The sequence below is a fragment of the Pontibacter sp. GD7 genome (assembly GCF_058216375.1).
The window spans coordinates 1-230686 of record NZ_JBYZMP010000002.1 but is presented as its reverse complement, the minus strand read 5'-3'; the positions used below and the strand labels follow the sequence as shown (position 1 = coordinate 230686).

197 protein-coding genes, 1 tRNA gene and 1 pseudogene (1 of these 199 cut by a window edge) are annotated in these 230686 nt (G+C 45.9%); 102 read left to right on the top strand and 97 right to left on the bottom strand.

Translation table 11 applies throughout. The features are described from left to right. Positions 1-171: the end of a SusD/RagB family nutrient-binding outer membrane lipoprotein gene (locus AC4BAP_RS04045; protein WP_490581340.1), read on the top strand. The gene continues 1194 nt to the left of window position 1, outside the view; 171 of the gene's 1365 nt are visible here — the last part of the coding sequence; its start codon lies off the left edge, out of view; its stop codon occupies positions 169-171. A 528-nt stretch (positions 172-699) separates the two neighbouring features. On the opposite strand, the gene AC4BAP_RS04040 is transcribed toward AC4BAP_RS04045, so the two are convergent. Genes AC4BAP_RS04040 through AC4BAP_RS04030 form a run of 3 tightly spaced genes read right to left on the bottom strand, consistent with a single transcriptional unit; the run spans position 700 to position 6006 of the window. Beyond that, the gene (locus AC4BAP_RS04040) at positions 700-1278 is read right to left on the bottom strand and encodes a hypothetical protein (RefSeq protein ID WP_490581339.1); all 579 of its coding nucleotides are present in this window, start codon (positions 1276-1278) and stop codon (positions 700-702) included. Between the two features lie 24 nt (positions 1279-1302). Then, positions 1303-2814: a SusD/RagB family nutrient-binding outer membrane lipoprotein gene (locus AC4BAP_RS04035; RefSeq protein WP_490581338.1), complete on the bottom strand. Its 1512-nt coding sequence runs from the start codon at positions 2812-2814 to the stop codon at positions 1303-1305. A gap of 18 nt (positions 2815-2832) precedes the next feature. Then, on the bottom strand, positions 2833-6006 hold the full coding sequence (locus tag AC4BAP_RS04030) for a SusC/RagA family TonB-linked outer membrane protein (RefSeq protein ID WP_490581337.1): 3174 nt from the start codon (positions 6004-6006) through the stop codon (positions 2833-2835). A 790-nt stretch (positions 6007-6796) separates the two neighbouring features. Between AC4BAP_RS04030 and AC4BAP_RS04025 the strand changes: the two genes are divergently transcribed. The 3 genes from AC4BAP_RS04025 (at position 6797) to rnhB (ending at position 12115) form a co-directional block, all read left to right on the top strand. Further along, positions 6797-9943, top strand: a complete 3147-nt coding sequence (locus AC4BAP_RS04025; RefSeq protein ID WP_490581336.1) for a SusC/RagA family TonB-linked outer membrane protein — start codon at positions 6797-6799, stop codon at positions 9941-9943. Positions 9944-10024: 81 nt separating this feature from the next. After that, the gene (locus tag AC4BAP_RS04020) at positions 10025-11425 is read left to right on the top strand and encodes a RagB/SusD family nutrient uptake outer membrane protein (protein WP_490581335.1); all 1401 of its coding nucleotides are present in this window, start codon (positions 10025-10027) and stop codon (positions 11423-11425) included. Between the two features lie 90 nt (positions 11426-11515). Then, the gene (rnhB, locus tag AC4BAP_RS04015; protein WP_490581334.1) at positions 11516-12115 is read left to right on the top strand and encodes a ribonuclease HII; all 600 of its coding nucleotides are present in this window, start codon (positions 11516-11518) and stop codon (positions 12113-12115) included. Positions 12116-12135: 20 nt separating this feature from the next. On the opposite strand, the gene AC4BAP_RS04010 is transcribed toward rnhB, so the two are convergent. Both AC4BAP_RS04010 and AC4BAP_RS04005 read right to left on the bottom strand, forming a co-directional pair. Next, positions 12136-12570, bottom strand: a complete 435-nt coding sequence (locus AC4BAP_RS04010; RefSeq protein WP_490581333.1) for a response regulator — start codon at positions 12568-12570, stop codon at positions 12136-12138. Between the two features lie 49 nt (positions 12571-12619). Then, positions 12620-14089: a sensor histidine kinase gene (locus tag AC4BAP_RS04005; protein WP_490581332.1), complete on the bottom strand. Its 1470-nt coding sequence runs from the start codon at positions 14087-14089 to the stop codon at positions 12620-12622. Between the two features lie 395 nt (positions 14090-14484). Here AC4BAP_RS04005 and gcvT point away from each other — a divergent pair, with 395 nt between their 5' ends. Together gcvT and AC4BAP_RS03995 are read left to right on the top strand one after the other, a co-directional pair. Continuing rightward, a complete protein-coding gene (gene gcvT, locus AC4BAP_RS04000; RefSeq protein WP_490581331.1) occupies positions 14485-15573 on the top strand; it encodes a glycine cleavage system aminomethyltransferase GcvT in 1089 nt (362 codons plus the stop codon). A gap of 85 nt (positions 15574-15658) precedes the next feature. Further along, positions 15659-16384 (top strand): 2-phosphosulfolactate phosphatase, encoded by a 726-nt coding sequence (locus AC4BAP_RS03995; protein ID WP_490581330.1) that lies wholly within the window; start codon positions 15659-15661, stop codon positions 16382-16384. A 74-nt stretch (positions 16385-16458) separates the two neighbouring features. On the opposite strand, the gene AC4BAP_RS03990 is transcribed toward AC4BAP_RS03995, so the two are convergent. From AC4BAP_RS03990 to AC4BAP_RS03970, 5 genes are all read right to left on the bottom strand, one after another. After that, positions 16459-19518 carry a tolB protein precursor gene (locus AC4BAP_RS03990; RefSeq protein ID WP_490581329.1) on the bottom strand — a complete coding sequence of 1020 codons (3060 nt, stop codon included), beginning with the start codon at positions 19516-19518 and terminating at the stop codon, positions 16459-16461. A 304-nt stretch (positions 19519-19822) separates the two neighbouring features. Beyond that, positions 19823-20149, bottom strand: coding sequence for a nucleotide pyrophosphohydrolase (locus AC4BAP_RS03985; protein ID WP_490581328.1), 327 nt, complete (start codon positions 20147-20149; stop codon positions 19823-19825). Between the two features lie 17 nt (positions 20150-20166). Beyond that, positions 20167-21075 carry a hypothetical protein gene (locus AC4BAP_RS03980; protein ID WP_490581327.1) on the bottom strand — a complete coding sequence of 303 codons (909 nt, stop codon included), beginning with the start codon at positions 21073-21075 and terminating at the stop codon, positions 20167-20169. Between the two features lie 87 nt (positions 21076-21162). Then, a complete protein-coding gene (gene dtd / locus AC4BAP_RS03975; protein WP_490581326.1) occupies positions 21163-21615 on the bottom strand; it encodes a D-aminoacyl-tRNA deacylase in 453 nt (150 codons plus the stop codon). Between the two features lie 629 nt (positions 21616-22244). Then, positions 22245-22892 (bottom strand): hypothetical protein, encoded by a 648-nt coding sequence (locus tag AC4BAP_RS03970; protein WP_490581325.1) that lies wholly within the window; start codon positions 22890-22892, stop codon positions 22245-22247. Between the two features lie 135 nt (positions 22893-23027). On the opposite strand from AC4BAP_RS03970, the gene AC4BAP_RS03965 reads away from it, so the two are divergent. Next, on the top strand, positions 23028-23918 hold the full coding sequence (locus AC4BAP_RS03965) for an ATP-grasp domain-containing protein (RefSeq protein ID WP_490581324.1): 891 nt from the start codon (positions 23028-23030) through the stop codon (positions 23916-23918). Between the two features lie 114 nt (positions 23919-24032). Here AC4BAP_RS03965 and AC4BAP_RS03960 read toward each other — a convergent pair whose 3' ends face one another. After that, positions 24033-24917: a universal stress protein gene (locus tag AC4BAP_RS03960; protein WP_490581323.1), complete on the bottom strand. Its 885-nt coding sequence runs from the start codon at positions 24915-24917 to the stop codon at positions 24033-24035. Between the two features lie 161 nt (positions 24918-25078). Here AC4BAP_RS03960 and AC4BAP_RS03955 point away from each other — a divergent pair, with 161 nt between their 5' ends. The 3 genes from AC4BAP_RS03955 (at position 25079) to gloA2 (ending at position 28918) form a co-directional block, all read left to right on the top strand. After that, positions 25079-27808, top strand: coding sequence for a hypothetical protein (locus AC4BAP_RS03955; RefSeq protein WP_490581322.1), 2730 nt, complete (start codon positions 25079-25081; stop codon positions 27806-27808). A 301-nt stretch (positions 27809-28109) separates the two neighbouring features. Beyond that, positions 28110-28454, top strand: a complete 345-nt coding sequence (locus tag AC4BAP_RS03950) for a hypothetical protein (RefSeq protein WP_490581321.1) — start codon at positions 28110-28112, stop codon at positions 28452-28454. Between the two features lie 80 nt (positions 28455-28534). After that, positions 28535-28918: an SMU1112c/YaeR family gloxylase I-like metalloprotein gene (gene gloA2, locus AC4BAP_RS03945; RefSeq protein WP_490581320.1), complete on the top strand. Its 384-nt coding sequence runs from the start codon at positions 28535-28537 to the stop codon at positions 28916-28918. 831 nt (positions 28919-29749) lie between these two features. Here the strand turns inward: gloA2 and corA are convergent. From corA to AC4BAP_RS03930, 3 genes are read right to left on the bottom strand one after another with little or no spacing between them, the layout of a single operon-like run. Then, the gene (gene corA / locus AC4BAP_RS03940) at positions 29750-30880 is read right to left on the bottom strand and encodes a magnesium/cobalt transporter CorA (protein WP_490581319.1); all 1131 of its coding nucleotides are present in this window, start codon (positions 30878-30880) and stop codon (positions 29750-29752) included. A gap of 46 nt (positions 30881-30926) precedes the next feature. Next, positions 30927-31529 (bottom strand): IMPACT family protein, encoded by a 603-nt coding sequence (locus AC4BAP_RS03935; RefSeq protein WP_490581318.1) that lies wholly within the window; start codon positions 31527-31529, stop codon positions 30927-30929. Positions 31530-31532: 3 nt separating this feature from the next. Then, entirely contained in the window at positions 31533-32441 is a 909-nt protein-coding gene (locus AC4BAP_RS03930; protein ID WP_490581317.1) for a hypothetical protein, read from the bottom strand. Positions 32442-32559: 118 nt separating this feature from the next. Between AC4BAP_RS03930 and AC4BAP_RS03925 the strand changes: the two genes are divergently transcribed. The 7 genes from AC4BAP_RS03925 (at position 32560) to AC4BAP_RS03895 (ending at position 40920) form a co-directional block, all read left to right on the top strand. After that, a complete protein-coding gene (locus AC4BAP_RS03925; RefSeq protein WP_490581316.1) occupies positions 32560-32976 on the top strand; it encodes a sugar 3,4-ketoisomerase in 417 nt (138 codons plus the stop codon). 3 nt (positions 32977-32979) lie between these two features. Further along, positions 32980-34095 carry a DegT/DnrJ/EryC1/StrS family aminotransferase gene (locus AC4BAP_RS03920; RefSeq protein WP_490581315.1) on the top strand — a complete coding sequence of 372 codons (1116 nt, stop codon included), beginning with the start codon at positions 32980-32982 and terminating at the stop codon, positions 34093-34095. Between the two features lie 504 nt (positions 34096-34599). Then, the gene (locus tag AC4BAP_RS03915) at positions 34600-35847 is read left to right on the top strand and encodes an MATE family efflux transporter (RefSeq protein WP_490581314.1); all 1248 of its coding nucleotides are present in this window, start codon (positions 34600-34602) and stop codon (positions 35845-35847) included. Continuing rightward, the gene (locus AC4BAP_RS03910; RefSeq protein ID WP_490581313.1) at positions 35844-36782 is read left to right on the top strand and encodes a glycosyltransferase; all 939 of its coding nucleotides are present in this window, start codon (positions 35844-35846) and stop codon (positions 36780-36782) included. The genes AC4BAP_RS03915 and AC4BAP_RS03910 overlap by 4 nt, the downstream gene beginning before the upstream one ends. A 198-nt stretch (positions 36783-36980) precedes the next feature. Continuing rightward, entirely contained in the window at positions 36981-37961 is a 981-nt protein-coding gene (locus AC4BAP_RS03905; RefSeq protein WP_490581312.1) for an acyl-ACP desaturase, read from the top strand. A 131-nt stretch (positions 37962-38092) separates the two neighbouring features. Further along, positions 38093-39193 carry a vWA domain-containing protein gene (locus tag AC4BAP_RS03900; protein WP_490581311.1) on the top strand — a complete coding sequence of 367 codons (1101 nt, stop codon included), beginning with the start codon at positions 38093-38095 and terminating at the stop codon, positions 39191-39193. Positions 39194-39402: 209 nt separating this feature from the next. Continuing rightward, entirely contained in the window at positions 39403-40920 is a 1518-nt protein-coding gene (locus AC4BAP_RS03895) for a sigma 54-interacting transcriptional regulator (protein ID WP_490581310.1), read from the top strand. 532 nt (positions 40921-41452) lie between these two features. Here the strand turns inward: AC4BAP_RS03895 and AC4BAP_RS03890 are convergent. Together AC4BAP_RS03890 and AC4BAP_RS03885 are read right to left on the bottom strand one after the other, a co-directional pair. Continuing rightward, complete coding sequence (locus AC4BAP_RS03890; protein ID WP_490581309.1) at positions 41453-42382, bottom strand: ketopantoate reductase family protein; 930 nt, start codon at positions 42380-42382, stop codon at positions 41453-41455. Positions 42383-42434: 52 nt separating this feature from the next. Further along, a complete protein-coding gene (locus AC4BAP_RS03885; RefSeq protein ID WP_490581308.1) occupies positions 42435-44090 on the bottom strand; it encodes a S8 family peptidase in 1656 nt (551 codons plus the stop codon). 625 nt (positions 44091-44715) lie between these two features. Here AC4BAP_RS03885 and AC4BAP_RS03880 point away from each other — a divergent pair. Further along, positions 44716-45351: a hypothetical protein gene (locus tag AC4BAP_RS03880; RefSeq protein ID WP_490581307.1), complete on the top strand. Its 636-nt coding sequence runs from the start codon at positions 44716-44718 to the stop codon at positions 45349-45351. Here AC4BAP_RS03880 and AC4BAP_RS03875 read toward each other — a convergent pair. Together AC4BAP_RS03875 and AC4BAP_RS03870 are read right to left on the bottom strand one after the other, a co-directional pair. Next, on the bottom strand, positions 45329-46636 hold the full coding sequence (locus AC4BAP_RS03875; protein ID WP_490581306.1) for a dicarboxylate/amino acid:cation symporter: 1308 nt from the start codon (positions 46634-46636) through the stop codon (positions 45329-45331). The two genes, AC4BAP_RS03880 and AC4BAP_RS03875, sit on opposite strands and share 23 nt — an antisense overlap. A gap of 459 nt (positions 46637-47095) precedes the next feature. Beyond that, the gene (locus tag AC4BAP_RS03870) at positions 47096-47554 is read right to left on the bottom strand and encodes a peptidylprolyl isomerase (RefSeq protein ID WP_490581305.1); all 459 of its coding nucleotides are present in this window, start codon (positions 47552-47554) and stop codon (positions 47096-47098) included. A gap of 120 nt (positions 47555-47674) precedes the next feature. Between AC4BAP_RS03870 and AC4BAP_RS03865 the strand changes: the two genes are divergently transcribed. Then, entirely contained in the window at positions 47675-48325 is a 651-nt protein-coding gene (locus AC4BAP_RS03865) for a fasciclin domain-containing protein (RefSeq protein ID WP_490581304.1), read from the top strand. Positions 48326-48380: 55 nt separating this feature from the next. On the opposite strand, the gene AC4BAP_RS03860 is transcribed toward AC4BAP_RS03865, so the two are convergent. The 3 genes from AC4BAP_RS03860 to AC4BAP_RS03850 all read right to left on the bottom strand — a co-directional run bounded on the left by AC4BAP_RS03860 (position 48381) and on the right by AC4BAP_RS03850 (position 51410). Further along, positions 48381-49082, bottom strand: a complete 702-nt coding sequence (locus AC4BAP_RS03860; RefSeq protein ID WP_490581303.1) for an SDR family oxidoreductase — start codon at positions 49080-49082, stop codon at positions 48381-48383. Positions 49083-49239: 157 nt separating this feature from the next. Then, positions 49240-50163, bottom strand: a complete 924-nt coding sequence (rsgA, locus tag AC4BAP_RS03855; protein WP_490581302.1) for a ribosome small subunit-dependent GTPase A — start codon at positions 50161-50163, stop codon at positions 49240-49242. Continuing rightward, positions 50160-51410: a 3-deoxy-D-manno-octulosonic acid transferase gene (locus AC4BAP_RS03850; protein ID WP_490581301.1), complete on the bottom strand. Its 1251-nt coding sequence runs from the start codon at positions 51408-51410 to the stop codon at positions 50160-50162. Before AC4BAP_RS03850 ends, rsgA begins: the two co-directional genes overlap by 4 nt. 225 nt (positions 51411-51635) lie before the next feature. Here AC4BAP_RS03850 and AC4BAP_RS03845 point away from each other — a divergent pair, with 225 nt between their 5' ends. The 3 genes from AC4BAP_RS03845 to AC4BAP_RS03835 are packed head-to-tail and all read left to right on the top strand — an operon-like array spanning position 51636 to position 54181. Then, positions 51636-53060, top strand: coding sequence for a S41 family peptidase (locus AC4BAP_RS03845; RefSeq protein ID WP_490581300.1), 1425 nt, complete (start codon positions 51636-51638; stop codon positions 53058-53060). Between the two features lie 15 nt (positions 53061-53075). Further along, positions 53076-53558, top strand: a complete 483-nt coding sequence (locus AC4BAP_RS03840) for a GNAT family N-acetyltransferase (RefSeq protein WP_490581299.1) — start codon at positions 53076-53078, stop codon at positions 53556-53558. Continuing rightward, positions 53555-54181 carry a class I SAM-dependent methyltransferase gene (locus tag AC4BAP_RS03835; protein ID WP_490581298.1) on the top strand — a complete coding sequence of 209 codons (627 nt, stop codon included), beginning with the start codon at positions 53555-53557 and terminating at the stop codon, positions 54179-54181. The genes AC4BAP_RS03840 and AC4BAP_RS03835 overlap by 4 nt, the downstream gene beginning before the upstream one ends. A 294-nt stretch (positions 54182-54475) precedes the next feature. Here AC4BAP_RS03835 and AC4BAP_RS03830 read toward each other — a convergent pair whose 3' ends face one another. The 4 genes from AC4BAP_RS03830 to AC4BAP_RS03815 form a co-directional block, all read right to left on the bottom strand. Beyond that, positions 54476-55105: a peroxiredoxin gene (locus AC4BAP_RS03830; protein WP_490581297.1), complete on the bottom strand. Its 630-nt coding sequence runs from the start codon at positions 55103-55105 to the stop codon at positions 54476-54478. A 33-nt stretch (positions 55106-55138) separates the two neighbouring features. Further along, entirely contained in the window at positions 55139-55600 is a 462-nt protein-coding gene (locus AC4BAP_RS03825) for a Fur family transcriptional regulator (RefSeq protein ID WP_490581296.1), read from the bottom strand. Between the two features lie 364 nt (positions 55601-55964). Continuing rightward, positions 55965-56738, bottom strand: coding sequence for an enoyl-CoA hydratase-related protein (locus AC4BAP_RS03820; protein ID WP_490581295.1), 774 nt, complete (start codon positions 56736-56738; stop codon positions 55965-55967). 473 nt (positions 56739-57211) lie between these two features. After that, positions 57212-58471 carry an aspartate kinase gene (locus AC4BAP_RS03815; protein WP_490581294.1) on the bottom strand — a complete coding sequence of 420 codons (1260 nt, stop codon included), beginning with the start codon at positions 58469-58471 and terminating at the stop codon, positions 57212-57214. An 89-nt stretch (positions 58472-58560) separates the two neighbouring features. On the opposite strand from AC4BAP_RS03815, the gene fbp reads away from it, so the two are divergent. Next, positions 58561-59568, top strand: a complete 1008-nt coding sequence (gene fbp / locus AC4BAP_RS03810; protein WP_490581293.1) for a class 1 fructose-bisphosphatase — start codon at positions 58561-58563, stop codon at positions 59566-59568. Positions 59569-59658: 90 nt separating this feature from the next. Here fbp and AC4BAP_RS03805 read toward each other — a convergent pair whose 3' ends face one another. The 4 genes from AC4BAP_RS03805 to yihA form a co-directional block, all read right to left on the bottom strand. Then, positions 59659-59967 carry a hypothetical protein gene (locus tag AC4BAP_RS03805; protein WP_490581292.1) on the bottom strand — a complete coding sequence of 103 codons (309 nt, stop codon included), beginning with the start codon at positions 59965-59967 and terminating at the stop codon, positions 59659-59661. A gap of 75 nt (positions 59968-60042) precedes the next feature. Continuing rightward, entirely contained in the window at positions 60043-60531 is a 489-nt protein-coding gene (locus AC4BAP_RS03800; RefSeq protein ID WP_490581291.1) for a DUF5606 family protein, read from the bottom strand. A 21-nt stretch (positions 60532-60552) separates the two neighbouring features. Further along, positions 60553-60963 (bottom strand): energy transducer TonB, encoded by a 411-nt coding sequence (locus tag AC4BAP_RS03795; protein WP_490581290.1) that lies wholly within the window; start codon positions 60961-60963, stop codon positions 60553-60555. Between the two features lie 67 nt (positions 60964-61030). Next, entirely contained in the window at positions 61031-61651 is a 621-nt protein-coding gene (gene yihA, locus AC4BAP_RS03790; protein WP_490581289.1) for a ribosome biogenesis GTP-binding protein YihA/YsxC, read from the bottom strand. Positions 61652-61781: 130 nt separating this feature from the next. Between yihA and AC4BAP_RS03785 the strand changes: the two genes are divergently transcribed. The 5 genes from AC4BAP_RS03785 to AC4BAP_RS03765 all read left to right on the top strand — a co-directional run bounded on the left by AC4BAP_RS03785 (position 61782) and on the right by AC4BAP_RS03765 (position 67895). After that, on the top strand, positions 61782-63119 hold the full coding sequence (locus AC4BAP_RS03785; RefSeq protein WP_490581288.1) for a tetratricopeptide repeat protein: 1338 nt from the start codon (positions 61782-61784) through the stop codon (positions 63117-63119). Between the two features lie 428 nt (positions 63120-63547). Further along, complete coding sequence (locus AC4BAP_RS03780) at positions 63548-65551, top strand: OmpA family protein (protein WP_490581287.1); 2004 nt, start codon at positions 63548-63550, stop codon at positions 65549-65551. 146 nt (positions 65552-65697) lie between these two features. Beyond that, positions 65698-66420 carry a bifunctional demethylmenaquinone methyltransferase/2-methoxy-6-polyprenyl-1,4-benzoquinol methylase UbiE gene (gene ubiE / locus AC4BAP_RS03775; protein WP_490581286.1) on the top strand — a complete coding sequence of 241 codons (723 nt, stop codon included), beginning with the start codon at positions 65698-65700 and terminating at the stop codon, positions 66418-66420. Between the two features lie 14 nt (positions 66421-66434). Then, entirely contained in the window at positions 66435-67142 is a 708-nt protein-coding gene (gene porT, locus AC4BAP_RS03770; RefSeq protein WP_490581285.1) for a type IX secretion/gliding motility protein PorT/SprT, read from the top strand. 3 nt (positions 67143-67145) lie between these two features. Next, positions 67146-67895 carry an SDR family NAD(P)-dependent oxidoreductase gene (locus AC4BAP_RS03765; RefSeq protein ID WP_490581284.1) on the top strand — a complete coding sequence of 250 codons (750 nt, stop codon included), beginning with the start codon at positions 67146-67148 and terminating at the stop codon, positions 67893-67895. Positions 67896-68011: 116 nt separating this feature from the next. Here the strand turns inward: AC4BAP_RS03765 and AC4BAP_RS03760 are convergent, their stop codons facing one another. The 4 genes from AC4BAP_RS03760 to AC4BAP_RS03745 form a co-directional block, all read right to left on the bottom strand. After that, the gene (locus AC4BAP_RS03760; RefSeq protein WP_490581283.1) at positions 68012-69553 is read right to left on the bottom strand and encodes a hypothetical protein; all 1542 of its coding nucleotides are present in this window, start codon (positions 69551-69553) and stop codon (positions 68012-68014) included. A 152-nt stretch (positions 69554-69705) separates the two neighbouring features. Continuing rightward, positions 69706-71298 carry a hypothetical protein gene (locus AC4BAP_RS03755; protein WP_490581282.1) on the bottom strand — a complete coding sequence of 531 codons (1593 nt, stop codon included), beginning with the start codon at positions 71296-71298 and terminating at the stop codon, positions 69706-69708. 536 nt (positions 71299-71834) lie between these two features. Continuing rightward, on the bottom strand, positions 71835-72938 hold the full coding sequence (locus AC4BAP_RS03750) for a PepSY-associated TM helix domain-containing protein (RefSeq protein WP_490581281.1): 1104 nt from the start codon (positions 72936-72938) through the stop codon (positions 71835-71837). A gap of 6 nt (positions 72939-72944) precedes the next feature. Further along, on the bottom strand, positions 72945-75287 hold the full coding sequence (locus AC4BAP_RS03745; protein ID WP_490581280.1) for a TonB-dependent receptor: 2343 nt from the start codon (positions 75285-75287) through the stop codon (positions 72945-72947). A 479-nt stretch (positions 75288-75766) separates the two neighbouring features. On the opposite strand from AC4BAP_RS03745, the gene AC4BAP_RS03740 reads away from it, so the two are divergent. Continuing rightward, a complete protein-coding gene (locus tag AC4BAP_RS03740) occupies positions 75767-76822 on the top strand; it encodes a hypothetical protein (protein ID WP_490581279.1) in 1056 nt (351 codons plus the stop codon). A 15-nt stretch (positions 76823-76837) separates the two neighbouring features. Next, on the top strand, positions 76838-77617 hold the full coding sequence (locus AC4BAP_RS03735; protein ID WP_490581278.1) for a DUF4956 domain-containing protein: 780 nt from the start codon (positions 76838-76840) through the stop codon (positions 77615-77617). Here AC4BAP_RS03735 and AC4BAP_RS03730 read toward each other — a convergent pair. The 3 genes from AC4BAP_RS03730 to typA all read right to left on the bottom strand — a co-directional run bounded on the left by AC4BAP_RS03730 (position 77606) and on the right by typA (position 83727). Beyond that, on the bottom strand, positions 77606-78607 hold the full coding sequence (locus AC4BAP_RS03730) for an alkaline phosphatase family protein (protein WP_490581277.1): 1002 nt from the start codon (positions 78605-78607) through the stop codon (positions 77606-77608). The genes AC4BAP_RS03735 and AC4BAP_RS03730 overlap by 12 nt on opposite strands. A 253-nt stretch (positions 78608-78860) precedes the next feature. Further along, positions 78861-81533 (bottom strand): CotH kinase family protein, encoded by a 2673-nt coding sequence (locus tag AC4BAP_RS03725; RefSeq protein ID WP_490581276.1) that lies wholly within the window; start codon positions 81531-81533, stop codon positions 78861-78863. A 382-nt stretch (positions 81534-81915) separates the two neighbouring features. Then, on the bottom strand, positions 81916-83727 hold the full coding sequence (gene typA / locus AC4BAP_RS03720; RefSeq protein ID WP_490581275.1) for a translational GTPase TypA: 1812 nt from the start codon (positions 83725-83727) through the stop codon (positions 81916-81918). A 215-nt stretch (positions 83728-83942) separates the two neighbouring features. Between typA and msrB the strand changes: the two genes are divergently transcribed. The 4 genes from msrB to AC4BAP_RS03700 all read left to right on the top strand — a co-directional run bounded on the left by msrB (position 83943) and on the right by AC4BAP_RS03700 (position 86196). Beyond that, a complete protein-coding gene (gene msrB / locus AC4BAP_RS03715; RefSeq protein WP_490581274.1) occupies positions 83943-84494 on the top strand; it encodes a peptide-methionine (R)-S-oxide reductase MsrB in 552 nt (183 codons plus the stop codon). A gap of 91 nt (positions 84495-84585) precedes the next feature. After that, entirely contained in the window at positions 84586-85365 is a 780-nt protein-coding gene (locus AC4BAP_RS03710; protein ID WP_490581273.1) for a DUF3050 domain-containing protein, read from the top strand. A gap of 74 nt (positions 85366-85439) precedes the next feature. After that, positions 85440-85700, top strand: a complete 261-nt coding sequence (locus AC4BAP_RS03705; RefSeq protein WP_490581272.1) for a hypothetical protein — start codon at positions 85440-85442, stop codon at positions 85698-85700. A gap of 154 nt (positions 85701-85854) precedes the next feature. After that, positions 85855-86196 carry a hypothetical protein gene (locus tag AC4BAP_RS03700; RefSeq protein WP_490581271.1) on the top strand — a complete coding sequence of 114 codons (342 nt, stop codon included), beginning with the start codon at positions 85855-85857 and terminating at the stop codon, positions 86194-86196. Between the two features lie 51 nt (positions 86197-86247). Here AC4BAP_RS03700 and AC4BAP_RS03695 read toward each other — a convergent pair whose 3' ends face one another. Further along, a complete protein-coding gene (locus tag AC4BAP_RS03695) occupies positions 86248-86481 on the bottom strand; it encodes a hypothetical protein (protein ID WP_490581270.1) in 234 nt (77 codons plus the stop codon). Between the two features lie 138 nt (positions 86482-86619). Here AC4BAP_RS03695 and metG point away from each other — a divergent pair, with 138 nt between their 5' ends. Next, positions 86620-88659: a methionine--tRNA ligase gene (metG, locus tag AC4BAP_RS03690; protein ID WP_490581269.1), complete on the top strand. Its 2040-nt coding sequence runs from the start codon at positions 86620-86622 to the stop codon at positions 88657-88659. A 284-nt stretch (positions 88660-88943) separates the two neighbouring features. Here metG and AC4BAP_RS03685 read toward each other — a convergent pair whose 3' ends face one another. From AC4BAP_RS03685 to AC4BAP_RS03660, 6 genes are all read right to left on the bottom strand, one after another. Continuing rightward, the gene (locus AC4BAP_RS03685) at positions 88944-89531 is read right to left on the bottom strand and encodes a transposase (protein WP_490581268.1); all 588 of its coding nucleotides are present in this window, start codon (positions 89529-89531) and stop codon (positions 88944-88946) included. A 172-nt stretch (positions 89532-89703) separates the two neighbouring features. Then, complete coding sequence (locus AC4BAP_RS03680) at positions 89704-90942, bottom strand: MDR family MFS transporter (protein ID WP_490581267.1); 1239 nt, start codon at positions 90940-90942, stop codon at positions 89704-89706. Between the two features lie 126 nt (positions 90943-91068). Then, on the bottom strand, positions 91069-91632 hold the full coding sequence (gene pth, locus AC4BAP_RS03675; protein ID WP_490581623.1) for an aminoacyl-tRNA hydrolase: 564 nt from the start codon (positions 91630-91632) through the stop codon (positions 91069-91071). A gap of 260 nt (positions 91633-91892) precedes the next feature. Further along, positions 91893-92477, bottom strand: a complete 585-nt coding sequence (locus tag AC4BAP_RS03670; protein WP_490581266.1) for a 50S ribosomal protein L25/general stress protein Ctc — start codon at positions 92475-92477, stop codon at positions 91893-91895. A 119-nt stretch (positions 92478-92596) separates the two neighbouring features. Further along, on the bottom strand, positions 92597-93526 hold the full coding sequence (locus AC4BAP_RS03665) for a ribose-phosphate pyrophosphokinase (RefSeq protein WP_490581265.1): 930 nt from the start codon (positions 93524-93526) through the stop codon (positions 92597-92599). Between the two features lie 163 nt (positions 93527-93689). After that, positions 93690-93762 (bottom strand) — tRNA-Gln (locus AC4BAP_RS03660). A gap of 878 nt (positions 93763-94640) precedes the next feature. On the opposite strand from AC4BAP_RS03660, the gene AC4BAP_RS03655 reads away from it, so the two are divergent. From AC4BAP_RS03655 to atpC, 3 genes are all read left to right on the top strand, one after another. Further along, complete coding sequence (locus AC4BAP_RS03655; RefSeq protein WP_490581264.1) at positions 94641-94871, top strand: hypothetical protein; 231 nt, start codon at positions 94641-94643, stop codon at positions 94869-94871. A gap of 294 nt (positions 94872-95165) precedes the next feature. Beyond that, positions 95166-96677 carry a F0F1 ATP synthase subunit beta gene (gene atpD / locus AC4BAP_RS03650; RefSeq protein ID WP_490581263.1) on the top strand — a complete coding sequence of 504 codons (1512 nt, stop codon included), beginning with the start codon at positions 95166-95168 and terminating at the stop codon, positions 96675-96677. 95 nt (positions 96678-96772) lie between these two features. After that, positions 96773-97018 carry an ATP synthase F1 subunit epsilon gene (gene atpC, locus AC4BAP_RS03645; RefSeq protein WP_490581262.1) on the top strand — a complete coding sequence of 82 codons (246 nt, stop codon included), beginning with the start codon at positions 96773-96775 and terminating at the stop codon, positions 97016-97018. 317 nt (positions 97019-97335) lie between these two features. Here atpC and AC4BAP_RS03640 read toward each other — a convergent pair whose 3' ends face one another. The 3 genes from AC4BAP_RS03640 to AC4BAP_RS03630 form a co-directional block, all read right to left on the bottom strand. Further along, positions 97336-98301, bottom strand: a complete 966-nt coding sequence (locus AC4BAP_RS03640; protein ID WP_490581261.1) for an MBL fold metallo-hydrolase — start codon at positions 98299-98301, stop codon at positions 97336-97338. A 105-nt stretch (positions 98302-98406) separates the two neighbouring features. Continuing rightward, positions 98407-99162 (bottom strand): MBL fold metallo-hydrolase, encoded by a 756-nt coding sequence (locus AC4BAP_RS03635; protein ID WP_490581260.1) that lies wholly within the window; start codon positions 99160-99162, stop codon positions 98407-98409. A gap of 85 nt (positions 99163-99247) precedes the next feature. Further along, entirely contained in the window at positions 99248-99721 is a 474-nt protein-coding gene (locus AC4BAP_RS03630; protein WP_490581259.1) for a hypothetical protein, read from the bottom strand. 193 nt (positions 99722-99914) lie between these two features. On the opposite strand from AC4BAP_RS03630, the gene AC4BAP_RS03625 reads away from it, so the two are divergent. Continuing rightward, positions 99915-101045 carry a trans-sulfuration enzyme family protein gene (locus tag AC4BAP_RS03625; protein WP_490581258.1) on the top strand — a complete coding sequence of 377 codons (1131 nt, stop codon included), beginning with the start codon at positions 99915-99917 and terminating at the stop codon, positions 101043-101045. A 579-nt stretch (positions 101046-101624) separates the two neighbouring features. On the opposite strand, the gene AC4BAP_RS03620 is transcribed toward AC4BAP_RS03625, so the two are convergent. Next, complete coding sequence (locus tag AC4BAP_RS03620; RefSeq protein WP_490581257.1) at positions 101625-102758, bottom strand: DegT/DnrJ/EryC1/StrS family aminotransferase; 1134 nt, start codon at positions 102756-102758, stop codon at positions 101625-101627. A 235-nt stretch (positions 102759-102993) separates the two neighbouring features. Between AC4BAP_RS03620 and ispE the strand changes: the two genes are divergently transcribed. Then, positions 102994-103800, top strand: a complete 807-nt coding sequence (gene ispE, locus AC4BAP_RS03615; protein ID WP_490581256.1) for a 4-(cytidine 5'-diphospho)-2-C-methyl-D-erythritol kinase — start codon at positions 102994-102996, stop codon at positions 103798-103800. On the opposite strand, the gene AC4BAP_RS03610 is transcribed toward ispE, so the two are convergent. The 3 genes from AC4BAP_RS03610 to tgt form a co-directional block, all read right to left on the bottom strand. Next, a complete protein-coding gene (locus AC4BAP_RS03610; protein WP_490581255.1) occupies positions 103756-104697 on the bottom strand; it encodes a DMT family transporter in 942 nt (313 codons plus the stop codon). The two genes, ispE and AC4BAP_RS03610, sit on opposite strands and share 45 nt — an antisense overlap. 1 nt (position 104698) lies before the next feature. After that, a complete protein-coding gene (locus tag AC4BAP_RS03605) occupies positions 104699-105775 on the bottom strand; it encodes an LptF/LptG family permease (protein ID WP_490581254.1) in 1077 nt (358 codons plus the stop codon). A 118-nt stretch (positions 105776-105893) separates the two neighbouring features. Beyond that, positions 105894-107024, bottom strand: a complete 1131-nt coding sequence (gene tgt, locus AC4BAP_RS03600) for a tRNA guanosine(34) transglycosylase Tgt (RefSeq protein ID WP_490581253.1) — start codon at positions 107022-107024, stop codon at positions 105894-105896. A 293-nt stretch (positions 107025-107317) separates the two neighbouring features. On the opposite strand from tgt, the gene AC4BAP_RS03595 reads away from it, so the two are divergent. The 4 genes from AC4BAP_RS03595 to rsmG all read left to right on the top strand — a co-directional run bounded on the left by AC4BAP_RS03595 (position 107318) and on the right by rsmG (position 110175). Continuing rightward, complete coding sequence (locus AC4BAP_RS03595; protein WP_490581252.1) at positions 107318-108424, top strand: glycosyltransferase; 1107 nt, start codon at positions 107318-107320, stop codon at positions 108422-108424. Continuing rightward, positions 108415-109023, top strand: a complete 609-nt coding sequence (locus AC4BAP_RS03590; protein WP_007659731.1) for an RNA polymerase sigma factor — start codon at positions 108415-108417, stop codon at positions 109021-109023. Before AC4BAP_RS03595 ends, AC4BAP_RS03590 begins: the two co-directional genes overlap by 10 nt. A gap of 242 nt (positions 109024-109265) precedes the next feature. Next, positions 109266-109487 carry a hypothetical protein gene (locus AC4BAP_RS03585; protein ID WP_490581251.1) on the top strand — a complete coding sequence of 74 codons (222 nt, stop codon included), beginning with the start codon at positions 109266-109268 and terminating at the stop codon, positions 109485-109487. 40 nt (positions 109488-109527) lie between these two features. Continuing rightward, positions 109528-110175: a 16S rRNA (guanine(527)-N(7))-methyltransferase RsmG gene (gene rsmG, locus AC4BAP_RS03580; protein WP_490581250.1), complete on the top strand. Its 648-nt coding sequence runs from the start codon at positions 109528-109530 to the stop codon at positions 110173-110175. A 122-nt stretch (positions 110176-110297) separates the two neighbouring features. On the opposite strand, the gene AC4BAP_RS03575 is transcribed toward rsmG, so the two are convergent. Next, positions 110298-111194: a YheT family hydrolase gene (locus tag AC4BAP_RS03575; RefSeq protein WP_490581249.1), complete on the bottom strand. Its 897-nt coding sequence runs from the start codon at positions 111192-111194 to the stop codon at positions 110298-110300. A 183-nt stretch (positions 111195-111377) separates the two neighbouring features. On the opposite strand from AC4BAP_RS03575, the gene AC4BAP_RS03570 reads away from it, so the two are divergent. Continuing rightward, the gene (locus AC4BAP_RS03570) at positions 111378-111797 is read left to right on the top strand and encodes a hypothetical protein (protein ID WP_490581248.1); all 420 of its coding nucleotides are present in this window, start codon (positions 111378-111380) and stop codon (positions 111795-111797) included. Positions 111798-112065: 268 nt separating this feature from the next. Beyond that, complete coding sequence (rpsT, locus tag AC4BAP_RS03565; protein ID WP_490581247.1) at positions 112066-112323, top strand: 30S ribosomal protein S20; 258 nt, start codon at positions 112066-112068, stop codon at positions 112321-112323. Between the two features lie 151 nt (positions 112324-112474). Here the strand turns inward: rpsT and pyk are convergent, their stop codons facing one another. Together pyk and AC4BAP_RS03555 are read right to left on the bottom strand one after the other, a co-directional pair. After that, a complete protein-coding gene (pyk, locus tag AC4BAP_RS03560) occupies positions 112475-113902 on the bottom strand; it encodes a pyruvate kinase (protein WP_490581246.1) in 1428 nt (475 codons plus the stop codon). Positions 113903-113904: 2 nt separating this feature from the next. Continuing rightward, positions 113905-114333 carry an IPExxxVDY family protein gene (locus AC4BAP_RS03555; RefSeq protein WP_490581245.1) on the bottom strand — a complete coding sequence of 143 codons (429 nt, stop codon included), beginning with the start codon at positions 114331-114333 and terminating at the stop codon, positions 113905-113907. A gap of 156 nt (positions 114334-114489) precedes the next feature. Between AC4BAP_RS03555 and AC4BAP_RS03550 the strand changes: the two genes are divergently transcribed. The 4 genes from AC4BAP_RS03550 (at position 114490) to nadE (ending at position 119300) form a co-directional block, all read left to right on the top strand. Then, on the top strand, positions 114490-114726 hold the full coding sequence (locus AC4BAP_RS03550) for an acyl carrier protein (RefSeq protein ID WP_025609494.1): 237 nt from the start codon (positions 114490-114492) through the stop codon (positions 114724-114726). Between the two features lie 54 nt (positions 114727-114780). Continuing rightward, entirely contained in the window at positions 114781-116034 is a 1254-nt protein-coding gene (gene fabF, locus AC4BAP_RS03545) for a beta-ketoacyl-ACP synthase II (RefSeq protein ID WP_490581244.1), read from the top strand. After that, on the top strand, positions 116034-116774 hold the full coding sequence (gene rnc, locus AC4BAP_RS03540) for a ribonuclease III (protein WP_490581243.1): 741 nt from the start codon (positions 116034-116036) through the stop codon (positions 116772-116774). The genes fabF and rnc overlap by 1 nt, the downstream gene beginning before the upstream one ends. A 642-nt stretch (positions 116775-117416) precedes the next feature. Beyond that, positions 117417-119300: an NAD(+) synthase gene (gene nadE / locus AC4BAP_RS03535; protein ID WP_490581242.1), complete on the top strand. Its 1884-nt coding sequence runs from the start codon at positions 117417-117419 to the stop codon at positions 119298-119300. A 41-nt stretch (positions 119301-119341) separates the two neighbouring features. Here the strand turns inward: nadE and AC4BAP_RS03530 are convergent, their stop codons facing one another. After that, on the bottom strand, positions 119342-119674 hold the full coding sequence (locus AC4BAP_RS03530) for an SdpI family protein (protein WP_490581241.1): 333 nt from the start codon (positions 119672-119674) through the stop codon (positions 119342-119344). Between the two features lie 99 nt (positions 119675-119773). On the opposite strand from AC4BAP_RS03530, the gene lgt reads away from it, so the two are divergent. Beyond that, positions 119774-120613: a prolipoprotein diacylglyceryl transferase gene (lgt, locus tag AC4BAP_RS03525; protein WP_490581622.1), complete on the top strand. Its 840-nt coding sequence runs from the start codon at positions 119774-119776 to the stop codon at positions 120611-120613. 55 nt (positions 120614-120668) lie between these two features. Here lgt and AC4BAP_RS03520 read toward each other — a convergent pair whose 3' ends face one another. Continuing rightward, positions 120669-121520, bottom strand: a complete 852-nt coding sequence (locus AC4BAP_RS03520; protein WP_490581240.1) for a hypothetical protein — start codon at positions 121518-121520, stop codon at positions 120669-120671. A 133-nt stretch (positions 121521-121653) separates the two neighbouring features. On the opposite strand from AC4BAP_RS03520, the gene AC4BAP_RS03515 reads away from it, so the two are divergent. Next, positions 121654-122049 (top strand): VOC family protein, encoded by a 396-nt coding sequence (locus tag AC4BAP_RS03515; protein ID WP_490581239.1) that lies wholly within the window; start codon positions 121654-121656, stop codon positions 122047-122049. 91 nt (positions 122050-122140) lie between these two features. Here AC4BAP_RS03515 and AC4BAP_RS03510 read toward each other — a convergent pair whose 3' ends face one another. The 6 genes from AC4BAP_RS03510 to cdd form a co-directional block, all read right to left on the bottom strand. Next, on the bottom strand, positions 122141-123463 hold the full coding sequence (locus tag AC4BAP_RS03510; RefSeq protein WP_490581238.1) for a peptidase associated/transthyretin-like domain-containing protein: 1323 nt from the start codon (positions 123461-123463) through the stop codon (positions 122141-122143). A 256-nt stretch (positions 123464-123719) separates the two neighbouring features. Continuing rightward, positions 123720-124223 (bottom strand): cupin domain-containing protein, encoded by a 504-nt coding sequence (locus AC4BAP_RS03505; protein ID WP_490581237.1) that lies wholly within the window; start codon positions 124221-124223, stop codon positions 123720-123722. A 483-nt stretch (positions 124224-124706) separates the two neighbouring features. After that, positions 124707-125288, bottom strand: coding sequence for a hypothetical protein (locus AC4BAP_RS03500; RefSeq protein WP_490581236.1), 582 nt, complete (start codon positions 125286-125288; stop codon positions 124707-124709). Between the two features lie 95 nt (positions 125289-125383). Beyond that, on the bottom strand, positions 125384-125926 hold the full coding sequence (locus tag AC4BAP_RS03495) for a hypothetical protein (RefSeq protein WP_490581235.1): 543 nt from the start codon (positions 125924-125926) through the stop codon (positions 125384-125386). Between the two features lie 188 nt (positions 125927-126114). Next, entirely contained in the window at positions 126115-126762 is a 648-nt protein-coding gene (locus AC4BAP_RS03490; RefSeq protein WP_490581234.1) for an alpha/beta hydrolase, read from the bottom strand. A gap of 711 nt (positions 126763-127473) precedes the next feature. Next, positions 127474-127956: a cytidine deaminase gene (gene cdd / locus AC4BAP_RS03485; protein WP_490581233.1), complete on the bottom strand. Its 483-nt coding sequence runs from the start codon at positions 127954-127956 to the stop codon at positions 127474-127476. 127 nt (positions 127957-128083) lie between these two features. Between cdd and AC4BAP_RS03480 the strand changes: the two genes are divergently transcribed. Continuing rightward, positions 128084-129427, top strand: coding sequence for a saccharopine dehydrogenase family protein (locus AC4BAP_RS03480; protein WP_490581232.1), 1344 nt, complete (start codon positions 128084-128086; stop codon positions 129425-129427). A gap of 574 nt (positions 129428-130001) precedes the next feature. Here the strand turns inward: AC4BAP_RS03480 and AC4BAP_RS03475 are convergent. The 5 genes from AC4BAP_RS03475 to aroQ form a co-directional block, all read right to left on the bottom strand. Further along, positions 130002-130718 (bottom strand): tRNA1(Val) (adenine(37)-N6)-methyltransferase, encoded by a 717-nt coding sequence (locus AC4BAP_RS03475; protein ID WP_490581231.1) that lies wholly within the window; start codon positions 130716-130718, stop codon positions 130002-130004. 104 nt (positions 130719-130822) lie between these two features. Beyond that, entirely contained in the window at positions 130823-131287 is a 465-nt protein-coding gene (rnhA, locus tag AC4BAP_RS03470; RefSeq protein WP_490581230.1) for a ribonuclease HI, read from the bottom strand. Positions 131288-131376: 89 nt separating this feature from the next. Continuing rightward, positions 131377-131937: a MarC family protein gene (locus AC4BAP_RS03465; RefSeq protein WP_490581229.1), complete on the bottom strand. Its 561-nt coding sequence runs from the start codon at positions 131935-131937 to the stop codon at positions 131377-131379. 123 nt (positions 131938-132060) lie between these two features. Then, on the bottom strand, positions 132061-133122 hold the full coding sequence (locus tag AC4BAP_RS03460; RefSeq protein WP_490581228.1) for an aminotransferase class V-fold PLP-dependent enzyme: 1062 nt from the start codon (positions 133120-133122) through the stop codon (positions 132061-132063). Positions 133123-133206: 84 nt separating this feature from the next. Continuing rightward, the gene (gene aroQ / locus AC4BAP_RS03455) at positions 133207-133653 is read right to left on the bottom strand and encodes a type II 3-dehydroquinate dehydratase (protein ID WP_490581227.1); all 447 of its coding nucleotides are present in this window, start codon (positions 133651-133653) and stop codon (positions 133207-133209) included. Between the two features lie 170 nt (positions 133654-133823). On the opposite strand from aroQ, the gene xerD reads away from it, so the two are divergent. Then, the gene (gene xerD / locus AC4BAP_RS03450) at positions 133824-134723 is read left to right on the top strand and encodes a site-specific tyrosine recombinase XerD (protein WP_490581226.1); all 900 of its coding nucleotides are present in this window, start codon (positions 133824-133826) and stop codon (positions 134721-134723) included. A 297-nt stretch (positions 134724-135020) separates the two neighbouring features. On the opposite strand, the gene AC4BAP_RS03445 is transcribed toward xerD, so the two are convergent. Next, positions 135021-136163 carry a DEAD/DEAH box helicase gene (locus AC4BAP_RS03445; protein WP_490581225.1) on the bottom strand — a complete coding sequence of 381 codons (1143 nt, stop codon included), beginning with the start codon at positions 136161-136163 and terminating at the stop codon, positions 135021-135023. 201 nt (positions 136164-136364) lie between these two features. Here AC4BAP_RS03445 and AC4BAP_RS03440 point away from each other — a divergent pair, with 201 nt between their 5' ends. The 14 genes from AC4BAP_RS03440 (at position 136365) to AC4BAP_RS03375 (ending at position 151669) form a co-directional block, all read left to right on the top strand. Then, positions 136365-137084, top strand: coding sequence for a VIT1/CCC1 transporter family protein (locus AC4BAP_RS03440; RefSeq protein WP_490581224.1), 720 nt, complete (start codon positions 136365-136367; stop codon positions 137082-137084). A gap of 153 nt (positions 137085-137237) precedes the next feature. Further along, complete coding sequence (locus tag AC4BAP_RS03435; RefSeq protein ID WP_490581223.1) at positions 137238-138272, top strand: quinone-dependent dihydroorotate dehydrogenase; 1035 nt, start codon at positions 137238-137240, stop codon at positions 138270-138272. Between the two features lie 418 nt (positions 138273-138690). Further along, the gene (locus AC4BAP_RS03430) at positions 138691-141309 is read left to right on the top strand and encodes an FtsK/SpoIIIE family DNA translocase (protein WP_490581222.1); all 2619 of its coding nucleotides are present in this window, start codon (positions 138691-138693) and stop codon (positions 141307-141309) included. 26 nt (positions 141310-141335) lie between these two features. Continuing rightward, entirely contained in the window at positions 141336-141980 is a 645-nt protein-coding gene (gene lolA1 / locus AC4BAP_RS03425) for an outer membrane lipoprotein periplasmic chaperone LolA1 (protein ID WP_490581221.1), read from the top strand. A 409-nt stretch (positions 141981-142389) separates the two neighbouring features. Then, on the top strand, positions 142390-143220 hold the full coding sequence (gene pyrF, locus AC4BAP_RS03420) for an orotidine-5'-phosphate decarboxylase (RefSeq protein ID WP_490581220.1): 831 nt from the start codon (positions 142390-142392) through the stop codon (positions 143218-143220). Between the two features lie 16 nt (positions 143221-143236). Continuing rightward, positions 143237-144001: a hypothetical protein gene (locus AC4BAP_RS03415; RefSeq protein ID WP_490581219.1), complete on the top strand. Its 765-nt coding sequence runs from the start codon at positions 143237-143239 to the stop codon at positions 143999-144001. Between the two features lie 10 nt (positions 144002-144011). Then, positions 144012-144491 (top strand): GNAT family N-acetyltransferase, encoded by a 480-nt coding sequence (locus AC4BAP_RS03410; RefSeq protein ID WP_490581218.1) that lies wholly within the window; start codon positions 144012-144014, stop codon positions 144489-144491. After that, positions 144481-145275, top strand: coding sequence for a hypothetical protein (locus tag AC4BAP_RS03405; protein ID WP_490581217.1), 795 nt, complete (start codon positions 144481-144483; stop codon positions 145273-145275). Before AC4BAP_RS03410 ends, AC4BAP_RS03405 begins: the two co-directional genes overlap by 11 nt. Before the next feature lie 178 nt (positions 145276-145453). Further along, positions 145454-145921: a YehS family protein gene (locus AC4BAP_RS03400; RefSeq protein ID WP_490581216.1), complete on the top strand. Its 468-nt coding sequence runs from the start codon at positions 145454-145456 to the stop codon at positions 145919-145921. A 21-nt stretch (positions 145922-145942) separates the two neighbouring features. Then, positions 145943-147220, top strand: coding sequence for a DUF2851 family protein (locus tag AC4BAP_RS03395; protein WP_490581215.1), 1278 nt, complete (start codon positions 145943-145945; stop codon positions 147218-147220). A 2-nt stretch (positions 147221-147222) separates the two neighbouring features. After that, complete coding sequence (locus tag AC4BAP_RS03390) at positions 147223-148509, top strand: hypothetical protein (protein ID WP_490581214.1); 1287 nt, start codon at positions 147223-147225, stop codon at positions 148507-148509. A 297-nt stretch (positions 148510-148806) separates the two neighbouring features. Next, the gene (locus AC4BAP_RS03385) at positions 148807-149442 is read left to right on the top strand and encodes a NeuD/PglB/VioB family sugar acetyltransferase (protein WP_490581213.1); all 636 of its coding nucleotides are present in this window, start codon (positions 148807-148809) and stop codon (positions 149440-149442) included. A gap of 238 nt (positions 149443-149680) precedes the next feature. Next, positions 149681-150649, top strand: coding sequence for an oxygen-dependent tRNA uridine(34) hydroxylase TrhO (gene trhO / locus AC4BAP_RS03380; RefSeq protein WP_490581212.1), 969 nt, complete (start codon positions 149681-149683; stop codon positions 150647-150649). Positions 150650-150787: 138 nt separating this feature from the next. Beyond that, positions 150788-151669 carry a nucleoside phosphorylase gene (locus tag AC4BAP_RS03375; RefSeq protein WP_490581211.1) on the top strand — a complete coding sequence of 294 codons (882 nt, stop codon included), beginning with the start codon at positions 150788-150790 and terminating at the stop codon, positions 151667-151669. Between the two features lie 86 nt (positions 151670-151755). Here AC4BAP_RS03375 and AC4BAP_RS03370 read toward each other — a convergent pair whose 3' ends face one another. Both AC4BAP_RS03370 and AC4BAP_RS03365 read right to left on the bottom strand, forming a co-directional pair. After that, positions 151756-152055: a hypothetical protein gene (locus AC4BAP_RS03370; protein WP_490581210.1), complete on the bottom strand. Its 300-nt coding sequence runs from the start codon at positions 152053-152055 to the stop codon at positions 151756-151758. An 84-nt stretch (positions 152056-152139) separates the two neighbouring features. Next, positions 152140-153150: an aldehyde dehydrogenase family protein gene (locus AC4BAP_RS03365; RefSeq protein WP_490581209.1), complete on the bottom strand. Its 1011-nt coding sequence runs from the start codon at positions 153148-153150 to the stop codon at positions 152140-152142. Positions 153151-153262: 112 nt separating this feature from the next. On the opposite strand from AC4BAP_RS03365, the gene AC4BAP_RS03360 reads away from it, so the two are divergent. From AC4BAP_RS03360 to AC4BAP_RS03350, 3 genes and pseudogenes are all read left to right on the top strand, one after another. Then, entirely contained in the window at positions 153263-153613 is a 351-nt protein-coding gene (locus tag AC4BAP_RS03360) for a 4Fe-4S dicluster domain-containing protein (RefSeq protein ID WP_490581208.1), read from the top strand. A 324-nt stretch (positions 153614-153937) separates the two neighbouring features. Further along, positions 153938-156571, top strand: a complete 2634-nt coding sequence (locus AC4BAP_RS03355; RefSeq protein ID WP_490581207.1) for a valine--tRNA ligase — start codon at positions 153938-153940, stop codon at positions 156569-156571. Positions 156572-156675: 104 nt separating this feature from the next. Next, positions 156676-157849: pseudogene (locus AC4BAP_RS03350) on the top strand (IS3 family transposase). Between the two features lie 359 nt (positions 157850-158208). Here the strand turns inward: AC4BAP_RS03350 and AC4BAP_RS03345 are convergent. The 4 genes from AC4BAP_RS03345 to AC4BAP_RS03330 form a co-directional block, all read right to left on the bottom strand. Continuing rightward, the gene (locus AC4BAP_RS03345) at positions 158209-158802 is read right to left on the bottom strand and encodes a hypothetical protein (RefSeq protein WP_490581206.1); all 594 of its coding nucleotides are present in this window, start codon (positions 158800-158802) and stop codon (positions 158209-158211) included. 54 nt (positions 158803-158856) lie between these two features. Further along, on the bottom strand, positions 158857-159372 hold the full coding sequence (locus AC4BAP_RS03340) for a hypothetical protein (protein WP_490581205.1): 516 nt from the start codon (positions 159370-159372) through the stop codon (positions 158857-158859). A gap of 162 nt (positions 159373-159534) precedes the next feature. Then, positions 159535-160914: a dihydrolipoamide acetyltransferase family protein gene (locus AC4BAP_RS03335; RefSeq protein WP_490581204.1), complete on the bottom strand. Its 1380-nt coding sequence runs from the start codon at positions 160912-160914 to the stop codon at positions 159535-159537. A gap of 172 nt (positions 160915-161086) precedes the next feature. Further along, positions 161087-162346, bottom strand: a complete 1260-nt coding sequence (locus AC4BAP_RS03330; RefSeq protein WP_490581203.1) for a competence/damage-inducible protein A — start codon at positions 162344-162346, stop codon at positions 161087-161089. Positions 162347-162412: 66 nt separating this feature from the next. Between AC4BAP_RS03330 and AC4BAP_RS03325 the strand changes: the two genes are divergently transcribed. Continuing rightward, positions 162413-163144, top strand: coding sequence for a DUF4197 domain-containing protein (locus tag AC4BAP_RS03325; RefSeq protein ID WP_490581202.1), 732 nt, complete (start codon positions 162413-162415; stop codon positions 163142-163144). Positions 163145-163293: 149 nt separating this feature from the next. Continuing rightward, on the top strand, positions 163294-164574 hold the full coding sequence (locus tag AC4BAP_RS03320; protein ID WP_490581201.1) for an erythromycin esterase family protein: 1281 nt from the start codon (positions 163294-163296) through the stop codon (positions 164572-164574). A 133-nt stretch (positions 164575-164707) separates the two neighbouring features. Here AC4BAP_RS03320 and AC4BAP_RS03315 read toward each other — a convergent pair whose 3' ends face one another. The 6 genes from AC4BAP_RS03315 to AC4BAP_RS03290 all read right to left on the bottom strand — a co-directional run bounded on the left by AC4BAP_RS03315 (position 164708) and on the right by AC4BAP_RS03290 (position 176811). After that, complete coding sequence (locus AC4BAP_RS03315; protein ID WP_490581200.1) at positions 164708-166141, bottom strand: sugar MFS transporter; 1434 nt, start codon at positions 166139-166141, stop codon at positions 164708-164710. A gap of 33 nt (positions 166142-166174) precedes the next feature. Then, positions 166175-168478 carry a beta-glucosidase BglX gene (bglX, locus tag AC4BAP_RS03310; RefSeq protein WP_490581199.1) on the bottom strand — a complete coding sequence of 768 codons (2304 nt, stop codon included), beginning with the start codon at positions 168476-168478 and terminating at the stop codon, positions 166175-166177. A 60-nt stretch (positions 168479-168538) separates the two neighbouring features. Further along, on the bottom strand, positions 168539-170635 hold the full coding sequence (locus AC4BAP_RS03305) for a family 16 glycosylhydrolase (protein WP_490581198.1): 2097 nt from the start codon (positions 170633-170635) through the stop codon (positions 168539-168541). 66 nt (positions 170636-170701) lie between these two features. Continuing rightward, positions 170702-172114: a PKD domain-containing protein gene (locus AC4BAP_RS03300; RefSeq protein ID WP_490581197.1), complete on the bottom strand. Its 1413-nt coding sequence runs from the start codon at positions 172112-172114 to the stop codon at positions 170702-170704. A gap of 20 nt (positions 172115-172134) precedes the next feature. Then, positions 172135-173709: a RagB/SusD family nutrient uptake outer membrane protein gene (locus AC4BAP_RS03295; RefSeq protein WP_490581196.1), complete on the bottom strand. Its 1575-nt coding sequence runs from the start codon at positions 173707-173709 to the stop codon at positions 172135-172137. A gap of 12 nt (positions 173710-173721) precedes the next feature. Continuing rightward, positions 173722-176811, bottom strand: a complete 3090-nt coding sequence (locus AC4BAP_RS03290) for a SusC/RagA family TonB-linked outer membrane protein (protein ID WP_490581195.1) — start codon at positions 176809-176811, stop codon at positions 173722-173724. Positions 176812-177062: 251 nt separating this feature from the next. On the opposite strand from AC4BAP_RS03290, the gene AC4BAP_RS03285 reads away from it, so the two are divergent. Further along, on the top strand, positions 177063-179960 hold the full coding sequence (locus AC4BAP_RS03285) for a triple tyrosine motif-containing protein (RefSeq protein ID WP_490581194.1): 2898 nt from the start codon (positions 177063-177065) through the stop codon (positions 179958-179960). A gap of 5 nt (positions 179961-179965) precedes the next feature. Here AC4BAP_RS03285 and AC4BAP_RS03280 read toward each other — a convergent pair whose 3' ends face one another. The 7 genes from AC4BAP_RS03280 to AC4BAP_RS03250 form a co-directional block, all read right to left on the bottom strand. Then, entirely contained in the window at positions 179966-180928 is a 963-nt protein-coding gene (locus tag AC4BAP_RS03280; RefSeq protein WP_490581193.1) for a calcium/sodium antiporter, read from the bottom strand. Positions 180929-181039: 111 nt separating this feature from the next. Next, positions 181040-181747 carry a YebC/PmpR family DNA-binding transcriptional regulator gene (locus AC4BAP_RS03275; RefSeq protein ID WP_490581192.1) on the bottom strand — a complete coding sequence of 236 codons (708 nt, stop codon included), beginning with the start codon at positions 181745-181747 and terminating at the stop codon, positions 181040-181042. A 490-nt stretch (positions 181748-182237) separates the two neighbouring features. Beyond that, positions 182238-182864 carry an ABC transporter ATP-binding protein gene (locus tag AC4BAP_RS03270; RefSeq protein ID WP_490581191.1) on the bottom strand — a complete coding sequence of 209 codons (627 nt, stop codon included), beginning with the start codon at positions 182862-182864 and terminating at the stop codon, positions 182238-182240. Beyond that, the gene (gene lpxA, locus AC4BAP_RS03265) at positions 182854-183645 is read right to left on the bottom strand and encodes an acyl-ACP--UDP-N-acetylglucosamine O-acyltransferase (protein ID WP_490581190.1); all 792 of its coding nucleotides are present in this window, start codon (positions 183643-183645) and stop codon (positions 182854-182856) included. The genes AC4BAP_RS03270 and lpxA overlap by 11 nt, the downstream gene beginning before the upstream one ends. After that, positions 183642-185036, bottom strand: coding sequence for a bifunctional UDP-3-O-[3-hydroxymyristoyl] N-acetylglucosamine deacetylase/3-hydroxyacyl-ACP dehydratase (locus AC4BAP_RS03260; protein ID WP_490581189.1), 1395 nt, complete (start codon positions 185034-185036; stop codon positions 183642-183644). The genes lpxA and AC4BAP_RS03260 overlap by 4 nt, the downstream gene beginning before the upstream one ends. Before the next feature lie 178 nt (positions 185037-185214). Next, positions 185215-186237, bottom strand: coding sequence for a UDP-3-O-(3-hydroxymyristoyl)glucosamine N-acyltransferase (gene lpxD / locus AC4BAP_RS03255; RefSeq protein WP_490581188.1), 1023 nt, complete (start codon positions 186235-186237; stop codon positions 185215-185217). Between the two features lie 154 nt (positions 186238-186391). Next, the gene (locus tag AC4BAP_RS03250; protein WP_490581187.1) at positions 186392-187621 is read right to left on the bottom strand and encodes an HD domain-containing protein; all 1230 of its coding nucleotides are present in this window, start codon (positions 187619-187621) and stop codon (positions 186392-186394) included. A gap of 322 nt (positions 187622-187943) precedes the next feature. Between AC4BAP_RS03250 and porX the strand changes: the two genes are divergently transcribed. The 3 genes from porX to AC4BAP_RS03235 are packed head-to-tail and all read left to right on the top strand — an operon-like array spanning position 187944 to position 191173. Continuing rightward, a complete protein-coding gene (porX, locus tag AC4BAP_RS03245; protein ID WP_490581186.1) occupies positions 187944-189506 on the top strand; it encodes a T9SS response regulator signal transducer PorX in 1563 nt (520 codons plus the stop codon). Further along, complete coding sequence (gene tsaE, locus AC4BAP_RS03240) at positions 189499-189945, top strand: tRNA (adenosine(37)-N6)-threonylcarbamoyltransferase complex ATPase subunit type 1 TsaE (protein WP_490581185.1); 447 nt, start codon at positions 189499-189501, stop codon at positions 189943-189945. The genes porX and tsaE overlap by 8 nt, the downstream gene beginning before the upstream one ends. A gap of 1 nt (position 189946) precedes the next feature. Continuing rightward, positions 189947-191173, top strand: a complete 1227-nt coding sequence (locus tag AC4BAP_RS03235) for an alanine dehydrogenase (RefSeq protein ID WP_490581184.1) — start codon at positions 189947-189949, stop codon at positions 191171-191173. Positions 191174-191743: 570 nt separating this feature from the next. Here the strand turns inward: AC4BAP_RS03235 and AC4BAP_RS03230 are convergent. Next, positions 191744-192649, bottom strand: coding sequence for a flavin reductase family protein (locus tag AC4BAP_RS03230; protein WP_490581183.1), 906 nt, complete (start codon positions 192647-192649; stop codon positions 191744-191746). Between the two features lie 429 nt (positions 192650-193078). Here AC4BAP_RS03230 and AC4BAP_RS03225 point away from each other — a divergent pair, with 429 nt between their 5' ends. From AC4BAP_RS03225 to AC4BAP_RS03160, 14 genes are all read left to right on the top strand, one after another. Then, a complete protein-coding gene (locus tag AC4BAP_RS03225) occupies positions 193079-193858 on the top strand; it encodes a polysaccharide biosynthesis/export family protein (protein ID WP_490581182.1) in 780 nt (259 codons plus the stop codon). A 12-nt stretch (positions 193859-193870) separates the two neighbouring features. Then, positions 193871-196225, top strand: a complete 2355-nt coding sequence (locus AC4BAP_RS03220) for a GumC family protein (protein WP_490581181.1) — start codon at positions 193871-193873, stop codon at positions 196223-196225. Positions 196226-196267: 42 nt separating this feature from the next. Beyond that, entirely contained in the window at positions 196268-197572 is a 1305-nt protein-coding gene (locus tag AC4BAP_RS03215) for a nucleotide sugar dehydrogenase (protein ID WP_490581180.1), read from the top strand. Positions 197573-197686: 114 nt separating this feature from the next. Continuing rightward, the gene (locus AC4BAP_RS03210) at positions 197687-198673 is read left to right on the top strand and encodes an SDR family oxidoreductase (protein ID WP_490581179.1); all 987 of its coding nucleotides are present in this window, start codon (positions 197687-197689) and stop codon (positions 198671-198673) included. A gap of 124 nt (positions 198674-198797) precedes the next feature. Beyond that, positions 198798-200111, top strand: a complete 1314-nt coding sequence (locus AC4BAP_RS03205; protein WP_490581178.1) for a lipopolysaccharide biosynthesis protein — start codon at positions 198798-198800, stop codon at positions 200109-200111. A gap of 77 nt (positions 200112-200188) precedes the next feature. Then, positions 200189-201544, top strand: coding sequence for an O-antigen polysaccharide polymerase Wzy (gene wzy / locus AC4BAP_RS03200; protein WP_490581177.1), 1356 nt, complete (start codon positions 200189-200191; stop codon positions 201542-201544). Positions 201545-201661: 117 nt separating this feature from the next. Continuing rightward, a complete protein-coding gene (locus AC4BAP_RS03195; RefSeq protein WP_490581176.1) occupies positions 201662-202855 on the top strand; it encodes a glycosyltransferase family 4 protein in 1194 nt (397 codons plus the stop codon). A gap of 124 nt (positions 202856-202979) precedes the next feature. Further along, the gene (locus AC4BAP_RS03190) at positions 202980-203390 is read left to right on the top strand and encodes an acyltransferase (RefSeq protein ID WP_490581175.1); all 411 of its coding nucleotides are present in this window, start codon (positions 202980-202982) and stop codon (positions 203388-203390) included. Next, entirely contained in the window at positions 203387-204538 is a 1152-nt protein-coding gene (locus tag AC4BAP_RS03185; protein ID WP_490581174.1) for a glycosyltransferase family 4 protein, read from the top strand. Before AC4BAP_RS03190 ends, AC4BAP_RS03185 begins: the two co-directional genes overlap by 4 nt. A gap of 3 nt (positions 204539-204541) precedes the next feature. Further along, the gene (locus AC4BAP_RS03180) at positions 204542-205150 is read left to right on the top strand and encodes a sugar transferase (RefSeq protein WP_490581173.1); all 609 of its coding nucleotides are present in this window, start codon (positions 204542-204544) and stop codon (positions 205148-205150) included. Continuing rightward, a complete protein-coding gene (locus tag AC4BAP_RS03175; protein WP_490581172.1) occupies positions 205143-205505 on the top strand; it encodes a hypothetical protein in 363 nt (120 codons plus the stop codon). The genes AC4BAP_RS03180 and AC4BAP_RS03175 overlap by 8 nt, the downstream gene beginning before the upstream one ends. Beyond that, positions 205502-206281 carry a methionyl-tRNA formyltransferase gene (locus AC4BAP_RS03170; protein ID WP_490581171.1) on the top strand — a complete coding sequence of 260 codons (780 nt, stop codon included), beginning with the start codon at positions 205502-205504 and terminating at the stop codon, positions 206279-206281. Before AC4BAP_RS03175 ends, AC4BAP_RS03170 begins: the two co-directional genes overlap by 4 nt. Continuing rightward, the gene (locus AC4BAP_RS03165) at positions 206281-207411 is read left to right on the top strand and encodes a DegT/DnrJ/EryC1/StrS family aminotransferase (RefSeq protein ID WP_490581170.1); all 1131 of its coding nucleotides are present in this window, start codon (positions 206281-206283) and stop codon (positions 207409-207411) included. Before AC4BAP_RS03170 ends, AC4BAP_RS03165 begins: the two co-directional genes overlap by 1 nt. Positions 207412-207897: 486 nt before the next feature. Then, positions 207898-209841, top strand: a complete 1944-nt coding sequence (locus tag AC4BAP_RS03160) for a polysaccharide biosynthesis protein (RefSeq protein ID WP_490581169.1) — start codon at positions 207898-207900, stop codon at positions 209839-209841. A gap of 218 nt (positions 209842-210059) precedes the next feature. Here the strand turns inward: AC4BAP_RS03160 and fahA are convergent, their stop codons facing one another. From fahA to AC4BAP_RS03145, 3 genes are all read right to left on the bottom strand, one after another. Then, on the bottom strand, positions 210060-211331 hold the full coding sequence (fahA, locus tag AC4BAP_RS03155; protein WP_490581168.1) for a fumarylacetoacetase: 1272 nt from the start codon (positions 211329-211331) through the stop codon (positions 210060-210062). 178 nt (positions 211332-211509) lie between these two features. After that, positions 211510-211776 (bottom strand): NifU family protein, encoded by a 267-nt coding sequence (locus AC4BAP_RS03150; RefSeq protein ID WP_490581167.1) that lies wholly within the window; start codon positions 211774-211776, stop codon positions 211510-211512. A gap of 6 nt (positions 211777-211782) precedes the next feature. Further along, positions 211783-212886 carry an Mrp/NBP35 family ATP-binding protein gene (locus tag AC4BAP_RS03145; protein WP_490581166.1) on the bottom strand — a complete coding sequence of 368 codons (1104 nt, stop codon included), beginning with the start codon at positions 212884-212886 and terminating at the stop codon, positions 211783-211785. Between the two features lie 200 nt (positions 212887-213086). Here AC4BAP_RS03145 and AC4BAP_RS03140 point away from each other — a divergent pair, with 200 nt between their 5' ends. The 4 genes from AC4BAP_RS03140 (at position 213087) to AC4BAP_RS03125 (ending at position 218685) form a co-directional block, all read left to right on the top strand. Next, the gene (locus AC4BAP_RS03140) at positions 213087-213614 is read left to right on the top strand and encodes an O-acetyl-ADP-ribose deacetylase (protein WP_490581165.1); all 528 of its coding nucleotides are present in this window, start codon (positions 213087-213089) and stop codon (positions 213612-213614) included. A 217-nt stretch (positions 213615-213831) separates the two neighbouring features. Beyond that, entirely contained in the window at positions 213832-215745 is a 1914-nt protein-coding gene (gene dnaG / locus AC4BAP_RS03135; RefSeq protein WP_490581164.1) for a DNA primase, read from the top strand. A 778-nt stretch (positions 215746-216523) separates the two neighbouring features. Beyond that, on the top strand, positions 216524-217771 hold the full coding sequence (locus tag AC4BAP_RS03130; RefSeq protein ID WP_490581163.1) for a bifunctional 3,4-dihydroxy-2-butanone-4-phosphate synthase/GTP cyclohydrolase II: 1248 nt from the start codon (positions 216524-216526) through the stop codon (positions 217769-217771). Between the two features lie 227 nt (positions 217772-217998). Next, positions 217999-218685: a hypothetical protein gene (locus AC4BAP_RS03125; RefSeq protein WP_490581162.1), complete on the top strand. Its 687-nt coding sequence runs from the start codon at positions 217999-218001 to the stop codon at positions 218683-218685. Here the strand turns inward: AC4BAP_RS03125 and AC4BAP_RS03120 are convergent. The 3 genes from AC4BAP_RS03120 to AC4BAP_RS03110 all read right to left on the bottom strand — a co-directional run bounded on the left by AC4BAP_RS03120 (position 218666) and on the right by AC4BAP_RS03110 (position 221439). Continuing rightward, positions 218666-219436: a DUF2705 family protein gene (locus tag AC4BAP_RS03120; RefSeq protein ID WP_490581161.1), complete on the bottom strand. Its 771-nt coding sequence runs from the start codon at positions 219434-219436 to the stop codon at positions 218666-218668. The genes AC4BAP_RS03125 and AC4BAP_RS03120 overlap by 20 nt on opposite strands. Then, positions 219433-220332, bottom strand: coding sequence for an ABC transporter ATP-binding protein (locus AC4BAP_RS03115; RefSeq protein ID WP_490581160.1), 900 nt, complete (start codon positions 220330-220332; stop codon positions 219433-219435). Before AC4BAP_RS03115 ends, AC4BAP_RS03120 begins: the two co-directional genes overlap by 4 nt. A gap of 351 nt (positions 220333-220683) precedes the next feature. After that, the gene (locus tag AC4BAP_RS03110; protein ID WP_490581159.1) at positions 220684-221439 is read right to left on the bottom strand and encodes a DUF2490 domain-containing protein; all 756 of its coding nucleotides are present in this window, start codon (positions 221437-221439) and stop codon (positions 220684-220686) included. A gap of 165 nt (positions 221440-221604) precedes the next feature. Here AC4BAP_RS03110 and AC4BAP_RS03105 point away from each other — a divergent pair, with 165 nt between their 5' ends. From AC4BAP_RS03105 to AC4BAP_RS03085, 5 genes are all read left to right on the top strand, one after another. Next, positions 221605-222012, top strand: coding sequence for a hypothetical protein (locus AC4BAP_RS03105; protein WP_490581158.1), 408 nt, complete (start codon positions 221605-221607; stop codon positions 222010-222012). 87 nt (positions 222013-222099) lie between these two features. After that, positions 222100-222528: a hypothetical protein gene (locus AC4BAP_RS03100; protein ID WP_490581157.1), complete on the top strand. Its 429-nt coding sequence runs from the start codon at positions 222100-222102 to the stop codon at positions 222526-222528. A 101-nt stretch (positions 222529-222629) separates the two neighbouring features. After that, positions 222630-223217, top strand: coding sequence for a DUF3267 domain-containing protein (locus tag AC4BAP_RS03095; protein ID WP_490581156.1), 588 nt, complete (start codon positions 222630-222632; stop codon positions 223215-223217). A 2-nt stretch (positions 223218-223219) separates the two neighbouring features. Then, complete coding sequence (locus AC4BAP_RS03090) at positions 223220-223846, top strand: HAD family hydrolase (protein WP_490581155.1); 627 nt, start codon at positions 223220-223222, stop codon at positions 223844-223846. Between the two features lie 91 nt (positions 223847-223937). Next, positions 223938-224492, top strand: coding sequence for a hypothetical protein (locus AC4BAP_RS03085; protein ID WP_490581154.1), 555 nt, complete (start codon positions 223938-223940; stop codon positions 224490-224492). Positions 224493-224500: 8 nt separating this feature from the next. On the opposite strand, the gene AC4BAP_RS03080 is transcribed toward AC4BAP_RS03085, so the two are convergent. Beyond that, on the bottom strand, positions 224501-225016 hold the full coding sequence (locus AC4BAP_RS03080) for a cupin domain-containing protein (RefSeq protein WP_490581153.1): 516 nt from the start codon (positions 225014-225016) through the stop codon (positions 224501-224503). A gap of 125 nt (positions 225017-225141) precedes the next feature. On the opposite strand from AC4BAP_RS03080, the gene AC4BAP_RS03075 reads away from it, so the two are divergent. Beyond that, the gene (locus AC4BAP_RS03075) at positions 225142-226449 is read left to right on the top strand and encodes a hypothetical protein (protein WP_490581152.1); all 1308 of its coding nucleotides are present in this window, start codon (positions 225142-225144) and stop codon (positions 226447-226449) included. Between the two features lie 22 nt (positions 226450-226471). Then, positions 226472-227260 (top strand): PhzF family phenazine biosynthesis protein, encoded by a 789-nt coding sequence (locus AC4BAP_RS03070; RefSeq protein ID WP_490581151.1) that lies wholly within the window; start codon positions 226472-226474, stop codon positions 227258-227260. A gap of 159 nt (positions 227261-227419) precedes the next feature. Here AC4BAP_RS03070 and AC4BAP_RS03065 read toward each other — a convergent pair whose 3' ends face one another. From AC4BAP_RS03065 to AC4BAP_RS03055, 3 genes are read right to left on the bottom strand one after another with little or no spacing between them, the layout of a single operon-like run. Beyond that, positions 227420-228100 (bottom strand): TetR/AcrR family transcriptional regulator, encoded by a 681-nt coding sequence (locus AC4BAP_RS03065; RefSeq protein ID WP_490581150.1) that lies wholly within the window; start codon positions 228098-228100, stop codon positions 227420-227422. Continuing rightward, a complete protein-coding gene (locus AC4BAP_RS03060; protein ID WP_490581149.1) occupies positions 228075-228746 on the bottom strand; it encodes a carbonic anhydrase family protein in 672 nt (223 codons plus the stop codon). Before AC4BAP_RS03060 ends, AC4BAP_RS03065 begins: the two co-directional genes overlap by 26 nt. A 30-nt stretch (positions 228747-228776) precedes the next feature. Beyond that, on the bottom strand, positions 228777-230336 hold the full coding sequence (locus AC4BAP_RS03055) for a SulP family inorganic anion transporter (RefSeq protein WP_490581148.1): 1560 nt from the start codon (positions 230334-230336) through the stop codon (positions 228777-228779). Between the last annotated feature and the right edge of the window lie 350 nt (positions 230337-230686).

Below are 230686 nucleotides of genomic sequence, written 5' to 3'. Positions count from 1 at the left end.
TTTGAAACTTGGGTTGATCTCCGCAGAACAGGCTTGCCTGATGTGCCACCTGTTGCAAATGCATTAGCGCCAAGGCCTCTACGTTTTCCATATCCTGAAAGTGAAAGATTGTTTAATGCTGATAATGTCCCTAATGTGACACCAACAACTCCATTATTCTGGGATAAATAACCAAATTTAAAATTTGATAAGTAAAGTATAAGCCTGCCTCTCGTAGAGGGCAGGCTTATACTTTACTTATCTATGGGAAAACCTTTTAATGAAGTTTCAAGAGTAGTTTTGAAATTTGTACAATAGACTAGATATCAAATTAATTAGATAATATGCTTGATATGGCAATTGTATATTTCGAAACTATTTAGAGTTCAGTTTATAATGTATGCATCAGCTGTTGTTTGCGTTTTCATTGATAATTAAAGGGGCGTGCTATTACACCTGCTGGTGAAAACAGCATAAGAGGGAAAGTTTAGCAAAATTTAGTAGTCCCTACATATGGGCTTTAATTAGCTGAGGTAAAATCTTGGCAAAGCTATGTAATTGATTTTTATGCTGAGATCAAGTGTAATAAATGCCCATTATGCAGATGTTATCCTTGATCGAGATTTGATGATGCTTCTGGGATGTAGATATTCTAAAAGAATCAATGGAACCTGTTTAGGTTCCATTGATTTTTTCTAAATAATTTAAGAAGTATTTTAGTTAACCTACAACATATACTCTGGCCTCCATAGACCTATGTACAGATCCATCTGCAAGGGTAATGGTGAAGTAAAATCTTATAACGTCACCAATCTGTAAATTCCCTAAAGTGGAGTTAGTCAATACGCTTGGTAAAGGTATTGGAATTTCATAAGTTACACTGTTTGCAGGGCCTATAGGAATATTAGAGCCCAAGTTAGGAGCCGATGTTCTGGTAATGTTGGTTGAAGGAGCACGTAGTGTAGCCAATGTAGGTACTGAGGGAGAAACACTAGCCGCAGGTACAGTTCCTCTAAATCGTTGAGCTGCAACTGATATTGCTGTTATTTGTCTCCCCTCTGGGACGCTTATCTGTACAGATACTTTACCTTGTTGTATAGAGTTCTGCTGTATAATAAATGCGTTATCTTCTATTAAAGGTACTCCGTTTGCCTGAACAGCTCCAGGGAAAGTAATTGCTGCTGCTGGTACTGGATCAATGTCCTGTAGTCCATCATAATCATCATCCTTGCAACTCATTGCGAGTAGCACTAGAAAGATAATTGATGTATTTTGGATGAGTTTATTTATATAGTTCATGATTATTTCAGTTTTAGGTTCAAATTATTGTGGCATCCACCAAACAGGTACAATTAACCCAGCTGGGTAATTTTGAATAGGAACATTTTCAGAATTTGATTGTATCTCGGAAAGGACATATGGCCATCTTGTTGGAATTCTGGTTACGCCAGCTTGAGGGTTCTGAGCTAATGCCAAATTCGGAAATCCTGTTCTACGGAAGTCATTGTAAGCTTCGTAAGCATTCCCTGCCGAGGCTACCCATTTGTCTCTAATCAAAATGTTTAATTTACGTTGAGTGTTGGTTGTACTGTTAAACCTTAAAACCCGGGTATTAATATAACTGGTTGCCTGTGTCGCAAAATCAGCTGGTGCAGATGTAACGAAAGTGCGTATGTTGTCAAAATTTAATTGTAAAGCTTGCTGGTATAGATCAGCGGCAACTCCGGGTGTATTTAAGGTTAAAGCTGCTTCAGCTAACCAAAAGTGGACCATTGAAGCTGTAATTAAGCGTATTGGTGCAGCGCCTGCATTGGATATTGTGCCATTTGAGTTAAGTGTGCCATTACCAACAACAAAGAAACCCCATCTTGAGCGATTTGCTATACCCTGAAAAGGAGCTACAGCATTTAATCCATTGTCATAAGCTACAAAATTGTTGCCTGTAGTTGTAACAATAAGTGGTAGCCGAGGGTCATTTGTTGCACGTAAAGAGTCTAAGAATCGTTGACTCAAAATCAAATCATTAGCTCTTGTAAGGTGCGAGTATTGATAAATAGGATTTTGTGAGCCAGCTGAACTGGTAAAAGGAACCGTAAAATTATCAGCATTTGAAGTGATAAGTAAGTTTTCCTGTACCAACTGAGTAATTTGAGCAGCAGAATTCGGGTTTTTAAGTCTACTTTGTAACAAAAGCTTCAGCTTAATTGAATTCGCGGCCCTCTTCCACTTAGTGATATTACCATTATAGATTAAGTCACCATTTGAAGGGGCAAGAGTAGGCGAATTACCTTTATCTAAATTCGCAATCCCTGTGTTAATCTGCGTGATAAGGGCATTATATATTTGCTCTTGCGGGTCATACGTAGGTTTAGGAAACTCATTGAAATTTAATGCCTGCTGGAACGGGATGTCGCCCCATATATCAGTTGTTACCGCCCACACATATGCCTGTAAAATCTGGGCCATGCCTACATGGAAAAAATTATTGTTAGCAGTACCTGTGTTAATTATTTCTTGTAGGTCATCTAGTAGTGTTGCATATGCTAAGTTCCATTCATTATTAAAGTCTGCTGGCGATACATTATATCTGTCATAAGGATCTGTTTGAGTACCTGTGCCAGCCATATGTTGTATCCAAAGAGAACTAACTATCTGGACATTGTTGCCAACATAAAATCCTGTTGCAATTTCTGCTCCTGGAAGTAAGTTCTGAATTGGAGCAGATGGCAAATTGTTAGGGTTAACATTGATGTCAAGATAATCCTCGCATGCTGTGGCAGTTAGCAAAAATGCTGTTAATGCCATGGATTTTATAATTATATATATTTTTTTCATTGTCGTATTAAGTTGAGGTTAGAAGGTGAAGCGTAAGTTTATTCCATAGTTACGTGTTTGTGGAGGTGAGTTAAACTCAAAACCACGGGTGTTACCGCCTAACTGGTTAGACTCAGGGTCTGCATGTGGCAAGTTAGGGGCATAGAAATACAGATTTCTACCAGTTAATGAAATATTCGCAGCACCAAATGGGGTTCTTTCAAGCAATTTTGATGGCAAATCATAGCCCAATGTTATTTCTCTTAATCTAAATACAGTTGCATCAAATACTGCCCACTCAGAGGCATTCTGAAATGCTAACCAGTATTCCTGTGCAGAAATTTGAATGTTATTAGGTATGTTGCTTGGGGTGCCGTCTGGGTTTGCCAAAACGCCTTGGAACATATACGGCCTTTCTCTATCTACTTGTTCCTCTAGGACTCCTCTTAAACGAGCAATTTGTGTTTGTCTTGAGTAAAAATCTCCACCATGAACATACTGGAGTAGTACATTAAGAGATAATCCCTTGTACCCAATTGTATTACCCCAACTTCCCCACCATTCAGCATTCGGATCACCAATAATCTGTGGATTTGGGTCAACAACTGGTACACCACTATTAGGGTTTATTACGAATCTCCCTTGATCATCTCTCAAAAACCTAGTGCCTTGAAGAATCCCAAATGGTTCTCCTGGTACAAGTAGTGGTGATAAACCTGTAAATCCACCACCTCCTGCTCCAGTTGGTAATGGAAACTGCTGAAGACCCGGAGCCAGTGATTTTACCTCAGTTTCAATATCCGTAAAGTTTACAAAACTATCCCATCTAAACCCGTCGGTTATAGAAATAGGAGTGAAATTAAGCGCAACTTCCCAGCCAGAATTATCTATTCGTCCAGCATTACTTGTAAAAGAGGTGAAACCGCTGGAGCCTGGGATTTGGACGTTAAAAATCTGGTCTGTTGTCTTATTGAAGAAGTAATTTACATCTAGAGATGCTCTACCATCAAAAAATCCTAGTTCAACGCCTGCTTCGTACGCAGTCTTGAATTCAGGTTTTAGAAGAATATTACCTAATCGGTTACTTCTGGTGTAAGCACTAACAGTACCATCATATGGGAAAGTTATACCAGCAACGTTATTACCGAGGCTTTGTAACACAAATACAGTATTTGTTAGATAGGGATCAGTATCATTCCCAACTCTAGCATAGTTTGCTCTTAGCTTACCATAACTTAGCACCGAACCAGCTAGGTCGAATGCATCTGTAAACACAAAGCCTAAACTCACTGCCGGATAGAAGTAACTGTTCTCGTCAGTTGGTAATGTTGATGACCAGTCATTTCTACCCTGTAGTTCAAGGAATAGCCAATTTCTGTAGGAAAGGCCTAGCTGAGCGTATGCGCCAATTAGTCTTCTTTTAGAAGATGAGTTAGCAGGAAAAGTTGTAGCATTACTATGATTTGAAAGATTATAAAATTCAGGTACTATAAGATCCTCAGCTCTGATAAATATATTGTCGGTTTTAATTTGATTTATCTGATTGCCTAGTAAGAATCGAAGTTTAATATCCTCTGTTATTTCTTTATTATATTCAGCAAAAACATCCTGGTTAAATTGCTCATAAAAGATATCGTTATAAATCTGGGAGCCTCTTCGGTTTTGCGCTGTGTTACCATTTGAGTTTATGGAGCCTACTGCATATGCTTCTAGTCGTTTGTCAGTATACTGGTCAAGACCAACACGATATGTAAATCTTATGTCTTCAAAAAAGGTTGGCTGCCAGTTAACAGTGGCACTCGTTATGGTTCTATTTACATCACTTTCATAAAAGTTTTCATTGAAAGACCATAATGGATTATCTCTGTTTATTGATGTAAATAAAGAAGGAGCTTGAACACCTGGAGCTAATTTAAATGGTATGTCATTAATTGGGTAGCTCCTCGGTATAAACGGTAGTGTAAACCATGGGCTTGATCCCGAATTACCCTGTTGGGTTCCTTCCTGTTCTGTATTTGAGTAAAGTATTGAGCCATCTATCGAGATGCCATGTGCCAAATTAGCGTTACCTGCAGCTCTAAGGGTAATTCGGTCTAAACCACTATTTGGAATAATGCCTGTCTGATTAGTACTACTACCACTAAACACATATCTAACATTATCTTTACCTCCTGAAAGTTGGAGAGAGTTATCTATAATATGACCTCTGTCAAAAGCATCTTCAACGTTATCTAGATGTGCTTGCCAGGGAATAGAAGTTACGGGGTTGCCTGCAACAAGTGGTACAGTTATGAGTCCGGGTCTGTCAAAACGTGGTCCCCAGTTATCTGTTACTGCTGGATTATAACGCCCTGTGGTGCCCTGACCATAATCATTGTTATACTCAGGTAATCCATAAACTGATTGTGTGCTATAACTTGACGCTACAGTAACTTGGAATTTTTGGTTATCCGCTCCCGCTTTACCACGTTTTGTAGTAATGATGATAGCTCCATTTCCTGCTCTAGATCCATAAAGCGCGGCTGCGGCAGGTCCCTTTAGTACTGTCATAGATTGAATGTCATTTGGATTAAGATCAAGAGCCCGGTTTGAATATGCAGCACCACCAACTGTTGGGCTGGAAGTAAAATTAGTAGAGTTATCAATTGGAATCCCATCTACAACAAAGAGTGGTTGATTATTACCTGTTGCAGAAGAAAGGCCTCTAATAAATACCTGTGTCCCTGAGCCTGGTACACCACTAGAAGAAATAATTTCGACACCAGATACCTTGCCCTGCAAAGCATTTACAACATTAGGCTCGGACTTTTGAGCTACTTGCTCTCCACCTACATCCTGTACAGCATATGCCAATGATCTTTTTTGTCGTTCAATACCTACTGCAGTCACAACAACTTCTTCTAACTGTCTAGCATCTACCTGCATTGTTACATTAATTGTGCTTGCGTTACCTATTGCTCTTTCAACAGTTGAATAGCCAATGAATCGGTATACAAGTGTGTTTCCTGTTGCAGGTACATTAATAGAATAATCGCCATTGGCGCCAGTAGTGGTACCAATAGTTGTACCTTTCACCAAAACAGCTACGCCTGGTAGCCCTTGGCCTGTTTCTTGGTCAGTAACTTTTCCTGTTACTGTTCTGCCTTGTGCTATTACTTGCTGATGAAGCAAAATTAGTATCAGCACAAAACCCAGTAGTAGTAGTCTTTTCATTTGTAGAGTGGGTTATGGTTAAAATATAATACATAAGTGTTTGCAATAGTTTAACATTAACCAGTAGGGTGAGGTGCTGGAATGGCTGCCGATATACAGTGTATAGCCTTAAGTGAGGCTAGGAGGGAATAGGTGCTTTTGAGGTATTACAATATAGTAATTGATTAATAATGTAATACATTTTCACTTTATACGATAAAAATTAATAGCTGTTAGGGTTTTATATAGAATTAAGTATTCAAATATCTGAAATTCAGTGTATTGTGTGTTTTATTTTATAGAGCATAAAGTCATTTATTGTTTAATATCCTTTGCGTGACATATATCAACAATACTGATTAAGAGGTATAGATATGTTAACAGAGGATTATAATGCTTATACATGTTAGAAGAAATGTAAAATTCCAAGCCAATTATTGTTTGAACATTAAACTGGGCACGCTAAAATATTTTTATCCTAACAGTTGCATTTATAGTTAATCCTAAATATTATTGGCTTAAGATTTAAGCCGATTAGCTGATAAGTGTTCTTGAGGAATTGAATTTTACGGCTCTGATCTCCTTTCAATATTTCATTCGTGCCCTGTCTGTTGTATAGCAGAGCATATATTATATCCATATTTTTTTAGTCCGTTGAAGAAAGCTTAAGGCTTTCTATTAGGCTGTTTGGCAAAATGTACAAATGCTCTTTGAGCATTTGTGACGCTATTTTGTCTAAAAATTCAGCCCTTAGCTACATAGTATACTAACCAATTTATTACCTATTATTCACCTTAATTCAAACACTTAAATGAGAAAACTATTACTCATGAGTTTTGTTTTGATGCTCGCCCTGCTAAATCAGGCAGTCGCACAAAGCAAAACCGTGTCTGGTAAAGTAACAGACCAGACTAACGCGCAAGGGCTGCCGGGTGTAGCTGTTGTAGTTAAAGGTACATCTGTAGGTACAACTACAGGTGCAGACGGTACTTATTCAATTAATGTGCCTGCTAACGGAACGGCACTTGTATTCCGTTTTATCGGATACCTGCCTGTTGAAAAGGCAATCGGCAATGCTTCTACTATAAATGTTGCCATGTCTTTGGATAACAAGCAGCTAAGCGAGGTAATCATTACAGGTTATTCAACACAAAAGAAAGAAGAGTTTACAGGTGCTGCGGCCTCTGTAACCGGCGAAGCGATCAAAGACCGTCCTGTACAAAGCTTTGCCCAAGCTTTAACTGGCCAGGCAGCAGGTGTTAACATCGTACAGCCTAACGGTGTATTGAACAACCCTCCGGTTATTCGTATCCGCGGTATCAACTCTATTTCATTAAGCTCTTTCCCATTAATTGTTGTGGATGGTATTCCAATCGCAACTGGGGATGCATCTCCGAATGCTGCAGCTAACAACCCGCTTGGCGATATTAACCCTTCAGACATAGAGTCTATCGACATCTTAAAAGATGCTGCTTCTACTTCTATTTATGGTTCTAGAGCAGCTGCTGGCGTGTTAATTATTACTACTAAAAAAGGTAAATCAGGCAAAGCCAAAGTATCCTATGATGGTTGGGTAGGTTCAGGCGTAGCTACTCGCTTACCAGAAATGATGAACGCGCAGCAGTACGTAGAATACAAAAATGAGGCTGTACGCAATGCTTTATCAGTAAACGCAGCACTTGTACCAACCGCTCAGCGTGATGCAAATGGCGTTAGCTTCTTCCCTGATGGAACAGTAGACACTAAATGGTACGATGAGATCTATCGCCGTTCTGTTTCTCAGAACCATAACATGTCTATCTCTGGAGGTAACGAAAACACATCATACTACTTCTCAGTTGGCGTAACCGATCAGGATGGTTTCATTAAGGCTAACTCATTCAACCGTAAAAACACAAGGTTGAATATTAACCATAAAGTTACTGATTGGTTCAATTTCAGAGGTAATGTTACGTATACCAACTCTATGAACCAGGCCCCTCAAACAGGCTCTCTTCCTGGTTCATCATTTGCTTCTTCTGGTCTTGCGCGTTTAGCATTGGTACTGCCTCCTAACGTTGCTCCTAGAAATGCTGATGGTAGCTATAACATTACAGGTTCTAACACGATCGGACCAGGTAAAAACCTTGCTGCGATCACTTTCCAGAACCCGCTTCCAATTATTGATCTAAATACCAATACATCTGAGAACACCAGATTGATCTCAAATATTGGTGGTGACTTTACATTATTAAAAGGCCTTACTGCTAAGACCACTTTCTCTTACGACAGAGGTAACACCGAAAACATCCTGTTCTGGAACCCGCTACATGGTGATGGTTGGAGCTGGGGTGGTCAAGCTTCTAACAGCGTTTCAAGAAGAGAAAACTGGAACTGGGTAAATACATTGCAGTACCAGACAACTATCGGCGAAAAGCACAACATCAGCTTGCTAGCAGGTACTGACGTTCAGAAAATTAAGGTTGATAGCTGGGGATCTACTCGCCAGACATTGACAGACTTAGGATTTAACGTATTCCAGGCTGGTTACACTACAAACGTAGCTAATGGTAATGGTATTGGTCTAAGAGCTTACGAATCTTATTTATCAAGCATGAGCTATAACTATGGTGGTAAGTACTTCCTGAGCGCTAACTTCCGTAGAGATGGCAACTCTGCTCTGGCTGAGAAGCAGCGTTGGGGTAACTTTGGTGGTGCTTCTGTTGGTTGGGCAATGTCTGAGGAGAACTTCTTCAAGAACAGCTCTCTTGCCAACACAGTATCAAATGTTCGCTTTAAAGGTAGCTGGGGCCGTGTAGGTAATGGTAACCTGCCTAGTGACTTTGGTTCTTATTCACTATTTGGAACAGGCTTATATGGCGATGTTTCAACGCTTGCTTATGCACAGGCTGGTAACGTATTCCTTTCTTGGGAAACTAGTGATCAGACAAACGTTGGCTTAGACCTTGGTTTCCTGAATGGCAGAATTACATTCGAGACTAACTACTACAACAACGATGTAAGCGGTCTTATCCTGGAGGCTCCACAGGCACCATCTAAAGGTATACCTGGTAACAGCATTCTGCAAAACGTTGGCTCTATGTACAACAAAGGTTGGGAATTCTCTCTTGGTGCAACTCCTATTGACAACGGAAAATTCACCTGGAAAACGAACCTTAACCTGACTCTGAACAAAAACGAAGTTACAGCGCTTGCTGGTGGTAATGCACCAATCCCTGGTGTAACGCAGCTTGAGACTGCTAACTTAACAAGAGTTGGTAACTCAGTGGGTAGCCTTTGGGTAGTTAAAACAAACGGCGTTAACCCTCAGAACGGTAGAAGAATCTTCGTGAACAAGAAAGGTGAAGAAGTACAGTACCTGCACGGTGGTGGTGCAAATGCCTGGACTTACCTGGATGGCAGACCTGCCGCTGCGGTATCTGGAGCTGACGCTTCTGTGATGTATAACACGTTACCAACCTGGTACGGTGGTTTCACTAACAACATTACTTACGGTAACTTCGACTTAGGCCTGATCTTTACATACTCTGGTGGTAACTACATTTACAATGGTACACAGGCTGGTTTAAGAGATCAGCGTTTCTGGAACAACCATACTGATGTATTAAGCCGCTGGCAGAAAGAGGGAGACCAGACTAACATCCCTCGTCCGATTTACGGTGATAACGTATCAAACGGTTCTTCATTCCCACTTGACATAAACGTTGAGAAAGGTGACTTCCTGAGATTACAGAACACAGTACTTGGTTACAGACTGCCAACTCAGTTGTTTGGCAAAACCGGTATCTCTTCTTTAAGAGTATATGGCCAGATCGACAATGCATTCCTTCTTACGAAGTATAGCGGTGTTGACCCTGAGATCTCAACAAACGGTAATTCTAACCTTGCTCCTGGCGTAGAGCGTAACACAGTGCCACAAGGCAGAATGTTTACAATGGGTGTTAACCTAGGCTTTTAATCTTTAATTTCATTACCGATGAATATAATTTCAAAATCAAATAAAAAATACTTGTTAAGGCTGGCCTTACTAAGTATTCCTATGGCTCCAATGGTGTCATCTTGCGCAGATGATTTCCTAGAGGCAAAGCCACGTACTTCAGTGTCAGTAGAAAGTGCATTTGATACTCCTGAGCGTGTTGAAGCACAGGCTAATGGACTTTACTCAACTATAAAGTCTGGTGCATTCCTTGGTGGCCGTTACCAGGTATATAATGACATACGTGCAGAAGAGTTTATAAACCGTTTAAATAACGGTGTAACAGGTGCCTGGGCACATGCACATACAATTGGTGGCGACGATACCTATCTGACCAACTTCTGGATCACTGGTTACCTGACTATTAACAGAGCTAACATATTCCTGGAAGGTCTGGATGCAAATGCTTCAAAAATAGACCCTGCTAAGTTACAGCAGTATAAAGGTGAGGCTAAGTTTAACAGGGCATTGTCTTACTTCTCACTTATTCAGATCTATGCAAAGCCTTATGTACTCGATAACGGTGCATCTGCAGGTATCCCATTACGTCTGAAAGGTGAAACTGGTCCTGAGAACAATGGCATGGCTAGAAGCACTGTGGCTCAGATCTACGCTCAGATCATTAAGGATTTGAATGAGGCTGAAGCTGAGTTACCAGCTAACTATGCATCTGCGGCACTTAATACTTCGCGTGCTCACAAAAATACGGCCATTGCACTTAAAACCCGTGTTTACCTGACAATGGGCAACTATGCAAAGGTGATCGAAGAAGGAAATAAGATCGTTTCGGCAAACGCACCATTTACTTCTCCTAACCGTGTAGCGCATGCATTACAAGGAAATATCAGTACTGTGTTTACTAACTACACAACTACTGAATCTATCCTGTCGATGCCAATGACTACCAACAGCGCACCAGGTACTCAGAACCAGTTAGGTTACTATTACAATGGTACACCGAACGGTAACAGAGAGTATTACCTGAATGTAAATACAACTGGTATCACCGGTATTTATACTAACCCACAGTTTAGAGATACTGACGTTCGTAAGTCTACTTTAACAGCTACAATCTCTGGTCAGCGTTATGTGACTAAGTTCAGCGGTGTTACTCCATTCATTGACTGGGTGCCATTGATCCGTTACTCTGAAGTTTTGTTGAACCTTGCTGAAGCTGAAGCTGAGGTAGGTAGCCAGACGCGTGCGATCGCTTTATTGGAAGCTGTGCATAAGCGTTCTGACGCAACCTGGACTTATACTGGTACAACTAAGGCTAACCTGATTACAGCTATTCTTACAGAAAGAAGAATCGAGCTATTAGCAGAAGGCTTTAGAACAAATGATATCATGAGAAGAGGACAGGGTATTCCATCAATTGGTGCAGGTGCTACAATACCTGTTACTGACAGCAGATACATTTGGCCAATCCCAACAAGGGAGTACCAGACTAACCCTCTGCTGTAATATTCTGATTAATAAATTTTTCTCATACATCTATAAAAGCCCGCCGGTACTCCTGGCGGGCTTTTTATTTATACTTGTTACCTTTGCCTTATGCTATTACCAAACTACAGCGGTTATACTCTAGAGGCGGGAGTTGATGAGGCGGGGCGTGGTTGCCTGGCAGGGCCTGTCGTGGCCGCGGCGGTTATACTTCCGGTAAAGTATAGCCATCCTTTGTTAAACGACTCGAAGCAACTGAGCAAAAAGCAACGGGAGGAATTGCGTGGGGTTATACTTCAGGATGCGGTGGCCTGGGCAGTGGGAGAGGCCAGCCCCAAAGAGATTGATGAGATTAACATTCTGAATGCCACTTACCTGGCGATGCACCGGGCAATTGAGGGACTAAAGCAACAGCCGGAATACCTGCTTATCGACGGGAACCGGTTTAAGACCAGCCTGGCAACGCCATATTCGTGCATTGTAAAAGGCGATGGAAAGTACCTCTCTATTGCTGCTGCCTCGGTTTTGGCAAAGACACACCGCGATGAGTATATGTGCAGCCAGGGAGAGGTCAGTAAACTTTATGGATGGGAGCAAAATGCCGGATATCCGACCAAACAGCACCGGGAAGCCATTGCAAAGTATGGCGCAACGCCCTACCACAGGCAGTCGTTTACGCTGCTTTCCAGGCAACTGGAAATCTTTAAATAACCTATTGTAAGAGCGCTTCCTTATTTCATTTTGATCAGGTCAAGGAACAAGCTGAAGCTGTCCAGGGAAGAGTGGCTTTTTTCAAAACTATCAAACGACAAAGGCTTAACTATATAACCGGCTACGTTTAAGCGTTGCGCAGCCATTCTGTCGCTTTCTTCGTTGGAGGTAGTCATAATAAAAACGGGGATGTGACTGAATTCCGGTTCGCGCCTAAGCTCAGTCAGGAACTCAATCCCGTTCATTTTGGGCATGTTAATGTCCAGCAGGATAACGCTTGGGGCCGGTGAAATCTTAGGCACTCCTTCGCCGCGCAGCATACTAAGCGCCTCCCTGCCGTTTCGTGCAACATGCAGTGGGTGCTCAATATTTATCTTCTTAAGTTCGCGTTCCACATTCATAATATCCAGGTAGTCGTCTTCTACTAAAAGGATATTTACTTGCTTGTCAGTCATTTATACTTTATTGAATTGCAATCAAACAAAACTACTAAAATTATACTTCTTACGCCTTACTTTTCGGCCATGTAAACGTAAAGGTCGATCCTTGCCCAGGTATAGAGTCCAGCCAAATGCTGCCTCCCTGCCACTCCACAATTTTCTTCACGATCGTAAGCCCCACACCAGTGCTCTCCACAGCGTCGCGCTCCTGTAAGGTCTGGAAAATTACAAAGATACGGTCATGGTACTCAGGGTCAATGCCAGGGCCGTCGTCCGACACCGAAAACACATGATGGCTCTCGGTTTCGTGATGGCGTACAACTATGAGCCCGTGCTCTTTATCATGATACTTTATCGCATTGCTTATCAGGTTGCTGAAAACCTGCTGCAGCTGTATACGGATGGTAAACAATGTTGGTAAGCTGTCCTGTACATCAAATGTAAATTTGTTTCCCGGCGACAGCATGTCTATTACCTCTACCAGCAGTTCATTCACATCCACATTCTCTTCTACCTGGCCTGTGCGCCCTATGCGTGCCAGGGCAAGTATACCGTTGATCAGGTTCTCCATGCGGTGAACACGCACACGCATCATCATCAGATATTCCTGCACGTTTGGCGGCAACTGGGCACCCATGTCTTCTTCAACCCACCTGGAGGCCACCTCAATGCCACGCAGCGGCGCCTTCAGGTCATGCGACACCACATAGGCAAACTGGTCTAATTCCTTGTTCTTCCTGTCCAGTTCCGTAAACGTCTCATCAATCGTAGACGACATCAGGTTAAGGGAATGCGACAATTGGCTAAGTTCATCCCTGGACGTGTCAATGATCTGCGTCTTGTAATCGCCCTTGGAGATCTGCTCTGCGAGTGTCACCATTTTTACAATGCGCTCTGTAATTAACCGCACAATGTAGTATGCCCAGCTCAAAGCCAGTATCACAGAAAGTATGGTAAGTATAGTGGATACCTGCCTGGTTGTATCTATACTTTGGTTGAGGCGTTGCCTGCGGTCTTCCCGTATCTGGTACTCGTGTGCATTAAACTCCCTGAAAGTCATTCGTATCGAGTCGGTAATGGCTTTCTCGCCAAGTACCAGGCTGTCAATCTTTGTGTAAATATCCGAGTCACCATTCAGGGTGTCGGAGCGCACCATACTTATCAAAGGCTCTGCGTAGTTATCCTGAAAATCTTTCTGCAGCCTGATGATCCTGTTTATCTTTTGGGTTTGTTCCGGAGAGTCTTCGATAAAACGCTTGGTTTCCTCAAACAGACTGGCCAACTGGTCTTTGGCCGCATAGTATGGCTGCAAAAAGGTTTCGTTACCGTTTAGCAGGAAACCACGCAAACCTGTTTCCATGTCAATGATATTACGCTGCAAGGCGGCAGAGTTACGCACCACAATCTGGGAGCGTGTAACCCACTGCGAGTTCTGGATCACATCCTCCGAAAGCTGGAAGTTGACAATGGCAACAGCAGTAAAAAGCACCGAGATCAGGATGAACCCGAGAAATAATTTTACGGATAATTTCATGAATGATACAGACCTGTAAAAGCAAACACTAGCTTCCCGCTGTAAACACAGACGAGCATACAGTTTAAAGCCCTGCTACCCCAACCAGCGGGAGCCCGGGATGAAGAGTCAGCAAGATAATGTAAATTTATACTGGAGGCACAAAAAATGAAATGAATCCTGAGCGGTTAGATAACATGGTTCCTTTGGCTAATAATACGCCTATACTAACGGGGATCATTATATAGAGGTTTGATATTATTCTGGATTGTTATTGTGCTTTCTGAAGAACTTGCTGCATGACCAAAGTATAAGTAGTTGCTGCAACACCTCTTTAAAGCGAGGGTAATTAATTTCGGATGCGGTTGAAATTTAATTAATTTTGCTACTTAAACACTTTGAAACAGCTTTACCGAATGGAACTTAAGAAAATTGCTTTAAATGATGTGCACGAGGCGCTAGGTGCTAAAATGGTGCCTTTTGCCGGATATAACATGCCTGTTCGTTATTCATCAGACCTGGATGAGCATAACACAGTGCGCAATGCGGTGGGTATTTTTGATGTATCGCACATGGGTGAGTTCATGCTGCGCGGCCCGAAGGCCCTGGACCTGATCCAGCGCATCACCTCAAACGATGCCTCTAAGCTAACCGACGGTAAAGTACAGTACTCATGCTTCCCGAACGAAGAGGGCGGTATCGTGGACGACCTGCTGGTGTACCGTTTAGGTGAAGAGGAGTATATGCTGGTGGTAAATGCCTCCAACATAGAAAAGGACTGGGCATGGGTGAACAAGTATAACACCGAAGGCGTGGAGTTGGAGAATATTTCCGATGAGATGTCGCTTTTTGCGGTGCAAGGCCCGAAAGCTGCTGAAGCCCTGCAGTCGCTTACTAAAATAGACCTGGCCAGCATGGTATACTATACTTTCGATAAAGGTGAGTTTGCCGGCGTGCAGGACGTGATCGTATCGGCTACGGGTTATACTGGCTCTGGGGGTTTCGAGATCTATGTGAAGAACGAAGATGCCAAGCAGGTATTTGAGGCGATCATGGAGGCAGGAAAAGCGTATGGCATCAAGCCGATCGGGTTGGGTGCCCGCGATACACTGCGCCTGGAGATGGGTTTCTGCCTGTACGGTAACGATATCAACGACACCACTTCTCCGCTGGAGGCTGGCCTGGGCTGGATCACGAAGTTTGACAAAGACTTTACCAACGCTGCCAACCTGAAAGCACAGAAAGAGGCTGGTGTGACACGCAAGCTGATAGGCTTCGAGATGCTGGAAAAAGCCATCCCGAGAGCACACTACGAGATCGTGAATGCAGAAGGAGAGCAGATAGGCGAGGTTACATCAGGCACAATGTCCCCGTCTATGGGCAAAGGCATTGGCATGGGTTATGTAACTTCTGAGCACAGCAAGCCAGGCACAGAGATTTTTGTTCGCGTGCGTAACAAAGACATGAAAGCCCAGGTGGTAAAACTACCAATCCTGAAGAAATAAGTTTAAGACTCAAGACGTAAGACACAAGATGAAAGACAGGGAAAAAGTCTTATATCTTGTGTCTTACGTCTAAAATCTAGTAAAAATGCCAAGTATAGATGTATGCTACAGTCCGGAGCTGTTGCACTTGTATGATTTGAAAGGGAAGGCTGTGGTGGCAGTGGACATACTGCGTGCAACCTCTACTATGGTAACTGCTTTTGCCCATGGCGCTACGGATATTTTCCCGGTTATGAAACTGGAAGAGTGCCAGGCCTATGCCGCGCAAGGCTGCCTGATAGCTGCTGAGCGCGACGGCGTAAAGGCAGAAGGGTTTGACCTGGGCAATTCGCCGTTTGCATACATGAACGGAAATGTACAGGGCAAGACCATCGCCATTACAACCACTAACGGTACGCGGGCCATTCGTATGTCGGAGGAGGCTGATGAGATTGTGGTGGGTGCATTCCTGAACCTGCAGGCGGTGGCAAACCACTTGCAGGACCTGCAGCTGGACGTATTGGTTGTGTGTGCAGGCTGGAAAGGCAAGTTTAACCTGGAGGACACCTTGTATGCCGGTGCTTTGGTAGAACGCCTGCAGCATACTTTCGCTTTTGAGAACGATGCTACGCTAGCATCTTTATACTTGTACCAGGCAGCAAAACAGGATATGCTGGCTTTCCTGCGCCAGTCGTCGCATGTGCGCCGCCTAGAGAACCTGGAAATTCACAAGGATATCGAGTTCTGCCTGCAGCACGATGTTTACAATACCTTACCGGTTTGGAAGCATGATAGGTTAGTAGACTTAGCCGTTAAAAATGAGATGGCATAGATGCTCAAAAACTCAAGTATAAAAAGAGAAGGCCACCCATCTAGGTGGCCTTCTCTTTTTATACTTGTTGTAGCTTACCAGCCAGGTGCGAAATTAAGTCCGAAGTTAGCCAGTTTTAAGCCGTTTTTCTCCAGTGGGATGGCATAGAACGGCTCGATTACCATGTACCCGAACAGGTTGACCCGCACCGATGCACCTGCGCTAACAAGGGGTTTGGGAGTGCCGGAGGCAGGAGTGAAGCCCCAGTTTTCCGTTGTTGAAGTGCCTGGACTCCAGGCCATACCTGCATCCACAAACAGGTTAAGGTCTGAGAACAGAAAGCCGGACTTTATCATGGCCAGGCGCTCCGGCCCTGTAAAAGGTATCCGGATCTCGGCGTTTGCCACTGCTATGCGGTTACCATACAGATTCTCGAATGAAACGTTGCTATAGCCATACTGCTGGCTCTTATTGAAGTATCCGTTGCCATAGCCACGCACAAAAGTAGGGTGCGCGATAGAAAGTGGACCAAGCCTGCCATTATCGGCATCTCCGCCGAAGCGCGTTTGATGCATCGCCCTGAACGCAATCGAGAATGGTTTTACATAGAAGTATTGCCTGTAGTCTGCAATACCGGTCCAGAAATTGAACTCACCAAAGTAACGTTCCGCATGTAACCTGAAGCGACGTCCGGCTAGCGGCGAAGTTAAACCAAAAGTAGAGTTGTCGCCAACGTATGCGGCATACACCTGCTCAAAATGGAACGGATCGGGGGCATCTAGCTTTTCATCTTCCGTTCTGATATAAAAGCCGTCTTTGTAATAGTTGTTGAACTGGTCTATGCGGTAACTGTAGCGCGAAACACCACCACCGAACTCCAGCCTGCGGGTAGTGCTGAAGATGTAATTACCGATCAGGTTAAACGACTGCTGGAAGGTACGGATCTGCTGCAGAATGACATTGTCAACGAGCATCTTGTTCTCCCCAACCTGCAAGGAGTCCTGGACATAACCCATGCGGCCGGAAAGGAAAGGCACATGGCCGACCTGTGCACCCAGCCTAAACCTGCCTACCTGTCTCAGGTATGCCACCTGCGCACCAAAGTCATATATCTGCCCGTTCAGTGCTGCGGCCGCAAACAACTGGTTTGTTCCCAGCACATCACTAAAGAGCATGTTAATACCGCCGTTCATGCCAGAGCCATAAGGCCCGGTGCTGACACCCACGCCCACACCGGCTGTATTGCTGATATGGTCCAATTTAAACTCTGGTTTATAAGGTTTCTCAGAAACATAGTCTGAGTTTATACTTGTTGCAGTGGTGCTGGCTGCTTTTTCCAGGTTTGGCGCAACAAGTGGTTGGTTTCGCTGTATAGGAGGCAGAGTGCCTGCATATGCATTCAGTTCGTTTCTCTTCACATCCTTGCCGACAAACTGGGCCAACGGAGCCGCATAGATGCTGTAGTTGCCTTTATCATAATGTGAGTAAACCACTGTGGCGGCATCCCGGGCAACCGACATGGCCGGCGAAAAAGCTGTGATGCCACTGATGCCGGTAACGAAGTTTGTCAGTTGCTCCACACGCTCTGCTTCCGGGTTGTAGCGGTACATATTGCGGTAACCGTCCCTGTCGGATAAGAAAAGTATACTTCCGGCTGGTTCGTAAACCGGGTTCAGGTTGTTGGCACCTGCAAATACATCGGCAACTTTTACATCGCCTGTGCCTATCGTAAGCTCAGCCAGGTTGTAGTTTAGCCTATTAGATTCCTGACCGGCAGCTGGCCTGTCTGTTGCGAACACCAGTTTGGCACCTTCTCCGGACCAGCTTGGCATAAGGTCGCTGTAAGCATCGTTGGTAAGGCGGGTTACTTTCTTGCTGCGAAGGTCATACAAGTATAAATCGCTTTGCATCTCAACCAGTCCCGAAACAACTATACTTTGCCCGTCCGGCGACCAGGCAGGGTAGGCAAATGCGTCCACGCCTGGTATCCTCAGGTTTTCGATAATCTTTCCGCGCGCCACATCCACAATCGCCAGTTTGTTAATTCCCTGCTCAAACACCACAAAGGCAAAACGGTCACCGTAAGGCGAAAAGGTACCCGCCGATTCCATAAAGCTAAAGTTATCCAGATGCTCGTTTCGGGTGAGGCTGGCCAGTTGTTTTACTACCTTACCGGTAGTAGCATCGGCCAAGTATAAATCCAGCCCCAGCACATTCTGGTCCGACATATAGGCGATGAACTTACCATTCGGGCTTAAAACGGGGCTAATGTTAAGCCGGCCAGCATTTTGATCGTAAATCAGTTTGTTGCCAGTGGCCAGGGTGTCAGCGCCGTTGATATAGGGTTGGTAATAATCCTGAAGCTTGGTCTTCCACATATTGCCCAGTGTTTCAGCATCTACTTTAAGCACGTCTTTTATGGCGTTTTCGTAGCCATACTTTGCCGTGTTCCGGAACAAAGGCTCAATTACCTGGTCGCCCCAGGTGCCGGCCACAAACGACCAGAAAGCCTGTCCCCAGCGGTAAGGGAAGTACTGTGGTTTACGGGTAAGGTCTTTTAGCGAAGGAATGTCTTTGTGCAGCACGGCATCGCGCATCCACATGGCCGTATTAGGGTCGTAGTGGCCGATGGACATGTACTCTGCCAGGCCCTCTACCATCCACAAAGGCAGGTTGCGCATCGAGTTAAGCGATAAGGAGTCGCCGGTGCGCATCATATTATACTGGAAGGCGTGTACCAGCTCATGGCCCAATACATAGTCTGTCTGCTTGTTGGAAAGCGTAATTGGCATCACCACCCTGTTCTTAAGCCCCTCTGTTACACCACCCGTGCCCACGCCTATAGCTCCGCTGATAGCGGTTGTTTGCTGAAAATCAGCGTGGTTTTTATAGATGATCATTGGGTTTGGATTGGCGATGGTATCTTTTAACACCGACTGGTGAAGTGTATACCACCGTTCAGAGTCTTCTATGATCCTGAGGGCATCCTGTTTGTTGTCGAAGTAGTGATAGAGTTTGAAATTCGGGCTCTCCATCACCTTGAACTTGAATTTCTTGTAAGCCGGTTTGTTCCGACCAAAATACTGCGCCTGTGCTACTGTGGTTATGAGCAGCAATAAGCAAAGCAGGCTAAAGCGTGCTAAGTTCTGTGCCATAGGTAAAGCTGTTAAGAAACGGTGCTGCAAACTTGCCCCACTTTGATAACGCTGTTGCCAGGCCTCCTTGTATAATCAGTATAGGAACGGTGAAGCTATCTGTCGCAGTATCCGTGAGTTACGAAAGATAATTTGTGCTCTCGTAGTGCAAATATTTTGCCAAAACTGGGTGTGAAGGAGCCAGATTGGAGGGTGAAGCAATAGTTTTAAGCAGTGGAAGGTGTATAGTGTTTATCCTATGTTATTTAGTTAGGTGTGCTTTTGCTGGTTTGCATTAATTAAGCCGGAGAGGAAGAGTTTATACTTACTTTAGCTTTTCGTTTTGCTTGTGGCGTTGGCTGTCGCGGTTCGTTTTTTTCTCCAGATTTTTCTGTAGCGCCTCCGTCAGGTTAATGCCGGTTTGGTTTGCCAGGCAGATCAGCACAAAAAGCACATCGGCCAGTTCATCGGAAAGCTGCTTGCCTTCGTCGCTTTTCTTGAATGATTGCTCGCCGTACTGCCTTGAGATGATACGTGCTACTTCGCCTACTTCCTCGGTAAGTATAGCCATGTTGGTGAGCTCGTTAAAATAACGTACACCGTTTTCTTTTATCCACTTGTCAACTATGGCTTGTGCTTCTGCTATGGTCATAAGGCTCTTTGTTAAAATTACTTGCCAAATTTAACCACAAAATCCACGTAAGGAATGCCAATAGGTATACTTTCTGCAATTTCAGAGTTGTTAATAAAGGCCAGGTCCACGGTAATTTTTTCTCCCATAGTCCGGATGCCATAGGAAATAACTCCTTTGAAGGATGTGTTTGGCACAAGCCAGTTTTCGGTGACTAAGGCTACTTTTCGTGCAATGCGCCGCATCCCGCTAAATGTTATAACAGTAAGATTATCTGTAGAGCTACCCAAAAATCCATATCCTACCCCCAGGGTGGCATTGTTGTCCATGTTGCCATACGTTAAAATACCGTAGCCCAGACCAACCCCGTCAAAGTCGCTGTCAAATGAACTGGGGTTTAGGTATAGCAACCCCGCCCCGGCACGCACTTTTTCGCTGATAGGCACAGTATACTTTGGCGTGATAAAAAAAGCAGGTTGTCCTGTAAAGGTTGATATGAGCTCAAATCCGGCTCCTATCGTAAACCTGTCGGTTACGCCATAGTTAAAAGAGTTTAGCACAAGGTATGTATTCTGGAAATAAGCTTCGCCTTTGCGCAGGCTGTATGCCGAAGGCGAGAAAAGGTAACGGGTGGCGTTCGGGTTCTCGAACCAGTACTCTCCGTTTTTGAAATTTCGTTCGTCCAGCACCTTATAGCTTTTTACCTTGCTCATGGGTATGGTTACCTCGCCAGCAATATCAGTTAGCAGGCGTATACCTGCTTCATTCTGGCCAAGGAATATGCCTTGTAGTACCGTGCCGTCAGTAGTCTCAACGAGCCAGCGCTGGCGGGTGGGTTGCTGGGTTTGGGTGCTATCTGTCTGGGCCTGTGCCAAGGCGCAAACGCCAACTGAAAACCAGGCAAGTATGAAAAAACTCAGCCTTAGTATAAATGACTTGCCGTTCATAGTTTAGTGTGTAAAACAACAGCAAGTATAGCGATAATTAAAAACTATTTATAAGTATAATATAAGTATAATTTAATGGATGCCTGTTTATTCTTTAGCCTTCGTATCCATTGTAATTGTAACCGGGCCATCGTTTAATAACGAGACTTTCATGTCGGCACCAAACTCACCTGTTTGTACTGGTTTGCCTAATACCTCCTCAAGTATGGCAACGAAACGCTCATATAAAGGTATGGCAATGGCGGGTGGGGCTGCATTTGTGTAAGAGGGACGGTTACCCTTTTTTGTGCTGGCGTATAAGGTAAACTGACTAATGACCAATATATCCCCCTGCACATCCTGCACACTCAGGTTCATCTTGTCGTTTTCGTCGCTGAAGATCCGGAGCTGTGTGATTTTAGCGGCTAGCCATTTCAAGTCTTCTTCGGTATCCTCGGGGCAAATACCAACTAAAAGCAATAAGCCTTTTTCTATTTTACCTTTTACTACCTTGTCTATCTCTACAGAGGCATGGCTTACCCGCTGAATTACTGCACGCATATTTATACTATAATTTTGTTTTGGGCAAAGGTAGGGATTGATGTTTGTTAATTGGTAATTGTTTATTTTCGGTTTGATCTCTCCCTAGCCCTCTCCTTTTGTTAAGGGCCCCTTCCCCAAAAACAGGAGAGGGAAGTTTCTGGGAACGATTGACACACCCCTGCGCCCCTCTCGAGAGGGGAATCTCGGCCTTTGATTATCCAAAATGTAAGTTTCATAGCTATCGATATTCCTCGGACAGGTCGCGACCTGTCCCTACGAATCGAGGTTTATACTTTCTTTCCAGTTGCATCATCGCTAGCCAAGAAGTGTCCATCCCAGCCTTTGCGTTGAGCGCCTCGAGAGGTTACGGTGACGAGCGCTAGCGAGGCATTGCGACGTTAGGAGCAAAGGAAGCGAAAGCAGCGCGATGCGAAAAGGCGAGGCCTCGCTTAAAGAGGGCCCCTTCCCCCGCCTTGAGCGCACCAAAGCCTAAGGTGAAACTATAGGCAAGTAAAACTAAGGATTGATGGCAGCTAAATTGAAAGGCGGAGAAAAGGTAGAACCTGAAATAGGTACAATATTTTGAACTTTGCGAAGCAGGGGCAGCTCAACCTGAACTTGCCAGGTTTTACATTAGCAATCACCAATTAATCCACATATCCCTCATAAAGGATACGGCTTACCTTGCCATTTTTAAGGAAGAACTGGAGGGAAGTAGGAGCGCCTTCGTGGCTTGAGGCAACGATCTTATTAGGGTTCTGAATGATCCGGATGTCTTTGCCGAAGGCTTTTAACTTGCTCATAAGCTCTGCCTGCGACATGCCCACGCGCATATTGTTGCGGAGGGTGATATCGCCGTTGCGGATGTCGGCTGTCTGTAGCAGTAGGTCACCGGTTTGGCTTGGGGCGTAGAATTCCATTATGGAGTTACCAAAACGGATAGTGAAAATTGTATCTGTAACAGAGGCACGGTGGAGGTTCTCTATCGGATCAGCATCAACGGTAAAGTCTGAGTTAATACGGTCATAGTATGAGCTCAGGAAATTGCTTTTGATACGGTTTGCCACAAACGGGTTACCCAACAGGCTTACTGTGGCCGGCGCGGCATTTCGTTTAGTGGAAGTAGTGTCGGCCTCTAAAGCTACCTCGCGCTCAAGGGGCACGTCGTTCTGCTCTTCTGAGGTGGGGTCGGAAGTGCAGGCGGCAGCAAATGTGTTTACCAGGAACAACAGGATAATAAGCCTTATGGTAAGGCTATATTTCCAGCGGCAGCTGATGAAAGATAAAATGGACATGGTAAACGTAAGTAGGCGTTAAGAAATTATACCATACATACGAGTGCTGCCTACTTAAAAGTTTTGACTAAAAGTACTTTAGCCAGTAGTTTCTGCGCCTGTAAAAGCATAATTTTGCGCAAAGATTACACAATTATGGATATTCAACAAATAGCACTCATAACTTATTTTAATACGGGTAATTTCAGTGGAATTTCGGACCAGGAGAACGATGACCTGTACAATTACCTCACCCAAAAAGGGCTAAGCGTTTCTTACCAGATCTGGGATGATCCTGCAGTAGACTGGACTCAGTTTGAGCTGATTATACTTAAATCGCCCTGGGATTATTTTGATAAGATAGATGCGTTTTATGCCTGGCTGGATAAGTTGGAGCAACTGGGCTGCCGTGTGCTGAACCCGGTGCAGACTGTGCGCTGGAACGCAGACAAGCGTTACCTGAAAGACGTGCAGGACAAGGGCATGAAAATAGTGCCAACCATGTGGCTTGAAAAAGGCAGCACGTTTTCTGCAGATGAGGCCTTTACAAAACTCGGGTCGGAGAAAATTATTGTGAAGCCAAGCGTAAGCGGCGGTGCTAAAAACACATTTGCACTAAACCCAACCGATGCTGCGGATAAAGCCGAAAGTATAAATGAGCTACTCCAAACGGAGTCGTTTATGGTGCAGCCGTTCGTAAACGAGATTCAGACGAAAGGGGAGTGGTCGTTTTTGTTCTTTAATGGTGAATACAGCCATACGGTGCTTAAAACCGTAAAGCCCGGTGATTTCAGGGTACAGCACTTCTTTGGAGGTACCATACACACCCCTGAACCGCCTGCCGCCCTGCTTGAGGCCGCCCATAACATAGTAGACCATTTTGCCCAGAACTGTTTGTATGCCCGTGTGGATGGCGTGGAAATAAACGGTGAACTTCACCTGATGGAACTGGAACTGATCGAGCCGTTCCTTTTCATGGCAATGAGCGAGGGGGCTTTGGAACGCTACTACCAGGCTGTGCTGGAGCACTTGCAGGTTACTGCCTAAATAGTGATGACTTTTTGACAAAGGACTTCATGACAAAGGAGTTTGAAGTATAACTGCTATTTCCTTTGTCACAAAGTCTTTTGTCAAATTGCCCTTTACAATCCAGCTACTCTTTTATACTTCCTCTGGGGAGTGAAACACCAATAAAGGTACCTCCGATTCAAGCACAAGCTTTTGTGTAAGGCTGGGGTTTAGTATGTTGCTAAGGCCGCTGCGCTTATGTGTGGTCAGGGCCAGTATGTCTATGTGCTGGTCTTTTATGTACTGTTGCAGGGTTTTGGCAACACTGCTGCCCTCCAGCAGGGCGCAGTTTATACTTGCCTCGGGGTATAAGTTTGTCAGCTTTTCCTGTAGCCTGTTCAGGTTAGCCTGGTCTTTACCGTTTTCGGATTTACTGATGTGAACGCAGTGCATGGTGGGCTTAAATGGGGCCAGTAACTGCAAAAGCTGTGCAATTGCTCTTCCGTCCGTTTTGTCGAAGTCGGTGGCATAGGCTACATTGGCTACCTTATTGCCTTGGTAAACCTGGGGTATGGTTAGCACCGGAATGTTCAGTTCTTGCACGACTTTGGTGGTAACCGTCCCGAAAAAGATCCTTGAGATGTTTGCTTCTCCTTTGGTGCCCATTACCACCAGGTCAGGTTTAAACCGTGTGGCCTCATCAAGTATAACATCCTCCGGCAGGCCGTGTATAAATGCACGTTCCACGCTGGTGTGCATGTTACGTCCTTTGGCTTCGGTCCGGATTTGCTGGTAAAGTTCTTCCAGTTCGTCCTGTGCCTCTTCAACGTTACGGTTAATCACCCGTTCGGCCACCTCGTCGGAGGCAGACATTTCCAGCGGGGGAGGCGTATCGGTGTCTGCGTCGGCGAGGTAATCCTGGAAACAGTGCAGCAGCAGGAGTTGTGCCTGTGGGGCGGCGCTTGCCAGGGCAAGGGCGTAATGGCTGGCTTTAACGGAGTCTTCTGTAAAATCTACCGGGACAAGAATTCTGTACATAGGATGCTGTGAGGTTTAGCTATTTATACGTGTGCATTCTTCTGAGTTATACTTACAGGTATACAAAGTATTAAAACAGTTTACCCGGTGGCGGCATTCCTACGGTTAAGGCTGTCAGTATTCAAAAAAAAAGCTAAGTTTGTAGTCCGTAATTGCTAAACATGCCGAAACGCATCGTCTTCTTCTTCATTGGTTTTGTTGTGCTGGCTTCGCTGGCATACTATGGGTTTAACCGCTGGCAGGCATCCCGCGAAAAGGTTAACCTGTGGGCCGTTGTGCCCGAAAATGCAGCCTTTGTGGTGGAAACGAATAATCACACGGCTCTGGTAGAGCACCTCCGTGAAACAGGCCTGCTGGAGAGTTTCTCTGCGTTGGCGGCTTATCAGCGTTTCGAGGAAAACATGGCTTACCTGGACAGTGTTTCGCCGGGTACGCAGCGCCGCGAGCGCTTCCTCGACAAGAAAAACATACTTACCTCTATGCATGTGGTTGGCAAGTCCGATGTTGAGTTTGTGCACTACATTCCGGTCAACTCGGTGGGTGAGCACCGTTTTCTGCGCACCTTAACTGAAAACATCAGCAAGAGTAAAATTTTTGAGCAGGACAGCAGGCAATACCAAGGCGTGCTACTAACGGACGTGAAGAACACCAGCCTAGGCACATCATTCACATATTTTACCTACCACAACAATATTATACTTAGCCGCTCACCGGTACTGATCGAGGAAATAATACGGCGTATAAACCGGGGAAGCTTAACCTCCATTGCAGCCAACTTTAAAAGCACGAATTACCTCAACCAACCCGAAGTATACGCAAATGTGTTTGTCAATTACCGGGAACTGCCCAATGTGATGGGCCTTTTCCTGAGCGAGGAGCTGATGCCGCAGGTCCGCTACCTGAGCAGCCTTTGCGCAGAGGGAATGCTGGAACTGAAACTGGAGAAGGACAAGATCTTCTTAAATGGCTTCTCAGAACCGGAATCTCTGAAGAATACCTTCCACAGCAATATTGCCCCGGTTAAGCCACAGCCTTTTAACGTTAAAAACTACCTGCCCAACCGCACGGCTGTACTGCTGCACTTTGGCCTGGATAAAGTAGCCAAGCTGAAAAGGCAAGCTAACCAAAAAGAGGCTGCAGGCTCTGTGTACGGCACCATGCTCGATAGCCTGGCAAGTGTGTTTAACAACGAGGTGGCACTGGCCTATATGGAGTCGAACACGATAAATGCCAGCCCTGAGAAAGTGGTGTTTGCCCATGCAGGAAACAGCGCGCGTGCCGTCAGGCTGCTAAAGCAGCTTAACCAGCAGGTATCGGCGGCCCGTAAGAAAAAGCCTTACACTGAAAAGTATGGTGGCTATATAATTGAGATGATCGAGGTGCCGCAGTTGCCGGCAAAGCTATTCGGAAACCTGTTTGCCGGCTTTGAGCAAAGCTATGTGGTTGAGGTGGATGATTACATCATTTTTTCGGATGAAGTGGCCACGTTGCGCGATATGCTGGACGACATATCGGCGGAGAATGTCTGGGGTAAGTCGGCGGCACAGAAGGCATTTATCGAGGAAACGCTTCAGGAAGCCAATTTTAGCCTGTACCTGAACACGGTAAATGCCTGGTATGTGCTTAGCCGTTATATGACCGAAAACAGCCGCGAAGACCTGCTGCAGAACGCCACGCTTATCAAGCGGTTTAACCAGGTGAGTTTCCAGTTTGCCAACGCCGGCAAGCAGTACTATACCAGCTTTGTTTTCCGGAAGCAGGACCGCAGCGCCAATTCCGGAGAGGATGTATTTACCAAAGAGCTGACCGAGAAGTTTGACTCACGTATTATCTCCAGGCCATTTGCCGTCCAGAATGCCGTGGACCGCAGCCGGGAGATCGTTGTTCAGGACTCAGCCAATGTGTTGCTGAACATTGCGGCCACTGGCAAGCGCGGCTGGGCAGACACAGTAGGCACCACCATCAGAGGAAGTATAAAACAGGTTGAGCTGGGGCCGGATAACAAGTTGCGCTATCTTTTTGCCACTGCCAACCGTATCCATGCCATCAACAACCAGGGGCAGAACCTTGAGAATTTCCCGTTTAACATAGGCGACACCCTCAACATACAGCACCTGGCCGTTTTCGATTACGAAAAAGACCAGAACTACCGCCTTTTGGTAGATGATAACCTGGGCAACCTGTACATGTATGATATCCGGGGCAATGCCATAGAAGGCTGGCAGCCGCGCCGCATGGATTACCGCCTTGCAGCCGAGCCACAGCACCTGCGCGTGGGTGGCCGCGATGTGATTCTGGTATTGCTGGAGAACGGCTACGTGTATGCCCTGAACCAGCGCGGCGAGGCATATTCGGGTTTCCCGATCAACTTAAAATCTCCGTTAACATCCGGTGCTTTTGTGAACGCGGGTGCAGATCTGCGCAAAACCGAGGTAACCGTGGTGACAAAGTATGGAAGTGTGGTTACTTTTAACCTGCAGGGCCGCGTGCTTAACCGTGAGCAATTGATCAGGCCAAGCAAAGGCGCTTTCTTCGAGCTGCTGCCAGAGGAAAACAACGGCAAGTCTTACGTAATTGTGCGACAGGAGCAGGGCAAGGTGGCTATTTTTGACCAGGACCTGAACCTGCAATTCGAGAAACGCTATGTAACCTCTGCGCCTAAAATCGTGCAGTACTTTCATTTTGGTGGCGACAATAAAGTTTACGCCGTAACCGAAACCGGCCCTCAGAAAACCTATCTCTATACTTCCAAAGGCAAGCTGGTTGGCAACAGCACCCTAGAAAACAGCAAACCCGTTGTCATTTTCCGCAACGATGCCACCAACGATTATACTTTGTACAAAGTGTTCCGCAAAGAGCTGCAGAAGATCGGCTTCAGGTTGGTGAATTAGATCTTTCGTTCGCCTTTAGGCTATGTCTAGCATATGTGTATGTTAGCTATTAAACTTAAGTTGTGATTAAGTCACCCCTAAAGAGTTGCACTCGCTAGCTCAAAATTGTCGTTTTGGCTAGTCAAGAGTAGGGGAATTTTGCTCGTTTATGTAATTCCCCTCTGAGGGTAGGGGCTCTCTTTAAAGAGAGGGGCGCAGGGGTGTGTTGACACCTGCCTGCTTTATCATATATCGCAACTGGAGTTAATTAAACATCTGCTATATTGTAAGTATAAATCCATTCGTTTTTAGAGCCTAAAGTATGGCGCAGCTGTTCGGTTTACTATCTTTTTTATTAACACTCAGTCCGATCATATACCTTCTGGTATTTGGGATAAGAAGGATCAGACTGAGAGAGGGCAATTCTGTTCTGGCGATTGGTGGCATTTCAATGGTGATGGGGGTAATTACACCAATTATAGCAATGATACTCTCCATGATAACAGTTTCTGCGTTTAGCGAAGAATCAAATGAGTCTGGATGCATTACATATATAACTGGGTACATAGGTTTAGGCATTATAATGGTGGTATTTGTATTACCGGTAATAACACTAGTATTATGGCCGGTAGATAAAATACTAAGGCCATCCGATCTCAAAGGCTAAACCGGCATTTTAGGGTGGTTACAGTTAGATAAGTTCAACCAGCCAAACATACTTTACAGACTTCAAGATCATAATGCTCCATGCTCAATAAAATCCATCATATAGCCATCATTTGCTCCGATTACGAAAGGTCGAAAGCTTTTTACCTGGATGTATTAGGCCTGGAGGTGATCAGGGAAGTATATCGGGAGGAAAGACAATCTTATAAGCTAGACCTGGGGCTAAATGGCGAATACGTGCTGGAGCTTTTCTCATTTCCTAACCCACCCAAAAGGCCATCCAGGCCTGAAGCGTTAGGGCTAAGGCACTTGGCGTTTGAGGTAAATGATATCGAAAGCGAAGTAGAGAGGCTGGAAGAGAAAGGCGTACAAGTAGAGCCTATCCGGGTTGATGCGTATACGGGCAAGCGGTTCACATTCTTCTCTGACCCTGACGACTTGCCTATTGAGTTGTATGAGAAGTAGGCTAAATCGACATGTAAATGTTGGGCAGTTGTAAACCCACCCGTACAGAGCTGCGCTCGCTAGCTCAAAACTCTCATTTTGGATAGTCCAGAGGATGGGGATTTTACTCGTGCATGTAATTCCTTTCCTCGGAGCAGAGCCATCTCATCCTAGCAAATTACATGGTAATGGAGCGAGCGTCTTCGCTCGTGTCGGGCTATGGCTGGGCCTTCCCGTGACTGCGCCCGGGACAGGCTGGCCCAGTTGGATTGCAAATTAGGAGTGTTCGGAAGTTGACCTAATTTAGAATGAGTACTCTTTTAAGATGATCAATGTGAGTCTAAAAGATAAACAACTATCTACATTAAGTTACTTAGGCTCTTCTTCCGACCACTCGTAATTGCAAATCCAACGGTATAAAAAGTCACGGATGACAGATCCGCGCCAGCAAAAAATAGAATGAAACGGCCCCCTTCGAAGGGGGACACTCGATAAGAAGTTATCCCCTCCTGTTTTTAGGCTACTATTAGGACACAAATTTACATTCGCTGTTATTCCTGCCGCGAGTTTCCAACTCGTGGCTAATTATATGGCAAGCTTTCAGCTTGCGTAGATATGCAAAAGTATAAAAAACGACTCACGCAAGCTGAAAGCTTGCCCACATTGACAACCACGAGTTGAAAACTCGCGGTAGATAGAACATTTTATGCTTGTGTCCTAAGCGTAACTTGTTTTGGGGGTAGGGGCCCTCGACAAAAGGAGGGGCCGGGTTAGGTTAAAATTCCCCTCCTCGGAGGGGCTAGGGGTGGGTTAAGCATTCAAGTAAAGTATAACCCTTCATCAAGACCTCTTCTAAAAACTCCTAAACCAGCCCTTCTTATAAAAAAAGTATATCTGCAAAAGTATAAGTACACCCATCAGCATGAGCAGAATAGGGTAGGAGTAAGGTTCGTAGAGCTCGGGCATGCTGTACCGGAACACTCTGCCGGTTTCGGGGTCTTCGTGGGCGAAATTCATGCCGTAGAGGCCCACGATAAAGCTTAACGGAATGAAGATACTCGAGATGATGGTGAGCACTTTCATGATCTCGTTCATGCGGTTGCTAACCGTAGACATGTACAGCTCCACCAAACTCGACGACAGGTCGCGGTGGTTCTCCACCAGGTCTATCAGCTGTACGGCGTGGTCGTAGGCATCCCGGAAGTATACTTTAAGCGAGTCTGGAATGGTGGCATCGTCCATGCGCAGGAGTTCGTTCATCAGGTCGCGTTCGGGCCAGGTAATGCGGCGCAGTTTTACCAGTTCGCTTTTCAGGTCCAGTATTTCGGTTAGCGTAGCCTTAGAGGGTTGCCGCAGCACCTGCTGTTCCAGGTCCTCCATGTACTGCCCGATCTCCGACATTACCGGGAAGTAGTAATCCAGCACCACATCGAGTATGGCATAGGCCATGTACATGGTAGGGCGCGTGCGGATAATGCCTTTGCCTACCCGGATGCGTTCACGCAATGGATCCAGGCAGTCGCCGTAGTCGCTTTGCAGTGTAAGCACGTAATTCTCGCCGGTGAAAAGTGAAAGCTGCACATCAACCAGGGTTTTAAACTCCGGCGACCAGCGCAGCATGCGGGTGATTATGAACAGGCGGTTTTTGTCGAATTCCTCTACTTTTGGGCGTTGGTAATCGTTTATCACGTCTTCCATCTGCAGTGGGTGCAGGCCAAAGTCGAGGGTAAGTTGCTCCAGCATACTTTGGTCGGCATAACCCCGAATGTCTATCCAATGGCGGGCCTCAGGCTTTGCCTTTACCCGCTTCATCAGCTCCTGGTAACTGCTTAGTTCTACCTCATCCAGAAAGCTTTCGGAAAACGACATCAGGAAAAACCGCGGTTTATAAGCCTCTTCGGGTATGACCAACGAGCCTGGCTTAATGCCGGCCTTGCGTTCCAGTATCTTGTTCTGCTTTTTTCTGAATCGGAGCTTAGACATACAGCAAGATAATAATATATAGCGGCAATGCTAAATTTGCTGTGATTTACGTCAGCTCTTTCACCCGTACGCCTTCAATGTCCTCTAACCTGGCGGTTACTTCTTCCTGCAGCGCTTTTCTTACTTCCAGCGTCAGTTTACAGTCCAGTTCAAACCGTTGGTCGCACACGGGCAGGTCGTACTCTTTCACCAGGCTCATCACATCGTTCATCTGGGGGTAAGCGTAGTGAGCCTGCAGCAAAACGGTTTCATGCTTCTCGATGATGGTGGCTTGCGCCAGGGCATCGGCAGTGGCAGCTTTGTAAGCGGTTATAAGGCCACTCACACCTAGTTTGGTGCCGCCAAAGTAACGGACCACAATAACCAGCACATTGCTCAGGTCAGCAGATCGGATCTGGCCAAGTATGGGGTCACCGGCAGAGTGGTTTGGTTCGCCGTCGTCGTTGGCACGGTAGCGGCTTTTGTCGGCTCCTAATACATAGGCGTAGCAATGGTGTCGGGCATCATAGTACTTCTTCTTTACCTCCGCCAGAATGTCCTTTACCTCGTCTTCGGTGTAGGCAGGGTAGGCCAGGGCAATAAACTTGCTGCCTTTCTCTTTATACAGTCCTTCGGTGGGGGCTTCTATGGTTCGGTAAGTATCTTGCATGGGCTAGGGTAAGTTAGCTAAAATTTCCTGGTACGAGATAAGCACAATAGCCAGAACCGCCACCACAATGCCAACCAGGTTAAGTTTTGTGAGTTTCTCCTTAAACAGCACAACCGCCCCGATAGCACCCACAAGTATGATCCCGATGTTATTGATGGGGTACAGAAAAGCACCGTCGTTGTCGAAGGCCATCAGCGCAAGTATCAGGAAAAAGATTGAAAAGTAATTGGGAACACCCAATACCACACCGGCAGCTATACTTCTAAAGTTCAGCTTTACTTTCCGGAGTATTAGCATGGCCAACAACACGATTAAGCCGGCTGCGGCAGAGGTGGCAAACGTGAGCATGGTAAACTGGCTGGCCTGGTGCGGTTGCAGGTAATGTTCGTTGGTATAGTTTATCAGCGAATCGGCGATGCCGCTGTTCAGGAAAATGATAAACGGCAACAGCAGCGTAACCAGCCGGGAGGCTTTTACTCCGCCATTTTGCCTTGGCCTGATGGACGTGAGCACGATAGCGACCACAGCTGCCAGCATACCCAGGTAGTTGATGAAGTTATACTCTTTCAGGCTGGTTTTAAGCACAAGCAAACTAAACAAAACAGGTATTACCATCGAGATCTTGGCTGCCACCGATGTTGCCGTTACGCCTGCCTTGTGCGTGCTGAGGGCCATCAGGTAGAAGGTAAGTATAAAGATAGTGCCCAGTGCCATGGCAGCGTAGGCCCAGGTATGGCTGAAAATGCTTAGCTGCAGCACATCGGAACCTCCCGGAAAAAGCAGGCCAACCAAAACGCACACGGTATAGTTTACCACTATGGCCTGGAAGGTGTGCACATTGAACCGCTGAAAGAGCTTAAATATGAAAATGAGGGAGGCGCTTACAATAACGCTCAGTAACAGGTAAAGCATAGCTGTAGTTATTCGGCCATTTAGCCATTGCTACAAATTTAACTTAAGTATAGCCCCGGGCAAGCAGGAAAAAAGAAATAGCGCTATATTCGTTCTCAGAAAAAATAAGTTTTATACTTTGCCAAAACAGCCGCATTACATCACCTTCGAAAGCACAGGTAACCCTGCAGAGGGCTACATCAGCTCTACCCAGTCTGCTCATAAATTGCCTTTTGCCGTAAAACGCGTGTTCTGGACCTACAGCACACCGCAAGAGGTAGTGCGTGGCCGCCATGCACACATTGCAACCGAACAGGTGCTGGTAGCAGTAAACGGATGTATTAAGGTGAAGGTGGATGACGGCAAAGGCAGCTCTGAAAACTATACTTTGAGTGACCCGAACCAGGGCCTATACCTGCCACCAATGTATTGGGCTAACTTATACTTTTCAGAGGGAGCCATACTTTTAAGCCTGACCTCCACTGAGTTTGACGAGGCCGACTATATCCGGGATTACAGTAGTTTCGTTGAAAAAGCACAGCATGTAAAACTTTAGCCTATGCCAGAGCAGGTACCTTTTTTTGCTTTAAGGGATTTTGTGCCAGGTGTGCAACAGCAACTGGAGAAGGCATTGGAGCAGGTGGCCCGGCGGGGCAATTTTATACTTGGCGAGGAAGTACAGCAGTTTGAACAGGAATTTGCAGGCTACATTGCCGAAGGAACTACCTGTGTTGGCGTGGGCAATGGCTACGATGCTCTTGTTATAGTATTAAAAGCCCTGGGTATTGATGCCGGAGCCGAGGTGCTAGTGCCATCCAACAGCTACATGGCCACAGTTAATGCGGTGCTGCAGGTGCATGCAAAGCCGGTTTTTGTAGAGCCAGATCTGTATACCTGTAACATCACGGCAGCCAATGCCGAAAAGGCCATCACTCCCAAAACCAGAGCCATACTTCCGGTGCACCTCTACGGGCAAGCCTGCCAGATGGATGAACTGCTTAAGCTGGCGCAAAAGTATAAATTAAGTGTAGTGGAAGACTGTGCACAGGCACATGGCGCTACTTTTAATAACCAAAAAGTGGGCACATTTGGTGATGCGGCGGCCTTTAGTTTTTATCCTACCAAAAATCTGGGCGCCATGGGTGATGCCGGGGCAATAGTTACCAGCAATGCACTGGTAGCCGATTTTGCTCAGCACTACCGCAACTACGGCCAAAGGCAAAAGTATGTAGGCGAACTGGTAGGCGTTAACTCCCGCCTCGATGAACTGCAGGCAGCCATCCTCCGCATCAAACTGCAACACATGAACCAATACAACACTGAAAGGCAACGGCTGGCTAAAGTATACTTGCAGGAGCTAAAGGAAGTAGGCGACCTTATACTTCCGGTTACAGCCAAAAACTGCAGCCACGTGTTCCACATCTTCAACATCCGGACAAAGAAACGGGATGCCCTGAAAAAGCATCTGGAGGAGCATGGCATAGGCACTGCCATTCATTACCCGGTGCCGGTGCACCTGCAGCCAGCCTATACTTTTCTGGGCCATAAAGCCGGCGATTTTCCGGTGGCAGAAGAGTGGGCCAGCACAAGTTTAAGTCTGCCGATCTTCCCGGGCCTAACAGAGTTGGAGCAGGAGCGGGTGGTAAAGGCGGTTCAGGAGTTATATAATAAGTAACTCAAGTTGCGATTAACCCACCCCTAACCCCTCCCGGGAGGGGAATTTTGCTCGTGCATGTAATTCCCCTCTTGAGTGGGGCGCAGGGGTGTGTTTACACCTGCCTGGTTTAGCATATATCGCAACTTGGGTTAAGTAATATCATTACATACCGCCAGTTTGAGCGTAGCGGTAACTGGTGGTTGAGTGTTGAAGCCAGTTTGTAACTGGCGTAAATTGATTGCTACTCATCGCTGTTCCGGACATCTTTGTCCGGAACTAAATCTGCTGCGGCCATCCTTGTCCGCATTATAGGCAGGCTATTCAACGGGGACTAGGAAGTCCCCGGCAGATGGCTTTCGGACAAGGATGTCCGAAAGAGCGGTTAGAGCAATTGAGCGTCCAAAAGAGTAACACTCATTGCGCTCTATTCAAATTAGAGATGGCCTTTTGTCCAATTATCTTTCGCCCTGAATTACATCCTCCGCATAAAAACCTTATTTTGCAGTAGCTTTGGCCAAATAAATGCTGCAACTACTCAAATCATCTTTCTGGTCTTTCTTGTCGGTTCTGGTGCGTGCAGTGTCCAGCATTGCCGTTAATAAGCTGTTTGCGGTTTTTTATGGGCCAAATGGCATCACGCTTTATGCGCACTTTCAGAACCTGCTTTCCATCGTTACCACTATCCCCGACGGGGGCACCAATATCGGCCTGATCAAGTTTCTGGCTAATGGAAACGCAGAGTCAGTTATTTACCGGCGGTACTTTTGGGCCGGGGCTATACTTAACGTCTGTTGCGCTATTGCTGGCTTGCTTCTCATTTTTAGCTTTCCGGGGTATTACCTGGAGCAGTTCGGGATAGGCGAAGTATGGCAATGGGCTACACTGTTTGGTATTGGTAGCATCCTGGTAACGCTTAACCTCATGTTGATGTCCATTTTACTGGCAAGACGTGAGCTGATGTGGCATGTGTTTGTGACGGCTTTCGTTACGTTGGGTGCCATGGCAGCAGTATACTTTACGCAGGGCCGCTTACCTGTCAGCCAGGTGTTTCTCGTGATTTTATGGGTACAGTCAGCAGCTTTCTTCATCACGCTGGCTAGTTTATACTTTAAACGGCTGTTGCCACCGTTCAAAAAGATCAGCATCCCAGGTAACGTATACCAAGACCTCTGGAAGTATATCCTGATGGCCATCAGTGCGCTTGCCTGTCTGAAACTAACAGACTTTTACATCCGGGATTACGTTATTTCACACTTCGACCTGTACCAGACGGGGCTATGGCAAGCAGTGGTAAGGGTATCGGAAAATTACAGTACAGTGTATACTGCCGTGATCGGCATGCTGGTGTACCCGCGCATGGCTGCCATGGTAAACGAGGAAGATACGCTGCGCAAGTTTGTCAGGGCTACCTTTTACCTGGTGTTGCCAGTGCTGCTGGCTGCGCTGCTGCTGGTGTATGTGCTGCGCGATTGGGTTTTACTTCTGCTGTTCAACCAAAGCTTTGTAGTGGCCGAGTACCTGTTCAATTATCAGCTGCTGGGTGATTTTTTCAGGTTGTGGAGCATCATACTTACCAACCTTATTGTAGTAAGGGCACACGTAAAATTGTATATTGGCTGGCAGGTAGCCTCGGCATTGCTATACATTACACTGGTCAGCGTACTTATCGGGCCTTATGGCTTAGAGGGCATAACTATGGCCCATGCCCTGCGCTATGCTGTAACACTTGCCTTTGCCGTGCTATACTATAACAAATACATCCGTCCATGAGCCAACAGCCACTTGTATCGGTAATTTGTTTGTGCTATAACCACGCACGTTTTCTTGCAGAGGCCCTGGATTCCGTGCTGCATCAGACTTACCCAAACCTGGAGGTAATTGTGGTAGACGACAGCAGCACCGATAACAGTGTGGAAATCATTCATACTTTCCTGGGAAAGCACCCGCAGATTAGGTTCATCAGTAACGTTAAGAACATGGGTAACTGTGCTGCCTTTAACCTGGGCCTGGAGGCAAGCAAAGGCGAGTATATAATTGATTTTGCAACAGATGATGTATTGCTGCCTGAGCGGGTGGCGCAGCAGGTAACTGCCTTCCAGAAGCTTGATAAAAGCTATGGTGTTGTATACTCTGATGCCGATTACATTTCAGAATCTGGTAAGCATTTATACTTCCATAGCGAAAAGTATAAACCAGCTCCTGATGGGAATGTGTTTGCTGAGGTGCTGCGCCGGTACTTTGTCTGTCCGCCAACCATGATGGTGCGCCGCGAGGTTTTTCAGGAACTGGGCGGGTACGATGCCACATTAGCCTACGAGGACTTCGATTTCTGGGTAAGGTCTGCGCGAAAGTTCCATTATTACTACCTGCCTGAAGTAACCACTAAACGCCGTGTGCATGGGCGGTCAATGTCTGGTGGCCTATACAAGCCAGGAAACAAAATGCTGGCTTCTACTGTGAGAATATGCCAAAAGGCAGCTGGTTTGGTGCGATCAAAGGAGGAACACGAGGCCCTAACACAGCGATTAAAGTATGAAGCCCGGCACGCCTATCTTACCCAAAATTTTGAAGAGGCTGCTGAGTTGCTCAGACTGCTTAAAACCAACTCCAAACTTCCCCTGTCATACCGCTTGGTAGCACTCCTGAACAGGTACAAAATTGATCTGGGTTTCCTGCGTAAAGCTTACTACCTGCTTCGTTATTAAGTTTTTATTGCACTGTTTTTGATGATGTTATGCATGCATAAGGTGTGAAATGGTATACTTTGATGCTCTGTTTGCGTAAGTATGATTTTAATCAAAAGCCTCCTTGGGTTTCCGGGGGTGTTGTCGCAAATTGTTAACCTGTTTGGGTACTTTGTTCGCATTTATAAGTATATTTGACCTTTCATTAAAATTAAAACAATGATTACATCAGTAACCGCTTCCCGTGGAGAAGTCATCAAGTGGATGGAGGATTTCGTGAACGAAAAAATGAACGAGTTTCTTAAGTCCGTTGAAGACAGCTGGCAACCGGCAGATCTTTTGCCTGACGCTACCCTTGATACATTCTTTAGTGAGATTAAGGAACTGCGTGAGCGTGCCCGTGACCTGAGCTACGACCTGTTGGCCGTATTGGTAGGTGATACCATTACAGAGGAGGCACTGCCTACCTACGAAAGCTGGCTGATGACCATTGAAGGTTTACCAAGTGACCCTAACGGCCCCTGGATGCGCTGGAACCGTGCCTGGACTGCCGAGGAAAACCGCCATGGGGATGTACTGAACCGTTACTTATACTTGAGCGGCCGCATCAATATGCGTGAGATGGAAGCCTCTACGCAGTACCTGATCGCCGATGGTTTTGACCTGCAGACTGACAACGACCCTTACCGTTCGTTTGTTTATACCTCTTTCCAGGAAACTGCCACTAACCTATCGCACCGCCGTGTGGCACAGATAGCCAAGAAGCAGGGTGATAACATGCTGGCAAAGCTTTGTGGGCACGTGGCTTCCGATGAGGCAAGACACGCAAAAGCTTACAAGTCGTTTGTTGGAAAGATTTTCGAAGCTGACCCGAACGAGATGATGCTGGCCTTTGAAGACATGATGCGCAAAAAGATCGTAATGCCTGCCCACTACATGCGTGAGCTTGGTGTTGACCTGGGTAAGACGTTCGGCCACTTTACCGACGCGGCACAGCGTATCGGCGTTTATACTTCCTCAGACTACACCGACATTTTGGATGGTTTGATCAAAGAGTGGAGGATAGAGTCTATCACTGGCCTGAACGAAGCCGGAGAGCGTGCCCGTGACTACCTAATGGCACTGCCTGACCGTTTGAAGCGTATCGCTGAGCGTATGCGTGTACCACAACTAGAGTACAAATTCCGTTGGATCGACTAACATAAAGTATAAATTAATAGGAAAAGGGTTGGCAGTGCGCCAGCCCTTTTTTTATGGCCATTATTCCGAGGTTGCGTATACTTAACATATCCTGTCCTGAACTGTTATACCACTAAAACCTTATTCTTACCATGTCTTTAGGCTATCGATTTACAGAATATATTCCGCCACAGGATGATAAACCAGGCTTCGAGTCGCTGCTGAAGATTTTTATGCAACTGGTTACCATTACCTCCGGCGACGTTGGCGAGGCGCTTAACTGGCTTAGCTCCTTAGACAAACAGTATAACCTGACCGGCGACGAGTACGGCATCGGCGATTTTATAGAAGACCTGAAAAAGAAAGGCTACCTGGATGAAAAACCACAGGAAAAAGGGGCTTTTCAGCTGACTGCCAAGAGCGAGCAAAGTATACGCAAGAGTGCTTTGGAGGAGATTTTCGGCAAGCTAAAGAAAGGCACCAAGGGCAGCCATGCCACCCCGCACACCGGCATCGGCGACGAGGCCAGCACAGACCGCCGTGAGTACCGCTTCGGTGATGCTTTGGAGCAGATCTCCATGACAGACTCCATCCGGAACGCTCAAATCAACCACGGTATCGGGGATTTGTTGCTAACAGAGCAAGACCTGGAAGTAACCGAGACCGAGCACAAAACACAAGCTTCCACGGTGCTGATGATCGACATTTCGCACTCCATGATCCTGTATGGCGAGGACCGCATTACCCCGGCCAAAAAAGTAGCCATGGCACTGGCTGAGCTTGTAAAGCAGAAGTATCCTAAAGATACGCTGGATGTGATCGTGTTTGGCAACGATGCCTGGCAAATCGAAATAAAGGATCTGCCTTACCTGGAGGTGGGGCCCTACCATACCAACACCGTGGCCGGTCTGGAGTTGGCCATGGACATTCTGCGCAAACGCAAAACCCCAAACAAGCAGATCTTCATGATAACAGATGGTAAACCTACCTGCCTGAAAGAAGGGTTGCGCTACTACAAAAACAGCTTCGGGCTTGATAGAAAAGTAATAAATAAAACCTTGAACCTGGCTGCGCAGTGCCGTAGGCTAAAGATCCCGATCACGACTTTTATGATCGCTTCAGACCCATACTTGCAACAGTTCGTAGATGAGTTTACCAAAGTGAACAACGGACAGGCGTATTACAGCTCGCTTAAAGGTTTGGGCCACTTAGTGTTTAAAGATTACGGCCGCAATCGTAAGAAAACGTTTTAGATTTGGAGATTTAAAGATGAAAAGATGCTTCACTTTTTTAAAGTCTTAAGTGGTGTTTGGGGTATTACTTTCCAATAGAGAAGTATATTAATTTCCCTCTTGTAGACTAGCCTAAACGTGAGTTTTGAGCTAGCGAGCGTAGCTCTTAGGGGTGTGTTCACCTCAGCAAAGAAACAATTTAACAGCTATTCAACAATTCAATAAAGAGAATGCAGTACAAAGACATACCAGCTGAAAACTTACTAAAAATAAAAACGCTTGGCCAACTGAAGGCCGCTGGCTACGAGCCCCAAAGTGTAAAACAGGAGCTCCGCCATAATCTGATAAAAAAGCTGCAGGGCAAAGAAGAAATTTTTCCGGGAATCTGGGGCTATGAAGAAACGGTGATCCCGGATATGCAGCGGGCCATACTTTCGCAGCACCACATTAACCTGCTGGGTTTACGTGGGCAGGCCAAAACCCGTATCGCGCGCCAAATGATTGACCTGCTGGATGAGTATATACCCGTGGTGCAGGGCTCAGAGCTGAACGACGACCCACTGCAGCCACTATCGCGGTATGCGAATGATCTGATACATGAGCATGGCGATGATACGCCAATCAGCTGGCTGCACCGCTCCGACAGATATACTGAAAAGCTGGCAACGCCAGATGTTTCGGTGGCGGATTTGATAGGCGATGCTGACCCGATAAAAGCTGCTACCATGAAGCTGCCATACTCTGATGAACGGGTAATCCATTTCGGGCTGATTCCGCGTTCGCATCGGGGTATTTTTGTGATAAATGAGTTGCCGGATTTACAGGCTCGCATACAGGTGGCCTTATTCAATATTCTGCAAGAGGGCGATATACAGATTCGAGGCTTTAAAGTGCGCCTACCGCTGGATATTCAATTTGTATTCACGGCCAACCCCGAGGATTATACGAACCGGGGCTCCATTGTGACACCGTTAAAAGACCGCATCGACTCGCAGATCATCACGCATTACCCTAAAAACATAGAAACTGGCAAGAAAATTACCAGTCAGGAGGCCCGCATTAAAAACGAGCAGAAACAACTGGTGCAAACCAACGACATTATCGGTGACCTGATAGAGCAGGTTGCTTTTGAGGCACGTGAAAGCGAATACGTGGATGCTAAAAGTGGGGTATCGGCTCGTCTGACAATCTCTGCCTTCGAGAACCTGTTAAGCGCCGCCGAGCGCCGTGCTCTGCTGAATGGGGAAAGCAAAACATACATTAGGGTGTCTGATTTTCTGAACACAATACCATCCGTAACCGGTAAAGTGGAACTGGTGTATGAGGGTGAGCAGGAGGGAGCCGGACACGTGGCCCAGGTGTTGATGGGAAAAGCCATCAGAACGCAATTCCTCAAATACTTCCCCGACCCCGACAAAGCAAAAAAAGCAAAGGAAGGTAATACTTATAAAACCATCACGGACTGGTTCGGCGACGGCAATACGATAGATATTTTAAACGATGCCTCCGCAGCCGATTATAAAAAAGCCCTGTCTAAAGTGCCGGGCCTAAAAGAGCTTGTCGAGAAACACCAGCCAGATGCAAAAGGCGACGAAAAATTGTTTATGATGGAATTCGCATTACATGGTTTGGCCGAACACAGCCAACTAAGTAAAAACCGCCTGAGCACTGGATTGCAATTTAAAGATTTGCTTAGCGGCATGTTTAGTATGCCTACTTTCGGAGAGGAGGATGAGGAAGATTTTTAGGAGTTTGAGAGTTAGAAGGTTAAAGAGTTAGAGAGGTGTGCTTTGGTGCACCTTTTTCTTTAACTCGGCATACGGTTGTCATCCCCCTGCCCCCTTCAAAGGGGGACTTTTCAGCATACGATCAATACACCCCTGCGCCCCTCTCAAGAGGGGGAATTACCTCCCCTAGCCCCTCCTAAAAACAGGAGGGGGATTTCTGCAACAACCATTTTATACTTGCTTGCCAGTTGCAAAAGCCGCTGGCGAAGAAGTGTCGATCCCAGCCTTTGGGTTGAGCGCCTTGTAGCTGTTGCGGTGTCGAACGGAGTGAGGCAGCCGAAGCAGAGCGGAGGCAGCTTCAGGTACACAGCGCGATGCCAAAAGGCGAGGCCACGCGGCCTTGAGCGCACCAAAGCCAGAAGTAAAACGATAGGCAAGTAAAACTGAGGATAAACAGTTGTTAGATAAACAGGCAGAATAAAGAATTTATAATTATCCATGAGCGCCCTTTAGCATCAACTTATACTTCTGCCTAACCTACCATAAAATATAATCACTTCCTCTTCTCCCTGGCACGCTTCTCCATTGGCAGGATGCAGTAATAAACAAAGCGGTTAACGGGTACGGGTACATTATACTTTTCTGCTAACCTAATCACGGTGCCGTTTTGATATTCGATCTCAGAGGGCTTGCCTTCCCATACATCACGGGTAAGAGAGGCTGTGGAGTCTGGAGGAAGGGACTCGAAGTTGAGTATAGTTCTGGCGACGAAATCTGCCTCAATTTGTATACCTGCACGTTGGGCCAGGACGCAGACCTCGGTTAGTAACTCCACCATCAGGTGCCTTGTTTGGGGTAACTCCAACACCTGCCCGTATGTAGACCTGGTAACGGCAAGCAAGCTGCTTACGCAGATGCCGATAAACTTTTTCCAGAGCTCAGCCTGAATATTGGTGGCAACTTTGGCAAGTATACCGGCCTGTTCAAATACCTGCTGCAGCTTCTGGGTGCGGGTGGTAATTCGATTATCCAATTCACCGAAGATGATGATAGGCTCTACTCCAAAATGGTTGATCACACCCGGGGCCTCTATTTTGCTGATGATGCGGCACAGTCCGCCAAGTATACTTTGCTCAGGCAAAAACTCACCTAACTCCTCTGCAGCCAACACACCGTTTTGCATGGGAAGCACCATAGTATCAGGTGTAACGATGGGGGCAAGCTCTGCAGCGGTTTCTTTTACCTGCCAGGCCTTTACGCAAACCATTACCAGATCCACAGGCCCTATACTTTGGATGTCGTCTGTGGCATTTACTTTATCCAGTTTAAAGTCGCCCTTTATACTTTTAACAGTCAAGCCATTTTCCTGCATAGCCTGCAGGTGCTTTCCTCTTGCCAGAAAGGTAACATCGTGGCCGGCCAGTGCCAGTTTAGCGCCGAAATAACCGCCTACACCTCCGGTACCAATTATCGCAATCTTCATACTTATGCAAAATAAAACAGGGAGCCTGTAGCTCCCTGATTATACTTTATACTTATGAGTTTTTCTCTTTCACTTTTTTCTCAGCCAGCTTCAGGGCTTCGTAAGCATTTACCACACCCCCCGATGCCGACAGCGTTGAGAACTTAGTAAGTTTTTTCTCTTTCGGGTTTTCGGTTGGGTAGTATACTTTCAGCTTAGGATATTTAACCGACGACTGTAGCAGCACTTCTTTAAGCTCTTCCGCAGTCAGCTCAGGGTAATAAGACCACACCAAAGCCGCCACACCAGATACCACAGGGCTGGCAAAACTGGTGCCGTTCATCTTATCATACTTGTTGTCGGGGGCCAGTAGCACCAGGTCAACGCCAGGGGCAAAAAGGTCCACGTTCTTAACGCCATAGTTCGAGAAGTCACCTACAAAGGTCTTGTCCAGGTTTTTGGATGTGGCACCAACCTCCAGCCAGGTGCTGGCACGGGTGCCGTCCAGGAACTGCTTTGTCGGGAAGTTGTCGGCGTCGTCAATATTTTTACCGTCGTTACCAGCTGCATGCACCAAAAGCACATTTTTAGAGGCAGCATACTTTACAGCCTCGTCAACGAAGTGCTTTTCCGGTGAGAAATCCTTTCCAAAGCTCATATTGATGATGTTGGCACCATTGTCCACGGCATAGCGAATGGCCAATGCAATATCCTTGTCGCGTTCGTCACCGCTTGGTACAGCACGCAGGGCCATAATTTCCACATTCTCAGCAATGCCATCAATACCTATTCCATTGCCACGTAAGCCGGCAATTATACCTGAAACCGGTGTGCCATGGTCAGCTCTGGGGCCAATCACGTCGTTGTTGCCATACTTGTTGTCTGTGATGTCTTCGGGGTTGTCGGCTATGATAGATCTAGGGTTAAACTCCAGATTGAGATGGTAGTTCACAAACTTATCGATGTGCTCTTTATAACCTCTGAATGATTCCGGTGTGAAGCCCTGGCTATACTTTAGCAGTAGCCAATCCTTGGCTTTGTTTACTTCTGCATCTGAGCTAGAAATAGCTTTTAGCTCTTTTACGGTATAGGTATTCTTGCCCAGATGCTTGCCAATCACGGCCTCGCAATAATTAAGCACTTCACCAAAGCCATCCAGGTTAGCTTTTGTTTTAAGGCGGTCTTCCAACTCTTTTTCGTAATTTTTTCGGACAGTAACATAGGTATTGTACTCCTTCTGCTCTTTTTCAGAGAGACCCTGTGCAGACTTTACATTTTCATACTTGGGGGCATACTTGCGCAGCAGGCGCACATATTCGTAGGTTTCAAACTCAATGTTCTCGCCAGCAGCATTGCCTAGGTATCCCCAGCCGTGCACATCATCCACGTAACCATTGTTATCGTCGTCAAGGCCATTGCCAGCGATCTCTTTTTTATTTACCCAGATTCTGCCTTTTAGCTCTTCGTGGTTAATGTCGGTGCCGCTGTCGATTACGGCTACCACCACTTTCTTTTTAGGCTGTTTATCTACAAGCAGTTCGTTGTAGGCACGGTTTACGCTAACGCCGGGTACTTTGTCTTGTTTGACATCGAGGTTATACCAATTAAGGTAGGATTTATCTATTTCAGTTACTGACGATACGCCGCCATCCTGCGCAAAGGCAAGCGAGCCGGAAAGTAACAAAAGGGCAGCAGTTGCCTGCATGTTACGGAAGAGGTTTGCTTTCATGCTTTAGTTTTAAAATTTACAGGCTATAATAACAAAAATCGGGCAGATTTTCTTGCTGATCCACTCTGATTGTTAGAAATAAAATTCATCTTTGATAGAAAACCCACCTTATATAAAGAAGCTGTTTAGGGTTTTGGCTAAAAGAAATCGAACCCGCCATTGTTGGTGTTTTTCACCAACAATTTAAGGCACTGGCTATTATACTTGCTGGTGAGAACACGCAGCAAGGGCAGGCACTATGGATTTTAATAAACTCTAAACAGGCTCAATAGTTAAGAGTAATGCTGTCAACCTAAAGGATTAATTGTAATCTCAACCAGCAGGAGAGGTTTGAAACGTCTTACTACTATCCATCCTTTCAGATTTCTCACAGCTATGCTGGTCCCTTTCGCCTCTCGTCTAAGGCATGTTCGAAATAACTATAAATCTAACTTTATGACACCATCTAAATCTAGTGAAATTTCTATTCGGTTGCCTACAAAAACTGGGGTTACAAAACCTTAAAAAGTAAAGCACAGTAGCTTGGGGTATGGAACATCATGTGTCGATATGGCCTGTTTTGGTGCTGGCGTTAATTCATTTTTATGGAACACGGTTTCATTTTCTGACAGGCATACCTAGAAGTGTGTGGCTGTCAATCGCAGGAGGCGTGTCGGTGTCTTATGTGTTTCTGCACCTGTTTCCGGAGCTTAGTGAGGGGCAGGAGCACGTGGAGCAAAGATTTCCGGGGGAGGAGTTCCTAAGCCATCATATCTACATCATGGCCTTGGTTGGCCTCAGCTTTTTTTATGGCCTGGAACGATCAGTGGTTGCTTCCAAAAAAGAGGGATTAGAGAAAGAGGGCGAGAAAAAGCCACCTGCGCGAATCTTCTGGGTGCACATCTTGTCTTTTGGTATTTACAATGCATTGATCGGTTATATTCTTTTCCAGCGGGAGGAGGGACCGCTTACGCAGCTTTTGCTTTTCTCTACAGCCATGGCCCTGCACTTTATTGTAAATGATTTTGGTTTACATGAGCACCATCAGCGCAGGTATTCTAAGTATGGTCGCTGGCTTTTGGTGCTGGCGCTTGTGGCAGGCTGGGCAGTTGGTTATTTTATCGAGGTGTCCGAAACGATTATCTTTCTGCTGATTGCCTTTATTGGTGGCGGCGTTATTATGAATGTGCTGAAAGAGGAATTGCCCGAAGATCGCGAAAGCCGCTACTGGGCCTTCGCGCTGGGGGCTTTCCTGTATGCTATACTGTTGTTGTCTCTGTAATGGGCGGGTGCAGTTGGTTCTCAGTACGCGCCACCACCATCGATACCGTAGCATCGCCGGTTACGTTAACTACGGTGCGGCACATATCCAGAATACGATCAGGGGCAAGTATAAGCGCAATACCCTCAACTGGTATACCTGCCTGCTGCAGCACAATTACTAACATTACCGTGCCGGCACCCGGCACTGCAGCCGCCCCGATGGAGGCCAGCGTAGCCGTAAGTACAATACCTAATTGGGCCATAATATCCAGGTCGATGCCATAAGCCTGCGCAATAAATACGGCTGCCACGGCCTGGTAAAGGCTGGTACCATCCATGTTTATAGTGGCACCAAGCGGTAGCACAAAGCTGGTGATGTCTTTGTTGATGCCCAGGTTTTGCTCACAGCGTTCCATGGTTACGGGCAATGTGGCTGCGCTTGATGAGGTGGAGAAAGCCAGCAGCTGCGCCGGCAATATCCCATTGAAGAAGTCTTTATACTTTGTTTTGCCAACTGTGGTCACAAGTATAGGGTACACCACCGTGATCATCAGCGCTAGGCCAATAATTACCACAATGCAGTAGTAACCCAGTACCACGAGCAACTCCAGTGCGGCAGACGGGTCTTCGCCGGCAAACTCTACTACCAGGCCGGCCAGTAGTGCAAAAACACCGTAAGGCGCAAACTGCATAATAATATCCACTACTTTCAGGATGACCATGTTAACACCCTCAAAAAATGCATTGACGGGTGCGGCCTTGTCCGGAGGGATCATGATAAGGGCGATACCGAACAGCAGCGCAAAAAAGATCACCTGCAGCATGCTGCCATTGTCGGTCAGGGAGCGGAACACATTGTCGGGTACGATGTCTATGAGTGGTTGCAGGGGTCCCTGTTGCTCCACGGCGGCGGCATCGGTAAATTTTTGCGTGGTGGTTGCGGCAAACTGTTCTTTAAACTCGTCGCGTTTCTCTGGCGAGAAGGCTTTGCCCGGCTGGAAAACATTTACCAGTACAAGTCCCATGGTAACGGCAAGTACGGTTGTAGCCAGGTATATAGTAATGGTTTTAGAGCCAATGCGTGAAAGCTTGCTGATGTCGCTGAGGCTGGAAACACCAGTTATGAGCGACACTAAAACCAGCGGCACGGCGATCAGCTTTAGCAGGTTGATAAATATGGTTCCGAAGGGCTTGATCCAGTCGAGGGTGAAATCGACGATGCCGATAGAGCTGGCGAAGATTCCCCAAAGCACACCGAGGGTCATGCCGATGAGTATCTGCCAATGTAGTGCAAGTTTCTTCATGTTGCCTGAGTAGGAGCCGCACCAATAGCGACATCCGTTATAGTACGTGTAAACAGAATTTAGTGTGCCTGGTACCATAAAAGCCGGGGCGGGCATAGCAGAAATCCCCTATCAGGTACCGAACGGCCTTATGGTAAAATTAATCATAAATACTCAGGATTGGCCCTTAATGTTAGAAAGATGCCGTTATACCTGCTAAAAGTGCATTTACAGGAGCTGTGCAAAAGAACTTTAGACAAAGGATTAAAGGGTTGATTGGTGTGATTGATATAATTGCTCGTTGTTAGTTTTTGCTTTATACTTTAAGCTGGACTCATAATTATACTTGCTGTAAAGGCCAATAAAAAAAGCCGCTGTTAAAGCGGCTTTTTCTGATAAAGTATAGTTCCAATGTTATTTGCAGTTACTTCGAAATTCAAAACTCCAATAACGAATAACTAACAACTAACAACGAAAAATCTATTCCTCGTTTACTACGATCTTCTCGATCCTGTCGTTGGCTTTGATCTGGTCGATCACATCCAGGCCTTCCACCACTTTGCCGAAGCAAGTATGGTTGCGGTCTAAGTGTGATGTGTTTTTGCGGCTGTGGCAGATAAAGAACTGAGATCCGCCGGTGTTGCGGCCAGCGTGTGCCATGCTAAGCACACCACGGTCGTGGTACTGGTTTTCGCCGGTAAGTTCGCAATCGATCTTGTAGCCTGGTCCGCCTGTGCCCGGTACGCCTTTAGCACCTTCGCGTGAGTTAGGGCAGCCGCCCTGGATCACGAAATCAGGAATAACACGGTGAAACGTAAGGCCATCGTAGAAGCCTTTTTTAGCAAGATCTATAAAATTCTGTACTGTTTTTGGTGCGTCCTTTTCGTAGAACTCTACCTTCATGACACCCTTGCCAGTATGGATTTCTGCAGTTTTCATGGTTTATTCTTTTTGTGTAAAACAATCTTGATAACAAAAGTACGGATTTTCTAGTTTAAGAAGACTAACCGGCGCCACAACAGGAGCCCCTATCCGTGACAAAAATAAAACTAAACATCTATGAAAAAACTGAACATACTTGTATTACTGGGTGCATTTTGTTGCAGCGTAGCTTTGCAGGGCTGCGGCACCGACGAGGAACGGAAAAGAAACCCGTTGCAGGAAGAAACCAAGCCAAACCCCGGTTCGCAGCCTGATGCCAAAATGACCAACCCCAACACACCTGGCAGGCAGGCAAGCGAAGGAGCTGATGTGGTTGTCAACCCCGAGATCGGAGGGAAGGATGTGCTGCCATCACAAACGATTGTAGAAAACATTTACGTTTCGCCACGCCTTACCAACCTGGAATCTGCGTTGAAGCAGGCTGAACTTGTGAGAACACTTAGCGCAACCGGACCTTACACTATTTTTGCGCCGAATGATGAAGCCTTTGATGCCCTGCCTGACAACGTACTGGAAGACTTGATGAAGAATGAAAACAAGGCAAAGCTGGTAGCCATACTTAACAACCATGTGGTGGCTGGTTTACTAACCTCTAAAAACCTCCAGGATGGCACCATGCTGAAGACAGTAGGAGGTGAGCAGCTTACAGTTACCAAGCGCGATAACCAGATCATGATAAACGGAGCTGCCGTTACGGAGTCAGATGGCTTAAGTAAAAACGGCACCATCCATGTGATAGATAAAGTGCTTGTTCCGGCTAAGAAATAACAGCAAAATGAAAGTATAACAAAGGCGGCTCGAAGGGCCGCCTTTGCTGTTTGTATCAAAACGGGTTTGTTGCCCAAACTGCAAGTTCAGGTATAAATCCCCGGTTGTCCATCTCCAGAGTACTTTTTATAGCCCAGGCAATTTCCTCGCCGCGTAATTTATTGGGTTGCGTCTCGCGTTCCTCCCGGTCCGGGTTGCCAAAGGCGGTAGTCACCTCGCTTGGGTTGATCAGCATAACACGCACGTTGTGCCGGCGCAACTCTTTCTGCCAGCTCTGGGTCATACTTCTTAGTGCCGCCTTAGAAGAGGCATACACAGAACCGCCCTCGTAAGCATTGGTAGCAGCCGTAGAGCCAATGTTGATGATGTTGCCGTAGTTCTGTTTCTTAAAGATCTTTGCTGCCCTTGCTGCCATCATTGCTGCACCAAACACATTTACCCGATATACCCGCTCAAAGTCCTCCACTGTTAGTTCCTCCAGCGGTTTAGAAGTGCCGATGCCTGCATTGTTGATCAACACATCCAGTTTGCCATACTCTTCCATAAAGGTCTTGAAGGTACGTTTCACGTCTTCAGGGTTAGCCACGTCTGCGGTTATGGGCATAGCGCCTATGTCGCGGGCCGCTTTCAGTGTGCGTTTCTCGTCGCGGCCGGTAATGGCTACATTGGCTCCGCTTTCTATCAGTAGTTTTGCTGTGGCATGGCCGATGCCTAAAGTGCCACCCGTTATCAGGATGTTTGTGTTGTTGAGTTTCATAGTTTGATCTGAAGTATAAGCCTGTAACGGAAAGCCTTGGGAAGGGTTGAAGGTATTGGTTGGTGGTTGGACTCGGTACTGCAAAGAAAAAAGACGCAAAATATTGCGTCTCTACATTATTACTCCTTAACTCTCAAACTCTCTAACTCTCAAACTCTCACTTCCTATTATCCTGGCCATGCAGCATGCTCAGGTAGCTTTCGTAGCGGGTAAGTGATATCTCATTTTTACGCACGGCTTCTATTACAGCGCAGCCGGGTTCGTTAAAATGAGTGCAGTTGTTGAAGCGGCATTGGTTCAGGCGTTCGCGCATCTCCGGGAAGTAGTGGCCCAGTTCGGTTGCCGGAATATCCACAATGCCGAGTTCTTTTATACCTGGCGTGTCAATGATGAACGTATCTTCGTCAACCTCAAACATTTCGGCGAAGGTGGTGGTGTGCACGCCTTTGTCAGAGAAGTCGGAAATCTCAGAGGTCTTCAGTTCCAGGTCAGGTACGATCAGGTTAATGAGCGTGGACTTGCCTACACCGGAATGGCCCGAAAGGAGCGTGGTTTTGCCGTGCAGTAGTTCTTTCAGTTCTTCGATGCCTTCTTTGCTCTTAGCCGATACTGCTATACTTTGGTAGCCTATCTGCTCGTACATGTGGCTGATCTGGCGCTGGTAATCCCGCATCTCATCGTCATACATATCGGTTTTGTTAAACACCAGTATGGTCGGGATATCGTAAGCCTCGGCGGTTACCAGGAACCTGTCGATGAAGCCAAAGGAGGTGCGTGGCGAAACAAGCGTAACAATGAGTAGTGCCTGGTCTAAGTTGGCGGCTATGATGTGGGAGTAGGCAGTTTTGTGGGTGCTTTGCCGGATGATGTAGTTTTCGCGGTCCTGGATTTTGTGGATGACAGCAGTGTCTTCTCCAGCTTCTTCCAGGTCAAACTCCACCTTGTCGCCAACGGCAAGTGGATTGCTCACCTTCATGCCCTTCAGCTTAAACTTGCCGCGCAGACGGGCACGGTGTAACTTGCCTTCTTCATCGCGAAGCAGGTACCACGATCCCGTCGATTTAACTACAACTCCTTTCATGTATTTTGTTTAAGCAAAGCGCGGATGTCAGTCATAATTCTGGCAGTAGCGCCGGCTTGCTCTTGTACGTATGTTTTTTCTTTGCTGGTTATACTTTGGCGCAGCCCGGGTGTGGTATGTACCTGTTCAAATGCCTGCACCAACTCCTGGCTATTGTTTACCGGAAAAGCGCAGCCGAGTTCTACCAGGTCCCTGGCCTCCTGAAACTTCTCATACTTTGGCCCAAAAAACAGTGGCAAACCAAACACGGCAGCTTCCAGGGTGTTGTGCAGCCCTTTGCCAAATGCGCCGCCAATGTAGGCATAAGTGCCATAGCTGTAAAGCGCCGACAGCATGCCAATGTTATCGATCACCAGCACGTTATACTTTGCAGCATCTGTTTCAGAGGTTTTAGAAAACCGAACGGCTTCTTTGCCCAGGCTCTGCATTACAGCAGTTATACTTGCCTCGTTTACCTCGTGCGGCGCAATGATGAATTTTATACTTTGGCTACACTTCTGAATAAGCGGTAAAAGCACTTCTATGTCGGCGGGCCAACTACTGCCTACCATAAATACTTCTTTTCCTGCTGCAAAAGCCTCTACCAAAGGTATAGACTTTATACTTGCCGCAGTTTGCAGTACCCTGTCGAAGCGGGTATCGCCGGCTATGCTTGCCTGCTTTATGCCAATACGCTTCAGTAACTGTAGCGATTTTTTGTTTTGGGTATAAAGGTGCGTAAAGCGGCGCAGCATGTTGCGGTAAAATTCGCCGTATGGTTTAAAGAAAACCTGGTCTGGGCGAAAAATAGCGGAGATGGAAAGTATAGGTATGTTGCGCTGCTGCAGCTCCTGCAGGTAATAATGCCAAAACTCATACTTTACAAACACCGCCAGCTCTGGCTGGGTAATCTCCAGGAAACGTCTGGCATTGGTAGCGCTATCCAGGGGCAGGTAAAAAATGTAATCGGCACCTGCGTAGTTTTTCCGGATTTCGTAGCCGGAAGGTGAGAAGAAGGTGAGCAGGATCTTATACTTTGGATAAGCCTCCCGAAAAGCTTCCATCACCGGCCTGCCCTGTTCAAACTCCCCTAACGATGCACAATGGAACCACACCACCGGCGCCTGGCTACCCGCAAAAGCCTGCTGCAACCTCTCGAACTGCCGCTCTCGCCCCTGCCGCATCAGTTTGGCCTTCTCGTTAAACGGAGAGGCCAGCGCAATAGCCGCCTGGTAAGCTTTCAGTCCGATGTCGTAAAGTAACTTCAAATCTATACTTTGCTATCATACAAAGACACTCACAGGTCTGGAAGACGCTGTGAGGTCTGGTTCTGGTGCAAATATAGCAGATTGTGGAGGGATAGTTGGTAAGGTAAGTATACTTTGTGGAAGGAGAGCAAGGATTAGTATTGATCACCCTTTTATTTGACTGCGGTATTGAAAGATGTTAAATTTATACTAGAATGGCCTGTGGATTTTGTATAGACTGTGACTATGAAAAAGCTAACCCTCTTAATTTTATTGTTTTTCTCCTCAATGTATGCTGTGCAGGCACAGGGTGTCGGGGCTAAGTTCCCTGCAAGTGCTGTAAAAGCTGACCTAGAGTACCTGTATAAAACTCTGGAGAAGGCAAACTATAATCTATATGCTTATGTCAGTAAAAGTGAGTTTGATAAAGCTTATGCAAATAGTCTGAAGGCAATCAGTAACAAGGATTCTGTAAGCCTTTTAGAAGCAACGAAGCTTTTCCAGAAGTTTGCAGCCACTGGAAACTTAGGTCATACTGAGGTTGATTTTCCGGCACAGCCATACATTACTTATGCATATAACGGCGGTACTGTCTTCCCCCTGGAACTGGCTTTTGAAGACGGCAAAGCCTTTATCCGCAAGAGCTACACAGATAACACGGAGATTAGGGCAGGCCAGCAGCTATTAAGTATAAACAAGGTGCCTGTTAAAAAAATACAACAGGAAATCTATCCTTATATCTCGGCAGAAAGACCATACTTTAAGGATGTTAAGCTGGAGTTTTGGTCATTGCCCAGGTATTATTGGGCCGTGTTCGGTGAGGAAGATACGTTTCAGGTACAGGTAAAAAGCGCCAATGGAAAAGTTGAGACACGCAGCTTATCTGCAATTCCGGTACTGGATTATGAGGGAAAAAGAAATGAGATTACAAACTCACAACGCTTCTTCGATATTAAGCATGACGTAGCCTACCTGAACCCGGGACCATTTAGCTCTGCCAAAGAAAATGGAGAGGAACAATTCAGAGCTTTTATTGACTCAGCGTTTGCTGATATCAGTTCTAAGCAAGTAGAGCATCTTGTTGTTGATTTGAGAAATAACCAGGGTGGCGATAACTCTTACTCCGATTACCTTATTTCCTATTTTGCGGATAAGCCTTTCAGGTGGTATTCAAAGTTTAGTTTGAAAACGAGTGAGGTATTGAAAGCACAAACCAGGCAAAACACACCGGAAGATAAGATAGAAGATTATGCCAAAGCTATCCTGAACCATAAAAATGGGGAGGTGTATGAGTATACTTTTCCGGAGCAGAAGCCGGTTGACGAAAGCAAGCGGTTTACAGGAAAGATTTATGTGCTGGTGAACCGACACACTTACTCCATGGCGGCTGTAAGCGCAGCACTTATACAAGACTATAATTTTGCGACTATTGTAGGCGAAGAAACCGGTGATGTGCCAACACTCTATGCCTCTCAGTTTAGCTTCCCCTTGCCCAACACAGGTGTTGTGGTTAAAGCCGCTAAAGGCTATATTGTGCGCCCCAACGGAGATGAAAGGTTAATCGGTGTAATGCCTGATATAAAAGTGAGAGATCATCTGATTGATGAAAAGGATGAGATTATGGACTACACGCTGAATAAAGTCATCAACTCTTCCGGTCCAAAAAAATAGTTGTGTATCCAAAGTATGATTCCAAGTATAAGGCGCATTCAGCCATCCGATAACCAGCCCCTGGCCGATTTAATCCGTCAGGTATTCCGGGAATTTAAGATAGACAGGCCCGGCACGGTTTACACAGACCCTACCACAGATGCACTCTATGAGCTTTTTCAAAACCCGGCCAGCGCATACTTTGTAGCCGAAGCAAACGGTGTAATTGTTGGCGGCTGCGGTGTTTACCCGACGGAGGGGTTGCCAGATGGTTGTGCCGAGCTGGTGAAGTTTTACCTGGCTGCCGATGCCCGGGGAAAGGGAGTAGGCAATCAGCTTATGCAGCAAAGTATAAATACGGCCAGAGAGTTAGGTTATAAACAGTTATACTTAGAATCGTTTCCGGAGCTGGCAAAGGCTGTGAGCATGTACGAAAGAGCCGGTTTTAAACCTTTAGCGCACGCAATGGGTAATTCAGGACACTATGCCTGTAACATCTGGATGCTGAAACAACTATGAGTATACAAAAAGCCTATAACAGCTGGGCCTCGCAATACGACACCAACAAAAACCGCACCCGCGACCTGGAGGCTGTTGCTTTGCGTGCTACCCTGAAGAATATACTTTTTGAGTATTGCCTGGAGATAGGTTGCGGAACAGGCAAAAACACCGAATGGCTGATGCGCAGAGCCATTCATGTTACGGCCGTAGACTTATCAGAAGAGATGCTGAAAAGGGCTGAAAGGAAAGTTAGTTCTAATAAGGTTGCGTTCATCCAGGCCGATGTTACTCAGGACTGGGACTTCCGAAATCAGCAGTACGACCTGGTTAGCTTCAGCCTGGTGCTGGAGCATATCTTAGACCTGGGCCACATCTTTAAAGAAGCTGCAAAAGCACTTAAGCCGGGTGGTTATGTTTATGTTGGAGAGTTGCATCCCTTTAAGCAGTACGCCGGCACCAAAGCCCGGTTCGATACCGAAGAAGGCAGGCAGGAAGTGGAGTGCTATACGCACAACGTGTCAGATTTTGTGCAGACTACAAAGCAGCACGGCCTGAAAGTAGTGGATTTGAACGAGTATTTCGACGATAATGACCGGACCGGTATTCCACGTATACTTACCATACTTTTGCAGAAAGTGTAGGATAGAGAAAGTTTTTCCCAAAATGTTTTCATCCCCCTACCCCCTTCAAAGGGGGACATTCAGCATAAGTATACATCTCAACGCTTATACTTTTAAGGTATTCTTACAGCACGCAAAGCCCAGAGGTAATTAGCAAAGAGGCCTCAATTCATTACAGTCCCTCTTTGAAGGGGGCGGGGGGATGAAAATCATGTAAAGAATAACTTTGTTAGGATGGGGTAACTGCACACAAGTATAAAAACAAAAACGCCCCGACATCAGCCGGGGCGTTTTTGTTTTCAAAAATCTTAAAGCTTAGTGCTTTGCAAGGTAGTTAGATACACCTTCTTTTGTAGCCTGCATTGCCTCTTTGCCTTCAGACCAGTTTGCAGGGCAAACTTCGCCTTTCTCTTCAAAGTACTGCAGGGCATCAATCATGCGCAGGGCCTCGTCGATAGAACGGCCAAGCGGAAGGTCGTTTACAACCTGGTGACGAACTACGCCTTCTTTGTCGATCAGGAACAAGCCACGGTAAGCAATCGGCTCACCAACAAAGATAGACTCGCCTTCTTCGTTGTAGTCATAGTAACCAGCTAAAACATCGTAGTTCTGTGCGATAGTTTTAGAAGCGTCTGCTACAAGTGGGTAAGCTACACCCTCGATGCCACCCTGGTTGCGTGGCGTGTTCAGCCATGCGAAGTGAGAGAAGTGCGTGTCGGTAGAGCAACCTACCACGGCTACGCCTTTGCTTTCAAACTCTTCCATTCTGTCCTGGAAAGCAATGATCTCAGTTGGGCACACAAAAGTGAAGTCCATTGGGTAGAAATAGAAAATTACGTGCTTCTTGCCAATGTACTGCTCAAGAGAGAAGTTCTCTACAAATTCTCCGTTTACTACGGCTGTTGCTTTAAAAGAAGGTGCTTTTTTACCTACTAATACTGCCATTGTTTATTTAGTTTTTGAGTTAATAAATTCTACTTAGATAATCGTTTTTATACTTATTTGCTTGTCAGGCTCCACCTTATGCCCCGTCAACTGCACCGAAAACCCTTTTATCTCGAAGTTCTGCAGTTTTCGTCTGCTGAAAAAGTCGGTTAAAAGCTGCTCCAGTTCTGCATCCTCAAAATCAACGATCTCTTTGGTTTTGCTGCAAAAGATGTGATTGTGCGCGTGTGTGTTGGCATCGTAGCGTTTGCCGCCTTCCTCAGATAAAGCCCTTTTGATCAGGCCTGTCTCTACAAAGGTATCCAGGGTTTTATAAACCGTTCCCAACGATATGCTTGGGTTGGCAGGTTTCAGGCGCTGGTACACTTCCTCGGCGGTGGGGTGGTGCCCATGCAGTTCCATTACCGCTTCGAATACAACAATGCGCTGAAGCGTGGCTTTAAGGCCACCTTCTAACAGGCGCTGTCGTAACTCATCTCGGTTTAGGTTTTGCATTACTCAGGTAAGAATAATTCTCAACTAGGAATAGTTCCTGCAAATGTAAAAGGAATAGTTAAGAGTTGAAAGTTGACCGGTGATTTAAGTGATTTTTTTGATTAAGTATGATTGTTAGAAACTGAAGCTGTTTAGAGCTTTGATAAAAAAATGAACCCGCCATTGTTGGTGTTTCCATAAACAATGGCGGGCATTGGCTATTATACTTGCTGGTGATAACACGCAGCAAGGGCAAGCAGTATTGATTTTAATAAGTTCTAAACAAGCTCACTGATTGATGCGCTGTCAGATTGTAGAGAACAACAATTAAACCATTTAACAATCAACAATCAACAATCAACAATCAACAATCAACAATCAACAATTATCTCCCCTTAAACTCAGGCTTTCGCTTCTCCACAAAAGCGTTCATCCCTTCAGTCTGGTCTTCAGAGGCGAAGCAGAGGTAAAAGTTCTTGCGCTCAAAGTATAAACCTTCGTCCAGGTTGGTTTCGAAAGAGCGGTTAACGGCCTCTTTTGCCAGCTTTGCCGCCACCGGCGACATCTGAGCAATGTCTGCAGCCAGTTTAAAGGCTTCGTCTAAGTATAACTCTACAGGTACTATACGATTGATAAGGCCATGTTTCTCGGCTTCGGTGGCAGACATGAATTTGCCGGTAAGCACCATCTCCATAGCTTTGGCCTTGCCAATGGCTTTTGTAAGGCGCTGTGTGCCGCCTGCACCGGGCATAACCCCGATCCTGATTTCAGGCTGCCCAAACTGGGCTGTTTCAGACGCCACGATCATATCGCAGGTCATGGCCAGTTCGCAGCCGCCACCCAATGCAAACCCTGACACTGCCGCTATAATCGGCTTCTTCGTTTTACGGATCTGGTCCCAGGTAGAGAACTGATCGATGTTGAGCATGTCGATGGCGGTTTTGCCGGCCATCTGCTTTATGTCGGCACCGGCAGCAAAGGCCCGCTCATTACCAGTGATAATGATGGCGCGCACGTCATCGTTATCGTCGAGTTCTTTTAGCGCATCGCGCAATTCGCCCATGAGCTGCAGGTTAAGCGCATTTAACTCTTTTGGTCGGTTTAGCTGAATTAAGGCAATATGCGGCTGTGCCTGTGGGGTAACAAGTATAAACTCCATGTGTTTTATTTTGTGATCAGGAATAAATGAAAGCCTGAAGTTACGGCTTTTAACCAAAGCATAAAAAAAGCCCTTCAAAGGGCTTGTGGATAGCTAGATTGCTGGGCTGCTGCTGTGTGACTTTTCGCGTTTGATTACTTTATGGTAAGGCACATGCTCCTCCGGTTGGCTCTGGTCTGTGCTAGCAGGTTGTTTAAAGTTCTGTACGCTGGCTGCATCAGCTGGGAAAGCTACTCTCTTTGTTCTTACCAGCACACCTGTTATTAATAAGGCAAACAAAACTATTAATTTAAAAACGAATGTGGGTGTAAGTTTCTCAGCCATTAGTACACTTCAGTTAGTCAGCTCCTTTTCACAGGCTTATCTATACGCAAAGAAAATATAAAGTTTTAACAATATAAATTATTTGAAACTTAAAGTTGTAAAAATTAAAGTAAATTTTTCCACAGCAGGAGTTTTGAACGAATCAAACCTTACCTGCATACTGCCTGAAAAGTAGTTCGGGTTCTCTGCTCTAAAAGTATAGCTTTACCCTCCGTCATCATACTTATGCTGGCAGCATCGTAGTTTTTGATCGTGAACAGCTGCAGGTTAGTGTTATAGTGAATGGTAAACTGGTCTTGCAGCGTTTCGATCAGGCGCTGCAGCCGTTCCTGGTTATAGTCTGTGCAGATGGAAAAGGAAATGGCGGAGTTCTGCATCATGTTGATCTTAAGGCGAAGCTCCGATAAAGCGTTAAAGATAGTGCCCAGGTTTTTCTCTGAGATAAATGTAAAGTCTTTTACGCCAAAGGAAACAAGGCACTGGTTCTCTTTAATGATAAAAGCTGGCACAACCACCTCATGGCGGCAATCGCAGATCTTGGTGCCCTCAGCTTCCGGGTTCAGAAAAGATTTAACATAAAGCGGAATATGTTTATTAGCCAGCGGTTTTACCGTTTTCGGATGTATTACAGATGCGCCATAGTATGCCATTTCGATGGTTTCCTGGTAGGAGATCTCAGGGTAACGCACGGTATTCGGGAAGTACTTAGGGTCAGCATTTAACAGCCCTTCTACATCTTTCCAGATATACATGCCCTCAGCATCCAGGCAATAGGCAAAAATGGCCGCACTGAAATCGGAGCCTTCCCTGCCGAGGGTGGTGGTGAGCCCGTTGTTGGTGCCGCCCAGAAAACCCTGCGTAACCACCAACTGGCTCTGTAAAAGTTCCGGAATGTCACGCTTGATGGTGCGCTCTGTCCAGCTCCAGTCTATTTTGCCCTCGCGCCAGGTCGTGTCGGTTTGGATATACTTTCTGCTGTCAACCCAACTGTTCTGAAGGCCTTGCCCCAGCAAAAAGTGGTGCAGCACCGTAGAGGAAAATAATTCGCCGAAACTTACCACCTGATCGTAGTATTTATCGTACGAAGCTCCGGACGGAAGACTTGTCAGGGTATGGCGAAGCTGGGCAAACAGGTGTTCCAGGCGTTCATGCACCGGGGCATTCTCATCAGGAAACAACTCATGGGTAATCGTGCGGTGGTAGCTGTAACATTGCTGCAACGCATCTTCAAAAGACTGGTGCTTGTAGGCCAGCTCAAAAATTTGCTCCAGGGCATTGGTGGTTTTACCCATAGCCGATACCACCAGCAAAAGTTGGTTTGCGTTACCATTTTTTTTGATGATGTAGGCTATGTTACGAAAAGCTTCGGCACTTTTTACAGAAGCGCCCCCAAATTTGTATACTTTCATCCTGAGCTAGTACGTTTGCCGTAAAAATATGTATACTTCATTATATTAACTAAAATTGATACTTTTGTATCAGGTTAAAACTTTACTTTATGAATGACAAACTGGCGTTACCTGTAGGCACCACCCTTGACAGGTTCATCATGCGAAAGCAGGAGGATTTCCCGTATGCAACGGGAGAACTGTCTCAGTTGCTGCGCGATATAGCATTGGCAGCGAAAATTGTGAACAGAGAGATAAACCGTGCCGGGTTGCTGGATGTAACCGGAGCCTATGGCAACCAGAATGTGCAGGGCGAAGAGCAGCAAAAACTGGACGTAATCGCCAATATCCGCTTTATCCGTGCTTTGCGTAACGGAGGTGAGGTTTGTGCGGTTATCTCGGAAGAGGAGGAAGAGATTATCCAGACTGGTAACACCAAAGGCAAGTACATCGTTGCCATGGACCCGCTTGATGGCTCCTCTAACATTGATGTGAACGTTTCGATCGGTACTATTTTCTCGATCTACAGAAGAACCTCCGAAACGGGCTGCGACGGAACGCAGGAGGATTGCCTCCAGAACGGTACACGCCAGATTGCGGCAGGCTATATCATCTATGGCTCATCAACGATGCTGGTGTACACAACCGGCCACGGCGTAAATGGGTTTACCTATGAGCCTTCGCTTGGAGAGTTTTTCCTGTCTCACCCTAATATCATAACACCACATACAGGAAACATTTACTCCTGCAACGAGGGTAGCCTGAACAGTTTCCCGGAGGGTGTTAAGAACTATGTGAACTATTGCAGGGAACAAGGTTATTCTGCCCGTTACATCGGCTCGCTGGTGGCGGACTTTCACCGTAACCTGCTAAAAGGCGGTATTTACTTTTACCCATCTACAGCCAAGGCGCCTAATGGTAAACTGCGCCTGATGTACGAGTGCAACGCCCTGGCTTTTATAGTGGAGCAGGCAGGCGGTAAGGCTACAACCGGCACGCAGCGCATCATGGAAATTGAGCCTACGGAACTGCATCAGCGTTGCCCGCTAGTGATCGGCTCTGCCGAGATGGTGGACAAGGTAGAAGAGTTTATGAAAGCGGAGGCTTTGGTTAGCTAAGAAACCTGATCAGAAATATAAAAGAAAGGGGTAGAGGCCAGACAGGTTTCTGCCCCTTTTTTATTTCAGGGCCTTGAGAAAAAGCCTGTTTTACCGGGTGCTGTAGCGCTGGCGTAGTTCGGCTTTTTGCAGTTCGCGTTTAAGTATAAGGCGCGCAATTCGTTCTGCTATCAATTCCTGGTCGTCTGTAATCATCGCCTCCTTCACTGCTTTTTCATCCACATCAATGCGGTACAGTATGTGCAGCAGCCTGGCCAGGTCTGTGTTTAGCAGGTGCAGCACCACCCTCGACAACTTGTACAGCAGCGCCTCCAGGTTTGAAACCGGTAGGTTCTCTACATCAAACAGCTGCTGCAAGCGTGTGCTCGTGCTGGTAATAATGGCGGGAGTATACTGCATGTTAAAATTCTGGGATGTGCTAAAGTATAAACCAGAACGCCCTCCTGTGTGGGAGGGCGTTCTGAAAATAAGCTGTTATTCTTTTGTAGCTTTTGACTTCTTGGATTTGGTAGCTGCCTTTTCTTCGTTCTTTTCAGCAGTTTCCTCCTCTGTAGCTTTCTCTTCTTCTTTCGTAAAGCCTATGTGTTTGTTTAGGATCAGGTACCAGTTTGCCAGCTTCTTCATGTCAGAAGTATAAACTCTGTCCTCATCGTAGTTTGGCAGTACATCGCTCATAAACTGCTGGTACTCCTCATTGCTTGGCTTCTCGCTAAGCGGCAATTTGTCGCCATACTTTTCGTGGATGCGCTCAAACACCTCAGCCAACGGAACAGTACCTTCCTCGTCGGTGGTGTAGATGGAGATCTCATCCAGGATAGACATACGGTGACGTGCCTGAGCAACCATTGTTTTCGGGTTTTCCTCAAGGCTCTGCACAATAACACCGGTGCGCGTTGGCTTTACGATTTGGTAAAGGCCGCTTTGGCCAGATATGGCCGCAACTTGTCTTAAATCAATAGGCATAGTAAAGTATAAACTGTGTTTTTATAGTTTAAACAAAATAGGAATACTGGCATCAACTGCAAAGCCAGGGGCACTAAATTTTAAAAGTCTTGTAACGCGGAGTGCTTCTTCGCCTGTTCCGGCCCCTGCGTTTTTAAGTACTTTAAAGTTAGATAAAGACCCGTCAGGGTTTAATGTGAATCCAATGATGCAGGTACCCTGAACGCGGTTTCTTTTGGCCATGGCAGGGTACTCCAGTTCTTTGTAAACGGCTTTGTACATGGCCTCCATGCCGCCGTCATAAAACTCTACAACCGGAGGCGTTTTCTCAGGTGTCCATACTTTAGGCTCGTCTTTCTGCTCGGTGGCCGCCTTGTTTTCTGTGGTTTGTGCCGATACAGTTATAGTTGCAAAGGCAAATAAAATAAAAAGGAATGCGAATTTAGTTTTCATAAAGGGTAAAGTTAAAATCTTGTGTTAAGAGAACAGCAGCAGGGGTGCCGTAAGTTTATACTTCCTGTCAGGGATTTTGTTTTTGGTCTGCCGCAACCTGCTCGTTTATCTCGTCAATATAGCTCAGGATCTCATCTTTGCCAATGCGTTTCTCCGAGGAGGTTTTAAATATAAGTGGAAGTTCTTCCCAGGTTTTGCGCAGTTCGGCCTTATAGGCAGCAATAGTGGCATCGGTTTTAAGCGACGACTGCTTATCAAGCTTTGTGAACACTAGCACAAAAGGTACGCCCATGTTACCGAGGTAGTCGATAAACTCCAGATCCTGCTTCAGAGGCTCATGCCGTGCGTCTATCAGCACAAACACACATGTCAGGTTTTCACGCTTCTGAAAGTAGAAGTTGATCATGCGGCGCCACTTCTCTCTAGAGTCCTTGCTCACTTTGGCATACCCGTAGCCTGGCAAGTCTACCAGGTACCAGCTGTCGTTTATCAGGAAGTGGTTGATGAGCTGCGTTTTACCTGGCGAGGATGATGTTTTGGCAAGGCCCTTCTGGCCGGTAAGCATATTGATCAAAGATGATTTGCCCACGTTAGAGCGGCCGATAAAAGCATACTCCGGCTTGTCTGGTGCCGGGCACAGCTCCACTTTGGTGTTGCTCATCAAAAACTTAGCTTCCTTTATCTCCATGCCTAATTTGTGTTGCCACCCTCTGTTATATTCAGCTATAATAGGAGGGATAGCTGTAATTTTATTAACTTATGCTGCTTTAGGTATTTACCAGTATACGCACCTCAAAGTTAAGCTTATTTTTTCAAACATGATGTTCCATAGCTCAAACATAAGCGCCTGTTTAAGTATAACGGGTAATTTTCTAAAACAGTATCTGGTGCGTGTGGCAACAATGCCGGTAAAGTATTTACTGGGTTTTGCACTGCTGTTTATACTTTGCGGGGCAATTGGTGCAGGCGGCGAAGCACGCTATATACGGCGGGCCGATGTTGCCTTTGACCTTGAGAACTATAGCCTGGCGCTGGAGCTCTATAAGAAGGCGCTGGACATCAACCCCGAAAGCCTGAAGGCGAACTATAAGGCCGGCTACTGTTACATGGAGCTGCACGAGCCCAAAAAAGCCAAAGTATACTTTAAAAAGGCCTTCGATATTTCACCTGCCATCACGGATTACCTTATTTTGCTATACCTGGCAGAGGCGCACCATCAGGATTATGAGTTTGAGGAGGCCCGTAAATACTACCAGCAAGAGATGGCCCGCACGCCACGCACCGACAGGCCTTACATACAGTTTCTGCAAAAACGGATAGATGAGTGTTTTGCCGGAAGCATACTTTTAAATAAGCCCTCGGTGGCCGAGGTTGTAAACCTGGGCAAAGGCGTAAATTCATCTTTCTCGGATTACCTGCCGGTTTTCTTGCCCGGCGACAGTACCATGCTGTTCACCACACGCTACCGGCACTCGGATAAAAACGGCTTGCAGACTGATGAAGAAAAGCTGAAGCTTGCCCGCCATGGGTTAAAAGGTTGGGAAGAGAATAACAAAGCGGCTGTAGCCATCCGGAAAGGCGGTCATGGGCTGGTAAATATCAGTATGCAGGGAGACAGGATTTATACTTTCCATCCAGCTAAAGGACTGCATGTGGCCATGCGTGAGCAATCTGGCTGGGGAGAGCCGCAGCCTTTGGGGTACCCTTTTAACGAAGGCCAATTAAACGTATCCATTTATATTACCCCTGACGATAAGTACGCCTTTTTCTCCAGTAACCGTGCCGGCGGGATGGGTGGTCTGGATATTTATGCCACATCGAGGCAGCCAGACGGCACATGGGGGCCGGCTGTAAACCTGGGGCCAAGTATAAACACCGCCTTCGACGACGATGCCCCTTTTGTAGACATGGTTACCCATACTTTATACTTTAGCTCGATGGGCCATAACACCATGGGTGGGTTTGATATTTTTAGCAGCAAATTAGAGAATAACGAATGGGGGCCTGCCCAAAACCTGGGCTACCCGATCAACTCAACCCACGATGATCTGTACTTTGTGCTTAACCGTAGCAGAACCAGCGCATTTTTCTCTTCAAACCGTGCAGGGGGCTTCGGGGGCAAAGATATTTATCAAGTGATTTTCCCTGGCAGGTAGCACTGTAAATCCCTTTTCATAAACAATAGTATTGATTTTTAGCGCTGCAATTCTGCACTAAAATGAGGCCTTTATACTTCTGGGATCAAATCATAGTTGAAACAGCGATTAAGGGTGTATTTAGTGCAATGCTTTAATAAATTATATGGTAGCGGCGTATTCTTATATATAATAAATTGTCTATATTTGCGATGACGACAATTTTATATTGGTTATCTTACAAATTAAGCTGTAAGAAGCAGTAGTGTGGGGGTTGGAAATGAGCTTCAGGTGTAAGATTAAATAAACATTGCCTGTCATAACATATACTAAATTTAATATTGGCCGTATAGAAGCAAGGCAAACTATATGCCTTACATTACTAACAGCCGGTATACCAGGCTAAGAGTACGAACTTGAACATCCAAATATAACAAACCCTTTACAATATGAGCCATCTAGCTAATATGTTGACACGGTTTACATTACTGCTTTCTCTACTGCTTTTGCTTACTGTAACTGTGTCGGCACAAAGCACCAGAAAACAATATAGGGCCGCCAACAAGTTTTTTGATAAGGAAAATTACAGAGCTGCAATTCCGCTTTATGAGCAGGTTTTATCCAGCGACCCAAATAATGCAAAAGCTTTGTACCGTGCAGGCATCAGTTACCTTACTTTTGATAAAGAAAGAGCGGCAGACTACCTGTACCGTGTTCAAAAACTAAAGCCTAACGTAGACCGCGACCTGGAGTATTGGCTGGGCCGCGTAGACCATATCAACTACCGCTTCGATAGCGCAATCGATCATTTTAAAAAGTATCAGAAAGAGATACCTCGAAGAAATGAGGAACGTCGTGAAGAGGTGGCTATGCTGATAAAGCATGCCCAGAACGCGAAAAAAGAAGTGGCAAACCCGAAAGACGTATTCGTGAAAAACATGGGTGGCACAATTAACACGGCCTACTCAGAGCACAGCCCGGTAATCTCTTCCGATTTCAACTACCTGCTGTTTACCTCCAGAGGCGAGCAGGCTACTGGCGGCAAAGCTGCCCGCGATGGGGAATACTACGAGGATATCTTTGAAACCAGAAGAATTGAAGGTGATAAGTGGGAGCCTGCGCGCAAAGTGCCTGGTGCCCTTAACGGTCCTGGCCACGAGGCCTCCATCCAGTTGTTTGACAATGATACCAAGATGCTGCTTTACTCCTCCGTGAACAACGGCGACATCATGGTTTCTGAAAGACAGGCAGATGGCTCATGGGGTGCGCCTAAAAGTATAAGCGATAAGGTAAACACCCGCGATTTTGAGTCGGATGCATACATTACCCCAGACGGGAATACGCTGTTCTTCTCTACAAGCCACTACTCAGAGAACGGTGACCTTGATATTTATGTAGTGCAGCGCAACAAGAACGGTACATGGGGTACGCCTCGCAGCTTAGGCACTACCATCAATACGCCTTTCGACGATGACAGCCCATACCTTGCCAAGGATGGTACATTGTTCTTTGCTTCCAGAGGTCATAACACAATGGGAGGGTATGATATTTTCTCTGCCAAGTTTGACTCAGTGGCACGCCGCTGGAGCCGCCCTGTAAACCTGGGTTCTCCAATCAACACCCCTGATGATGATACTTATTACCGCCTTGCCCCGGACGGAAGCTACGCTTACCTTTCTTCTTACAGAATTGGCGGCTACGGCGAAAAGGATATTTACACGATCAACTACATCCGCAATGCGCAGGTAAAAGGCCAGGTGTTCTCTAAAGTTGACAGCACACTGATACCTGGTATCGAACTGATCTTTAACTCAACGCAGGCGGATAAGCGGCCAATATCATACAGGGATGTTACGCGTCCTGATTCTGCTACCTATGCCGTGCAGGTATTGTCCGGTCGTTCATACCAGGTTCAGCTTTCTAAAGATGGCAAGTTGATAACTACTGAAGTTGTTGAAGTGCCAATGTCGCTTTCTGATACAACCACTATTAAACGCGACTTTTACCTGGATTATGTTGACAAGGACGGCATCAAGCCAGGCGTAGTGGCAACAGGCAAGTTTGCGATGCAGAACATTTACTTCGATACCGACAAGTATAACCTGCGTCCGGAGTCGATCAAAGAACTTGACAATATTGTGCGCATCCTGAAGCAGAACCCTAACATCAACGTAAGTATAGAGGGCCATACGGATTCTCGTGCAAGCGAACAGTATAACATGACGCTTGGTGAGAACCGTGCCGGTGCTGCTTACGACTACCTGGTGAAACAGGGCATCTCGCCGAGAAGACTGGTAACAGTTAGCTACGGAGAGCGCAGACCTGCAGTACCAAACACATCTGCCGAGAACATGCAGCTGAACAGAAGAACAATTTTCAGAGTAATTCCGCGCGAGGGCGACAGCCAGCAGCAGAATGAAAAGATCAATCAGCAGATGAACAAGAAGAACTAAAGTACAGGCCTTTTAAGGCAGATCATACTTACCCGAAGCAGGCCAGACCAGGAGTTTGGCCTGCTTTTTTTATATTTCGGAACATAAACTGCGGTTAATAGTTTTAGGAACAGTATTTTTGCCTTATTATACTTTACAATTAACCCATGGCGGTACTACCTTACAAAGACCAGAACGACGACAAGAAATCGCAGGTAGCCACAATGTTTAACAATATTGCCGGCAAATACGACTTCCTGAACCATTTCCTGAGTGCTGGCATCGATATTATCTGGAGAAAGAAAGCTGTTAGCCTGCTGGCTCCTGAAAAACCAAAGTTTGTATTAGACATTGCCACCGGCACCGCCGACTTTGCGATAGAGACACTGCGCCTGAACCCGGAGAAAATAGTTGGGGTAGACATCTCGGAGGGTATGCTGGCCGTTGGGCGTGAGAAGCTGGCAAAGAAAGGCCTCACAAATAAAATCGAGCTGAAGTATGGCGACTCCGAAAACCTGCCGTTCGAGGATAACACCTTTGACGCAATTACCGTAGCTTTTGGAGTGCGCAACTTTGAGAACCTGAAGAAAGGCCTGTCGGAGATGAACCGCGTGCTGAAGCCAGGTGGAACCGCAGTTGTACTGGAGTTCTCGAAGCCGCGCAGCTTCCCGATGAAACAGCTTTACCAATTTTATTTTAAGAATATACTACCGGTGGTAGGTAAAATCGTTTCAAAGGATAACGCTGCGTATACTTACCTACCAGAGTCGGTACAGGCTTTCCCCGACGGTCAGGACTTTATCCGCATTTTTGAAGAAGTTGGATTTAAAAACACCAAATGGCATTCACTCACTTTCGGCATAAGCTCGATTTACACTGGCAAAAAATAAGCTTTCTGGGGCTTATGCTTGCGTTGCTTTTAGGCAGCCAGTCAGCACAGGCACAAAAAAAGATAGAGCAGCAGAACAAACCAGGCTACGACGACAAGGTCGTGCACTATGGTTTTTATCTGGCCGCGCCCCTTACAAAGTATAACATACAGCACTCGCAGGAGTATGCCGACCAGCAGGCAAACGACCCGGGTGGCGGCGGAAGCATGGCCGTTAATGCCAAAGTATCGCCTGGGTTCTATACCGGACTGGTGCTGGACGTTAAACTGGCAGAATACCTGAGTGCGCGCTTTGTGCCAGGCGTTGGGTTTTACGGCAGAACCATAGAGTATGGCAACGCCCCCCAGCAAACTGGCGAACGCAAGGATGTTACCAAGACCATCAGTTCCACCATGATCGAAATGCCTCTTTTGCTGAAGTATAAAGCAAAGCGGCGCACAAACTTCCGGATGTACCTAGTGGGTGGTATAAAGCCTGGCATTGACCTGGGTAATGGACGCAGCGGAGATGATGTTGAAAATGAACTGTTGGTTGATAACTTTGACCTGGCCGTTGAGTATGGCTTTGGCTTAGATATCTTCTACCCATACTTCAAGTTTGCCCCTGAGATTAGGTTCTCGCATGGCTTGCTTAACCAGCATGTTCCCAACCCAAGCATTTACAACACAAGCATTCAGAAGCTGACAAACCACAACGTTTCGTTTATACTTTTCTTTGAGTAAAAGATGACCAAAACCGCATTAGTTACAGGAGCCACTTCGGGTATTGGCCGCGCCACCGCCATTGAACTGGCCAGTAAAGGTTACCAGATCATAGCCACCGGCAGGAGAGAGGACCGCCTGGAAGAGCTTAAAGACATAATCAAAGAGGTGCCGGTTTATACGATGGCATTTGATGTGCGTGACAAAATGACTATAGAAGAAGCCTTTGGCGCGTTGCCGCAGGCCTGGCAGCAGATAGAAGTGCTGGTTAACAATGCGGGCAATGCCCATGGTCTTTCCCCGATACAGATGGGTGATGTGGATGACTGGGATGCCATGATCGATATAAATGTGAAAGGTCTGCTTTACGTTAGCCGTGCCGTACTGCCATTTATGCTCAAGCACAAGAAAGGGCATATCGTTAACATTGGCTCTATTGCCGGAAAAGAAGTATATGCGAACGGTAACGTATACTGCGCCTCCAAATTTGCCGTAGATGCCCTGTCAAAAGCCATGCGCCTCGACCTGGTTCAGGAAGGTATAAAAGTATCGGAGGTAAATCCGGGACTTGTAGAAACTGAGTTCTCGGAAGTGCGCTTTAAAGGCGATAAAGACAGAGCAGCCTCTGTATACCAGGGCTACCAGGCCTTGCAAGCCCGGGACATCGCAGAACTGATCAGCTTTATGGTTACACGCCCAGCCCATGTAAACCTGGCAGAGGTACTTATACTTCCGGCAGCCCAGGCTTCTGCTACTACTGTGGTGAAGGGGTAACTCTTAGTTATAGAAAAAGCCCCGCTTCCTAATTTAAAAAGGAGGCGGGGCTTTTCATTTATGGGCTATCTGTCACTTCCAGCAAATCTTATACTTCTTGATTAGAAGAAGGAAATCTAATCCAAATAATACCTGAGTAACCAGCCCTCCGCGTCAAATTCATTTGCTTTAATATCATCGTCTATCTTCACAGAGGTATGTTTTTCAACATTATACTTGTTGCTGTAAGTAGAATCGGTGATGTGGAGCTTATTGCCTGTTTTGTTGTTTCTTGAAACCGTATTGTAAGTGTCGGCGCCGGCACCGCCCCAGATACTGATTTTAATTTTGGGTTTTACGTTGCCAATCACATTAAAATGGTCATCGCCACCAAGCCCGTATAGCTTAATTTCACTTGTTGTATTGGCATACACTGTGCGCCTGTAAAGCAGTTGCTTCACTTTCCCATCCTTGTCTGTTTTAAACACATCAACGTTTATCTCGTCTTCCGACACCACCTCAATATTAAAAAGTTCGTGCTTATCTGAGCCTACCAAGGTAACCTCTTTTGCAAGTACGGCAAAATAACGCTGGGATATGCTTTGCAGCTGATTTCTACGGCTTTTAAGCTTCTCAAGGGTTTCCGACCCGGTAAGATTGTATATTGGATCTGGCATTGCTTTAACTGCCTCTTCCAGAACCTGATCTGTGAGTGCTGCCTGAACACTATCCGTCACTTCCTGCCAATCCTTCCATTCAAGTTCGGCAAGTATAAGTTCGTCCAGGTTGCGTCCGCTTAGGTTCAGTTTCTCAACTTGCTTCAGGTTCTTTCTGAAGGTCTGGAAATGGGGTTTAAATCCAAGTCGTTTAAAAACCCAGGGTATAATGCCGTCCTCAAATTTGTAGTACACATTGTCCCGGTCTCTGGGGATGGCGCGGTAAGTATGGGCATTGTGGTTATGTTCAAACTCTGCCCAACGCCAGTTATCCTCATGTCTGCTCCAGTCCCCGACCAGCATATCCAACAGTCGTGCCCGCAGGTAAAAACGTGCATCAAACCGGGAGTCGTTGTCGGTAAGGCGTTCTGTAATTGCAGACCGGGTACTCTTGACGCGTGAGGCATTGCCCAGGTGCGGGTTATCCGACTGATCACCGTCTGGCCGGCGCTCCAGCAGTGCCAGGGTGCCCCCTATGCTGTCGCGGTAAACACCCAGCCGTGGGTCGTGGGGCACATACACCAACTCCGGTTTCAGGTGGTAAATCTTTATAGCCTCTGCCATGGGCGGTATGGTAAGCGCACCGTAAGGGTTAGTGGCAGAAGTGGCATCGCGCACGATATAGGCCAGGTAGCTTCGCTGCAGCTTTTCCGAGAAAACGCTTGCAGGCTCCTTGTCCAAAGAGCGGATCACGTATTCAATACTGTCAGGGTTTTGAAGGCGCAGGTTTATAGTTTGCCTGCTGCCACCCATTTGCAGGGGTTTTAAGCCTCCTTTTGCGGTTCCGATGTCCAGTACCTTTGCTTGTACAGGTGTTTTCCAGATGTCGCGGTAATGGTCTCCGTAGAGTAAAGTATGCAGCCAGCCTCTGTCGTAATGCTCACCGGCGGCCAATGTTATCGTGCTATCAGAGAAATCGGGTGTTTGGTTACCAGCAGCAGGAGGCGCCGGTACCTGTTTCACGGTATGGATAAACCTGTTGCTGCAACTACTGATAGTTAAAGTAAACAGCAACAACAGGCACATTCTATATATTCTTGTTAGATTCATGTTAGGTTAGCATCTCCCGTTAAGATTTGCACTTACAATTGTTTGTAAACTATACTTTTTACAGACTAAAATCCTTCCCTGTCAAAAGCATGGACGCGCACATCGTTGGTGCGTTTATCTTTTGTGGTGGGACCGGCCTCGAGTTCGGTGCCACGTTTGGTATCATATACCCAGGTTTTTTTACCACCGCTTTTTACCTCCGAGGTATCCTTTATCTCGTCCTCGCCACGCCCGCCAACAATCTTTATTTTTATACCTTTGTTTACCTTCCCGCTAATCTTAAACTTGTCGTCCTCGGCAAGGCCATATAAGGAAATTAACTCTGTTTCGGACCGGTAGAATGTTCGCCTGTAAATCACATTGTCATCTGATTTTCGCCGTACTATCACCTCAGTCCTGTCATCATCCAGGCGTTTTACGATAAACTCGTCTTCCATGTCGGTGCCTACCACCAGCACCTCTTTCGCCAGATGCTCATAAAACTTGTTGGCGGCCTCATGCAATTTGTCGCGCCTCTTCATGAGCTTGTGCTTTGTACTCTCACCCACCAACTGGTATACTGAGTCCGGGAAATTGTTTACAGCCTTTTCAATCACCTCGTTGGTTATACTGGTCTGGAGCACTTTGGCAAGGGAGTCGAACTGGGCACGCGTAACCATGGCCAGGGCCCTTTCATCTATAAACTTGGAGTTGATCATAAGGGCGTATATATCGTTGTACTCCTCATCAAAAGACTCAAATTTTCGGATAGCCCAGTTTCTGCTGAAGATCCAGGGAATGATGCCATCCTGAAATTTATAGAATACATTGTCGCGGTCCTTGGGAATAGGACGGTAAATATGATTGCCTTTTTCGTCATACTCGGCCCATTCCCATTGCCCTTCGTGGCGGTCCCAGTCATGGATCAGTATATCGAAAAGGCGGGCTCTTGCAAATGCCAACTGGTCTATAAAATGGTTGTCTTCATCGTAGCGTTTGTTCAGCACCTCACTGGAGTTTACAATATCAATGGCATCGCCTAGTTCAGGGGTAATAGCACGTTTGTCGTTATACTTTTCCTCGATGGTAAAAAGCCTGTCGCTGAACTTCGCCTCATGCTCTCCAAAGGATTTATCGTTGGGTCTTACATAAACCAGCTTTGGTGTGGAGTGGGGTATGCCCGCTGCTTCGGCCATAGGCGGCAGCACGAGTGCTGCATAGGGGTTTATGGCAGATATCTGGTCACGGAGAATGTTCAACACAAACGTGTCGCGCCATACTTTGGGGAGTACAAGGGCAGGGTCTTTGTCCAGTGAGCGCAGGGCGTAGGTAAACCCGTTTTTATCTGACAGGGTAAGGCTTGTTGTCTGGAAACCGCCTCCCAGCTTCTCCATTTTAAGGCCTCCTTTGGTGGTGTTCATATCAAAAACAGGCACTTTTACCGGCGCAAGCCACACAGGTCGGTAATGTTTCCCCCAGAAAATATGGTGTAAGAATCCCCGCTTATAATGCTTGCCAGCCTGCACCAGCACTGAGTCTGTGGTGCCCGGGTTTTCCAGTAGTTTTTGGCGCACTTCAGGGTTAACCAAAGGGGTTTTTGCATAGAAGTTCTTACGCACACAACCCGTAAGCAACAGTGCTGCCACTATAAGTATAAGGTGCACAAGGCGTATGATCATATATTTGAATTTTCAGTTTTAATCAACCCTATCTAACGTAAAATGCCGTTAATGTTTTCACGTGAACGGCTTCAAGGTTTTAGGGAAAGACAAGAACATGCATGTAGAAGTGCTTGAAAGGTGCCGGGAGGATTTCGGAAGTGCCTGATGTGGAGGAGTATAAAGTATGAATTACCGAGTGGCTACACTACCTGGTTTGCCGACTTATACTTATAGAAGCAGATTTAATTCACCCAAGTTGCGATTCACCCACCCATAAAGAGCTGCGCTCGCTAGCTCAAAACGCTCGTTTTGGCTAGTTCAGAGGAGAGGAATTTTGCTCGTGCTTGATATTTCCCTTTGGGGGTCGGGCAACTCGACAAAAAGAGGAGCCGGGGGAGGTTAAATTCCCCTCTTGAGAGGGGCGCAGGGGTGTGTTTACACCTGCCTGGGTTGTCATATCTCGCAACTTGAGTTAATTACACAAATTGCTGCTGATGACAACTATTAAGCGGAAACGTGAGTTGATGGACGGAATAAAAGAAAAAGTGCCGTGCTTATACTTTAGACTTTGCCATTCTTTCTAGGGGCCTTAACCTGCCTGCTGTTGGCCTATTCCTGTAATACCAGATCAGGTAGCCAGTTATGGAAAGTATGCCAGGCAACAGGCCGCCAATGCAGTAGAGAAGCTTAACAAGATAGCCCGCGTAATCGCCAAAATGGGTTGCCTGAAGTATAGTGAAGAGGCGCTTCGGCAGTGGCTGGTCGCGGAGAAAGTATGGTTGGCCCATTTCTCCGGTAGTATAATCTACAGGAATGCTACTATAGTGAGCGCCATAATACAGTGGGTCTGATGATAACCTGCCCAGAAAGTATAAAGCCCCTGACCCGCTTGGCGGGACGCTAATGTAAGTTACTTCAAAGCCGGGGTAAGCTGTGGAGATGTTTGCCAATACCTTGTCTATGGAAGCGGTAATTTGTGGTGTGGCTGGCACTTTGCTGTTATTACTGAGGGCATGCTGGATAACGATTATGGCTAATGTAAGGCCGGTTGTGCAAAGTATAAAGTTGAATACCAGTGCCCAAACGCCAATTATGCGGTGCAACCCAGAGAAAAAAGCCCGTCGGTTTCTAAGCGAAAGTTTCTGCCGGAACGTGATTACTTTAACTATGGATCTGCGGTAAAGTATAAGTCCGGTTGCGGTAAGTATAAGCAGCGCCACACCAACAAAAAAGACCACAATTTTGCCTGTAGTGCCAGATAGCAGGTTATAGTGCAGGTCCAGCAAAACCTGTGTGAGGCGATAGTGCGCTTTTTGGTTTGCCGAGATCACTTCTCCAGTTTCAGGGTGGACCGTGATCCACTGCCTTAGTTTGCCTTTCCGCAATTCATAAAGCAGGGCTTGTGTAGGGGAGGAGGGAAGGGCGGGGATTCGTATTTCCCATTCAGGATTGGCTGCCCGTATCTTCTCCAGCGAGGCATCTATAGACAGCGTTTTGGCAGGGGCTTTTAAAATGAAGGCCTCTTTAAAAAGGGCATGGTCTATTTCATCATCAAAAACAAGTATAGCACCGGTCAGGCTGATAACCAGGACCAAAGCCCCGGCTACCAGCCCCAACCAATGATGAATGGTAAAAATATGTTTGGTATACTTTCTCAACTGAGTTTACCACTTATAGGAAAAGCCTGCCTGCACTCGTGCCCCGGTTGCCCTTGTAAAGTAATCGTTGCGGCCATACCAGTAAGCCTGAGGCAGATAATACGCCTCGTCCAGCAGGTTCTCAATGCCCAGGTTTATCCCCAGCTTATCGGTAGCCTGATAGTTGGCAGCCAGGTTAAACACATTGAATGATTTTATCGGACCCTCACCTGATACATAGGCGCCTTTTGCGTTTGGCTCAAACCTGTCTCGGGTACCGGAGTAAATGTGCTGCAGGTTAAAGTTTAGCTTTTGCGTAGGCTTAAAGTTGATGTACGAAGTGATCTTTAAAGGCGGAATGCGTGTGCTGTTCAGGTAATTGTCAGCGGCATCGTTATATTCACCATTGTTGTCGAGGTCTACTTTACCCTCACTGTAAGCGGCATTGGCTCCGATTGTTAGCTTTGATGTTGCAAAAAAGTCAACCAGCGCCTCAAATCCCTGGATGTGCTCCGGGGCACGCTCAATGCTGTATACGCCTGCATCGTTTGCTTTTAAGTTTGCGCCTAGCTTGGAGGTACTTATAAAGTAGGCTCCGCTAAAGGCAAATTTACCCAGCCTGCTATGGAATCCGGCTTCGTAATTATTAACAATTACCGGCTCAAGGTTCATCTGAGAGATGTAGTTTTCTTTAGCGCCTCTTACATAACGGCCCACGTCTATCATAGAAAAACCCTGCGAGTAGCTAACAAAAGGCTTAAAAGCGTCTATGCCGATATAGCGAAGTCCGAAGTTAAAGGTGTTGGCATTGAACTTAAGCGTGCCTCCCTTTACATATTCGCCACCTGCACCAGTGGCCAGCACCAGCTGCTGAAAATCGTCGATACCGATGTTGACATTATCGAAGCGGTAACCGGCTTTAAGTATAAAATCACTGTTTATGTTTAGCTGCAACTGGGCATAAGGCGCCAGGTTTTTCAGGTCCATTTCAGGTACCCAAGTGCGGCCGTCCACGAGTGGCTGCGAAGTGATGTCGTTCAGGTAATCCAAGCCGTAGGTAACCTGTGCCTTAACTGAGTTGTGAAGATTTATAGGAGTGTTCAGGTTTAATCTCACCCCATTTTTATTCGAAAGTATAGTTGATTGGCCACCGTCCTTGAAGTATGAGGTCCAGCCGTAAACAGTGTAAAAGCTTTGCATGTAAGCACTCAGGTCCAGGGTAGTGTTTAAGAACAGGTTGCTGCCAGTGTAACGCAGCTGTGCGTTGTGGTTATAGCGTGTGCCTTCGTTTTCGCCCTTCACTTCGCCTTTCACCCCAATGCTTGGCGTTTCGCCATACTTGCCGTTCTGTAAAATATACTCCGTGTCCTGGCTGCTTCCGAAATAGTTATACATGGCCTCCACACGGTGCTTGTCGTTAAAATTGTAGCCAGCTTTTGCAAAACCGTTGTACAGGTTGGTTTCGCCTAGGCCGTAAAGTGGAGAGATCACGAGGCCTTCGCCGTCTTTAAGTACGCCTGTTTTCTCGTAGGTGCCACTTGCCACATAATCAAACTTATTTAGTTTGCCTGTAAACTGCTGTGAGATTCGGCCACCCAGGGTTTCCTGGCTATGGAAAGGCATGCCTGTTCCTGCAATAGAAGTATAAGCGCTAAATGGTTTTGTCGCATCAGGTTTCCTGGTAATGTAGTTTATCAAACCGCCATCTGCACCGTTGCCATATACAGCTGTTGCGCCTTTAACCACCTCCACACGCTCAATAGCGGCGGGGTCTATGGTACGCACATCGCGGCTGCCGTTGCGCAGCGGCGTAGACTGCGGTATACCGTCTACCATTATCAGCACATTACGTCCGCGCAGTGTCTGGCCTACGTTGCTGGTGCTGTTGCTGTTTAAAGCCAGGCCAGGTACAGTGGCAGCCAGTATATTAGAGATATTCGGGTTGATCTGAGTCTGTAGCTGTACCGTTTTAGAGTCCAGCACGTGCACTGAGGCTGGTGTTTCATCGAGGGCCTCCACGCTGCGGCTCGCCGACACGATCACCTCTCCTAAAGTATGGTGTGTGTTAGTGATGTTCAGGTTTTGGGTTAGTACTTGCCCGGCTGCCAGTGTAATGTCTTTTTTTACAGTAGTGTAGCCTACACCGCCAATCCGCAACACATAGTTGCCGGGTTTCAGGTTCTTGAGTTCAAAGTAGCCCTGCTCGTTTGTGTAAGTGCCAACTCCAGTACCCTCAATCGCCACCGTTACCAGGTTTACAGGCTTATTCTTTTCATCCGTAACTGTGCCTGCTATCGTGGCAGAATTACTTTGTCCGTTTGAAACTATGGTTTGCAGGAGCACAAACAATAGGAGTAGATATTTTTGCATCGTGATATTTAGCTTATTTAGAATGATTCTATTTTGATGCAAAAGTAGGGCGTGGTTTTATACCACGCAACCCTTATTTAAAATAATTCTAAATAGTATTGAGAGTCGGTTTCATAAAGTATACTTACTCGCAACTTGAGTTAATTATTCGGGCCTGTTCAGGGTTTAATAATACCTGACTCTGCTGCGTACTATCGCCAGCAAGTATACCATCCCAACCCTTTTTACTATTTGTTAAATACACAAACAATGGTGGTATTATATTGCTTAAGCAAAAGGCTGGACAGCAACATTTTTATAAAGAGCTGCAAGACGTCTGATAAAATATTCACTGTGAATTATAGCAGTAAAATGTGTTAACAATTTCTTAACTTTGGAAGTTGGGGGAATCCGGGTTACCTTTTAAAGGATATAACTCAGAGCCTGAGTTTTATCAGTTGTTCTAAGTAGAAAACAAGCTAGTATTGGTTGGGAGTAGTATGAGAAAGAAGATCGCTCTTGTAGGATTGGTAGTGGGACTGATTCCCTTGGGCTGGCTTATTGATGATATTCCCTATAACATTGATGTAACAGCAAAAATTTACCCTGCGCAGAAGTGGCTTTTGCTAAAAGATTCTGACGGGAGCCTTACCAGTACTTTGTATAACTACAAGAGTGGTGCGACTAGTAATGTAAGGAGTTATAGGATTGGTAATGGAGATGTGGCATACGTTGAGTTAGTGCCCAACAGTACGAAAGACAGGTATTTCCGCTTGGGAGATACAATTGCCTTTATACATTCTGCTCTTATTGATGAACGCATTGACCTGGTTGAGAGTCAGGTTAAAGAATTGGAGGCCTTTCTTAAAGTAGATGAAACGGGAAGTAAGGCATCTGAGATAGCTCAGGCAAGAGAACAGCTTCGGTTTGCAGAGCAAAAGCTTGACCTGGAAACTAAAAGCTACAGCAGGGCTAAGCTGCTTTTCCAACAACATGTTATACCTCAGGCTGAGTTTAGTTTGCAGGAGGCTCTCTATGATCAGGCCAGGACACAGGTTGAGATTGCCCGGAATATTCTGGAGTCTGCCAAAACAGGCGTGAAGCCCGAACAAGTAAAGCACACAAAGGCTCGTATTCAAACCGCTATCAAAGAGCTCCATTCTTTAAAACGGCAGAAGGGCAGCCATACAATTGTTACACCGATAAGTGGTAAAGCTGACTTTAATGTAACCCTTGAAGAGGTTATATCCATAGAGGATACCTCCCTGTTTGTGCTTCACTTTCCAGTCAGGCTAAAGGACAAAAAATATATTAACTCATTCTCAAAGCTTTCTGTCTCCTATACTTATAATGCAGAACCTATGGTGGGTTCGATTATAGATATTAGTGATAAAGTAGAGTATATGGCCGGTGAGCAACTTGTTTTTGCAAAAGCCATCCTACTTAAAAAATCTCCGGAGGTATCTACAGGTATGTTTCTTAGCTGTAAGGTAGAGTGCGACCGGATAACGTTGTTTGAGTATATTTCCCGTTTAGTCAGTCAATCTCTTCGTTAAGCAAACTTTTCTTCTATGTTTCCTAATACCACAAACCAACAAGCGGCATCTAACTCTATGCTGTTCGATTTTCAGTTTGTAGAGTTGTTTCCGTTAACATTGGCAGACTTACTGGGAAACCTGGTAACTGCAATAATATGCGGACTTATCATTTCTGTTGTCTACAGACTGACACACAAAGACAACTATACTCCTAGCTTTGTAAACTCGTTAATTATTCTGCCAATCGTAACTGCGGTTGTCATACTGTTAATTGGTAATAATGTAGCCAGGGCTTTTGGCCTGGTAGGCGCGATGTCAATCATCCGTTTCCGGACGGCACTCCGTGACACTCAGGATATCATCTTTATTTTCTTTGCCCTGGCAATTGGCATGGCTGCTGGCGTAGGCTTAGGTGTAATGGCCGTAGTTACTACGTTAGTAATAAGTACTGTTATCTACCTTGTGGTGAAAATTAATCCTGTTAGGTTAAACAACGATAAGTATATGCTTCGTATCCTTTACAGTGCAGGGTATGAGAATGAGACCAATCTGGGCACTATACTTACTACCTACTGCTCTCAGGTCAGGCTGATTTCGCATAATAAGTTAACAGACATTACGGATGCAATAACAGAGGCTGTATATCACGTTAAAATTGCAAAAGGCAGGAGCAGTGCCCAGCTTGTGCAGCAGGTTAATAGTCTATTGATCAATAGCCAGATCACAGCCAAACTGTTAGATGAGAATGATAAAGTCATTAAAGTTGGCACCGCAACGAAAAAAAGGAAAAAGGGGCGGAAATCAGTAAAGTAGCTCCCTTATTTCTTTACCTTGGGCATCAGGGGTATCAAAATTTAACAGTTTACCAATTGTAACGGCAATGTCAGTTTGGTTGTATCGGTTGGATACGGTTTCTCCTTTTTTGAAATCTGGACCTAATGCTAATAAACTTATGTGGCGGCATCCTTCACAACCATCCCCATGTGATATGTACTGATCCAACCTGCCGTTATTATGTCTACCGTGGTCATTTGTAACCAGTAAGGCTGTTTTATTTGCATAATAGGGATTGCTTTGTATAAAAGTCCAGAGCTTCCAAACGTACTCATCCGTATTTTCAATTCCCTCGAGATAGCCTTCCCAGTTCCCGTGGTGGCCGGATACATCAGGTTCACGAAAATTGATCAGCATTAAATTAGGCCTGTGCTGCTGAAGTACCTGTAATGATCTCTTTAAAGTTAAGGAGTCTACTCTGTACCCATTGCCCAAACCATCAATACCGCAGTTCCAGGCTGGTGTAAACCTGTCTCTGTAATTAGAGTCTCTTGTGTTGCCTAATACATTTAGTTTGCCCTTGCTTGTTACAATCCATGCTTTGTTCGCGGATAAACCTGTTTTTTCCAAGTAAAGCTGAAATATAGACGGTCTTCTTGGCAATTCATTTCCGCCATTGTCCAGATCTTGGTAAAGGCCGGTTACAATTGCCGCGTGACCAGCAGAGGTGTAAGTGCCTCCCTCATTATAAAAGTTAGAGAATAGAGTACCTTCTGGGTGAAGATAGAAGGCCGAGTGTGGGATATACTTTAATTCCATATCTCCCCAGGTTTCCGTGTACCTAGGGCCATCAATTACCACTATTATGACACGCTCTGTTTTATACTGGTCCTCTTTTTTAACTGGACTTATTGGCCTTAGCTCTTCGCTTGAGCAGGCAAACATAAAAGGCAGCATCGCAATAAGTAAAAGTAGACGCAGATACCTGTGATTTATGCCTATAAACTGATTGATCTCACTTTTTTTCATACAACCTTGGAATATTATAGAGGTATTGCATTTTTCCTGCATACCACAATATGTTCATTAAGGTTGTTTTACAAGGTTAAAAAGGATGGGACGACTTATTACAATGGCCTAATATTATAACAATATTTTACATTTCCAGCAGCACTAACAAAAAAAGCAGCAAATTTTTGCTGCTTTTTTTGTTAGTGCTGCTGGAATTTAGGTTGTTTCAACAGGCAACATGTATTTGATGTTATAACTTATAGTAATTGGATTAATTGACTATGATCCTTTTACTGCTTCCATCCTTTGTTTTAATATAGTAAACCCCTTTTTTGTAAACGGATACATCAAGTTGCTCAATGTTGGTTGCAGAGGTTATTAGTTGCCCAAGGGAATTATACACTGTTACATCAGCTTTTCGGTTAAAGTACACAGTGCTACCTTTAACTGGATTTGGGTAAACTGTAAATCCTTCAATCTTTTTACTTATCGAAGTACTTAAAGGGTTAACAGTGAAAGACCAAGCTGGCCACTGTTGGGCAGGAGTATCAGCACCGATCCCAACCCAGTTTGCTGGATTTAGTATGGCGAGCCTCAATCCGGTTTGGCTACCCGTTTGAGGGCCATTATAATATGCGTTTATTGTATTACCTGATGTATTACCTGGGGCTGTGCTGAGGTTAATTGAGGTTTGTCCATCAACCAGCGATTTTGGTAATATGGATACGCTACCCCCACACTTTGTATTAGAGCTAACCCAAGCATTAGAGCTTAATGCTGTGATATAAACTGGTTCTGCAGCTGTTCCTGTATATACAATTATCTGGTCTCCACTAGAGCTTAAGCCGTAAGAACTACCATTAACACTTCCATAGCTTGTGTTCATGCTACTTGTTAAAATCTGAACGGATGTGCCTGCAGTCAAGCCTTCTGCCGGTGAAGTCCAAACGATACCGCCTGTGCATTGAGGCTGAGCATTGGAAGTATACTTACTGTCGGTGAACATAATATTTATCCCGGGTGCTATGTCAACAAGGCTTATAAAAGATATTTCATCTTCGGCGTTTGTAGCGCTCATCCGGTATGCAGTCAGCAGAATATCACCGGCATTCAGTGTTTGTTCCTTCACAGTCGAGAAACTAGCAGCCTGAGCAAGTTTAAAGGTGTTGTCTGAATAGTCCTCGATTGCATTGTCCTTAATAGCCAGATAATATTTCTTGCCGCCGGCTAACCTGCTTAGAGGTGTTACTGTTATTAATTGTTTGTCAGTAATAGTTGCATTAAAAGGAACAAGGTCGCCGTTGTCACTATCCGTTCTAAGCTCAATAATGTTTTCCAGATCGCTTGCTTCGATAGCAGCATCATTCAGTAGCCTTACAGGTTCATTGAAAGTGATAACAGGTGTAAAGTTCGTTTCAAATGGAGTGCTTTCATCTGAGAAATTGAACCTGGCTAATGGTGCTGTCTTGTCAATGTAAGGGCCAAAGTCAGTGTCCGAAATATTGGAGAAATACCCATCCAAAAAGGTAATGCGGTTTTCAATCCAATCGTTAAGATACGTCAGGTCTTCTTCTGCGCTCGGAAACTGAGGCCATCTTTCGTTGTCTCTTAAATATGCGCCATTCTCTAAAAGTAGCGTATGATTTTCCTTAAATAGATTTTTTATACTTTCAATATCAAGAGAGCCAGTACGGAGGGTATGCCATCTTTCCTGTAGCTTTAGTTTAAAATTATCGGGGTTTGACTTTAGTAATCTGTCAAACAAATCATTTTTAACAATATCTGTAGTAGAATTATACTTATCGCCATTCCAGTAAAAACCCCATGTTCCATCCAGGTCCCAGGGTACATAAAAGTAAGGCGAGTTAGCTTCATACTTAGCCAGGTAAATGTTCTTGCCTATATTGTCTAATGCATTAGTGATGTTCAGGAAAATATAATAATCTACTGCATTCGTGATATCAAAATGCTGGTTAAAGTTCTGGGAGAAGTCAGCATCTGAGCTGTTAAGTATAAAACTGGTAAAATTAAACAGGTTAGACCAGTCCACTTTGCCTTCAGGGAATTTGTACTCATAGCCTCCCCACATCGTAGACTTGTTATCATATTCTGATATGCCAATAAAGGTATTGGCATTGTCCCAGTAAGTGCCTTTGTATAATTCTCCTCGTCTGGCATTGTCTTTAATATCTTTTAGCTGGAGTTGCTTGCTGTCCATCTGTTCAGCTAACGCGTAGATGCCCCTGTATTCATTGTTGATGAACAATTCAATGTAGCGCATATCAACCGTAGATTTGGCCTTTGCTTCCTTGTTTGCAAAGTGCAAAGTATGGATCTGCTGCCACAACTGGTGTGACGTTACGTTTGTGATCTTTAGCGGCTCGTTATACATGGCAAGCAATAGCCAGTCATCATCGCTTCGCATCCCTAAAAAAGAAGTGTTTACTGTAGTTGCACCTGTGTTATCAGACCAGAACTCTAGATCGAAAGACTTTTTAGGAAACGTCTGTGAAAAACCTCCTCTCGTTTCAATACCCATTTTGGAACTGAAAGTATAACCAGTTGGCTCCGAAAAGCTGAAATCAGCAGCTACTTTAGGCTCATCAACTATCTCAAATTCTGTAGAAATAGCTATAAGCGGCAGACCTGTGAAATACAACTTGAACGTCTCATCTGATTTTTTAAGACTATAGGCTTTACCTAACTCGAATTTTTCGACCTTATCCTCTAAAGTATAGGTGTCTTCGCCAATTTTTAATGTGATGGAAGCATTCTGAGGAAGGTTGGCATATTTGGCCAGATCATCATTGCACACTATCATTTTGGAGTTTGAATCAAGATGATAATGTGTTTCAGGCAAAGTAATCAGGGTGTTTTCTTGCTGGCTAAAAGCAGAGAATGCTACTAGCATGAGTGCGAGTAGCAGGGTGTAGCGTGTTTTCATTTAAATGTTAGAGTGTTAGTAATGATTTAAGTGTAAAATTAAGTGCATAAAATGAAATTGTTTTTAAATGTTTTTTATATGGAGTATGCCTGGGGTTTGATAAAATATACATTATCCGTTATCGCTGTGAGTCGTCAACAGCAAGTATAGTAACCAGCCCTTTTCGATTGCTCGCAAAAAAACACGAAGTATAGCGGAACTATACTTCATAGGCAAAACCATAAACAGACTCCACAATAATCTGCACTTAGAGATATTTGAGTGCAAAAAGTTAAACCCTGTATAAAATTATTTTGGAGTCTGAATACTTGTTAGCTATAACAATAAAACGCCTGCCGCTGATAAGCGGCAGGCGTTCAGTAATTTAATGTGAAGTTTATACTTACGCTACTTCTTCTTTCTTAGACATGCGGTTACGCTCGTTCTCGTCTAAGTAAATCTTGCGCATACGCAGGCTCTTAGGCGTTACCTCCAGGTACTCATCCTTCTGGATGTATTCCATGGCCTCTTCAAGAGAGAAGTTTTTAGCCGGAGCAATTTTAGTGTTATCATCAGAACCGGAAGCACGCATGTTCGTCAGCTTCTTGCCTTTCTGGATGTTCACCGTGATGTCGTTCTGGCGGTTGTGCTCACCGATTACCTGACCCATATAAACGTCTACACCCGGATCAACGAAGAACACACCTCTGTCCTGTAGCTTATCGATAGAGTAAGCTGTACCAGGGCCTGTCTCCATAGAGATGATAGAACCGTTGTTACGTCCAGGGATAGCACCTTTGTATGGCTCGTAGCTCTGGAAACGGTGGTTCATGATAGCCTCACCGGCAGTAGCTGTAAGCACGTTGTTACGCAGACCGATCAGGCCACGCGCCGGAATGTTAAACTCCAAGTGCTGCAGGTCGCCTTTTGGCTCCATGATCGTAAGCTCACCTTTACGCTGCGTTACCAGTTCAATAACTTTACCGGCTGTTTCCTCCGGAACGTCAACTACCAGGTGCTCGATCGGCTCGTGACGCTGGCCGTCAACTTCTTTATAGATTACCTGTGGCTGACCCACCTGTAACTCGTAGCCTTCGCGGCGCATAGTCTCGATAAGTACAGACAAGTGTAGGATACCACGACCAAATACAAGGAACGTGTCCTCACGGTCAGTTTCCTGTACACGTAGGGCAAGGTTCTTCTCCGTTTCCTTCATCAGACGATCGCGCAGGTGGCGTGATGTTACAAACTTACCCTCTTTACCAAAGAAAGGAGAGTTGTTGATCGTGAACAACATGTTCATAGTCGGCTCGTCGATAGAGATACGAGTTAGTGGCTCAGGGTTTTCCGCATCAGCGATGGTATCACCAATATCAAAGCCTTCAATACCTGTTACCGCGCAGATTTCACCGGCAGATACTTCCTGAACTGTTTTCTTGCCAAGACCTTCGAATACCTGAAGCTCTTTAATGCGGCCTTTCTTAATAGTACCGTCTGCTTTGCAAAGAGCAATTGGCATACCTTCTGTCAATGTTCCACGGTGAACGCGACCAATCGCGATACGGCCCACAAAAGAAGAATAGTCAAGCGACGTGATTTGCATTTGTGGTGTGCCTTCACGGAACGGGGCAGCCGGGATTACATCAATAATAGCATCCAAAAGTGGCGTGATGTTGTCAGTTGGCTGTGTCCAGTCTGTGCTCATCCAACCCTGCTTAGAGGAACCGTAAAGCGTCGTGAAGTCCAACTGGTCTTCTGTAGCATCCAGGTTAAACATCAGGTCGAACACCTGCTCGTGCACCTCGTCTGGGCGGCAGTTTTCTTTGTCTACTTTGTTTACTACCACGATTGGCTTCAGGCCAAGCTGGATAGCTTTACCCAATACGAAACGTGTCTGTGGCATGGCACCTTCAAATGCGTCCACTAATAGTAACACACCATCAGCCATCTTAAGTACACGCTCTACCTCACCACCGAAGTCGGCGTGGCCAGGCGTGTCTATGATGTTGATCTTAACGTCTTTGTAACGAACCGACACGTTCTTAGAAACGATCGTGATGCCACGCTCACGCTCCAGGTCGTTGTTGTCCAGAATAAGGTCGTCAAACTGCTGGTGCTCTGCGAATAGCTTAGAAGCATGGATGATCTTGTCCACAAGCGTTGTCTTGCCGTGGTCTACGTGTGCGATGATCGCAATATTTCGAATATTTTGCATTGAATTGATTTTTCGAGCCGCAAAAGTACTGAAAAGGGTTTAGATTTTCACTAGTCCGCTCGAAATAAACAGGTTATGATACTATTAATTTACATTAAACCCGCTTTTCTGCAGGCTAAGTGACAAACACAGGCCTTTTAAAGTTTGTTTCATAAGTAGTTATGAAATTTTATATGGGTTAAAGCCACATCAGGCTTAAGCCCGTAAGTATAAGTATGAAAGTATACTATTTAATTACCCTGTTTGCCTATTTAAGCCTATCTGCCTGCACCCAGCAAGATAAGACACCTGACCTTGCTTATTCCACTGCAGCAGCAGGCCAGGAGCCGCTGCCAGATTATGTAAGAAAGGCACTTAACAGCGAAAAACTAGAAGACACCGTGGTGCACACAGAAGCAGAGTGGCGCAAATTGCTTACAAAAGAAGAATACTTTGTGCTGCGTGAAGACGGCACCGAACCACCGTTTAACAATGAGTACAACGACAATAAAAAGGAGGGGATCTACTATTGTGCAGCCTGCCATAACCCCATGTTCACCTCTTATACAAAGTTTGACTCCGGCACCGGCTGGCCTAGCTTCTACGCGCCGATATCCAAAAAGCGTGTGAAAGAAGTGGAAGACAGAAGTATGGGCATGGTAAGGACGGAGGTGGAGTGTGCCCGGTGCGGCTCACACATCGGCCATGTTTTCCCGGATGGGCCTGCGCCAACCGGACTGCGTTATTGCCTGAACTCTGTGGCCCTGGATTTTGAACCAAAAGAATAAACAAATCGATAAAACTTGCTGTTGTACCTTTGCAGTTGCCAAACACACATAAAGATGGCAACTGCTTTTTTTGTACTCTATTTTACTTACCATGAACCAAAGGATTGATGCGTTGCAGGCGGCTTTACAGGAGCACAGGCAGCGCTTACTAAAGCATAATGTTTATCAAAGTCTGGAGACGTTAGATGACCTCAAGACATTCATGCAGCACCATGTTTTTGCAGTTTGGGATTTTATGAGCCTGCTAAAAGGGTTACAGCGCGACCTTACCTGCGTCACGCTGCCCTGGGTGCCAAAAGGCAGTCCGTCTACGCGCAGGCTGATAAATGAGATAGTTTTAGAGGAAGAAACTGACGTAGACCAGGAGGGAAACCCTGTCAGCCATTTTGAGCTGTACCTGCGTGCGATGCAGGAATGCGGTGCCGATACAGCACAAATAGATAACTGCCTGGATGCAGTGGCTAATGGCAAAACCGTTGATGCAGCTTTGGACCTGGTAGGGGCCGATGTTTCGGTGAAGTGCTTTGTCAGGAACACGTTCAGTATCATTAACTCAGGCAAAACCCATGCGATAGCAGCCGCTTTTACTTTTGGCCGCGAAGACCTGATCCCGGACATGTTCCGCCACCTGATCGCAGACCTTAACGCCAGGTTCCCGGGCAAACTGGATACATTTATTTATTACCTGGACCGCCATGTGCAGTTAGATGAGGAGGTTCATACCCCTTTGGCCCTGCAAATGGTAAGCGAATTGTGCGGCGACGATGAGGAGAAATGGCAGGAAGCCCTGGAGGTTTCCAAAGCTTGCATCGAGCAGCGCATCAGGTTATGGGATGGTATCCGAAGCGTTTTGCCAACAAATGCCCTCTAACAATCAACAACTAACAATCAACAATTACCAAAAGCCTACCGTACTATTTCATACTAACTATAAAGTATAGAGAAATGGTAGAACTACATTCCGAAGCCGACAACATAGAAAACACAGCCCAGTGCATACTGGAAGCCTTTAAGTATAATAATGTGAAAGAAGGGCAGATTCTGCGTTACCAGGAACTGTATCCATACTTGCAAGAACATTATCCGCATTACAAGGATGTTCAGAAAGAGGCGGAGCAGCACCTGTCAAAAGAAGGCTTTGTAAACCCGGCTCCGGATGGTCTGATGCTGACGCAGGTTGGCGCTGAAAACCTCTATAAGAGTTGATTTAACGGCATAAAAGCCAGGATATAAGAAGGCGACAAGTATGTTTATGCTTGTCGCCTTTGTTGTTTTATGGCTTATACTTTCGTTTAAACCTGTTATGCTCCGTATATATTAATAAGCCAGGGGTTAAGTATAAAGTATAACCGCTAACGACATGAAAACAACTATCGCATATATATCCGGAGCAGTTTTATTGGTGATTGTGGGGTGTACCTCACTCTCGGAAGGACAGGAGAACCTGCCACCAGGCGCAGTAATACAACAACGTGTGCGCTATGAGGCCGGATTAAACACAGACGTACGGGTACGTATGAACGAACAGGCAAGCGAGATCAACCGCAAGCGCAACATAGAGCAGTTCGACCGGAATGAGCCAGCCATGACGCCTAATATCCTGAGGCCACGCATGTTGCCATTTTCCCCGATAGACTCAACAAGGCATACTATTTATTGGCCCATCAGGCCGGTGTTGCAACCAATACGCATAAAATACTAAGCACATAAAAAAGCCCTGCATTCATAAAGTTGCAGGGCTTCATTCTGATGTTTACTTTTTCTTTTTGCCTTTTTCTTTTTCCTTTATTTCCTCAACAGGCTCGTCGCCAACGTGTAGTTCATCTGGCTCCAGGTCAACGTACACTTCATTTTCTTCGGGTGTGTTCATGGATTCACGGTCAGCCTCGCGGGGGGCAGGGTTTTCCTCCACCTTTTTATGCTTGTGGGTATCGCCCAGGCTGTCAGCGTGTTGCTTTTCGGTTCGGAACTTATCTTTATGCCTCATTTCAAAGTATAGGTTAGGTGTTGCTACTTCTTACGGAAATTTTAAAGTCAGGTCAGGCTTATCATCCGGAATTTCAGTTTAGGAGATAGGTGCGGCGCAATTGCCCTGTATTTGTATATTTGCATTTTAAGAAAAGACATGACGAATTTACCTAAACGCTATACTGTTACAGCAGCGCTTCCTTATGCCAATGGCCCCGTGCATATCGGGCACCTGGCTGGGGTATACTTGCCTGCTGATATCTATGTGCGCTACCTGCGTTTGCAGGGCCGCGATGTGAAGTTTATCTGCGGTTCTGATGAACACGGAGTTCCGATCACGATACGTGCCAAGAAAGAGGGCATTACGCCACAGCAGGCCGTTGATAAATACCACGAGCTTATCAAGCAATCGTTTGCTGACTTTAATGTATCTTTTGATGTGTATGACCGCACCTCTTCCAAGATACACCACGAAACGGCCTCTGACTTCTTTAAAAAACTGTACGAAGACGGTAAGTTTATAGAGCAGACCACCCAGCAATACTACGACGAGACAGCCCAGCAATTTTTAGCTGACCGCTACATTGTGGGTACCTGCCCTAAGTGCGGCAACGAGAATGCTTACGGCGACCAGTGCGAAGCCTGCGGCTCTACCTTAAATGCTACAGATCTTATCAACCCAAAAAGCACACTTAGTGGCGCGGTGCCTGTAATGCGCGAAACAAAGCATTGGTATCTGCCGCTTAACGAGTATGAGCCATGGCTGCGCGAGTGGATTGTGGAAGGCCATAAAAGCGACTGGAAATCCAATGTATACGGCCAATGCAAAAGCTGGATAGACCAGGGGCTGCAGCCGCGCGCCGTAACCCGCGACCTGGATTGGGGTGTGCCTGTGCCTGTAGAAGGGGCTGAGGGTAAAGTACTGTATGTGTGGTTCGATGCGCCAATCGGCTACATCTCCGCCACCAAAGCACTAACGCCGGATTGGGAAAAATACTGGAAAGACAAAGACTCCAAGCTGGTGCATTTTATTGGCAAGGATAACATCGTGTTCCATTGCATCATCTTCCCGAGCATGCTAAAAGCGCACGGCGACTTTATACTTCCGGACAACGTGCCTGCCAACGAATTCCTGAACCTGGAGGGTGACAAGATCTCTACCTCGCGCAACTGGGCGGTGTGGTTGCACGAGTATCTGCAGGATTTCCCAGGCAAGGCAGATGTGCTGCGCTATGCTTTATGTGCCAACGCCCCTGAGACTAAAGATAACGACTTTACTTGGAAAGATTATCAGGCTCGCAATAACAACGAACTGCTGGCCATACTTGGTAACTTCATTAACCGTGCGGTGGTGCTTACCCAGAAGTACTACAACGGCGAGGTGCCTGCCATCAACGAACTGCACGACTACGACAAGGAAGTACTAGCTGCTCTGGAAGGAATGCCAATGGTTATCGCAACCTACATCGAGCGTTACCGCTTCCGTGATGCTCTATCGGAGCTGATGAACCTGGCGCGTTTGGGCAATAAATACCTGGCCGATACCGAGCCCTGGAAATTGATCAAGACGGATGAAGAGCGTGTAAAGACTATCATGAACATAGCGCTTCAGATCTCTGGTAGCCTGGCTATACTTATGGAGCCCTTCCTTCCAGCATCTGCCGATAAACTGCGCAGCATGCTGAACATTAACCCGGCTATGTGGGCTGATGCAGGTGCTGCTGAGTTGTTGCCAGCCGGCCACGTGATAGGCAAGCCGGAGCTCTTGTTCGAGAAAGTAGAGGATACTGCTGTGGAAGCGCAGGTGCAGAAGCTACTGGATACTAAAAAGGCAAACGAATTAGCCAATGCAGTAGCAGCACCAGCGAAGGATAACATCACTTTCGACGAGTTTACCAAAATGGATATCCGTATCGGTACTATTCTGGAAGCAGAGAAGGTGGCAAAAACCAAGAAGCTCCTGAAACTGAAGATCGACACCGGCATTGACCAGCGCACCGTCGTAAGCGGCATCGCAGAGTTCTTTAACCCGGAGGATATCATAGGGCAGCAGGTAAGTATACTTGTAAACCTGGCCCCGCGCGACATCAAAGGTATCACCAGCCAAGGCATGATCCTGATGGCAGAGAATGCTGATGGCTCCCTGGCATTTGTGCAGCCAAGCAAGCAAATTGTAAACGGCGGCACCGTATCGTAGAGACGCAATATTTTGCGTCTCCTGCAACAGCCGGAATCAAAAAGCCTCACAGTTCATTCAGAGCTGTGGGGTTTTTTTTGTAGAGACGCAATATTTTGCGTCTCCAGTAGCCGCGCATTTGTAATGGCCTTGACTATAGCAGATCGACCGAAATGTCAATGAAAATGCTGTTTGGTATTCGAGACGTCTTGGGAAACAGAAAATGTTGGTTTTTTTCATAGCAGGAGTTGTGAAGCTTTCGGACGCCTTTGGAGACGCAAAATATTGCGTCTCTACGTTTGTAATTACATCAGTAAATTTTCAGGATTGTTCTTCTCTGCTTCCCAGTTAGCAGGATTGTTATAGATGTAATTTCTGATGTTTTGCAGTTCTTTTTCGGAGCGAATAACTCTGTCAAAGTACCTGCTCTGCCAAAAGAATTCGATTCCATTTGTAGTAGCATACTTCTTTACTCCAACTTTGTACCCTCTTATAATGGAGGCCAGGTTACCAGACTGGGGACCAAACCGATTAAGCTGCCATACTTCATGATCGGGCTTATTAATGAATATAATCCCATGAACATGATTGGGCATCATAATAAATTCATCAAGCTCTACAAAAGGAAAATGTAGTGGAATCTCTTTCCAAAACTGATGGGCAACTTTACCAATTTCAGACATCCGTAGAGACGCAATATTTTGCGTCTCCACACCTTGCGTCTCCAAAGGCTGGTCAAAACGCCTATTGTTTTCAGCAGCGTAAGTTATCTCCCCAAAGAAATGCTCCTTTCCTTTTGTGCAGATGGTTACAAAGTATAAACCATGCGAGCCATAGTCCCAGTTTACCAGCCGTGCAGAAGAAATGCGGAATGCTTGTTTATACTTATCCATAGGGCAAGTATACGTGCGCATACGATTTGAGGTAGAGACGCAATACCTTGCGTCTCCAAAGGCTGGTCAAACGGCAAATCGTTTTCTCATTGACTTTGTATGCTAACCCCTGTATTATGTTTATTAAAACCTCCGCAATTACTGAAGACGCAAAATATTGCGTCTCTACGTATCAGTTTGCTACTGCAATTACCCGCTCTTCGTTCTGCTCTACTCTTCTCACAACAAAGTATATTCCTATACTTAAAACAACAGTAAACACGCCCAGTCCCCACCAAAGGGTATCGAAGCCATACTTAGAGGCTATGGTAGTGCCTAAATATGGAGCAATAACGTGCGCTGCGGCATACGAGATAGTATAAAGCCCCATGTATGAGCCTCTGTTCTGTTCATTCGATCTTTCTACAGTTATAGTAGTCATAAAAGGCATTACCAGAATCTCGGCTATACTTAGCAATGCCATGGCTACATATAAGATTGCTACATGGTGCGCCGCATTCAACAGCACAAACGAAAAGCCCAGCAACAGTATCCCCGACGGAATCAGCAGCGACTTTTTAATCCGGTTGCCCAAAAGGTAAACCATGATCATTTCGAGTGCAAACACAAGCAAGCCATTAAAGCCCAAAAGCATACCGATGCCTTGTTCGGGGAGTGTGTACACGTCTCTGTAGTATATTGGCAACGTAGACAGGAACTGGAAAAACACGATGGCGAAGCCGCAGTTGATAAGCACAAAGATCAGGTATAAGCCGTCCTGGTAAGGCGATTTAACTGCCTTCAAGGGCTCTTTATTTGTTTCGTTTCTGCGCGTTGGTCTATGGCCTTGTTTGTTTCTGAAGTATAAAAAGAAGAACAGCCCCGCCATGATACAGGTAGCCCCATCTGCGATAAACAACCAGTTGTAAGAGATGGCCGCCAGCAAACCACCAAGCGCAGGCCCGATGGAGAAGCCCAGGTTAATGGCCATCCTGTTCAGGGAAAATGCGCGGGTTACGTTCTCTGGTTTGGCATAAGAGGCCACCGAAGAGGCGTTGGCAGGGCGCAGCGTATCGTTTACAAGGCTAAGTATAAATACGGCGGCGGCCATGTGCTCAAACTGCCGTAGGTGCAGGAACATAAAGTATAAACTGCCGCCAATGGTAAGGCTAAAGAACTGTACTTTAAAATGCCCGACCCTATCGGTTAGCCAGCCGCCCAGAAAGGAACCGCAGACCGATCCTAGCCCATAGATACTAAGTATAGCACCGGCCTCTTTTAAAGTATAGCCTAAAACTCCGGTTAAGTAAACACCCAGGAAAGGTATAACCATGGCGCCGCTCCTGTTTATGAACATGATCAGGGAGAGCATCCAGGCTGCATGGGAGAGGCCGCCAAAGGCATTGCGGTAAAGAGAGAAAACTTTTTTCATAGCTTAGGTAAAGAGTCGTATTGGGCAAATGTATAGTTTATATGCCTTATAAAAAAAGCAGAGACGCAGTATTTTGCGTCTCTTAATTGGCTAAAGGTCAGATCATAATTTCAATCAGTCCTTGCGTTATTTGGTGTTAAACTGGTTCATGGTGCGTTCCAGCCCAATCGTGCCAAAGGCTATCACTGAGTCGGCTGCCTTTTCAATCAGGGTTTGCAGTTCTATCTGTTCGACCTCGCTAAATTTGCTCAGCACATAGTCGACCTGCTTGCCTTTGTGGTAATTATCGCCAACTCCGAAGCGCAGACGCGGGTAGTTGTTGTGCCCCAGCGTTTGTTCGATGTGCTTGAGACCATTATGGCCGCCTGCGCTGCCTTTGGTGCGTATGCGTATTTTGCCGAAAGGTATGGCGATGTCATCGGTAATAACCATCATTTGCTCTACGGGCAATTTAAGGGTGTTTAGCCAGTGGCCAACCGCTTTGCCGCTCAGGTTCATGTAGGTGGTTGGCTTTACCAGCACAAAGGTGCGCCCTTTGGTCTTTATCTCAGTTACGAAAGAATGACGGTCGGTTTCGAACTGCGCGTCAAATTTCTTTGCCAGGTAATCCAACACCATAAAGCCAATATTATGGCGTGTGTCAGCGTATTCCGGGCCAATATTTCCAAGGCCAACGATCAGGTATTTCATACTTGTATCTTCGGGTAGGGCAGGAGCCTTTGGAGCCATGCCCAGCCACTGTTTTATCTTTTTAATTGTTGAATGGCTCAAGTGTTTAATGGTTAAATTGTTATAGGTTAAACTGTCAAAAAATATACTATGATTTAATAGCTACAACAATTTAGCAATACAGCCATTTAGCAATTAAACAATTTAACCATTAATCAGAAACAAAAAATCCTGCCCCGCTTGTAGGCAGGACAGGATTTAATGAGAACAGCAATAACTGCTTATTTCTTGCCACGGGCTTCTTCAGCCTGAGCACTCTTAAGCGCACGCGGAATAGTAACTGTAGCTACTGGTGCAAGTGAGTTTGTAAGGATCTCGTAGTCACCACCTTTGATCTTACCAACTTTGATAGACTTACCAAGCTCAAGCTCAGAGATATCAACTTCGATATAGTCAGGAAGGTTAGCAGGAAGAGCCTTCACTTTAAGCTTACGCAGCTTAGTTACAAGCTTACCACCCAGCATAACGCCTGGTGAGTTACCTACCATTTTCACTGGGATATCCATTTTCACTGGCTTGTCTTCTTTCAGTTCCAGGAAGTCAACGTGCAGAAGCATTTCGTTTACCGGGTGGAACTGCACATCCTGCATGATAGCTCTGTAGTGCGTACCTTCGATGTTCAAGTCTACTTCGTATACTTCCGGAGAATAAACTAAGTCTCTGAACAGGATAGCTGGTGCATAGAAATGAATTTGCTCAGCACCGCCGTAAAGTACTCCTGGTACATAAGACTCATTACGCAGTTCTTTTGTCTGCGCTTTGCCGAGATTTGCTCTTTTAAACCCTATAATCTCTAAAGTTTTCATAAAAATGAATTTTTAAAAAATGTTTATTGCTACAAAAGTATAGCCGATTTCGTTAATCGTTGTTGGTTAATCATTAATCGTATTCTGAGGTCGAATAACGAATAACGGATAACGAACAACTATATAAATAGTGAGCTGATCGACTCGTGGGTAACCACGTTGTTGATTGCCCTGGCAAACAGGTCGGAGAAAGAAAGCACCTTTATTTTAGAGCACTCCTGACGTAACGGAATAGTGTCCGAAACAACAAGCTCTTCTAAAACTGACTCTTCGATGCGCTCATAGGCCGGGCCCGACAGAACCGGGTGTGTGGCAATTGCTCGAACCGATTTAGCTCCTTTTTCTTTCAACAGCGCTGCTGCTTTTGTGATGGTACCTGCTGTATCCACCATGTCGTCCACCAGGACAACGTCCATCCCCTCAACATCACCGATCACCTGCATAGAGGCGATCTCGTTGGCACGTTTACGGTGTTTGTCGCAAACAACCATTTCTGCACCGAAGTTCTTGGCAAAGGCCCTTGTTCTTACCACACCACCCACGTCAGGAGATGCAAAGATCAGGTCGTTGCCCAGGTTCAGGCTGCGCAGGTAAGGCACAAAGATCGCCGAGCCGTCCAGATGGTCTACCGGGATATCGAAGAAGCCCTGTATCTGGCCTGCATGCAGGTCGCATGTCATCAGGCGGTCAGCGCCAACAGACTGTATGGCGTTAGCCAATACTTTAGAGCCTATTGATACGCGTGGCTTGTCTTTTCTATCCTGGCGGGCATAGCCATAGTATGGCATTACCACAATCACTTTATGAGCTGAAGCACGCTTTGCCGCGTCTACCAGCAGCATCAGTTCCATCAGGTTATCAGCCGGAGGAAACGTTGACTGCACAATGAAAACCTCTGCGCCGCGAACGGATTCATTAAAGTGCACCCCAATCTCGCCGTCGCTGAAACGGGAGATGCTTAGGTCGCCAAGCGTTGTGCCGTATGCGGCAGCAATCTTCTCGGCTAAGTACCTGGATGCGGAACCAGAGAATATTTTTACTTGTGGCATAATGGTGCTAAAAGCTAATTGAGGGTTTAGATTTAGTTATTATGCCTGCAAAGCTACCAAATAATCCTGATATAGGTAGCGATATTTCTGATTTTTAATTACTTACACCTGCCGTATAAGCAAAAAAGAACAACCCACTGAGGCAGGTTGTTCTTTTCTAAAGTTGTCCGACCAGGGCTCGAACCTGGACTCTTCTGAACCAAAATCAGACGTGTTGCCAGTTACACCATCGGACAATTTCCCTACTAGACTTCAGAACTTTCGTGCTGTTGTCGTTTGGTGATGCAAAGATAGATAGACGATTTTAAACTGCAAACAATTGCTGCAAAATTTTTCAGAAAATTTTAGTCTAAAATCTGCCTTAGGGCCGTGTCGTGGTGTTTTTTGGATACTGTAACGCTGCACATGTACGCCTTGTTTATACTTTGGTCAGGGTTGGTTTTGAGTCTAAATAAGTGAATTTCACTCTTTTATTTTAGAGCGTTCCCTCAGAGGTCGCTTTATTTATGGTTCAATAAATATTTACAGGCTGGCCATACTTTACCTGATATAATTATGCGCCACTCCTGCAGATTTCATCTGTTATGAGCCCTTTGATGCGTTGTTCTATAGTCCGGACCTTAACACCACAAAGTATAAATCACTGCCTTTTTATTATGCGTTAGGCGCACAACTATAAACTTGTAGTAAGCAACAGTGCCGGGAAAGGGCAGGAGTGTTGTGAGTTGGTATTCGCAAGCGCTGATCCGTAACTAGCTGTACTGTTTCACTTGAAATGTAATAGAGCGGCCTATCCCCGGGGAGGTAAATCTATAGCCTGACAAGAGTGAGATGAAATCTATACTTAATAGTAAGCCTGTCTAATGTATGCTGAGATTACACTTGTGCTGTATGTTATCACGAGTAAGTATAACCTAGCCCTTGCTGGCAGCAAGAATAAACAGGAGCGGTTATACTTTTGATTAAAATGCCTTACATCATTAATAATATGGTATTTTTTAGGTAGGATAAAACAGAACAAGTATAATTTGAAAACGGGTATATTTTCTGGGGGATAGGCGTCACTCTCAGCAGTTTTGTACGTAAAGGATTGTCTATACTATATGTTTGTCCTATGCCAACCACAACACTCAACCCTGACGTTATTACTACAACATGCGGTCAGAAACTAGACCTAAGTACAACCGAGTTGGTTATTGAGCGATCTAATAGCCTGTTTAGCTACAATATACATAAGCTAAAAAGCGGCGAGTATGTGATCTGCGAAAAATTCTACGCCAATCCGTTTAACAACCGATACATTTTGTTAAATGACGAACAGATAGAACTGCTGAAGAGTTTGTAATAGCTAGTTGCCCACCTTTATAATATGTGTCGTTAACTCCATTATTGCAATGCCAGCATCGGTGCATGCTATTAAATGCATGCTGTAAAAGCTTTGGCAAACATCGTGTCCCTTTTAAAACCGCATGTATTTATATTATAGCACCATTATAAATAGCCTGTGCCATTTGCCTATAGGTGTTTTAACTATTAACGATAACTTTTTGAGCGGAAAGTGTGGATATAAGAGATTTATCCATTAGTTTTGCACCCTGAAATAACTCCGTTACAAAAGTTAATCAATAAATTAAGTCAAATGGCGAATATTGGCAGAATTACCCAGGTTATCGGTCCGGTTGTGGACGTTAGCTTTGCGGGTGAAAGCTCTAAGCTACCAAATATCTTGGATGCCCTTCAAGTGACGAAAGACAACGGCCAGGTAGTAGTACTGGAGTGTCAGCAGCACCTTGGCGAGGACCGTGTACGTACCATTGCGATGGACTCTACAGAAGGTCTTACTCGTGGCGCTGAAGTAGTTGACTTGGGTGGCCCAATCAAAATGCCAACAGGCGAAGGCATTAAAGGTCGCCTATTCAACGTAATCGGCGAAGCCATTGACGGTATTCCGCAGCCTGTGAGCACGGGTGGTTTGCCAATCCACAGACCTGCTCCACGTTTCGAAGATCTTGCTACTTCATCTGAAGTATTATTCACAGGTATCAAAGTAATCGACCTTATCGAGCCTTATGCAAAAGGTGGTAAGATCGGTCTTTTCGGTGGTGCCGGTGTAGGTAAAACTGTATTGATCCAGGAGCTGATCAACAACATCGCGAAAGCACACGGTGGTCTTTCTGTATTTGCCGGTGTAGGTGAGCGTACTCGTGAGGGTAACGACCTTCTTCGCGAAATGATCGAAGCTGGTATCGTGCGTTACGGTAAAGAGTTCTTAGAGTCTCTTGAGCACGGTGGCTGGGATCTATCTAAAGTTGACCAGGAAGAACTGAAAGAGTCTAAGGCTACTTTCGTGTTCGGTCAGATGAACGAGCCTCCTGGGGCGCGTGCACGTGTGGCACTTTCTGGTCTTACAATGGCCGAGTACTACCGTGATGGCGAGCCAGGTTCTAGCGATGCTGGTCGTGACATCCTTTTCTTCGTAGATAACATCTTCCGTTTCACGCAGGCGGGTTCTGAGGTATCGGCACTTCTTGGCCGTATGCCATCTGCGGTAGGTTACCAGCCAACGCTGGCAACTGAGATGGGTGCCATGCAGGAGCGTATCACGTCTACAAAGCGTGGTTCAATTACTTCGGTACAGGCCGTTTACGTACCTGCCGACGACTTAACTGACCCTGCTCCGGCTACAACGTTCGCCCACCTTGACGCGACTACGGTACTTTCTCGTAAGATATCTGAGCTTGGTATCTACCCAGCGGTAGACCCTCTTGACTCTACGTCTCGTATCCTTACGCCAGAGGTTGTTGGTGAAGACCACTACAACACTGCACAGCGTGTGAAAGAGATCCTGCAGCGCTACAAAGAACTTCAGGACATCATCGCCATCCTTGGTATGGACGAACTATCTGACGAGGATAAACTGGTAGTACACAGAGCACGTCGTGTACAGCGTTTCCTTTCTCAGCCGTTCCACGTGGCAGAGCAGTTTACAGGCCTTAAAGGTGTTCTTGTTGATATCAAAGACACTATCAAAGGCTTTAATGAGATCATGGACGGTAAGTATGACCACCTTCCAGAGGCAGCCTTCAACCTTGTAGGTACAATCGAAGATGCTGTTGCGAAAGGTGAGAAAATGCTTGCTGAAGCAAAATAAGTTTTAATTAGTTAAAAGTTAAGAGTTAAAAGTTAAGAGTTGGTTCTGCCAATTATGACTTTTAACTCTTAACTCTAAACTCTTAACTAATAAAGATGTATTTAGAGATAATCACACCTGATAAAAAGGTTTTTGCCGGTGAGGTAGAAGCGGCTCAGTTCCCGGGAGCTAATGGCTCGTTCGAGGTACTTGACTCGCACGCTCCACTTATCAGTACCCTTGAGAAAGGCAGAATCCGTGTAACTACCAACAAGAGCCAGGAGTTCTTTACCGTTGACGGTGGTGTGGTAGAAGTACTGAATAACAAGATCATTGTACTAGCTGAGTCTGTTACTGAGTAACCGAAGCCAAGTATAAAGTATAAAAAACTCCCCTCTTGCTTACCAAAGCAGGAGGGGAGTTTTGTTTTATTGGGATACTGAAAGTGAATTAGGAGATTAGCTGTTCCGGACATCCTTGTCCGAAAGAGTGGGTAAACATAGTATGCCGCAAGTTTAGCGTGAGCGTAACTTGTGGCTATACATGAGGCCAGTTTGTAACTGGCGTTATACAACTTTATACTTTCAACTTCTCAGACTGGCACTATGCGAATCTACTATTGCCCCTTCGCTCAAACAGGCGGTACATGCGGGATGAATATGGTTTATGATAAAGCTACCTATAGTTCAAACACATCATGCATCCGGGCAACATGAAACCCATTGCTTAGAATCTCTTTAGACTGTTTGCTATTAGGGTTTAGGGCCGGGTTGGTGTGGTTCATGTGGATGAAGTATACTTTGTTTTTTTCGCTGGAAGGTAGCTTGGCAAACTTGGCCATACTTTCGATGATGAAAGGGTGCGGTATTTGTGAGATGTCTCGGTTATTGATCTCCTTGGCATCATAGAAAGTGGCATCAATAAAGGCGTAATCAACTTTTGAGATCTCGCTGATGATGTCGGAGTCCCACTTTTCCCATTTATCGATGTCGGGGATAAATAACGCTTTTTTGTTTGGCCCGATAATCTTGTACCCAACAGTTTCGGAGTACTCGTCGCGGTGCGGAACCTTAAAGGGAATAACTTCTAAATTTGAAGTTAGTTTAACCGGCTTGTTGTTATGTAAGTCCTGCAGTGCGATATTGTTCTGTGACACGAGTTGCTCCCATGGGCCATTATGCTCCAAATACTTTCTCATGACGGGCATTGCATATACATTCACTCCCTTAGCACCCAATGCCTCCTTCCCCAGGTACATTAAACCGGCATAATGGCCGATGTGGGCATGGGTTAGAAAAATGCCGTCGGGAGTTTCAGAAGAGTTGTTCGGAGCATACTGTTTCAAAAGCTTTAGCTGCTCTGTTATATCTGGCGTAGCTTCAAATAGATACTTGGCATTATTTTCAGGGTCTACTACACCAAGCGCTACTACCTTCCTGTTTTTATCCGGGTTATCAAATAAGTCTTTGCAGCAGTCTTTTGTGCAGGTAATGTGTGGTGAACCGGCATCCTGCACGTTGCCAAGAACGATGAGTGAGGTCTGGACTACTTTTGTTTGCTTAGCCGCTGTAGAAGAGCTTTGCTGACTGGAATGAGAGCAAGCACAAATAACAACTAGAAATATGATAAGGTAGAAGATTCTCATTACTATTTTGATGTTGCAGGTGGTTGCTTGAGGTATTTAACTTCCTACAGAATAGAATTTATACTAATGGTAAAATTGTCACGATGCTATGTCTGCGGTCATTCCTTACTTAGCAACGGTTAATTGAACTGCGGGTTTTTCATACTTTCTAATTACACTCTCTAATTGCTGAGTAATGTTATCAGTCATTATTCCTCCATGATAACAAATAATCCTTGCCGGGTTGAGTTGCTTTATTAGTTCAACTGACTTAATAGCTTGGCCCATATCCAGGGTGAACATCGGATTAGCAATTTCAAGCTTGTTATCTTCGATAACGAGTGCATCGTTTGCGATTATAGTCCTGTCGGCAGGAATGTAAAACGATACATGTCCCCGGGTGTGACCGGGAGTATAAAGCACCACCACTTCATTTTCAATTTTATCCTGATCCTTTAATGTGATGTTGACATCGACTCGCTTTATACTTTCTAATTGACTTATAAATTTCATTGCCCAGGCCTTGTTTTCGTCAGGAAGTATGAACAGGGATTGCTCTGCCTGTTCTAGCCTTTCTGATTTTATTCTACCTGACACTGACGGTTCTTCTAGTTCACTACAATAAACCAAAAGCGACGGATTCAGATTCTTGAAGAGGGTAAGCGCACCCAAATGGTCTATATCGTCATGAGAAACTAATATTGCGTGTAAATCTTGAAGACTAACATTTAATTTACTTAACTCTGATACAAATTCAGGAAATGTTTCCTCGTACCCGCAGTCTACCAGAAAATGCTTTCCGTTTATAGTAAGCAGCGTCGGATAAATAACTATTTCGGTATCCTGTATCTGCTTCTGGACTTTGAAAGTCTGTATTCTCATAGTTAGCTAATCTTAACTGGAAATAAACTTTAGTGGCTTGCAGGCTGCAGGTTAAAAATATCTGAAAATCAAATTATGCACTATATTATGCAGTTCTATTTTTAGTTACACCTGCTTTCCTTTCAGATATTTCCCTTATCATTGCTTCCAATCCAGATAAGTCATTCTCGTTTGTTCTGAACTTAATTTCTTTAACTGTCTTGCCCTTATAAAGCATCATTTTATCGTAGCTGAATTGGAAAAGCATATCAGCTTGCCACCAGATTTCTCTTCGGGTTTTGTCCTTATCTTCTCTAATAATTTCTATTTTATCCACATGATTCAAGTCATGTTCTTCTTTAAGAAAGAAAGGCCTTAGATAGTAGAACTTAACTGCTTCTTTATCCAGATGCACCACGCAATCGTAGTAGCTAACCCACACATGCAGTATCAGTCCTGAAAAAATACCTACACCAATCGCTAATAGATTATTCTCTAATAAGTATCCCAACAGTAGAGACAGAACAACTACTTTGAGAAGCAGAGAATAAGTATTAATCGGAATACCTGTTTTTACCATTCCTTATTTTCATACTAATGCATGAACTACAGTATAAAATGAAAACCATTCAACTCAAACTGGTTATGCGTTGAGCAGTTTTCAATTAAATAAATTAAATAAATTAAACTACCTGCTCATCTAGTCTACTATCAGGCTTATACAATATAGCAAATTACTCCTTATCTTACAGCACTATTTATACTTGCAGGTTATGCCAAACATTCACCCGAAAACCACTCCTATTTACCAGACCTCAGTTTTTACTTTTGAAGACCTGAATGCGCTGGAGTCATACTTTGAGGAGCCGGGGCAGAACTATATGTACACCCGCTATGGCAACCCGAATACCGATGAACTGGCAGATGAAATAAATAAGCTGGAAGGTGGAGTAGGAGGGGTAGTCACCTCGTCGGGGATGTCGGCGATACTGGCGGCGGTGCTGGCGGTGTGCAAGGCTGGTGATCATGTGCTGTGCGCTGAGGAAATTTATGGTGGCTCTTCGGCATTGCTTAGCCAGGAACTTACTCGCATTGGCATTGAGGTGACCTATGTGCCTACTTCCGATACCTATACTTTAGATAAGTACACCAAACCCAACACGCGCCTGATGCTGGCCGAAACAATGAGCAACCCGCTGTTGCAGGTGCTCGACATTGCAAAACTGGCTCAGGAAACCAAGAAGCAAAGTATAAAATTACTGATAGACAACACATTTGCCACCCCTATACTTACCAAGCCATTGGCCTTGGGAGCAGACTTGGTAATGCACAGTGTAACTAAGTATTTGTCAGGCCACAGCGATGTAACAGCCGGGGTGGTTATATGCAGCCAGCAGGAAGATCTGCAACGGGTACAGGCTGTGGTGCGAACTTACGGTTTAAACCTTAGCCCTTTTGAGGGGTGGCTAGCAGCACGTGGCCTGAAAACACTTCGCCTGCGCATGAAGCAGCACTGCAGCAACGCCTTAGCCATAGCAAAGTTTCTGGAGCAGCACCCCAAAGTTGAGAAAGTATGGTATCCGGGTTTGGAGGCACATCCGCAGCATGAGTTAGCTGAAAAGCAAGGCGGTGGTATGTTTGGCGGGATGCTGAGCTTCAGAATAAAAGATGAGGTAGAAAGCGTTAACCGCTTTATGCAAGGGCTTAACACTATACCTTTTGCACCGTCTTTGGCAGGCGTGAGTACTTCCATTTCCTATCCACTGGGCACCTCGCACCGTTCGCTTAGCCCGGAGCAGCAGCAAAAACTAGGTATAACAACTGGCGTTATCCGCCTGTCTGTGGGTATAGAAGAGCCGGAGGAGTTGATTGCGGAGTTGGAGCAGGCTTTGGCGCAGGTGTAGTTACTGCTCCGTCAAAAGGAATTTCTATCTGGGTTTAAGACTGCAGGTGTAAACACACTCCTGCGCGCTACGCTTGCTAGCTCAAAACTCACGTTTTGGCTAGTCTGCAAGAGGGGGAATCCTCACCTAGCCCCTCCTATTGTCGAGGGGCCCTTTGCCCAAAACAGGAGGGGGATCTCGCAATACCGGGTCAAACCACCCCTTTATCCCCTCAGAGCCACGCTCGCAATCTTCGAACTCTCGTTCTCGATTGTCCAAGGCGGGGAGTTTTCGGTATACGATTACACACCCCTGCCCCTCTCGAGAGGGGAATCACCGCCATTACCAATTTATACTTGCTTGCCAGTTGCAACAGCCGCTAGCGAAGCAGTGTCCATCCCAGCCTTTGGGTTGAGCGCCTTGTAGCTGTTGCGGTGCCCGCAGGGCAGCCGAAGCAGAGCGGAGGCAGCTTCAGGTACACAGCGCGATGCGCAAAGGCGAGGCCTCCCGGCCTTGAGGGCACCAAAGCCAACCATAAAACGATTGGTTAATAAGACTGAGAATGATTGGTAGTTAAAAAGAATGGCACAGAAAGAGGGATTACACAACTCCCAATACCTTCTTCAACTGCCTCACTACCTTCTCCAACTCTTCCTCCTGTAAGCCACTGCTGCTTGGCAGGCAGAGGCCGCGGCTGAACAGTTGCTCGCTCAGGCGGTTGCCAAAGTATAAATTATTAGCGTAGAGTGGTTGCATGTGCATGGGTTTCCAGAGGGCGCGGGTTTCAATGTTCTCTTCCTCCAACTCTTTGATAATGGTTTCCGGCTTATGGCCTTCCGGTAAAAGTATGGTGGTTAGCCAGCGGTTAGAGAAGCAGCTTTTAGGCTCAGCCAAAAACTCGACGCCTTCTATGTGCTGCAGTTGGTTGCGGTAGTAATTAAAAATTTCCCGCCTTTGCTTTACCCGAACTTCCAGCACCTCCATTTGTCCACGGCCTATGCCCGCGTTAATGTTGCTGATGCGGTAATTATAACCCATTTCTGAATGCTGGTAGTATGGGGCCGGGTCTTTAGCCTGCGTAGCCAGGAAAGCGGCATGTGTGGCCAGGTTCTCATCTGATGTAACGATGGCTCCACCGGCAGATGTGGTGATGATCTTGTTTCCGCTGAAAGAGAAGATGCCCATACGCCCAAACGTACCCACCTGATGACCGCCATACCTGGAGCCAAGCGCCTCTGCCGCATCCTCCACTACCGGAATATCATATTCCTGGGCGATGGCCATGATCTCGTTCAGCTTGGCAGGCATGCCATACAAGTGCACTAAAAGTATGGCAGCTGGCTTTTTCCCGTGCTTCAGGCGGTCCTGTATGGCAGTGCGTAGGGTATCGGGGCACATGTTCCACGTGTCAGGCTCGCTTTCTATAAATACCGGGGTTGCGCCTAAGTATAAAATTGGGTTGGCAGAGGCCACAAAAGTAAATGTTGAGCAAAGTACCTCGTCGCCGGGGCCAACACCAAGCAGGCGCAGTGCCAGATGGATAGAAGAAGTGCCGGAGTTTAAAGCAACAGTAAAGCGTGCATTGGTATGCTGACAGATGTCGTGCTCGAACCCGGGCAGGTTAGGGCCGGCAGTTGTAACCCAGTTGTCTTCGATAGCTTTTTGCACGTAGTTTTTCTCATGACCACCCATTTGCGGGATAGAAAGAAAAATGCGCCCTGGCCTGTATATCATGTCATTAGGGTTATGCGGGTTACTAAATGGCGTTGCGGCTAAGTTTATTTCTGAACGGTAAGACTCAGTAAAACCGTATACTTTACCTCGCCAGTTTTTAGCCTGATCAATATAATAAAAAAGACTTTACGCAGTCAGGCCTTTTACGTAGTATCCGATATTATGCTGCAAGGGTGCGTAGTTTTAGGCCATTTTTGATAGATTGCAGTTTAAAAAAACAGTTCCTTAATTCACGATGCTTGACTTCCCGAACGCCAAAATAAACCTTGGCTTACTTGTTACCTCCAAAAGAGCCGACGGCTTTCATAATTTAGAGTCTTGCTTTTACCCTGTAAAATGGACCGATGCGCTGGAGATTTTGCCTGCGCCCAAACTACGTTTTGAGATGACCGGCCTGCCTGTGCCCGGAAATCCAGAGTCTAATTTGTGTTTGAAGGCATACCGGTTATTGCAGCGGGACTTTAACCTGCCTCCAGTGCACATGCATCTGCATAAGGTTTTACCTATGGGTGCAGGGCTGGGAGGGGGCTCAGCCGACGCCGCGTTCGCACTCAGGATACTGAACAGGATATTCGAGCTGAACCTTTCTGCGGATGCCCTTGAGGAGTATGCACGCCAGTTAGGGAGTGATTGCGCTTTCTTTATCCGGAACAGGCCGGTGGTGGCCACAGAGAAAGGGGACGTTTTTTCGCCTACGGTTGTAGACCTGAGCGGTTATACTTGTGTGATCGTGTACCCAGGCATACACATTACCACAGCCGAGGCGTATGGAAGTATAAAGGCGCAGGAACCGGAGTGCCACATCGATATACTATTAAAGCAGGATGTCAGCATCTGGAAGGATATCCTGAAAAATGACTTTGAAAAAGCACTGTTTCCAAAGTACCCTGAATTGCCCCAGATAAAAGAAAAGCTTTATGAAGCCGGTGCCGAATACGCCTCCATGACGGGTTCGGGCTCGGCGGTGTACGGTTTATTTAAGCAAGAGCCAGCCCCGTTATTCTTCCCGAACCACTACATGCTCTGGAAAGGTCTCCTGTAGTTTTTTACGGCGTCTGTCGTAGGCATCCAGTATTGGGTACACAAACACGCTCAGGAGAATAATGGCTGCCCCCAGGTAAAACCCCGTAGACATCTGCTCGTCCTCCTTAAAGATAAGAAGGGCAAGTATGATCCCGTAGATAGGCTCCAGGTTAACAGTCAGGTTCATGGTATAGGCCGTGATGCGCTGCATCAGCCTTACGGAAGCAGTATAGGCATACACCGTGCAGGCAAGTGCCAGCACCAGCAGGTATACCCAGTCCATAGAGGTTAGGCTAAAGTTCAGTGCACCGCCCTCTGCAAAGTATGAAGTATAAATCGGGAAGAAGAGTACAGTGCCCAGGCACGCGCCTGTCATCTCGTAGGTGGTGATGGTAGTGGACGGAATACGTTTTACCAGCTTGGCGTTGATAATGGTAAAAATAGATCCCATTAGTGCAGAACCTATCGCCATGCTGATGCCCAGTATGCTGTTAAACTCTGTTTCGTGCTGGAAAATGATGTATAGTCCAAAGATTACAAGTAGCGCCAGCAGCACCTCGTGTGGTTTAATTTTGGTTTTGCTGAAAAGCGGGTCTAAAAGGGCTGTCCAGAGGCTGCAGGTGGCAATGCCAACCAGCGTAATGGAAACCGAAGAAACCCTTGCCGCCGCGAAGAACAGGATCCAGTGGGCCGCTATGATGAAACCCACCCCCAGCAGCTTTAGCGCCTGCTCTCTGCCCATCCAGAAAGGCGTACCTCTTTTATAAATAAGCGCCCCAATTGCCAGCGCCGTTATGGAAGTGCGTAGCGCAACAAGCTCCACAGCAGGTATAGAGATCAGTTTGCCAAGTATGGCCGTAAAGCCCCAAAGGAAAACAATAAAGTGAAGCTCCAGAAAATCTTTTAAGCGCGGCATACTAACGAGGCACGTAACGGTACAAAACAAACCCTATCCCCGTAAACACAATCGTCGGAATCCAGGCAGCTACTGATGGCGGAATGTCGCCTACCTGGGCCAGGCTTCGGCTTGTGATCACGAATATGATGAAAATAAAAGCCAGGAAGAACCCCAGCGCGATCTGGAAACCAACCCCGCCACGCGCCTTTCGGGCACTCACGATTACCCCGATGATTGTCAGGATAATAATGGCAAACGGGTAGCTGAAGCGTTCATACTTTTCGATCAGGTATGTTTCCAGGTCATCGGCCCCGCGCGACTTTTTCTCGTTGATAAAACGGTTCAACTCCGTCAGGGTAAGTGTTTGCTCCAGCTTGTAGGTACTTTCGAAATCTTTGGGAGTCAGGTTAAGGGTTGTATCCAGGGCACCGCCTTTGTACAGTGTCTCCTTCTCGCCGTCAAAGGTGCGCAGCGTGTAACTGTCCATGTGCCACTTCTTTTTCTCATCGTCCCAGCGCACGTTGTTGGAGGTAAGCTTGCTTCTGAGCTTTGTGTCGTCGATGTTTTCGAGGGCAAAGTTATAGCCAACGTTGGCCGTGTTGTTGTAGCTCTCCATGTACACATACGTTTCCGGGGCTACTTTTACATGGATGTTGCGGGTATCATAAGTAAAGGTGCTCTTGGTATACTTTATCTGAAAGGCCACACTCTCTTTATTGGCATTTGGGATCACCCAGCCGATCAATGCAAATATTACCGCCGCTATGATGGAAGAGCCGATCAGGTATGGTACCAGCAGTCTTCTGAAGCTCACGCCGCTGCTAAGTATGGCCACGATCTCAGTATGCGATGCCAGTTTGGCCGTTACGAACACTGTGGCAATAAACACCGTGATAGGGCTCAGCATGTTGGCATAATACGGGATCAGGTTGATGTAATAATCAAAAATGATCTCACTGGCCGCCACGTTGTGCTTTATGAAATCGTCATTCTTCTCAGTGAAGTCAATCACCAGGATAACCGACACAAGTATAAGCACCACGAACACGAAAGTGGTCAGGAACTTCTTCAGTATGTATTTGTCGAGGAGCTTCAACGCTACGCTTTAATTTAGAGTTAAAAGTTGTGAGTTAAGAGTTTTGTTTGATAACAGTTAGAAGCAAGTTAGGTAAAAACAGCTTTTAACTTTAAACTCTTAACTTTTAACTGGCTCCTTAGAGCCTTGTCATCAGTTTCTTTACCATTATGTCTTTCCAGTCGCGGAAAGTTCCGTTCAGGATATGCTGACGTGCCTGCTTTACCAACCACAGGTAAAAAGTAAGGTTATGCACGCTGGCGATTTGGCCGGCCAGGTACTCTCCGCTGTGTATCAGGTGGCGCAGGTAGGCCTTGGTGTAAAACGTGCTCACGTAACCACCCAGTTCCGCATCGATCGGGGTATGGTCGTTGGCCCATTTCTGGTTTTTGATATTGATAACGCCTTGCGTGGTAAACAACATGCCGTTGCGCGCGTTGCGGGTTGGCAGCACGCAGTCAAACATATCCACGCCAAGCGCGATGTTTTCCAGGATGTTAGCCGGTGTGCCCACACCCATCAGGTAGCGTGGCTTGTCTGCCGGAAGTATGTCGCACACCAGGTCGGTCATTTCATACATCATCTCGGCTGGCTCACCCACAGATAGGCCACCAATAGCATTGCCCTCGCGGTTAAAGCTGGCAATGGTCTCGGCAGACTGTATGCGCAGGTCTTTGTAGGTGCTGCCCTGCACAATCGGGAAAAGTGTTTGGTTGTAGCCATACTTCGGCTCGGTGCTGTCGAAGCGGTCTACGCAGCGTTGCAGCCAGCGGTGCGTGCGCTCCATCGAGTACTTGGCATACGTATGGTCGCAAGGGTAGGGGGTGCACTCGTCAAACGCCATGATGATGTCGGCGCCAATGGTGCGCTGCGTATCCATCACATTCTCAGGTGTAAAGTTAAGCGTAGAGCCGTCTATGTGCGACTTAAACTTAACGCCTTCCTCTTTTATCTTCCGGGTGCCGGCCAGCGAGAAAACCTGGTAGCCACCGCTGTCGGTCAGTATAGGCCTGTCCCAGCCGTTAAACTTGTGCAAGCCGCCTGCCTGCTCCAGCACATTTAGGCCGGGCCGCAGGTATAAATGGTAAGTATTGCCAAGTATGATTTCGGCTTTTATATCGTCCTTCAGTTCACGTTGGTGCACTGCCTTTACGGTTCCGGCTGTACCAACCGGCATAAAAATAGGTGTTTCGATGGCACCGTGGTCGGTTTGTACTACACCGGCACGCGCTTTAGACTGAGGATCTTTGGCTACTAATGAAAATTGCATATCTCTGGTTTTCAGCCTTAACCATCGCGGTAAAAGGCCTGCTGTTGTAACAGCGTTTCCGCTGAAGTGCAGCATTAATTTATACTTCTAAAAGAACCCGCAAAGATACAAAGTGTAGCGCCACAAACCATACAATTTTTTTAATGCGCCTATACTTCGGAAATGGCTATTTAATGGCTATTTTTGAGGAGGTTTTAGAGAAATTGTTTAATTGCCACATGGTTAAATTGTTGATTTGCCTAAGGCGCTTAGTCTAACAATTTAACAATACTACCATTTAACCATTCACTATATTGATTACAACTGTACTACTGGTGCTGCTCGGCCTTTGTGTGTTGGTGCAGCTTTATTTTGCGTTTATCTATTTTCTGCCGCTTACCAAGCACACAGACCCGCCTGTTGTAAGCCGTCGGCCTGTTTCCGTGATTGTGGCTGCCCACAACGAGCAGGAAAACCTGTATGAGCTACTGCCCATGCTGCTGGACCAGGAGTACCCGGAATATGAGATAATTGCGGTGAACGACCGTTCTGATGATGACACAGAGTTTTACCTCTATGAACTGGAAAAGCAGTTTCACCCATGCTTCAGGGTTGTTACCATTAAAAAGACGCCGGACTACCTGAATCCTAAAAAGTACGCGATTGCATTGGGCATACGGGCTGCAAAGTATGAGCACATGCTTTTTATCGATGCCGATTGCAGGCCATGCAGCAACCATTGGATCGAAAAGATGCAGAGTGGGTACGAAAACGGGGCAGATGTGGTACTGGGTTATGCTCCTTATGCACAATTAAAAGGTTTTTTAAATCACTTGATCCGATATGAAACCTTGCTTACCGGAATTCAGTATCTGTCTCTTGCAAACCTAGGGAAACCCTATATGGGGGTAGGCAGAAACTTATCATACACTAAAGATTGTTTCTTTAAAAACAAGGGGTTTGCATCTCACATCAAAACGATGGGCGGCGACGATGATCTTTTTGTTCGTGATGCCGCCAACAATAGTAAAGTAAGCATTGTTATTGACAAGGAGGCGCAGACAGTTAGCATTCCCAAAAAGACGTTTAGGGAATGGGTTGTGCAAAAACGTAGGCATATGTCCGTCGGCGGGCGTTACAAGGCAGCTGATAGAAGAAGGATAGGAGCATTTGTAGCATCAAACGTTTTTTTTTACATCCTTTTAATTATTCTTCTTGTATTAAATAGCCATTTAGCTATATTAGGTGCGCTTATTGGCGTGCGGTATTTATCGGTGTTCCCGGTTTATATATCAGCCGCACGTAGACTCGACGAAACGGTATCCCTGCCACTGTTACCTGTGCTGGATGTAGTGTATTTCTTTACCTATGTCTTCCTTGGGGTATCTGTATTAATGTATAAACGACTCAGATGGAAGTAAACAAACAATTCTCTGCAAAGGCAAAGCATGACTTCAAACTTATACAGGCAGCTGTAGAAGAAAATGATGAAAAAGCTTATGCCGAATTGATGAGCATCTATAAAAAACCCGTTTACCATGTGGTTTTGAAAATGGTGCGCAATGCCGACGATGCAGAGGACCTGACAATAGAGGCCTTTGCCAAGGCTTTCCGTAACCTGCATAAGTTTAACCCGGAGTACGCTTTTAGTACCTGGCTATTCCGTATCGCTACGAATAACTGCATCGACTTTATCCGCAAAAACAGGATCAAGACCATGTCTATCGACTCGGCTATTAAAATTGACAACGGCGATGAGATAACGATAGACTTTAAAGACAAGAACCTGAACCCGCAGGAGGAGGCGATCAAGAATCAGAAGATCGAGATCATGCAGTATGTGGTGGCCAAGTTGCCTGAGAAGTACCAGCGCCTTGTTACGCTGCGTTACTTTAACGAGCTTAGTTACGAAGAAATAGCCACCGAGTTAAACGCACCGCTTGGCACCGTAAAAGCCCAGCTGCACCGCGCACGCGAGTTGCTGTATGACATGGTGAAGAACAAGAAGCATTTGATTTAATTGTTGATTGTTAAATTGTTGATTGTTGGTTCGCAGGACGATTTATATATTTTTACGAACAGCATTTAACAATTAACAATTAACAATCCAACAATTAAAACTACGTTAAAAGCCCCTGTTGCCCGTAAGCAGCAGGGGCTTTATACTTTTATACCAGATACCGTACTTATTTTATACTTTTGCAGCCTGCTACAGACACAGGTAGCCAGACATAAGACACAATATTTCGTTAACCCGTTACAATGCCTCGTTCCTTAACAGATAGTCTCCTTTCACGTTCAGGAAAGCTATACTTGCAGTTGCGGCTGCGCAGCAAGGAAAAAATTGAGCGGGAGCTGCATGTAAAGTATGAAGGGCAGTACCGTAACGCCGGCCTAACGCTGCTGTTTGATGTGTTTATGGCGCTGGCTGTTGTGGTACTGGTGGTTATACTTGCAGGCATTTTATACTTTGTGGTAGTATAGCCCATTCATAATTAATAATTCAAAATTCATAATTAAATATATGACCTCCATCCGCACACTTTTATCTGGGTATTTTCCGGAGCTTACCGAGGATCAGCTGCAGAAGTATGAACACATGGGTTCGCTTTACCAGGAGTGGAATCAGAAGATAAACGTGATCTCGCGCAAGGACGTGGACCAACTGGGAGTACACCACATTCTGCATTCGCTGGGTATTGCCAAGGTGGTACAGTTCCCGGAGCACACAGTGGTGATGGATGTTGGTACAGGAGGCGGCTTGCCGGGCTTGCCCTTGGCTGTGATGTTCCCGGAAGTGAAGTTTCATCTGGTGGACTCTATCGGGAAAAAGATACACGTGGTGCAGGAGATTGCCCGAGAACTGCACCTGCACAACGTAACTGCCAGCCATACCCGTGCCGAGCAGGTGCGCGACAAGTATGATTTTGTAGTGAGCCGTGCCGTAACACGTTTGGCGAACTTCTGGCCCTGGATCATGAACAGCTTTAAAAAGACCGGCCTGCCAACCGAAGGTCTGTATTATCTAAAAGGCGGTGACCTGGAGGAGGAAATAGCAGAGTCAGGATTAATCACAAAAATGTATGATCTCTCTGATTTCTTTAACGAAGAATTCTTTGAGACAAAAAAGGTGGTGTATGTACCGCTAAAAGAAAGTGGTAAAAAGAAATAAACAGGAGAGACGCTGCAATGGCGTCTCTTTTGCTATAAACCTGCTGACTGAAAGCAGCGGTATCGTTAAAGTGGAGGATTTACAGGTGTGCTGTTAAGACAAAGGTAGTGCTGGTCGCCTGTTTACTCCTCAAGTATAAACCTCAAGGCTCTTGCTTCGGAATAATAGTTGTCTTTTCTGAAGTCCTCCGCAAAGCCTACATGCCCTCCTTCATCGGGCACCTCCAGGTACAAGTATGGGTTTTGCTCGGCTTCGCGCACTGGGTAGCACATCTTGCCCAGGAAAGGGTCATTTTTGGCGTTTACTACTAGTGTAGGCACTTGTATGTTTGTCAGGAACTGCCTGGAGCTTACTTTTTTGTAATAGTCTTCTGCGCTTTTAAACCCATGCAGCGGCGCTGTAAAGCGTTCATCAAATTCCGGGAACGTCCAGAGTATGCTGTAGTCGGTCAGGTCCAGCTCATCAGGGAACATTTGTCTTTTCAATTCCAGTTTTTCGCCCAATGTCTTAAGGAAACGCTGCGTGTATATTCTGGAGATTTGCTTGGCGGAGGACTTCAGGTCTACTGGTACCGAAAAAACTACGGCTCGCTTTACCTCATGCGGCACAAATGCAGGGGACTCGCCCAAGTATTTAAGACTGATATTGCCGCCGGCACTAAACCCGATCAGGTATACTTTATCATAGTTGCCGGTAACCAGTGCATGCTTTATCACAAAGTCCAGGTCGTCGGAGGCGCCCAGGTGATAAGACCTGAGCAGCTTGTTGGGCTCGCCACTACAGCTGCGGTAGTTCCAGGCCAGGGCATCAACACCGCACCGGTTAAAAGACTTTACCATGCCCTGTATATAGGGCCGGCTGGAGTCTCCCTCTAAGCCGTGCGAAAGCACTACCAACTCATTGGAGCCAACTCTGGACCAGTCAATGTCAATGAAATCGTTGTCGGGGGTAAAAAGGCGTTCGCGTGCGTAGAGGACCCCGTCCACTTGTCGGAACAAACCGGGGATTATTGTCTGCAAGTGGCCGTTGAAAAGGTAAAAGGGTGCTCTATGTTTAGAAGGAACAATGGGCATAAACAATTATGCGTCTGGTGTTATATAGTTATATGTACGTGAAAAGCGCAAAAATAAGTTATTCTTTGCAGCTTATATATCAATATTTGTTTTCTCACGTATCATGGTTTGTAACAAATTTATATAACTATGAAAATCGCATCAAAGTTTAAAACAATAGGCATGGCACTAGCAGTTGGTTTGTTCAGCTTTGCCTGCTCACAGGAGGCCCAGAACGAAACAAACGAAGCCATTGACGAAACGCAGGCCGAAATGACTGAGGCTACAGACGAGATGAACCAGGAGTTCAATGAATTCAGTACCTGGGTAACTACCAATACAGAGCGTGCTGAAACCGTTACTGAAGCAGAGTTCCGTGAGATGCGTGCAGAGTATAATCGCCGTGCCGCAGAACTGGAAGCAGAGACCAGCACCTGGGATGATGCCACCCGCAGAGAGTGGGAGGAAACAAAAGCCGACTGGAACGCCTTTGAAAATAAAGTGCAGGCCCGTCTTGGTAAGATTGATGATGTAGATGTTGACGTAGATGTTCAGCGCGAAAGACAATAATATTATTTAGTTAACAAAATAAAACGCCCCCCAGACAGCTGTCTGGGGGGCGTTTTATTTTCGCTATGCTCGCCAGATTAGGTTTTGAAAAGCTAAAAGCATGAAATTTAACCCAATTGTTAGGAGTAAAGGCTTCTGTTGGTTAGCTTTGCAAGCCTTTGTATAGCTAAAAAAATATAGAAAGGTGCTTTGGAAATTAATTGTAAAGGGTTTACCTTTGCAAACTCATTAGAGAACGGAACAATAAGATATAATAGTATAAAATAATATGGCTAACCATAAGTCGGCATTAAAGAGAATCAGAGCGAATAACGCTAAACGTCTTCGTAACAGATATCAGGCGAAAACTACTCGTACTTTTATCAAGAGATTAGAAAACCTTACTGATCAGGCCGAGGCGAAAGAGCTTTACAAGACAGTTTCTTCTATGCTTGACCGTCTTGCCAAGAAAAACATCATCCACAAGAAAAAAGCTGCAAACAACAAGTCTAGACTTGCTAAGTTTGTAAACAGCCTGGCTGCTTAATTTTTGTAGGATTAAGAGTTAAAGAAAGCCTTGCACTTGTGTGCAAGGCTTTTTGTGTTTTCTAAAGTATAGCTTTGTAAGCTTGATGATAAAAAAAAGGCGGCCCGGGCTTCAATACCCAGGCCGCCTTTTGTGGTTTCTAAAAACCAGGCTATGCTATACTCAACTTGATCATGTTGGTGCGCTTGTGTTCGTAAATTGGCATACTGGCCGTGTTTATAAACACATCACCCTTAGACAAGTGGTTGCTGCTTAGCAATGTCTCCTTAATGTCAGAAATGGTGGCATCCGTAGATTCAAACTTGTCGTAATGGAAGCCGCGCACACCCCACACCAGGTTTAGGGTGGTAAGTAGCTTGGAGTTTTCAGTAAAGATAAAAATGTCTGATTTAGGGCGGTGCTTTGCCAACTGAAATGCCGTATACCCTGACTTGGTCATGCCGATAATGGCGCGTGCGTTGGTGTCGCGGGCAAGATTGCAGGCATTAGCCACCAGGCTGTCGCTGAAGAAAGTCTCTGAATGCGGGTTAAGCACATATGTCTTATTAAATATATCAGAGTGCGTCTCAACTGTTTTAATGGTAAGGCTCATACTTCTGATCGTCTCAATAGGGTAGGCCCCCACGGCAGTCTCGGCACTTAGCATCAGGCAGTCTGCGCCGTCAATAACAGCATTGGCAATGTCGTTCGTCTCTGCGCGTGTAGGACGCGGATTCTCGATCATACTTTCCATCATCTGTGTGGCAATGATCACAGGCTTCGAAGCTTTGTTCGCTTTCTCTACCAGCATCTTCTGGATCATCGGCACTTTCTCCATGCCAACTTCCACACCCAGGTCGCCACGCGCTACCATCAGGGCATCGGCTGCGTGAATGATCTCATCGATATTTTTGATGGCTTCCGGCTTCTCGATCTTGGCAATTACACGGGTGTCTTTGCCACGCTCTTTAATAATGCGCTTGATCTCCAGGATGTCTTCAACTTTACGTACAAAAGATAGGGCAACCCACTCTACATCATTGTCGAGACCAAAGTGCAGGTCACGTACATCTTTCTCTGTAAGCGATGGAGCAGATACTTTGGTATCGGGAAGGTTAATACCTTTGCGTGGTTTTACCACACCGCCATACTTTACCTTGGCTTCAATCGCGCAGTCCTTATCAGTGTCTACAACAGTCAGCTCCAGTTTGCCGTCGTCCAGCAGTATGGTGTCTCCTACGTTCACATCTCTTGCCAGTTCGGTGTAGCCTGTAGCAAGGTGGCCAGTGGTGCTGGTAGAGCCATCGCAGATAAGCCTGATCGTCTGGCCCTCTTTTATCTCAACGCCGCCATTTTCTACTTCGCCTATCCTGATCTTGGGACCCTGTAAATCCTGTACCAGGCAAACGTTTGTATTGTGTTGCCTGTTTATCTCGCGCACATGGTTTATAACCTCCTGGTGGGCGGCATATTCGCCATGCGAAAAGTTAAGTCTAAAAGCATCAACGCCCTCCTTGATAAGTGCCAGTAATCTTTCCGGCGAGTTGCAGGCGGGGCCTACGGTAGCAAGAATCTTTGTTTTATTGAATAAAATTTCCATACTTAGAAAAGTAGATTCTCTTTGAATTTTAGTGTGTTAGGATCAAATTTCTTCACATACTGTACCAGCTGAGTTCTGAGAATCCTGTTTATAAACTCTTGTGGATACAGTTGTTGCATAGCGCCTGCTACCTGGATCACGTAATTATACTCTTTGATATCGGGCAGCAGAAACGGTTTTTTCAGTGTTGTGGCTACCAGCGCCTTGTTACGAAGCAGCCTGAAAACATTATGGTCCGTAATGTACTGATAATTTGAAATAATTAAACGGTCTTTTTCGAAAAGATCATAGCAAAGATCTTTTTGCCTGTGCAGCCGCAGGTCAAAGATCTTGTTAAGCGCCCATGCCAGTTTATAGTCCTTTACCGGCGAAACAATGCCGTAAAGGTCAAAGTCATAGTCGTACTCGATATTTAAATGTAATGTTTTCATTCAGTTTGCTGACAGTTTCCAAAAGTAAGAAGCTATCCCAGTAAATGCGAAGGCATCAAGTAAAACTTTTGTTAAATGCCTAATAGCATAAATTTTTTTGACATTGTCTACCTAATTATATTTCTTTGCACAGTGTTTTAATAAACTATAAGAAAAATGTCAGAAATCGCAGAAAAAGTAAAAGCTATCATCATCGATAAGCTTGGTGTTGAAGAGTCAGAGGTTACACCAGAGGCTAGCTTCACTAACGACCTAGGCGCTGACTCACTGGATACAGTTGAGCTTATCATGGAATTCGAAAAAGAATTCAATGTGTCTATTCCAGATGATCAGGCTGAAAATATCTCTACTGTAGGTCAGGCTGTTAGCTACCTGGAAGAGCACGCAAAGTAATTTTGCTTAAACCTATTGTATAAATCTCTACTATCTATCCTCTACTAACAGCTTATGGAGCTTAAGAGAGTTGTAGTTACTGGGCTTGGCGCACTCACGCCAGTTGGTAATACTGTTTCAGAGTACTGGAACGGCTTGATCAATGGCGTGAGTGGCGCAGCGCCTATAACCCGCTTCGACGCGAGTAAATTTAAGACTCAGTTTGCCTGTGAAGTAAAAGGATACGACGCAGAAAAATACTTCGACCGTAAAGAAGCCCGCAAAATGGACTTGTTTACGCAGTTTGCAATGGTTGTGGCCGATGAGGCCGTAAACGATGCACAACTGGTGGAAGGAAGTTATGATCCGGATCGCGTTGGTGTGATCTGGGGTTCTGGTATTGGTGGTTTACGCACGTTCCAGGAGGAATGTGTGAATTTTGCCAACGGCGACGGTACGCCGCGTTTCAACCCGTTCTTCATCCCTAAGATGATCGCTGACATCAGCGCGGGCCACATTTCTATCAAGTATGGTTTCCGTGGACCAAACTTTGTAACCGTTTCTGCCTGCGCGTCAGCCACAAACGCTATCCTCGACTCTTTCAACTATATCCGCTTGGGTATGGCTGATGTGATCGTAACGGGTGGTTCTGAGGCGGCCGTAACAGAAGCTGGTATTGGTGGTTTCAATGCCCTGAAAGCCCTTTCAGAGCGCAACGATTCCCCAGAAACCGCTTCCCGTCCTTTTGATGCAGAGCGTGATGGCTTTGTGTTGGGAGAGGGAGCCGGTGCCCTTATACTGGAGGAGTACGAGCATGCAAAAGCCCGTGGCGCTAAGATCTACGCCGAGATAATCGGTGGCGGTATGTCTGCGGACGCTTACCACATCACTGCTCCGCACCCGGAAGGTTTAGGCGCACTGAACGTAATGAAGAATGCCCTTCGTGATGCAGGAATAAAGCCGGAAGAGGTAGACTACATTAACGTGCACGGTACATCTACTCCACTTGGCGACGTGAGCGAGGTGAAGGCGATCCAGACTGTTTTTGGAGATCATGCCTATAACCTTAACATCAGCTCTACGAAATCGATGACGGGCCACCTGCTGGGTGCTGCCGGTGCGATAGAGGCGATCGCTTCAATTCTTGCTGTAAGGAACAATGTGGTGCCGCCTACCATCAATCATTTTAACGATGATGAGTCCTTTGACCCGAAGCTGAACTTCACGTTTAACAAGGCACAGGAGCGCGACGTTAAGATAGCGCTGAGCAACACATTTGGCTTTGGCGGCCACAATACGTCTGTTTTATTCCGTCAATTTGAGGATTAGTGTTTGGCCCTATTAAACCAGTTCGGCGCGTCTATCATAAGCTTTTTACCAGAGACAAAGAACTAGTACGCGCTATTACTGGTATAATTGGTATTACGCCAGATAACATTCGTCTTTATAAACTCGCTTTAACGCACACTTCGTTTGCGCGGCAAAACGCTGCGGGCAAACACGAAACAAATGAGCGACTCGAGTTTTTAGGCGATGCCATACTTGGCGCTGTTGTGGCGGAGCACCTGTTCAATAAATTCCCGTACGAAGACGAGGGTTTCCTGACAGAGATACGCTCACGGATCGTTAACCGTGAGTCCTTGAATCATATTGCCCTTAAAATCGGTTTGAACCTGCTGGTGAAGGTAGATACCTCTAACTACAGCATGCGTAACAAATCGGTTAACGGCAATGCCCTGGAAGCCTTGGTGGGTGCCGTATACTTAGACAAAGGCTACGACAGAACACGCCATTTCATACTTAAAAAGCTTATCCGGCCACACGTTGACCTGCACAACATTGTGAACACCACGGCCAATTTCAAAAGCAAGCTGATCGAATGGGCCCAGAGCCAGAACAAAGAAATTCGCTTTGAGATAGTGAAGCGCAAACAACAGGGCAACACCACCGAATTTACCTCCGAAGTATACTTAGACGACCAGCCTATTGGTGTAGGCGTTGGCTTATCCAAGAAAAAAGCCGATCAGGCAGCCGCAGAAAAAGGTCTTGCCCATCTTAATATTGGTTAACCGTTGTTGGTTATTGGTTATTGGAATTTGTAGAGACGGGATTTCGTTATTGGTTTTTAGTTATTAGTTGTTCAATTGTAGTGGCGATAAAGCGATAAGCTTCGATTTTCATTTCCGGTTGATTGATCTTCGGACCTGTAGAGACGCAATACCTTGCGTCTTGTTTGTTCCTGAGCATTTAAGTTAAATATTTAACATCTCCACAGCCTCCATAGCGCAAGTGTTTAACGAAGTGCCACTTGTGCTGGTGCATGAGACAAATCTTCAGACTTGCGGAAGTATAAGTCAGAAAAAAGTAAAGCATGGCTCACGGAAGTCTGAAGACTTCCCTCAATGAAAGTCACAAGTCACCGCTGTGCTTAAGACTTGCGCCAGGAAATTTCTATTACTATAGCCGGCAAGACGCAAAGTATTGCGTCTCTACAGGTCCGAAGATCAATCAACCGGAAATGAAAATCGAAGCTTATCGCTTTATCGCCACTACAATTGAACAACTAATAACTAAAAACCAATAACGAAATCCCGTCTCTACAAATTCCAATAACCAATAACCAACAACCAATATCCATCAGCTAACAATTAACAACCAACAATCAACAATTAACTTTAACTTGCCTCCTGATACTTGCGTTATAAAACTCCATGAAAGAAACCAGATTACAGTTGGCGGCTGCTGCGCTCAACCAAACCCCGCTGGATTGGGACAACAACCTGCAGAATATAAAGGACGCCATCACAGAGGCTATTACAAATAAGATTCAGATACTTTTATTGCCAGAGCTTTGCATTACCGGTTACGGCTGCGAAGACATGTTTCTGAGCCCGTGGGTATCAGAGGTGGCATTTGAGAAACTGCTGGAAATAAAAGAGTGGTGCGAGAACATTACGGTGGCCGTTGGCTTACCCGTTTTCCTGGACCGCAAAGTATACAACACTGCTTGCGTTATCAAGAACAAAGAGATTGTGGGCTTCACGGCCAAGCAGTTTCTGGCTAACGACGGCATACATTACGAACCCCGCTGGTTTACGCCTTGGCCTGCAAACGAAGTACAGCAATTTGAGATGTTGGGCCAGACTTATCAGATAGGCGACATTATTTATGAAGAGCAGGGCGTAAAGTATGCCTTTGAGATATGCGAGGATGCCTGGAGACCTAACCGCCCTGCGGAGCGGCATATGCCTAAAGGGGTGCAGCTTATACTTAACCCAAGTGCCAGCCACTTTGCCCTGAGCAAGACCGATGTGCGTTACAGGCTGGTGGTGGATGCCTCTAAAAAGTACCAGTGCGCCTACATGTATGCCAATCTGTTGGGCAACGAGGCCGGACGCGTGATCTATGATGGGGAGGTGCTGATAGCCCAAAACGGTAAGCTGATAAGGAGAAACGAGCTGCTGTGCTATAAGAACGTGGATATGGAGTGCGCAGAAGTTTGCTTCTCAGATAAGCCTGAAATTGCAGAGGTTATAGAATATCTGCCGCCTATCGATGAGAACAAAGAGCTGATAGCTGCCCTTAGTCTGGCCCTGTTCGATTACATGCGCAAAAGCCGCAGCCGTGGTTTTGTGCTTTCCTTGAGTGGGGGCGCAGACTCTTCGCTTTGTGCAGTGGCGGTTGCCGAAATGGTGCGCCGTGGCATTGAGAGTTTAGGATTGCTGGGCTTTGTGGCGAAGCTGCAGATGTTCTCTTTGCGTGATGCGGCTACTATCGAAAGCATGTCTAAGGAGCTGGCACAGAAAGAACTCGTAAACCGACTGCTCACCTGCGCTTACCAAGGCACTGTGAATTCATCGGATGATACTTATAACTCAGCTAAAGGGCTAGCCGAAAGTATAGGCGCTAAGTTTTACGACTGGACCATTGACGATGAGGTGCGTGGTTATACTTCCAAGATTGAAGCCGCCCTGCAGCGTCCGCTTACCTGGGAGCAGGATGATATTACCTTGCAGAACATTCAGGCAAGGGTACGTGCCCCCGGCATCTGGATGCTGGCTAACATACAGAATGCGCTACTCATGGCCACTTCAAACCGCAGCGAGGCATCAGTAGGGTACACGACCATGGATGGCGACACTGCCGGAAGTATCTCTCCGATTGCGGGCATTGACAAAGCCTTTATCCGTCAGTTTTTGATTTGGGCACAACAGGAATTAGGCTATGAGGGCCTGCAATACGTAAACAACCTGCAGCCAACAGCAGAACTCAGGCCTTCGTCGGAAGCACAAACGGATGAAAAAGACCTGATGCCTTACCCGGTGCTGAACCAGATCGAGCGACTAGCATTCCATGACCGTTACTCACCTAAGGAGGTATTTGATATACTAAATGAGCAGAACATCGCCGAGCCGGAAGTGTTGCAGACCTGGATCACGAAGTTTTATAGCCTATGGTCCAGGAACCAATGGAAACGTGAGCGCTTTGCACCGTCCTTCCACCTGGATGATTATAACGTTGACCCGCGCAGCTGGCTTCGTTTCCCGATTCTAAGTGGTGGTTTTAAAGAAGAACTCTCCAAAATGAAAAGCTAAAGTATAAAGGCGTTGCCCATAAAGCAGCGCCTTTATACTTTTTAGTAGTCACCAAATTTTCGCTTCAGGTGCTCGTTGGTTAAAAGTATACTCAGCATGAAAAGTATGAGCATAAAACCAAGCGGAACCAATATGCTTGCCAGCATGGGTAACAAGTAATAGCAGGCCAGACCGATAAGCATAGACAGAAAGCCGATCCCAAGTATTAACCTGGTATAATACCGGTTGCCTTCCTGCCAGTTTTTCTGGTCGCGCATGGAGTAGTGGGTCCGGAATCCCCATATCCAATTTATGCGCTTTGGGGGCCAGGTATAAAGTATAAACCCTATCAGGAGCACCAGCAGGCCCGGTAACACATGGAGGAATAACAACATTATTTTACAGTCATACTTGTCTGTGAATAGCGGTATCGGGTGATACCGTTTTTTACATACCCGATTTATTGTAACTTTGGCTACATGAGCATCACCCTAATGAATTTACTGAACTATATCACCTGGAACGTAGATCCGGAGATATTCAGCATCGGCCCTTTAAGTGTTCGCTGGTACGGCTTGCTGTTTGCTTTTGCCTTTATTTTCGGTCAGCGGATTCTAACTAAAATATACGTAGCCGAAGGCCGCACCGAAGGCGACGTAGACGTGATCACCTTGTACATGATCGTTGGTACGGTAATAGGTGCACGCCTGGGCCATACCTTGTTTTACTCACCAGAGTATTACCTGAGCAACCCGATCGAGATCCTAAAGATATGGGAAGGTGGCCTTGCCAGCCATGGCGCCACCATTGGTATACTTCTCGCGCTGTGGCTGTTTAGCCGCAAGCAAAAGTTCGACTACATGTGGGTACTGGACCGTATCGTGATCGTAGTGGCCTTAGGTGGAGCTTTGATACGATTGGGTAATCTGATGAACTCCGAGATCATAGGCCACCAAACCACCGTGCCGTGGGCTTTCCTGTTCGAGCGTTTAGGTGAGAACCCGACCGTGCCACGCCACCCGACACAGCTTTACGAATCGATCAGTGTATTCCTGTTATTTGTGCTGCTGTACTGGCTTTGGAAGAAGTATAAAGCGGCTTTGCCAAAAGGCCTGCTGTTCGGTATTTTTGTTACAGCGCTCTTCACGTTCCGCTTCTTTGTGGAGTTCCTGAAAGAGGACCAGGTGGAGAAGGAGGCGACCATGGTATTGAATATCGGGCAGCTTCTGAGCATTCCGCTGATACTGGCCGGCCTGATCATACTTTTTATGGTATGGCGCAACCCTAAGCCGGCGTTTCCAGGCGGCCGACTGGAAGAAAGCTCTAAGGCATAAAAATTACAAATATGAAAAAGCCTCTTAATCGGTTTCGGTTGAGAGGCTTTTGTGTTTACAGGGTGTAGCGGTACAAGTTGCCACCCTCACTCGTGATGATCAAGTTTTGGTTATTCTCGAAAGCCACGCCCTCCGTTTGTCCGGCATCTTTTAACCTTATCTGCTTATACTTTCCTTCATAAAAAGAGGCTGCAGAAGTATAATCCGTGAACAGGTGCAGCTTGCCTTCGCTTAACAGCACTACTGTTTTTGCATCCGGGCTGATGGCAGCGCCGGTAACCATCGTGTTCAGGCTGTGCTGCCCGATCAGTTTTGCTTCGTAATTTCCTGGCTCGTCGGGGAGTCGGTATACTTTAGCGGTAGTTTCTGAGCCTCTGTCTTTTGAAACAAGGTATAAATCGCCCTTATACCAGAATATAGCCTCGCAGTCAAAGTTACGGTCCTCGCGTTTTGGCGGGTACTCGGTTTGGTCTTCGTAGGTAAAGCGAATCGCCTGGGGTTTATCCGGGTCATTCAGGTTGATCTTGTAAATGGCCAGTTCACGGCGCCTGTTGTCGTTATTGCCAGTGTCGGCAATGTAAATGTTACCTTCATCGTCATGTGCCAGGTCTTCCCAGTCTACGTTGGGTAACCTTAGCTTTATCACCTCCTCAATCTCGGCCTTTGAATTGATCTTGTAAAGGTATGGCCTGTTGCCCGCATCGTTGTGGGTAAGGTATTGGCCGCTCGCACCTATCGCCTCGACACCGGAACTTTCGTTTATCTCACCGGGCAAAGGTGCCAGCCTCACAAATCTTTCGGTAATAGGTTTTGGCTCTACAGCTGGTACTGGGTTAAACAACGTAGGGCTAAAAAAGTATAGCATTGTCGCGATTGCCACCACAAATACAATCAAGACTTTAATCATAAGCTTCATAAGTTAAAAAACACAGACTAGGTGCAGTTACTAAACTAAACGAGAAGTTTTAACAGACGTTAAAACATTTATGCAGCAATTTTTCAGTATAACATCACGCAATTTATAAATCCCGGCTAGCTCCATGACAATCAATAAAATAAAAGAAACGTGCCTGTACGTAGCCAACCTTGAAAAAAGCAAGGCCTTTTACCATGGTAAAATGGGCTTTGAGGTGATTGGGGAAGTTAAAGACCGTCATGTTTTTTTCAGGGCAGGGGAGTCGGTGTTGCTTTGCTTTATTGCCGAAGCCTCTAAACAGGGTGGTACTTTGCCGCCACATTTTGGCTCCGGACAATTGCACCTGGCCTTTGAAGTCAGCAAAGCAGATTACCCCGCTTACAAACAAAAGGTTAAAGACTCTGGAATTGCGATTGAGCAGGAGTATGACTGGGGAGGTGGCTATCTGTCGTTTTATTTCCGCGACCCGGACAAGCATTTACTAGAGGTTGTGATGGAAGGAATGTGGGAGAGAAGCTAACCAACTTATACCTGAGTATGAAAACAAAGAGCCCCGGATCTCTCCAGGGCTCTTTCAGTTTGGAAGGGTAATTTTCAGTTTGGAAGGGTAATTACTTTAGTCGGGCCTGTACTTCTTCCACAATACCGCCGTAGCGTTTTAGCAACCTGCCCCAGTCCTCAAACATCTGATCTTCTTTTACACTTGTTATGCCATCGGCACGTTGGCTTACAATTTTTACCATATAAGTGAGGTCATTGGCATTGCCACCGCTGCTCACGATCATTCTTGTTCTAATGGTGCTCAGGCCATCGAAACTTTGCACTTGCCAGGCTGTGGTTAAGTAGCCAGTGTCGAAATCTACTGTCTCCAACACGTCAAAATTCTTTGTGATCACCGAGCTTAGTACACGCCACGCCGTTTCGCGGTCTATGGTTTTGTTCACCGGCACCGTTATGCGCACATTTGCCATGTCCGTGGATATGGAAGAATTATAGGCTCCGTCTGCAACCATTTCTACAAATTCTGTTAGAGGCGGCTCCTGCATATTAGGCTGGTTGCAATAGCTTTTCACATATTTAAGGAAGCCATCTTTTACTACCCTTACCTCCACACAAGCGTTTTTAGGCACCTTTAAGTCATACTTGCCAACACCCAATACTTTGCCGGCAACCTCAATGTTAGCATCTGCAGGTGCAGTGGTAATTTTTACCAGCCTGTCTTCGAGGGCGGCCCTGAACCTTACCGGGGGCACCGGATCGGTGGCTGGCTTGTTACAGAAAACCTGGGCCACATCGGCAAAGCCCTCCCTGTGCACGTTTACGGTAACGCATTCCCCGGCGGGTACTGTCACATCTGTAGTGCCTCTGCCTTTTGTCGCCCCGTTTATAGATACAGTGGCATCGGCTGGGAACACTTCCAGGCGTACTTGCCTGTCTTTCAACTCAAAAAAGTCTTTAACTGGAGGTACTTCACGGTCGGGGGAGTTGTAGTATACTTTGGAGACAGGTGCGTAGCCAGCTTTTTTAAGCTCCAGTGTCAGGAACTTGCCTTTGCCGACGATCAGGTTAATTCTTTTGGAGCCTACCATTCGGCCATCCACATAGATCTCGGCATCATAAGGCTCCACGCTTATATCTACCATGCGGTTTTCCAGGTCTACTTTCTGCTCCTTGTCCCATTTTACGGTTTTAGGGTATTCTTTTATCAAGGGTTCATATCCTTCCTTAACCACTTTAATTCTGTTTCTGGAGTTTTTGTCGAGTTTCAGTTCAATGCTTCCAACACCCAGTTCGGCAACTTCGGTGTTGTCAGTGTCTCTGAGCAGGAAGAATTTGGCATCGGGGTGGTTGGCGGAGATGTTGATTTTACTTTGTGCAAAAACAGCGCCTGCTACGAAGTATAGGCAAATAAGCGCGTATAGCTTTTTTCGCATAACTATAAGGGGTTAAGGTTACTAAGAAATATATTATAATTATGGTACTTACGCTGTAAAATATATTAATGTTTTAATTATAATATATAGCTATTATGCGGTGAATGTGATTGAAGCTTTTGATTATGTGGCGATTGAAGACAATATGCAGCAACTAACGCTGTTTGGCTTTAGACCCTAGAGTATGGTAAATGATTAAGCTCTGCTTAACCGGCGGGCAGGGAAAAATTAGAAGTGCGAAGTACTTTAAGGCGGCTTAAGGTTTAGTGAACTTTGCTATTAGTTTATCGTGGGCGGGGAATTTTGCGGTAAGCTCTTGCCTGGTGGGCAGCTCAAAATCTTCGAAACTGAAACCCGGCGATACGGTGCACCCCACCAGTGAATAATCGTTCTGAAGTATGACTTCGGCAGCAAACCAGTGGCCTCCCGGCACAACAAGCTGAGGCACTTCCCCTGCGGCAAGATTGCGCCCAATGATGAAAGTAGTATGTTCACCTGTTTCTGAAAGGGTATGTAGCCGGATCGGGGAGCCATCGTAGAAATGCCAGATCTCGTCTTGTTTTATCCGATGAAAAGCGGAGAAACTATCGGAAGTAAGCAGAAAATAAATGCAGGTAGCATAATTTCTGGATCCCTTGTAAGCGGGATCCAGGCTATCAGGCATAATGGTTCCCTGGCTTCGATAAGTCTCTCTGAAATAACCACCTTCAGGGTGTGGCTCTAAATTCAAGGCTTTAATTATTTCTTCAGATCGGTTCATAGGTGGAGGGAGGTAACGGTCTGGTTTCTTAGTATGGAAGGGTGTAAGCTATACTTTGTGGGGTGCTTTAGTTTTTAGTTAATACAATGGCAGCAAGTATAAAACAGTTAATCAGGTTTACCCAAGATAGTGCTACTACATACTTTTTATACTTCTGAAGGCTCTTGTCATTACAGTTTACTGGTTTTATTAGTATGAAAGGAAAGTATACTATCATTTTTGTAAAGAAATAGCTAAAAGGATTAATGTAGAAGTCAATAAAGCTTATATCCAGATTGTTTGCTGCTTTGAACAACTTAAAGTGGTAATACGCTTTCAACATAATTCCCACGCTAAGAATTAAACCGATAAGTACAGCTGTATATCCAGCAAAATCATCTATGTACATCCTATTAATTACCTATTGCACCTAACGGACTGGTACATAAAGCGAGCAAGGCTTAGCCGAAGCTTGGCTTATGTGCAGGGTTAGCAACTGTAATTTTACAACTTATATAAAAGTAGATAGTAAATGGGGGTGAATAGTAATGCTGCAACTAAAAAGTTAAGAATTGCATAGCCAACCGTTAATTTTTGAACTAAAGCCAAGCCCTTAATTAAACGTACTAGAATCCATATAGCTAACACACCAGCTATGAGCTTAAGTACACTCAAAAATAACGCAAGAGTTATCTTATTTTCTTGGATAAAATTACTCTCAAAATAGTATGCTATTATCACCTGTATAATTATTATAGCAACAGAATAAAGGTGTGGCCAATAAGCCCAAGTAAAAGTATTCAAGATAGCTTTATAAGAACCATCTGCCTTAAACAACCTGCCAGTAATCTTAATGAGATAGCATATTATAAAGTTAGATACACACCCATATAGAAAGCCCAAAATTACTAGCGATATTATAAGTGGTGGTAAATCAGCTTCCCAGTTAAGAAAATAATCCTGCTTTAAGGTAAAATAAGAGAATACACCCTGTAACGTAAAAAACCAAATCGTCTTTCCCCAGCGAACTTTCTCTTGACGTGCTCCTTCAATTGCTAAACTTGAGTTGTTCAAAGCTTGATCCATTTATTAATTAAATATTTTTGCTAACGGGCTGTACATAAAGCGAGCAAGGTATAGCCGCAGCTTGGTTTAGGTACCGTGTTATAGCCAGTTTTTATTTACCAGTCGCCAAAAATGCGATACCAATTATTTCCAATCTTCCAGTTTTCCTTCGGGTTCTGTGTGATTTTTTCTTCTATTCTCTTTATTTCAACAGGATTGTCAGTATATACAAAGTATATAGAAGGTGAATCGAAGAAATTTCTAAAAACCCAAAATTGTACAGTCGTTTTTCCATTCTCTTTGCTTCTGAATATCCCAATGTCGTTACCACCGTTAGAGACAACAGGGAATTCAAATGGTAGTTCACACACCCAACCGTTCCAACTCACATTCGGGTTTAGCTCTTTCTCGATTACCTGCCTTACAATATCTGTCCGTTTATTATAAAGCAATAACCAATCAGCTTTTTCTATAACAAGGTCTGGAATTGACCTAAAAAATGTCAATAGAAAAAGACCTGTAAACACTATAGTTTTTGTTAGTCTAAGCCTTGTAATGTTTTTTCTTTCCTTTATTAGTCCTACGAGTTGGGTGATAGAAACTATCAGAAGCGTTAGTGAGAGTCCCAACCAAATAAAGGGCAAGAAGAAAAATGGCATATAGTAATAGTTCATGAGCGTAATAAGCACCCATATTATTTCTGTCCATGCAAGACCTTTTCTTGTCACAATTTCTGTCTTTAAATTAGCTATAACTACTAGCTAGTAGGAGTACCTACTCCTACTAGCTGCACTATATGAATAGTCATTCAGGTGCTAGTTACAAGTATAAATATAGCTAAAATACATTACAGCTGTGCATCTATAAGCTGCAGTGTTTCAGGATGCAAAGTATGGCCTCCTTCGAAAGTATAGATGTGCGGTTTGATGCCTAGTTGTGTCATCAGGTTTTGCTTCTGGGCAAGGGCTTCAGGTGTAATGAATTCATCCTGAGTGCCGTAGACCATGGCCACAGGCAGGTTGGAAAAGGCTGTCTGGCCTGTTGTAAAGTCTATGTCTTCGGGGAAGGAGGCGGCCCAAAGTATTAGCCTGTGTACGGGTACGTTTTCGGTAGCAAGCCAGCGGCTTACGGTAGCGCCACCCTGCGAAAAACCCAGCACTGTAACGCGCACATTATCGGGTAGCTGTTTTAGCTGTTCGTGCAGCAGCAGGTTAAGGTAAGCAGCCTGGTCCCTGATCTCGCTGAGGCGGTCTTCTTTGGTCATCCAGGTTGCCCCAACACGACCAGAAAAACCATCCAGGTAAAACCTGGAAAGGGCCTCAGGTGCCACCACCACTGTTTTGCCATTATCCAGCACCTGGAAATGCCGCAGAAAGTAACGGGCCAGTTGCCCATAGCCATGGCACACGATCCAAAGGTCCTGAATATACTCAGAAGGTTTTCCTAAAGTATAAAATCGCGCGGTGCGGGGTACGGTCAGGCTGTGCTCATTCATAACGGTAAAGTTAACTGAATTAAGCGTCAATTATGCTTGCTTTTGCAGTACTCAGTAACTGCCAGTGTCCTAAATTCTGGAATTTGATTTATGGAATGCTGCAAGGTGTTACACCCCCATGCCGTCAAGTTAAGAGCTATGTAAAGCTTTTGCTCTTCTGCTCTTCGGGATTTGTAATCCCGAAGTTTATACTATTAGGATCTGTAATCCGACTTATCATCGGTATCGCTATAGCAAGGTTAGAGGAATGAAAGCGGATTACAAATCCTGATAGCAGCCTGCTTTCGGATTGCAAATCCGAAAGAGCATTTAATTTAACTTGATAGCATTTCCCCTACTCCCTTATTTGTAGAAAGCCCGAACTCCCAAGGGGGACATTTGTGCATGTAGGAATGTAACCTAAATAAAAGGAAGCATCTGCAGCTGTAAAATTCCCCTCCTTGGAGCTAATCTTGTAAGGGAAAATAATCATTTATTTTCATTTAGTTGAATACCGCCAGTTTGAGCAAAGCGGTAACAGGTGGTTTGTTTTGGCAGCCAGTATTTAACAGGCGTACTTATACTTTCGCCAGTTACAAACTGGCCTCATGGTAAGCCACAAGTTGCGCTGACGCTAAACTTGCGGCATTATTAATCTTTCCCTATAAGATTAGCCTTGGAGGAGTTAGGGGTAGGTTAATCGTAAAGAGATACCGTAATTGATAATTCCAACTACAGGCTTTCGCGGTTAAACTGGAAAGGCAGCAAATCAGCTACTGAGCGGAAGCGGTAGAACTTGCCATCCGGAGCCTGCAACAATACTGGGATCGCCTCGCCCTGCTTGTATTCATACTCTGCCATTACCTGACGACAGGCACCGCATGGCATGGCAGCTAAAAACGCTTTGTCCTCGCGGCGGCGGGCTGTTACGGCCAGTAATTTAATTTTTTCGTTTGGGTGATGTGCGCTAAAGGCAAACAAGGCAGTACGCTCAGCACAAAGCCCTGATGGATAAGCGGCATTCTCCTGGTTGCTTCCTTTAAACATGGTGCCGTCTTCCAGCACCAGGGCAGCGCCCACTAAAAAGTTAGAATACGGAGCGTAAGCATCGCTGGCAGCCTGTTGGGCTAAGTCCATCGCCTTGCGTTCCTGTTCGGTTAGTTCAGTTGGTTCCAGCACGTCAATGCTGATATTTATATTCAGTTCACTTGCCATTTCTTAGTGAATAGGTCCAAAAAGTAGAAAAGGGCTATAAATTTAAGGTAATATTCTGAGAAAACCATATTTATCATTTGCCTTATGTCGGGTTATTTTTAAATTAAGGCGAAACAAGACTGCCACTATGAAAAAAATACTGCTGCTTGGGGCTGGCCGCTCTGCCTCCTCGTTGATCACATACTTACTTAGCAACGCACCTGCCGAGAACTGGCAAATCACCATCGGCGACATCACGGTAACCCACTTGCGAACAGTTTTGGAGAGTTACAGCTTTGCTACAGCTATCGTTTTTGACGTACATGTTGCGGCGCAACGTGCAGCAGAGGTTGGCAAAGCAGACTTAGTTATCTCCCTTTTACCGGCAGTTTTCCATATCGAGGTTGCAAAAGAATGCCTGAAACAACATAAAAACCTGATCACTGCAAGCTATGTTTCACCGGCTTTTCTGGAGCTGCACCAGGAGGCGCAAGAAAAAGGACTCACTTTTCTGATGGAGTCGGGCCTGGACCCAGGCATAGACCACATGTCGGCTATGGCGATTATCCGTAGAATTAAAGCGGAGGGCGGCAAGCTTACCTCGTTCAAATCGTTTACCGGTGGCCTCGTAGCCCCCGAATCCGATACAAACCCCTGGCATTACAAGTTTACCTGGAACCCCAGAAACGTAGTGCTAGCTGGGCAAGGAACTGCCAAGTATATCAAGAACGGGGCTTATAAGTATATTCCGTACCACCAGCTTTTTACCCGCACCGATGAGTTTTATGTAGAGGGCTATGGCCACTTCGAGGGTTATGCCAACCGCGACTCCCTGAGCTACCGTGAACCCTATGGCCTGCAGGACATCCCAACCATGCTGCGTGGCACCCTGCGCCGCCCCGGCTACTGCGCCGCCTGGAACGTGTTCGTGCAACTGGGCCTAACCGACGACAGCTATACTTTAGATAACTCCGAAAATATGACGTACCGCAGCTACCTGGAGGCTTTTCTGCCGCCAGTTGCCAAGGGCCAAAGTATAGAAGAGTGCCTGAGTTTATACTTGGGTATTCCATCAGATGGGGAGATAATGCAAAAGTTGTCGTGGCTTGATTTGTTTGAAGATACTCAGGTTAATTTGGCCGGTGCTACGCCTGCGCAGGTACTGGAGAAAATACTGAAAGAAAAATGGACCCTGAGCCCCGGCGATAAAGACATGATCGTGATGCAGCACTTGTTTGAATATGAGTTGAACGGCGAAAAACGCGAGATAACATCGTCGTTGGTAGCGCTTGGAGAGGATGAAGTGCAGACTGCCATGGCTAAAACTGTAGGATTGCCCGTGGGTATACTTGCCAAACTTATGCTGCAGGATAGAGTTACGCATCGTGGTGTAGTGATCCCGATTTACCCAGAGCTGTATGAGCCGGTACTGGAGGAGTTGAAGGCGTATGGGATTGATTTTGTGGAGGAGGAGAGGGTTTTAGTAGGGTAGCGGTTTTTTATATCTTTTCAAGTTTGCTGTATTCCTCAGTTTTACTTGCCTATCGTTTCATCTCTAGCTTTGGTGCCCTCAAGGCCGGGAGGCCTCGCCTTTGCGCATCGCGCTGTCTATTGAAGCTGCTCCTCGCTCCGCTGCGGGCTGCTGAGCAAGCTCAGCACCGCAACAATAGAAGGCGCTCAACGCAAAGGCTGGGATTGACACTGCTTAGCTAGCGGCTGTCGCAATTGGAAAGGAAGTATAAAATACGATTTGTAGGGACAGGTCGTGACCTGTCCGAGGAATAGCCGAAGCTATGAATTTTATACTTTGGCTAAAGCAATGGCAAAAAATTCCCCTCCTGTTTTTAGGAGGGGCCGGGGGAGGTAACTCCCCTCTTGCAGACTAGCCAAAACGAGCGTTTTGAGCTAGCGAGCGTAGCTCTGAGGGGTGTGTTAAACGTTCACAGTCATGAAAGAGAGGCGATTTAGGCAACTCGCCCAGCACCCAACCTAAGCGAGTCCGGAGACTCGCACACACTTGGCGGCACCAGTTGGATACTGGCGCCAAGGGGTGCTTCTTAAATACCCTAAAAAATCAAATAATACTCCTTCAGCAACTGCACAAACTCAGAAGTATAAGTTATACCGTCAGCTTCTCTAATGGCGATGCTGCTTTTGGTGGGTAGGGCAGTGGGTTGGAAAGTATAGGTTTGATTATGCCGGATGCACTTGCCGTTTACTTTGGTATATACCTCCAGACTATGCGCTAAGTATAAACCGTTCTTACTTGCCAACTTCTGAAATAGTGCAGCCTCTGGTGGGGGCAACAGCAAGTATAACTTTCCGGTGCTGGTTAAATGCTTTTGAGTAAACCGTAAAATCTCCCCGAAAAAAGCCTCCTCCACATGTCGGGCTGCGTTAATGGCTGCATCCGGTGACTTAAGCGACGACACAAAGAACGGCGGATTGGAAAGTATAACGTCGTAATTCTGTTGGTTGTGCTTAGCAAACTCCTGAAGAGACTCCGGGTGCAAGTGCAGTCTTTCTGCCCAGGGGCTGTCTGCAAAATTCTGAGTGGCCTGTTGCTGCGCTTGCGGGTTAATTTCTACAGCATCTATACTTGCCTCACTGCGCTGAGCCACCATCAGCGAAAGCAAGCCGGTACCAGCCCCGATGTCAAGTATATGCTCAGCGTTGGCTACATCCACCACAGCCCCGAAAAGGCACGAATCCGTGCACACTTTCATGGCGCATTTGTCCTGCTCTACCCTGAACTGCTTAAACTGGAAGTATGAGTTAGCCAAAGTTTAATTTTGAATGAGTGAATGAGCGAATGAGTGAATCTGGACTTAAAAAACTGAAAACATTAGTTCTCAACTCGTAACTCGGAATTCGGAACTAGTAACTCTTAAAGCGAGTTGTACATTCCTGACTCAAAGCCCTCGTCGATGAGCAGGTTATGGGAGAGGGCGCTGGCTACGGCCAGCTGGTCGCAGCGTTCGTTTTCGGGGTGGCCGGCATGACCGCGTATCCACACAAATTTTACCTTGTGGTTTTTGTACACCCGTAAAAACCTGGTCCAGAGGTCGGCGTTGGCTTTGCCTTTAAAGCCTTTCTTCTGCCAGCCAAACACCCAGCCTTTCTCCACGGCATCCACAACATACTTTGAGTCGGAGTAAATAGTAACCGGTATGCCGGGTTTTGTGATTGCCTCCAGGCCCACGATCACTGCCAGCAGCTCCATGCGGTTATTGGTGGTTTTTCTAAACCCCTGGGCTATTTCTTTTTCGTGTTGCCTCCAGCGCAGAATTGTGCCAAAGCCTCCCGGCCCCGGGTTTCCACGTGAAGCACCATCGGTAAATAGTTCGATCATATTTAATTGTTAGATGGCTAAATTGTTAAATTGTTGATCTGCATTTGTGAAAACAACAATTTAACCATTCAGCAATTTAGCCATCAAAATTACAAATTAGTCTTAAACAGCTTAATGGCGATGGCCAGAAGTATAATGCCGAACACCTTGCGCAGAACGTTGGCGCCGTCTTTACCCAGTTTACGCTCAATCCAGCTGGAGGCTTTTAAAACGATGTATACAAAAACCAGGTTGATCACGATGCCCACCAGCACGTTTGGCAGCGAGTATGCCGCACGCAAAGAGAGCAGGGTAGTCATGGTGCCGGCGCCTACAATAAGCGGGAACGCCAGCGGAACAATGGAGCCGCTCTTGGTTTCGGGGTCGCTGTGAAAAAAGTCCTTGCCCAGGATCATCTCCAACCCGATCAGGAAAATGATAATGGCACCTGCCATAGCAAACGACTGAAAATCAATGCCAAAAAGCTTAAGTATAGACTGCCCCAGGAAAAGGAAAGCGATCATCAGAATACCGGAAATGATCGTGGCCTTCTCAGACTCAATTTTGCCTTCGCGCTTGCGCAGGTCTATAATAATAGGGATAGAACCCAGAATATCGATAACGGCAAACAGCGTAAGCGTAACAGAGGCTATCTCTTTTAAGCTGAACATGATTTTTTAATTGTTGAATTGTTGATTGTTGAATTGTTTGTTCCTGATAACTACAAAGCTAAGTATAGAAAACCGCAATTGCAGCCATCAACCATTTAGCCATTAAGCAATTCAGCAATGTAATTATGCATAATAGTGCAGAAAGAAGCGCTTGAGTTCTTCGTATTCCTCGTCGAGGATGGCAGGGAAGTTGGCTATACGGAAGGTGCTGCGGGCCCAAGGGCCATACCCGTTGCCTAGCCTGATGTTATGGTGCAGGGCGCGTTTCTTGATATCGTCGACCAGGCGCTCAGGAGCTTCGATGGTAATGACTGTTTTGGAGCGCACTTCCTCGTTATCCACTAATAGCTTGAAATCAGTGAACTGGCTGAAGAAAGTATAAAGATCCTCTGCCCGGTCCGATAGCTGCTGATCAATGGTTTTGATGAATTCACGGTCCTCGAGCATGCGCTTGAGCAGGTAAATGTTAAGCACATTGGGCGTATGGGTAGTCTGGTAGTTCAGCATCTTCTCGTACATAAACACCAGGCTGTTGTAATGACCGCGTTCGTTCATTTGCTTTGCCCTGAAGATAGCCCTCGGTGAGCATGCCATAATACCCAAACCGGCTGGCAATCCAAAGCATTTCTGCACAGAGGCATACCAGATGTCGGCTTTTATCAGTTTCAGGTTCAGGCCGGCCATCGATGATGTGGCATCCACGGCAATTAGGGTGTCGCGGTATTTGTTGTGCAGGTTAAGTATGGTAGTAGCGGTAACCTGCGTGCCGTTAGAAGTTTCGTTCTGTGTAAAGCAGATCAACTCAGTGTCTGAGCTGATGTTCAGGGCGTCAACAGGTATCGGCTCGTTTACATCAAACTTAAAACCTTCGGACTTGGGGCGCAGGCTTTTGGCGTACTGGCACCATTTCTCCCCGAAAGAGCCATTGTAAATATGAAAGCTTTTATGCTTGGTCAGGCTTTGGACCAGGATCTCCCAGCACTCGGTGGCCGATGAAGTGAAAAAGATGTAATAATCCTGGGGGATGTTGAGCTTTCGTTTTATAGAGCCAACCACTGCCCTCGAAAGCTGTACAAACTGCTCGCCTCTATGGGGCGTACTCAAAATGCCTTCTTCATACGCATCCTGCAAATAGGTGCGTACCTCATCGTATACTTTTGAAGGCCCTGGATAGAAGTTAAGCATGGAGGGAATCTATGAAAAATATAGCAATTATACTATGCTTTGTACAAAAAGTTGGCTTAGTCTTAACGATAGTTTAAACTTTAATTATACATTAAAGCCTATTTGTTTTGGTTTGAGCCGCTCAAAGTATTGTAAAGCAAGGCGATAGCTTTCCAGTCCGAAGCCAACAATTACGCCCTCGCAATAGGGGGCCAGCATACTTTTGTGGCGGAAGGCCTCGCGTTTGTACACATTAGAGATGTGCACCTCCACCACCGGGGTATCGATGGCTTTAATGGCATCCGACAAAGCCGCTGAAGTATGGGTATAAGCACCGGCGTTCAGCACAATTCCCTTATAACAGAAACCCACCTCATGCAGCTTGTCAATTAACGTACCCTCGTTGTTAGACTGAAAATAGCTTAGCTCCAGTGCCGGAAAGGCCGTTTTTAACTCCTCAAAGTAGTCTTCAAAAGAGCGGCTTCCATAAACTGCCTTTTCGCGGATACCCAACAGGTTCAGGTTCGGGCCATTCAAGATCAATATTTTCATAGAGCGGTAAATTGATTTTAAGGTGATTTTCCGTTAAGACAAAGGTAAGGATTAACTATATTTGCTTTACATAATAATTGTTGAATTGTTGGAAGGTTAAACTGTTGATTCGGTTTTTATAAATCCCAGTTTAACTTTTAAATCTCAACTCATAACTTTTAACTCTCAAAATGAATTGGGTCATCACAACTAAGCAATTCGGCGAGTATCTTAAACTGGAGAAATCACTCTCTAAACACTCCGTGGAGGCATACCTGCGCGATGTGTCCAAGCTTACCGATTTCCTGGATGTGAAAGGCCTGAAGGTGTCTCCGCAACAGGTTACCCCGGCACAGATACGGGATTTTCTGGAGTGGGTGGCAGAACTTGGCATGACACCGCACTCGCAGGCACGCACCTTGTCAGGCATCAGGGCTTTTTATAAGTTCATGATCATGGAGGATATGTTGCAGACAGACCCCACCGATACTGTTGAAGCCCCCAAGCTGAGCCGCAAACTGCCAGATACCCTGAACTTCCATGAAATAGAGCAACTACTGAACGCCATTGACATGTCTACGCCGGAGGGTACGCGCAACCGTGCCATGCTGGAAACGCTTTATAGTTCGGGTTTGCGTGTATCAGAATTGCTGGACCTGCGCCTGAGCAACTTGTATGAGGACATGGGCTTTCTGAAAGTGGCCGGTAAAGGAGACAAAGAACGCCTGGTGCCGATCGGGCGTGATGCTTTAAAGCACATTAAGCTCTACAAAGAGGGTGTGCGCTGCCACCTCAACATCAAGAAAGGCCACGAAGACATCATTTTCCTGAATCGCCGCGGTGCCCGGATGACGCGTGTGATGGTATTCACCATTATCAAAGACCTGGCAGCCAAAGCCGGTATCCAGAAAACGGTGAGCCCCCATACGTTCCGGCATTCTTTTGCCACGCACTTAATTGAGGGTGGTGCCGACTTAAGAGCCGTGCAGGAAATGCTCGGCCACGAGTCCATCACCACCACAGAAATCTATACCCACCTGGACCGGGATTACCTGAAACAGGTGATCAAGGACTATCATCCGAGAAGTTAGGTTTAGTATTCCAGCATCAGTGCATCATCCCCCTACCCCCTTCAAAGGGATGGGGTATAAATGTACTATCTGCCGCGAGTTTTCAACTCGTGGTTGTCTATGACAGTGAGCTTTTAGCTCATTTTAGCCAGAAGCAGACCTAATGCAGGCTTTTGCAAGCTGAAAGCTTGCCTCAAGCAGAGCCACAAGTTGAAAACTTGCGGCAGATTAGAAGAGAACTGAAAAAGTCCCCCCTTTGAAGGGGGTAGGGGGATGACAATTACCCTCGGCAAGCTGTTGCGATAAACCCTATTACAGCTAGAAACCTTTCAGATCTATACTTTCAGTCTCAACCAGTTCAACCCGCTTGCCCATTTTCTTCTGGATTATCTTAAAGTGGTGTTGGTCTTCGGGGGTGATAAGCGAAACGGCCTCGCCGGTGGCACCTGCGCGACCTGTGCGGCCAATGCGGTGGATGTAGTCTTTGGGTGAGCGGGGCAGGTCGTAGTTTACCACGTGTGGCAACTGCTCAATGTCTATTCCGCGTGAGGCCAGGTCGGTGGCTACCAGCACACGAAGCTTCCCAGATTTGAATTGTTGCAGGGCCGAAGTGCGTGCGCCCTGGCTTTTTTTACTGTGCATGGCCGCTGCCTGTATGCCATTCTTATTTAGCTTGTCTACCAGGTTATCTGCTGTGCGCGTAGAGGATACAAATACCAAAACCTGCTGCCAGTCGCCTTGCTTTATCAGGTAGCGAAGGAAAGGCCCTTTCTTCTCGGGAGTTATGTTGTATGCTACCTGGTTAATCTGCTCCGGGCTTATACTTTGGGCTTCAATTTCAATTGTGATCGGGTTGTGTAGTAGTGCCTCATTTATGCTTTGCACATCGTTGCTAAGCGTGGCCGAGAAAAGTATACTTTGGCGTTTGGAAGGCAGCAAAGCAAAGATCTTGTCCATCTCTTCTTTAAAGCCAAGGTTCAGCATTTTGTCGGCCTCGTCCAGCACCAGTACCTCTACTTTCCCCAAGTGCACAGCTTTCGAGTTTATCAAATCGAGTAGGCGGCCCGGGGTGGCTACCAGTACATCGGTGCCTTGCAACTGCATCATCTGCGGGTTTATACTTACACCTCCGTAAACCGCCAGCGTCTTTACTTTTCGCGGCAAGCCAACCGAGAAAGTATGAAATACCTCTTTTACCTGTTCTGCCAGTTCGCGTGTGGGTACTAAAACCAATACCTTTACAAACCTGTTACGGCTCTGCTCGGCCTGTTGCAATCTCTCCAGAATAGGTAGCGCAAATGCGGCCGTTTTGCCAGATCCCGTTTGTGCAATTCCCAAAACATCCTTGCCTTTTAGTATAGCTGGTATAGCAAGCTCCTGAATTGCATGGGGTTGCTCGTATTGCTGAGTTGCGATATTTTTTAAAAGTGGGGCAGATAATCCGAGTTTGGAAAATGACATGGTGCGCTATGTATTAAATTGGAGCAATGGGTTTTACTTTTCGTAAGCCATAAGTATTGCTGCTTGCACAAAGGTATAGCTTTATACTTTCGTTCTATGTGCTGGCTAACATATCCGTTTAAATATTGTAGGCGTATCTCCGGAGTACAGGTATAGTTTAAGTATTACAATCAAACATCCTCACCCCAAAAAAACTAAGGTATGGCCGAGGCACATGATACAGGTAAGTTATTGGGAATAAGCAAAGATTTTTTGCCGGAGTTTGTTTACGGTGGCATCGATGGATCCATAACCACTTTTGCGGTAGTGGCTGGGGCAACCGGCGCCAACCTTGATATTCCGGTGGTAATCATACTTGGGTTTGCCAACCTGATTGCCGACGGTTTTTCCATGTCGGTTGGCAATTTCTTCTCTGCCAAAGCCAGCGCCGATAGCTACGAGAAAAACAAGAACATTGAGTACTGGGAGATAGAGAACAAACGGGAAAGCGAGGTGGAGGAGATACGGGATATTTACCGCAATAAGGGCTTTAAAGGCGAGTTGCTGGAACAGGTAGTAGAGGTTATCACATCGGACAGGGAGGTATGGGTGGAAACCATGATGAAAGAAGAGCTTGAAATGACCAAAGACCGAAAATCGCCCTACCAGACCGCAGGCGTTACCTTTTTCTCTTTTCTGCTCGTGGGATTTATACCGTTGGCTGCTTACGTATATGCCCTACTCTTCGAAACCAATAAAGACCAGTTGTTTATTTATGCCTGCGTACTTACCGGTGCCGCCTTTTGCCTGATCGGGGTGCTTAAAAGTATAATTAACCAGAAGAATGCCATTAGGGGTATCGCCGAGACATTGTTCTTAGGGGGAATCGCTGCTGTTTTGGCTTATTATGTGGGCGCAGTTTTAGAGAACTTGTTTAAGTAACTCAGGTTGCGAACCTGGCAAATACAAATTTGTGGACTAATTGAAGTCTTAACCCAAAAGAAGGCAAAGTGTATAAAATAGGCCTAAATTCTATGTACATTAAATTATGAGCTTATATTTGTAAGCAGCAATACAAACCCTAAACCCGCTGCCGTGTATAAAAGCCTGCTCCGCCCACTGCTGTTCCAGCTAGACCCTGAAAAAGTACATTACCTTACTGCCGATGCCGTTAAATTCGGTTACAAGCTGCCGCTGGTAGAAAGTATAACCCAGAGCATGTTTCGGGTGCAGGACCCACGTCTGGAGCGGGAATTGTTTGGGCTGAAGTTCCCGAACCCGGTTGGCCTGGCTGCCGGATTTGATAAGGATGCCAAACTGATAGATGAGTTCGCCAGTTTTGGATTCGGGTTTACAGAGATCGGTACGCTTACACCAAAGCCACAGCCCGGCAACGAAAAGCCCCGCTTGTTCCGCTTGCCAAAGGATAAAGCCATCATCAACCGCATGGGTTTTAATAACGAGGGTGTGGATGCAGCGGTAAGAAGGCTGGAGAAGCGAAAAAGCAATATCATTGTAGGAGGCAACATCGGTAAAAATAAGGTAACGCCAAACGAAGAAGCCACTAACGACTACCTGTACTGCTTCAAGGCTTTGTTTGATGTAGTGGATTACTTTGTGGTAAATGTAAGCTCTCCAAACACACCTGACCTCAGGGCGCTTCAGGATAAAGAGCCGCTACAAAGGTTATTGCTGACACTGCAGGAGGAAAACAGTAAGCATGCCAAGCCAAAGCCGCTTCTCCTCAAAATTGCCCCAGACCTTAACCTGAACCAGCTCAACGATATCATCGAGATAGCCAATGAAGCAAAACTGAGCGGGATCATCGCCACCAATACCACCATTAGCCGCGAAGGGCTTCATACTTCCCCTGAAACCATATCCCAGATAGGCATGGGAGGACTCAGCGGCAAACCACTCACACAACATTCTACCCAAATTGTAAGGCACCTGCGCACCTTCCTGCCCAAAGAAATCAAACTGATAGGTGTAGGCGGTATTATGACTGCTGAGGATGCGGTTGAGAAAATGCAGGCCGGCGCAGACCTGGTACAGTTATACACTGGCTTCATCTACGAAGGCCCATCCCTGATCACGCGCATTAATAAGAAGTTGTTAGTTGCTGGTTGATCGTTATTAGTTGTTGGGATTTGTAGAGACGCAATATTTTGCGTCTTGTTACCAACGGAGCAATAAATCCTGCTGTTCGTTGGAGTAATATTTTAACGATTAGCAATTAGTAGCCTATAGCCTTGTAGCAGGCAAGACGCAAAATATTGCGTCTCTGCATGCACGAATAACCGATAACGGACAACGAATAACGAAATCAACCGCCCAGTAGCCAGCAAGACGCAAAAAATTGCGTCTCTGCATTCCCATAAACCAACAGCGAATAATGGTATCGTGCCTCTACATATCCAACAATTTATCAATTTAGACATTCAACATTCAACAAAAATAATTTCTCAAATTTGAGTAAAAGCCTGGCCTTTTGCTGTGTGCGTGTACCCAAAAATTGTAAATTTGAAATCTTAATTAGTCAGAGGGTATGGCCAAGAACACTTACAGAAACGATACGCTCAATTATGGGCGGCAGAATGAGGTGCGGGGTAAGAATGAGCCACGCAGGGCAAATGTGCCCAGAAGCGAGATGGAGAAGAAACCAAAGAAGAAGTGGTCTGTTAAGCTGCCGTCTTTTTCGTTGCCAAGTATAAATATTGCTTTCTTCAACGATCGTAGGGTAAAGCTTTCGGTTGGCTTTACGTTGCTGCTCATTTCCTTCTGCATGACCATCGCTTTCGTGTCATACCTGTTCACGGGCAACGCAGACCAAAGCGTGGTATACTCCGTGGAGGGTACCGGCCTGAAAGAGTCGGGGCAGGAAGCGGAGAACTGGCTTGGTTTGTTCGGAGCCTGGTTATCGCACATTTTTATCTACCAGTTGGTAGGTCTTGGCGCCTTCTTTATCATTCCTGTCTTTTTTGTGGCTGGTTTGCGCATTGTATTTAAACGTGTTACGCTGTCCCTTTCCTATATACTTGGCCTGTGCAGCTTTAGCACATTGTGGCTTTGCCTTACCCTGGGCTATGTTGTTTTTGCTTTTGATGCGATTGGCCGCTATGGCTTTTTAGGTGGTGGCATTGGCGTAGAAGCCGCTATCTGGATGAACAGCCTGATCGGGTGGGGTTCGTGGTTAGTATTAGGCTTTCTGATGCTGGTGTTCCTGGTGGGCTTCTTTAATATCACAAGTATAAACTGGGGCTCAAAGGCAAAAGAAACAGAAGAGGACACTGAAGAAAAGCCTTTCGGAAATTATGCAGCTGCGCAATCGCTGGGTGATGTGCTGGGCAATGGCAGCCGTGGTGTAAACCATAATTCAGATCCGACGGCCTCGCTGGAGCAGGAAGAGGAAGAAGTGCTTTACGACAACGAGGAAGACGAGGAGATAAACCGTGCCCTCGAAATGGAGTTAAGTGCTCTTACAACTATAAATGAAGTTCCTGCCAAACCTGCTGGTCCTACGCTTGAATTGGATATTGACGATGCACTGCTGCAGGAAGATGAGTTCGACAATACCGAAGAGCCTGAATTAGAGCCCGAAATGGAACTGGAGATTGAGCAGACACCCGAAGAGGCAGAAGCTGATGTGATCTCCGGTGAAAACTATGATCCAACCCTGGACCTTGCCCGCTACCAGTACCCGCACATTGATTTGCTGAACGACTACGGCACTAACAAGATACAGGTAACAAAAGAGGAACTCGAGGAGAACAAAGATAAGATCGTGGCCACGCTGGGTCATTACAATATTGGTATTGCCAGCATTAAAGCTACCATTGGCCCAACGGTTACGCTTTACGAGATCGTGCCGGATGCCGGTGTGCGTATCTCCAAGATCAAAAACCTGGAAGACGACATTGCTCTGAGCTTAGCAGCCTTGGGTATTCGTATCATTGCGCCGATTCCGGGTAAGGGTACCATTGGTATCGAGGTGCCGAACACCAAGAAAGAGATGGTTTCCATCAAATCCATACTTTCTACGGAGAAGTTCATGAAGAGTGATATGGACCTACCCATCGCCTTCGGCAAGACCATCACCAACGAAGTATTCATCACCGACCTGGCTAAAATGCCGCACTTGCTTATGGCGGGTGCTACGGGTCAGGGTAAGTCGGTTGGACTTAACGCCATACTTACCTCATTGCTATACAAGCGCCATCCTTCGCAGCTTAAGTTCGTGCTTGTAGACCCTAAGAAGGTGGAATTATCGCTGTTTAATAAAATAGAGCGCCACTTTTTAGCAAAGTTGCCGGATAGCGAAGAGCCGATCATTACCGATACCAAAAAGGTAGTGAACACGCTGAACTCGCTGTGTATGGAGATGGACATGCGATACGATCTGCTGAAAGATGCCGGTTGCCGTAACCTGAAAGAGTATAACAAAAAGTTTGTAGAGCGTAAGCTGAATCCGAAAAAAGGCCATCGCTTTATGCCGTTCATTGTGTTGGTGATAGACGAGTTGGCCGACTTAATGATGACTGCCGGTAAGGAAGTGGAAACCCCGATCGCGCGTCTGGCACAGCTGGCCCGAGCCATTGGTATACACTTGGTAGTAGCCACGCAGCGTCCGTCGGTAAACGTGATCACGGGTATCATCAAAGCCAACTTCCCGGCACGTATCTCTTTTAAAGTAACCTCTAAGATCGATTCCCGCACTATTCTGGATGCCGGTGGTGCCGACCAGCTGATTGGCCAGGGTGATATGCTCTTCTCCATTGGTTCGGATATGGTGCGTATCCAGTGTGCTTTTGTGGATACCCCGGAAGTAGACAGAATCTGTGACTTCATAGGGGAGCAGCAAGGGTATAGTGATGCGTATTTGTTGCCTGAGTTTATCGGCGACGAAGGCGGCAACGAAAAAGCTGATTTTGACCCAAGCCAGAAAGACCCACTGTTTGAGGAAGCTGCCCGCATTATCGTGCAGCATCAGCAGGGAAGTACCTCGCTGTTACAGCGCCGCCTTAAGTTAGGCTACAACCGCGCAGGCCGCCTGATTGACCAGTTAGAGAGCGCCGGAATCGTTGGTCCGTTTGAGGGAAGCAAGGCCCGTGAAGTTTTAATTACCGACGAATACAGTTTGGAACAGTTATTGAATACAATGGGGTAGATATACCTAACAAGTAAATTTTAAACATGAAACGATTATTATCTCTACTGCTGGCGTTAGCGCTTTTTGTGAGCCTGGCAAACGCGCAGCAAGACCCTAAGGCAGGCAAAATACTGAATGCCATGAGCCAGAAGTATAAAACGATGAAGGCTTTCAAGGCAAATTTCAGCCAGACACTGGAGAACCCCTCTGCCAAGGTGAAAGAAACTATGAATGGCGAGATTGTGGTAAGCGGCAACAAATACCGTTTAGGTGTTAGCGGCCAGGAGATCATTAATGATGGCAAACTGATGTATACTTACTTAAAGGATGCCAACGAGGTAACGATCACAGAGACTGATGCTGAGGCCGAGGCCATGTCGCCGAGCAAGATATTTGACATGTATAAAAAAGGCTACAAGTATGCCCATGCCGGCACCGAGACTGTGGAAGGTGTAAAGTATGAGGTGATCGAAATGGCCCCTGAAGACCGCAGCAACCCGATCTTTAAAGTACGCCTTTTCATCAACCAGAAAGACAATACCTTAAAAAGCTGGCAGATGTTCCGTAACAACGGTAACCGTTATACTTATACCATTAAGAATTTCCAGGCTAACCCAACGCTTGCTTCCGATGCCTTTACTTTTAACAAGGCAAAGTATAAAGGCGTGAGTGTGGTTGACCTAAGATAAAATACCAACCTTTTATGATTTAAAAAGGCTGTTCCCGGTGTGGGAGCAGCCTTTTTTATTTTACCTCACCCAGCCCTCTCCTAAAAACAGGAGAGGGAGCTCTTGCACTTTCTGAATTCCCCTCTTGAGAGGGGCAGGGGTGTGTTTACTGTAGCTGATGCTTAATCTTCCTACTACCAAGATATTTGCAGGATGACAAAGACAAAATACGGTCCGGTGAGATGACAGAGAAAATAGCAGGAAATGCTCCCTCTCCTGTTTTTAGGAGAGGGCCGGGGTGAGGTAAATTACAGGTTGGACCCGGTGCTGCATAAAGCAAAGTATACTTCAATCACCCTAACCCTAAAATCAGTTTTCACACCATCGCTTAATCTCTTACATTTGTATAAACCTTTCCCTATACTGCCCCATGACCAGAGAACAGCTTTTCGAGCAAATCCTGCTGAAGAAATCATACTTGTGCGTTGGCCTTGATACCGACCCCAAAAAACTGCCGCAACACCTCCTCGACACCGAAGACCCGGTGCTGGAATTTAACCGCCAGATCATAGAAGCCACTGCCGACCTGTGCGTGGCCTACAAGCCAAACATTGCCTTTTATGAGGCACAAGGGCCAAAGGGTTGGGTAAGCCTGGAACGTACGCTGCAGTACATCCCGAAAGAGATTTTTACTATTGCCGACGCCAAGCGCGGCGACATTGGCAACACCTCGGAACTGTATGCCCGTGCCTTTTTCGAGACCATGAATTTTGACTCGGTGACGGTGGCACCTTATATGGGCTCCGATTCTGTGAAGCCGTTTTTGGTGCAGGGTGGAAAGTGGGTTATACTTCTGGCCCTTACCTCAAACCCGGGCAGCAAAGACTTCCAGATGCTGCGCCTTTCCGATGGCAGCGAAGAATACTTGTTTGAGCAGGTACTAAGCGAAAGCGCTGAGTGGGGCACGCCGGGCCAGTTGATGTTTGTGGTAGGCGCTACGCAGGCAGAGTATATTCAGCGTGTAAGGCAGATTGTGCCGGAGCATTTCCTGCTGGTGCCGGGTGTAGGTGCACAGGGTGGTAGCTTGGAGGAGATCTCAAGACTAGGCATGAACCAGCGTTGCGGCTTACTAATAAATGCCTCCCGTAGCATCATCTACGCCTCCTCCGGCCGCGACTTCGCCGAAAAAGCAAGAGAAGCTGCACTGGAAATTCAGAAGGAGATGGAGCAGTACCTGGAGCAGTATGTGCAGCATGTTTAGGTTTAAATAGCTATTTATGATGGTTGAAAAAGGTAAAACAAATTGGAAATCAACTACAAATAGATTTGTAGCTTTTTTTGATATTCTTGGCTTCAAAGATAAAGTAATGAGGAAATCTCATAATGATATTTATGAAGAACTAAGCCAAATCTCCAGGATTAAGAAAAAAATAGAGAGTACTCATAGTAAGGGCTCAAATATGCGTTATTCTGATGCAGATGTGTATGTAGTTACTTTTTCAGATTCAATCGTTATCTTTTCAAAGGATGATTCTATTGAGAATTTTGAATATTTTCTAATAGCTTCAAGGTATTTCTTTGCGAATGCTATTAAACATAAAATACCCATGAAAGGAGGGCTTGCTCATGGTGAGATTAGTCTTAATAAAACAGAACAGATATATTTTGGCCAGCCTATAATTGATGCTTATTTAATCGAAGAGGAAGTTAACTATCTAGGGGTTGTTGCTCATAATTCTATTAATAGCTATATCGCAAACAGCCTGGAATCATCATTGTCACCTATAGTAGATAAAGTTTTAATCCAAGAAAAGGCATTTCTTAAATCTGGAAAAATTAATCACTTAAATGTGGATTGGTTTAAACTATTGACAGATGATAATGATGAATCTGCTGTAGTTGAAGCAGTAGAGGATTGTCTTAAAAGAATCTGTGATTCAGTCTCTGGTTCACCACGAAGATATATAGATAATACAATTGATTTTTTTTACCAAGCAAGGAATCAAGGTAAGCTAACATATGAAAAAACCTTAATTAAATAGTTTGTTTCAAATGCTCACCCTAACCAAAACCGACTCCACCAATCCCGACTTCATAGCCCTCGTCCGGCTGCTAGACCAGGACCTAGCTATTAAAGACGGAGACGAACACGCATTTTATGCACAGTTCAACAAGATTGCTAACATAAAGCATGTGGTGGTGGCTTACAAAGATGGTGTGCCGGCTGGTTGCGGTGCCATAAAGCCATTTGCTGAGGGAGTGGCAGAGGTGAAGCGCATGTTCGTACACCCGGATTTCAGAAGGCGAGGCGTGGCTAAAGCTGTATTGGATGAGTTGGAAGTATGGGCTGCAGCTTTAGGGTTTAAATCGTGTATTTTAGAAACCGGTAAAAAACAACCTGAGGCCATAGCCTTATACCTGGCCAGTGGCTACCAGCTTATCCCGAACTACGGGCAATATGCCGAGGTAGAAAACAGCGTTTGCATGCAAAAAACAGTGGGCAGTTTAAGTAAGCAGTGCCATGAAGTATAAACACAACAAGCTAATGCTTATACTTGGCCTGCTATTTATACTTGTGCCAGCAGTAAACGCGCAGCAGCCAGTTGGTAACATGCCGGCTTTTTTTCAGGAGTATGAGCTAAAGCCCGATAATAAGCTAACCAGGTATAAAAAGTATGATTTTGCATCGCTCTGGACGCAAACTGAAAACCGATATGTCTATGGCATTATCGGGAAGGATAACCAGCGCATCAAAATAAAACTCACCTCCATTACCCGAAACCCCAATAACCCCTCTGAATACCTCGTAACCGGTAAATCGGCTGTGAAAAATAATATCTGTTTGTTCCAGGGCACTATTCGGGTGCGCGAGATCAGGGAAGTAAAGCAACTGTATTATGGCGTTGATGATGCTTTTAAAAATAGTGGGATAAAAGCGCAGGGCATTTTAGTGGCCGATTACGAATTCTTCGAAACAAAAGGACAGCCGCACAGTGGTGTGTTCAGAGGCAAACTTTATACTGCCTGGTACCTGGATAAGGCAAACAACCTAAAGTATAATGGTATCCAAAGCCAGACCGATGGGTATTTGAACAACGCATTTGTGGGTAACTGGAGTATGTATGATGCTGACCTGGTGCAGGTATGTAAATGGGCAGATTACAGGGTGCCAAATCCTGCGGCGGGTTTCGATATGGGTGCCGGCGAGTTTTCACCAGCAGAAAAGCACCTCGCAAAAGGGTGGGAAAGCTATCGGAGGGCAATGGATGGGGATAGGCTGGCAATAGCACTCGAAAGCGCCGCCTGGTGGGAATAAACTGTATCTTTGTACAACGTATAAATTCTGCGGACTCCCTATTCGCGTATAATTAAGGCTAATCTACGGGGACTCGGAAGTTCCCGGCAGAAAGCTTTCGGACTAGGAAATCCGAAAGAGCAATATGGGTGTTAGATTATAGCTAAGCTGCAAAAATTAACAAGAGAATAACATAAACATGACCAATAACGACGTACTTCGCCGCATTCGCTTTACTTTCGACTACAACGACGCGAAAATGATTGAACTGTTTGCCTCTGGTGGCATGCAGGTAACACGTGCCGAGGTAAGCGACTGGCTAAAGAAAGAAGACGACCCGGAGACCAAGGAGATAGGCGATGAGCAACTAGCGGCATTCCTGAACGGCTTTATAAACGAGAAGCGCGGCAAGAAAGAAGGTGAGCAGCCTGCACCGGAGAAAAAGCTGAACAACAATATCATACTTCGCAAACTCAAAATAGCCCTTAACTTAAAGGATGAGGACATTATAGGTATACTTGAACTGGTAAGATTCAGGCTGGGCAAAGCAGAGTTGAGTGCCTTTTTCCGTAACCCGAGCCAGAGCCAGTACCGTCCGTTAAAAGACCAGATTCTGCGTAACTTCCTGCACGGTATGCAGCTAAAATACCACGGAAAGGAAAACTAAAAGCAATCTCCCGACACCAGCATGAAAGAGGATTTCCTGCACTACATCTGGCGGCATCAGTATTTCGATAGATCGGAGGTGAGCACTACCGATGGAGAACCTGTGCAGGTGATCAGGACCGGATTTTACAATACCGAAGCCGGACCCGATTTTAAGGAAGCCATCGTCAAAATAGGCGAGGTGGAATGGTCAGGTAGCGTAGAGGTGCACCTGAAAGCCTCTGACTGGAAACGTCACCAGCACCACACCGATGGCAAGTATGACCAGGTAGTGTTGCATGTGGTATGGGAGGCCGATAAACCAGTTTATAGGCAAAACAATACGCTTATACCTGTGCTGGAATTAAAAGGTCGGGTAAATCTACAGCTACTTCATACCTACCAGCAGTTACAGCAAGCCCGGCATGCCATACCTTGTGCGGCTTTCTGGCATGCAGTGCCGGAGGTTACCAAAATAGCTATGATGGAGCGCGCCCTGATTGAGCGGCTGGAGCTGAAAGGGGAGGAGGTGCTGCAAACCTACCAAAGCACGGGCCACGATTGGGAGCAAACAGCATACTATACTTTGCTGCGCGGTTTCGGCTTTAAAACAAACCAACTGGCATTTGAGCAACTGGCCAAAACCTTGCCTTTTAAAGTGTTGCGCCAGCATGTAGCTTCACAGTTCCAACTGGAGGCTTTGCTGTTTGGTCAGGCAGGCTTTTTAGCTGACCCAGCCGATGACTATGCGGCGCAATTGGCAAAGGAATATACCTTTCTGGCGCACAAGTATAAACTACAGCCTTTGCAGCCCCACCAATGGAATTTCCTGCGCATGCGCCCCGGCAATTTTCCGACCATGCGCCTTGCCCAGTTGGCTGCTGTACTTCATAAACGCCCTTCACTTTTTGCCACTTTACTTGAACTGGACACGGTAAAAGCCTACGAAGCGCTTTTCAGGGCACAGGTTTCGGAGTATTGGCAGCGGCATTATATGATTGGTAGGGCAGCTAAAGGCAAACAGCAAAGTATGGGCAAAAGCAGCGCACAAAACCTTATCATTAATGTAGTAGTGCCTTTGCTGGTTGCCTATGCCAGCCACACCGGCAACCGCCACTACCAGGACAAAGCCATTGCCTTGCTCGAGCAGCTAAAAGAAGAGAGCAATAAGTACACGCGCTTATATGAAGAACTGGGTTGGCAGGCGAAGTCATCTGCAGATAACCAGGCAGCGCTGGGCTTGTTCAGGTTTTACTGCGAGCCGGTAAACTGCATGCAGTGTGGCATTGGTAACAAGATCATGAAACAGCGGGCAAGCTAAGTATGGAGGTACTTTTATACTTCGTAAACGCTTTGCTGCTGGCCGGACTTATCTGGCTGCTGTACCGGCAACAAACGCTTCAGGCCAAAAAAAAGCATTTGCTGCCGGCGCTGGCGCTTAAATTACTGGCTGGTATACTTTTAGGCTTACTTTACCACCATTACTACCGTGAAGGCGATACCATCACATTCAAAAATGCCTCGCTTATACTTTCAGATTATGCCCGGCAAAACCCTGGAGGCTACAGCAAGCTTATACTTTTCAATGTGTTCGAGAGTGATGCATTCAGGGCTACAATCCCTTTTTCCAGGTTGCCCAACTTTTCCAACTCCTTCTTCTTTATCAAAATACTCAGCCTGCTAAACCTGCTAACCAATAACCAATACTACCTTAATGCGCTGTACTTGTCGCTGTTTAGTTTCTGGGGAACGGCTACACTTGTTTCAGTACTTACAAAGCATTTTCCAAAGTATAAAATGGCGGCTGTATTGGCGTTTTTATACTTTCCGTCGGTGGTGTTTTGGAGTTCGGGGGTGTTAAAAGATGCCATCCTTTTCGGGAGTATATGTTGGGTAGTTGCCAAGGCTATAAGGCTGGCTGAAGAAAGGCGTTTAAGTATAGCTAGTTGGGTACTAGTACCCTTTATGCTGTATGTTTTTGTCCGGATCAAGTTTTTCCTGGCGCTAATAGCCATACCGCTGTTCTTGCTCTACATTATCGTAAAGCTAACAGCTGCTAAAACGAACCTGCTAAAGTATACCTGGCAGCAGCATCTGACACTGTTACTGGGCTTTGGAATGGTTGGCATGTTGGGTTTATACTTTGTATTGGGCTACAACAACGCTTTTTTCTTCAACAACCTGGTAGATACCTACGAAGGCATCCTAAAACTTTCTCAGGACAAGCCGCATATTCAATTCGATCAATTGGAGCCAAGTATAAGTAGCTTTCTTTTGAATGCGCCTGAAGCTCTTTTCAGTGCCGTGTTCCGGCCATTTCTTTGGGAAGCGGTCAATGCGTTATACCTGCTCATGGCTTTGGAAAACCTGCTTATACTTGGGCTAGCCATACTTGCCGCGATAAGTCTGTTCAGAAACGGGCTCAAAGAACTCACGCCACTGCAGCTTGCCTTTATACTTTTGGTCGTAAGTTTTGGGGTGATCATCGGGCTTTCCACGCCTAACTTTGGCACCCTAAGCCGCTACCGCATCGTGTTTCTGCCGTTTTTGGTGTACCTGCTTTTGCAGAACCAATATGCCAGGAAGCTGCTTGCGAAGTTGCCGTTGTAGTTATATTTTGTAGGGACAGGTCGCGACCTGTCCGCGGAATGGCCTATCGATGAAACGTAAAGTATAAGTACAAATAAGCCTAAATTATCAAACATCCTGTACATCCATTTTAATCCTGAAAATCGTGGTCCAGACGATTTACTGTGTGCACGATTCGGACAGGTCGCGACCTGTCCCTACGAAAGCGATTCTTACATCCAACAACGTCACTCGATCAACGATCAACGAACAACGACAAACGCCACTCTTTCAAACTCCCGTGCTTCTTTGTACCTTTGCGCTTTATTTAAGAGAGCTATGCAAAATCCTGTAATCATATTGGGTGCCCAGAAAGTGGGTACAGCCGCATTGGATATCTTTAACAGCAACAACGTGGTGGTGTACTGCTTCCTCGACGACAGCAAAGACCTGCAGCAGCAGGAGGTTAACAATGTGTCGGTGATGAGCAGCACAGATGACAGCGAATTCCTGAAACTGATAGGCAAAAAATGCGACGTGTTTGTAGCCGCAGAAGATTCGGCTGCCCGCAAAAGTATGATCAAGATGCTGAAGGATGACTATAAGGTGGTACCTTTGAATGCGATACACCGCTTCAGCTCTGTATCAGAGTTTGCCTGGTTGGGCCATGGCAACATGATCGCTTCGGGTGCGGTGGTTAACAACAATGCAAAAGTTGGCAACTACACGCTTATCCACTCTAATGCTGTGGTTGACAGCTACGCCGAGCTGGCAGATTTTGTGCAGGTTGGTGCAGGCGCTGTGATAAACTCAGATGTAAAGATCGAAGAGGGTGCCTTTATCGGGTCAGGTGCTGTAATTGTATCTGGTGTTAAGATTGGTAAGAACGCACGCGTAGGCGCAGGAGCTGTAGTTATAGCCGATGTACCAGCCAAAGCAACCGTTTTCGGTAACCCAGCCGCCCCGGTAAAGTAAACTTTTATACTTGGCATTGCTGTTACAGAACTGACAAATGTCATTTTCAGGTATAGGAGATGCTTATACTTTTGCAGAATAATTTTGAATGAGTGATTGAGTGGATGAGTGAATGTTATAAGGTATAATCCTGTTTATCATTTAATCATGTAAATCCTGATCCAACAATTTAACAATAGCTCCGAAGGAGCAAACAATTAACAATTAAATTTAACACTTAGCGAGAAACTAAGCAGTTATGAACAAACCATATAGCATACTACTTTACTACTGCTACGCGCAGATCGAGAACGCGGAGGCTTACCGCGACGAGCACCATTTGCTTTGCCTGGAGCTTAACCTACTGGGCCGCATCATTGTATCCGACGAGGGGCTGAACGGTACCGTTTCGGGTCTGAAAGAAGACTGCGAGGAGTACATGAGACGCCTGCACGCAGACCCGCGTTTCGCCAAAACAGATTTCAAGGTTGACCCATCGGATGCCCATGCCTTTACAAAACTGCACGTGCGTTACAAGCCAGAGATCGTGCATTCTGGTTTGCGCCACATCGACCCGAACAAACGTACGGGTGTGCATCTTTCGCCGCAGGAGTTTAAAGAACTGAAGGACAAAGAAGATGTAGTGGTGCTGGATGTACGCTCTGATTACGAGCATAGCGTGGGCCGTTTCAAGAATGCCGTTACTCTGGATATCGAGAACTTCCGTGAGTTTCCGGATAAGGTAGATGAACTGAAAGAAAAGTATAAGGATAAGAAGATCTTAACCTACTGCACCGGCGGAATTAAGTGCGAGAAGGCAAGTGCCTTTTTGCTGGAGCAGGGTTTCGAGAACGTGTACCAGTTGCATGGCGGCATTATCAAGTATGGCATGGAGGCCGGCGGCGAAGATTTCGAGGGCAAGTGCTATGTGTTTGATAACCGCGTGGCCGTTGATGTGAACAAGGTTAACCCTACTGTTGTATCATGCTGCCATGTATGCGGAACCAAGTCGGATAGAATGGTGAACTGTGCCAACCCGGTGTGTAACCTGCACGTGCCAATCTGCGAAGAGTGTGGTGTTAAAATGGATGGAGCTTGTTCTGATGAGTGCAAGGAGCATCCCGAAAAACGCCCTTACGATGGTACAGGCTATTATCAGAAAGAGATGAATGGCTATAATCCACTGAAAGGTTTCAACCGTAAGAAGAAATCTAACGTACAAGTATAAGTATTCTCTAAAGCTCAAGAAGAGCGCAGCCGACGTATGGCTGCGCTCTTCGTTTTTTTTATATATTGTGAGTAATAAATTCAGCCCGGTAATTTTTAAGAATCGGGTATTACAACCAAGAATTTTAAAGGCATAAATATGCAGAACACCAATACACCAAATGCTACTATAATTCCGGAATCGGAGTTGATCATTAACAAGGACGGTAGCATTTACCACCTCAACCTGTTGCCAGAGCATATCTCTGATACTATCATAACAGTTGGCGACCCGGAGAGGGTAGAGCGTGTGAGCCGCCACTTCGACGAAATGGAGATACAGATCGCGAAGCGTGAGTTTGTAACGCACACCGGCTATTATAAAGGCAAGCGAATCACGGTTATCTCAACAGGCATGGGTACCGATAACATCGATATCCTGATGAATGAGCTGGACGCGCTGGTGAACATTGATTTTGCAAGCAGAACCGTTAATGAGGAAAAGATAAAGCTAAAAATCGTACGTGTTGGTACTTCTGGTGCTTTGCAGGACGATGTGCCACTGGGCAGCCACCTGGCTTCACACTACTCGGTAGGCATCGACTCGCTGATGGAGTTTTACCCGCTGGAGCAGAATGAGAATGAGCAAAGTATAACTTCTGCCCTGCAAAAAGAGTTGGGTCTGACCTTCAGACCTTACTGCGTGGGCGGCTCTCAGGAGCTTATCCAGAAAATCGCCTTCGACATGATTCCGGGAAATACGCTGACGTGCCCTGGCTTTTATGCGCCGCAGGGCAGAGTACTGCGCGCAGGCCTTAAAAACCAGAACCTGCTGAAGACTTACAATCAGTTCAGGGTATGTGACTTTAGGTTGACAAACTTTGAAATGGAGACAGCCGGTTACTACAGCATGGGCCGTTTACTAGGTCATGAGATGCTTTCGCTAAATGCGATTGTGGCAAACCGCATCACGCAGAAATTCGCCGAAAACGCCGAAGCTGTTATCGATGATCTGATCCTTAAAGTATTGGATAGGATATAACAGGACTTGCCTTAAAGTATAAACCCCGCGCTTTGTAGAAGATCTGCAAAGCGCGGGGTTTATACTTTTATACTTAAAGAGAAGCTCTAGAAGAATTCAATGTTCACTACGGAGGCAATCGGGATGCAGCAGCCGGCCTTCAGGGTCAGGTATTTATCATCAGCAGCCCAAACGGTAGTGTCCACGCGCTTTAACTCTCCTTCAGCGGTTTTGAATGTGATCTCCACTTTTCCGCGGTAAACGTTGCCCAGCATGGTGGCGCGGTTCAGGTCCCACAGGCGCCGTTTCCGGTCTTCTGTGCTTTCCAGAACATCGTTGTGGTTAAAGTGCAGAGACGGAATTACTTCCTTCTCCACGATTGGGATGCGGTTGGCCTGGGCTTTCATATCGGTGCGTTTTAAAGTGGAACACCTGATTATAAATACTAACTATAAATACGAAAGCAGCGGCCTGAGCGAATGACTGTTTGGTTAAATTTTTTGCAGGAAAGCTATCGTATCCACCGCATCTGCATAGTCCCAGGGCATAGGGCGCTGCGCTTCTCCAAAAGGTATGCTGCCTTCCAGCCATCCGTGCGCCGAAACAATGCATTCGGTTTTATCTTTGATGGCACTCAGTTTTTCGCGCAGGTCTGTTAGTGAAGAGAATGTTTCATAGAACAGCACTGAAATAGGCGATATGACATTCTCGCTTTCCTGCACCAGCATAAAGCCATTGTCGAAGTGGTGCACGCGGTTTACCAGTAGCAGTGATTTGTTGTAATCGTAGTGGTTCTGGTAGCGGTGCATGTCTAGTATGTTGCTGTGGCTGGTGTTGGCTTCAAAAAACTTATCAAAAGTATAGCCCTCCGGCACAAATACCTTAGACACGTTTCGTCTGTTCAAGCCATAGTATAGTATAATGTCATCTCCAAGCGCCTTCAGGTCGTCTTCCTCCTCGTGGCCGGTAAGCACACCTATACTTCTGCGCTCTGTGCGCACAATATGTGGGAGTTTCGAGAAGTAGCGTGTAAGGTACTCTATGGCGCTGTCGGAGCCGGTGGCAATCAGTGCATCGGCCTCTTTCAGCATACCCGCAAACTCGAAGCTATTGGCAAACGCCGGCTCAATGGTAACCAGCATATCGGCAACACGACGCATGAGCACCTCATCGTCGGGGCTTAACTTAGCAAGCAAGGTATGGCCACTAATCAAAACAGCCATAAAATCGTGGAAGCCAGCCAGCGGTTTGTTGCCAGGCATTACTACGCCAACTTTTTTGGGTGTAACCTGTTTGAGGTGGTAAGGGTAAAGCCACTCGCGCAGGTACTGTTCGTCCAGTAACCTGATCACACCTGCAATGGCCGCCGAAACATTCTGTTCATCAAACCACGGATTTCGTGACGAAGCCATACGGGTCCATACTTGAATATCCTCCGGGCTAAGCTTCTGAAGTTGTTTTCCGAGTTCGATGAAGGCTTCTATGCGGTTCTCTAAGGTCATGGCAGTGGGTATTGCGTAAAAATTTATTTGATAAGGAAGGCGATTGTTCCTAATTTTGTTTGTTAAACAAAGCAGATTACAAAAGTATAAAAAATATACAGGAGATACGACTATGGCGATAATGATAACGGACGAGTGTATTAACTGCGGTGCCTGTGAGCCGGAGTGCCCTAACACTGCCATATACGAAGGCGGTGCTGAGTGGACCTGGGGAGGTGGCACAGCGCTGAATGAGGTGGAGATCGACGGGGGTGAGGTTATCCCTGGCGATGAGCCGCAAACGCCTATTTCAGACGAGTTCTATTACATCGTTTCAGATAAATGTACAGAGTGCATGGGCTTTCATGAAGAGCCGCAGTGTGCTGCCGTTTGCCCTGTTGATTGCTGTGTAGACGACCCGGACTACCGCGAGACAGAGGAAGAACTGCTAGCCAAGAAATCCTGGCTACACCAGGAAGCTTAAGTATAAGAGCTTCAGAAGTATAAAACCTGTCTCACAAAGGCAGGTTTTTTTATTGTTCTGAATCAGGATTTACAGGATTATTGGATGGACAGGATTGCTTACAACAATATTAGTTAATTAAGGTGTTGTGTCTCTGAAGTGCTATCGTAATATCTATCTTTTTCAAAATTTATGATAAGTACTAGTGTACACATCACCAATCCTGTCCATCCAATAATCCTGTAAATCCTGATTCGGACAACAATCATCAATTAACAATCAACAATTCCCCTAAATTGCCTATTTTTGCTTTTTAGCCCGAAAAGCAGCAAAAAAGAGTAAACGATGTCGATTTCAACGAAATATAACCCCAAGGAAATAGAGAAGAAGTGGTACGATAGCTGGATGCAGCGCGGCTTCTTCCACTCAGAGCCTAACCCGAATAAAGAGCCTTACACCATTGTGATTCCGCCGCCAAACGTAACAGGGGTGCTACACATGGGCCACATGCTTAACAACACGATCCAGGATGTGCTTATCCGTCGTGCGCGTATGCAGGGCAAAGAGGCTTGCTGGGTACCAGGCACCGACCACGCTTCTATTGCCACAGAGGCAAAAGTAGTGGCGATGCTTAGGGAAAGGGGAATTGAGAAGAAAGACCTTACCCGCGACGAGTTCCTGAAGTATGCCTGGGAGTGGAAAGAGAAATATGGCGGCATCATTCTGGAGCAGCTAAAGAAACTGGGCGCATCCTGCGACTGGGACCGCACCCGCTTCACCATGGAAGACGACCTGAGCGCAGCCGTTATCGAGGTGTTCGTGGACCTGTACCGCAAAGGCCAGATCTATCGTGGCGTGCGCATGGTAAACTGGGACCCACAGGGCCGTACCGCCCTTTCTGACGAGGAGGTTATCCCGAAAGAAACGATGGCGAAGATGTACCACCTGAACTACGAAGTAGTGGCAGAAGGTGCAGCAGCGCCAACATACATAACAGTGGCCACATCCCGCCCAGAAACCATTATGGCCGACGTGGCGGTTGCTGTTAACCCGAATGATGAGCGTTACAAGCACCTGCATGGCAAGTCGGTTCGCATTCCGTTGTTGGGTAAAGAGATCCCGGTTATACTTGATGAGTACGTCGCCATTGACTTCGGTACAGGTGCCCTAAAGGTAACGCCTGCCCACGACCTGAATGACTACGAACTTGGCCAGAAGCACAACCTGGCTTCTATCGACATCCTGAACGACGATGGCTCTCTGAATGAGAAAGCGCAGCTATACGTTGGGCAGGATCGTTTTGAGGCGCGTCGCAATATCGTGAAGGACCTGAAAGAGGCTGGCTTGTTGGTGAAGATCGAGGAGTATGCCTCTGTGCTGCAAACTTCTGAGCGTACGGGTGCTGTAATCGAGCCGCGCTTGTCTATGCAGTGGTGGTGCAAGATGGACAAGATGGCAAAGCCTGCCCTTGAGTCTGTGATGAACGATGAGATTCGCCTGCACCCGCCTAAGTTCAAGAACATGTACCGTGCCTGGATGGAGAACGTGCGCGACTGGTGCGTTTCCCGTCAGTTGTGGTGGGGCCAGCAAATACCTGCCTATTACCTGCCGGATGGCTCATATGTAGTAGCTGCTACACCTGAGGAGGCTCTTGCTTTAGCCCGCAAAGAAAGCGGTAACGAAAACCTTCAGGCCGAAGACCTGCGCCAGGACGAAGACGTGCTGGATACCTGGTTCTCGTCGTGGTTATGGCCAATCTCTGTTTTTGATGGCTTTAAAGACCCGGACAACAAGGATATTTTATACTATTACCCAACCAACGACCTGGTTACTGCCCCTGAGATCCTTTTCTTCTGGGTGGCGCGTATGATCATGGCTGGTTTCGAGTTCCGTAACGAGATGCCGTTCAAGAACGTGTACCTGACAGGTATTGTGCGTGATGCGCAGGGCCGTAAGATGTCTAAGTCGTTGGGTAACTCGCCAGACCCGCTTGACCTGATCGATCAGTACGGTGCCGACGGTGTGCGTGCAGGTATGCTGTTCAGCTCTCCGGCTGGTAACGACCTTCTGTTCGACGAGAAACTGGTAGAGCAGGGACGTAACTTCACGAATAAGATCTGGAATGCTTTCAGGCTGATAAAAGGATGGGAAGTTGATGAAAACCTACCATGCCCGAACGAAACAGCCATGAAGTGGTTTGAGTCAAGGTTCAATGAAGCTTTTACGCAGATCGAGGACCACTTCAGCAAGTTCCGTATTTCGGATGCCCTACTTACGGTTTACAAACTGGTGTGGGACGACTTCTGCTCGAACTACCTGGAGATGATCAAGCCGGCGTATCAGCAGCCAATCGACAAGAAAACGCTGGATCAAACGCAGGAATTCCTGGAGAAGGTGCTGAAGGTGCTGCATCCGTTTATGCCTTTCATTACAGAAGAGATCTGGCACGACCTGAAAGAGCGCAAGGACAAGGAATACCTGATCGTGGCGCAGTGGCCGAAGCGTGACAAGTTCGACAAGCAGATCATCGAAACTATGGAAAGCGTGTTAGAGGTGGTTGGTGCTGTGCGAAACATCCGCAACTCGAAGAATATTCCGAACAACAAGCAGCTCGACCTGTACATTAAAGCCGTATCCCGTGAGCGCTACGAGCCATTTATGGTCGTAATTAAAAAGCTGGCTAACCTGGATAAGATTGAGTTTGTAGGCGAGAGCATCGATGGCGCTATCAGCTTTATTGTTTCCGGCGATGAGTTCTTTATACCGATGGAGGGAAACATTGACGTGGAGGCAGAGCGTGAGCGTCTGCTGAAGGAACTGGAGTATACTAAAGGTTTCCTGATTTCGGTTGATAAGAAGCTGAGCAACGAGCGTTTTGTAAGTGGTGCCCCAGAAGCGGTTATCGCTAACGAGCGTAAGAAGAAAGCTGACGCCGAGGCCAAGATCAATGCCATTGAGCAGAGTTTAGCTTCGCTGTAAAGTATAAAATTCTGAGTATAAAAAGGCCGTTCCTGATGATGGAACGGCCTTCTTTTTTTAGATTGTCCCGTCCTAAAATAGGTTGACACTTAAAACAACCTATTATGGAAAAACCGACAGAGAAAAAAAGCAAGCGCACCCAGCGGGACTACACACTTGGCTTTAAACTGGCCGTGTTGGCCGAGGTAGAGCGGGGAAACCTCACCTACAAACAGGCCCAGAAAAAGTACGGCATCCAGGGAAGAAGCACCGTTTTGGTTTGGCTCCGAAAGCACGGGCGCTTAACTTGGGACCTCAACCCAGGCACCATGTCAAAGACACCCAACCAACGCATCAAAGAGCTAGAGGGCCAGCTGGGGATCCAGATCCGAAAAAAGTCTTTACCCAAACAGTCGACAAACTCAGAGAAGGAAAAGCAATGAGTTTGTCTGAGGCCTGCAGACTGTTTGGGTATTCCAGGCAAGCCTATTACCAGCGCCAGGCAAGAGCGCTGGAGCAAAAGCAGACAGCCGAACAAGTGGTGGAGCTGGTGCGGCAGATCCGCCTGCAGATGCCGCGGCTGGGCACCCGCAAGCTCTACCACCTGCTCAAGGGCAAGCTCGGGGAACTGAAGGTGGGAAGAGACAAGTTCTTTTCCATCCTCCGGGAGAAGGGGCTGCTGGTCCAGCCAAAGAAAAGCTACCATAAAACCACTAACTCAAAGCACTGGATGAAAAAGCACAGGAACCTGGTGGAGGGGCTCCGCATAGAGCGCCCTGAGCAGGCATGGGTGGCAGACATCACCTACATCCCCACCAAAGAAGGCCACAGCTACCTCTCACTGGTGACCGATGCCTATTCCAAGAAGATCATGGGCTACCACCTCTCCGGGGACCTGCGCAGGCGCTGAAGATGGCCATCGGTAGAAAGAAGTATGGCCACAGGCTGATCCACCACTCGGACCGGGGGCTGCAGTACTGCGCGCAGGAGTACCAGCAGCTGCTGGAAAAGGCGCAGATAAAGCCGAGCATGACCGAAAAATACGACCCTTACCAGAATGCGGTGGCTGAGCGCGTGAACGGCATTCTGAAGGATGAGTTTGGCCTGGAGCGGGGCTTTGCCCACCACCTGGAGGCAGTGCATGTGATCGCAGAGTCAGTGGGCATCTACAACACCCTCAGGCCCCACCTCTCGTGCCATTACCTGACACCCGAGCAGATGCACCTGCAGCAGGAACTCAAAGTAAAACAGTTGAAAAAGAAAACCTCCAACACCAAAGCATTGGAGGTCTCAAAATAAAAAGTAATTTCGTCTCAAAACCGTCAACTTATTTCAGGACGAGACAGATAATAGTTGCAGTACCGAGTCCAACCAGCCCTAACCCCTCCTGGGGGTGAAGGGGCCCCCTTTAGAGTCTAAGGCGGGGAATTTTACCTCCCCTAGCCCCTCCTAAAACAGGAGGGGGATTTCTGAAGACGATTACACACCCCTGCCCCTCTCTCTAAAAGAGGGCCCCTTCCCCCGCCTTGAGCGCACCAAAGTCAGATGTGAAACAATATGTAAGTAAGACTTAGGAGTAGAGGCAGCTCGATAAAAAGGCGGAAATACGAATTTAAACTAGAAAGCGCTTGCAAAGCAATTCAAGCTTAAAGGCTATACTACTTCACCACACCATCTAAAAGCTTCTTTACCTTCTCCTGATATACCGGCAATAAATGATTCAACCCGTTTTTAGGAGAGAGGTAGCTGATCTGGGCTTCTTTTTCTCCTAGCCTGTACATCAGCAGCCCCTGATCCGCTTCTGAGAGGTAAAATAGTTTGGCTGGTTCGCTGGCTGTGTCTATCTGGTAAACCCTGAACGTGAAATTGTTCTGAACGCGGTGTTGGGAAGGAGGACGGTTTTCGAGGTAGCGTTGCGTTACCACAGTATCCAAAGCGATCATGCTTTCAAGCTGGGTTATACTTTTGATCTCACCGTCAGTAAAATGCCACTGCTGTACCTGATGTTGACCTACCTGCTGTTGGCTATACTTTGCACTAGAAAGGTCCAGGTTCGATACCAGGCTAAATAGCTGCAAGTCGTTGTTTATACTTTGCAGCGATGCAGTTTCGGAGGTATTGTCGCTGATGAAGTATTGTTTGCTCTGCTGCAGTTTTGCAATGTCTTTCTGTATGTCCTCCCGCAGTTTTAGGTTTCCAGGGTTGGCAAATAGTATAGAAAAGAGCAGGGGAAGTATGGCGTTTAGTATCATCGGCGTTTACGGTTTATACTTTATACTTCACCTGCTCAAATCTTGTGCTAGAAATTACAGTTTAGAGTTGTCCACTACTTTCCAGGTAATATTTCCGTTGTTTACTTCATACTTCAACAGCAGGTAGCCTCCGTTGTGGCCATCTTCATAATAGGCCATGGCGTAGCGGTCGTTTAAAATACGGCTGTCGCGGATGGCCATGGTGCCGCCCATGGTGCCCTCTACGGGTATAAGCTGGCGCTGCTTGCGGTTCAGATCGTTCATCAGGTCGGTTTCAGGGTTACTCAGTCCTTTGCGCTTTAACCGTTGAATGTCGCTTTGGCTCAGTGCGCCAAGTTCATCCACAAACTCGGCCCCCGGAGGAGGCGTCATGCCCATGGTGTCAGGGGGTAACATGATGTCGGCTAGGGTGTCCTCTTCGGCAACCTCCATTTCAGGGGTGCTTCCCATTTCAGCCAGTTTATTATCGGCAATTATCAACCTGCTTTCGGCCTCGTTCTTTTTCCAGTAAAAATACATGGCCAGAAACAGCAAAGTGGCTACTAACAGCCAGGGAAGTATACTTCTCATAGTTTTGTTATTTATACTTTATGATAACCAAAGGTTATACTTCTAATATTATAGAAAAGATATGTATGAAGCTATCCTATAAAAAAAACCTGCCCCGATTACCGAAGCAGGCTCTTTATACTTTAAGTCTTTTGTCCTAAGTCAAAAGATCCTTTGTCAAAATTAAATCGTCTGGTTTACGTCGAAGTTTTCCAGGTAATCAGCCACGCGGCGCACGAACATGCCACCCAGCGAACCATCCACTACGCGGTGGTCGTAAGAGTGCGACAGGTACATGAAGTGACGGATACCGATCAGGTCGCCTTCCGGAGTCTCGATAACGGCTGGCTTTTTCTTGATAGCGCCAACTGCCATAATTGCCACCTGCGGCTGCATGATGATTGGCGTACCCATTACGTTGCCGAAAGAACCTACGTTAGATACTGTGTAAGTACCACCTGCCAGATCATCTGGCGTAAGCTTGTTCATACGGCCACGGTTTGCCAGGTCGTTCACTTTCTTGGTCAGGCCATTCAGGTTCAGCTGGTCAGCGTTCTTGATGTTCGGAACGATCAGGTTGCCAGAAGGCAAGGCCACGGCCATACCAATGTTGATGTCTTTGTGGCGGATGATCGTGCTGCCATCAACAGACACGTTGATCATTGGGTAATCTTGGATCGCTTTGGCGATAGCCTGGATGAAGATAGGAGTGAAGGTAAGGTTTTCGCCTTCGCGCTTCTTGTACTCGTTCTTCCACTTGTTTCTCCAGTTTACAATGTTGGTCACGTCGGCCTCTACAAAAGAAGTAACGTGCGGAGAGATGCGCTTGCTGTCTACCATGCGGTCGGCGATCATTTTGCGCATGCGGTCCATCTCGATAAGCTCGGTGTTGCCGCCGTAAGAGGCAGCAGGCTTAACCTGAGGCGCGGCAGCCTGCAACTGTGCGGCAGGAGCTGGTGCAGCGGCTGGTGCTGGTGCAGCGGCTGGTGCCTGTACTGGCTGTGCTTGCGGCTGTGCCTGAGGAGCAGCTGCCTGTGCCGGAGCGCCTTTACGGTTCTCCAGATAAGCCATAATGTCTTTTTTAGACACTCGGCCTTCGCTACCTGTGCCTGGCACATATTCCAGTTCCTCCATCGAGATGCCTTCTTCGCGGGCAATGTTCAGCACCAGCGGAGAGTAGAAACGGCCTGTAGCTGGCTTATCCAGTTTAGCGGCAGAAGAAGTGCTTGCGGCCGGTGCTGCTGATTCCTGTGGTGCGGCAGCCTGAGGAGCTGCTTCAGCCTGTGGCTGTGCGGCAGGGGCAGAAGAAGCGGTGTCCTCACCGTTGGTAGAGATAATAGCGATTGGTGCGCCTACGGCAACCACATCACCTTCTTTAACCAGGATCTCCTTTAAAACACCACCCTGAATTGCAGGTACTTCTGTATCCACTTTATCTGTAGCTACTTCCAGCACCGACTCATCCTGCTCAATGGTATCACCCACGTTCTTGAGCCATTTCAGTACGGTACCTTCCATGATACTCTCGCCCATTTTGGGCATAACCATTTCTACAAGTGCCATATTTTTTTATTCGTTGATCGTTTTTGAGACGTTAGATTTCAGACATAAGACACAAGAGAATCCTATAAACTGCTTAGTAAGAACAAACGCATTAATTGCTTTAAAACAAGTCTTGCATTTTGTGTCTTGCTACTTGTGTCCTAAATTCGCAAACAAAGTTAATGATTTTAGCCTATTCCTCAACGGTTGCGGTTAAACTTTGGCGCATCAGGTTTAACACGGCCATGGCGGTGTATTCAATGTTCAGGAGCCTGTCTTTGTTAAAATGCAGCAGCTTGGCCTCTGTTTTATACTTGTCGGCATAGGCTATCCAGATCGTGCCCACCGGTTTTTCTGGGGTGCCGCCGTCAGGGCCTGCAATGCCGCTGGTAGCCACGCCAATGTCGGTGCCGAACTTCTGCCTTACGTTTTCTGCCATCTCTTTTACCGTAGCCTCGCTTACGGCACCATGCTGTTGCAGGGTTTCGGGGTTCACGCCAAGTTCTCTTATCTTCACGTTGTTGTGGTAGGCAATGATGCTGCCCTGGTAATAGGCTGAGCTGCCGCTTATACTTGTAAGTTTATGCGCCAGGTAGCCGCCGGTACAGCTTTCGGCAGTGGCTATGGTCAGTCCACGCTCTTTTAGCAAGTCGCCTATGGCCGCCTCCAGGCTTAGCTCGCCAATAGCAAAAATATAGCCCGGGATTATTTGCTTTAGCTTCTCAACTTCTGCCTGTAGTTCCTGCTCCAGCGGAGCTGCATCTGAGCCAGTACCCGTCAGGCGCAGCCGAACGCCACCCAAATGCGGCAGGTAGGCCAGTTTTATGTGTTCCGGCAGGCTCATTTCCCAGTGCTCCAGTTTGTCTGCAAGTATAGATTCCGGTATGCCCACCGTTTGGATAACCTTGTGGATGATCTCCGGCGTTTTAAAGTATGATTTGAGCTTAGGCAACACAATGTCTGTCATCATGCGCTTCATCTCGAAAGGCACTCCCGGCATCGAAACGTATACTTTCCCTTCTTTCTCGAACCACATGCCCGGCGCAGTGCCTAACACATTGCGCACCGGCGTGCATGCCTCCGGCAAAAATGCCTGTTGCCTGTTAAGCTCCGTAATCTCAATGTTACGTTTCTCGAATATCTTCTTCACATCCTCCAGGGATGGCTCGTGCAATTTAAGCGTGGTGTTAAAGTATGAGGTAAGCACTACTTTGGTCAGGTCGTCTTTGGTTGGACCCAAACCGCCGGTCAGTAAAATCACATCGGCCCTGGTAGTGGCATTGTCCAAGGCCTCAATTATGTGCACGGCGCTGTCAGACACGGAGGTGATCTGCTTTACCTTGATGCCTATTTTAGTTAGCTCAGTGCCCATCCAGGCAGAGTTGGTGTCCACGATCTGGCCGTAAAGTATCTCGTCTCCGATGGTGATTATTTCGGCAATAACAGATTTCATATATATCTTGGTCTGATTTATGCGTAGGAGTTTAAAACTGATTCAAGTTAAAGATGTTCTAACGATATGAAAAAATTACTTTATACTTCTTTCATTGCGCTGGCTATTGGCGCATCTGCCTGTACGGCCACCGACATACAGCGTACCGTAGATGGCGTTATTGCCGGTACGGCCGGTGCCCCTGTTACACAGAATGAGGTTGCAGCAGGTTTAAAGCAGGCCCTGGAAATTGGTATTAAGAACGGGGCAAACCAGGCTTCTCAAACGGATGGTTATTATAAGAACTCACTTATCCGTATCCCTTTCCCGAAGGATGTGCAGCGGGTTGAGAATACCTTACGCCAGGTGGGGCTGGGCAACGAGGTAGATAAATTTATACTTACCCTGAATCGCGGAGCAGAAGATGCCGCCAAAAGTGCCGTCCCGATTTTTGTGAGCGCCATTAAGCAGATGACAATCGCCGATGCCTGGGCCATACTTAGAGGCGATAAAGATGCAGCTACACAATACCTGAAACGAACTACCTCACAGCAACTTTATAATGCCTTTAACCCTGTTATGGTAAAGTCGCTGGAGAAGACCAATGCCACCAAATATTATGGAGACCTTGTAAACCAGTATAACAAGATCCCGCTTGTGCAAAAAGTAAACCCTGACCTGGATGATTATGCCACACAAAAGGCAATAGATGGCCTGTTTATACTTGTAGCGCAGGAAGAGGCAAATATTCGTGAAAACCCGATTGCCCGTACCACAGAATTGCTGCGCCGTGTTTTCTCAAAACAGAATCAGTCTTAAGATATAGTGCCCTTTACATGGCTGAGCACCCGCTTTACTCAGAAGTATGGCGGGTGCTTTTTTTTGTGGAACATAAACCGTTGAATAAAAGTACAATACACCAAAAATGCCCAAGGCGCATTGCCGGGCATGCAGCTTACAGTACCGCCATGGAAAACAAACTTTTTAAGTATAGCCCAATTACGAAGGAGAAGGACCTGGATATTTTAATTGAAGAGGTTGGAGATGCCAGCGTAGTGATGTTGGGCGAGGCCTCACACGGAACATCAGAGTATTATACCTGGCGCACAGCCATCACAAAGCGCCTGGTGCAGGAGAAAGGGTTTAATTTTGTGGCGGTAGAAGGCGACTGGCCGGAGTGCTATGCTGTAAACCGCTTCATAAAGGGGTATCACAATTCCGGGAGTAAAATAGCCGATGTGCTGCAGGTTTTTCGTAGGTGGCCTACCTGGATGTGGGCGAACTGGGAGGTGGCAGCCTTGATAGAGTGGATGCGCGACTATAATCACTTGCGCAACCCTAACGAGAAGGCGGGTTTTTATGGTTTGGATGTCTACAGTTTGTGGGAATCGCTGGAGCAGATCATCAAGTTTCTGGAGAGCAACGACGGACAGGCAGTAGAGGCGGCAAAGATGGCGATCAATTGCTTCGAGCCTTTTAACCGTGACCCCCAGACATATGCCCGTGCAACTGCTTTTGTGCGCACAAACTGCGAAAACGAGGTAGTGGAGATGCTGCAAAAGATACAGGGTCACCGCACATTCACAGACGATCCTGAAAATGACTTTAACACACGCCAGAATGCTCTGGTTGCGGTAAATGCCGAAAAATACTACAGGGCCATGGTGAGGGGTGGAGGAAGCTCCTGGAACGTGCGCGACAGCCATATGATGGAAACCCTGGACAGGCTGCTGGAACTCCACGGACCAGACGCTAAGGCAATAGTATGGGAACACAACACCCACATCGGGGATGCCAGCTTTACCGACATGGCAGATCATGGAATGTATAACATAGGGGAGCTGGCCCGCAAGCAGTATGGGCAGAACCAGGTAAAGCTTGTTGGCTTTGGCACCTACCAGGGCAGTGTTATTGCCAGTAAGTCGTGGGGTGCCCCCATGCAGAAAATGGAAGTGCCGCCTGCCGTGGAAGGCAGTTGGGAACACATGCTACACAAGATAAGCACTGAAGACAAGATCATACTTTCCCGGGACCTGGCCGATATTCCAGATTTAGCAAATAGGATCGGGCATCGGGCAATTGGCGTGGTGTATGATGCAAAGTATGAGGCGCTCGGAAATTATGTGCCAACGGTGATTCCGGGCCGCTACGATGCCTTTGTATACTTTGACGAAACAGAGGCAGTGCATCCATTACACATGAAAGCAACATCGGGCAAAGAACCGGACCTGTATCCATGGAACTACTAATTACAGCCTAAACCCTGATTAAAAGAGAAGCCTGCAGCTATAAGATGCCGCAGGCTTCAACTTTATTAAACGAGAAAACTATTCTTGGTTATACTTGATGCCCAATGTTTATCAGACATGCTTCTGTAAGTGGCTATACTTCGACGCTAGGGTCTGTTTTTTCTACCCTGGAGCCGGCAAAGCCATAGTATACTATGTACAGGTAGCACAACAAAGGCACGATGAACGACAGCTGAAGGCTACCGGTTACGTCGGCTACATATCCCTGCAACGGAGGGATGATAGCACCTCCCACTATGGCCATTACCAACAGCGAAGAGCCCTGGCTGGTATGCACACCCAAACCTTTAATGGCAAGCGTAAAGATAGTCGGGAACATGATGGAGTTGAACAAGCCAACTGCAATTACGGCCCACATAGCTACGGCACCAGTGGTTAACATCGTGATCAGAAGCAAGGTAATTACCGCAGCGGCAAAGAAGCCCAGCGTCCTGTTTGGCAGGAACCTGCCCAGTAACAGCACCAGGAAGTTCACAGCGATAAGGCCCAGCACGATCAGGGCTTCCTGCTGACCATAGATGGCGAATATCATGGTAACCACAATGGCTGTAATGGCTGCGATGATCATGTACTTACGGCCTTTGTTCTTGAACTCTGCCAGCGCCACTGCCCCGAAGAACCTTCCGATCATGGCACCACCCCAGAAAAAGGCCAGGTAGTGTCCGCCTTCTGCCTCCGAAAGGCCCGCAATCTCCGGTAAACTGAAGAAGTTGATAAGTGTGCTGCCAATAGCTACCTCACCGCCTACATACATAAAGATACAGATCACACCCAGCACCAGGTGGCGGTATTTTAGCGCACCTGCATCGGCCACAATGCGGCCTTCACCTTTAATGTGCGGCAGATTAGCAAGTTTGATCAGCACGGCAATAGCTACCAGCGTGGCGGCAAGCCCCAGGTAAGGGAGTTTTACAGAAGCGGCTGTATCATCCATCGCCTGCACACCTTCAAAGATCAGGTAGCCACCCACTAAAGGCGCCACAGTGGTACCAAATGAGTTGAGTGCCTGCGTCAGGTTCAGGCGGCTGGCAGCGCCCTCGGGCCTGCCCAGCACGGTAACGTATGGGTTGGCCGCGATCTGAAGTATGGTAATGCCCGAAGCCAGCACGAACAAGGCCATCAAAAAGAAGCCATAGCTGTGGTAATCGGCTGCAGGGTAAAAAAGGGCACAACCGATGGCAGCTACAATCAGCCCCACAATAATGCCGTTCTTATAGCCTATTTTCATGATAGGGTCTCCCTTAGTCATGGAAAAAACAAAGTATAGCAAGGAGATAATAAAGTAAGCCCCGAAAAAGGCTGTCTGGATAAGCATGGCCTGCCAGTGCTGCAGTACAAACACCTGTTGCAGTTTTGGTATCAGGATGTCGTTCATGCAGGTAATAAAGCCCCACATAAAGAACAGCAGCGTTACAACGATCAGCGGACCGGTAAAGCTTTTGCCATTGTCCAGTCCAGTATCTGACGAAGCAACGGTTGGTTTAGAAGAAGGTGAGGTTACAGCCATAGTATAAAGGTTAAACGGGGTTAGTGTTTTCGGTTAGTTTTTTAAGCTTGATTCATACTTCACGGAGCCATCCTTCAGTAATGTAAAGGCGGCTTCCTGCACGTCACGCGAGTTAGGGCCAACAAATACCTTGAAGTCGCCGGGTTCTGCACCGTAGGTAAGGTCGGCACGCCAGAAAGCAAGGTCTGCAGGAGTGATGGTAAACGTAACTGTCTTTTTCTCGCCAGGCGTAAAGGCCAGTTTCTGGAATTTTTTCAACTCTTTCACTGGTCTTGTGATGCTGCCCACCAGGTCGCGGGTATAAAGCTGTATTACTTCTTCACCGGCATACTTGCCTGTGTTGGTAACATCTATACTTACCTGCAGCTGGCCTGCCGCAGCTAGCTTGTCGCTGCTTATCTTCAGGTTGTCATACGTATACGTGTTGTAGCTTAGTCCGTAGCCGAATGGGTAAAGCGGCGTGTTAGGCACATCGCGGTACCTGGATCTGTACACACGCTCCGAACCTGGCTCGGAATGGTTGCCTTCGTAGGCGCGGCCTGTATTTTTGTGGTTGTAGTATAAAGGCAACTGGCCAACGGCTCTCGGGAAAGATACCGGCAGCTTGCCCGATGGATTATACTCCCCGAACAACACGCTGGCTACGGCATTGCCAGCCTCAGATCCTAAAGACCAGGTGGCAAGTATGGTTGGCACATGCTCATCAAGCCAGGTAAGTTCTAAAGCACGGCCACTGCTAACCAGCGCAATGATCGGTTTACCTGTAGCATGGATTGCCTTTACAAGGTCCAATTGCACGCCTGGCAAACTGACATCAGCTCTTGATGCGCCTTCGCCGTTCATTACGGCACTTTCGCCAAGCGCCATTACCACTACATCAGCATTTTTAGCGGCAGCCACCGCTTCATCAAACTTAGCTTTGGAGTTGCTGTACAGCTCACATCCTTCGGCATAGCTTACTTCTACGCCTTTCGCATACTTTTTTATGCCTTCCAGGAACGATACTGGGTGCTGTGCCTCTCCGAAGAAAGACCAAGTGCCGTTCATGTCTTCTTTGTTATTTCCCAACGGGCCTATTACAGCTATCTTTTGTTTTTTCGATGGGTTTAATGGAAGTAGGGTTTTCTCGTTTTTCAGTAGCACGATAGAGCGCTGCGCCATCTCAAATGCGGCCTTCAGGTTCTCCTGAGAGCGGATCTCCTTCTTCTCGGTTTTAGTGTTACTGTATAAGTATGGGTTATCGAACAGGCCAAGCTTAAATTTTAGCCACAGCACTCTGCGTACGGCATCGTCCAGGTATTTCTGGTCCACTTTACCGGTCTTTACCATTTTAGGCAGTTCTTTCAGGTAGATCTCAGCCATCATGTCCAGATCGGTACCGGCTTTTAGGGCAAGCTCTCCGGCGTGTGCGCTGTCGCGGGCATAACCGTGCGCTGTCATTTCCCAGATATTCTGCCAGTCAGAGATCACTACGCCTTTAAAGCCCCACTCGTCCCTGAGTATGTCGCGCATTACTTTTGTGTGGGCAGTGGCAGGTATACCGTTCAGCTCGTTAAAAGAGGTCATGATAGTGGCGGAACCGGCATCCAGGGCCGCTTTAAATGGAGGCAGGTAGGTGTTGCGGAGCTCATACTCTGATATGTCCACTGTGTTGTAATCACGGCCGGCCTCTGCTGCACCGTAAGCCACAAAGTGTTTTACGCAGGCAGCAATGGTATTAGGGTCTGCTAAGCTTTTTCCCTGAAAGCCTTTAACACGTGCCGCAGTCATCAAAGACACCAGGTAAGGGTCTTCGCCGGCGCCTTCTGCCGTTCTTCCCCAGCGGGCATCGCGCGCCACATCGGCCATAGGTGCAAACGTAAGGTTAATGCCCGATGCTGCAGACTCCCTGGCAGCCACGCGTGCACTTTTCTCAACAGCAGCCAGGTCCCAGCTTGCTGCTTCGCCCAATGGTATCGGGAACACTGTTTTGAAACCATGTATCACATCGGCGCCAATCAGCAATGGTATACCCAGTCGCGACTGTTCCACAGCGATTTTCTGAAGTTTTCCAATATAGGCGGCTCCATGGATGTTGAATATGCCGGTGATCTGCCCTTTCCGGATAGCTTCGTTAAACACATCTGATTCCGAGGTTCTGACGGTAGGCCCGGTGTTAAACAGGTCGCCGACTACAAAATTCAGCTGGCCGGCTTTTTCTTCCAGCGTCATTTTGGCGAGCAGGTCTTCGATACGCTGCTCTGTTTTATCCTTTTTTTCTCCTTGCTTAAACGAGGAGAAGAGCATTGCAGAGCCGATTACGGCAAGCAGCAGGATGGGGATAAAAGTTTTTTTCATACTATTTCTTTTAGTGAACCCGACTTTCAAAGTATGGCCAGAAGGGTTAGCTATTTTATATTAAATGATCAGTATCCGTTTTATGATGATGCCTTCCCGGGTATGCAGGTGGCAAAAGTATAAGCCTGGGGTCACGTCGGTTTGTACGCTAAGCCCACTGGCTGCACTTGCTGTAATTTGTGCGCTTACTTCTTTGCCAAATGCGTTGTAAAAGCGCATTTCTTTTATTCTGATGCTTTGGTTTAGCTGTATGCTAAATTTTCCGCTGCTAGGGTTAGGGTAAACACGCACCTGCTCGTTATTGAATTCTGACTTTATACTTAGCAGTGAGGCATTGCTGGCAACCAGGTTCGAGAAGGTGGAGGTGCCGTTGTTATTGGCAGCCTGTACCTTGTACACATAGCCATTGTCCGGATTAACCGCATCGGTGTATTGCTTTGTGTTGGCTGCCAGTGATGCTATTTCGGTAAAAGGACCGTTCTGCGACTGAGAGCGGTACACTTTAAAGTTGTCTTCGTTGGCGGCGTTATCCTGCCAGGTTAAGGTTACGGAGCTGGTTGTTTTCGTTAATCTTAAGTGAGAAGGGCGTTTAGGTACAGACGGGATACTTTGGCGAACGCTGAAGTGATCGATCCAGAAGGTGTCGCTGCCCGGAGAACCCAGAATGCCATAGTTCACCAGTATTCTGATCTGTTTTACCTTGGTGCCGTCTATTTGCCCGGAGCCGGTGCCAAACAGGTTTCTGTAATCAAAATAGTAGGTAAAGTACTCGTTATCGTCGATCAGGGGGCTCAGGGTGAAAACACTGCTTGTGCCGGTTACCTTCCCTGCCTCATCAATCAGGTCGAGGCGCAGCAGTACGTTTTCGCTTTCGTTGCGTGTTCTCAGGTTAACAGCTAAAACAGGATAGCCGCTCATATTGAGCGGCTCTGTTAGGGTATAGATTATCTGTGGTAATGCACTTGGGTTCGTTACCTGGTAGCTTACCTTTAGTGCGTTATTTTCCTGGCTAAAGTTAAAAGTGCCCCCGCTGCTTATAAGTTTAGCTGATGGCAAGGCATTGAAATCTTCAATCAAGAAAGCTTCGCCTTCTGGTGTCTGAGTTGTGGTTACATTCAGTGTTTTCTGGTAGTTCTGCCCGTTCAGGTGCATCGTTACTTTTACCTGGCCTGGGTTAGTTCCCCAGTTTACCTTGATCTCAGAAGTACCAACACCGGATGTGATGCTAACCCCAGCGGGTACTTCCCAGGTATAAGCGGCACCATTTACTTTACTGGCTTTAAAGGTTATGTTCTGTGCACCAGGGTTTACAGAAGCTGGTCCTGATAGCTTTAACTCTGTGAAGGTCTGGTAAACGCGAACATAGTCAACTTCGAAGCGTGCAGTAGTCAGGGCCGGGTCAATACCATTTTTCTGCCCGTTGGTTTCATACTTTGTGTCGCTTCCCCAGTTACCGCCCATAGCCAGGTTAATAATGATAAACTGCGGGTCAGTGAAAGGCCAGGTAGCGGCATCTTTGTTAGCCGGGGCGTAAGTATAAAACAGGTTATTGTCGATGTAAAATTTGATGGCATCAGGTGTCCATTCGGCTGCGTACACGTGAAAGTTATCGCCGTAATCGCTTACTATGGTTGAGCCAGTGTTTACAGTGTTGCCGTAACTGGATGGCGTATGCAAGGTTCCGTGCATCCTACCGGGGTCCTTTCCGACATGCTCCATCACATCGATCTCGCCGCAGGCAGGCCAGCCCTTTGTAGTTATACTTTCACCCAGCATCCAGAGGGCAGGCCATGTGCCAGAGCCCTTTGGCAGTTTTGCCCTGAACTCAATCCGGCCGTAGGTAAAGTTAAATTTGCCTTGGGTTTTAATGCGTGCTGATGTCCAGGCACCGTTTACTTTGTTGGCTTCAATAACCAGGTTGCCGCCACTCCGGCGTACATTGCTGCTGTTATTAGTATAGGCTTGTACTTCGTTGTTACCCCAGCCGCCTTGCCCTGTACCCAGGTCGTAGCTCCAGAAGGTTGGGTCCGGGGCACCTTCGCCTTCAAACTCATCATTCCACACCAGCTCGTTAAAGCCACCGGTCTGAGAAAACGCAGGCAACGACAAGCATAGCAGCATGGAAAGTACTGTTAAGGCTTTGTTTAAAAATTTCATTGAAAAGCGGATTTGAGCAATGGCAGAGCTACAAGTGCTGCCGCCCTGCCATTGCTGGTAAATTAATTATTGATAGAGCTGGAAATCATCGATGTAGAAGATACCAGCGTTGAAGTGGCCTTCACCACCTATCTGTATCAGGATGCGGTCCAGGTCCTTGCGGCTGGCGGCGCTGCTAAAGTCGAAGGTTAACTCTACCCATTTGTCGAGTTGCGTTACCTGCTGTTTCACTTCCACCTGCGATACCCAAGGCTGACCATCTTCAGAGTTCTGCAGCTTTACAGATACCTGCTTCAACAGGTTCTTTACAGCCCAGTCGTAGCCTGCCTCGGTTGTATAATCGTTGAAGCTCGGCATGAACACCTTTAACTTGATCTTGTTCTTTGCAGTAAGGTCCATTTTGTGATCAAGGGTAACAGAGATGTTCGCAAAGGCAAACTCTTCACCGGCTTTCTTGATGTACTGCCCAACTTTAGCGGATGTGTTGATCGGCAGGGGTGCAGGGTTATCGTATGTTTCGTTGAATACGGCCTGGTCTGTTTTCCAAACTACATTACCAGGCGTATCGAAGTCATCTTTCAGATCTGCTGGCACTTTGTATGGCTTTACAGGAACCGGTCTGGTATAGCCTTTAGGCACTAAGCGCTGATACCAAGCCAATGCATCATTTTTAGAGTCAAGCTGGCGAACATACAGTTCATTTTCAGTTAGTGTCAGGATCTCATACTTCGAAACGCCTGTAAAGTAGCCGAAGAAACCGTTGTTGGAGATGCTCAGGTATTTCTTACCGCCTTCTTCAGTAATTGTCCAGGTCAGGCCTGTTTGCGGCTGGTAAGACACTTTCTGGTCACCATTTGCAGGATTTCCGCCCAATGTTGCAGCATGCGCGCCGTTTACGAAAGTATCGCCGTTGTTATTGTACACATAGCTGAAACCATCCAGTTTAAAGGTCATTTCATCATCATAAAGACCCAAACCGGCTTTATCGTTCTTTGGGGCTTGCCACCACTCCGGTGTAGTACCAGAAGAAGGACCAACTCCCATGTGGCCAATCTCTTCTTTATCTACTACCCAGGTTTTGCCTTGCAGGGCGTTGGCGCCACCAGTCAGGAAGTTGTAATCCTCACGGTCCAGCATAAGCGCATTGGTCTTCGCAATGGTTACTTTCTTGCTGTTGGAGGCCGCTCCGCCACTGGTGTACATGGTAAGCGTTACCGTATACTCACCTTTTAAAGGGTAGGCAGCAGTTACCTGCATGCCAGTTGCGGTTTCACCGTTGCCAAAATCCCACACGGCCTTAAACCCAGGGGCGTTTGCCTTAAAATTAACAATGTTAGGGTTGGTAGCATCAGGCTGTACTGTAAACTGTACCTGCTCAGAGGTAGGTGCTGGGCCCAGGCTACCATCCTCTTCTTCGCAGCTGCTGAAAGTGAAAGTTAGTAGCAAAAGAGCCGTTATATAGGAGAGATATCTTTTCATGATATGAATCTTTTAAATGATTAATAACCTGCGTTTTGTTTCAGCAAACCATTGGAGATCGCGATCTCGCTCTGCGGTATCGGGAAGAACCCTTTGGTGGCAGGCTTGAACGAGATGTTAAAGTCGGCCTGGTCGCCAACATACTCAGGGCCACGGGTACCACTTACCGTAATTCGTTGGTTAGCGACTGTAAGCCCCTGTCTTAACAGGTCCCAGTAACGATGGCCTTCCAGCGCAAGCTCAACCCTGCGTTCTTTGTAGATGTTATCCAGGGTTGCCGGTACGGGGGCTAATCCCACACGTGTGCGTACCCTGTCCAGGTACTGCTGTGCGTTGCCACCTGTTTTAGCAGCCAGCTCCGCCGCCATCAAAAGCACGTCGCTAAAGCGGACAGAACGGTAGTTGTTGCCCCAGTTAAGCTCCTGCTGACCTGATTTAGGCGTGTAGTCTTTAGATGTTGTATACTTCTGGCTGAAGTATCCGGTGTGCTGGTAGCCTTTGTCAAGTTCTCCGTTCAGTTCTTTTTGCTCCAGTATGGTGGCATCCCGGCGTGGGTCGTTGGCCTCGAAGGCATTGTATAAGGACTGTGTGGCCGGTGCAAAGCTCCAGCCGCGCTCATAACTTTCTACAGCAGGGGTAACAACGCGTGGGCCCTGCATTTGCGGCTGCATGTTGCCTTCGCCTCCCTGAATATAACCCCAGTCATACCATGGGTTAGCGTCGGAGTAAGCTATTTCCCAAACAGATTCCGGGCTATACTCACCACTCTTCTTAAAGTTATCAGCATAGTTTGCAAGCAGTATGTGTCCGCTGTTGTCTATGATGTCTTTTAAGTGGTTCAGGGCACGGGCAGCGTCTACGGTGGTGTTACCGGCTTTAAGCTGCGCATTGTAAACACCGTTATAGAACAGGTAAGTACGCGCCAGAAGGGCTTTAGCAGCCCATTTGGTTACACGCCCCTGGTTGGCACGCAGGGTGCTTGCCGGCAGGTTCGGGATAGCCTCCTCAAGGTCTTTTGCAATCTGGTCGTAAACTGCCTGAGGAGATGCCTGTGGCTGGTTATACTCACTTGGGTTTACCAGTGTGTTTAGTACAAGTGGCACGTTCTCATACATGCGTACCAGGTCCAGATAGAAATGCGCTCTCAGGAATTTAGCCTCGGCCGTAATCCTGTCTTTAACCTCTTTGCTTGCGTCAATGCCATCAATTTTCTCAAGCAGGAGATTTGCACGGTAAATCCCGATGTAATGCTTTCTCCACATCCCTTGTATCTCAGGGTTTGAAGTACGGATGTTGTGCATATCCACCTCAATGATGTTTGGCGCATCAGTACGGCTTGCTCCGCCTGCGAAAGCATCATCAGAAGCGATGTCCATAAACATCGGGGTAGGGTGGAAGCCGATAACTGTGTTCCACTGCAGTACATCATAGATACTTGTCAGGGCTTCCATGGCATCTGCCTCTGTCTGGTAGAAGTTGGACTCTACGCGTGCGTCTTTAGGCTGAAGGTCAAGGAAATCGTCGCAGCTTGTTGTGCCCAGGGCAAGGGCGGCAACAAAAGCAATTCTTGCAGTATTTTTAACTATATATTTCATAAATGTCTTGGCTTAGAATGTTGCGTTTAGACCAACTCTGAAAATGCGTGCTTGTGGGTAAATACCTCTGTCAACACCTATATCCAGCGTACCACGGGCACCTATCTCAGGATCGAAACCGGTGTATTCTGTAAATGTCAGCAGGTTGTCACCGGAAACATACACACGCATGTTTGTTAGGTGAATCTTGGAAAGCAAGCTGTTGGAGAAGTTGTATCCCAGCTGTAGGGTTTTCAGACGAACGTAGTCACCATCTTCGATGTATATATCAGATATTCTGGTATAGTTGCCGTTCGTGTCGTTCCAGGTAAAGCGCGGATACTTGTCAGAAGTGCCTTCTCCAGTCCAGCGGTTCAGGAATTTCGTCTGCATGTTGGAAGTAACCAGGTCGTGTCGGCGTGTACCGTTGAAAATCTGGTGGCCGAAAGCACCATTGAAGAAGGCGCTCAGATCAAAGTTTTTATACTTCAGATCCAGGTTGTAGCCAAGAACCATCTTAGGAGTTGGGTTACCGATGTTGGTTCTGTCAGCGTCTGAGATCACTCCATCACCGTTCAGGTCCTTAAAGCGGATATCACCCGGCTGTGCGTTTGGCTGTAGAAGTGCTCCGGATGCGTTTTTGTAAGAAGCAACCTCTTCTGCGTTCTGGAAGATGCCATCTGTTTCAAAACCCCAGAAGTAGGCGAAAGGCTGTCCAGGTATACTTCTGGAAACGATGCCATACGTAGCAAAGTTGGCACCGATCAATACACCTTCCGCATTATTTATACTTATTACTTCGTTGCGGTTAAAGCTGCCATTGATAGATGTTCTGTAGCTGAAATCATTTATACTTCCATTATAACCAAGTGCCAGCTCAATGCCTCTGTTTCTTACTTCGCCGCCATTCACGGTTGGGGGATTGTTACCAACAGTACCAGGAATTGGCGCTTCTACCAGCAAGCCTTTTGTTGTTTTGATGTAATAGTCTGCCTCAAGCGACAAGCGACTGTTGAAGAAGTATAAGTCAAGACCGAAGTTAGATTGCTCTGATGTCTCCCACTCTAAGAAAGGGTTGGCTACTCTTACTGGTGATGCACCGCTAATGTATCGTTCATCTCCATCAAAGAAAGTATAACCACGGCCTACCCCGATTACAGATGCCCAGGTATAGTTACCGATGTTCTCGTTACCGTTCTGGCCCCATGAGGCACGAAGCTTGGCAAAGTTTATAAAGCTCTGCTCCGGAAAGAAAGATTCATTGGAAATGATCCAACCTGCTGAAATTGAAGGGAAAGTGGCAAATTGTCTTTCACGGCCAAATCTTGAAGAACCATCTCTTCTCAAAATACCTGATAGAAGATATTTTTCATTATAGTTATAGTTTACCCTGCCAAAGAATGATAACAAGGCATTCTCTCCGAAGAAACCACCTACCTGAGCGCCGTTTGCATCCGTTGCCAGGTTTAGGTAGGCCATGGCAGGATCGTTGGTAACCAAACCAGTTTTTGATGCAAATACATTGTCGGCTTCGCTTTTCAGGGCAGTTGTGCCGAGTGTTACGCCTACATTGTGGTTGCCAAAGGCTTTGTTATAGTTCAATACATTCTCAGCCTGCCAGGTATAGTATTTAATAGTCTCTTTAGAAACCAGAGAATTGGTGTTCTTCTGGGCAGAGTTTAAATAAAACCTCGGATTGAAATTGTTGTTGGTAACGTAGGCCAGGTCAACACCGAAACTAGATCTGAACGTGAAATTCTTTAAGAACTCAATATCTGCATAGGCATTGGCAACCAGCTTGTCTACTTTAGTTGTGCCATTGAGCACTGCTAGTCTTGCCAGTGGGTTAACTACTTCCTGTGCCACGTAAGGAGAGATGCCATATACGTTACCGTTTGGATCTCTTACTATATAAGGAGATGCGTAAGTTGATGATTTTAATTTGGCAGGGTCAGTTTCGAAGATCGGCGTTAGTGGGTCCAGGTTGATCGCATTGTTTAATAAGCCGCCAAATTCCTGGTTAGGGTCTATGGCTCTGCGGTTGATGTTAGTATACGCCAGGTTAGTTCCTACTTTCAGGAAGCTCTTTACCTGGTTGTCTGCATTCAGTCTTAAAGTATAGCGCTTAAAATTAGACTTGTCGCCGCCTACTATACCATTCTGGTCGAAAAACGAGAAGTTGGAGTAGTAACTTGTCTTTTCATTGCCACCACTTACTGCTACCTGGTGGTTCATGATCTTTTCGTTCTCACCGAATAGGGCACTTTGCCAATCCGTACCGCCGGTTAGTGTATTAGCATTTGGGAAGAGCGGTGTTAAGTTTGCGTTGGCGGCGCCTTCATTCATCATAATGGCGTACTCACGTGCATCCAGCAGGTCCAGCTTTTTCCAGGGATTCTGTATACCTACATAACCTTCATAAGATACTCGCATCTTGCCGTCCTTTGAGCCGCTCTTTGTTTTTATCAGAACCACACCATTAGCTGCTCTGGCACCATAAATAGCAGAAGAAGCCGCATCTTTCAGTACCTCCATCGACTCAATGTCGTTCGGGTTAAGGAAATCGATGCCACCTACCGGGAAGCCGTCTACTATATAAAGTGGAGCAGCATTGCCAGATGTACCGATACCCCTGATGCGTACTGTTGGGGCATCACCTGGCTGACCTGAAACGTTTGCTACCTGTACACCCGTAACACGGCCTTGCAGCGCCTGCTCAACTCGTAAAACTGGTGTTTCGGTAATTTCTTCAGGTCTAACTGAGCTGATAGCCCCTGTCAGTTCGCTGCGGCGTTGTGTACCATAACCTACAACCACAACCTCTTCTAACATTTTTGTGTTCTCAGCCAGTTTTATGTCGATCACTGACCTGTTATTGATAGGCACATCCTGAGATATGTAGCCTATGAATGAAAAGCGTAGGGTATTCCCGTTATCAGGAACCTTAAGCGAATATTGTCCCTGAGCGTCTGTAGTCGTGCCAACAGACATCCCTTTGACCACTACACTAACTCCCGGCAGTGGAATACCTTCTTTGGCGGTTGTTACCCGCCCGGTCACGGTAGTTTGTGCATAAGCCACCCCGTAGAGCTGGAGTAGCAGTAACAGTATGATTTTCCTCATGATTAAAGCTTATAGGTGAGTGATCGTTTAATAGCTTGAAGTACTCGAATTATTGCTATAAAAACTAAGAAATGCCTACATCAAGAATACATCAGATGCTTGTAAGCTATACAACAAGAATACATCAAAATGGTTAAAATCTTTGTTTTTGATAAAATAATGAGGTTTTTGAATTTTATTAGTTAACTTTTTATTCTATATTGAATACATCAATAGTAAATCAATTGCTTTATGCATTAAGATACTTAATTATGAAGTCTGCTGTACAATTGGTCATCTGTTTTTTTGCAGTTTTCGTGCTCATGCCATTTACAACATTATTGGCGCAAACACGGTACTGGGGCAATCCATTTGTCAGAAACTTTACCACCGAGGATTTTAAAGGAGGTATTCAAAGCTGGGGCATTGTACAGGATAGCCGTGAAGTTGTCTATGTCGCAAATAATTTCGGACTGCTTGAGTTTGACGGTGCAGAGTGGAACCGGTACCCGGTAAACAATGGAACCAAGGTGCGTTCGCTTTATACTTCTAAGTCGCAGGGCAGGGTGTATGTAGGCAGCCAGGCCGACTTTGGCTATTTTGCACCCAACAAGTTGGGTAACCTGCAATATCATTCTTTAAAGAGCTTAATACCCGAGCAGCACCGCAATTTTGATGAAGTATGGCGCATCTATGAAATTGATGGAAGCATCTACTTCACGACCTTCAAGAATATTTACATATACTCTCCCGACCACAAAATAAAGGTAGTTGCCCCCAATAACCCCCTTGAGTTGTCATTCAAGGTAAAGAACAGGCTTTATACTATGGCATGGGGCAAAGGCCTCTCAGAACTTGAGAACGGGAAGCTGAAAGTACTGCCTGGCGGCGAGAAATTTGCCCAAAGCCGCATTGCATCCATACTTCCCCTGGATCAGTCGCAGCTTCTCATTTTTACTGTGCAGGATGGTATTTATGTTTACAACGGCGTAAGTCCTGTGCCCATGAAGATGGAGGACGAGGGCGTACTGCAGCATCTGGTAATTAATCAGGCTGTGCTTTTAAAAGACGGCTCCTATGCCATGGGTACCCAGAACGATGGCCTGTTTATTATGAACAAGCAGGGAGCACTTTTGCTGCATCTAACCAAAGCAGACGGCCTCTACGACAACACCATCCACACACTGTATCAGGATGTGCATGAAAACCTTTGGCTGGGCCTTAATAATGGTTTGTCTTTGGTTGAGATCAGTTCGCCGTTTAGCCGGATCGATGGTGCCAAGGGCATATCAGGTGCCGGGTATGCTGCTTTAAGGCAGGGTAATAAACTATACCTGGGCACCACAAGTAGTCTGTTTGTTGCTGATGTAGGAAAAGGCGACAAGTATAAGCCTGTGCCAAATTCTACGGGGCAGGTGTATAAGCTCCGTAATTACCAGGAAAGTATACTTATGGGCCACCACACGGGGCCCTATATGCTCGTAAACGGGCAGGCTCAGAAAATTGCCTCTGGCAATGGCTCCTGGGATTATATTCCGGTGCCCGACAAGCCTGGCTATTTTATACTTGGCTCTTATGATGGTATTAGTCTTCTGAAGAAGCAAGGGGATACTTATCAACTGATAAGAAAGTATAGTGGTTTTGAGGAATCATCGAGGGTGCTGGATTTTGACGAGTATGGTGATCTGTGGATCGCGCACGGCTATAAAGGTATATTCCGGATTAAGTTTGAGCCGGATTATAGTAAAATAAAAAGTTATCGCTTTTATAACTCCAGAAACGGCTTGCCCTCAGACCAGCTGGTGAACATGGAGCGCTTACAGGGCAAGTTGTATTTCCCGGCCCTTACGGGAATTTATCGCTTCGATTATAGTAAAGATGCTTTTGTCAAAGACAGCGTTTTCTCGTCATACTTCCGGCCAAATGAACACCTCGCCGAGATGGAGGAAGATGTGCAAGGCAATATCTACTTTATCTCTGATCAGCGGGTAGGCATATTAACACTAAACAATTTCGGGGAACCGCAGATCAGGAGCAAAGAGTTTAACACCATAAGCGATAGGCTAAACGACGACCTCCCTTACATCAAGATACTGGACCTTAATAATGTGCTTATCGGGGCTAAAGACGGTTTTATTCACTATGACGGCCTAAAGGATAAGAAGCTATATCCTTTTAACACCCGGATAACGAAAGTTGTGAATACTTCTTTTGAAAAGGACTCCGTGCTGGTGTCTGAGCATGGTTTTCAGGGTGCAGAGGAGCTAAGGCTGCCCTACAAGCAAAACTCGCTCAGGTTCACTTACTCCAGTTCTTTTTATGAGCGTCCTGAAAAAACGCAGTATCAGTACTACCTGGAGAACTTTGACGAAGACTGGTCTGGCTGGACGACAAAGACAGAGAAAGAGTATACCAATTTGCCGGAGGGCAAGTATGTGTTTCATGTGCGTGCCCGGAACATACATGGCAATACCAGTGTGGCCGAGAGTTTCCCTTTTTCGGTAAGGCCTCCGTTTTACAGGAGCAGGTTGGCCATTGTTATTTACATATTGGTGGGGCTGGTGTTGCTGGGTGCTTTGCTGCATTACCTTGATAAAAAGTACAGGCGTGAAAAGCAGCAGATCATCAAAGATAAAGAACGTGCCCTTAGCGAAAAGGAAACCCAGGTAAAAGAAGCCGCCAAGCTTAGTGAGAAACAGATCCTGCGCCTGAAGCATGAGAAGCAACAATCTGAGATCGAACACATGAACAGGGAACTGGCTTCATCCACTTTTCACCTGATCAACAAGAACGAGCTCTTGAATAATGTGAAGCTGGAGTTACAGTCGATTGTGAAGCAGGGAGAATTGCAGCAGCGCAGCGAGGAGGTAAAACGCATTATCAAGAACATCGAGCAGAATATTACCAGCGACACCGACTGGAAGCAGTTTGAACTGCATTTTAACCATGTACACGGCGATTTTACCAAACGCCTGCAAGACAAATACCCCGATATGACACCGCAGGAAGTAAAGCTGAGCACCTACCTTCGCCTAAACCTGACCACTAAAGAGATCGCGCAGTTGCTGAATATATCGGTGCGAGGCGTTGAGATAAGCAGGTATCGCCTGCGCAAACGCCTGGATCTGGAGCGAAGCGATAACCTGACCGATTTTATACTTAGATTTTAGGACATTTAGCCCCTGTATACCAGGAACATGATGTAGCTTAGGTAAACAGCCAGAAAAATAAGCCCGTTCCAGCGGTCAATGGTGTTTTTGCGGCCAATGGGTATGGTGATGATCAGGAGGGTGCTAGCCAGGATCATCATCACTATATCCGAATTGCTTACCACATCGAAAGGCAAAGGGTGAATTAAGGCCGTTATGCCTAATATCCAGAGCAGGTTAAAGATATTGGAGCCTACAACATTACCGACAGCAATATCAATATTTCGCCGGTAGGCGGCAGTAGCCGAGGTTACAAGTTCGGGTAGCGATGTGCCGAAGGCCACCACGGTTAACCCAATAAACGACTCGCTCATGCCCAGGTGCTTGGCAATATCGATGGCTCCATCCACGACCCACTTACCGCCTAGAAAAAGCCCTACAATGCCAAGTATGATATAGACAGAGGCTTTGCCTATACTTATTTCTTCCTCATCTTCTTCTTTGGGAGCCTCGTCGCGGTTGGTACGGGCTATGTTGTAGATGTATGCCATAAATAGCAAGAAGAAGAAAAGGAGAATGCCTCCGTCTGTCCTGCTGATGTAAAGCTCTTTTCGGTTGTCTATCAGGGCTGCGTTTGCCAGGAAGCCTACCAGCAGGGTAGCTATCAGAGAGAAAGGAATCTCAGTTAGAACGGTATTGCGGCGAATGGGTAAAGGGCAGATAAGAGCAGTTATGCCCAGGATCAGGAGCAGGTTAGCCACGTTGCTGCCAAACACATTGCCTATCGCCAGTTCAGACTCCCCTTTTATACTTGACACTATATTAATGATAAGCTCTGGCAGCGATGTCCCGAACGAGACAATGGTCAGGCCTACCACCATATCAGAGAGGCCGTAACGCCTGGCAATAGAGGATGAGCCGGATACCAAAAGGTCGGCACCTTTAATTAGAATAACAAAACCCGCTATAAACAGGAAGTATAACATCATAGGGCAATCTTACTGCTGATTTGTATGGCATACGTTTTTTAGCAGGAGTGGCTATAAAAAAGTATGGCTGCCTTGTTGGGGCAGCCATACTTTCAGTGTTATTAATAATGCTTATGCCATGTTGTGGTAAACGGCCTGCACATCATCATCTTCCTCGAAACGCTCGATCAGGCTTAGCACTTCTTCTTCCTGCTCTTCGGTTAGCTCCGTGCGGGTAGTCGGAATGCGTTGTACCTCCGCGCTGATAACCTCCAGGCCTTTCTCCTCCAGGCCTTTCTGCATGTTGCCAAACTCGGTAAAAGGCGTCTCGATAATGATCTCGCCTTCGTGCTCGTAAATGTCCTCTGCGCCGAAGTCTATCAGTTCCAGTTCCAGGTCTTCCAGGTTTACCCCTTCAGATGAAATCTTAAAGATGCCTTTACGGTCGAACATGAAGTCCAGGGAGCCGGTTTTGCCGAGAGAGCCGCCGCCTTTAGAGAAGTGCATGCGCACGTTGGCAACTGTACGGTTCAGGTTGTCTGTGGCGCACTCCACCACCACTGCAATGCCGTGTGGCGCATAGCCCTCGTATACTACTTCTTCGTAATCTTTCTCCTCCTTAGAAGAAGCTCTTTTAATAGCTGCCTCTATGCGGTCTTTTGGCATGTTAACGCCTTTGGCGTTTTGGATAGCCGTTCTTAAACGAGAGTTTGTCTCAGGGTTAGGTCCGCTTTCTTTAACGGCCATGGCTATCTCTTTGCCGAGGCGGGTAAAAGCCTTCGACATTTTATCCCAGCGTTTAAACTTGCGGGCTTTTCTAAATTCAAATGCGCGTCCCATAGTATGTCTTATGTGGTTTACAAAGTTAACCAGCTTCTGCTAAATATGGTAGTGTTTTGGTTGTTAGTTGTTGGTCGGGCGTTGTTGGTAATTCGTTGATCGTTGTTCGTTAATCGTTATTCGATTGTAGAGACGCAATATTTTGCGTCTTGTATACTACAGCGCAAAAATGCTCACTGATCAGGAAGATATTGTGGGGTGGCGACTTTATGAAGTGTACGGGTTAGATAAAGCGTGACAAACGGTTTGAAAGGAGAATGTTATGGGGTTAGCTATACTTTATGCTGCATTGACTTAGCATGGCCAATTGCGCTGTAGCTGGCAAGACGCAAAATATTGCGTTTCTACAGTCCGAACTACTAGTAACTAATAACAAATAACAAAATTATCTGCCTTGTAGCTGGTAAGACGCAAAGTATTGCGTCTCTACAATCGAACAACAAAATTTACACCTTTATAGACCTAATAACCAACAACCAACAACTAATAACTACTTCCTGGTGTGGTAATCTGAGATGCGGAGGTGATGTTCGCAGAAGGCGTATTCGTGGTGGATGTTGGAGCCTACGATTATCAGGCGACCAGCTTTGTTTTGGTCTACATGCTCCTGATACCAGGTTACCCCTTCCTGGTCCAGGTTGGTGGTGGGCTCATCTAAAAGCAATAGTTGTGTATCAGAGTATAAAGCCAGTGCAAGTTTCAGGCGCTGCTTCATGCCTGAGGAGAAGTCCTTCACAAACTTGTTCTTAGAGCGTTGCAGCCCCATTCTGTCAACTAATTCAGCGTTGCTGAGGTTGTTTCGCAGCTTTTTGAAGCGGGTATGGAATTCCAGCATTTCAAGCAAGGTGAATTCCTCTACCAGTTCTAAGTATGGCGCAGTTAAGGAAAGGTATTTATAAGCTTCCTCGTGGGCCAGGGCTTGGGTGCCCAAAGTATAGCTCAGGTCGCCTTCGCTGTGCAGGTTGTGCCCTGCTATAATAGTAAGAAGAGTGGATTTCCCGGACCCGTTATGCCCAAGTATGGCATATGAGTTATCTGCCTCAAAAGTATAGGTCAGGTTCCGGAAAATCCACTCGTAATTGTATCGTTTACCTAAATTGCTTAGGTTAATTTGCATCTTTAGAGAAATAACTGCGGATTACGCCACGGCCAGAGTTGCGTACGAAGTTTACCACCTCATCGCGCTCTTTGCTCGGCGACAGTTCCAGTTCTATTTTATCCAACGCCTGCGAATTGTTCAGGCCACTGATAAACAGAATGCGATAGATCTGCTGAATTTCGTTGATCTGCTCGCTTGTAAAGCCTCTGCGGCGCAAGCCAACGGAGTTGATACCTGCGTAAGCCAGTGGCTCACGCGCTGCCTTTACATAAGGAGGTACGTCTTTCAATATCAGGGAGCCACCTGAGATCATGGCGTGTACGCCTACTTTAGCAAACTGGTGTACTAATGTGCCAGCGCTGATAATGGCATGATCCCCAACTTCTACGTGGCCGGCCATTTGCACGGAATTGCCAATGATACAGTTGTCCCCAACGATACAGTCATGGGCAACGTGTGCGTAAGCCATTACCAGGCAATTGCTCCCGATCACGGTCTTCATTTTATCAATGGTGCCGCGGCTTACGGTTACACACTCTCTGATCACAGTATTATCACCGATGTGCGTAGTGGTAACCTCGCCGGCAAATTTCAGGTCCTGTGGCACAGAAGAAACAACAGCACCAGGGAAGATCTTACAGTTTTTGCCAATGCGCGCGCCCTCCATGATCACTGCATTTGGACCGATCCAGGTGCCTTCGCCTATTTCAACATTTTTGTGAATGCTGGCAAATGGTTCTATTACAACGTTTTGAGCAATTTTTGCCTCCGGATGTACGTATGCTAGTGGCTGATTCATGCGTCTTTCTTTACAATACTTGCCGACATTTCAGCTTCCATCACCAGTTGGCCGGCAACAAATGCCTGACCACTCATTTTGGCAATTCCACGTTTAATTGGAGCCAGCAGTTCACATTTAAAAATTATGGTGTCGCCAGGTATCACCTTGCGCTTAAAGCGGCATTTGTCTATACCCAGGAAATAGGTCCAGTAATCTTCCGGATTCTCCACTGTGTTCAGTACCAGGATACCACCTGTCTGTGCCATAGCCTCGATCTGGATAACACCCGGTAAAACAGGGTTTCCTGGAAAGTGGCCAGGGAAAAACGGTTCATTCGTGGTTACGTTCTTAACGCCTGTAACTGTGGTTTCGTCGAGGTGGATGATCTTGTCGATCAGCAGGAACGGATAACGGTGCGGTAGTGTGGCCGAGATCTGGTTAATGTCCATCACCGGCTTTTTCTTCGGATCGTAGGTTGGCACGTTTTTGATCGTAGCCTCGTGGATCATCTTCTTTACCTTTTTGGCAAAGGCCACGTTTGCCGCATGGCCAGGGCGTGCGGCAAGTATCTGCCCTTTTATCGGACGGCCGATCAATGCCAGGTCACCCATCAGATCCAGCAGCTTGTGGCGTGCCGGCTCATTTTTGTAGCGCAGCTCCGTGTTATTAAGTATACCTTCCTCTTTAACCTCTACTTTTGGTTTCTTCAGCAGGTCAGCCAGGTAATTTAGCTCTTCGTCCTGCACCACGCGGTCTACGATGACAATGGCATTATCAAGATCGCCGCCTTTGATCAGGTTTTGTTTGAAAAGGGCCTCCAGCTCATGCAGGAACACAAACGTACGGCTTGGCGCGATCTCATCCACAAACTGGTTCATGTTGGTGATGGACGCATGCTGGCTGCCCAGAATAGGGGAGTTGTAGTCAACCATTGCCGTCAGACGGTAATCGTCCAGCGGCAGTGCTGCGATCTCTACGCCACGTGCCTCATCTTTATAGCTTATACCCTGAGTGATCTCAAAGTAATTTCTGAGTGCGTTCTGCTCCTCAAGGCCAACTTCCTGCAATGGCTTTACAAACTGAATAGAAGAGCCATCCATTATTGGAGGTTCCGGGCCATCCAGCTCTATCAGCACGTTGTCGATCTGCAGGCCAACGAGGGCTGCCAACGTATGCTCGATGGTGTGCACTCTGGCTCCGTTTTGCTCAATGGTAGTCCCCCTTGACAGATCTACTACATTTTCAACATCTGCGGCTACAATCGGTTGTCCGGGCAAATCGATGCGCTGAAACTTGTACCCATGATTTATAGGAGCAGGCTTAAACGTCATGTTTGAGACAACGCCTGTGTGTAAACCAATACCGGATACAGTAACCGGTGCCTTGATAGTATGCTGTTTATCGTTCATTCACGTATCTGTAGTCGTATTTCTGGCCTCTGTTAAGGTTTAATACATGGCTGGGCATGTGATTCCAAGCCATTGCTAACTCCTGAGGTTAACATTTGCCGATGCAAACTTAAGACATAATCTACCACCTTGCCAATTTATTTTAACCGGCAACGTAAGTTAGGTATGTATAAAAGGTTTATACTCTTTCTTTAAGCTGTTCGAGTTCGCGCTGCAACTCGGGTAGTTTGCGGAAAACTGTCATGGCGCGCAGGTTTTGTTTGTAGTCAAAAGCAGGAGAGCCCTGAATGATGTTACCCGACTCTTTTACTGATTTGGATACGCCTGACTGGGCGCCGATGGTGGTTTTATCAGCGATAGTAATATGGCCCACAATACCTACCTGGCCGGCTATTACACAGTGGTTGCCCACTTTGGCTGAACCTGAGATCCCTGTCTGTGAGGCCACCACAGTGTGTTTCCCGATCTCAACGTTATGCGCTATCTGCACCAGATTGTCGATCTTAGAGCCTGACCTGATGATGGTTGAGCCCATAGTGGCGCAATCAATGGTGGTGTTGGCACCGATAGAGATGTCGTCTTCCAGGATAACATTGCCGATCTGTGGTACGGCTTTATAGGTGCCATCGGCCTGAGGTGCCCAGCCAAAGCCATCGCTGCCTATAACAGCGCCGCTGTGAATGGTGCAGTTGTTGCCCACAACCGTATTGGCGTAAAGCTTGACACCAGCAAAAATGGTTGTATTGTCGCCAATAATAACATTATCCCCGATGTATGCCTGCGGGAATATCTTTACGTTATTGCCAAGCTTGCAATTGGAGCCGATGTATGAAAAAGCGCCGCGGTAATGGTTTTCACCGATCACAGAACCCTGGCCTATAAAAGAAGGCTCCTCTGTTCCCACCTTGGTGGCGATCAGGGCTGTCTGGTAATACTGGAGCAAGGTAGAGAAACTACTGTATGGGTCCTCTACACGAATAAGGGCCGCCGAAACGGGCTGCTTAAGCTCGAGGCTGTTGGCCACTATAACGGCACTGGCCTGCGTTGTGTAAAGGTATGGTTCGTATTTTTGATTAGACAGAAAAGCAAGAGCACCTTGTTTGGCCTCTTCTATTTTGGCTAATGTGCTGACCTTTATGTTATTGTCTCCTTCTACGTTGCCCTGCAGAAGATCAGCTACCTGTTGAACAGTAAATTCCATAATGTAAAATTATAGCAAAAACTTAAATGTGCTAATGCTTTGGGGGTGCAAACTTAACAAAAAACTAATCTTGCCTATACTTATCCCCTCAACTTGTTGCTATAATACCAACCTATGTTTGATTGGTAATCTTTCGGTGTTTCGCTTCTATACTTTAGTGTGCCACCTCTTTAGGATAACAGACGAAATATTTCTCTACTTTATTGCTTAAGGCCCTGATATTTGGGAGGTCAGATGCCTCAGCCACATCGATCACATACCCCGACTTTGTGAGCATGTCAATCGTTTGGCCCTCCACATCATAGGCGTTGTTGCTTATTTTGCCAGCTATCATCAGGTACTTTACATCCTCCTCCTGCACATTAAAATGTGCCTGCACCAGTTCGCTTATGCCCAACTGTAACTCTGGGTCGATGGGTTTGTTGGCAATCAGTACCTTATATAGCCTGCGGTTAAGTATACTGTTGGCGAGGTAGGAGAGAATATTGTCGGGGTGCGAGGCCCACATTTTAATGCCGCACCATACATCGTGGTCATCCAGGCTCACAAACCGCTCGAGTATACTACTGTCTTGCTGGAAATCCTGCATCGTAAGGTCTGTGGTAAGGAAGAACTTGAGGTATGGGCTGGCCGGAACCTCAATGCCTTGCTGCACCAGTTCGCGGGCACGCTGCACCACTCGCAGTACCATATTCTCGGCGCTGATAACGGTTTTGTGCAGGTATACCTGCCAGTACATCAGTCGCCTGCTAACCAGGAAGTTCTCGATGCTGTACACACCTTTTTCCTCAACAACCAGCTTGTCGTTGGCTACGTCCAGCATCTTTATGATACGGTCAGCGCCGATCTTGCCCTCATACACACCAGTGTAAAAGCTGTCGCGGTTCAGGTAATCCAGCCTGTCCACATCCAGTTGGCTCGAAACCAGCTGATGAAAAAACTTTCGGTGGTAAGTATCAGTAAATATTTCGATTGCCAGGCCAAGCTTGCCGTTAAACTGCTCGTTGAGCAGGTGCATGATGTGCAGCGAAAGGTGCTCGTGGTGCACATTCTTGAAAATAGCGGTTTCGAGGGCATGCGAGAAAGGACCGTGCCCGATGTCGTGCAGCAAAATGGCTATTAGCGACGCCTCGAATTCTTTATCAGAAATTTCGTTATTTTTACTTTTTAATGTATTCAGGGCGGTATTCATGAGGTGCATGGCACCCAAGGCATGGTGAAAACGCGTGTGAAGCGCCCCCGGGTATACCATCTCCGTTAAGCCCAGCTGTTTTATGCGGCGCAGGCGCTGAAAGTATGGATGGTTGATGATATCGAAAATAAGATCAGTTGGAACGGTAATAAAACCATAAACAGGATCGTTGAATATTTTCTTTTTGTTCACAGAGTAGTGGGTTGAATGGTTTGATTGTTAAACTGTTAACTTGCCTGATATGTTAGATGGTTAAGCGATTTGTTGTATTGCTTTTACCTTTTTGACCATCTGCAGGTACTTTATGGCCTGTATTATACTTGCAGTTCATACTTTGCGTAAGCGGGTCAGGTTTAATATTGTAGCAAGCAGGCTTAGTTTTTAGCAACCTAAATTATACTATATGGTAAACCTATTCGTGTATACATGTATGGTCTGTTAGCTTCGAGCCATTAAGATTTAGCAGGAAACAAATTAACCGTTAAGCCATTTAGCAATTTATTCAGATAAAACTATGCAAAGATATAACATTTTATGGGCCGATGACGAGATCGACCTGCTCAAGCCGCACATTCTTTTCCTGGAAGACAAAGGCTATGATATAACCCCTGTTAACAGCGGCGCCGATGCCATTGAAGAGTTTCGGGAGAAAAGTTTTGATATCGTATTCCTGGATGAGAACATGCCCGGCATCAGCGGCCTTGAAACCCTGAACGAACTTAAGATCATCCGTCCTTCCGTACCTGTGATCATGATCACGAAAAGCGAGGAAGAGCACATAATGGAAGAGGCAATCGGCTCTAAAATAACCGATTACCTGATTAAGCCGCTTAACCCGAACCAGATCCTGCTTTCCGTAAAAAAAGTGTTGGATAATAAGCGCCTGGTGTCTGAGAAGACCAACATGAGTTACCAGCGTGATTTCAGGCAACTGGGCATGGCTTTTGGCGAACGGCTTAGCCCCGCAGAGTGGGCTGATATCTATAAAAAGCTAGTGTTCTGGGAGTTGGAGATAGACGAGACAGAGAACAAAAGTATGGCCGATGTGATCAATATGCAGAAAGATGAGGCCAACTCCAATTTTGCCCGTTTTATCATGGACAACTATGAAGACTGGATAAACGGCGACAGTGACGAGGCTCCGCTTATGTCGCACCAGTTATTTAAAGATCGTGTTTTCCCGATGATGAAGGAAACGGAGCGGCCCGTATACTTTGTGCTGATTGATAACCTGCGCTACGACCAGTGGAAGATTCTGGAGCCGCTTATCTCGGAGTACTTTACCGTAGACTCTGAAGAGATGTTCTACTCCATACTTCCGACAACCACGGCGTACGCCCGTAATGCCATTTTCTCGGGCATGCTACCCACCGAGATCGCAAAAAAATACCCGAACATGTGGGTTAGCGACGATGAGGAAGAGGGCAAAAACCTGCATGAAGCGGATTTTCTGGAGATTCAGTTTCAGCAGAACAGGGTTACAGACAAGCATAGTTACCACAAAATTACCAATGTGCAGGCTGGCCGCGACCTGTTAAACAAGTTCAGCAACCTTGATAACAATAAGCTGAACGTGATCGTGTACAACTTTGTGGACATGCTCTCGCATGCCCGAACCGACAGTAACATGGTCCGTGAACTGGCCCCCGATGAGTCAGCATATCGTTCCATTACAAGATCCTGGTTCCTGCACTCGCCGTTGTATGATACACTTAAGATGATCGCGGATAAAAAAGGCAAGCTGATCATTACCACAGATCACGGCACCATTCGCGTAAAAAGGCCGTTCAAGATCATCGGTGACCGAAACACTAACACCAACTTAAGGTATAAGCATGGTAAGAATCTGGGCTACACCGATAAAGATGTATTTACAGTGCGAAAACCAGAACGATTTTTCTTGCCAAAAGCCAACGTTTCCACTACGTTTGTATTCGCAATAGAAGACTATTTCTTTGCATACCCCAACAACTATAATTACTATGTGAATTATTACAAAGACACGTTCCAGCATGGAGGTGTGTCTTTGGAGGAATGCATAATACCATACATAACGCTATCGCCTAAAAATGTATAATACAGGAGTTGAGAGAAAGCAAATCACGATGTCGTCGTTGGCTGACCTGCCGGCGGCGGCTTCTGTGCTTATAGAGGAAGCTAATGAGGAGCCGATTATACTTTTTGAAGGGCCAATGGGCGCAGGCAAGACCACGCTTATTAAAGAATTGTGCCGCCAGTTGGGCGTAAAAGACAACGTGAGCAGCCCTACTTTCTCGCTGGTAAATGAGTACGAAGGCAGCGACGGGAAACTAATTTATCATTTTGACTTTTATAGATTAAATGAAGAGCGCGAGGCGCTGGATATCGGGGCATTGGAATATTTCGACTCAGGCAGGATTTGCCTGATCGAGTGGCCGTCCATGATCCCCAATATCCTGCCCGAGCACTATTTGCTAGTAACGTTGCAGCCTGACGCCGAAGGCCAGGTGCGTACCATGACCATAAACCAAGTATAGCATGACGCAAAAGATTGCCGTAGATCTGGGAAAACTTGCTGCCAGCCCTGCATTGTACCCCAAAGAGTCGATGATGGCTGTCGAGGAACGCCGCAAAAGCCTTTCCATTGGCATTCCTAAGGAGTCGTCTTTCCAAGAAAATCGCATCGGCTTAACGCCAGATGCCGTGAAGCAATTAACAGACTATGGTCATCGCATTCGCATCGAGACAGGTGCCGGAAGCCCCTCTAAATACTCCGATAACGAATACTCCGAGGCAGGTGCTAAAATAGTTTACGCCACCGAGGAAGTATACGAAGCCGACATCATCCTCAAGATCGCGCCACCAACTTACGACGAGATTGAGTACCTGCGTCCCGGCCAGACACTTATCTCAGCACTGCATTTTGGTAACCTTACATCGGATTTCATAAATGCGCTGATGCGCAAAAAGATAAACGCCATTTCGTTTGAGCTGCTCCGCGATAAATCGGAGTCGAAACCGGTGGTAAGGGCCATGAGCGAGATAGCGGGTAGTACGGTCATGCTCGTCGCCGCAGAATACTTAAGTATAAGTAACGAAGGCAAAGGAGTTATACTTGGTGGCATCACAGGTGTGCCTCCGAGCAAGGTAGTCATACTTGGCGCCGGCACCGTGGCAGAGTATGCAGCAAGGGCAGCTTTGGGGCTGGGGGCAGAGGTTAAGGTTTTTGACAACCACATCTACAAACTCCGCCGTTTGAAGCACAATATAGGTGCTCCGCTCTTCACATCCACGTTGGATAAAGCCGTGTTATACCCGGAAATCCGTCAGGCAGATGTTGTGATCGGTGCCCTTGTGGCTGACGAGGGGTATATGCCGTGTACAGTTGAAGAAAACGTGGTGGCGCACATGAATCCTGGTTCAATTATTATTGATGTGTGTATTGACCAGGGTGGTTGCTTCGAAACCTCCGAAATGACATCACACTCCAGGCCTGTTTTCAGAAAGTATGATATCGTGCATTACTGCGTGCCAAACATCGCCTCCAGGGTGCCACGTACTGCAACGCAGGCGCTCAGCAATATCTTTACGCCTATCTTCAACGAGTTTTCCAAGTATGGCGGCATCAACGAAGTGCTGTTCATGAACGAGCATTACCGTAGCGGTGTTTACATCTACAAAGGCAGCCTTACCAATGCGCAGGTCGCCAAACGCTTTGGTATGCGCTACAAAGAACTGGGGCTGATGATTGCAGTGCGCAACTAGGACCGGTGATTAAAGGGGATTAAACCGCAGATTAAGGGGATTTATATGATCAGCAGGATTTTGAATCTAGGGTAAGCGGGATTTGGTTGATTGCAAGGATTTTGTAGAGACGCAATATTTTGCGTCTCTTTTTTATTTGTCAGAGTCAAGATTTACAGGATCATAAGAAAGACAGGATTGTTCTGCAGTGCCTGTCCCAACTACCCCTGGCCCCTCTCCCGAAACAAGTCTTGGATCTTCGACTTGTCTAAGGCGGGAGTTTCGAACTCGCGTTCTCGGTAGTCTAAGGCGGGAGTTTTACCTCACCCCAGCCCTCTCTTAAAAACAGGAGAGGGGGCTCTGCTGTTACTTTAGCTAAAGTATAAACCTTGTAGCTGTTGCTTAACCTCCCTTCCACCAAGATCTTTCCAAGATGACAAAATGGAGGAACGGCACTAATCATTGAGATGGCAGAAGATACAGTAGTACCCGATTCCCCGCCTTAGACAAGTCGAAGATCCAGGACTTGTTTCGGGAGAGGGGCCAGGGGTGGTTAGAACCGGCGCTTAAAAGAATCAAAAATCTCTGCTTTTACACCTTGTCACTCAACAAAAGCACTTTCCAAGCCTCTTCTACCTGGTTGTTTTCGAGTAGTTTCTTGCTTAAAAGTACTAACTCATACTTTAGCTTGGAGTGGTCATGCTGATATTTGCTGAAAGTATATGCCACGATCGGGTCCGATTTAAAATTCAGCACTTCTTCAGGGGCAGGAATAGATTCGGAGTTTCCCAGTCGGGCCAGGTTATTGCCGGTAAGTACAGGGCTGTTGCGAATAAAAGCTGGCAGCTGGTCTACACCAATCCCTTTGTTGCGGATCGGTTTCGGAAGTTCAAAGATACAATCGCCATTGGCGCGCAGGTAATAATCACCTCCCATTCTGGCTACTGCATCCAGTTTGTAAGGGTCGATCTTTCCGTTATCGTCAAGAATACTTTCATTCACATGCATCAGCAACATCTCGCATATCACCAGGTTACCTGCGCCACCCTCTGGGCCAAGGCTGATAATGTCGTTTACTTTGCACTCGAAGGCTACTGGGGCTTCTTTTACACGTGGGGCTTTTACCAATACTGATGCCTCTGGCGTTAACCCGGACTTGATGAATTCGTTTATGCCACGGTCATACTCCGTGCTGGCCAGCGACATCTGTTCCACAATATCAAAATTGGCAATATTGATGACCACCTCTTTTGTCAGTTCAGCATTCTCCAAAGTATGCTTGCTGGTATTGTCGCGCACACGGCGTGCCGGCGAGAAAACAAGTATAGGAGGCTTGGCGCTGAATACATTAAAAAAACTGAAAGGGCTCAGGTTTACATTGCCCTCCAGATCAGTTGTGCTGGCGAAGGCTATAGGCCTTGGTGCAATAGCGCCTAAAAGCATGGCATGTACCTCCGCTGTTTTGGTTTCCCGTGGGTCTATGGTTATGATCGACATAATGCTCGCTTAGTTTATGCTGTAAAACAGGTTTAATGGCAAGTTACTTTTTTATAGCCCATATAATCAATCCTGAATTTATAAATAGCACGTCAATTTATGTTTTAGCAAGTTTGCCAATGTGTATGAAGTGCTTATTTATACTTGTATGGCTATACTTTTACATCGTGCCTGTATCGTATGATTCAAATTTTTAAATACTAGAAACATAGAAACAATTGTTTGAATAGTTATAATTTGTCAAAAGTTAAATATTTATAAAAATGAATCATTCTGCTTGAAATTCGGTTCTTCACACAATTTTAACCTTAATTGAGGGGTGTGATATCATACTTTTTTCATAATTTTGAAAATCTGTAGTGAGGTTGAAGCTGCAGGCACCACTTAATAAGTTTGATTATTCAAGTGGCTTAAAGTGATTCTTCGAAAATGAACTATAAAATACTTTCATACTTCATAAGCCTGCTGCTTTTGGCATCGTGCGGTAGCTCCAGAAACCTCGCCTATTTCGATAACCTCCGCGAAAGCACAGTGTATACCGAAAAGGTAACGCACACCTCCGAAGCCAAAATCCAGCCCGGCGACCTGTTAAGCATCCATGTTACCAGCCTGAGTCCGGAGTCAAACATACTTTTTAATAGAGGTACCTTGCCGGTTGTAAGCAATGCCGGTATCGGGAATGTGGCCAGTGTGCAGGAAACTGAAGGCTACCTGGTGGATAAATCAGGCTCTGTGGTGCTGCCTATACTTGGAAAGGTGCAGGTGGAGGGTATGACAAGGGAAGAAGCTGAAACCAGACTTACGGCAAAGCTGCAAACCTATCTGAAAGAGCCAGTTGTAAACGTGCGCTTTCGCAACTTTAAAGTAACCGTGATCGGGGAGGTGAACAGGCCATCTACGTTCCAGGTGGCAGATGGCAATGTGAATTTGCTGGAGGCACTGGGCATGGCAGGAGATATGACAGCCTTTGGTAAGAGGGAAAATGTACTGGTGATTCGTGAAACCAAGGACGAAAGGGTAATGGCAAGGTTAAATCTCAATGACAAGGGGATCCTGCAATCGCCATTTTTTAACCTTCAGCAAAACGACATTGTGTATGTAGAGCCGGACAAAGCCAGAGCGGTTCAGGCAAGCACCAATGCCCGCAATATTTCCCTGCTTGTAGGCGCTATGTCAGTTATCACCATCGTTATTTCTAGACTTCTATAATTCAGGTCGGGTATGTCAGAGAAGGAAGTATTCATGCTCGAGTCTGAGCAGATTGATATAAAAAGTATAGTTGCCAAATACCTGCGTTACTGGTATTTGTTTGCTATTGGCGTGGTGCTTAGTATGATCGTGGCGTTTTTATACTTGCGTTATACTACGCCGGAGTACAGCATCAGTAGCACACTGTTGATCAAAGACGATAAAAAAGGACCGGACCTTTTAGGTAGTAACGCAGCCTTCAGCGACCTTGAGATTTTCCAGTCGAGCAAGAGCCTTGATAACCAGATTCAGATTCTAAAGTCGAAAAGCCTGATGCAGCGTGTGCTGACTGACCTGTCGCTGTATACAAGCTTCTATGTGGAAGGTCGTGTAAAGACCACAGAGGTGTTTGGACGCTCTCAACCTATAAAAGTGGTCGTAAGCGACCTGGACTCTGCCGCATTTAATAAAACCATACTTGTATATCTTAAAGATAACAACAGCTTTGAGATTGAGGATGGAGAAAGCCTGACCACGCACAAGTATGGTCAGCAGATCAAAACGGATTACGCCACCTTTACGGTATTGGCCGCCCCGGCATTAGCCAACAAGAACGGAGGTCAGGTAACCGTTAAGTTCCACGACATCAGAAAACTTGCCAATGCCTATAACCAGCGTCTGACTGTGGCGCCTGTAAACAAAGAGGCAAGTGTACTCACCATCAGCCTAACCGATGCGGTTCCTGAAAAAGGAGTTGCCATCATCGACAAACTGATTGAAGTATACAATAAAGAGGCAGTGGAAGACAAAAACCAGATCGCTGCCAATACCATTCAGTTTATTGATGACAGATTGACCTACCTGACGGAAGAGTTGTCTACAGTTGAAAAAGACGTTGAGGCTTACAAGCGCCAGAATGAGTTGACGGATGTGAGCTCTGAGGCCAAAATGTACCTGGAGCGCGCCAGTGAGTATAACAAGAAACTCGCTGAACTGGAGATTCAGATCGATGTCCTTAACTCTATTGAGTCATACCTCAATAATCAGAAAAACCAGTTTGACCTGGTACCAAGCACGTTAAGCATTCAGGACGCAACTTTGTTAAACCTGATCGCAAAGTTTAATGAACTACAGCTGGAACGTCAGCGCTTGTTACGTACCACACAGGCCAGCAACCCAATCGTGCAGAATGTTAACGACCAGCTGGCAAACCTGCGAACCAATATCCTGGAAAACCTGGGCAATATTAAAAGCAGCCTGGCTATAACGCGTAATAACATCCGTGCTAATTCTTCTCAGTTTGAATCGAGGATACAGAAAGTGCCTGGCATTGAGCGTGAGTTGCTGGAAATCAACAGGCAGCAAAGTATAAAAGAAGGCCTGTACTTATACTTGCTGCAGAAGCGTGAAGAATCTGCATTATCCTTGGCGGCAACAGTTTCTAACTCCAGGGTTATCGACTCTGCTACTGCCGGCGACCTTCCTGTAAAACCAAAGAAGCAGCTTATTTACCTCCTGGCATTTTTAGTAGGTCTGGGTGTTCCATTTGCTTTCATCTACGTGCGCGATATGTTAAACGACAAGGTGCAGGAAAGCAAAGATGTAGAGAATGCTACTGCCACCCCTATACTTGGTGAAATAGCACATAACTACACCGGAGAAACACTGGTGGTTACCAAAGACAGCCGCGGACCTGTATCAGAGCTTTTCCGCCTAATTAGGGCCAACCTGCAGTTTGCCACCGTTGGAAAACAGAACCGTGTTATACTTGTAACTTCCAGTATGAGTGGCGAAGGGAAAACCTTCTTCAGTATAAACCTGGCAGCAAGCTTAGTGCTTACAGGTAAAAAGGTGGTAGTAATCGGCTTCGACCTCCGCAGACCAAGATTGTCGCAGAGTCTGGGTATTGTAAACGATATAGGTGTATCTAATTACCTCATCTCTGACTATCTACCAATAGAAGACATTATCAAGCCGGTGCCAGGTATCGACGGCCTGGATATCATTGGGTCTGGTCCTATTCCTCCAAACCCGACAGAGTTGATGCTACTGCCAAAGGTGGATAAGCTGATAGAAGAACTGAAATCAATCTACGACTATATAATCATTGATACATCACCAGTTGGCCAAGTAGCAGATGCCCTTGCCCTGGCACCTTACATAGATTCCAGCATTTACCTGGTGCGCTACAACTATACCCACAAAAATCAGATCAGCATCATCGACGACATCTTTAAGAGCAGAAAGCTGGTGCATCCGATGATTGTCCTGAATGATGCAAGAAAAGAAAATGGCTATGGTTATGGTTACGGGTATGGCTACGGCTACGGGGAAGAGGCAAATGGTGTCAAAAAGTCGGGGAAGAAGAAGCAATTAAATCTATCCTGATACAAGTTTTAAATTAGTACGTCAACATTAATTAAAATATAAATGGCTCATAACGCGATGTTAGAAGGCGCAAGAATTGGAGTAATAGGTTTAGGCTACGTTGGTTTGCCTTTAGCAGTAGAATTTGCTAAAAAGTTTAAAACTATTGGCTTCGATATTAACCAGGCGAGAGTAGATGAACTTAACAGTGGTCACGACCACACCCTTGAGGTAGAAGACGATAAGTTAAAAGCTGTACTAACAGATAACTGCTCTACTCCGATAGGTTTATACTGTACAAATGATTTAAGCAAACTGGAGAGCTGTAATTATTACATTATTACGGTACCAACTCCTGTTGATAAGCATAACAGGCCCGACCTTACCCCTTTGTATAAAGCAAGTGAAACAGTAGGGAAGGTGCTAAAGCGAGGCGACATCGTTATTTATGAGTCAACGGTTTACCCGGGCGTTACCGAAGAAGAATGTGTACCTGTTCTGGAGCGTGTTTCTGGATTAAAATTCAATGTTGACTTCTTTGCGGGTTACTCTCCGGAGCGTATCAATCCGGGTGATAAGGAACATACAGTAGCCAAGATACTTAAGATCACTTCAGGTTCTACGCCAGAAGCAGCAGAGAAAGTTGATCAACTTTACAAAGCGGTTATTTTAGCTGGTACACATAAAGCTACTTGCATTAAAGTAGCAGAGGCAGCCAAAGTGATTGAAAATGCCCAGCGCGACATCAATATTGCCTTCGTTAATGAGCTTGCAAAGATCTTTAACCGACTGGATATTGATACTGACGAAGTGCTTCAGGCAGCTGGTACTAAATGGAACTTCCTAAAATTTAAACCCGGCTTAGTTGGTGGTCATTGTATAGGCGTTGATCCGTACTATTTAGCGCAGAAAGCACAGGAAGTTGGCTACCACCCAGAGATCATACTTGCCGGACGCCGTTTAAATGATGGCATGGGCGATTATGTAGCACATGAGGTGATCAAGATGATGGTGAAAAAGGATATTCCAGTAAAAGGAGCCAATATTTTAGTGCTTGGTATCACTTTCAAAGAAAATTGCCCGGATGTACGCAACACCAAAGTAGTAGACATCCTACGAACACTGAGAGATTATGATACGAACATCACCATCTACGACCCTTGGGCTGAACCAGCAGAAGTAAAACATGAGTATGGCTGGGATTCTGTAAAAGAACTTAACGGAACTACAAACTGTGATGCAATCATTCTTGCCGTTTCTCATGAGGAGTTTAAGTCCTTAGAATTAAGTAAGCTCTGCAAAGAGAACGCAGTAATTTATGATGTGAAAGGTGTGTTGCCGAAAGAACTAGTAGACGCAAGGCTGTAAGCAACTGACTATATCATAATTCCCCTCCTTATCCAAGGAGGGGTTAGGGGTGGTTGGATATTCACTCTGCCCATTCATAATTTCTAATTCATCACTCATAATTCTCCCCCAGTCGTGTACGAGACTCCCTACCATACCGAAGATCTTAGCCAATACAGCTTTCTAGTAACCGGAGGCGCCGGCTTTATAGGCTCAAATATAGTTGAATACCTGTTAAAGTATAGCGCAGGTAAAGTAAGAGTACTGGATAACTTCGCTACTGGCTCTCATGCGAACATAGAGGAATTTAAGAGCAATCCTGCCTTTGAGTTGATAGAAGGAGATATACGTGACCTGGAAACATGCAGAAAAGCATTAGAAGGAATTGACTATGTTAGCCACCAGGCAGCTCTAGGTTCTGTGCCTCGTTCTATCAACGACCCGATCACCAGTAATGATGTAAATGTAAGCGGTTTCCTGAACATGTTGTTAGCAGCTCGTGATGCAGGGGTTAAACGCATGGTATATGCCGCCAGCTCCAGCACCTATGGCGATCATCCCGGCTTGCCTAAAGTGGAAGATAAGATTGGAAAGCCACTTTCTCCTTATGCCATTACCAAATATGTGAATGAATTGTATGGAGATGTATTCTCCAAAACCTATGATTTCCATTCCATAGGTCTTCGCTATTTTAATGTGTTTGGTCCAAAGCAGAATCCGAAAGGACCTTATGCGGCTGTTATTCCTTTGTTCATAGAAGCGGCTTTAAAAGGGGAAGCTCCTTTTATTAATGGAGATGGGGAAACTAGCCGTGATTTTACATTTGTGGAAAATGCTGTGCAGGCGAATGTTAAGGCAATGTTAGCTGCTGATATAACACAGCATGAAGTGGTGAATGTTGCTTTTGGGGAGCGAACTACTTTGAATGAGTTGTGGAGTAGGATTAATGAGATTTCTGGGATTTATGTTAAGGCACTTTATCGGGAAGAACGAAGAGGGGATGTGAAGCATAGTTTAGCTGACATCAATAAAGCAGAGAGGCTATTAAACTATCAACCAAAATATGATATTACTAATGGGATAAATAGAACATTATCATGGTATAAACTAAGAAATAGTTAGTAAAAGTTAACAAAATAGGTATTACTTGTAGTTTTTAGCTTCACAAAATAATTTAGCAATAATAATGTATAGTATATGAATTTCTTTCAATTTGGATTTAGCGTTAAAGTTTTGGAGTAGCTCAATGAGTGTAGAAATTATAAATACGATGATAAAGTTTGATAAAGGAAAGATTATCAAAATAGTCAAAGGTAACGTATTCTGGTCTTTCTTGGGCAATAGTGCTTATGCATTTTCGCAATGGTATTTACTTTCTGCTATATCAAAGCTAAGTGGGACTAGCGAGATGGGGGTTGTGGCCTATATATTAGCTATTGTTACGCCAATGAGTCTTTTCTTTAACTTTCAACTCAGGAATATACAAGTAACAGATAGTAATAATTCCTTTAGCTTTTTACAAATCTTAAGTATCAGAATTTCTTTAAACTGTTTACTAATACTTTCTCTTTTTGTAATGTCGTATCTAATTGAAGATGAGTATGTTTATTATTTATTAATTTTTGGATTAGTTAAATTATTTGAATCAATTTCAGATGTATTTCATGGCTATTTACAAAAGAATGTGAGGCTAAAGCTTGTAGGTGTTTCCCTTTTTGTAAGGGCCTTATTATCAATAACTTCTCTTACTCTTGTGCTATTGTTTACGAGAGATCTAAATTTAGCACTACTGTTTTACTGCTTATCTTTTTTGCTATGTCTGATATTATACGATTTGCCAGTATACTTCAGACTCAGCAGCCAGAAAGAAAAGACTCAAAGTCGTTATAGTACTAAGCATGCCTTTACTATACTTTTAAAAACAGGTTTTGGCTTAGGAGTTTCTTCTTTGATTATTTCTTTAATACCTAATATACCAAGATTTCTTCTTGAAGAATTTACAGATGAAAAAACTGTTGGAATTTTCTCAGGCTTAGTGTATATAACAATATTTGGTAGATTACTTGTGCAGTCACTTTCACAAGATTCCTTAGCGAGGTACTCTGATGCAATAAAAAATAAAAATAATTACACACTTGATTCATTATTAAATAAAAACCTAAGAATAGTCTTTTTATTAGTCTTCATGATGATAGGTCTTGTAGTTCCGTTTGCTGATGATGTTATGTTGTTATTATATAATTCTGATTTTGTAGATAAATGGGAATTGTTGCTTATTATCTTGATAGGGTCATATTTTACATATTCAAGTTATTTTTATAATAATATAATGTACTCCTTTCAAAAATTTAAAGTGCAGTTACCTGTGAGTATTTTTCTATTATTATTTTGCTTGGTATGCAATTATTTTATGATTAGAATGTTAGGTCTGGTGGGTGCTGTTTGGGCAGGAGGTCTCACGAGTGTTTTCCAGTATATAGTTCTTAAAACATTAGTTGCGAAATATAAAAAACAAGCAGAAAAAGAGTGGCTAAAGGAATCAACTTTAAATGTTATATAATTGAATAATAATCTGTTAAGATTTGTATAGTAAAAGATGTAACGATTAGTTAGATTGAAAGAATTAACAAAATTAATATGCAAAATAGCAAGCTGTCGAACACACCTGTTAGTGCGATATTAGGGGGGATATTTGCCTTGTGCATTTTCATATTCGAAGATGTTACAATAAAACTTCTATTGCTGTTTTGCTACAATTTTTATCTCATTGTTAAAGCTAAGTTTGATATATTAAGCCCACTAGTATGGTTGACTGTTTCTGTAAATATATATCACAGCACTTTTGTAATAGCTGGAGAGTTATTAAGTCTATATAGAGTTTACAATGCTAGTCAAATTTTAAATTGCACAGTAGTTGCTATATATGCTATTGATGTAGTTTTTTTGACTTTTAAATTTAATACTGATATCAAATGGGATAGTAAATCTGATACAATCATAAATATGAGGTACGAAAAGTGGGGCGCATATTTAATATTGTTAGCTTGTTTCTACTTTCTTATAGACGTAGCTGCTTTTGCAATTAGTGGTGGTTATGTGTCTAAAGGAAATACACGTTTGACTGGTTTGACAACTTACTACTCCTATTTCAAGATTGCGACTGTTGTAATAGGATTTATATTAATTAGGTACTGCTTTATTAGAGTAAAGATTATCCATAACAATGACAAAGGCCGAGGGTTTTATGATAAAAGAATATTATCTCTTATGATTTTGATTGCTCTTTTAAATATAATACCAGGTGTGCTACTTTCTGAAAGAGACATGATCTTATATGTATTTCTTATGTTCATACTCATAGATTATACTTTTAGGAAGAGACCTGTACAATTCTATATCATTGCAATGTTTATAGGTTTATTAAGTGTTCCTTTTCTAAAATCACTAAACCCAAACCAAATTGATTCAAGCTTAGATGTACAAGGTGAGTCGCTAATGGTATCATTAATGACTGATGAGTTCATCAGTGGAGGTCGAAACCTAGACGTATTGCTTGCTAATAGTGCATCGTGGGACTTCTTGCTTGGTTATTCTCTTCTCACAGATATAATTAGGAGTATAGTGCCAGTCTTTATTGTAAATGTTGAGAACACAAGCATGTGGTTCAATAGGACTTTTTATCCAGAAGCATTTTCAAAAGGATTTGGTTACGGACTCAGTCTAGTTGCAGAGGGATATTTAAATTTTGGGTATTTAGGCGTCTTTCTGTGGTATTTTATATTATCATTTGTAATAAAGATATTTCTAAAAAAATCGTTTAGTTCCCCTATCTTTTTTACTATGTATATTTTTTTGATACCAATTACAGTTTACTCACAGAGGGGTGATTTTTCAACTTTTTTTTCTCCTCTGATTAAGCAAATTGTTATACCTCTATTATTTATGATGTTAATAACCAGAGTAGTTAGACCAAAATTATCAAAAGTCTATTAATAGTTTGTCTACAGCTAAGTTGATATATAAGTTAATTTTTACTATTGCTAAAGTATAGACTAAAAGGGATTTAACTTGCCTAATTTTAATTTTATATATAAAAATAAATATTACTAAGTGAAATTATTAATAGTAACAGATCACAAGTTTATAGTTTCAAAGAATCAAGTGTTAGATGATTATTGTTTTGATTATAGCTTCTTTCAAGACTACATAAAAATATTTGATACTTTAAACGTGTATGCTCGTCAAAAGAAGTATGATGAAAACGTACACTATCTTATATCGAGTGGTAGTGGCCTAAAATTTTGGTTTAATGAAGCTTCTAGTTTTAAACAGCTCTTTTTTCCATCAGTTTCTGAAAAGTCTCAGTTAGCAAAGTTAGTAAAAAATTCGGATGCTATTTGTCTGAGAATACCGTCCATACTTTCATCAAAAGCTTTCAAGTTTGCGGTAAAATATAATAAACCCTTGATGTTTGAGATGATTGGAGATCCTGTCGAAGCCCTTAAATCATCTCAGGATGGATTAATGAAGAAAGTATTAGCAGGAGTTGTTGGAAAGAAGTTGGCCTTAGATTGTAGGAGGATTACGAAATATGCTTCAACTGGTAGCTATGTTAGCTTTGGGCACCTTCAAAACAAATATCCTGTTTCAGAAGGTATACTGACAGAATCGATTTCAAGCATTAGGTTACCAGAAACCGATTTACTATCACCAAAAACAAAATATAATGATATATTACAGCTAGTACTGGTCGGTAGCCTTGTTCCTGTAAAATGCCATGATGTGTTGTTGAAAGCCGTAAGTGTTATAATAAAATATGGTTGCAAAATACATTTAAACTTAGTCGGAGATGGACCACAGAGAGGAATGCTAAAGAACTTGTGTGATGCTTTAGGAATAACTAAGCATGTGACATTTCATGGTCATATTTCTGGAAGACAACACATTAACAATATATTAGATGCTAGTGATATTTTTGTAATGACTTCCTCTAGTGAAGGGATGCCTAGAGCTATGATTGAAGCAATGTCTAGAGGCTTGCCAGCTATTGGAACAAGAGCTGGTGGTATAGCTGAACTTTTGGAAGAGGATCAACTTGTGGACATCTATGATTATAGAGCTCTTAGTGATACAATAATACAGTTACATAAAAACAGGGATAAATTATTAGAACTAGCGAAGCGTTCTAATAAAATGGCTGGTAACTTTGTTCAAAGTTTATTAGAAATGAAACGAATAAATGTTTTAAAAACTCTAAAGGGAGAGGCAACAAAGAGAAATGAAGCAAATTATAGTATTGCTTAGGTGGTCTATTCCATTCTGGTTTGTCCAATTTATAACATCTGCATTACCAGATAACCGGTACACAATTAGGTTTAGAGGAATTTTGTCAAAGCCTTTTATAGGCAAATGTGGAACAGGGTTAACTTTGGCTACTGGTGTTACAATAAATTACCCAAACAAACTTAATCTTGGATCTAATGTGTATTTGGCGAAAGGTGTTTGGCTAAATGCTATTGGAGGTATCAAATTGGAAGATGAAGTAGTGTTGGGACCATATGTTGTAATCAGCTCATTGCAACATACATTTAAAAATAATTCGGTTAAACAAGGAGCTAGCATAGCTGCACCTGTTGTAGTCGGTTATGGCAGTTGGCTAGCCTCTCATGTATCTATTAAATGTGGTGTAAAAATAGGGAAAGGCAATTTGATTGCAGCAAATGCCTTTGTCGCATCTAATACACAGAACAACTCTATATATGGCGGTGTTCCTGCTAGATTTATTAAAGAGAATAAAGACTCTGAAGGAGATATTAAATCTGCTGCAGACCTACTATGAATAAACCTAAGATAGTTATTGGTGTAACAGACTCTGTTAGTGCTGTCTTGATACAAGGTCAAGCAAATTTCCTTAGAAAAAATGGATTTGAAGTTGCTGTTTTGTCTTCTGAAGGCCAGGAAATGGTCAGTTTAGCAGAGAGAGAAGGCTGTAAATTTTATCCTCTTTCTTTTCATAGAGAAATATCAATTTTAAAGGATGCCAAGGCTCTCATACAGTCTATAAAATTTATAAAAACTTTTAAACCTGACATAGTTAATGCTGGAACTCCCAAGGCAGGCTTTATTTTAATGGTTGCAGCTTATTTATGTAGAGTGCCTGTGCGTATATTTACATTGCGAGGTATACGGTCCAGTTCTATTAATGGACTAAAGAAGTCAATTGTTAAGTTAACTGAGAAATTAAGTTGCAAGTTATCTAATAGGATAATTTCAATTAGTCCTTCTTTAAAGACGGAGGCAGTTAAGTTAAATATAGTTAAAGAGAGTAAATGTATAGTATTTCATAAAGGAAGTAGCAATGGAATAAACCTCAAAAAGTTCTCCAAAAACCCAGATCTATCTATTATTAGGGAACAAAAGGTGAAATTTAAAATTGAGGATGATGCATTTGTTATTGGTTTTGTTGGACGTATTGTAAAGGAAAAAGGAATTAGTGAATTATATAAAGCATTTACTGATCTAAAGGAGCTGTATAAAATTAAACTTTTACTCATTGGTCCAGAGGAAGTTGATGATGCTTTGCCCGTAGCTGTCATTGAAAAGTTAAAAAACGATAAAGATGTTATTCTTGTAGGTAAAGTCTCTGAAGTACAGGTTTTTTATCCTTTAATGGATCTTCTGGTTTTACCATCTTATAGAGAAGGTTTTGGAAATGTTATTATAGAAAGTGCTGCAATGGGAGTTCCAGCTGTCGCCTCAAATATTTCAGGTTGCAAGGATGCAATAGAAGATAACTTTTCTGGACTTTTATTTAAATCTAAATCAATTAGTGATTTAAAGGACAAAATTGAGTACTATATATCACATCCGAATGAAAGGGCACAGCACGGAATAAATGCACGAAAAAGAGCGTGGACTTTTTTTCCAAATGAGGTTATCTGGAATGAGCAACTTATATTATATAAATCGTTGTTAAGCAAAAGTTAGTACATGTACAAAGAACTCTTCAAGCGCCTCATTGATTTTACTTGTGCTTCAATTGCATTTATAATAGCCCTTCCCATTTTTGCTATTGTAACTATATGCCTTACAATTGTAAATCATGGAAAACCATTTTTCCTGCAGCCACGCCCTGGTAAATATGGTAAGATCTTTCGCGTTATTAAGTTTAAAACAATGAACGATCTTAAAGATGCTAATGACAACCTTCTGCCAGATGACAAAAGGCTTACAGCTATAGGCAAATTTGTACGCAAGACTTCTTTGGATGAAATTCCACAACTACTAAATGTTATTAAGGGAGACATGAGTCTTATAGGGCCACGACCTTTGCTGGTTGAGTATCTGCCATTATACAACAAACAGCAAAGGAGAAGGCATGAGGTAAGACCAGGTATAACAGGATGGGCACAGGTTAACGGTAGAAATACTATAAGCTGGAGCAAAAAGTTTGAGTACGATGTGTGGTATGTCGATAACTGCAGTTCATTACTGGATTTAAAAATTGTGTGGCTAACTATAATAAAAGTATTTAGATCTGAAGGAATCAACCAGGAGGGGCAGGCTACTGTGCAATACTTTACTGGAAATTATGAGTGAGAATCAGGTTGTTCTGAAAGAACTATATTATCAGTTTAAGAGAGCTGATAATGCTTATGCAAATTATCTAAAAGAGAAAATTTTCCTTTATGCAACTGCAATTAGAAAGGCAAATGATAGAATCTATCAGCTGCTTGAAGTAAACTTAGGTCTATTTGATGATGAGCAAAGTATTTATGCCCTTGAGCTTATCGCCCATTATGATGCATGGATGGCACAGTTTGATGAACTTGTACAGGAATTAAACCCTTCTCTTTCCACTACATTTGTTTTTGAAAGGTTTCAAGGTAGTTCACCATTTCCAAGAGAGGCGAAAGAGTCGTTTTTGGAGGCCTATAACAAAATTAAAGTATGAAGTATATTTTTGCAGGTGACCGTGATATAGCGGTAAGCGTCTTAAATCATCTAACGCAGCAAGGCTATGAACCAGCAGCATTATTAGTTTCTGGAGAAGACAGAGCTTCACATGCGGAGGAACTGATTACGTTAAGCGGATTACCTCAAGAGCTAATTTTTAGAGGGGGAGATTTTAAGACTACAGAAGCAATTGCTCTTTTTGAAGAGTTGCAACCAGATTATATAATTGGTATTCATTTCCCCTATATCATACGGAAAAATGTGCTGGATATACCTAAAATTGGGTTTCTGAATCTACATCCTGCCTACCTGCCTTATAACAGGGGATGGCATACACCTACCTGGGCTATTTTAGAAGGAACTCCAATCGGAGCAACTTTACATTTCATGTCTGAGGAAGTAGATGCAGGTGACATAATACATCAGAAAAAGTTAGATGTACTGCCAAATGACACCGCAAATAGCTTGTACAGGAGGCTTAAGGATTTAGAATTAGATGTGTTTAAAGAAGCTTTGCCATCTATACTTAAACTAAAACCAACTCGTCAGGTGCAAGATTTAAGTCTTGGTACATCTCATAATCGGAAAGATCTTTTTAAGCCTGAGATTCAGAAAATATTTCTTGACAAAGAGTATAAAGCGGAAGAGCTGCTAAACAGGCTGAGAGCCTTAACGACAAACTCTCTGGCAGAAGCGGCATACTTTGAAGAAAATGGAAAAAAGTATCGGGTTCAGATGCAGATTATAGAAGAAGATAATTCAATAGAAATATAATGAATAATAAAATATGGCTCTCTTCCCCGCACATGGGAGGTACGGAAGAGAAGTACGTAAAAGAAGCTTTTGATACAAACTGGATCGCACCGCTTGGCCCGAATGTAGATGGGTTTGAGAATGATCTGGCTAACTACCTAGGTAATAATGTGCATGTGGCGGCGCTGAGTTCAGGTACAGCTGCCTTACATCTGGCTTTGATCATACTTGGTGTAAAGGCCGGGGATGAGGTAATTTGTCAGTCTATGACGTTTTCTGCATCTGCCAACCCAATTGCATACCAGGGAGCAACGCCTGTTTTTGTAGACAGCGAAGATCGCACCTGGAACATGTCGCCGGAGTACCTGGAGGCGGCTATTCAGGACAGGATCAGCAAAGGCAAAAAGCCGAAAGCCATTATTGTGGTGCACTTGTACGGCATGCCAGCTGAGATGGATCGTATCATGGCGATTGCCGATAAGTATGAGATTCCGGTGGTGGAGGATGCAGCAGAGGCACTGGGTTCGAGTTATAAGGGCAGAAAGCTTGGTACTTTTGGTGCCATGAGCATACTTTCGTTTAACGGCAACAAGATCATTACTACTTCTGGAGGCGGTGCTTTGGTTTCCAATAACGAAGAATGGATAAAAAAAGCACGTTTCCTGGCTACACAGGCACGAGACAATGCGCCACACTACCAACACTCGCACATTGGATACAACTACCGCATGAGCAATGTTTGCGCTGGTATAGGTCGTGGGCAAATGGAGGTGCTGCAGGACAGAGTTGATGCCAGGAGAGCAAATTATACTTTCTATAAGGATCAGTTGGATGCGAGCCTCTTTACGTTTCCAAAAGAGCCTACACCGGACTACTACTCTAATCGGTGGTTAACAACTGTGTTGGTGGCTGACGGAGCTTTAAACCGTGAAGTTATCAGGTTAGCCCTTGAAAAAGAGAATATTGAGAGCAGACCTTTGTGGAAACCAATGCATCTCCAGCCTGTTTTTGCGGATGCACCTTTTTACGGAGATGGAACCAGTGAAATGCTTTTTGACAAAGGCCTTTGCCTTCCTTCCGGATCTAATTTAACCCCAACCGAAAAAGCCAAGATAGCAGAGACAATTGCTGCTGTTTGCGCTATCGCATAAATCTTTTTTATCGCCCTGACAAGTATGTAATTTAATTGCTTATTGTCAGGGCGTTTTGTCTTTGGCCACCACTAGTACAACAGTTGTTATTGTATAAGTTTAAATAAGCTGGCAATAGTAAGTTCTGCTTTGTGTTGTAAAAGTTATATTTATACTTGCTGGAATAATTGTTTTTTATCTCAGAATTCCTACGGCTTTTAGTTAAAAAAAACTATAGAATTTCTTTTTAGAAATGATTGTGTTGTTAATCTTAAGAGCTTGCTAATCATTGTAATTGACTTGTTGTGGGATGTTTCTGGAGACAGAGAGGTGATCAAATGAATTAAAATATAATTATACCTATACGCTGAATTGAATTATAAAGAAAATTAATTCTTAACATATAATTCACATTTGCAATATCAAATCTGTGCAATTTTATTTCTAATTTTAGCGAGGCAAATGGCTTAACGAAGTATAAAATCTATTGTACAGCTTCACCCTTACATGAAAATATTCTTACTTAATAAATCTCTGCCCAAGAGCCTTATCCTGCTTGCTGACCAGGTGATTACGACCTGGGCTTTTATTTTCTCCTACTTTATTATTGCACAGTTTGAATTTTCGCAGATGCTGCGGGGGCATTTTTTCATACTTGTAGGAGCCTATGCATTCATTTGCCTTTGTACCTTTTATGCGATGCGCATCCATACGGGTTTGATTCGCTATTCCAGTACCCAGGATGTGGTCAGGATCTTCTCCGGGGTATTAACTGTCAGTCTTATCTATGGCAGTGTTTTTACGTTTCTGCTTAAGCCTGTTTATCGCTTAGATTCCATTAACGTTTATGTGGTACTGCTTATTAACTTTTTTATCTCCGCATCCATTTTAGTGCTGCTTCGCATCGGCGCTAAAAACCTATTTCATTTTATAAAACGCAATACCACTGATAAGAAAGAGCGTGTGCTGATCTATGGTGCCAATGGCTATTCGATTCTTGTGAAGCAGGCCCTTGAAACCAGCGGAATGGGCAGGTACGTGATCGTAGGGTTTATTGAGGAGAATGCCAGCAAAGTAGATAAAGACATACACCAGAAACGCGTGTACCATATCAATGATATTGAGAAGGTCGCGGAGCGCTTTAATGTTGACAAACTGGTAGTAATGAGTGAGGACCTGAAGGCGGAGACTAAGAAAGAAACAATTGAGCGTTGTGTTGAGCTAGGGATAAAAGTTGTAACAGTGCCACCTGCAGAGCAGTGGATGTCAGGTAAGCTGAGGGCGAACCAAATCCAAGATCTGAGAATAGAAGACCTGCTGCAGCGACCTCCCATTGTAATTGAGAACGACCGTATTTCAGCAGACCTGTGTGGCAAACGCGTACTGATTACAGGGGCTGCCGGCTCTATCGGGTCTGAGGTTGTGCGCCAGGTACTGGCTTATGATCCGGCTTTGGTTATACTTTTCGATCAGGCAGAATCTCCTTTGCACGAGCTGCAGCTGGAAGTAGAAGAGCAGTACCCGAATGCCAATGTCGTGATCAGCATTGGTAACATACAGAATTTTAACAGGATGTATACCCTTTTTAAAGAGCATACTCCTGAGATCGTATACCATGCTGCCGCTTACAAGCATGTACCTATGATGGAGAACAATCCATCTGAAGCTATACTTACGAACGTACTCGGTACCAAAAACCTCGCTGACCTGTCTATGACATTTGATGTAGAGAAGTTCGTGATGATCTCTACGGATAAGGCGGTTAATCCTACAAACATCATGGGGGCATCCAAGCGCATCGCGGAGATTTATACCCAATCGCTTAATAACCTGGGCTCTGAGAAACTGCAAAGGATATCGGCTGGCGGAAAGCGTTTGCCACAAACCAAATTCATCACTACCCGATTCGGGAATGTGCTGGGGTCTAATGGTTCCGTGATCCCGCGATTCAGGGCGCAGATCGAGCGTGGAGTACCGATAACAGTAACACATCCGGATATCACCCGCTACTTTATGACCATACCGGAGGCAGTGCAGCTGGTATTGGAGGCCGGTACGATGGGCAACGGCGGTGAAATCTTTATTTTTGATATGGGTGAGCCGGTTAAAATTGTTGATCTGGCCAAAAAGATGATCAAACTAGCAGGTTTAACACCTGGTATTGATATCGACATTGTGTATACCGGGTTAAGGCCAGGGGAGAAGCTCTTTGAAGAATTGCTGAACGAGGAGGAAACTACTATACCAACCCATCACAGGAAAATTAAGATATCGAAGGTTCGGAAGTATAGCTACAACCAGGTGGTGCACGATATAAATGAGCTGATCGCACTTAATAAGAATAACGAGGAGTTCCAGGCGGTTAAAAAGATGAAAGACATTGTGCCTGAGTTCCTGAGCAAGAACTCAAAGTATGAGGAGTTGGATGAAGAGATAAAACGCATCGCCTAAATGATATTAGGAAGCCCCTGCTAGTATAAACCTGCAGGGGCTTTTTTTATTGGGATTAGGATTGAGTACAGCTTCGGGTCCAACCACCCCTAACCCCTCTCATTGAATCTTATAAATTTTGATTCTAACTAAATTAATTCAGTCTGTTCGAAACCTGCTAAAATAAAGAGGCTCTATAAATATTTTTACAGAGTCTCTTACGATATTAAAACTATACCTTACAGAGCAGGCAGTATCTTACCTCTTACCTCTCCAAACCCAATACGGATGCCGTTGCGTTCACCAAAACCGCGCATGATCACCTCATCGTGATCATTGATGAACTTGCGTTCGGTGCCGTCTGATAATTTGATTGGGTTGGTGCCGCGCCATGTTAACTCCAGCATAGAGCCATATGAATCTTTTTCGGCGCCGCTGATAGTGCCGGAAGCATACATGTCGCCAACCTGGATGTTGCAGCCATTGCTGCTTTGGTGTGCCAGTTGCTGGTTCATGTTCCAGTACATATACTTGTAGTTAGAACGGCAAATACTATTCTCTTTCCCGCCTTCAGGTTTAATCAGCACCTCTAAGTTAATGTCGTAGTTATGGTTACCATGGAACTTAAGGTAAGGAAGCGGCTCGGGGTCTTGCTCAGGGCCTTTCACCTTAAATGGCTCCAGCGCATCCAGCGTAACCACCCACGGAGAAACAGAAGAACCAAAGCTTTTCGCCAGGAATGGTCCCAGCGGAACATACTCCCAAGTCTGAATATCCCTTGCAGACCAATCATTAAACAGCACCAGACCAAAAATATAATCGCTGGCTTCGTCCGGATTTATACTTTCACCTAGTTTGGTTTCTTTACCCGTGATGAAGGCAACCTCCAACTCAAAGTCCAACAGGCGGCTTGGGCCAAAAGTAGGGGCATCGGCATCAGGTGCTTTGGTTTGCCCGTTTGGTCTGTGTAAAGGCGTGCCAGACACAACAATGGATGAGGCACGGCCATGGTAGCCGATCGGAATATGCTTCCAGTTGGGCAGCAAGGCGTTTTTAGGGTCGCGGAACATGGTGCCCACGTTGGTGGCATGCTCTATGCTGCTGTAGAAATCAGTATAATTCTGTACTTTAACTGGCATCAGCATTTCCGCGTCGCTCTGCAAAACCAGGCACTCGCGAATCAGGTCGCTGCTGCCGCTTATTTCCTCGTTGTCGTTGCGAAGTAATTGCGATACCCGGTTGCGCACTGCACGCCAGATCGGCTTTCCAAGTGCAATAAAGTCATTCAGATAAGGCCTGTGGAAAACTGTAGGGTCAATGTCAATCAGCTCAAACAGATTGTGCTGCGCCACTACACACAAGTCAAGTATGTATTCTCCGATGGCTACACCCACCCGCGGATCTCTGGTTGGGGTCCTGAAAATACCGAATGGAAGGTTTTGTATCGGGAAGTCGCTGTTTGGCGCTATTTCTATCCAGGAGTGCAGGGAAGGATCGTTCGCTTTGATCATAGTATGGGTTATTTTACAAAGGCAAATATAGTTTTTTTTGAGTGGAAGGTAAAGTACGCACCAGTGCACATGGCCTTAACCTTAACGTTTGGTAAGGCATGCCTGTTCAGGTAATGAAACAAAAAAGCGGAAGCCCCTGCATTTACAGAGGCTTCCGCTTTCGGGAGCTGAAGTATGATTAAATGGCTGAGGTTACATTTACAGCCTCTACAGCTTTTATTTCAGGTACAGCCTTTAGCACAGACTGCTCTACACCTGCTTTTAGTGTCATGGAAGACATCGGGCATGAACCACAGGCACCCAGCAATTCCAGCTTCAGCACCATGTCGTCGGTTACCTCCAGTACTTTCACATTTCCACCGTCAGCTTCCAGGTAAGGCCTGATCTGGTCTAGGGCATCTTCGATGCGGAGCATGAAATCTTGATCTATGTTTACAGCTGCCATGTATAATTAGCTTTTAATTTCAACAGGTTTTGTTTTTGCCAGTGTAGCGTTACGCACTGATACTTGCTGCGCAACAGCCTGGGCCAACTCTTTGAAAACACCGGATGCCGGAGAATCGTTCTGTAATACTACCGGTGAGCCCGCATCGCCGCATTCACGTATACTTTGCACAATTGGCACCTGGCCCAACAACGGCACCTCATACTTTGCAGCCAGGCTCATGCCGCCGCCTTCTCCAAAAATGTAGTATTTGTTCTCGGGCAGTTCTGCAGGGGTAAAGTATGCCATGTTCTCAACTATACCCAAAACAGGCACATTGATCTGAGGCTGTCGGAACATTTGCAGACCTCTAACGGCATCAGCCAAAGCTACTTTTTGGGGTGTTGTTACAATAACGGCACCAGTTACAGGCAGCGCTTGTACCATAGTAAGGTGGATGTCTGATGTTCCCGGAGGCAGGTCCAGAAGCAGGTAGTCCAGCTCACCCCACTCCACATCAGAAATAAACTGACGCAGCGCAGAACTGGCCATCGGGCCGCGCCATACTACAGCACCGTCAGCAGGAGTCAGGAAGCCGATCGACATCATTTTAACACCGTACTGCTCTACGGGCATAATATAGTTCTTGCCGTGGTCGCCCTGTACCATGTGCGGACGCTCGTTCTCAACGCCAAACATGGTTGGGATAGATGGTCCTGAGATATCCGCATCGATCAAACCAACTTTTGCCCCAGACTGAGCCAGTGCAATAGCCAGGTTGGTGGTAACCGTAGACTTGCCTACACCGCCTTTACCTGATGCCACCGCAATAATGTTCTTCACACCACGAAGTACTTCAGAAGTATCTCCACGGCCGGAAGTAACGCGTGAGGTCATGTTAACCGTAACGTTTGCCTCTTTGTCAACCATCGTATGAATGGCTGTAACACAGGCGTTTCGGATAAGGTCTTTAAGCGGGCAGGCAGGCGTGGTAAGTATAACTGTAAAGCTCACGTCTTTACCATTCACTTCCACCTCGTCAACCATGTTCAGGGTAACCAGGTCCTTGCCCAGATCCGGCTCCTCTACATAGCTAAGTGCTTTTAATATATCTTCTTTTGTAATCGCCATAAATTAAAATCGAGCTGCTTTTGCAATTCAAATGCAAAGATACAAACAAAAATTGCCAATAACACATGTAGGCTTTATGTACTAACAAGTATGGGGTTAGTCAGTTTATTTTTATTTACTTAGATGATGAATCAAAAGACTGATAACGATTGAGTAACTGCCCTCGTTTTATACTTTGCAACGGTAATAAATACAAAACTATGAGCGAAGTTAAAATTGAGGTAATACAAGGCGATATCACAAAACAGGATGTAGATACCATTGTAAATGCAGCAAACAATAGCCTGATGGGAGGCGGCGGTGTAGATGGTGCTATTCACCGGGCAGGAGGTCCAGCCATACTTGAAGAATGTAAGCTGATTGTTGCCAGGCAGGGCGAATGTAAAACCGGAGAAGCTGTTATTACTACTGCAGGCGAGTTGCCGGCAAAGTATGTCATCCATACAGTAGGCCCGGTTTGGAGAGGCGGAACCCACAATGAGGAAGAAAAGCTGGCAAACTGCTACCGAAACAGCCTGCGCCTTGCCTCCGAAAAACAGCTGACAAGTATAGCCTTCCCGAACATCAGCACAGGCGTTTATGGTTACCCCAAAGATAAAGCTGCTAAAGTTGCTGTAAATGCCATCCGGGAGTATCTTGAGAACAACCCATCCAACATCAGGTCAGTTACATTTGTGTGCTTCGATGAAGAAAATTACGCGCTTTACAATTCAATTTTGAGTGAGTAATTTAATTGTTGAATTGTCAGATTGTTAAATTGTTATTTTATTTACAATTGACTGATTAAGGGAGATTTACCTTTTCAGTATTTCAACTTAAATATGATTGTCTTCTTCTATAACTGCCAGTTGCAGTAACAGCAGAAATAATCTTTCCCAACAATTTAACAATCCAGCAATTTAACAATTCACTTCTTATCTTTGCTATCCGCTTATACTTTTACCCATGTCCCTGATCCCGAAAGAAACCGTTGACCAGATTTTAGCCCAGGCCGATATAACAGAGGTTGTAGGTGATTTTGTGTCGCTGAAGAAAAAGGGGCAGAACCTGTGGGCGTGTTGCCCTTTCCACCACGAGAAGTCTCCTTCATTTTCGGTATCACCAGCAAAAGGTATTTACAAGTGTTTTGGTTGCGGCAAGGCGGGTAACTCGGTGCAGTTTATCATGGATGTGGAGGGTACCAGCTTTCCGGAAGCACTGAAATACCTGGCAAAAAAGTATAGCATCGACATTCCTGAGGACAACCCCAGCCCGGAGTATGCACAGGCCCAGAGCGAGCGCGATAGCCTATTTATAGTTTCGGATTTCGCCAACAAGCATTTTCAGGAGCGGCTGCATAAGCATGAGCAGGGCGCCATAGGCCAATCATACTTAAAACAGCGCGGCCTTAGCGCGAATACTATTCGTAAATTTGAGCTTGGCTATAGTTTGGATGAGTGGACGGACCTTACGGATACTGCCCTGAAAGCCGGCTATCAGCAAAAATACCTGGAGGCAACCGGCCTTACCATTGTCAGGGAGGACGGCAAGAAGTTTGACCGTTTCCGGGGCCGTGTCATGTTCCCGATCCATAACGTTTCGGGTAGGGTGATAGGCTTTGGTGCCCGTACTTTAAAATCCAACGACAAGAAAAGCCCTAAATACCTCAACTCCCCGGAATCTGATATCTACCACAAAAGCAATGTGCTGTATGGTTTGTATCAGGCAAAGCAGGCGCTTCGCATGCAGGACATGTGCTATATGGTGGAGGGGTACCTGGATGTGCTTTCACTGCACCAGGGCGGTATCGAGAATGTGGTAGCCTCATCGGGAACTTCGCTTACCGAAGGGCAGATAAAGCTGATCTCGCGTTATACTCAGAACATAACCGTGCTCTACGACGGTGACGCAGCAGGTATAAAGGCATCCTTGCGTGGTATTGACCTTATACTTGAGAACGGTCTGAATGTGGATGTGGTAACTTTTCCGGAAGGGGAGGACCCGGACTCATACATTCAGAAAGTAGGCGACACTGCTTTTAAGGCTTATCTGAAAGAGAACGCAAGAGACTTTATATCTTTCAAGACCAGTTTATTTGCTGCTGAGGCCAAGGATAATCCGGTAAAAAAAGCTGAGGCGATCCGTGAGATCGTTACGTCCATCGCCAAGATTCCGGACTCGATCAAGCGCACGGTTTTCTTCCGAAGTTGCAGCCTCATTTTTGATATAGACGAGCAGGTACTGATTTCGGAGTACAACAAGATGCAGCTGCAGAGCAAGCAGCAACCCAAGACCGGAAGCCCTGAGCTGGATAGTATGGTTATGCCGGAAGAAGCAGAGCCGGAAAAGCCAGCATCGGATGAAGACCTGTTGCTACGCTATGAACGGGAGATAGTGCGGATGCTGCTGAACTACCCGGATAAAATGCTTGATGAAGGTATGACCACCTGTCAGTATATGCTGGAACAGCTGGAGGATGTGGAGTTCAGGACGCCGCTTTACCGCCGTTTTATGGAGCTTATCAAAGAAAAGCTTTGTGATAATGTGCTGCCAACTGCTGAGGACTTTATACATTACCCGGATCAGGAGATCAGGACTGAAGCAACAAACCTTTTATCAGACCCACACGAACTAAGCCACAACTGGGAAACGCACCAGATATTTGTGCCAACTGAATTGGACCTGTTGCCTTATGGCGCTGAGCGTGCCGTGCTAAGGTTGAAATGGCGCAATGTGGAGCTGCTCATGAAAAACGAAATGGAGAAGCTGCGCCTCGTTACCGACCCGCAGGAGCAGGACCGACAGCTGCAAACCATACTTATGCTAAAGAACCTACACATGCAGCTCGGCGATATGCTGGGGATTGTAGTGAATAAGTAAGAAACTGAAGCAGGATAGAGCAAGAGTGTTTTTTTTGATCTCCTAATGTTTTGTTAAATGCCTTGAAATGATGGGGTTTATATATCGTATTGAAGAGGTGATCTCGTTTAAAGGAAACTTATTTGCTGCTAACCACCTTTTCGCCTCGCCGGCTGGGCCTTACTTTTCTCCTTGATGAGAAAAGTAAGCAAAAGAATCAAGACGATTTTGAACTCGCTGAACGCTCAGACAAAAAATCGTCATTGGTGCACATGGCAATAGCTGTTGCCAAGTAGCAATTCAGACAGTTATACTTCCTCTCCTTTGCAAAACCGCTAGCCAAGAAGTGTCCATCCCAGCCTTTGGGTGGGGGAAGGGGCCCTCGATAAAGAGCGCCTTCTATTGTTGCGGTGCTGAGCGAAGCGAGGCAGCCCGCAGCGGAGCTTAAAGGGGGCCCCTTCCCCCGGAGCAGCTTCAATAGACAGCGCGATGCGCAATGGCGAGGCCTTGAGTTTACCCCGAAGCATTTCGGGGCCTTGAGGGCACCAATGCCAAAAGTGAAACTATAGGCAAATAAGATTGAGGAATAAAGGCATTAGAGAGAAAGTCAATATACTATAAATGTAAGTATAACCCCAACAAGCTATAGTGGTTAAACACAAATTCAACTAAAACCCCATCAAAAGTGTTACTCAAATAAAAAGGGATTGCGGTATAAACTTTATACTTTTGTATCGCTTTACTAAAAAATCAACAGCAGGCCTGAAAACATAAAGCGGGTGTGCACAAAATGAATAGTATGGAAACCAATACAACTGGTGAGATCAGACCATTAGACACAATAGAGTCTGCCATTGAAGACATCAGGCAAGGCAAAGTAGTTATTGTAGTGGATGATGATGACCGTGAGAACGAAGGCGACTTTGTTTGCGCTGCTGAAATGGTAACGCCAGAAATAGTGAACTTTATGGCAACGCACGGACGCGGGTTGATCTGTGCGCCTTTAACCGAAGAGCGTTGCGATGAGCTTGGCCTGGAGCTGATGGTTGGGCGTAACACGGCTTTGCATGCCACTCCGTTTACAGTGTCCGTGGACCTGATCGGACATGGCTGTACTACTGGTATCTCAGCCTCTGACCGCGCTAAAACCCTGCAGGCACTTGTTGACCCTAACACCGACCCGCATTCTTTGGGTAAGCCAGGGCACATTTTCCCGCTTAAAGCGAAAAAAGAAGGCGTTCTTCGCCGTGCCGGTCATACGGAGGCATCTGTGGATCTGGCTCGTTTAGCTGGTCTGGCTCCTGCCGGTGTGCTGGTAGAGATCATGAACGAAGACGGAACAATGGCCCGTCTACCGGATCTGGTTAAAGTGGCAGAGCGTTTCAACCTGAAGCTTATCTCGATAAAAGATCTGATTGAATACCGACTGAAGCATGAGAGCCTGATAGAGCGTGAGATTGCCGTTCAGTTGCCTACTGACTTTGGCGTGTTCGACCTTTATGCCTTTACACAGCTAAGCAACGAGGCAAAACACCTTGCGCTTGTAAAAGGCACCTGGGAAGAAGGTGAGCCTGTGATGGTGCGTGTACACTCTTCCTGCGTAACCGGCGACATCTTTGGTTCTTGCCGATGCGATTGCGGCCCACAGTTACACGAAGCTATGCGCATGATCGAGAAAGAGGGCAAGGGTGTTATTGTTTACATGAACCAGGAAGGCCGTGGTATAGGTTTGGTAAACAAGCTGAAAGCTTATAAGTTGCAGGAGCAGGGACTTGATACCGTGGAGGCTAACCTGGAGTTAGGCTTTGGCATGGATGAACGTGACTATGGGGTTGGTGCTCAGATCCTGCGCGACCTGGGTGTTACCAAGATGAGACTTATTTCGAATAACCCTAAGAAACGCTCCGGCCTGATGGGATATGGCCTGGAAGTAGTGGAACGTGTGCCCATCGAAATTAAGCCAAACGAGCATAATCAGAAGTACCTGACAACCAAGCGCGACAAGTTAGGACATGAGATTTTAAGAAGTGCTGCAATAGATAAATAGCACACTGGATAATAATTAATGCACATTTTCGTTTGTGCAATTTTATAAACCGGCTAGGGCGCCTAAAATGGGCTCTAGCCGGTTTTTTTTGGATTTTATCTTAAAGCTTTATTCTAAGCGCAACTTTTTAGTGCTTAAAACAATACAAAAGTATATACAGTTGATTACTAGTAGATTGGGTATGTGGTGTGTGATAGTAATTTCCAAAAAATTTAAGTGCTTTAACTATGAAAAAGATTCTTACCGCCTTGTTGGTAGTGTGTGTGTTGTTGGTGAGTGATGGGTTGTTTATAAATGCTGCAGAAGCGCAGGTAAGGCTGGCGTTGGATGTGCAGGAATGGCCTACCGGTAAAGTTGTAATGGTAAACGGCGATACGCTGTATGGTGCCTTAACCTACTACCGAACACCTGACATTGTAAACGTTCACCACCAGAATGGCTCTATGACCTCGGTTTCGCCGGTGAATGTAGAGTATTTTGTAGCGCAGGAAATGCCAAGCGGACGCTCTTTTACTTTCAAGACCCTGCATTGGGATCTTGGTAAACCTTACTCCAGGTTTAAAAAGCCCACTTTCTTCGAGATACTTAACCAGGGAGCCTTAACCTTGGTTAAACGCGAAGCCTACAGCCATAAAAATGGAAACATGAGTCCTGCCTTCCCGGTTGCAAACCAGAATGCTGGGCAATGGGACCCTGAGCAAATAAGGGATGTATACTATATCGTATTGCCTGATGGTGATATTGTAGGCCTGAAAAATCCGCGCAAAGACCTGCAGACTTTATTTGGGAGTAAGTATAAAGATGTGAAATCTTACATCAAATTAAACCGGCTTGACTATGAAAAGCCACATGAGTTGGTTGCCATCGTAAACTACTTTAATACACTTACAAGTTCTACAAGTCTCGCTTATTAAGTATAGTATAAGCTATAAGCAGTAACAAACCGATATAGCCAATGGCAAACAAAGCAGCCTGCTGCTGCGTCAGTTGCTCGGTTGGGGTGGTCATTTGGTCTAACAGGCCCTGCCCAGGCATGGGAGTTAAGCTTTTCAGCACCTTTACCGGCATATACTTGTCATATGCATCCGGCAGGCGAAAGTGGATCAGCGGCTCTATTACCTGGGCATAGGCTATAAAGGCGATGATAGCCAGGCCGCTCCTTTTTATCAATATAGCAAACACCAATGCCAAAACCATATAGCCGATTGCCTGCACAAAGTAGTAGGCCAGGGCATCCATCTTGGCAAACACGGCATTTGCATTAATGTTGGCTGTATGCTGTAATCCGAAGAACAAACCGAGTAACAGTAGAAAAAGCGTACTCAGGGCACCCAGGCCAAGTATAACATAAAACTTTGCCAGCACCAGTTCTGCCCTCGAAAGTCCATCGATCACCTGCTGCCGAAAGGTCCGGAAAGTGAACTCATCTGTAATGATAACGATAACTAGTATACCAAAAAGCAAGTTGAAGAAGCTGGCTGCATAGGAAAGGGTTTGCCAGAATCCGGGTAGCTTGTACATCTGGCTGCCAAGCGCCTGGCCGTTTATGGTAACATTACTGCTGGAGTATAGCACCAGTAGCATCAGTGCAGCGTAAATAGCCAAAATTACCCACACAGTACGGTAAGGTATAAGCTTGTGCAGTTCTATCCGGAGCAGGTTCATGGGTTGGTGTTTTTAATGATTTCCAAGAATTGGGCCTCCAGCGATTTACGGTGCAAGGTAAGCTGGGAAAGTATGGTGCCGGCCTCAAACATGGCCCTGTTCAGGTCTTTCCCGTCATAGCCCTCATGCAGCGTTACATGTATCGTGTCGCGTTCCGGCTGAAAAGACTCTACGAAAGGTATCCGTTTCAATGCTTCCAGCAACTCCCCGGTATTACCAGAGCTGATCACAAGCTGGTCCTTAGCAGAAAGGATGTTATCCACGCGGCCTTCCGCTTTAAGCTGACCCCGCTGCAATACGGCCACATGCGTGCATACTTTTTCTACCTCATCTAACAGGTGGCTGGCAAGTATAATTGTTTTCCCCTCTGCGGCTATTTTAAGTATAAGGTCGCGTACTTCGGCAATGCCCTCCGGGTCCAGGCCGTTGGTGGGCTCGTCCAGTACCAGTACTTCAGGGTTGTTCAGGAGTGCGGCAGCAATGGCAAGCCTTTGTTTCATGCCCAGCGAAAATCCCTTAAAAGTTGTGTGTTTACGTTGCTCCAAACCTACCTGGTGTAGCACCTGCAGTATGTTTTTGGCGTTAGCGCCTTTTATGTCGGCTATAACCTGCAGGTTTTTACGGGCAGTAAGGTATGGGTAAAAATTTGGTGTTTCGAGCAGGGCGCCTATACGTCGTTTTGTAGTATAGCTTGTTTGCTCCCCAAACCATGAATAGCTGCCGGAAGTGGGCCGCACTACATCCAGTATCATGCCGAGCGTGGTGGTTTTGCCGCTTCCGTTTGGGCCCAGCAGTCCGTAGATGCTGCCGCTGGCAACCTCTATAGAGAGCCTGTCTACGGCTAAGATGGACCCATAGCGTTTTGTAAGTTTGTCTATGTTGAGCACTTCTGTCATGAGGGCAGCTTTATACTTTGCTAGGCGTTACCTTAAACAAATATAGTATTTCTAAGCTGCTTTGCAAGCCATATGCTTTAAACCACCTTTTGCCTTTAATTCAGCCTGGGCAACTATATGGCAAGCTTTCAGCTTGCGCAGGTATGCAAAAGTATAAGAAGCGGCTCACGCAAGCTGAAAGCTTGCCCACATGGACAACCACGAGTTGAAAACTCGCGGTAGATAGAGAATTTAATACTTGTGCCCTGAGAGTAGCCTTGGAAGGTTTAGGGGTGGGTTAATTGCAACTTGAGTTAAATGATCCTGCTGATCAACTTATCGCTAAGATTGCCAGGTGACAGTGCAGAGGTTTTACTGCTTACTGAAGTCGATGTTATAGGTAAAGCCAAGTTGCAGGGTATGGTTGTGCTCAAATACAATACCGTTTGCCTTCTGAACGATCTGGTTCAGGTAGCCTGCTTCTATTGCCGCTGCATCGCTTATTTTATAACCAAGAGCTATGAAAGCCCTGTTCTGGTCAAAAATGTTGCGCTGTATGTTATTGCCAAAGCCGATAAATACTTCATCATACACGGCCAGGTAGGGCTCCTTAGCCTCCGTAGTTGCGCCTACCAAAGGCAATGTTGCGCGCAGCATGTAGCGTGCACGGTTGAGGTAAGTATAATCGGAGGTTACCGGCGATTGCACCCAGCGTTGCTCCAGGCGATAACGATGTACAAGCCCGACGCGTTCAATATTGCCTTTTAGTTGCAATTGCTCATATATGCGGTGCTCCACAAAATCGTCAGCTGCCGGAAACTCCCCGTAAGGGTATGTTTTGATGAAGCCGTACCCAAGCGTGAACATGGCGCTCTCGGTGAGATTATAGTTCACACCCGTTCGTATCAGCAGCTGCTGCGGGTCTTTTAACAGGTTGTGCCTGCGTACCTGCAGCTCGGTGTGCAAGCCCCATTTATCGGTAAGTTTATGGTCGCCGAAGTACATGTACCAGCCATTCTGGTTAAAGTCTTTAACGCGGCCACTCTGCGATGCGGCATTTTTGGGGAAACTTGCCAACAGGCATATAAGTATAACTAGCAGGTAGTAACGAGGTGTAGTAAATTCCATGTCCAAAATTGTCTCCTCAAGACGTATTGTGCAAGCTTCTGCTATACTTTTTTAACAATAGGTAATGCAGCGCTTTTCCATAAATAAAATCTTTATCTCCCCTTTATACTTTTTAAAAGAAAGCTGTAGCTTAGGTTGCAGTAAACACTTTAGCTTGCCAGCACCATGATTTTTTTAGAACGAGACTATCTGCGAGTGTGGGTGGATAGAAGTATAAAGCTGATGTATTCAGAGTGGCGCAGGCCTGTAAACAGCCAGGAATACCGCGACGGAAACACGCTCTTATTGGAGCATCTCCATAGCTATGGCGTAGTAAACTGGATTGCCGACTCGGCGCATCTGGGGGATATTACCGTAGAAGATGAAAACTGGACGCTGCAGCATCTGGTGCCCGGGTTCACGCAGACACTCCTTCAGAAAATTGCCAGAGTTAGCGGCCATGACAATTCCAGCTACACAAAGTTTGAGAACTTTGCCAGGCGCGCCGAAGACATGTACATCGGGCCTATACAGGTGCGCCAGTTTATTACCTACAAGGAAGCCGCCGACTGGATAGGAGATATTATCGCTTAATTTTTAAGGTAGATAAGAAAGGTGCCGGGCTTACGTTATATGCCTGCCTAGTGCATTAAATGATGATCAGATAACAGCAGATAAATTATGAGCGTTAAACACCTGCTATGCCTGTGCGGCTTTATACTTATAAGCTTCTGCAGTTTCGGGCAGCAGCAGAACAATACCATCTGGGTAGTAGACTACGTGAAAATAAAAAACGGGAAAACCGCCGAAACGCTGTTTTACTACAACCAAAACTGGAAGCGGTACCGGGAGGAGGCCCTCAGGAAAGGCCACATCAAATCTTACAAAATACTGATGGCGCAACCCGACGACCAGCAAAACTTTGACCTGATGCTGATGACCGAGTTTGCCGACAGTACGCAGTTAAGGAAAGTGGAGGAGCATTTTCAGCCGATCATAAAAGCCCTTAACCCGGATGGCCCGAAACTTTTGAATGATGTAAAGCCGGCTGAGTTCAGGGAAACCGTTTACAACAAGCGTTTTTACCAGCTAGCCCCATTTTTGCCGTAATCTGCAGGTTATGTTATAAATGAAAGTATAGAAGCCACTGCCAAAGTGGCTTTTTTGCTTCAGTGGTTTATACTTACTTTGCTGTAGATTTAGCCTTGGATATGAAGCACGGGAATTATGTAAAGGTAGAGTTGACTGTGAGTGCGGCAAAAGCGAACCTGTATGCGCTGTACTTTATCGTGCCAATTGTGCTGCTGTACATACCGGTGTATGTGTTGGCCTGGCCGGAGCAGTTCAGCTTTACGGGCCTTAAAGAACTGGTGGCAGCACATAAAACCATACTTCTTGTTTCGCCGGCAATTATGCTGGGGGTGTTTGTGCTTGGCGCAGTTGTTCATGAACTGCTACATGGCCTTACCTGGGCTATTTTCTGCGAGCGTGGGCTTAAGTCTATAAAGTATGGGGTTTACTGGTCGCTGCTAACGCCATATTGCCACTGCGAAGAGGTGCTGCCGCTTCGGGCTTATGTTTTAGGTGGCATGATGCCGGGCCTTATAATGGGCTTGCTGCCTGCCCTGGCCGGACTTGTGTTGGGAAACCTGCTGCTGTTCCTGTTCGGGCTTTTCTTTTCCATTGCAGCCGGCGGCGATCTGCTGGTGCTCTGGATGCTGCGGCACCAAAAGAAAGATGACCTGGTACAAGACCACCCGGATAAAATTGGCTGCTTTGTGCTGGTAAAGAATAACTGAGAATGAACAACACTTACGATAGCATCATATTTGACCTCGACGGCACCCTCTGGGACTCTACCGAAACCATTGCCATTGCTTGGCAGCAGGCTTTAGAGGCCTTCGGGATGGACGGCAGAAGTATAAACGCCGAAATGGTGCGCGGCCTGGCCGGCATGCCATATAATGCCATCTACGATAAACTGTTTCCGGAACTGCAGGGGGAGAAGCGGGAGCAGTTGCAGAGACTATGCGCCAGTAAGGAGCTTGAGGTGCTGCAGCAGCTTGGAGGCAAACTTTACCCGGAGGTAAAAGAAACGCTTTTGCATCTGGCCACAAAGTATAAACTGGCCATTGTGAGCAATTGCCAGAGTGGCTACATCGAAATTTTTCTGGACCATCACCAACTGCATCCGTATTTTATTGACCATGAATGCTACGGCAATAAAGGCATCTCGAAGGGGGATAACATACGGGAAGTGATCAGCAGAAACAAATTCAAGAATGCTGTTTACGTTGGCGACACTACCGGAGATTATGAGGCAAGCCTGCAGGCCAACGTTCCTTTTATACTTGCAGGTTTCGGCTTCGGAAATGTGAAGGAAGAGGTACACACTATCAAGAGTTTTTCGGAGCTTAAAAGGTTATAGTATACTCAATGCTATACTATTTTAGTGCTGAACAGAGTTGTTAAAGTATAGATTGGAAGTGCGGCATGGACAACCTTTAACATCAACTGGTATGCACATAAAGTTTCTTACCTCCGCTTCCTTACTGTTCCTGATCTCTATCTCAACTCTTGCACAAAACAGCGGCAGCCTTAACGCAGGCCTTGGGCTTAAACTGCTAAATAACCACCGGGACTGGAGTATTATGGTGCCTGCCATGGAAGTTGAGTATTTCAGACCCTATAACACATTGCTTAGCTTTTCGGGGGTGGCCGGGGTAGGGGCTGGTAAAAGGGAAAGCCTCGTCAGCCATGATCTGGACCATTATGCCTTTATCTCGCACCTGGATGGTAATATTTTTATATCCCCTTTCGGAAACACAAACAAGTATAACCTGAAAATCGGCACTGGTTTATCGGTAATGTATGCCTCGGAGTGGTTTAGAGGAGCTGCGCGTGCTGAGAGCGCTGCACCGATTAATAGGTTCAGGGCAGGCCTTAGCATGATAATGGAAAACGAGTGGCATATCGGAAGCGACAACACCCTGGGCCTGAAAACAATGGTGCAGCCCTATACAAACCAGGAGTGGGTGTACAGTTTGATGTTTAAGTATGGGTGGCGTCTGTAACATGCATGTTATTCTGTCCAATGCTGCAATAAAGGTCCTCTTTTACCGAAAACCGGATCTGCTTTTGGTAAGGCCACCTGTGCTATGTTCTTTTGCTTTTCTTGTGGGTCGTCTTGTTCTGTGCAGATGTCGTAGTTTTCCTGGCCGCCTGGGTAGGCTCCCACTACTTTAAAGTTTGGAGAGGCACTTTTAAGGCAGTGGCCGGTACCGGCAGGCAACACCACCATATCACCGGCTTTTACCGCTGTCTCTTCGCCTCCTGGTCCGCCAAGTATAAGTATGGCCGAGCCATCTGCCACACCCAGCACCTCATGCGATTTGCTGTGGTAATGGTGATAGTCGAACACACCGTTTACCCACGAGCCACCCCAGTTATTCTTTGCAAAAACATCTTTAAAGCGATCAGCCAGATTATCTGGCTCAGGGAATAACTGCTGGTAAAGCAGCACAGGCAGATGCGGGTTGTTTGGGATGTTGCCGTGTGGCGCTAAGTATAGCGTTTTATTCTCTGGTGCATCTTTCATACCTAATTTTACTTACCTGCATTGTCAAAAGTTTATACAGGTTTTAATGTATGGCCATACTTCTTTCCTTCCTCAGAAAGTAACCTTAACTTGTGCGCATATCAGAACACATAAACCTGAACACTATGAAGAAAACCTTGCTTTTTATACTTTTTGCGGCCAGTTGCTGGGCCTGCACCGCTACCAAAGAAACGGAGCAAGCCACGGTAACGATGGATGAACTTGCCGAACGTTACGTAAAAACGCTTCTGAAACTTGGCCAGTACGACGGTGATATTGTGGATGCTTACTATGGTCCGGAAGAATGGAAGCCCACCGACGAACCAGCCGACACCTTGCCTGCAGCAGAATTCCTGACAGAGTTTAAACTGATACAGCAGCAACTGATGGCACAGAACGCAGAAGCCATGACAGCGGATGAAAAGCGCAGGCTGGAGATGTTTAAAAAGCAGGTGCTGGCCGCTATCACAAAAGTTGAGATGATGCAGGGCAAAAAGTATAGTTTTGACGAGGAAGCCAGGCTACTGTACGACGCGGAGCTGCCACACTACAAACTGGCTTACTTCGATTCTATACTAACCGCCATAGACAAACAACTGCCGGGCAATGGAAGCGTTGCCGAACGCTGGGATGCCTACCGTGCAAAGTTTGAGATCCCGAAAGCCAGACTCGACACAGTGTTTAAGGCTGCGATTGCCGAGGCGCGTAAAAGAACCAAGGCCTATTACAACTTGCCGGAGCAGGAGAACTTTAAGCTGGAGTTTGTGACAGATAAGGCCTGGTCGGGGTACAATTACTACAAAGGCAACGGCTATAGCCTCATCCAGATCAACACCGATTTCCCGATCTATATTGAGCGTGCCGTGGACCTGGCCGCACACGAAGGCTATCCCGGGCACCATGTGTTTAACGCATTGCTGGAGCAAAACCTGGTAAATAAAAAGGGTTGGAAAGAGTATGCGATCTACCCACTGTTTAGTCCGCAGTCGCTGATAGCCGAGGGTAGTGCAAACTATGGCATACATGTGGCTTTCCCGGCAGGTGACCGGCTGGCTTTTGAGAAAAACGTGCTGTTCCCATTGGCCGGACTTAACCCCAATGAGGCAGATCGCTATTATGCCATACTTGAAAAGATCGGGCAGCTGGATTTTGCCGGAAACGAGGCCGCCCGGCGCTACCTTAACGGGGAGATAAGCCGTGAGGAGGCCGCTGACATGCTGGTAAAGTATAACCTCTACAAAAAAGACAAAGCCCTGCAGCGTACCCGCTTTATGGATAAGTACCGCAGCTACGTGATCAACTATAACCTGGGCAAACAGCTTGTAAAGGACTACGTGGAGCGGCAGGGAGGCACAGATGCCAACCCTGAAAAACGCTGGGAGGTATTCGGTGAACTACTTTCCAACCCGAACACAGCCTCTATGCTTAAATAAGCCCGACCATACTTTCTAACAGATGCAAAAGATAAAATTATACCAGATAGATGCCTTCACTGACAAGGTATTTGGTGGCAACCCTGCTGCCGTTTGCGTACTTGACAAATGGCTCGACGATGACACGATGCAGAAGATAGCAGGGGAGAATAACCTGGCCGAAACCGCTTTTGTAGTGCCTGACGGGGACACTTACCAGATCAGGTGGTTTACCCCGACTGTGGAGGTAGACCTTTGCGGCCATGCCACGCTGGCTTCGGCTTATGTGCTGTTCAGATATTACCAACATCCCACAAACAAGATCATGCTGCACTCCGGGCGTAGCGGGCAGTTGGCAGTTACTAAAACAGGAGAGAAGCTTACCCTTGATTTTCCGGTGGATGCGTTTACTGAGATTGAGGTGCCACAGGTGCTGGTAGAATCGCTGGGTAAAAAGCCTATGGCCGCTTTCCGGGGCAAAACCGACTTCATGCTGGTATTCCCGTCTCAGCAGGACATCGAGACGCTTAACCCTGATCAGGGATTATTGGTACAGGTTGGAGGCCGAGGCGTGATCGTAACTGCACCCGGAAACGAAGTCGATTTCGTATCGAGGTTTTTCGCGCCTCAGGTAGGCATCAGCGAAGATCCTGTAACCGGATCAGCACACACTACCCTAACGCCGTACTGGAGTAAGCAATTAGGCAGGAAAACACTTACGGCAAAGCAGCTTTCCAGGAGAGTAGGTGATTTAACCTGTGAGCTTGCCGGCGATAGGGTTTATATAACCGGTAATGCTGTAACCTACCTTATCGGTGAGATTGAAGCATAAACCAAAAACATCCGCCCTTGCTGCGTGTTATCACTAGCAAGCACATTTATTCGCCCTTTTTATTGTTGGTGAAAAACAACAGCAATGGCAATAAAAACGGAGAGCCATCCAGTATTTGGATGGCTCTCCGTTTTGTTTAATACTTATAATTTGCAGGTACTACTTCGCTATCGCTTTAAAGACCAGGTCCGATAGGAAATCTTCTAGCTGTCCGTTCCGGTCATTGTCAATGTTCGTTAACGAGGGCAGGTGCTGCGAAAAGAACACCTGGTAATGGGCGCTCTCCGCCACCGTGGATACCAGCGAGTCAGGATACTTGTAATCGGGGTTAATTTCCTGCACTATACTGGAAATGCGCCTGCAAAGCCGCTTGTAGCTCAGGAAAAAACCGTGCTTGTTATCAGTGTCAACTTCCTTGGTAAGGTAAGCCTTGGCCGCCTCTGCGATCACGATGCGTTGCAGCGCCACCTCACTGATATGGGAAAAATTGTCGTCGTTCTCAATCTTTCCGGAAAGTATATGAATGGCGATCCTTAGCCTCTCAGTTGCCGACTCAATGTTGGAGGTAGCGAAAACCAGCCTGTATTCCAGCCAGTTCCAGTACCAGGAAATAAGATATACCAGCAAAGTATGCTTACTCTCGAAGTACCGGTAGATAGTAGCTTCTGTTGTCCCTATCTTTTCGGCCAGCTTTCTGAAAGTAAACGCTTCCAGGCCTAACTCGTCGATCAGAAGTATACTGTTCTCAATGATCTGTTGTCCCTTTTTAGAGCTTTCCGGATCTTTCAGGTATACTTTCTCGTCAACGGTTATCCTAATGTTTGCCAGCAAGCTCTTCATTAGCCGTTCCCTTCAGGTTAAATGTATGCTCGTAAAACTCCACAGCCCCGGTTTCCACATCATACATGCCACCAATAATGCCAATCTCGCCATTCGAGATCATTTCTCTCAGAATAGGACTTTTTTCCTGGATCACGTCCAGCATTCTGTGTACGTTTTCCTGCGCCACTTTCTCCACAAACTCCGCATTCGACGAGTTTTTTGGTCCTGATGTCTCAACAGCATTTACAGCAGGCTCTATTTTCTTTACCAGGCCTGTCAGGTTGCCCATCTCCACGTGATCGCAAGCGCCTTTTATGGCACCGCACTTCGTGTGCCCCAGCACCACGATCAGTTTAGAGCCAGCTACTTTGCAGGCAAACTCCATACTTCCCAGAATGTCTTCGTTAACAATGTTTCCTGCAATTCTGGCGCTGAAGATGTCGCCCAGGCCCTGGTCAAAAATAAGTTCGGCAGAGGTTCTGGAATCGATACAGCTAAGGATGATCGCAAATGGGTGTTGTCCGGTAGAGGTTTCGTTAACCTGCTGTAACAGGTTCCGGTTAGCTTTTAGGTTACTGATAAAGCGTTTGTTTCCTTCTACAAGTATCTCTATGGCTTTTTGGGGCGTAAGTTGTGCCTGTGTTTCTTTTGTTTGTGTTCTCATTGTAATTTCTATTTATAAGTTTAGGTGAGGCTAAAATGGGTTATTCACGTTTACTTCTTCTTCCTGCAGTTCGTGTATAGTAAGCTTGATGTTTTTGGTGTGGGCAGTCTCTCTGAAGTCTTCTATCAGTTCCCTCACGTCGTGGTCTACCACAGCTGATCTGGCGTAGTCAATCTCCAGTTCAGCGCCTTCCGGAACTGTTCTCAAAGTGCGTAAAATATTGCCTTTGTTCAAGAATGTCACCTCTTCGGCCAGTATCATGTGGTACTTTATGGTACCATCGGGCATCTTTTCCTTATGCATCAGGTGAGACACCTGGTAGCTGTTTTTAAGTATAAAGAAGATGGCCACCGCCATACCGATGCCAATACCTGTAAGCAGGTCCGTGAATACAATTGCAATAATAGTGACAATAAATGGCAAAAACTGCATCATGCCGTAGCTATACATGCTTTTAAACAGTGCGGGCTTGGCAAGTTTGTAGCCTACCATTAACAGAATGGCGGCAAGGCTGGCAAGCGGTATCAGGTTCAGGATGTCAGGTATAACCATGACACACACCAGTATAAGTATACCATGTATGAAAGCTGATAGCTTTGTTTTACCCCCCGACTGCACATTTGCGGAGCTACGAACAATTACCTGCGTGATAGGCAGGCCGCCAAGCAAACCGGAAATAATATTGCCCACACCCTGCGCTGTTAGCTCGCGGTTGGCCGGGCTGATACGCTTGTAAGGGTCTAGCTTATCTGTCGCTTCCAGGCAAAGCAGTGTTTCCAGGCTGGCAACCACAGCCAGCGTGCCAGCCAGAAATAATACCTTGTAGTCAAAAATGTGGCTGAAGTCCGGTGCTGTGAACTGACCAAAGAACCCTGTTAGGCTATCGGATACAGGCAGCGTAACCAAATGATTATCACGAAGCGCCAGCGCCGGGTAGGAGTTCTGGAAGAGTAGGTTGAGGCCAATGCCCAGTAAAACCACTACCAAAGGCCCCTGTATCAACTGGAATATTTTGCTCTTTTTCACGAGCACCTGATCCCAGAGTATAAGTATGAAAAGGGAAAGTATACTGATGATAACAGCCGACGGTGTGATGTAATTTATACTTGCAAAAAGCTCTGAGAAGGTTGTGCCACCCTGCGGCTCCAGAAAGTTGAAGTTACCCTCGTAATTCTCGTCATAGCCAAAAGCATGCGGAATCTGCTTCAGGATGATGATAACACCAATACCGGCCAGCATACCTTTGATAACAGAAGTAGGGAAGTAGTAACCGATATTACCCGCTTTTAACAGGCCCAGCACCAGCTGTATCACACCGGCCAGCACTACTGCCGAAAGGAAGACATGGAAATCGCCCAGCTCCTGTATGGCATTTAAAACGATCACCGCCAAGCCTGCCGCCGGGCCACTCACCCCAAGCTGCGATCCACTGATCAGCGACACAACGATGCCGCCTACAAAACCGGCAATAATGCCTGAAAACAAGGGGGCGCCGGAGGCCATTGCAATACCAAGGCAAAGCGGAACAGCTACCAGGAAAACCACGATTCCGGCTGGCAGGTCACTTTTAATTTCTCTAAAGCTTATCATAATTCTTAACTAACAGTATTAATAAGTATTACAATAGTATTACTATAGAGTTTCAAAGTATAACATATTTATTGCTTTTGCAAACCTGTTTCTTGGTAAATACCATGTTTTCGGTGGGCAACAACATTTTAGGGCGTAGGTTTATACTACCTTAGGTATACATAGGGCTGTTGCTGTACTGCCTGGTTATCAGTTGTAAATGATTGCTTTGCATTGAAAGGCTTATAACAAAACATGAATCATCCCGAACTTTTTAACCTAGAGTAATAGCTAAGTTCGTCGAAGAGGTTGGCCAGTGCCAATCGGATGCGGTAAAGCGGCGTGGGAGTGTTCCTGCACCGCTTTCCTGT

Bases quoted from the DNA above. Each gene is read 5' to 3' on its own strand.
- AC4BAP_RS03680 (WP_490581267.1), bottom strand. From the start codon at position 90,942: ATGAAAAAAGTTTTCTCTCTTTACCGCAATGCCTTTGGCGGCCTCTCC.
- AC4BAP_RS03865 (WP_490581304.1), top strand. From the start codon at position 47,675: ATGAAAAAACTGAACATACTTGTATTACTGGGTGCATTTTGTTGCAGC.
- AC4BAP_RS03520 (WP_490581240.1), bottom strand. From the start codon at position 121,520: ATGATTAAAGTCTTGATTGTATTTGTGGTGGCAATCGCGACAATGCTA.
- AC4BAP_RS03370 (WP_490581210.1), bottom strand. From the start codon at position 152,055: ATGAAAGCCCAGGCCAACCGCATCCCAATCGTGGAGAAGGAAGTAATT.
- lpxA (WP_490581190.1), bottom strand. From the start codon at position 183,645: ATGAATCAGCCACTAGCATACGTACATCCGGAGGCAAAAATTGCTCAA.
- AC4BAP_RS03080 (WP_490581153.1), bottom strand. From the start codon at position 225,016: ATGAAAGATGCACCAGAGAATAAAACGCTATACTTAGCGCCACACGGC.
- AC4BAP_RS03115 (WP_490581160.1), bottom strand. From the start codon at position 220,332: ATGACAGAAGTGCTCAACATAGACAAACTTACAAAACGCTATGGGTCC.
- AC4BAP_RS03965 (WP_490581324.1), top strand. From the start codon at position 23,028: ATGGATATTCAACAAATAGCACTCATAACTTATTTTAATACGGGTAAT.
- AC4BAP_RS03630 (WP_490581259.1), bottom strand. From the start codon at position 99,721: ATGGTAAAAACAGGTATTCCGATTAATACTTATTCTCTGCTTCTCAAA.
- AC4BAP_RS03100 (WP_490581157.1), top strand. From the start codon at position 222,100: ATGAGCGTTAAACACCTGCTATGCCTGTGCGGCTTTATACTTATAAGC.
- AC4BAP_RS03070 (WP_490581151.1), top strand. From the start codon at position 226,472: ATGCAAAAGATAAAATTATACCAGATAGATGCCTTCACTGACAAGGTA.
- AC4BAP_RS03530 (WP_490581241.1), bottom strand. From the start codon at position 119,674: ATGTTGTTATTCCTCCATGTGTTACCGGGCCTGCTGGTGCTCCTGATA.
- AC4BAP_RS03900 (WP_490581311.1), top strand. From the start codon at position 38,093: ATGTCTTTAGGCTATCGATTTACAGAATATATTCCGCCACAGGATGAT.
- AC4BAP_RS03205 (WP_490581178.1), top strand. From the start codon at position 198,798: ATGAGTGTAGAAATTATAAATACGATGATAAAGTTTGATAAAGGAAAG.
- atpD (WP_490581263.1), top strand. From the start codon at position 95,166: ATGGCGAATATTGGCAGAATTACCCAGGTTATCGGTCCGGTTGTGGAC.
- AC4BAP_RS04020 (WP_490581335.1), top strand. From the start codon at position 10,025: ATGGCTCCAATGGTGTCATCTTGCGCAGATGATTTCCTAGAGGCAAAG.
- wzy (WP_490581177.1), top strand. From the start codon at position 200,189: ATGCAAAATAGCAAGCTGTCGAACACACCTGTTAGTGCGATATTAGGG.
- AC4BAP_RS03185 (WP_490581174.1), top strand. From the start codon at position 203,387: ATGAATAAACCTAAGATAGTTATTGGTGTAACAGACTCTGTTAGTGCT.
- AC4BAP_RS03890 (WP_490581309.1), bottom strand. From the start codon at position 42,382: ATGAAGATTGCGATAATTGGTACCGGAGGTGTAGGCGGTTATTTCGGC.
- atpC (WP_490581262.1), top strand. From the start codon at position 96,773: ATGTATTTAGAGATAATCACACCTGATAAAAAGGTTTTTGCCGGTGAG.
- AC4BAP_RS03325 (WP_490581202.1), top strand. From the start codon at position 162,413: ATGAAAAAATTACTTTATACTTCTTTCATTGCGCTGGCTATTGGCGCA.
- AC4BAP_RS03980 (WP_490581327.1), bottom strand. From the start codon at position 21,075: ATGAACGGCAAGTCATTTATACTAAGGCTGAGTTTTTTCATACTTGCC.
- corA (WP_490581319.1), bottom strand. From the start codon at position 30,880: ATGTCTAAGCTCCGATTCAGAAAAAAGCAGAACAAGATACTGGAACGC.
- AC4BAP_RS03385 (WP_490581213.1), top strand. From the start codon at position 148,807: ATGCAAAATCCTGTAATCATATTGGGTGCCCAGAAAGTGGGTACAGCC.
- rnhA (WP_490581230.1), bottom strand. From the start codon at position 131,287: ATGATCGAACTATTTACCGATGGTGCTTCACGTGGAAACCCGGGGCCG.
- AC4BAP_RS03655 (WP_490581264.1), top strand. From the start codon at position 94,641: ATGCCAACCACAACACTCAACCCTGACGTTATTACTACAACATGCGGT.
- lgt (WP_490581622.1), top strand. From the start codon at position 119,774: ATGAATTTACTGAACTATATCACCTGGAACGTAGATCCGGAGATATTC.
- nadE (WP_490581242.1), top strand. From the start codon at position 117,417: ATGAAAGAAACCAGATTACAGTTGGCGGCTGCTGCGCTCAACCAAACC.
- metG (WP_490581269.1), top strand. From the start codon at position 86,620: ATGACGAATTTACCTAAACGCTATACTGTTACAGCAGCGCTTCCTTAT.
- AC4BAP_RS03065 (WP_490581150.1), bottom strand. From the start codon at position 228,100: ATGAAGAGCTTGCTGGCAAACATTAGGATAACCGTTGACGAGAAAGTA.
- AC4BAP_RS04030 (WP_490581337.1), bottom strand. From the start codon at position 6,006: ATGAAAAGACTACTACTACTGGGTTTTGTGCTGATACTAATTTTGCTT.
- AC4BAP_RS03920 (WP_490581315.1), top strand. From the start codon at position 32,980: ATGCCAGAGCAGGTACCTTTTTTTGCTTTAAGGGATTTTGTGCCAGGT.
- rpsT (WP_490581247.1), top strand. From the start codon at position 112,066: ATGGCTAACCATAAGTCGGCATTAAAGAGAATCAGAGCGAATAACGCT.
- AC4BAP_RS03150 (WP_490581167.1), bottom strand. From the start codon at position 211,776: ATGGCAGCTGTAAACATAGATCAAGATTTCATGCTCCGCATCGAAGAT.
- AC4BAP_RS03915 (WP_490581314.1), top strand. From the start codon at position 34,600: ATGCTGCAACTACTCAAATCATCTTTCTGGTCTTTCTTGTCGGTTCTG.
- AC4BAP_RS03875 (WP_490581306.1), bottom strand. From the start codon at position 46,636: ATGAAGAAACTTGCACTACATTGGCAGATACTCATCGGCATGACCCTC.
- AC4BAP_RS03725 (WP_490581276.1), bottom strand. From the start codon at position 81,533: ATGAAAACACGCTACACCCTGCTACTCGCACTCATGCTAGTAGCATTC.
- porX (WP_490581186.1), top strand. From the start codon at position 187,944: ATGCAAAGATATAACATTTTATGGGCCGATGACGAGATCGACCTGCTC.
- AC4BAP_RS03260 (WP_490581189.1), bottom strand. From the start codon at position 185,036: ATGAACGATAAACAGCATACTATCAAGGCACCGGTTACTGTATCCGGT.
- ispE (WP_490581256.1), top strand. From the start codon at position 102,994: ATGCTTGACTTCCCGAACGCCAAAATAAACCTTGGCTTACTTGTTACC.
- AC4BAP_RS03375 (WP_490581211.1), top strand. From the start codon at position 150,788: ATGCAGAACACCAATACACCAAATGCTACTATAATTCCGGAATCGGAG.
- rsgA (WP_490581302.1), bottom strand. From the start codon at position 50,163: ATGAAAGGAGTTGTAGTTAAATCGACGGGATCGTGGTACCTGCTTCGC.
- AC4BAP_RS03480 (WP_490581232.1), top strand. From the start codon at position 128,084: ATGAAAAAAATACTGCTGCTTGGGGCTGGCCGCTCTGCCTCCTCGTTG.
- AC4BAP_RS03175 (WP_490581172.1), top strand. From the start codon at position 205,143: ATGAGTGAGAATCAGGTTGTTCTGAAAGAACTATATTATCAGTTTAAG.
- AC4BAP_RS03740 (WP_490581279.1), top strand. From the start codon at position 75,767: ATGAGAAAGAAGATCGCTCTTGTAGGATTGGTAGTGGGACTGATTCCC.
- AC4BAP_RS03120 (WP_490581161.1), bottom strand. From the start codon at position 219,436: ATGAACCTGCTCCGGATAGAACTGCACAAGCTTATACCTTACCGTACT.
- AC4BAP_RS03295 (WP_490581196.1), bottom strand. From the start codon at position 173,709: ATGAAATATATAGTTAAAAATACTGCAAGAATTGCTTTTGTTGCCGCC.
- lolA1 (WP_490581221.1), top strand. From the start codon at position 141,336: ATGAAACGATTATTATCTCTACTGCTGGCGTTAGCGCTTTTTGTGAGC.
- AC4BAP_RS03765 (WP_490581284.1), top strand. From the start codon at position 67,146: ATGACCAAAACCGCATTAGTTACAGGAGCCACTTCGGGTATTGGCCGC.
- AC4BAP_RS03935 (WP_490581318.1), bottom strand. From the start codon at position 31,529: ATGCAAGATACTTACCGAACCATAGAAGCCCCCACCGAAGGACTGTAT.
- AC4BAP_RS04040 (WP_490581339.1), bottom strand. From the start codon at position 1,278: ATGAACTATATAAATAAACTCATCCAAAATACATCAATTATCTTTCTA.
- AC4BAP_RS03930 (WP_490581317.1), bottom strand. From the start codon at position 32,441: ATGCTTTACCTGTTACTGAGCGTTATTGTAAGCGCCTCCCTCATTTTC.
- AC4BAP_RS03290 (WP_490581195.1), bottom strand. From the start codon at position 176,811: ATGAGGAAAATCATACTGTTACTGCTACTCCAGCTCTACGGGGTGGCT.
- AC4BAP_RS03340 (WP_490581205.1), bottom strand. From the start codon at position 159,372: ATGAGAAGTATACTTCCCTGGCTGTTAGTAGCCACTTTGCTGTTTCTG.
- AC4BAP_RS03165 (WP_490581170.1), top strand. From the start codon at position 206,281: ATGAATAATAAAATATGGCTCTCTTCCCCGCACATGGGAGGTACGGAA.
- AC4BAP_RS03430 (WP_490581222.1), top strand. From the start codon at position 138,691: ATGGCCAAGAACACTTACAGAAACGATACGCTCAATTATGGGCGGCAG.
- xerD (WP_490581226.1), top strand. From the start codon at position 133,824: ATGAATTGGGTCATCACAACTAAGCAATTCGGCGAGTATCTTAAACTG.
- AC4BAP_RS03635 (WP_490581260.1), bottom strand. From the start codon at position 99,162: ATGAGAATACAGACTTTCAAAGTCCAGAAGCAGATACAGGATACCGAA.
- AC4BAP_RS03730 (WP_490581277.1), bottom strand. From the start codon at position 78,607: ATGAAAAAAAGTGAGATCAATCAGTTTATAGGCATAAATCACAGGTAT.
- AC4BAP_RS03835 (WP_490581298.1), top strand. From the start codon at position 53,555: ATGAGTATACAAAAAGCCTATAACAGCTGGGCCTCGCAATACGACACC.
- AC4BAP_RS03335 (WP_490581204.1), bottom strand. From the start codon at position 160,914: ATGGCACTTGTAGAAATGGTTATGCCCAAAATGGGCGAGAGTATCATG.
- AC4BAP_RS03815 (WP_490581294.1), bottom strand. From the start codon at position 58,471: ATGAAAGTATACAAATTTGGGGGCGCTTCTGTAAAAAGTGCCGAAGCT.
- AC4BAP_RS03390 (WP_490581214.1), top strand. From the start codon at position 147,223: ATGGAGGTACTTTTATACTTCGTAAACGCTTTGCTGCTGGCCGGACTT.
- AC4BAP_RS03170 (WP_490581171.1), top strand. From the start codon at position 205,502: ATGAAGTATATTTTTGCAGGTGACCGTGATATAGCGGTAAGCGTCTTA.
- AC4BAP_RS03300 (WP_490581197.1), bottom strand. From the start codon at position 172,114: ATGAAAAGATATCTCTCCTATATAACGGCTCTTTTGCTACTAACTTTC.
- AC4BAP_RS03505 (WP_490581237.1), bottom strand. From the start codon at position 124,223: ATGAACCGATCTGAAGAAATAATTAAAGCCTTGAATTTAGAGCCACAC.
- msrB (WP_490581274.1), top strand. From the start codon at position 83,943: ATGAAAGTATACTATTTAATTACCCTGTTTGCCTATTTAAGCCTATCT.
- typA (WP_490581275.1), bottom strand. From the start codon at position 83,727: ATGCAAAATATTCGAAATATTGCGATCATCGCACACGTAGACCACGGC.
- AC4BAP_RS03860 (WP_490581303.1), bottom strand. From the start codon at position 49,082: ATGAAACTCAACAACACAAACATCCTGATAACGGGTGGCACTTTAGGC.
- AC4BAP_RS03145 (WP_490581166.1), bottom strand. From the start codon at position 212,886: ATGGCGATTACAAAAGAAGATATATTAAAAGCACTTAGCTATGTAGAG.
- AC4BAP_RS03735 (WP_490581278.1), top strand. From the start codon at position 76,838: ATGTTTCCTAATACCACAAACCAACAAGCGGCATCTAACTCTATGCTG.
- AC4BAP_RS03235 (WP_490581184.1), top strand. From the start codon at position 189,947: ATGACGCAAAAGATTGCCGTAGATCTGGGAAAACTTGCTGCCAGCCCT.
- AC4BAP_RS03220 (WP_490581181.1), top strand. From the start codon at position 193,871: ATGTCAGAGAAGGAAGTATTCATGCTCGAGTCTGAGCAGATTGATATA.
- AC4BAP_RS03985 (WP_490581328.1), bottom strand. From the start codon at position 20,149: ATGACCATAGCAGAAGCACAAGCCATAGTTGACAAGTGGATAAAAGAA.
- AC4BAP_RS03785 (WP_490581288.1), top strand. From the start codon at position 61,782: ATGATGTTCCATAGCTCAAACATAAGCGCCTGTTTAAGTATAACGGGT.
- ubiE (WP_490581286.1), top strand. From the start codon at position 65,698: ATGGCGGTACTACCTTACAAAGACCAGAACGACGACAAGAAATCGCAG.
- AC4BAP_RS03705 (WP_490581272.1), top strand. From the start codon at position 85,440: ATGGTAGAACTACATTCCGAAGCCGACAACATAGAAAACACAGCCCAG.
- AC4BAP_RS03670 (WP_490581266.1), bottom strand. From the start codon at position 92,477: ATGAAAACTTTAGAGATTATAGGGTTTAAAAGAGCAAATCTCGGCAAA.
- AC4BAP_RS03570 (WP_490581248.1), top strand. From the start codon at position 111,378: ATGAAAATCGCATCAAAGTTTAAAACAATAGGCATGGCACTAGCAGTT.
- AC4BAP_RS03110 (WP_490581159.1), bottom strand. From the start codon at position 221,439: ATGGAATTTACTACACCTCGTTACTACCTGCTAGTTATACTTATATGC.
- AC4BAP_RS03400 (WP_490581216.1), top strand. From the start codon at position 145,454: ATGACCAATAACGACGTACTTCGCCGCATTCGCTTTACTTTCGACTAC.
- AC4BAP_RS03625 (WP_490581258.1), top strand. From the start codon at position 99,915: ATGCCAAACATTCACCCGAAAACCACTCCTATTTACCAGACCTCAGTT.
- fbp (WP_490581293.1), top strand. From the start codon at position 58,561: ATGAATGACAAACTGGCGTTACCTGTAGGCACCACCCTTGACAGGTTC.
- AC4BAP_RS03270 (WP_490581191.1), bottom strand. From the start codon at position 182,864: ATGCAAATTAACCTAAGCAATTTAGGTAAACGATACAATTACGAGTGG.
- AC4BAP_RS03460 (WP_490581228.1), bottom strand. From the start codon at position 133,122: ATGCTTAACTTCTATCCAGGGCCTTCAAAAGTATACGATGAGGTACGC.
- AC4BAP_RS03820 (WP_490581295.1), bottom strand. From the start codon at position 56,738: ATGGAGTTTATACTTGTTACCCCACAGGCACAGCCGCATATTGCCTTA.
- AC4BAP_RS03395 (WP_490581215.1), top strand. From the start codon at position 145,943: ATGAAAGAGGATTTCCTGCACTACATCTGGCGGCATCAGTATTTCGAT.
- pth (WP_490581623.1), bottom strand. From the start codon at position 91,632: ATGAAATACCTGATCGTTGGCCTTGGAAATATTGGCCCGGAATACGCT.
- AC4BAP_RS03620 (WP_490581257.1), bottom strand. From the start codon at position 102,758: ATGATATACAGGCCAGGGCGCATTTTTCTTTCTATCCCGCAAATGGGT.
- AC4BAP_RS03415 (WP_490581219.1), top strand. From the start codon at position 143,237: ATGATGGTTGAAAAAGGTAAAACAAATTGGAAATCAACTACAAATAGA.
- AC4BAP_RS03230 (WP_490581183.1), bottom strand. From the start codon at position 192,649: ATGTCGATCATAACCATAGACCCACGGGAAACCAAAACAGCGGAGGTA.
- AC4BAP_RS03305 (WP_490581198.1), bottom strand. From the start codon at position 170,635: ATGAAATTTTTAAACAAAGCCTTAACAGTACTTTCCATGCTGCTATGC.
- AC4BAP_RS03225 (WP_490581182.1), top strand. From the start codon at position 193,079: ATGAACTATAAAATACTTTCATACTTCATAAGCCTGCTGCTTTTGGCA.
- AC4BAP_RS03895 (WP_490581310.1), top strand. From the start codon at position 39,403: ATGCAGTACAAAGACATACCAGCTGAAAACTTACTAAAAATAAAAACG.
- AC4BAP_RS03955 (WP_490581322.1), top strand. From the start codon at position 25,079: ATGCCGAAACGCATCGTCTTCTTCTTCATTGGTTTTGTTGTGCTGGCT.
- AC4BAP_RS03950 (WP_490581321.1), top strand. From the start codon at position 28,110: ATGGCGCAGCTGTTCGGTTTACTATCTTTTTTATTAACACTCAGTCCG.
- lpxD (WP_490581188.1), bottom strand. From the start codon at position 186,237: ATGGAATTTACTGTTCAACAGGTAGCTGATCTTCTGCAGGGCAACGTA.
- AC4BAP_RS03330 (WP_490581203.1), bottom strand. From the start codon at position 162,346: ATGAAATCTGTTATTGCCGAAATAATCACCATCGGAGACGAGATACTT.
- tgt (WP_490581253.1), bottom strand. From the start codon at position 107,024: ATGCAATTTTCATTAGTAGCCAAAGATCCTCAGTCTAAAGCGCGTGCC.
- AC4BAP_RS03685 (WP_490581268.1), bottom strand. From the start codon at position 89,531: ATGGATAAGTATAAACAAGCATTCCGCATTTCTTCTGCACGGCTGGTA.
- gcvT (WP_490581331.1), top strand. From the start codon at position 14,485: ATGGAACTTAAGAAAATTGCTTTAAATGATGTGCACGAGGCGCTAGGT.
- AC4BAP_RS03360 (WP_490581208.1), top strand. From the start codon at position 153,263: ATGGCGATAATGATAACGGACGAGTGTATTAACTGCGGTGCCTGTGAG.
- AC4BAP_RS03550 (WP_025609494.1), top strand. From the start codon at position 114,490: ATGTCAGAAATCGCAGAAAAAGTAAAAGCTATCATCATCGATAAGCTT.
- AC4BAP_RS03345 (WP_490581206.1), bottom strand. From the start codon at position 158,802: ATGATACTAAACGCCATACTTCCCCTGCTCTTTTCTATACTATTTGCC.
- AC4BAP_RS03510 (WP_490581238.1), bottom strand. From the start codon at position 123,463: ATGCGAAAAAAGCTATACGCGCTTATTTGCCTATACTTCGTAGCAGGC.
- fabF (WP_490581244.1), top strand. From the start codon at position 114,781: ATGGAGCTTAAGAGAGTTGTAGTTACTGGGCTTGGCGCACTCACGCCA.
- AC4BAP_RS03990 (WP_490581329.1), bottom strand. From the start codon at position 19,518: ATGGCACAGAACTTAGCACGCTTTAGCCTGCTTTGCTTATTGCTGCTC.
- AC4BAP_RS03125 (WP_490581162.1), top strand. From the start codon at position 217,999: ATGAAAAAGATTCTTACCGCCTTGTTGGTAGTGTGTGTGTTGTTGGTG.
- bglX (WP_490581199.1), bottom strand. From the start codon at position 168,478: ATGAAAAAAACTTTTATCCCCATCCTGCTGCTTGCCGTAATCGGCTCT.
- AC4BAP_RS03130 (WP_490581163.1), top strand. From the start codon at position 216,524: ATGGAAACCAATACAACTGGTGAGATCAGACCATTAGACACAATAGAG.
- AC4BAP_RS03710 (WP_490581273.1), top strand. From the start codon at position 84,586: ATGAACCAAAGGATTGATGCGTTGCAGGCGGCTTTACAGGAGCACAGG.
- AC4BAP_RS03745 (WP_490581280.1), bottom strand. From the start codon at position 75,287: ATGCAAAAATATCTACTCCTATTGTTTGTGCTCCTGCAAACCATAGTT.
- dnaG (WP_490581164.1), top strand. From the start codon at position 213,832: ATGTCCCTGATCCCGAAAGAAACCGTTGACCAGATTTTAGCCCAGGCC.
- AC4BAP_RS03640 (WP_490581261.1), bottom strand. From the start codon at position 98,301: ATGAGAATCTTCTACCTTATCATATTTCTAGTTGTTATTTGTGCTTGC.
- gloA2 (WP_490581320.1), top strand. From the start codon at position 28,535: ATGCTCAATAAAATCCATCATATAGCCATCATTTGCTCCGATTACGAA.
- AC4BAP_RS03280 (WP_490581193.1), bottom strand. From the start codon at position 180,928: ATGATGTTATACTTCCTGTTTATAGCGGGTTTTGTTATTCTAATTAAA.
- AC4BAP_RS03910 (WP_490581313.1), top strand. From the start codon at position 35,844: ATGAGCCAACAGCCACTTGTATCGGTAATTTGTTTGTGCTATAACCAC.
- AC4BAP_RS03465 (WP_490581229.1), bottom strand. From the start codon at position 131,937: ATGTTCAGCTTAAAAGAGATAGCCTCTGTTACGCTTACGCTGTTTGCC.
- AC4BAP_RS03840 (WP_490581299.1), top strand. From the start codon at position 53,076: ATGATTCCAAGTATAAGGCGCATTCAGCCATCCGATAACCAGCCCCTG.
- AC4BAP_RS03795 (WP_490581290.1), bottom strand. From the start codon at position 60,963: ATGAAAACTAAATTCGCATTCCTTTTTATTTTATTTGCCTTTGCAACT.
- AC4BAP_RS03095 (WP_490581156.1), top strand. From the start codon at position 222,630: ATGAAGCACGGGAATTATGTAAAGGTAGAGTTGACTGTGAGTGCGGCA.
- tsaE (WP_490581185.1), top strand. From the start codon at position 189,499: ATGTATAATACAGGAGTTGAGAGAAAGCAAATCACGATGTCGTCGTTG.
- AC4BAP_RS03585 (WP_490581251.1), top strand. From the start codon at position 109,266: ATGCCTCGTTCCTTAACAGATAGTCTCCTTTCACGTTCAGGAAAGCTA.
- AC4BAP_RS04025 (WP_490581336.1), top strand. From the start codon at position 6,797: ATGAGAAAACTATTACTCATGAGTTTTGTTTTGATGCTCGCCCTGCTA.
- AC4BAP_RS03755 (WP_490581282.1), bottom strand. From the start codon at position 71,298: ATGATCATACGCCTTGTGCACCTTATACTTATAGTGGCAGCACTGTTG.
- aroQ (WP_490581227.1), bottom strand. From the start codon at position 133,653: ATGAAAATATTGATCTTGAATGGCCCGAACCTGAACCTGTTGGGTATC.
- AC4BAP_RS03285 (WP_490581194.1), top strand. From the start codon at position 177,063: ATGAAGTCTGCTGTACAATTGGTCATCTGTTTTTTTGCAGTTTTCGTG.
- AC4BAP_RS03500 (WP_490581236.1), bottom strand. From the start codon at position 125,288: ATGGATCAAGCTTTGAACAACTCAAGTTTAGCAATTGAAGGAGCACGT.
- AC4BAP_RS03700 (WP_490581271.1), top strand. From the start codon at position 85,855: ATGAAAACAACTATCGCATATATATCCGGAGCAGTTTTATTGGTGATT.
- AC4BAP_RS03805 (WP_490581292.1), bottom strand. From the start codon at position 59,967: ATGCAGTATACTCCCGCCATTATTACCAGCACGAGCACACGCTTGCAG.
- fahA (WP_490581168.1), bottom strand. From the start codon at position 211,331: ATGATCAAAGCGAACGATCCTTCCCTGCACTCCTGGATAGAAATAGCG.
- AC4BAP_RS03780 (WP_490581287.1), top strand. From the start codon at position 63,548: ATGAGCCATCTAGCTAATATGTTGACACGGTTTACATTACTGCTTTCT.
- AC4BAP_RS04010 (WP_490581333.1), bottom strand. From the start codon at position 12,570: ATGACTGACAAGCAAGTAAATATCCTTTTAGTAGAAGACGACTACCTG.
- AC4BAP_RS03800 (WP_490581291.1), bottom strand. From the start codon at position 60,531: ATGCCTATTGATTTAAGACAAGTTGCGGCCATATCTGGCCAAAGCGGC.
- AC4BAP_RS03320 (WP_490581201.1), top strand. From the start codon at position 163,294: ATGGAAAACAAACTTTTTAAGTATAGCCCAATTACGAAGGAGAAGGAC.
- AC4BAP_RS03610 (WP_490581255.1), bottom strand. From the start codon at position 104,697: ATGCCGCGCTTAAAAGATTTTCTGGAGCTTCACTTTATTGTTTTCCTT.
- AC4BAP_RS03085 (WP_490581154.1), top strand. From the start codon at position 223,938: ATGCACATAAAGTTTCTTACCTCCGCTTCCTTACTGTTCCTGATCTCT.
- pyk (WP_490581246.1), bottom strand. From the start codon at position 113,902: ATGGAAATTTTATTCAATAAAACAAAGATTCTTGCTACCGTAGGCCCC.
- AC4BAP_RS03490 (WP_490581234.1), bottom strand. From the start codon at position 126,762: ATGAATGAGCACAGCCTGACCGTACCCCGCACCGCGCGATTTTATACT.
- AC4BAP_RS03555 (WP_490581245.1), bottom strand. From the start codon at position 114,333: ATGAAAACATTACATTTAAATATCGAGTACGACTATGACTTTGACCTT.
- AC4BAP_RS03515 (WP_490581239.1), top strand. From the start codon at position 121,654: ATGACAATCAATAAAATAAAAGAAACGTGCCTGTACGTAGCCAACCTT.
- AC4BAP_RS03970 (WP_490581325.1), bottom strand. From the start codon at position 22,892: ATGTCCATTTTATCTTTCATCAGCTGCCGCTGGAAATATAGCCTTACC.
- AC4BAP_RS03180 (WP_490581173.1), top strand. From the start codon at position 204,542: ATGTACAAAGAACTCTTCAAGCGCCTCATTGATTTTACTTGTGCTTCA.
- AC4BAP_RS03885 (WP_490581308.1), bottom strand. From the start codon at position 44,090: ATGAAAGCAAACCTCTTCCGTAACATGCAGGCAACTGCTGCCCTTTTG.
- AC4BAP_RS03905 (WP_490581312.1), top strand. From the start codon at position 36,981: ATGATTACATCAGTAACCGCTTCCCGTGGAGAAGTCATCAAGTGGATG.
- AC4BAP_RS03140 (WP_490581165.1), top strand. From the start codon at position 213,087: ATGAGCGAAGTTAAAATTGAGGTAATACAAGGCGATATCACAAAACAG.
- dtd (WP_490581326.1), bottom strand. From the start codon at position 21,615: ATGCGTGCAGTAATTCAGCGGGTAAGCCATGCCTCTGTAGAGATAGAC.
- yihA (WP_490581289.1), bottom strand. From the start codon at position 61,651: ATGGAGATAAAGGAAGCTAAGTTTTTGATGAGCAACACCAAAGTGGAG.
- trhO (WP_490581212.1), top strand. From the start codon at position 149,681: ATGAACAAACCATATAGCATACTACTTTACTACTGCTACGCGCAGATC.
- AC4BAP_RS03365 (WP_490581209.1), bottom strand. From the start codon at position 153,150: ATGACCTTAGAGAACCGCATAGAAGCCTTCATCGAACTCGGAAAACAA.
- rnhB (WP_490581334.1), top strand. From the start codon at position 11,516: ATGCTATTACCAAACTACAGCGGTTATACTCTAGAGGCGGGAGTTGAT.
- AC4BAP_RS03060 (WP_490581149.1), bottom strand. From the start codon at position 228,746: ATGAGAACACAAACAAAAGAAACACAGGCACAACTTACGCCCCAAAAA.
- AC4BAP_RS03960 (WP_490581323.1), bottom strand. From the start codon at position 24,917: ATGTACAGAATTCTTGTCCCGGTAGATTTTACAGAAGACTCCGTTAAA.
- AC4BAP_RS03215 (WP_490581180.1), top strand. From the start codon at position 196,268: ATGGCTCATAACGCGATGTTAGAAGGCGCAAGAATTGGAGTAATAGGT.
- cdd (WP_490581233.1), bottom strand. From the start codon at position 127,956: ATGGCAAGTGAACTGAATATAAATATCAGCATTGACGTGCTGGAACCA.
- AC4BAP_RS03695 (WP_490581270.1), bottom strand. From the start codon at position 86,481: ATGAGGCATAAAGATAAGTTCCGAACCGAAAAGCAACACGCTGACAGC.
- AC4BAP_RS03495 (WP_490581235.1), bottom strand. From the start codon at position 125,926: ATGCCATTTTTCTTCTTGCCCTTTATTTGGTTGGGACTCTCACTAACG.
- AC4BAP_RS04035 (WP_490581338.1), bottom strand. From the start codon at position 2,814: ATGAAAAAAATATATATAATTATAAAATCCATGGCATTAACAGCATTT.
- AC4BAP_RS04005 (WP_490581332.1), bottom strand. From the start codon at position 14,089: ATGAAATTATCCGTAAAATTATTTCTCGGGTTCATCCTGATCTCGGTG.
- AC4BAP_RS03315 (WP_490581200.1), bottom strand. From the start codon at position 166,141: ATGGCTGTAACCTCACCTTCTTCTAAACCAACCGTTGCTTCGTCAGAT.
- AC4BAP_RS03830 (WP_490581297.1), bottom strand. From the start codon at position 55,105: ATGGCAGTATTAGTAGGTAAAAAAGCACCTTCTTTTAAAGCAACAGCC.
- AC4BAP_RS03160 (WP_490581169.1), top strand. From the start codon at position 207,898: ATGAAAATATTCTTACTTAATAAATCTCTGCCCAAGAGCCTTATCCTG.
- porT (WP_490581285.1), top strand. From the start codon at position 66,435: ATGCTTGCGTTGCTTTTAGGCAGCCAGTCAGCACAGGCACAAAAAAAG.
- AC4BAP_RS03055 (WP_490581148.1), bottom strand. From the start codon at position 230,336: ATGATAAGCTTTAGAGAAATTAAAAGTGACCTGCCAGCCGGAATCGTG.
- AC4BAP_RS03445 (WP_490581225.1), bottom strand. From the start codon at position 136,163: ATGTCATTTTCCAAACTCGGATTATCTGCCCCACTTTTAAAAAATATC.
- AC4BAP_RS03845 (WP_490581300.1), top strand. From the start codon at position 51,636: ATGAAAAAGCTAACCCTCTTAATTTTATTGTTTTTCTCCTCAATGTAT.
- AC4BAP_RS03665 (WP_490581265.1), bottom strand. From the start codon at position 93,526: ATGCCACAAGTAAAAATATTCTCTGGTTCCGCATCCAGGTACTTAGCC.
- rsmG (WP_490581250.1), top strand. From the start codon at position 109,528: ATGACCTCCATCCGCACACTTTTATCTGGGTATTTTCCGGAGCTTACC.
- AC4BAP_RS03410 (WP_490581218.1), top strand. From the start codon at position 144,012: ATGCTCACCCTAACCAAAACCGACTCCACCAATCCCGACTTCATAGCC.
- AC4BAP_RS03090 (WP_490581155.1), top strand. From the start codon at position 223,220: ATGAACAACACTTACGATAGCATCATATTTGACCTCGACGGCACCCTC.
- AC4BAP_RS03405 (WP_490581217.1), top strand. From the start codon at position 144,481: ATGAAGTATAAACACAACAAGCTAATGCTTATACTTGGCCTGCTATTT.
- AC4BAP_RS03825 (WP_490581296.1), bottom strand. From the start codon at position 55,600: ATGCAAAACCTAAACCGAGATGAGTTACGACAGCGCCTGTTAGAAGGT.
- AC4BAP_RS03590 (WP_007659731.1), top strand. From the start codon at position 108,415: ATGGAAGTAAACAAACAATTCTCTGCAAAGGCAAAGCATGACTTCAAA.
- AC4BAP_RS03075 (WP_490581152.1), top strand. From the start codon at position 225,142: ATGAAGAAAACCTTGCTTTTTATACTTTTTGCGGCCAGTTGCTGGGCC.
- AC4BAP_RS03870 (WP_490581305.1), bottom strand. From the start codon at position 47,554: ATGAAAACTGCAGAAATCCATACTGGCAAGGGTGTCATGAAGGTAGAG.
- AC4BAP_RS03105 (WP_490581158.1), top strand. From the start codon at position 221,605: ATGATTTTTTTAGAACGAGACTATCTGCGAGTGTGGGTGGATAGAAGT.
- AC4BAP_RS03275 (WP_490581192.1), bottom strand. From the start codon at position 181,747: ATGGGACGCGCATTTGAATTTAGAAAAGCCCGCAAGTTTAAACGCTGG.
- AC4BAP_RS03995 (WP_490581330.1), top strand. From the start codon at position 15,659: ATGCCAAGTATAGATGTATGCTACAGTCCGGAGCTGTTGCACTTGTAT.
- pyrF (WP_490581220.1), top strand. From the start codon at position 142,390: ATGACCAGAGAACAGCTTTTCGAGCAAATCCTGCTGAAGAAATCATAC.
- AC4BAP_RS03440 (WP_490581224.1), top strand. From the start codon at position 136,365: ATGGCCGAGGCACATGATACAGGTAAGTTATTGGGAATAAGCAAAGAT.
- AC4BAP_RS03355 (WP_490581207.1), top strand. From the start codon at position 153,938: ATGTCGATTTCAACGAAATATAACCCCAAGGAAATAGAGAAGAAGTGG.